Origin of the sequence: Photobacterium sp. J15 (genome assembly GCF_963870815.1) — a bacterium.
In the GTDB taxonomy this organism is placed as follows: Bacteria; Pseudomonadota; Gammaproteobacteria; order Enterobacterales; family Vibrionaceae; genus Photobacterium; species Photobacterium marinum.
Genome location: NZ_CAWMUI010000001.1, coordinates 3,284,487 through 3,515,172, shown reverse-complemented (window position 1 = coordinate 3,515,172; position 230,686 = coordinate 3,284,487). Strand labels below are relative to the sequence as shown.

Below are 230,686 nucleotides of genomic sequence, written 5' to 3'. Positions count from 1 at the left end.
TGATGGCGGCAGATATCCTGCTGTACGGTGCTCACCAAGTGCCGGTTGGTAGTGATCAGAAGCAGCATCTGGAGCTGGCTCGCGATATCGCTATCCGTTTCAACAACATTTACGGCAACGACGAAGAAATCTTCCAGGTGCCGGAGCCTTATATTCCGCAAGTGGGCGCGCGTGTAATGAGCCTGCAGGACGCTACCAAAAAAATGTCCAAGTCAGATGCCAACCGCAAGAACGTAATTACCCTGCTGGAAGAGCCGAAGTCGATCATCAAGAAGATCAACAAGGCGCAGACGGATCCGGAAAATCCGCCACGCATTGCACACGATCTGGAGAACAAAGCCGGTATTTCTAACCTGATGGGGTTGTACTCTGCCGCGACCGGTAAGTCGTTTGAAGAGATTGAAGCCCAGTACAAAGGTGTAGAGATGTACGGCCCGTTCAAGAAAGACGTGGGTGAAGCTATCGTTGCGATGCTGGAGCCGGTACAGGCTGAATACAAGCGTATTCGCGAAGACCGTGCTTACATGGATTCAGTAATGAAAGCCGGTGCAGAAAAAGCGTCTGCCCGTGCTGCGGTAACGCTGAAGAAAGCTTACGAAGCGGTGGGTTTTGTGGCCCGTCCTTAATGGCTTTTTCCCTGCGATTTTGCTTTGAAACCGGCCTTTTGGCCGGTTTTTTTCTTCATGACTTGCCTTTCTGTTTCCCTGTAGCAAAATAGACCGCCAATCCACTCAGGGAGCTGACGTATCTAATGCTGCTGATCATCGATAACTACGACTCTTTTACTTATAACCTGTACCAGTATTTTTGTGAGTTGGGTGCGCAGGTGAAAGTTGTGCGTAACAACGAAATCGATCTTGCAGGCATTGAAGCGCTGGCACCGTCTCACCTGGTGATTTCCCCTGGGCCGTGTACGCCGAATGAAGCCGGGATTTCCCTTCGGGCGATTGAGCATTTTGCCGGTAAGCTGCCGATCCTGGGTGTGTGCCTCGGACACCAGTCGATAGCCCAGATTTTCGGGGCTGAAGTGGTACGGGCCCGCCAGGTAATGCACGGCAAGACATCACCTGTAGTACATACCGGCCGCAGCGTATTTGCCGGATTGAACAATCCGCTGACCGTCACCCGCTATCATTCGCTGGTCGTCAAAGCGGATACCCTGCCGGACTGTTTTGAGGTTACCGCCTGGACAGAGCTGGACGGTGAATTTGACGAGATCATGGGTATTGCTCATAAGTCTTTGCCAATTGAAGGGGTTCAGTTCCATCCCGAGAGCATTCTGACCGAGCAGGGCCATCAGCTTCTGGCTAACTTTCTTCGCCGAAAGGCTGCCTGATCTTATATCCCCAGCATTTTATCCTGCTCTAAGCCACTAATTAGTGGTTTCTCTATCTGCTTTATGGCGTAAATCCGTACCGATAAATGCGGCTTATAAGGCAAAAGCCCGAAGATTTGCGCGATCTCCCTCACTTTTCTTAACATTCTGTTTATTTTTGCCTGCATTTTTTCTGTGGAAATTTTATGCGTGTTTAGGTCGGAAGGAAAAACACTTTCCTATGTGGAAAGAGACTTTTTTCCCAGAGGGGGTTAATAATTTTTCCTTAAGTGTGCATAAGTATGTTTGTTTTAGCGAATAAGCCAACCAAAAGTTGAGATAAAAAAATATTCTGCTATTGGAATTGGTTAATAAAATGTAAATACTATGCTTAAGGTAAAAATCACAGAAGGATACGATGATGACGATGGAGCACAAAGTAGGACGTCAGTTGTTTGATGAGGTGATGGTGCCTTGTTATTCACCAATGCAAATCATTCCGGTTAAAGGTCAGGGTTCTCGAGTGTGGGATCAGGATGACCGCGAATATATCGATTTTGCTGGCGGTATTGCAGTGAGCTGTCTGGGGCATTGTCATCCTGCAATGGTTGGTGCACTTAAGGCGCAGGCGGGCAAATTGTGGCACTTGAGTAATGTCATGACCAACGAACCGGCGCTGCGTCTGGCGAAGAAGCTGACAGAGCATTGCTTTGCTGAGAAAGTCTTTTTTGCCAACTCCGGCGCTGAAGCTAATGAGGCGGCCTTAAAGCTGGCCCGTCGATATGCTGCGGATAAATTTGGTCCGGAAAAATCAGAAATCATCTCCTTCCAGCAGGGTTTCCACGGCCGGACATTCTTTACGGTTACCGTCGGTGGTCAGGCGGCTTATTCTGACGGCTTCGGGCCGAAGCCGGGCGATGTCACCCATCTGGCCTACAACGATCTTGAAGGGTTGGCGGAGCACATGTCAGAGCGTACCTGTGCTGTGATGATGGAGCCGCTTCAGGGGGAAGGCGGGATTATTTCACCGACCAGTGAATTTATTCAGGGCGTCCGTGAGCTGTGTGACAAGCACAATGCCCTGCTGATTTTTGATGAGGTGCAGACGGGTAACGGTCGTACCGGTAACTTCTATGCCTACCAAGGGCTTGGCGTCACGCCGGATATCCTCAGCACCGCTAAATCTCTGGGTGGTGGTTTCCCGATAGGTGCCATGCTGACAACTTCGGAGCTAGCCAAGCATCTAAAAGTGGGTACTCACGGTTCAACTTATGGCGGTAACCCGCTGGCCTGCGCTGTCGCCGAAGCGGTGGTCGATGAGGTGACCAAACCTGAAGTGCTGGAAGGGGTAGCACAGCGTGAACTGTGGTTCCGCGAAGCGCTTGAGAGCATCAATGACAAGTTCCCGACGTTTTCTGAAGTGCGCGGTAAAGGTCTGCTTTTAGGTGCTGCTCTCAATGATCAGTGGCAGGGGCGTGCCCGTGACATTCTGCTGGCTGCCGGTGAGGAAGGGTTGATGGTATTGGTTGCTGGGCCAAATGTGGTGCGTTTCACGCCGTCACTGGTGATTGATAAAGCTGATATTGATGAAGGCATGGCCCGTCTTGAGCGTGCTATCGCCAAACTGCACCAGTCTTAATTGCAGACATTACTACATTCTACAGGGACTATCGGGCGGCTGGCAGGAGCCGGGCTGCCTGATAAAGCCTGCCCACTACACTTCCGGGCAGGAGAACCATTGTTTAATCACGATTAGCTAGCGGCATTGCCCGCTACCTGCATCAGGAGGGAGTACGATGCTGGTTATACGTCCTATTACTGAAGCCGATCTGCCGGCACTGCTGCAATGTGCCGAAGAGTCAGGTCATGGTTTTACTTCACTGCCGGTGAATGAAGAGATCCTGAATAACAAGATCGCGCATTCAATTGAGAGTTTTGCCAAAGAGGTGACCAAACCGGGGTCTGAAGGCTACCTGATGGTGGCTGAAGATACAGAAACCGGTGAAGTGGCCGGCACCACAGCAATAGAGGCCGCAATCGGGTTGGATACCCCTTTTTATACTTATCACTTGAGTACCGTGGTGCATTCATCACGTCGCCTCAATGTCCATAATGTGGTGAAGGTGCTGACGTTCGGTAATGATTACACCGGGGTCAGTGAGCTTTGTACCTTATTCCTGCGTCCGGAGTGGCGTCACGGCTCGAATGGCCGCCTGTTGTCTAAGTGTCGCTTTTTGATGATGGCCGAACATTCTGAGCGCTTTGATAAAACGGTTATCGCGGAAATGCGCGGCGTCTCGGATGAAGAAGGGAACTCGCCGTTCTGGCAATGGCTGAAAGAGCATTTCTTCTCGATTGATTTCACCCTGGCTGATTATCTGACCGGGATAGGTAAGAAAGGCTTTATCGCTGATTTGATGCCGAAGTTGCCGATTTACGTCAACTTGCTGAGTGACGAAGCCCAGGCTGTTATCGGTGAGGTGCATGAGAAAACCCGCCCGGCATTACGTTTGTTGGAGCAGGAAGGGTTTACCTGCCGTGGTTATGTCGACATCTTTGATGCCGGTCCGACGGTTGAGTGTGATGTGCGAAATATTGAGTCGGTGCGTCATTCCCAGCGCTGTACCGTGTCGATTGGTGAGCCGGGTAACGGACGGGATTGCTTGGTCAGCAACGTCTCTTTTGACAACTTCCGCGCTGTGGCCGCCAAAGTCCGTTTTGAAAACGATGAGCAGATAGTAGTCGTTAGTGCTGAGGTTGCAGAGGCTTTGCAGGTTAAGAACGGCGATCAGGTTCGCTTGATCGCGCAATCGTAAGACGGGGAGAACAAGATGACACAGTGGATTGCAGGTAACTGGTTGCCGGGTAAAGGTGAAGTGATGCAGTCACACAACCCGTTTAGCGGGGAGGTGATTTGGCATGGCCAGGGAGCGACTGCCGAGCAGGTTGAGCAGGCGGTGGCCTGTGCCCGGCAGGCACTGGTTGGCTGGCGCAAGAAGAGCTTTGCCGAGCGTCAGGCGGTTGTTGAGCGTTTTGCTGAGCTGGTAAAGCTTAACGGCGAAGAGGTAGCACGCACTATCGCAGAAGAAACCGGCAAGCCGCTGTGGGAAACCCGGACTGAAGCGGCGGCGATGGTAGGCAAAATAGGTATCTCATTGCGGGCATATGAGGAACGGACCGGTTTCCGGCAGAAAGAGGTGGCCGGAAGTACCCAGGCTGTGTTGCGTCATCGTCCGCTGGGAGTCATGGCGGTATTCGGGCCTTATAACTTCCCGGGGCATCTGCCAAACGGCCATATCGTACCTGCTTTGTTAGCTGGCAATACCGTAGTTTTCAAGCCGTCAGAGCTGACGCCGAAAGTGGCGGAAGAGATGATGAAACTGTGGCAGGAAGCGGGATTGCCTGATGGGGTGATTAACCTTGTTCAGGGCGGCCGGGCAACCGGTGAGGCACTGGCAGGTTCGGCTGGCATTGATGGACTGCTCTTTACCGGCAGTGCCAATACCGGCCATATCCTCCATCGTCAGTTTGCTGGTCATCCGGGTAAGATGCTGGCTCTGGAGATGGGAGGTAACAACCCGATGGTGATTTCGAAACACTATGGCGGGTTGGACGCGACTGTCTACACTATTATTCAATCAGCGTTTATCAGTGCCGGTCAGCGCTGTACCTGTGCCCGTCGCCTTTACCTGCCACAAGGTGATGAAGGAGATGCGCTGTTGCAACGGCTGGTAGAAGCAACCGCTGAGCTGAGAATTGACGGTCCGTTTGCCGAGCCGCAGCCGTTTATGGGACCACAGATTTCCGAGGCTGCCGCCGATAACATTATCCTGGCTCAGGACAAGCTGGTGAACCTTGGCGGAAAAATCCTACTGGAAGCTAAACGTGGCCAGGGGGCGATTGTCACCCCGGCGATTGTCGAAGTCAGCCAGGTAGCAGAACTGCCAGATGAAGAGTACTTTGGCCCGTTGTTGCAGGTAGTCCGCTACCGGGATTTAGAACAGGCTGTCACATTGGCAAATGATACCCGTTATGGTCTGTCAGCAGGGTTGGTATCAACGGATGATGATGAATGGCGGTACTTTATTGATCATATCCGTGCCGGTATTGTGAATCGTAACCGCCAGCTGACCGGTGCCAGTGGTGATGCGCCGTTCGGTGGTCCGGGGGCGTCAGGTAACCTGAGGCCGAGTGCGTACTACGCGGCAGATTATTGCGCTTATCCTATGGCATCAATGGAAGGGGAGCAAACCGAGCTGCCGTCACAGCTGTCACCGGGTATTACTTTGTAATAACAGAAGGGGAGCGTCATCATGGAAAGAGTCGAGCAACTGTTTGATGCATTGTGGAAGGATTACACCGAGCGGCTCTGTCCATCGGCCGCACAGGTTCATGATCTGCTCGAAGAAGATGAGCCGCTGCTTAATGACCATATTGCCCTGCGTACCTTCAATCTGCCGCAGGTCGGCTTCGACCGGCTGGCGGCTCCTTTTATTGCTATCGGCTACAAACCTTGTGGGAAATACCATTTTGAAGCCAAGAAGCTCTATGCTGAACACTTTGAGCACCCGAATCCGCTGGCACCAAAAGTGTTTATCAGTGAGTTGATGGTCGGGCAGTTTTCTTCCTTGTTGCAGGAAACGGTTCGCGATTTGGTGAACCAGGTGCCGGAGGCAGCGATGCATGATCCGGCTTTCCTCTATGGTGGCCGCCTGTGGGATTTGGATTTTAAAACCTATGAGCTTTTGTCTGCAGAAAGTGAATATGCTGGCTGGGTGGCAGCTCATGGTTTCGGGGCCAATCATTTTACGGTCAGCATTAACCAGTTGGAGCAGTTCACCGAGGTCCATGAAGTGAACCACCTGCTGCTTCATAACGGTTTTGTGATCAATGAGTCGGGGGGCGAAGTTAAAGGCAGCCCGCAGGATATGCTGGAACAGTCCTCCACCATGGCGGATAAGGTGCCGGTACAATTCCTTGATGGTGTTCATACCATCCCCGGCGGTTTTTATGAGTTTGCCAAGCGTTACCCGATGGAAGACGGTGAACTGTACCAGGGGTTTGTGGCGGCATCGGCCGATAAAATTTTTGAAAGCACCAATAGCCAGCCGCCTTTGGTCGATTACTAATGACAAAGGCAGTTTAGAGAGTATGACAAGCCCCACGGTTACGAGACAGTGGGGCTTTTTTCTGTTTTAAGTAGTTAGTGACCACAGTGGCTGTCGAGTGAAGGACAGTCAAATTCGCCGTTCGTAGTAGTTCGCCGATGCTGCCTGGTGAAGATGGCATGCTGTTCCAGATAGTGACGCTGATCACTGAAACCGGTCAGCTCTACGGTCGGGGGTAGGTTGGCAATAACTGAGGGAATTGTTGAACCCGCGTTGGGGGCAAAGCGCTCGATATCCATATCCTGTGTCCTGTCGTCCCACTCGGTCCTGATGGTCTCCTTCCATCCCGGAACCGGAGCAGGTCATACTTGAAAGATATGCACAATGTAGCATTAATAAAGGGGATCGCAAGAGGTGAGTCAGTGAGCGAGGTAGCAAATTATGCCTGATAAAATTGGAATGATTCCCCGGTGGTATGATCGCAGCAACAAAAAAAGCCGCATCAAGCGGCTTTTTGTCATTCATGTCTGGATGGTTCGCTTAGCGCGTACCGTAGACAACGATAGTTTTACCGTGTGCCGAGATCAGGTTCTGCTCTTCAAGCATCTTCAGGATACGGCCAACCGTTTCACGTGAACAGCCAACAATCTGACCGATTTCCTGACGAGTGATCTTGATCTGCATACCGTCTGGGTGAGTCATTGCATCTGGCTGTTTTGCCAGGTTCAGCAGTGTCTGTGCGATACGACCGGTTACATCCAGGAATGCAAGGTCGCCAACTTTCTGGCTGGTTACCTGCAGGCGGCTCGCCATCTGAGCTGATAGACGCATCAGGATGTCAGGGTTAACCTGAATCAGCTGGCGGAATTTCTTGAATGAGATTTCTGCTACTTCACAAGGTGTTTTGGCACGAACCCAAGCGGTACGTTCCTGACCTTCTTCAAACAGACCAAGCTCACCGATGAAGTCACCTTGGTTTAGGTAAGACAGGATCATCTCCTTGCCTTCTTCATCCTTGATCAATACGGCAACAGAACCTTTGACGATGTAGTAGAGAGTTTCAGCTTTCTCACCTGCGTGGATCAAAGTGCTCTTTGAAGGGTACTTGTGAATGTGGCAATGGGAAAGAAACCACTCTAGAGTTGGATCTGTTTGAGGTTTACCTGGAACCATATTACTAACTTCCTCTGCGTTTGTTGCCCAACAACGACATCCCTAAAAATTGAAGCTGGGCCTAACAATAAAATTGTTTGCCTTTAGGATATTCAGTCAGCCGCTGGGCTGCAAGCTCACTTGAATAATTAGTTTCAGAGTTTATCTTTTTTCGGCCTGTATTTCTTGATATTGATCTATCTGAAAAGGCCATTTTGTAGTCATAAGTGTGCACATGATCACAACTGTGTAATCATGTGCCAAAACCGCCTGATTTTAGTAAGGAGAAAGTCATGCAATCGAGAGTGAAATGGGTCGAGGAAATGACCTTTTTGGGGCAGTCAAATTCAGGACATAGCATCGTAATGGATGGCAATGGTGGTGAAAAAGCACCAAGTCCGATGGAAATGGTTTTGATGGCTGCCGGTGGTTGCAGCTCTGTGGATGTGGTCGACGGCCTGAAGTCTGCCGGACAGAAAATTACCGCCTGTGAAGCACAAATTTCTTCCGTCCGCCGCGAACAGGCACCGCGCCTGTTTACCTCCGCAAACCTGCACTTTGTGGTGACCGGACATGATCTGGATGAAGCGGTCGTTGCCAAAACTGTTGCTGACTCACTGCAGAAATACTGTTCAGTGTGCCTGATGCTGGGTGAAGGGGTTGAGATGACCCATTCTTATGAGGTTATTAAGGCGTAACTGATTGATCTTCAATCTTTTAACGAGTAACGAGATACTCTTTTCTCGTTACTCGATATAGATAATTGCCTTTTGAGTCAGCTTATTTTACCGGTATCAATCAGTTGCTGGATCAGCGGTCGCATGATCAGCTCCATTGCAAAGCTCATTTTGCCGCCCGGCACTACCAGGGTGTTATGGCGAGACATGAAAGAGCCCTGGATCATCGCCAGCAGGTAGGGAAAGTCGACGTTCTTGATACCGCGGAAGCGGATCACCACAAAACTTTCATCCAGGCTCGGAATGGCCTTGGCGGTGAACGGGTTGGAGGTATCGACGGTCGGTACCCGCTGGAAGTTAATATGGGTACGTGAAAACTGCGGTGTAATATAGTTGATGTAATCGTCCATTGAGCGAACGATGGATCCCATTACCGCTTCACGGGAATGGCCGCGATCCCGGGTATCCCGGACGATCTTCTGGATCCACTCCAGGTTGACGATTGGCACCATGCCGATCAGCAGATCGACGTGTTGGGCGACGTTGATATCTCCGTCCACCACACCGCCATGTAATCCTTCATAAAACAGTACGTTGGTATTCTCCGGCAGATCCTGCCACGGGGTAAAGGTGCCCGGCATCTGATTATAAGGCACGGCTTCGTCGAAAGTGTGCAGGTAACGGCGAAATTTACCGCTGCCGTCATCACCGTACTGGCGGAAGAAAGTCTCGAGTTGGGCAAAATCATTGGCTTGAGGGCCAAAATAGCTGATATGCCGTCCTTGATCTTTAGCTTTGCGGATCTCAACATCCATCTCCGGCCGGGTATAGCGGTGGAAACTGTCACCTTCCAGCCAGGCGGCGTTGATGCCCATCATATTGAACATTTTGCGGAAAGCTTCAGAGGTGGTGGAGGTGCCGGCTCCTGAAGACCCTGTTACTGCAATAATCGGATGTTTTGCAGACATGACAAACCCTGTCGTTAACATTAATCCTCAGAGTTATTAACAGGCTGTTAAGGAAAGGTCAAGCGGAACCGGACACGGATAGCGAAAATGATACAGTGGATAAAAAGTGGATTAACCGCTGAATTCGTGGCGCAGCTTGATATCGATCGATTCATGCAGCTCAGAAAAAACCACCACCGCTTCGCCGGAAGCCAGTTGCTGGCGAACATGGCGTACTTTATCGGACAGGCTCATTTCATTCTCACCGTAATCGGTGCCTTCGCGAAGCACAAAATACTCAATGAGGTTATCCAGGGTTTCCGGATCAATCTCTTGCCAGGGAATAATCATTACAGGGCTCTAATCGTTGACTGCTGATAGGATGATTATATTGGCAATTTCGTTAATTGTTTAGGAGAACTGTAGCCCCAGTCCTCCACAGTTTATTGGTGTTGGATTTAATCTTCTAAATTCGAAATTTAATTAGCTTCCCGCTTTTTTAAGAAACCACTCCGGTACTGTTTTTTCCAGCCACAGCTCCGGGTTTCGCCAACTGCCGGTGACAAAGCCGACATGGCCGCCGTTATCGCTAAGGTGGTAGTCGATGTTATCAGGCAGCGGTTCGGTCGGGATCACTGCCTCGGTCATAAACGGGTCGTCAGCGGCATGGATGATACGCAGTGGTGTGGTGATCCGTTGCAATTTGCTGATCCCACTGCAGCGTCGGTAGTAGTCGTCGGCATCTTTAAAACCATGTAGCGGCGCTGTCACCAGCTCATCGAACTGCCACAGGGTACGTATGTGTTCCACCTGACCCGCTTCCAGCGGCATCGCTTCGGGTAGCACAGCGATTTTTTTGCTGAGGTTCTTCTTCATGGAGTTCAGCAGATATTGTTGATAAACCCGGGAAAACCCCTGCTGGATCCTTTCTGAGCAGGAAGACAGACTAAGCGGTGGCGAAATCACCTGCGCAGCCTGGACTTCAGACTGAGACTGATGCTCTGCCAGGTAGTTGACCAGCATATTGCCGCCGAGCGAGACACCAACTGCCCAGAACGGGTTATCCGGCAGTTGTTTTCGCAGCCAGTTGAGGAAGAAGGTCGCATCTGTGGTTTCACCGGAGTGATAGCCGCGTGCAAGGCGGTTGATTTCGCCGCTGCAGCCCCGAAAGTGCATCATTACACCAAGCCAACCTTGCTGGCTGGCAGCATGAAGCAGGCCGTTGGCGTAAGGACTGCGGAAGCTGCCCTCCAGACCATGAAATAACACCAGGACAGGACGGTCGGCCGGATAGCTATCGATGGGGGCCGTCCATGCCAAATCAAGGAAGTCGCCATCCGGTGTTTCCAGCCGTTGCTCTATCGGAGTAAACAAAGGATTGCGGCGAATAAACCGCGGCAGCAGGGTTTGTAGGTGGGCATTACGTAGTCCGCTGGCGGGCTCGAAAGGTGTCATGGTCGGGATGTCCTTCAGTTATGTCTTGCCTGAAAAAGCCGGTTTTTGGAATAGATAACCGTTGCCGAAACAGTTTGGTCTATTTTCTTCCTGTTTGGCAATGATACCAATTAAGCATCTTTATTGCGTAATTACGTAAAGGGGCGGTTAGCGGTTTAGGGGGAGAGGGGAAAGAGTACTTTGTGTTTTATGTTCAGGGGGTGTTGGCCTGAAGCGGGAGCAGCAGTATATCGGCCCCGACCTGGTGGCAGTAGCGCTCAAGGTTGCAACTGTTCGGTGTGTGAGTTGATGGCAGGAACGGTGAAGTGCTGGTGTTGAGTTTTGTTATGAGTTCGCTTTGTTGCTGTTTTTCCAGTGTCAGTTCAAACCGGAGTAGTTGCTGGTAGCCGTCGTGGTCGAGCTGGGGTTTGAGGTTTTTGCGCATGGTTCGATATTGGCGGAGCAGGCTGTCACTGTGGCTGGCTGTGTCGATCAAGTTCTGGATAAGTTGATTGCTCAGCGATAATTGCTGACAGTCTAGCCAGTGCAGTAAGAGGGCAAGATTGACGTTGCCCCCGAAGTGATTTTGCAGGCTCAGACAGGCTGGTTCGACACCAGCCCGGGTGTAATGACCCAGGCTGAATTGCCAGAAATCTTCCGGAGTCAGAGCTATGCCATCAGGCATTGAATTCAGTTTCCATTGCTTCAAGCTCTTCCTGCAGTTCCATCCACTCCATTTCAATCTCTTCGAGTGCTGCTTTGGCATCGCCCTGGCGCTTGAGTTGATCGTTCAGGCGAACTTTATTTTCAGCTTCGTAAATCGCCGGATCTGACAATTGGGTTTCAGCATCGGTAATTTCGGTACCGAGTTTTTCCATCTGCTTGTCCAGTTTGTCGATTTGCTTGCGGATTGGGGCGGTTTTCTTACGGAACTCCGCTTCCAGACGTTTTTGCTCTTTGCGGGATGCCGCGCTGTTGTCTTTGCCTGTGTCCGGTTTTTCGGCCTGTTGCTCCCGGCGTTCATTGCGTTGCTGTTCCGTCAGCCACTTGTGGTAGTCATTCAGATCGCCGTTGAACGGTTCTACTTGGCGGTCGTGAACCAGGTAAAGGTCATCGGTGGTCGCACGCAGCAGGTAACGGTCGTGGCTGACGATCACCATGGCACCGTCGTAAGACTGCAGGGCCAGTGTCAGGGCCTGACGCATGTCCAGATCCAGGTGGTTTGTCGGTTCATCGAGCAGCAACAGGTTCGGGCGCTGCCAGACGATAAGTGCCAGAACCAGGCGGGCTTTTTCCCCGCCGGAGAACGGGCCGACTTTTTCCAGGGCCTTGTCGCCGTTGAAACCGAAGCTGCCGAGGTAATCACGCAGCTGCTGTTCGGTTGCCTGCGGAGCAATGCGGGCCATGTGCTGTACCGGGGTGTCATCCATGTACAGGGTTTCCAGCTGGTGCTGGGCAAAGTAGCCGATCTTTACACCTTGTGAGTAGGTCAGATCGCCGGCTTTGGCTGGCAGCTCACCGGACAGGAGTTTGATAAGAGTCGATTTACCGGCACCGTTGCGGCCCAGCAGGCCGATACGGCTGCCCGGTACCAGATTCAGGCGGATTTTTTCCAGGATCAGGTTATCACCGTAACCGGCTTCCACCTGATCCATCATCAGGATAGGGTTTGGCAGGGCGCTTGGCTCGCGGAACTCAAAGCTGAACGGGTTATCGAACTGGGCCGGCAGCACTTTTTCCATTTTCTCCAGCGCTTTAATCCGGCTCTGGGCCTGACGGGCTTTGCTGGCCTTGTAGCGGAAGCGGTCGATGTATGACTGCATGTGTGCCATCTGCTTCTGCTGTTTCTGGTACATAGCTTGTTGCAGTACCAGCTTTTCAGCGCGCTGGGTTTCAAACGATGAATAGTTACCTGTGTAGCTGTTCATCGTCTGGTTTTCAATATGGATGATGCGGTTTACGACCGGGTCCAGGAAGTCACGGTCGTGGGAAATCAGCACCAGGGTACCGCGGTAGTTCTGCAGCCATTTTTCCAGCCACATGACGGCATCTAGATCCAAGTGGTTGGTCGGTTCGTCGAGTAGTAGCAGATCGGAACGGCACAGCAGTGCCTGAGCCAGGTTCAGGCGCATTCGCCAGCCACCGGAGAACTGGGTCAGGTTCCATTGCATTTGTTCCTGGGAAAAGCCCAGGCCGTCCAGCAGCTCCGCTGCGCGGGCACGGATGCTGTAGCCGCCGATGGTTTCCAGCTTGCCGTGAAGCTCAGCGACTTTGTTGCCGTTATTAGCTTCTTCTGCAGCAGCCAGATCGCGTTCCAGCTGGCGGTATTCGCGGTCACCGTCGATGACGTATTCAATGGCGCTGCGCTCCAGTGCTGGGGTTTCCTGAGCTACCCAGGCCAGCTCCCAGTTTGCCGGCAGCTGGCAGTTACCGGCATCGACGCTCAGCTCGCCTTTTAGCATGGCGAACAGGGTGGATTTACCGCAGCCGTTCTTGCCGACCAGACCGACTTTGTCTCCGGGATGGATGGTTGCTGTGGCGTTGTTAAGAAGAACTTTACCGCCGCGTAAGAGTTGAATGTCCGAAAAGGTAATCATCGACAGTGTCGGGGCAGCCCCGCTCCGCATAGTAAAACTGATATGAAATTGAGCGGCAGTCTATAACAAACAGCCCCTGACTGCTAACCCGCTCGTTATTCACCAGCTAGATTTAATCATAGTGACTGTGAATTTTGCGAAGAAGGATCTGCTGTCATCACAATTATGTATTATGTGCACTGGAGTGATGATAAAGCTGTCCTGTATGGAGAGCCTGAGGGATGCAGTAAGGAACACTATGACCAAAAAAGGACAGCCAAGAGTTTTGCTGATTTATGCCCACCCGGACCCTGAATCCTCGGTGGCAAATTGTGAAATGCTGAAAGGGATTGAAGCGCTGGACAATGTCACCGTGCATGATTTGTATGCCGCCTATCCTGATTTTTTTATTGATGTTAACTATGAGCGTGAGCTGGTTTGCCAGCATGACATCATTGTCTTCCAACATCCTTTATATATGTATTCTTGCCCGGCGCTGCTTAAAGAGTGGATTGATGAAGTGCTCAGCAAAGGTTTTGCTCATGGTGAAGGGATGGCAACCAAGGGCAAGTACTGGCGTTCGGTGATCACCACTGGCGGGGCGGCAGAAGCCTATACCCCGGATGGTTATAACCGTTGTAGCCTTGCCGAGATCCTTAAACCGTTTGAGTTGTCGGCGGCCCTGTGTCAGATGGAGTGGCTGGAGCCGCTGGTGCTGCATTGGGCACGACGCATTCCGGCTGGTGAGCTTTCAGCACATGCGAAGGCATACCATCAGTGGTTACAGACGCCTTTTGTTCATGAACAAAAGGCGCAAGAAGATGACAGCGAAGGAAAGGAGAACGCCTATGGCCAGTGATGTCCTTTCTGTCAGTGTGGTTTTTCTGGCCGCCGCCGTGGTGGCGGTACCGCTGGCTCAGCGTCTGGGGCTGGGCTCCGTACTCGGGTATCTGCTTGCCGGTATTGTGATTGGTCCGTGGGGGCTGCGCCTGATATCTGATGTAGACGCGATTCTCCACTTTTCAGAATTTGGTGTGGTGCTGCTGCTGTTTTTGATCGGCCTTGAATTGAATCCGAAGAAGCTATGGCAGATGCGCAGACCGATACTCGGGCTGGGTGGCAGTCAGGTTTTGTTGTCCAGCCTGGTTATTGCCGCCATAGTGATGGCTTGCCGCGGTTTTATGCCGGACATTACCTGGCGTGATGCGCTGGTGGTCGGAATGGGGTTGGCGCTGTCGTCGACGGCGATTGCTTTGCGGGTAATAGAAGAGCAGGGGCTGGATGGCAGTGAAACGGGCCAATCCGGCTTTGCTGTATTGCTGTTTCAGGATATAGCGGTGATTCCGATGCTGGCTATTTTGCCAGTGCTGGCCGGTGGCGGTGGGGGGAGCTGGATTGACTTTGCCTGGATGATTGGCGGGATTGTCGCTTTGCTGGTTGGCGGGCACTTCCTGTTGCGCCCTTTATTTCGTTGGGTGGTGCTGAGTGGCGTAAGAGAACTGTTCAATGTTGCCGCGCTGCTGCTTGTTATCGGCATTGCGTTAGGGATGCAGTCGCTGGGCCTGTCGATGGCTTTGGGGACTTTCCTCGCTGGGGTCTTGTTGGCAGAAAGTGAATACCGTCATGAATTGGAAATTGCGATTGAGCCATTTAAAGGTTTATTGCTCGGGCTGTTTTTCATTGCGGTGGGGATGGCGGTCAACCTTGGTTTGCTGTTGGAATATCCGCTGCAGATTTTGTTGGCAGTAACAGGGCTGGTGGCTATCAAAGGGTTGCTGCTTTATGGCCTGGCACGTGCGTTTGGTATCCGCTCTAAATCCCGCAGCCAGATGGCGGCGATCTTAAGTCAGGGCGGAGAGTTCGCTTTTGTGCTGTTCACTGCCGCAATGAGCGAAGGTTTGCTGGGCGGGAAGCTGTCTGCTTTTCTGCTGGTGGTGGTCAGCCTTTCGATGATGACGACTCCGCTGATTATCAGGTTACAGGAAAAATGGTATGCCCGCACTTTCCGGGCCGATCAGCCTGAGCTGGAAAGTGATGTAGTCGATCGCGAACCGCGGGTGATCATTGCCGGCTTCGGCCGTTTCGGCCAGGTGGTTGGGCGCTTGCTGTTCGCCAATAAAATCCGGGTGACGGTCCTGGAGCGTGACCCGAGCCAGATCCAGTTCCTGCGAAAGTTCGGCTATAAAGTCTATTACGGTGATGCAACCCAACTCGATATGTTGCGGGCTGCCGGTGCCGACAAAGCCGAGGCCATTATTATCTGTACCGATGAGCCGGATGAGGTGATGGAGGTGGTCGCCCTGTGTCAGCAGTACTTTCCTAAGCTGAAAATTCTGGCCCGGGCCCGCAGCCGGGTTGAGGCTCACCAGCTACTGAGTCGTGATGTAGAGCACTTTTCCCGGGAAACATTTTCATCTGCGCTTGATTTAGGTCGTAAAACCCTTATATCTCTGGGCATGCACCCGTACAAAGCCAAACGGGCCGAAGCCCATTTTCGCAAGCTCGATACCACTGCTTTGCGGGATCTGTTGCCGCAGCATATTGAAGATGTCCACCTTGCCTCCAGAGCCAAAGAGGCCCGCAAGGAACTGGAAGAGATTTTTGATCGCGAAATGCGTGGTGAGCGTGAGCGGCACAATGGTTGGGATTAACCGCGGGAAGGTTGCTATGAGTAACCTCCGAACTGAAAAAGGATGAACCAGATGGCAAAAAAACGCTTTATTGCCGGAGCGGTGTGTCCGCAGTGCAGTGAACAGGATACATTGCGCTGGTGGCAGGAAAATGAGATCGAAAGGGTTGAGTGTGTGGCCTGTGATTACACCGACCGCCGGGTGCCGAAGTCGGTGGATGAAAGCGAACAGCTTTCGCCGCAAACCAAAGAACAGGTGATTGGCATCTTCAAGCCAGAATAACGAGCGGATATTGGCATCAGACGGCCATTATCCGTTATCATGCAGAAATATTAACAAGGGTACCGGGAGTGCGAACGGTTCCGCACCCTCGCTAAAACGGTACTGTCTCAATATCGGAGTAAACATGAAAGTCGCTAAAGACATCGTAGTAAGCCTTGCCTACCAGGTAAAAACTGAAGAAGGCGTGGTTGTTGACCAGTCAACAGCTGACGCACCTCTTGACTACCTTCACGGTCACAACAACCTGATTGTTGGCCTGGAGAAAGCACTAGAAGGTCGTGAAGCTGGCGACAAATTCGAAGTGACTGTTGCTCCTGAAGAAGCATACGGCGAGCACCGTGAAGAAATGGTTCAGCGTGTTCCTGCAGATGTATTCCAGGGCGTTGACGAAATCACTGTTGGTATGCGTTTCCTTGCTGATACAGATCAGGGCCCAATCCCTGTAGAAGTAACTGAAGTTGATGGCGACCACGTTGTTGTTGACGGCAACCACATGCTGGCTGGCCAGTCACTGACTTTCAGCGCAGAAGTTGTTGCTCTGCGTGAAGCAACAGAAGAAGAAATCGCTCACGGTCATATCCACCGTGCTGGCGGTTGCTGCGGTGGCGGCGGTTGTGATGAACACGAGCACGGCCATGAAGAAGGCGGTTGCTGTGGTGGCGAAGGCCACGGCGGTTGCGGCTGCTCTCACTAATTAATAGTGAAGTATAAAAAACGGGAAGCTCAGGCTTCCCGTTTTTGTTTCTTGCTACTCGAACACTCAAGCCTTGATACTCACATTAATAATGCGGTGGCGGTGTTTCTTCAGACTCGCTGGCCAGGTTTGATGGTTCCATCCCCTTGACCTTACCAACCATGAATTTCATCTGCGTCTGTAATTTGTCGATCAGGAACTGCTGCGCAGTCAGGGCCTGGTTCAGTTCTTCAATGGTTTGATCCTGAAAGGCCTGTTTCATTTCCAGCTCGTCAATTTGAGCCTGTAGTTTTTCAATTTCGGTCATAAGGTGAAAGTGTCCCGTGTTAATCGGTCGTCCAGGCCTGAGCTATACCGGCAGAGCTACCGGAGATGACATGGCCGTCCGGACTGATGGCGACATCATACACCACTGCAGCCGGTGGTCGAGAATCTTGTTTGGCTGCAACTTCCCAGCGTCCGAGATTATCGCCACTTGCCGAGTCCCACAGTTCGAGCCGTCGCGACGGTGTACCGGTGACAACGGTTTTGCCGTCATTGGAGAAGCGGGCGGTGGAAAGGTTTTGCTGGCGCAGGCGCACGGCCAGTGACGCTAGCTTCTCTCCGCTTTGCAAATCCCAGATAAAAATATCGTTGCCACCGTCGGCGGTCAGGGCCAGCTTTCCGTTGCGCTGGAGGGCAACCCGGCTGATCCGGGTGGTATGTTCGAACTGGTAAAGGATCTGGCCATTGCGGGTATCCCACAGGTAGGCAAAATGGTCGTTGCCGCCGGAGAGGGCAAACTGGCCATTGGCCGACAGGGCGACAGAATTAACTTTTTCTCGGTGAGCAAGGAACTCCAGTCGTCTTCCGCTGCCCAAGTCGACATACAGGGCCTTACCGTTAGACAGTGCCAGCAGGACATGCTGACCGTTACTGGCGATATCGACATCACGGATAATACCGTCAGAGATAGACCATAATCCCTCAGACTGGCCCCAGGCCAGATCCCAGACAGCGAAATTCTGCGCTGTTGCTGTAATGGCATAGCGGTTGTTGTCAGAAATTTTGCTGGCGATAACGGTATTGTGATATGGATCTTGAGAACCGAAATCAGCTAACCTTTTGTTTTGCTGTAAGTCCCAGAGCACGATACCTTGTTGTGTCGAGTATAGCAGGGCAAAGCGGCCATCTCGGCTCAGGCTGAAACTGGTAGCGCCTTCCGGGGCAAGCTCCCAGCGTTTGACTTCTGAACCCGAAAAAAAACAGCCTGTTAGGGTAAACAGTGCCAAAATAATGCTAAGCCATTGTATTTTTTTGTGCATTAAGGTCTGTTCCGATTTGTTCTGCTAAATACACGGAAATAGAGCGTCAATGGTATTAAATAACTGAATAACAGTGAGTATTTGGCAGTTTTTTAATACAGTTGGTATTAGTATATTGATATCGAGTGCTTTTCACACTAGAGCTTTTGATTCAAAAAGTGAAAAGCCGATTATAAAAAATGAGGCATTCCCTCAGCGAATGATGGAGAAATACATGAAACCTGTTCTGAAGATGTCTGTTTTGGCTGCGACAATCCTGCTAGCGGTAGGCTGCCAAGATGAAAAAGCAGCTGATACAAAACCAGCAGAGCCTGCAAAAGTAGAGCAGGTGGCAACTGAAGCTGCACCTGCAGCATTTGCCTCAGAAGATGAAAAAGCCGCTTACGCGATTGGTGCATCGTTGGCACAGTACCTGGCAGCTAACCTGGATCAGCAGAAAGAGCTGGGCCTGAACCTGGATCGTGAACATGTTCTGGCTGGTGTACGTGACGTATTTGCTGATCAAAGCCGCCTGACTCCGGAAGAAACTCAGCAGACCCTGCAGGAACTGGACAAGCGTGTTTCTGAGATCGTACAGAAGAAAGCTCAGGAAGAAGCCGAAAAGAACATTAAGGCCGGTGAAGAGTACCGTGCTAAATTTGAGAAACAAGACGGTGTGGTGAAAACAGAATCTGGCTTGCTATACCAGGTTGAAACTCAGGGCGAAGGTGACAAGCCTGCTGCAACCGATACTGTTCGCGTTCACTACAAAGGTACGCTGACTGACGGTACCGAGTTTGACAGCTCATACAAGCGCAACCAGCCTGCGACTTTCCCGCTTAACCAGGTTATCCCTGGCTGGACTGAAGGTGTACAGCTAATGCCTGTTGGTTCTAAGTTCAAGTTTGTTATTCCACCTGAGCTGGCATACGGTTCACAGGCGAACCCAAGCATTCCTGCTAACTCTACTTTGGTATTTGAAGTTGAACTTCTGGACATCGTAAAGCCAGAAAAACAGGCAGAAACACAGAAAACCCAGTAAGTCACAGGATTAGCGCCGATATTTGGCCTTAAACTTTACTGAATGCAGATGAAACCCGGCTTTGGCCGGGTTTTTTTATATTTGTTTGATCTGGGCTAACGTTGGATATAGACCAAGTTCATATAAAATTTTAGGGAGCTATCAATAATCTGATAAACTTGCTAGAAAGATTTGAAATTTTACCCGTTCTATTTATTTTCGCGCGTTCCCTTTGCTGTACAGGTATCAGTTTGGTGAGAGAAGCGGTGAAACTAAATAAAATGGCTTTAGCAAGGAAGATGTGAAAGTGGTATCTACAGATAACTATAGTTCTGAGGTGATGGTTGAAAGTGACATAATCGAGCCGCGTGCATTCAGCGAGCATGATTACGTTATCCTGCGTTCTTACGAAGCGGTTGTTGACGGCCTGGCTGCGCTGATCGGCCCGTTTTGTGAAATCGTATTGCACTCACTGGCAGACCTGAATACTTCAGCAATCAAAATTGCCAACGGTGAAAACACCGGCCGTAAAGTCGGTTCCCCGATCACTGATCTGGCACTGCGTATGCTTCGGGACATTGAAGGTTCTGAGCGTAACTTTTCTCGTGCATACTTCACCCGCGCCAAGGGTGGGGCGCTGATGAAGTCGATCACTATTGCTATTCGCAACAGTGAAGACCGTATCATCGGCCTGCTGTGTATCAATATTAATCTGGATGCCCCGTTTGCACAGATCCTGCAGTCTTTCATGCCAACTGATGAAGCCAAGCAGGCAGCATCAAGCGTTAACTTTGCCAGTGATGTTGATGAGCTGGTGGATCAGACCGTTGAGCGTACCATCGAAGAGATTAACGCCGACAAGAACGTATCGAACAATGCTAAGAACCGCCAGATCGTGATGGAACTGTATGACAAAGGTATTTTCGATATCAAAGATGCCATCAACCGTGTTGCGGATCGCCTGAATATTTCCAAGCACACCGTTTATCTCTACATCCGTCAGCGTAAAACTGAGGATTGCGATAAATGAGCCTGAATTATGTGCTGGTCGTTGACGGGCCTGCATATGGTACACAAGCAGCCCGGCAGGCCTATCAGTTTGCTCAGGCCGTGATTGGTCAGGGCCACAAACTGTCGCGGGTCTTTTTCTACCAGGACGGTGTCCATAATGGTTCGGCATTGGCTGCGCCTGCATCGGATGAGTTTGATCTGGTTGCGGCCTGGCAGCAGTTGGCGACAGAAAATGAGGTTGAGCTGCAGACCTGTGTGGCTGCGGCTCTGCGTCGTGGCATTGTCAGCAAGCAGGAAGCCGAGCAGAATTCCTTGCCGGGAGATAACCTGGCTGCAGGGTTTGAGCAAGCAGGTTTAGGTGGTCTGGCTGAAGCCATGCTTACCGCCGATCGCGTGATTCAGTTTTAAAATCCCTTCCAAGAGAATTTTCAATGAAATCGCTAGGTTTTGTTTTTAACAACGCGCCGCACGGTTCGAGCTGCGGCCGTGAAGGGCTGGATGCCGTACTGGCGACATCGGCTTACAGCGAAGATATCAGTGTGTTTTTCATTGGTGATGGTGTATGTCAGTTGCTGAAATCCCAGCAGCCGGAACAGATTCTGTGCCGTGATTACATTGCGACCTTCAAGATGCTGGATTTGTATGATGTCGAGAATATCTATGTCTGCAGCCAGTCACTCAGCGAACGGGGTATTGATGCCAGTGAACTGTTGATTGATACCGAAGTACTGGATCCAGAGGCTATTTCTGCCCGCTTGCACCAGTGCCAGCGCATTCTAAGTTATTGAGGTCGAAGGTTATGCTTCATACTATCACTACCTCACCATTTCAGACCCAGGCCCTGCAGCGTTGTCTACGCTATATAGGCCAGGGTGACGAAATCCTGTTGATTCAGGATGCTGTCATTGCCGGTATTGAAAAAAATGCCTGGGCAGAAACACTAAACAAATCGGGTGTAAAAATTTATTTACTTGAGGCTGATCTGGCTGCAAGAGGTATCGCCGGTAAAATTGATAACTCAATAGAAGTTGTTGATTTTAATGGTTTTGTCTCGCTTACCGTTAAGCACGAAACTCAGATGAAATGGGCCTGAAACCTGCTTCATCCCTGAGGATAGTGCGACATTTTCTTATTGTTTAAGAAATGATCATCTCATTGATCGTTGTATAGATCTTGACACCCATAAGTGCGATGCCTAAAATTTCGCGTCCTCCTGTTGTTGGGAGGCGGATTTTTCACATTTACGAAAGTAATATTTCAGGAGCTATTTAATGGCAACTATTAACCAGCTGGTACGCAAGCCACGTGCTAAGCAAGTTGTAAAAAGCAACGTGCCTGCACTAGAAGCGTGCCCACAGAAGCGTGGTGTATGTACTCGTGTATACACTACTACTCCTAAGAAACCTAACTCAGCACTACGTAAAGTGTGCCGTGTTCGTCTAACTAACGGTTTCGAAGTAACTTCATACATCGGCGGTGAAGGTCACAACCTTCAGGAGCACTCAGTTGTTCTAATCCGTGGTGGTCGTGTTAAAGACCTTCCAGGTGTTCGTTACCACACTGTTCGTGGTGCACTTGACTGTGCAGGCGTTAATGACCGTAAACAAGGTCGTTCTAAGTACGGTGTGAAGCGTCCTAAGTCTTAATGGATTTCCGTTAAGTAAGGCCAAACACTAAATTATTTAAATTTTGAAGAAACTGAAAAGTTTTGGATAACCTGAAGAAGACAACGGAGAATATCCATGCCACGTCGTCGCGTAATCGGTCAGCGTAAGATCCTTCCAGATCCAAAGTTCAAATCTGAATTGCTGGCAAAATTCGTTAACATCCTAATGGTTGACGGTAAAAAATCTACTGCAGAAAAAATCGTTTACACTGCACTAGATGCAATGGCTGAGCGTTCTGGTGAAGAACACCTAGCTATCTTTGAAAAAGCTCTTGAAAACGTTCGTCCAGCGGTAGAGGTTAAATCTCGCCGTGTGGGTGGTTCAACTTACCAGGTGCCTGTAGAAGTACGTCCAGTACGTCGTAACGCACTAGCTATGCGTTGGTTGGTTGAAGCTGCGCGTAAGCGTGGTGAAAAATCTATGGCTCAGCGTCTTGCTGCAGAAATGCTAGACGCGGCTGACAACAAAGGTTCTGCTGTTAAGAAACGTGAAGACGTTCACCGTATGGCAGACGCGAACAAAGCGTTCGCACATTACCGCTGGTAATACCGTCTGGGCGCGACAGGCTAGGCCTGTCGCGCCTAAACCATACTCTAAGGTTAACCTTAGTAAGAGGATACAGCCGTGGCTCGTAAAACGCCTATCGAGCGCTACCGTAACATCGGTATCTGTGCTCACGTTGACGCCGGTAAAACAACGACTACCGAGCGTATTCTGTTTTATACAGGCCTGTCTCACAAAATCGGTGAGGTTCACGACGGCGCTGCTACCATGGACTGGATGGAGCAGGAGCAGGAACGTGGTATCACCATCACTTCTGCTGCAACTACGACATTCTGGCGTGGTATGGAAGCACAGTTTCCAGAGCACCGCATCAACATCATCGACACCCCTGGGCACGTAGACTTCACTATCGAAGTAGAACGTTCTCTGCGTGTTCTTGATGGCGCAGTTGTTGTTTTCTGTGGTTCTTCTGGTGTTGAGCCTCAGTCTGAGACTGTGTGGCGTCAGGCTGATAAATACGAAGTACCTCGTATGGTATTCGTGAACAAGATGGACCGTGCCGGAGCTGACTTCCTGCGCGTAATTGATCAAATCAAGAACCGTCTTGGCGCGAACCCAGTGCCTATTCAGCTGAATATTGGTGCTGAAGATGAATTCAAAGGCGTTGTTGACCTTATCAAGATGAAGGCCATCAACTGGAGTGAAGATGATCAGGGTATGACATTTACCCATGAAGACATTCCAGCTGAAATGGTTGAACTCGCTGAGGAATGGCGTCAGAACCTGGTTGAGTCTGCTGCTGAAGCTTCTGAAGAGCTAATGGATAAGTACCTTGAAGAAGGTGACCTATCTGAAGCAGAGATTAAAGCCGGTCTTCGTCAGCGTACGCTGGCAAACGAGATCGTGCTGGCAACTTGTGGTTCAGCATTTAAGAACAAAGGTGTTCAGGCTGTACTTGATGCAGTTATTGAATTCCTGCCTTCACCAACGGAAGTTAAATCTATTCGTGGTGAAGATGAAAAAGGTAACGAAATTGAGCGCCACTCAAGCGATGAAGAACCATTCTCAGCGCTTGCGTTCAAGATCGCGACCGACCCATTCGTTGGTAGCCTGACCTTCATGCGCGTTTACTCTGGTGTTGTAAATTCCGGTGATACCGTCTACAACTCAGTAAAAGAAAAACGCGAGCGTTTCGGTCGTATCGTACAGATGCACTCGAACAAACGTGAAGAAGTTAAGGAAGTTCGTGCGGGTGATATCGCAGCAGCAATCGGTCTGAAGAATGTGACCACAGGTGATACCTTGTGTGATCAAGACCATCGAGTGATTCTGGAACGTATGGAATTCCCTGAGCCAGTAATCCAGATCGCTGTTGAACCTCGCTCGAAAGCTGACCAGGAAAAAATGGGCATTGCGCTAGGTAAACTAGCTGCAGAAGACCCGTCATTCCGCGTGGAAACTGATGATGAAACCGGCCAGACGCTGATTTCTGGTATGGGTGAACTTCACCTGGACATCATCGTAGACCGTATGAAGCGTGAATTCAGCGTAGATTGTAACGTGGGTAAACCTCAGGTTGCATACCGTGAAACCATTCGTGGTAAAACGGAAGTTGAAGGTAAGTTCGTACGTCAGTCTGGTGGCCGCGGTCAGTATGGTCACGTATGGCTTAAGATTGAGCCGGCGGAGCAAGACGAAGGTTTTGTATTCGTTGATGAAATCGTAGGTGGTGTAGTACCGAAAGAATATATCGGTGCGGTAGCCAAAGGTATCGAAGAGCAGATGAACAATGGTGTTCTGGCCGGTTATCCGGTTCTGGATGTCAAAGCAACTCTGTTTGACGGTTCTTACCATGACGTCGACTCTAACGAGATGGCATTTAAGATCGCAGGTTCAATGGCATTCAAGAAGGGTGCGCTAGAAGCAGACCCAATTATTCTTGAGCCAATGATGAAAGTTGAAGTAACCACACCAGAAGACTGGATGGGTGATGTTGTTGGTGACCTTAACCGTCGCCGCGGCATGATCGAAGGTATGGACGAAGGACCAGCTGGTCTTAAGATCGTTCGTGCTAAGGTACCACTGTCTGAAATGTTCGGTTACGCAACAGATCTACGTTCAGCAACTCAAGGTCGCGCATCTTATTCGATGGAGTTCAGCGAATATGCTGAAGTTCCTAAGAATGTTGCAGATCGAATTATTGCTGAGCGCACTTAATTTGATTATTGCGTCAAGCTTCGTTGACGCATAGAATACAGGCTTCGGACGCGCCCCCGACCTAGTAGGGGGCGTATCTTAACTAGGAAGGAACACGATCGTGTCTAAAGAAAAATTTGAACGTACGAAACCGCACGTTAACGTTGGTACTATCGGCCACGTTGACCACGGTAAAACTACTCTAACTGCAGCTATCTGTACTACTCTGGCTAAAGTTTACGGCGGTGAAGCGAAAGACTTCGCATCTATCGATAACGCTCCAGAAGAGCGTGAGCGTGGTATCACAATCGCTACTTCTCACGTAGAGTACGATACTCCAACTCGCCACTACGCACACGTAGACTGCCCAGGACACGCTGACTATGTTAAAAACATGATCACCGGTGCTGCGCAGATGGACGGTGGTATCCTAGTTGTTGCTGCAACTGATGGCCCAATGCCTCAGACTCGTGAGCACATCCTACTAGGCCGTCAGGTTGGTATCCCTTACATCATCGTATTCATGAACAAGTGTGACATGGTTGATGATGAAGAACTACTAGAGCTAGTAGAAATGGAAGTTCGTGAACTTCTATCTGAGTACGACTTCCCAGGTGACGACTGCCCAGTAATCATGGGTTCTGCTCTTGGCGCTCTAAACGGCGAGAAAGAGTGGGAAGACAAGATTGTTGAACTAGCAGAAGCTCTAGATAACTACATCCCAGAGCCAGAGCGTGCAATCGATCGTCCATTCATCCTACCAATCGAAGACGTATTCTCAATCCAGGGCCGTGGTACAGTTGTAACTGGTCGTGTTGAGCAGGGCGTTATCACTGTAGGTGACGAAGTAGAAATCATCGGTATCAAAGAAACTACCACTACTACTTGTACTGGTGTTGAAATGTTCCGTAAGCTTCTTGACGAAGGCCGTGCTGGTGAGAACGTTGGTGTTCTACTACGTGGTACTAAGCGTGACGAAGTTGAGCGTGGTCAGGTACTTGCTAAGCCAGGTTCTATCACTCCTCACACTAAGTTCGAGTCAGAAGTATACGTTCTGTCTAAAGACGAAGGTGGCCGTCACACGCCATTCTTCAAAGGCTACCGTCCACAGTTCTACTTCCGTACAACTGACGTAACTGGTACTATCGAACTACCAGAAGGCGTAGAAATGGTTATGCCTGGTGACAACATCAAGATGGTTGTTACTCTAATCGCTCCAATCGCGATGGACGAAGGTCTACGCTTCGCTATCCGTGAAGGCGGTCGCACAGTTGGTGCTGGTGTTGTTGCTTCTATCATCGAATAATATTCGCTGATTGTCTAACGACACAAAAAAAGGGAGCTTCGGCTCCCTTTTTTGATCCTGCTATATACTAGGACAGGGTTGAAAGGGGAATGTCTGAGTAATATGTCATGGCTGTCTTGATATTCCTTTATCTAAAGATCTTTCTCAAAGAAATGGCTAAACCATCTAAATGATCCGCTGAATCTGCTGGTAATGAAAACCATTCTTGTTTATATTGCCGTGGTCACAACATAAGATGGATTCACAATGTACGTTTGCCTTTGCCACGCTATTTCAGATAAAAAAATTGCCAAACTAACTGTAGAACACGGGATCACAGATATACGTGGTATTCGACAAGTCACCCCGTTGGGTTCTCAGTGTGGTAAATGCATTCGCACCGCTAAGGAAGTGATCGAGGAAACTGTCACTGCTGCATTTAAGAAAGCCAGCTGACAGAAACACCCACTCAATTTATCCCTACTCTGATTATTTTTCCTACAAAGGGTTGCGCTTCAAAGTGTGATCTGTATAATGCTCGCCACTGCTCGAGACAATAAGCTCTCGTAAGCGCAGTTGTGAACCAATGAGCATTGAGGAAGGGTCGCTTAGCGATCTGTTAATATACACTCTGACTTAAGTTCGCAGTCAATTTAATTGGCTGACAATGTATCCAATTTGGATGCTACGTTCACATAAATCAATCGGCATTCTCTCGTTTTTACGAGTATGAGTGGCGATATTGTTTGTGTAATTTTTATTATTGGAGCTCTGTCTCATGCAGAACCAACGTATTCGTATCCGCCTAAAGGCGTTCGATCACCGTCTGATCGATCAGTCAACTGCGGAAATCGTTGAAACAGCTAAGCGCACTGGCGCGCAGGTTAAGGGTCCAATCCCTCTACCTACTCGTAAAGAGCGTTTCACTGTTCTTATTTCTCCACACGTTAATAAGGACGCACGTGACCAGTACGAAATCCGTACTCACAAGCGCCTTATCGACATCGTTGAGCCAACAGATAAAACTGTTGACGCTCTTATGCGTCTAGACCTAGCTGCTGGCGTTGATGTTCAGATCAGCCTAGGTTAAGGGGAGATAAGAGAATGATTGGTCTAATCGGTCGTAAAGTGGGCATGACCCGCGTATTTACCGAAGATGGCGTTTCTATCCCAGTAACTGTGGTTGAAGTTGAAGCTAACCGCGTTTCTCAGGTTAAATCTGTTGAAACTGACGGCTACAACGCAATCCAGGTAACTACTGGTACTAAGAAAGCTAACCGTGTTTCTAAGTCAGAAGCTGGCCACTTTGCGAAAGCAGGTGTTGAAGCTGGTCGCGGTCTTTGGGAATTCCGTCTAGAGAACAACGAAGAGTTCGCTGTTGGCGCTGAGCTAACTGTTGAGCTGTTCAACGAAGTTAAAAAAGTAGACGTTACTGGTACATCTAAGGGTAAAGGCTTCCAGGGTGGCGTTAAGCGCTGGAACTTCCGTACTCAAGATATGACCCACGGTAACTCCTTGTCTCACCGTGCTCCTGGTTCTATCGGTCAGTGTCAGACTCCAGGTCGCGTATTTAAAGGCAAGAAAATGGCTGGTCACATGGGTGCTGAGCGTGTAACTACTCAGAACCTAGAGATCGTACGTGTTGACGCTGAGCGCAATCTGCTTCTTATCAAAGGTGCAGTACCAGGTGCTACAGGTGGCAACGTGATCGTTAAACCAGCTGTTAAAGCGTAACGTCGAGGAGTTAGTAATGGAATTGGTAGTCAAAGGCGCTGACGCGCTAACTGTCTCCGAAACTACTTTTGGGCGTGAGTTCAATGAAGCGCTTGTACACCAGGTAGTTGTTGCTTACGCAGCAGGTGCTCGTCAAGGTACACGTGCTCAGAAGAACCGTTCTGACGTTTCTGGTGGTGGCGCTAAGCCATGGCGCCAGAAAGGTACAGGCCGCGCTCGTGCAGGTACTATCCGTAGCCCACTATGGCGTACCGGTGGTGTAACTTTCGCTGCTCGTCCACAGGACCACAGCCAGAAAGTTAACAAGAAAATGTACCGTGGTGCTATGAAGAGCATTCTTTCTGAGCTAGTTCGTCAAGAGCGTCTAATCGTTGTTGATAACTTCTCTGTAGAAGCACCTAAAACTAAAGCGCTAGTAGCTAAGCTGAAAGAGCTTGAACTTACTGACGCGCTAATCGTAACTGGCGAACTAGATGAGAATCTATTCCTGGCTGCACGTAACCTATACAAAGTAGACGTTCGTGATGCTAAGGCAATCGACCCAGTTAGCTTGATTGCTTTCGATAAAGTTGTGATGACTGCTGACGCAGTTAAACAAGTTGAGGAGATGCTAGCATGATCACTGAAGAGCGTATTTTAAAAGTTCTACGTGCTCCGCACATCTCTGAAAAAGCGACTATGGCTGCAGAAAACGGTAACACTATCGTATTCAAAGTAGCTATGACAGCGACTAAGAAAGAGATCAAAGCAGCAGTTGAAAAACTGTTCGAGGTTGAAGTTAAGTCTGTAAATACTCTTGTAGCTAAGGGTAAGACCAAACGTCAGGGTATGCGCCAAGGCCGTCGTAGCGACTGGAAAAAAGCGTATGTAATCCTGAAAGAAGGTCAAGACATCGACTTCGCTGGCAGTGCAGAGTAAGGCTAGGAGCAAAGAAGAATGGCTATTGTAAAATGTAAGCCGACTTCCCCAGGTCGTCGCCACGTAGTTAAAGTGGTTAACTCTGACCTGCATAAGGGTAAGCCGTACGCACCACTACTAGAGAAAAAATCTAAGTCTGGTGGTCGTAACAACAACGGTCGTATCACAGTACGTCACATCGGTGGCGGTAACAAGAATGCTTACCGTATCATCGACTTCAAACGTACTAAAGATGGTATCCCAGCGAAAGTTGAGCGTCTTGAATACGATCCAAACCGTAGCGCAAACATTGCTCTAGTTCTGTACGCAGACGGTGAGCGCCGCTACATCATCGCACCTAAAGGTATCCAAGCTGGTGATTCAATCCAGTCTGGCGCAGATGCTGCTATCAAAGTTGGTAACACTCTACCAATGCGCAACATCCCAGTAGGTTCAACTGTACACTGTGTTGAACTTAAGCCTGGTAAAGGTGCTCAGCTGGCTCGTTCAGCTGGTGCATACGCACAGATCGTTGCACGTGCAGGTGCATACGTAACTCTACGTCTACGTTCTGGCGAGATGCGTAAAGTTCTTGCTGAAGGTCGCGCAACTATCGGTGAAGTTGGCAATGCAGAACACATGCTACGTGAACTAGGTAAAGCTGGTGCTTCACGTTGGCGCGGTGTTCGTCCAACAGTACGTGGTGTTGTAATGAACCCAGTAGACCACCCACACGGTGGTGGTGAAGGCCGTACATCTGGTGGTCGTCACCCAGTTACACCTTGGGGTGTTCCTACTAAGGGTTACAAGACTCGTAAGAACAAGCGTACCGACAAGTACATCGTACGTCGTCGTAACAAGTAATTTATATCAGAGGATAAGCCATGCCACGTTCTCTCAAGAAAGGTCCTTTTATTGACCTGCACTTGCTGAAGAAGGTAGAGAAAGCGGTGGAAAGCGGTGACAAGAAGCCTGTTAAGACTTGGTCCCGTCGCTCAATGATCATCCCTCAGATGATCGGTTTGACCATCGCTGTCCATAATGGTCGTCAGCACGTTCCTGTTTTCGTTTCTGAAGAAATGATCGGTCACAAGCTAGGCGAATTTGCACCAACACGCACTTACCGCGGCCACGCTGCGGATAAGAAAGCTAAGAAGCGCTAAGGAGTAGGTAATGGAAGCTATCGCTAAACATCGCTTTGCTCGCATCTCGCCGCAGAAAGCTCGTTTGGTTGCAGATCAACTGCGCGGTAAGCCAGTTGCTCAAGCTCTAGAAATTCTACAGTTCAGCAACAAGAAAGCTGCTGATCTAATCAAGAAAGTTCTAGAGTCAGCTATCGCTAACGCAGAACACAACGAAGGCGCAGATATTGATGATCTATCAGTAGCTAAAATCTTCGTTGACGAAGGTCCTACCATGAAGCGTATTATGCCTCGTGCTAAAGGCCGTGCCGATCGCATCTTGAAGCGTTCTAGCCACATCACTGTTGTTGTAGCAGACCGCTAAGAGACTAGGAGAGAAAGCAATGGGTCAAAAAGTACATCCTAATGGTATTCGTCTTGGCATCGTTAAGCCATGGAATACCACTTGGTTTGCTAACAGCCAAGATTTCGCTGACAACCTAGACGGCGACTTCAAGGTACGTCAGTTCCTTACTAAAGAACTGAAAAAAGCGTCTCTGTCACGCATCGTTATCGAGCGTCCTGCTAAGAGCATCCGTGTAACTATTCACACTGCTCGTCCAGGCGTTGTAATCGGTAAGAAAGGTGAAGACGTAGAAAAACTACGCGCTCGCGTTGCTAAGATCGCTGGTGTTCCAGCTCAGATCAACATCGCTGAAGTACGTAAGCCTGAGCTAGATGGTCAACTAGTTGCAGACAGCATCGCGTCTCAGCTAGAGCGTCGTGTTATGTTCCGTCGCGCTATGAAGCGTGCAGTACAGAACGCTATGCGTCTTGGCGCTAAAGGTATCAAGGTAGAAGTAAGCGGTCGTCTAGGCGGCGCTGAAATCGCACGTTCTGAGTGGTACCGTGAAGGTCGTGTGCCTCTACACACTCTACGTGCTGACATTGATTACGCAACTTCTTCGGCTCACACCCAGTACGGTGTAATCGGCGTTAAAGTTTGGATCTTCAAAGGTGAAGTTCTAGGCGGTATGCCAGTTGCTGAGCCAAAGGCTGACAAGCCTAAGAAGCAGCGCAAAGGCCGTAAATAAGGAGTTTATCGATGCTGCAACCAAAACGCACTAAATTCCGCAAGACTCATAAGGGTCGTAACCGCGGTCTAGCGAAAGGTACTGACGTAAGCTTCGGCACATTTGGTCTTAAAGCAGTTGGCCGTGGCCGCATCACTGCTCGCCAGATCGAAGCAGCTCGTCGTGCTATGACTCGTCATATCAAACGTCAGGGCCAAATCTGGATTCGTATCTTCCCAGACAAACCAATTACATCTAAGCCTCTTGAAGTTCGTCAAGGTAAAGGTAAAGGTAACGTTGAGTACTGGGTAGCACAGATTCAACCAGGTAAAGTTCTGTACGAAATGGATGGTGTTTCTGAAGAACTAGCTCGTGAAGCATTTAACCTTGCTGCACGTAAGCTACCAATCAAGACAACATTCGTAACTAAGGCGGTGATGTGATGAAAGCACAAGATCTGCGCGCTAAAAGCGTTGAAGAACTGAATGCTGAGCTTGTGAACCTGCTACGTGAACAGTTCAACCTGCGCATGCAGGCTGCTACTGGTCAGCTACAGCAGACTCACACTCTGAAAGCTGTACGTCGCGATATCGCACGTGTTAAAACTGTTCTGACTGAGAAGGCTGGCGCATAATGAGCGAAAAAATTCGTACTCAGCTTGGTCGTGTAGTTAGCGACAAAGGCGATAAGTCTATTGTTGTTGCTATCGAGCGTAAGGTGAAACACCCAATCTACGGTAAGTACATCACTCGCACGACTAAACTTCACGCACACGACGAGAACAACGAGTGTGGCCTAGGCGATACAGTTGAAATTCGTGAGTGCCGTCCAATGTCTAAGACTAAGTCTTGGACTCTGGTACGTGTAGTTGAAAAAGCTCGCATCTAAGCGAACTTAACAACGATATAATAGAGCGGCCCCGGAAAAATTTTGGGGCCGTTTATTTTTTGTCTACCCAACGGTCGAAAAGAGTGTTATCATTCGCCGCCTTTGAAGAAAAGGCAAATCGACTCGTGATGGGTCTAGATGTTTAAAATTAGCGGAGCACTAACATGATCCAAATGCAAAGTATGCTTGACGCAGCGGATAACTCCGGCGCTCGTAGCGTAATGTGTATTAAGGTTCTGGGTGGTTCACACCGTCGCTATGCACATATCGGTGATGTCATCAAAGTTACTGTTAAGGAAGCAATTCCTCGCGGTAAAGTTAAGAAAGGTGACGTTCTGAAAGCGGTGGTTGTGCGCACTCGTAAAGGCGTACGTCGTCCAGACGGCTCTGTCATTCGCTTTGACCGTAACGCTTGCGTATTGTTGAACGACAACACTGAGCAACCAATCGGTACTCGTATCTTCGGCCCTGTGACTCGTGAACTTCGTGGCGATAAGTTTATGAAGATCGTTTCACTAGCGCCTGAAGTACTGTAAGGAGCGACTAAAATGGCAGCTAAAATCCGTCGTAACGACGAAGTTATCGTTCTTGCTGGTAAAGATAAAGGCAAGAAAGGTAAAGTATCTAAGGTTCTAGCAACCGGTAAAGTAATCGTTGAAGGTATCAACCTTGTTAAGAAGCACCAGAAGCCAGTACCGGCTATGGGCATCCAAGGTGGCATCGTTGAGAAAGAAGCTGCAATTGACGCTTCTAACGTTGCAATCGTTAACGGTGAAGGTAAAGCGGACCGTGTAGGCTTCCGATTTGAAGACGGCAAAAAAGTTCGTTTCTTCAAGTCGACTGGCGAAACTATTAAGTAATTTTGGAGTAGTACTATGGCGAAACTGCATGATTACTACAAAGAGACTATTGTAAAAGAACTTTCTGAAAAGTTTGAATACAAGAGCATCATGCAAGTCCCAAGGATCGAGAAAATCACACTTAACATGGGTGTGGGTGACGCGATCAACGACAAGAAGCTTCTTGAGAACGCAGCTGCTGACATGACTGCTATTGCAGGTCAGAAGCCGCTAATCACTAAAGCTCGTAAGTCTGTTGCTGGCTTTAAGATCCGTGAGGGCTACCCTATTGGCTGTAAAGTAACTCTACGTGGCGAACGTATGTGGGACTTTTTCGAGCGTCTAATCTCTATTGCTGTACCTCGTATCCGTGATTTCCGTGGTCTAAACCCGAAATCATTCGACGGTCGTGGTAACTACAGCATGGGCGTTCGTGAGCAGATTATCTTCCCAGAAATCGATTACGATAAAGTAGATCGTGTACGTGGTCTTGACATCACTATCACTACTACTGCGAATTCTGATGAAGAAGCTTGTGCTCTGCTATCTGCTTTTAACTTCCCATTCCGTAAGTAAAAGTAAGGGTTACTAATGGCTAAAGAATCAATGAAGGCACGCGAAGCTAAACGTGCCAAGCTAGTAGCTAAGTACGCTGAGAAGCGTGCAGCGCTTAAAGCTCTAATTAGCGACGTGAATGCGTCTGAAGAAGACCGCTGGAATGCAGTGCTTAAACTTCAGTCACTACCACGTGATTCTGCGAAGTCTCGTCAGCGTAACCGCTGTAACCAGACTGGACGTCCACACGGCTACCTACGTAAGTTTGGTCTATGCCGTATCAAGGTTCGTGAAGCTTGCATGAAAGGCGAGATTCCGGGTCTGCGTAAAGCTAGCTGGTAATTTTTTACCAATTAAGAATCACGGAGTAATTGACTTATGAGCATGCAAGATCCGATTTCGGATATGCTGACCCGCATTCGTAACGGTCAGGCAGCGAAAAAAGTTGCTGTTAAAATGCCATCTTCTAAGCTAAAAGTTGCAATCGCTGCACTGCTTAAAGAAGAAGGTTACGTGGCTGACTACACTGTATCTGGTGAAGTTAAGCCTGAGCTAGAAGTTACTCTTAAGTACTTCGAAGCTAACCCAGTTATCGAGCAAATCCAACGTGTATCACGTCCAGGTCTGCGCATCTACAAGAAAAAAGATGCTCTACCATCAGTGATGGGCGGTCTGGGTATTGCTGTTGTATCCACTTCCAAGGGTCTTATGACCGACCGCGCTGCTCGCAAAGCGGGTCTTGGCGGTGAGATTATCTGCTACGTAGCATAATAGGAGTAGGAAATGTCTCGTGTTGCAAAAGCACCTGTAGTTATTCCTGCCGGCGTAGAAGTTAAACTTAACGGTCAGGAAATCACTGTTAAAGGTGGTAAAGGCGAACTAGTTCGCGTTATCAACGAAGCAGTAGTTCTTTCCCAGGAAGAGAACGCAATCACTTTCGGTCCTCGCGAAGGTTTCGAAAAAGCTTGGGCACAAGCAGGTACTGCTCGTGCACTAGTTAACAATATGGTTGTTGGTGTTACTGAAGGCTACACTAAGAAGCTAGTTCTTAAGGGTGTAGGTTACCGTGCTGCTATCAAAGGCAACGCTGTAGCACTTACTCTGGGCTTCTCGCACCCAGTTGAGCACGAACTGCCAGCAGGTATCAAAGCTGAATGTCCTTCACAAACTGAAATCGTACTAACTGGTACTGATAAGCAGCTTGTGGGTCAGGTTGCTGCTGATATTCGCGCTTACCGTCGCCCTGAGCCTTACAAAGGTAAAGGTGTTCGTTACGCAGACGAAGTTGTGCGTACTAAAGAAGCTAAGAAGAAGTAAGGTAACACTATGGATAAGAAAGCATCTCGTATCCGTCGTGCGACCCGTGCACGTCGTAAGATTGCTGAACTGGGTGCAACTCGCCTAGTTGTACACCGTACTCCACGTCACGTGTACGCTCAGGTTATCGCACCAAACGGTTCTGTAGTAATCGCAGCCGCTTCTACTGTAGAAAAAGCGATCCGTGAGCAAGTTAAGAGCACCGGTAACAAAGACGCTGCTGCAGTTGTAGGTAAAGCTATTGCTGAGCGCGCGATTGAAAAAGGCATCTCTAACGTTGCATTCGATCGTTCTGGTTTCCAATACCACGGCCGTGTAGCTGCACTAGCAGAAGCTGCTCGTGAAGCTGGTCTGAAATTCTAAGGTAGGCGGAAGATGGCTAACGAAAAAACTCAATCAGATTTGCATGAAAAGCTGATCGCTGTTAACCGTGTATCTAAGACGGTTAAAGGTGGTCGTATTTTCAGCTTTACTGCACTAACTGTAGTTGGTGACGGTAACGGTCGCGTTGGTTTCGGTTACGGTAAGGCACGTGAAGTTCCTGCTGCGATCCAGAAAGCGATGGAAAAAGCACGTCGTAACATGGTTACTGTTGCACTAAACGAAGGTACTCTTCACCACGCTGTTAAAGGCCGTCACACTGGTTCTAAAGTGTACATGCAGCCTGCATCAGAAGGTACTGGTATCATCGCCGGTGGTGCAATGCGTGCAGTTCTAGAAGTTGCGGGCGTTCGCAACGTTCTAGCAAAAGCATACGGCTCTACAAACCCAATCAACATCGTTCGCGCGACTATTGACGGTTTGAGTGGCATGAACTCTCCAGAAATGATCGCTGCGAAGCGTGGTCTTTCTGTTAAAGAAATTCTGGAGTAATCGACATGGCAAAGACTATTAAAGTAACGCAGACCAAGAGCTCAATCGGTCGTCTGCCGAAGCACAAAGCTACTTTGCGTGGCCTAGGCCTTCGTCGCATCAACCACACTGTAGAACTTGAAGATACACCGTGCGTACGCGGTATGATCAACAAGGTTATCTACATGGTTAAAGTTGAGGAGTAATCAGAATGCGTTTGAATACTCTATCTCCGGCTGCTGGTTCTAAGCCTTCTTCGAAGCGCGTAGGCCGTGGTATCGGTTCAGGTCTGGGTAAAACTTGTGGCCGTGGTCACAAAGGTCAGAAATCACGTTCAGGTGGTTCTGTACGTCCAGGCTTCGAAGGCGGTCAAATGCCTTTGAAACAGCGTCTACCAAAATTCGGTTTTACTTCTCGTAAGAGCCTGGTAACAGCTGAAGTTCGTCTAGCTGAGCTAGCGAAAGTTGAAGGTGACGTAGTAAGCCTAGAAACTCTGAAGGCTGCGAACATTATCACTAAGAACATCGAGTTCGCGAAAGTTGTACTTTCTGGTGAAATCGCTCGCGCTGTAACAGTTAAAGGCCTACGCGTGACTAAAGGCGCAAAAGCTGCTATCGAAGCTGCAGGCGGTAAAATCGAGGAATAATTAACTCGAGGATGAGGTACAGATGGCTAAACAACCAGGACAAGATTTTCGTAGTGCACAAGGTGGCCTAGCAGAGCTTAAGACTCGCCTGCTATTTCTAATAGGTGCTATCTTAATTTTCCGCGCAGGCTCTTTTGTGCCTATTCCTGGTATTGACGCTGCTGTACTTGCCGATCTGTTCGAACAGCAAAAGGGCACCGTCATTGAACTGTTTAACATGTTCTCTGGTGGTGCACTTGAGCGTGCTTCCATCTTGGCGCTGGGTATCATGCCGTACATTTCGGCATCGATCATTGTCCAGCTGCTGACGGTTGTTCATCCGGCGTTAGCTGAGTTGAAAAAGGAAGGGGAGTCTGGCCGTCGTAAGATCAGCCAGTATACCCGCTACGGCACGCTTGTTTTGGCAACCTTCCAAGCAATTGGTATTGCAACGGGGTTACCTAGTATGATCCCAGGCCTGGTTGTAAATCCGGGTCTAGGATTTTACTTTGTCGCGGTTGTTAGTTTGGTTACCGGTACCATGTTCCTAATGTGGTTGGGTGAACAAATTACTGAGCGAGGCATTGGTAACGGTATATCGATGATTATCTTCACCGGTATCGTTGCTGGTTTGCCACCGGCTATTGGACAGACCGTAGAGCAGGCACGTCAAGGTGAATTGCACGTACTTCTTCTACTGTTAATTGCAGTTATTTCTTTCGCTGTAATTTACTTCGTAGTGTTCGTAGAGCGTGGTCAGCGTCGTATCGTCGTTAACTATGCGAAGCGTCAGCAAGGCCGTCGTGTCTTTGCTGCACAGAGCACTCACCTGCCGTTGAAACTCAACATGGCAGGCGTTATTCCAGCGATTTTTGCATCAAGCATTATTCTGTTCCCGGGTACACTGGCTCAGTGGTTCGGTCAGAATGAAAACCTAGGCTGGCTAAGTGATATTTCACTGGCGCTAAGCCCAGGTCAGCCACTTTATGTGATGCTTTATGCTGCTGCGATTATTTTCTTCTGTTTCTTCTATACCGCGTTGGTGTTCAACCCTCGCGAGACAGCTGATAACCTGAAGAAGTCTGGTGCGTTCGTACCTGGTATTCGCCCGGGTGAGCAGACTGCAAAATACATAGATAAAGTGATGACTCGTCTGACATTGGCAGGCGCTCTATACATTACCTTTATCTGTCTGATCCCCGAGTTTATGATGATTGCATGGAATGTCCGCTTTTACTTTGGCGGTACATCACTACTTATCGTAGTTGTAGTTATCATGGACTTCATGGCTCAAGTTCAGACACACTTGATGTCTCAACAATATGAGTCTGTTTTGAAAAAGGCTAATCTTAAAGGCCACGGCCGTTAAGACTGGTTATCCATTTACGGAGTTTAGCAATGAAAGTTCGTGCTTCCGTTAAGAAAATCTGCCGTAACTGTAAAGTTATCAAGCGCAACGGTGTTGTGCGTGTAATTTGCAGTGAGCCAAAGCACAAACAGCGCCAAGGCTAATTAGCAGAAATATTTCTTGCAAATTGAAGGTAGGTTGGCTAAATTAGCCAACCAATCTTTTGTGTGTGCAAAAGAATTGTTCCACCGCTGCGTATCCTAAACGGGCTTTGCAGCGGTTATTCTTGAAAAGTACTAGGAGTGAATAGTGGCCCGTATTGCAGGCATTAACATTCCTGATCAGAAACATTCTGTAATCGCTCTTACTGCGATCTACGGCATTGGTAAGACTCGTTCAAAAGCTATCCTAGCTGAAGCGGGTATTGCTGAAAATGTTAAGATCAGTGAACTGACTGAAGAGCAGATCGATCTACTGCGTGATGGTGTAGCTAAGTACACTGTAGAAGGTGATCTACGTCGTGAAGTATCAATGAACATCAAGCGTCTAATGGACCTTGGCTGTTACCGTGGTCTTCGTCATCGTCGCAGTCTACCACTACGTGGACAGCGTACTAAAACCAACGCACGTACCCGTAAGGGTCCGCGCAAGCCGATCAAAAAATAATCGGATAAGGTAGAGTACAATGGCAAAACAACCAACTCGCGCTCGTAAGCGCGTACGCAAGCAAGTAGCTGATGGCGTTGCGCACATTCATGCTTCTTTCAATAACACAATCGTAACCATTACTGACCGTCAGGGTAACGCTCTATCTTGGGCTACTGCAGGTGGTTCTGGTTTCCGTGGTTCTCGTAAATCTACTCCGTTCGCTGCACAGGTTGCTGCTGAGCGTTGTGGTGAAATGGCCAAAGAATATGGCGTTAAGAACCTGGAAGTTATGGTTAAGGGCCCAGGTCCAGGTCGTGAGTCTACTATCCGCGCTCTAAACGCTGCGGGTTTCCGTATCACTAACATTGTTGATGCGACTCCGATCCCTCATAACGGTTGTCGTCCACCTAAGAAACGTCGCGTATAACGTTTTTAGGAAAACTGGAGAAAGAACATGGCAAGATATTTGGGTCCTAAGCTGAAGCTTAGCCGTCGTGAAGGCACTGACTTATTCCTTAAGTCTGGTGTACGCGCGATTGATACCAAGTGTAAAATTGATAACGCACCAGGTGTACACGGCGCTCGTCGCGGTCGTCTATCTGACTATGGCGTTCAGCTTCGTGAGAAGCAAAAAGTTCGTCGTACTTACGGCGTTCTAGAAAAACAATTCCGTAACTACTACAAAGAAGCTGCTCGCATCAAGGGCAACACAGGTGAAAACCTGCTTCAGCTTCTGGAAGGTCGTCTAGATAACGTAGTTTACCGCATGGGCTTTGGCGCAACTCGCGCAGAAGCACGTCAGCTGGTAAGCCACAAAGCGATCCTAGTTAACGGTCAAGTCGTAAACGTTCCTTCTTTCAAGGTAGCGGCTAACGACGTTGTTAGCATTCGCGAGAAAGCTAAGAACCAAGCACGCATCAAGGCAGCTCTAGAAGTTGCTACTCAGCGTGAACTACCGACTTGGGTCGAAGTAGACACAAACAAGATGGAAGGTACTTTCAAGCGTCTTCCTGAACGTTCTGATTTGTCTGCCGACATCAACGAACACCTGATCGTCGAGCTTTACTCTAAGTAAGGCTATAGTTAAGAGAGGACACAATGCAGGGTTCTGTAACAGAATTTCTTAAGCCACGTCTTGTTGATATCGAACAAATCAGCACGACGCACGCAAAAGTAACTCTTGAGCCGCTAGAGCGTGGTTTTGGCCACACCCTAGGTAACGCTCTACGTCGTATTCTTCTATCTTCAATGCCGGGTTGTGCCGTAACTGAAGTGGAAATCGATGGTGTGTTACACGAGTACAGCACCAAAGAAGGAGTACAGGAAGATATTCTTGAGATCCTTCTAAACCTTAAGGGCCTGGCCGTTAAGGTTGAAGGTAAAGATGAAGTAATCCTTACTCTGAATAAATCTGGTGCAGGCCCTGTTGTTGCAGGTGACATCACCCACGACGGTGATGTTGAGATTGCGAACCCAGAACACGTAATCTGCCACCTAACTGATGACAATGCTGACATCAGCATGCGCATCAAGGTAGAACGTGGTCGTGGCTATGTACCATCGTCTGCTCGTATTCATACTGAAGAAGATGAGCGCCCAATTGGTCGTCTGCTAGTTGATGCAACTTACAGCCCAGTTGACCGTATCGCTTACGCTGTTGAAGCAGCACGTGTTGAACAACGTACTGACCTTGACAAGCTTGTTATCGATATGGAGACAAACGGTACTCTTGATCCTGAGGAAGCTATCCGTCGTGCAGCTACTATCTTGGCTGAGCAGCTGGATGCATTCGTAGATCTACGTGATGTACGAGTTCCTGAAGAGAAAGAAGAGAAGCCGGAGTTCGATCCGATCCTACTGCGTCCTGTAGACGATCTTGAACTAACTGTTCGCTCTGCTAACTGTCTGAAAGCAGAAGCGATCCACTACATCGGTGATCTTGTTCAGCGTACTGAGGTTGAGCTTCTTAAGACTCCAAACCTTGGTAAGAAGTCTTTGACAGAAATCAAAGACGTGCTGGCTTCACGTGGTCTGTCTCTAGGTATGCGCCTAGAAAACTGGCCGCCAGCATCAATTGCTGAAGATTAATAGTTACTGATATCTAGTTAGAAGGATTAGGTCATGCGCCATCGTAAGAGTGGTCGTCAACTCAACCGCAACAGCAGCCATCGCAAAGCGATGTTCAGCAACATGGCTGGCTCTCTGGTACGTCACGAGCTTATCAAGACTACCCTGCCTAAGGCAAAAGAGCTGCGTCGCGTAATTGAGCCATTGATTACCCTAGCTAAGACTGACAGTGTTGCTAACCGTCGTCTAGCATTCGCACGTACTCGTGACAACGAAGTTGTTGCGAAACTATTTAACGAACTTGGTCCACGCTTTGCTCAGCGTCCAGGCGGTTACACTCGCATCATGAAATGCGGTTTCCGTGCTGGCGATAAAGCCCCTATGGCTTACATCGAGCTAGTAGACCGTCCTGAAGCTCAGGAAGAAGCTGCTGCTGAATAAGCAATAGCGCGTTAAATAAAAAAGAAGCCGGGTCATAGACTCGGCTTTTTTTTTGCATCAGCTCTTCTTAAATCAGTCTGATATCAGGAAGAGTTCTATGGTGTATCTGTTTGTCGACAGCTCTGGATTTGGTGGGATAGAAAGCCATATTCAGCAGCTTGCTTTGCTCATTCAGTCTAAAGATGTTGACGTTGAGGTCGTTTACTTTCGCCGTTACCCCGGCCATCCACAATATCAGCAGTTAACTGACAATCATATTCCGTTCCGTTTCTTATCTGACTCTTCATCTATCCGCTTCTTTCGCTCACTTTCTCAAGATGACGTCGTACATGCTCATGGCTATAAAGCATCGATCATGGCTCGTTTTTATCGCTTACTTGCACCTTTCCGTTTAATCACCAGTTTCCATGCCGGGGAGTCATTAACTGGCAGGTTGGCTCTTTATGAAAGACTGAATGCTTATACTGCTTTTCTCTCTTATAACTTGGCGGTGAGTCTGCCTATTCTGAAGTGTCAGCCATTTCGTTGCGAATTGCTGCGCAATTTTGTTCTCAGCAAATCACCGTTGTCTGCTAAAAAACGTCATTCAACTTTGCAGGTTGGTTTTGTTGGTCGTTTGAGCATGGAAAAGGGTATCGATCGTTTTGTTACTCTCAGCTGGGAACACCGGCAGTGTCAGTTTCATGTTTTCGGTGACGGTGATTTAGCGAACTTAGTCTCTGATGAGCCTGCATTAGAATGGCATGGTGCTGTGACTTCAATGGATCCCCATTGGCAATGCCTAGATGTATTGCTGATCCCGTCTAGGGCGGAAGGCCTGCCTATGGCTGCACTCGAAGCAATGGCCAATGGAGTTATTGTTCTGGCTACCAGAGTTGGTGATTTACCTGAATTACTTTCTGATGATTGCTTGGTAGACGAATCGCAATGGCAGCGACTTTCTTTGTTAATTAATGAGCTGGGTTCTCTTAACAAGAAAGCGTGGATGGAAAAGTCGTATGAGTTGCAGCAACGGATTATTGAGCAGTATAGCGGAGACAGTCGCTGGGCTCAGTTGTCACGCATTTACTCACTTTCGTGAAATTGATGTTAATTGAAGATAACTGTTACTAATGTGCAGTCATCTTCTGGGTTTTGCTTTGCACTTTGCCATAAATATTGATGCCGTTCTTGAGCTGACAATCGATATAGTTCATCAAGTTCGCTTTCACAGAAAGGTGTTTCAGCGAGTCCGTCACTGAAACAATGCAGGCTGTCTCCGGATGATATCGGAGTTTGCCAATGTGCTGGCTCTAAGTTGTCAAATAACCCGAGTAAACCCATCGACGTATCGACTATTTGATGCTTACTAAAAGGTTGATGTTGTGAAGGAAAGAAAAGCGGGCAGGGCATACCGGCGTTGTAAACCGTTAGCTTGTTATTGGATCTTATATGTAGGAGCACTAGGCACATCAAATTGCTCTTTTCCGTGGCATGAAAAAAGTACTGGTTGAGGGCTCGGCAGACTTGTTTGGGGGTAGTTTCGGGATTTTGCAGCAGACCCATGACGTAACCGAAACTGATGGCACCATTGGCTTTTGCTGCGATTCCATGCCCCATTTGATCGCCAAGCAGCAATAGTTGCGATCCGTCGCTGAGCTTCTGTTGCATGATAAAGTCACCGGAAATACACGGCTCCTGGTTAACTAACAGCTGAACCTGGTTGGAAATCGTTGTGAGATTACTGTGATATGACTGAGTATTGAGCTGTTGTTGCAGAGTCTCTTCAAAGGCGGTAAGTAGGTGGTGATGGCGCTCAAGCACCCTGCTTAGCACACTGGATAAGTGCGCTTTGCTGATAGGTTTTGCGAGAAAGTCATCAATTCCTGATTGGGCGGCTGCGTAGAGGGTTTCACTTACCGTATCGGCGGAGAGAAAAATAAAGGGTAACAGCCGATGATGTTGGATTGCTGCCACCCGTTGCCGGAAATCAAAACCATTGATGTCCGGCATGTGCAGATCTGTCAGCACCAAATCACAGTGGTTCTTTTCCAGCCATTGCAGCGCTTCACTGGCTTTACTGAAAAGGGCTAATTGGTAGTCTTGCTCAAGAAAATGGGCAAGTAATGTCAGTTGGCTTTGGCTGTCATCGACAATGACAATTTGTTTTCTGTGCTGTAGGACCGGGATCCTGAACGTGATTATGTTGTGGTTCCGGCTGCTTTTATAGTTAAACACTGGGAAGGTTGCTTGTATAAGGCCGAGTCCCATTCCGCTTTCCATTAGCTGTACCGGGAGCTCTGCAGATTGGAGTTGCTCTGTCTGGTGTTGCCACGTTGAGCCGTTGTCGAGAATAGAAAGAAAGTAATGCCCGTCAGATTTGCCGTAGCTGATGGTGACTTGGCTGGCTGTTTGTTCTTGATGTTCGAGCAGGTTGGCGCAGTACTCACTGCAGACTAGTTTAATGTTCTGAACTAACTCCTGATTGAGATGCAGTGCCTGCGCTTTATCACTGAAAAAACGACGGATCAGGCGGAGGTTTTCATAGCTCAGACTGAACTGGCGCTGGAACAGGAGCTGTTTCATAACTTAGTCCCTTATCTTATTTGCTCTTATTGCCTATCCCTTGTTCTACTGATATTTCCCTTGTAATAAAGGACTGTTGTTCAGATAGCGGATCAGCCGCTGCTTGAGCTGGTTTGGTAGCCAGCGCGCTTTTCCTTTTAGTACCCGGATAATTTCATCAGCCAGAGAGGGGTTTATCTGATCATTGATCAGAGTGCCCAGTAGGTTGATCCCGTTTTGCTCGAGTTTCTTCATACAGGTCAACAGCTCACTTTCTTTAGTTTTTGCTGCTGCGACACAAAGGATGGTGGCATCACTGGCATGGCTGATGGCGCTGACAGGAAGGTTTCTCCAGTTGGTGTTTGTCATGGTGCCGACGTCGCAGATGATATAGTGATAATTCTGCTTCCAGCGCTCTAGTGCTTTGGTCAGAATTTGTGGTTGGCGAAGATCGAGAATGGTCCGTTCACGGCTCGGGCGTGGAAGGATGTCGAGTTGACTATTTATATGGATCAATGCCTCAGCTTCGCCGTTGCCGTCGCTCTGCCATGGCTTGGCTGGGAACCCTTGCCCGGATCCGGAGAGATCAAGGTCGATCAGCAGAACTTTCTGTTGGTCTTCAGCGCAGCGTCTTGCCAGCCAGTTACACATGGTGGAAGTTCCACATCCTTCACTGGATCCGGTAAAGGAGATGATTCGGGCTTCAATTTGATGGATTTGGTGGAATAGCTGATCGTACTCCCCACTAAGCCAGGGTTTCATAAGGCAGCTCCCAGAGCGATAAGGGTAAACAGGCCAAGGACGTCACGCAGTCCCTGACGCCATTGTTCTCCGATTGAGTCGCTCTCGTTCGGTACATAGACGGTATCGCCGGGACGCAGCAGTGGCAGCGGATAGCTGGCAGGATCAATAACATAGTCGCGAAGGTTGAAAGTTTGTGCCTTGTCGCCACAGCATGACGTATTAACAATCATGATCCGCTCGATGTAAGCTTCGTCTGTCGGGCCGCCGGCTTCAGCCAGTAAGTCCAGAATATTCATCTGACTGTTGAAGGTATAGCGACCGGGTTTGTTGACTGAGCCCATTAGCCTGACCACTCGCTCTGCGGGCTTATCAAGCCAGTCGCCCTGGACTTTGGGTAAATAGATCACATCGCCCGGCACGACTTTCGGCAGTAGGCTTTCATCTCCGGTTTCAAAATAGAGTGAAAGATTCAGTTTGGTTACCTGTGATTGATTACTGTTACGATGACTTATCCTGATTTGGCGAAGATCAGCATCTCCTGTGGGGCCATCTGCCGCTGACAGAATATCGAGGAAACCCAGTTCCCGGTTAAAAGCATAGCGGCCCGGAGCGCCGACCTGACCGAAGACATAAATGGAATCATCTGCGGATTGGCGGATCCAGCTTGATTTGTTATCGGTCGGATCATGGGGGAGCTCGTCAATAATGATGGTATCGCCAGCTTTGAGTGTCGGGAGTTGGGTAAAGCTTCCCCCCTCGTTAATAAAGCTTTCCAGGTCAAAATAGATGACGTTATCTGATGAACCATGCTGTTCGCGAAGTAGCCGGATGTTGCTAAGGTTTGCCTGCTGCTTCGGGCCACCGGCATGCGCCAGAACATCCAGTAGGCCCATGCTGTCATTCCACTCGAAACGTCCTGGATTGTTCACGGCACCGATAATTTTTATTGCGCGATCTGCGGTAACTTTTAGCCAGGACTTTTCATTAAAATCGATCTTTTCTGGAATAAAAATGACATCACCAGGCTCTATTACTGGCAGGGTGTAGCTGGCCGGGTTTTGGGTATAAGTTGCCAGGTTGATGCTCACAGGGGCCCCTTCGCTGCGAAGTAGTTTTATTAGGGTTGTATCGGCAAAACGGGTTGGCCCGCCAGCATTAGCCAGTACATCAACAAACCCTGTTCCTGGTGAACTTTCATAGGCACCTGGCGCTTTGACTTCACCCATCACATAAACGGTTCGTGAGGTGGTATTAATATCTTCAACTTCAATCGGTGCAAAAATCGTGGTGCCCGGTTTTATGGGCGGCATTTGGGTGGATTTTCCGGTATCAAGATAGGCTTTGAGGTCGAATTGGTAAGGGACATTATCGGTGATCACCCGAATTTTGGTGACATCGGCATAACGGGTAACCCCATCTGCTCGCATGAGAGCATCGACTACCGTCATTCCGGATTTATAGCTGAAGGTCCCCGGATTACGTAGCTCACCGAAAATCGTGATGCCCTGTTCTTCGTCAGCATCACCGCCCTCCCTTAATGAGGCTGCATCAAAATCGACTTCTATGTTTCCCAGTAACGGAGAAGCCGGTACAAAAATCGTATCGCCGCCTTTAAGAGTTGGAAGTTGTGAGGGATCACCACTGTCTAAGTATGCTTTGTAGTTAAATTCTTGTGATTGCTCATTTCGGATCAGCTTGAATTTGTCTAGCTGGGCACCAGGTCTGGCACCGCCGGCAGCAGCAATAGCCATCTGGATATTACTGCCGGGTTTGAGTGATACCATGCCGGGATCGGTAACATAGCCCAGTACTTGTACCCGGAGCATTTGCTCCATGATACTGAGCCTGAATTCATCCAGGTTGCGGTAGACGGTTCTCAGTTGCTGGCGGATTTGTTGTTCTGCTTCTTTCGGGGTCAGGCCTGCGATGGTAATAAGGCCTATTTCCGGAAGCCTTATTTGGCCTTGGTCGTCGATAGTAAACGGATCGTCAAATGCACTCTCGCCGGGAAGTTGCAGGTATATTTTGTCACCGGCGGTTAGGGTGGTTCCCCATGCTGGTGATACAAGGATAACGAGCAACAATAGCAGGAGTGTTTTCATAACGGCTCCCGGGTTAGTTGTTCTTTTACAGCCTGCCAGTCCCGAAGTGAATAAACCCGGTGTACAGAGCGGGTGTGGTGATCAACAAGAACTTGTGCATCGACTTTGCGGTTACTGAGCCTTTGGGTTCTGGAGCGCGGATTTTCGACAGATTCTTTTTCACCGGCACTGAAGATGGATATTTGTCTGGTATCAACCCCTTGCTCGACCAAGAATCGGCGTACCGTATCAGCTCGCCTCATTCCCAATTCGAAATTGCTTTGCTCGGTACCTATGGTGTCTGTGTGTCCTGTCAGTTGCAGGTGCCAGTGGTTTTGGCGTTTGAGAATGGAGGCCGCTCGTCGCAGTGCCTGCTGATAATCAGGAAGTAGTTTAGAGCGGTTGAAAGCAAATTGGTTATCGACCTGCATTAACAGCAGGAACTGATCCCTGAGTTCAATTTCTGAGTATCGGGTATCCAGACACTGAGTGTGGTGTTCTAACCAGTCCATCTGGCGCTGGATTTTGGCAAATTGAGTCTGGTATTCAAGCAGGGTTATATCGGCATCATCGCTGAAGCCGGCCCTGGCTTCCTGCCGAGCCTTAAGATAGAGGTTTTCCAGCTGTTGATACTGGCCGGGGAGACAGAGTTTGGCTCCCCGGGTTGCCAGTAGTTGCAGTTCAAAATCATGGTGTTCCAGCTCAAGCCATTGATCGACATCCGGTGGAGAGTAGGGATTATCACCGGAAGTTGGCCAGGTTGTGCAGCCACTGGTTATGAGGATCAAAAGAAGGCCTGGCAGTTTTCCCATATCAATTTAACTCCGCAGAGGTGATCAGAGGGATCACCTTGTTAATCCTTAACATCGTCATCAGCTGTCGAGGTTGGCCGTTGACATTGAGTAGGCGCAGTTTTTTCCCTCTGCTTTTCAGTCTTTTATATAAGAAAACAATGGCACCGATTCCGCAGGAGTCAATAAATTGCACTTGGGTCATGTCGATGATTAGCTCATCATCTTCAGTTTTGCTGAGTGTCTCGAACTGCGGCTCCATCTGCCTCGCAATATGGGCATCAAATTCATCTTGCAGTGTCAGGCTAATCATCGGGTTGGTGGTAGCTTGCAGCATGCTGACCTCTCTTCTGTACTAGGTATTGAAGTTAGTGGTATCTAGGCAATACAAGCTGTGTGCCAGTTATTGCCCACGTTTACAGGCCATGATGTAAATAGTCTTCAACATGATATAGAGATCCATTTTAATCCACTGAATTGGTGAGCTGAGCGCCAGTGCATAAGCATGATCCCAGGCAATCTTGTTTTTAACGTCATCCAGATTATTGTCATATCCTTGGTTTACCTGGGCGAGCCCGGTGATTCCCGGTTTTAATCCTGCAGTGCGTTCCAGGTAATATGGCAATGCATTTTGCAAATCACCACACAGTTCCGGACGTTCAGGCCGCGGGCCGATGAGTGACATTTCACCTTTGAGCACATTGATAAACTGAGGCAGCTCATCTAGACGGGTAGCACGAAGGAAGCGCCCGATACGGGTGATTCGCGGATCATTCTCACTTGCCCAGACCGCGCCGGAATCGGACTCCGCATTGTTACTCATGGTGCGGAACTTGATGACTTCGAACAGTTCAACCTGTTCTTCGCTGATCCTGCCGACCCTGAGTTGACGATAAAAAGCGGAACCTGGTGAATCGAGCCTGATTAACAGTGCAATGACTGGCCATAACGGAAGCGTGAGTATCAGCCCGACTGACCCTAGCAGAATGTCGCTGGCTCGTTTGAACAACAAGGTCGACTGAGATTGATAGCTGATTAATGGTGGAAGATGGCGCCAGCCCTGGTGGAACTGTCCGGCGAGATAGCGCAGCATGCCAAGTAAAGAGGCGGCGTAGCCGCCAATGAAGTAGTGAAGTTTATCCGTTAGCCGGGTATGGATGCCGACTGTTGGTAACAGTGCCAACAGGTATCCGGCCGTTTGTAGGGCAACAAGGCCTAGCGCCGTTAATGAGCCTTGGACGGCCACCAGTACTGAAAGTAGTAAGTAAGCCAGTAAGATAAATGGCATCAGGGTTCGCAGCCCTTTGCCGGAGGCAAATAGCCAGCGGGCACCATGATGGCTGTTTTTGAAAACAAAACGACACCGGATTAGTTGCTGTAGGTTACCGGCTCCGATCCGCTGACGTCGCTGATAGTTCTGTTCATCATCGGATGGCGTCAGTTCGACACTGTTGATGAATTGGTTGAACTGTACTTGATAACCCTGTTTGATGGCCATCATGGGTAACATAAAATCATCATTGATAGTGTCTGCCGGAAGTGGGGAAAACAATCCGGCGCGCATCATATAAAAAGCCCCGTTCCCCCCCATGACATTTCCCAGGTTGGATTCCGCCCGGCGAATATTGTTTTGCCACTGCCAGTACTGCTGTTCTCCGGATGTAGCTTCCGCCAGTAGGTAACTACAGGTGACTGCGCCTGTTTGCGGGTTAAGAAAACTGATGGCTGCCTGTTGTAGAGCATCGACCGACAATAACGCCGATATATCAGAAAGAGCGATGAGCTCGGCTTGCTCTTTGGCTAGCTGCATTAATTGGTTTATGCGGGCTACTTTGCCTTGGTTATCCGCTTCATCTTTACAATGCAGTTCAACTCCGGCTTTTTTAAACTGTGGCTGCCAGCGTTTTATGATGTTTGCTGTGTCATCGCTACAGCCGTCACAGCAGATCCAGACGGACAATTTTTCTGGCGGGTAATCCAACATCAGAATATTTGCCAGTTTAGCTTCGATACAGCCCTCTTCGTTATGTGCTGGCATAACCAGAGCGATGATGGGTAATGGTGACGGTTCATGTGCTCTGTTTTTTTCATCGGAAGCCTCTGGTGACAGAGGGGCTTTCGGAGTACGGCGTCCGAGCCAGATCATCAAACCAGTGTAAATCACATGATGATAAATGATCAGCAGGGTGAGAAGGGTGAGAACCGTCCACTGGAATACCATTGCAGCACCTCCGTTTATTAATAGGCTAAAGCTTCATAAGTTGCAGTCATCATGCGCACATCAGCCAGACAACGAATGTATTGAGCATTATGTTCGCTGTAGTGGTGTGCTTTGTTTAATCCGTTCATGAGTGCGCGAGCTAATGTTACTGGTTGATCCGGTTCAATCAGCTGACCGCTGTGAGGATTGAGCAGGTCCGGGATCCCACCTACATTGGTGGCGATAACGGTTTTGCCACAGGCCTGAGCTTCAAGAAGGGCCAGAGGCAAGCCTTCCTGACGGGAGGGCATGCAGAAAATATCAATGGCACGGTAGAAGCTTCGCATGTTGCAGCAATGGCCGAGCCAGTGAATGCGATCGGAGAGCCCCAGCTGGTCTGCGAGACGGCGTAAATTACTTTGCTCCGGACCGTTACCGGCAATGACAAGCCGGTGGGGTTCTTCCATCAGAGCCAGAGCTTGGATCATGGTGTCGATGCCCTTTTCAGGGACCAAGCGTCCGGCGCAGCCGATGAGTATTTTGTCTGAAGGTAACTGGTTCATCTGCCTCGACAGCAACTGATTGCCCGGCGTGAAATGTTTGGTATCGATCCCGTTGATGATGACATGATCGGCCGTGATTCCATGAAGTTTCAGTTGATCGGCAACCCGGGGGGCATCGGCAACAAGCTGGACCTTAGTTCCTTTTAGCAGTAGGCGGGTCAGGCGGCGCTGTTTGGCATTATGCAAATGCCAGCTGTCATGTTCAGTCTGAATATGGGAAACCCTGAGTCCGACGCTCGCCAGTCGGGAATACAGCAATGGGCCTAAATGGTGAGAGTGGATAATGTCGGCTCGTAACTTTTTGATCAGGCTGCGCAGCCTGATGATGGTTTGCAGATCGCGCCCTTCAGGTTTGCCAAGAAAGAACAGTTGAGACCGGAATGGTTGCAGTTCTGGCCATTTTTCAATGGCAGACTCTTTTTCCCCTTCCAAAGCAACAACATAAACACTGTGGTTGGGGGAGGCAAAACGGAGTAGGTTCAGAACCAGTCTCTCAATGCCGCCGGGACGAAGGTGCTGGACAACCTGTAATGTAATCTTGTTCATGGTGTACCCCCTGGAAAGTTAGGAATGCGGATCAGAACCGGTGCCTTTGTCAGTCGGATGATCTGGCTGGTCTGATATAACCGGGTATCTAACAGCTGCATAGCGCATGCCAGAGAAAGTCCCAGTCCAAGACCTGCTCCTATGCCTAACAGGAAATTGAGCCACCATGGCCAGTTCAGTGGTCGTCCCGGTTTTACCGGACGGTCAATAATTTTAAGTTTGTCGGCTTCTTCAAACCGGCCAAGATGTCCGGTCACTTTGGCCATTTCATATCTTTCCAGCAGCTGGTTGTAGATGCGGGATTTAACGTCATAGTTTCGTTGCAGAATCTTCAGTTGCTTTTCCAGTTGGGCAAACTCAGCTCGCTTCTCCTGCAGGTAAGTCGCTTGAGTTTCCAGCAGTTTCAGTTCTTCTGCTAATGCCAGAATTTGGCTTTCAGCCTGCTGTAGTTGTTCAAACTGGCTTAGTAGTATTGGCTGATTGTTACTTTCAAAATTCTGGGTGTTGCTGGCGATTCGTTGCCAGAGTTGGCTGACTTCCTGGGCACTGAGGGATTGTTGTTGGTCAACAAGCCGGGAACGCTCCTGCTTCAGACGACTGAGGCGGCGCAGTACGGCTTTTACTGATGAATGGCGGTCGGTATAACTGGCCCTGAGCATCGCAAGTTCGGCTTCAGCTTTGACAATTTCAGCTTCTAGCATGCCGACAACCGGGTTGGTGCTGGCAAGGCGCTGATAAAAGTTATTTCTTTTCGCCTGCGCATTAAGAAGCTTCAGTTTGGTTTCTTGAATCAGAGTGTTGAGCCTGGCATCGCTCTGGATATTGGTTCCCTGTAGTTGCGGCAGGTTATCGGCATTGTCTGCTTTGAACCGGGCTAGCTCGCTTTCCGCCTGTTCCAGATCCTTCAGGGTGGACTCAAGCTGCTTTTGCAGGAAAATTTCTGAGCCGTCGATGGAAGCGCGGCCGGGAGCACGAAGCTTATCAAGGAATACTTCTGATATTTTGTTGAGTATGGCCGGCATTTCTTCGGGAGTCGGCCAGTTAAGTCCTATCTGTACAACATCGTTACCGACCAGGTTTACGCTCAGGCTGCCGTTAAGTTTATGAATAACTTGTTCGACTTGAGATCTGCTGCTGAGCGGTGCCAGCTTTAGCTCTTCAACCACAGGTTCAAGTACTGAATAACTATGGAGTAAAACCCGCAGGGCTTTAATCCTTTGTTTGAGGTTCATAGAGATAGACAGATCTTCAAGAAACGGATTCAGCATTGATGCTTCCTGAACCAGTATTGTGGTTTGGGCATAGTATCGCTTGGCTTTTACTGCACCGCCTGCTGCCATCAAAAACGGCATCACAAGTACCGGTATCAGGATCAGGTATCTGTGGCTCCAGAGTGCATGGAGCAGGGGGTAAAGTTTGGCGAATAACTTATGCCGCATAATGCTACTGGCTCTTGAGGATCAAGGTATCGGCAGTCTGTTGAGGCGCATATTCCAGATGTAAGGGAATATCTTGAGTGGCCGATAGTTTGTTCACCGCCTGGATACGTTTTTGCCCCTGAAGCAGAGCTTGGAAAGGATTCTCCAGCGCAGCCGGTGCTACCTGAGCGGTAAGCTGGTGGTATGGATTCTGATTAAGAAAATCAGTGATTTTCCTTTGTTGTTCTGCGGTAAGAGAAATTTGCTCCGGGCTGAAAAATAGAGTTAGTGAACTTGGTGCCTTGGTACTGGTACAGCCCCAAATAAGCAGACAGCTTAGTAGACAAATTATCCTTTTCATTGCGTTCCCTTATTTTGCTGAGCGTATAAGGAGTATTAGCAAAAAAAGTGCCCGGAGTTGGGTAAATTGTTATCTGGCGTCTGAATTTTTGTACACCAGTTGCTGTTTAATCAGTTGGGTAACCTGACAGGCTCGCTGTTCCCAACTTTCATCGGATACCCGTTGTTGAGCCTGTCGGGCGTAATTCTGTCGCTCCTGTGGAGATAGTTGACAGATGTTATCTATCGTCGTCAGCCATTGTTTTTCATTTTCGGCAATGGTGACAAGGGGACGGTAGGCGCGTGCGGCCGGAAAATCTGAGCTAATAACTGGACACCCGGATGCCAGATATTCTCTCAGCTTCAGAGGGTTGCAAGCGCGAATCTGGTCATTATCTTTAAACGGTAAAATCGCCACCGTCCAGTGTTGCAGATAGCCGGCAAGCTGGTGGTGAGGTCGGGCTGGCAATCGATGAATATTCTCTGCCTGCTGCAACTCGGTAATATCGGTGTTAACCGGCCCGAGCAGATAGAAATTTATCTCGGGTTTTGCTCTGGCCAGCCGTTGCAATAAGGCTTGGTCAAGCCAGTCATTCAAGCTGCCGTAGAAGCCGACACTAGGTCGTGAGCTGTTAATATCTGCAGGACAGGAAGCCGGTTTTGCAAATTGCGATAATGACACGCCATGAGGCAGCAGCCAGGTTTTCTCTTCTGGAAATTTCGCTTTTAGCGTAGGACTGCAGGCCAGGATCATATCAGCCCTTGCGATCAGTTTTTGTTCTGCTCGGGCTGCGTAGTGGTGATCGACTCCGGCAAGGGCTGAGAAATCATCTCCGCAGTAATAGATAACTAAATCACTGTCACAGATATTGAGGTAGTCGACAGCACTGGGGAGGGCGGCCCAGATAATTCGCGGTTGGCGTTTAGAGCTGAGCTGGCGTTTGAGCACAGTGTTATTGATGGATTGAAGCAGCTTGTTTTGCGCTAACGGCCAGACCAGCGGCTTAATGACAGAGGTTGGAAATGGTGAATCAGTATTGGTTGTTTTCTCTGCCGGAGAAGGTGTTAGCCGGGCGAACAGTTTTTCGAAAAGCCGACGTATATCCCGCTGACTGAACTTCGGCTGTCTCAGCCCGATGGAGTTTATCCAGTGAACATCATAATGTTTTAGCAGGACGGTCAGAATATGCTGACTGCTTGAAGGGTGGCGGCCCCAATCCTCACCGAAAACCAGAAATTCCATATCAAAACTCCAGCTGTTTGATTATTTGGGCCGGGTTGCCTCCTGCCAGCACTCCGGGGGGAATGTCTCGGGTAACCACACTCCCGGCGGCAATAATACTCCCCGCACCAATGGTGACACCGGCCATTACCATGACGCCAGTTCCTAGCCAGACATCACGGCAGAGGTGAATGTCTCCTATTTGTTGTTCCGTATCCGGCTTGCCTTCGGCTCGGGCTACGGGGTCGACAGGATGACCGGGAAACCCAGCAAGGAAGATTTTGCTTGCCAGGCGGACGTTGTCATCAATCCGAATTTGGGTTCCGATCGCCAGCGTGTTCTGCCAGCCAATATCTACATTATTGCCAATAATTAATTGGGGCTTCTTTTGCCCCCAGACTCGGCCGCAGAAAGTTGCGACACCTGACAGGCGACACTGCTCACCAATATGGATATCAAGATCACCGAGGATTTGTGGCATACCGCAATCGAGCTGTAGTTGTTTAGGTCGATTGTTGAGCCGGGAAATGAACATTGGCGTGAAATAGCTTTTTTGCAAAATGCAATGAAAGCAGCGGCTGATTGCAAGGTGCAGGCGATATAGGCTGCGATGCAATAGCGGAATGCATGGCAGGTAGCACCCTCGTAGTTGCTGAAGTAATGTTTTCAGCGGGGCGATTTGAGCGGGGCTGAGGTGTTGCTTAATCAGGGTGCGCATGGTTCTCCTCCGGGATAAGCGTCAACCGATCCAGTGCGAGCAATAGCCCTATCAGAATGTAGAGTGGCCAGGTTGTCCCTTGAGTCAGAAAGGTACCGCTGACGCAGAATGACAACATGCCAAGCCAAAGTCCCTGGGCGAGTGGTTTCATTTCGCTGCTTTCTAACCGCTTAAGCAGCTGATAACTAACTCTCAGGGCTCCTGTCACCAGAAGCAGGAACAATACCAATCCGGCAAAGCCGGTTTCGGCGGTGATTTGCAGCCAGGTACTGTGGACCGCGTGGTTTTTGCCATCCCAGTGAGGAGAGTAGAAGTAATAGTTGTAATAGAAGTTGTTGAGTCCGACACCGGTAAACGGGTTACTGATTGCCATGTTGATAGCGGCTTGCCAGGCATAGAGCCGTCCCATAGCAGATTCATCAATACCTGATTCCGCGGCACCGCCGGAAGCCCGGTCACTGATCCCGGCAAGCAGTACCAGGGCTAATAGTCCGATGCCACTGATTATGGCAGGCAGTAAAATAGAGCGGCTTCTGAGCAGAGTCATGGCAAATATTACGCAGGCGATGCCCAGTAAACCGCCCCGGCTTTGTGTCGCTAGTACGCTCATGATCAGGATCACCAGAATGATCATGGTAAGCGCTCGCTGCCATTTATGACCATAAAAGCTATAGGCTAGGGCAAAAGAGACAGGAAACTGCAGAACCAGAGCCAGATCATTAGGATCACCCAGCATAGAGCCAATGTCCCGGCCGATTGTTACCCGAGTTCCCTCAACCAGCCCGATGCCGTTGGCTTTGTTATACAGTGCCAGCAGACCGATAACTAATCCGCTAAATAGCAGTAAGACCGGAATGACCTTTAGTTGTTTGAGCCGTGTCGGCAGCCAGCTGATTGCAAACACCATAATAAATATCTTGATGAAGTTACCGTTGAAATTTGCAAAAGCCTCCCCTCTGTTACTGGCCAGAATGCATGAAATCAGTACCCATAAGGTGAAAATGACGAACTGAGTATGCAGACGCTGCCAGATGATAGTTTCCCGTTTTAACCACAGTTGCCAGCTAAGCCCCGCCAGACTGGCTAAGGCCAGCAACTGGGGAATTCGTAATGGCTCAAGCACCGGGAAGGCTTCGTGGATTCGGAAATAGGAAAAAATAATAAAGCCGACACATATCAGAAAGGCTTGGTTGATAACAAAAGGCAATGCAAACAACACACTCACTAACAGCACCAGATTTCCCTGTTTCATCCAGAACAGGAAAATCAGCAGGGTGCCGGTTAGTGCTATTAGCAGTTGTTGTTTCCTGTTCATGAGAGGTCAGGCTCCGAGCGTATACCTGATTGGCATTTTGCGAAGCCAGGGCCAGCACACTTGCACAACCAGTAGAAGCAAAATCAGACCTTCGTAAAGATGTAACTCCTGATAGTGGACAAACAACAGTAGTGCGATCAGGCCATAGCTGAGCAACAGGCGCGGTAGTGGATAGGGAAGAGGGAGACGGTGTTGGCTCCAGCCATAGAACAGAAGTAAACGCAGCAATTGCAGAATGATATTACTCACGAGCAATGCATAGAGGCCGAAATTTGGCAAAATAAAAAACAGGATTGTCAGAGACAGGGCACAACTGATTAGTCCGATGACCATAACGCTGTGTGCTTTTTCTTGTTGATAGCAGCCCATATTCAGTAGGGTCGCAGCGTGCTTAATCATTAGCATGACTCCCAGCAGAGGAATAATTTCTGCGCTGGCGTGAAAGCCTGGTGGTAGCCAGAAGATAAGGAACTTTGAGCCAATAGTAATGGTTCCGGCCGTGACGAGTGTACCTAACTGGCAACCGGTAATGCTGATATTGGCAGCCTGCTGTTGGCCATTGGCAGAGCCAGTGAGGCTAAAGCGTTTCGGAAACCACCAAAGCGAGAAAGGCTCGAGAAGCAGGGTGGCGGCAAGGGCCCACTGCATAGCAATTGCGTAAGGGGCCAGTTGTTCAAGGCTGAGGAAGTGGGCGATAGCCCAACGTTCAGCACCGAGAGAGATAAAACCAAGGAGGGCGGAAAAGGTGATTGCAGCACCGTAGCGTAGTAGTAATTTTTGATGACTAGCTTTCGGTACTGGGAAGGTTTTTGACAGTACTATTAGTTGAGTCAGTTGAGCCATAAGCCCGGCAGCCATAATACCGTCGATACCGTAATCCGAGGTAAGCAGCAGAACGCCTCCACCTTGAATAAAAGCAAATACAATTTGGGCCCCTACAAATAGCCCTGCCTGGTTGCGGATCCTTAATATCGCAAAAGGAACAGTACACAGAGTGTTGATGAATAAAGTGAAGAACAGACAGCGCAAAGCGAAAACTGGCGGATTTCCGGGAAGGAATCCCTGTATAGCAGGAGAAGCGATTTGCGCTAGCAGAGTGATCCCTCCACCGCAGAGCAGGATCAGCCATAAAGCACCGCTGAAAATTTCTTGCTGGTGGTTTTCATCTTTATCATGAGCAAACCGGTAAATTGCGTCTGTCAGTCCTAATGCCAGCAGTAATGACAGGAAACTCCCGAAGGTGATCAATACATCCAGCCTGCCAAATTGCTCCGGGCCCAACCACTGAGTGACAAAAGGTTGTAATGCAAGAGCAACCAGTTTACTGCTGATTATGCCAATGGCATAAGTCGCCATGGTGAAGGCTGGTTTCATAAGGCCTCCACTTGTGCAGACAGTAATTCGGCCTGTTTGCCAGCCGTAAACAGGCTCATGACTCGCCTGAAGGCGTACTCGCGTTGATTTTGCAGTTCGGTTTCGGTGCGGGATAAATGATGGTGCATGGCGTGCATCAATGAAACTGGATCATCCATGGGGATTTGTTGTCCGCTGTTTTTATCCAGAATTTCATTACATCCAGCCAGATCACTTGTGATGACTGGAAGGCCGAGAGCCATGGCTTCTTTTAGCACTAGTGGGCCGGTATCTTTGTCTCCGTTGGGGGCTACAGTAAAAGGAGCTACAAGTGCTTTGTAGTCAGCAGCATGCTGGTGGTACCAATTGGCATCTTTACTGCCGAGGAAAGTGATGCGATGGGTGAGCTGCATTTGTTGCGCTGTATGCACTAGTTTTGTCAGTAAAGGGCCATCACCAACAATATCTAATGTGGAGGATGCGGGGAGCTGGCTGAAAGCTGTTAGCAGGACATCAAGTCCTTTCTTCTCAACAAGTCGACCTATAAACAGGAAGTCTTTACGTGGATGCCATTGATAAGAGAATGGTGGATACTTAGCGTCCTGGATCCCACAAGGAATATGGTAGACCGGTTTGGCCGTTGCAAGTTGCAGTTCACTTTGCATCTCTTTCGTAACGGCGCAAATGAAGTTGGCTTCTTGCAGCTTACAGATGAGATCCTGAGGTGAAGCATAGATATCGGCACCATGTCCGACAAAAGATACTGGTATTCCTAAGATTTTGGCTGCAACAATTGCAGTTGCTGCGCTGTGCCATGCAAAGTGGGCATGCAGATGTTCGCAACCGTCTTTATCGGCATGATAAGCCAGCTGCAATCCTTGCCGTAACAGAGATAAATAACTAAATCCTTTTTGCTTTCTGATAAAACGGTGACACCGATAGGATTTCAGAATATGACGGAATGGATTGGCGGGAGTATCGGTCAGGTAGGTGCAGTGCTGTTTCAGATAAGCATCGTCAGGCTGATACTGTGCACTCGAACTGAACGCGTAAGGTTTGAGTTGATGGCCTAGAGCCATCATGGCGCGCATTTCAACGCCGACAAAAGTTTCAGATAAAGTTGGGAAGCTCGGGATTACATAGCCGATTTTTTTCATCCTTTAGCCCCTCCTGATCAGTGGCCTAATTACTCCATTGTTTTACTTTTTTCCAATTCAACCCTCCAATTTTAATGCCAACAATTACTGGCCTAACCTTTGCAGGATGGAAGAGATGCTTATTTTCAGAGGGATAAAGTATGAAGCCAGTACAAGGTGTGAGTGTTGTTATTCCTAACTACAATTGCTTGCAGACATTACCGAGAGCGATAGAAAGTGTTCGGGTTCAGGATTGTTTGGTTGAAATTATTGTGGTTGATGATGGTTCGACAGATGGTTCACGAGAGTGGCTGGCTGAGCAGAGCGACATTAAGTTAATTTTCAGTGAAAGGGGCGGCGCATCGAAAGCCCGTAATTTAGCCATTCAACATTGCAAATATGAACTGGTCGCATTTTTGGATGCGGATGACTACTGGGTAGACGGTAAATTAATCCAACAACTGGGTTTGCATAAGGTGCAACCGGAACTGGTTTTTAGTTTCAGTGACTATATGCATGTTACCGAGTCCGGTCGTGAAATTATCGGGTGCTTTGATTTTTGGCCACGGTTTAAATCAAAGATGAGAGGCGAAAACAGGTCACGGGTGTTTGAACATTTTACTCCTCTGCTTTTTGCTGAGAATGTTGTAGGGACCAGTACAGTTGTCGTTAAGAAATCCGCATTAATATCATCAAAGGGTTTTGATGTAAGGTTAAAGTCGGCCTCTGACTGGGACTTATGGCTGAAAGTCGCTCGTATGGGACCCGTTGGAGTTATCAATGAACCCCTCTGTTATTACACATCGGACAGAGCGGGAGCAATAAGTCGGGATTATGAAAAACGACTTAATGCGGTCAGAACGATCCTCAACAGGCATTCCGGTGCGATTATTGGGAGCCCTTTTGATTTATTCGCTGGTTATCTGAGGTGGATAGCAGGAAAAGCGGAGTATAACCGTATTAAGCACTCATATTTATTATCAGTTTGCCAAGAGCTGCTGGTACTTTGTTTCCAGCCAAATTTGCGGAGAGTGAAAGCTGTCGGGGGCGATATATTAAAGATGGTGCCGCTAAAGCAAACAAAATTGATGTAGTTGGTTGCTTCTTGTGCGTTTGGCGCTTTTTTTTCTTTTTTCACTTGCCAATGTAAAAATGCACCCTATAATGCCGCATCACCGACACGGAGAGCGGCTTCTTACAAAGAGTTGCAAACGAATCGGTTAGGATAAAAATCCTGATAAGTTAAGTTGAAAAAGTGTTTGACACTGCAATTTAATTGATTAGAATTAGCGTCCTCTTCAGCAAGATAGCGAAACGTTTAAAAGTTAAAGTTATCTATGTTGGAATTGTTCTTTAACAATTTGACCATGCAATCTGTGTGGGCACTCGTGAAATGATTAGTCAAAAAGATTTATCAATGAACTGAGTGACCAATACAAATACTAAGTTTACTTATTATTTGGCACAGTCAATTCGTTTCAACTTCGGTTGGAACAATCAGTATTCATTGAGCCAAAACTTGAATTGAAGAGTTTGATCATGGCTCAGATTGAACGCTGGCGGCAGGCCTAACACATGCAAGTCGAGCGGCAGCGACATGATAGAAGCTTCGGTGGACATCATGGGCGGCGAGCGGCGGACGGGTGAGTAATGCCTGGGAATATGCCCTGATGTGGGGGATAACTATTGGAAACGATAGCTAATACCGCATAATCTCTACGGAGCAAAGAGGGGGACCTTCGGGCCTCTCGCGTCAGGATTAGCCCAGGTGGGATTAGCTAGTTGGTGGGGTAACGGCTCACCAAGGCGACGATCCCTAGCTGGTCTGAGAGGATGATCAGCCACACTGGAACTGAGACACGGTCCAGACTCCTACGGGAGGCAGCAGTGGGGAATATTGCACAATGGGGGAAACCCTGATGCAGCCATGCCGCGTGTGTGAAGAAGGCCTTCGGGTTGTAAAGCACTTTCAGCAGTGAGGAAGGGGTGTACGTTAATAGCGTGCATCTTTGACGTTAGCTGCAGAAGAAGCACCGGCTAACTCCGTGCCAGCAGCCGCGGTAATACGGAGGGTGCGAGCGTTAATCGGAATTACTGGGCGTAAAGCGCATGCAGGCGGTCTGTTAAGCAAGATGTGAAAGCCCGGGGCTTAACCTCGGAACAGCATTTTGAACTGGCAGGCTAGAGTCTTGTAGAGGGGGGTAGAATTTCAGGTGTAGCGGTGAAATGCGTAGAGATCTGAAGGAATACCGGTGGCGAAGGCGGCCCCCTGGACAAAGACTGACGCTCAGATGCGAAAGCGTGGGGAGCAAACAGGATTAGATACCCTGGTAGTCCACGCCGTAAACGATGTCTACTTGGAGGTTGGGTCTTGACACTGGCTTTCGGAGCTAACGCGTTAAGTAGACCGCCTGGGGAGTACGGTCGCAAGATTAAAACTCAAATGAATTGACGGGGGCCCGCACAAGCGGTGGAGCATGTGGTTTAATTCGATGCAACGCGAAGAACCTTACCTACTCTTGACATCCACGGAATCCTTTAGAGATAGAGGAGTGCCTTCGGGAACCGTGAGACAGGTGCTGCATGGCTGTCGTCAGCTCGTGTTGTGAAATGTTGGGTTAAGTCCCGCAACGAGCGCAACCCTTATCCTTGTTTGCCAGCACTTCGGGTGGGAACTCCAGGGAGACTGCCGGTGATAAACCGGAGGAAGGTGGGGACGACGTCAAGTCATCATGGCCCTTACGAGTAGGGCTACACACGTGCTACAATGGCATATACAGAGGGCGGCCAGCCAGCGATGGTGAGCGAATCCCAGAAAGTATGTCGTAGTCCGGATTGGAGTCTGCAACTCGACTCCATGAAGTCGGAATCGCTAGTAATCGTGGATCAGAATGCCACGGTGAATACGTTCCCGGGCCTTGTACACACCGCCCGTCACACCATGGGAGTGGGCTGCACCAGAAGTAGATAGCTTAACCTTCGGGAGGGCGTTTACCACGGTGTGGTTCATGACTGGGGTGAAGTCGTAACAAGGTAGCCCTAGGGGAACCTGGGGCTGGATCACCTCCTTAACGATAGACTGCTCATTTGATGCAGTGTCCACACAGATTGCCTGGTTAATGTGTGAAAGAACGGCAAGAGTGCTAATGAATAACGTCAGTTATTGATTAACGCTTTTGCGTTATGCTCTTTAACAATCTGGAAAGCTGACTAGTAAATTGAATCGTTAGATTCAATTAAAATGTTTTTTATCTTCGGATAGAAAACGAGTTCTCAAGCAAAACACATTCAAGTGTCTTGTGTAAGAGTCCGGCGAAAACTAGTTCATTAAATTGAACACCTTGGTTGTTTGCCATACGAAACCTTTTGGGGTTGTATGGTTAAGTGACTAAGCGTACACGGTGGATGCCTTGGCAGTCAGAGGCGATGAAGGACGTGCTAACCTGCGATAAGCCGAGAGAAGATGGTAAGAATCACAATACTCTCGGATTTCCGAATGGGGAAACCCACTTGCATAAGCAAGTATCATAACGTGAATACATAGCGTTATGAGGCGAACCGGGGGAACTGAAACATCTAAGTACCCCGAGGAACAGAAATCAACCGAGATTCCGGCAGTAGCGGCGAGCGAAACCGGATTAGCCCTTAAGCTAGATTGGCGCTAGGTGAACATGCTGGAAAGCATGGCGATACAGGGTGATAGCCCCGTAGCCGACGGCGCCTTTAGAGTGAAATCGAGTAGGACGGGACACGTGATATCCTGTCTGAACATGGGGGGACCATCCTCCAAGGCTAAATACTCCTGACTGACCGATAGTGAACCAGTACCGTGAGGGAAAGGCGAAAAGAACCCCTGTGAGGGGAGTGAAATAGAACCTGAAACCGTGTACGTACAAGCAGTAGGAGCACCTTCGTGGTGTGACTGCGTACCTTTTGTATAATGGGTCAGCGACTTAATTTTAGTAGCAAGGTTAACCGATTAGGGGAGCCGTAGGGAAACCGAGTCTTAACTGGGCGTCATAGTTGCTAGGATTAGACCCGAAACCAGGTGATCTAGCCATGGGCAGGTTGAAGGTGAGGTAACACTTACTGGAGGACCGAACCGACTAATGTTGAAAAATTAGCGGATGACTTGTGGCTAGGGGTGAAAGGCCAATCAAACCTGGAGATAGCTGGTTCTCCCCGAAAGCTATTTAGGTAGCGCCTCGGACGAATACTACTGGGGGTAGAGCACTGTTAAGGCTAGGGGGTCATCCCGACTTACCAACCCTTTGCAAACTCCGAATACCAGTAAGTACTATCCGGGAGACACACGGCGGGTGCTAACGTCCGTCGTGGAGAGGGAAACAACCCAGACCGCCAGCTAAGGTCCCAAAGTTATAGCTAAGTGGGAAACGATGTGGGAAGGCTCAGACAGCCAGGATGTTGGCTTAGAAGCAGCCATCATTTAAAGAAAGCGTAATAGCTCACTGGTCGAGTCGGCCTGCGCGGAAGATTTAACGGGGCTAAGCTATACACCGAAGCTGCGGCAATGTGACTTGTTCACATTGGGTAGGGGAGCGTTCTGTAAGCGGTTGAAGGTGCACCGTAAGGTGTGCTGGACGTATCAGAAGTGCGAATGCTGACATGAGTAACGATAAAGGGAGTGAAAAACTCCCTCGCCGGAAGATCAAGGGTTCCTGTCCAACGTTAATCGGGGCAGGGTAAGTCGACCCCTAAGGCGAGGCCGAAAGGCGTAGTCGATGGGAAACGGGTTAATATTCCCGTACTTCTTACTATTGCGATGGGGGGACGGAGAAGGCTAGGTGGGCCAGGCGACGGTTGTCCTGGTTCAAGGGTGTAGGCTGATGGTTTAGGTAAATCCGGACCATCTTAAGGCTGAGACCCGATGTCGAGTCACTACGGTGATGAAGTCATTGATGCCATGCTTCCGGGAAAAGCCTCTAAGCTTCAGATAGTAAGGAATCGTACCCCAAACCGACACAGGTGATCAGGTAGAGAATACCAAGGCGCTTGAGAGAACTCGGGTGAAGGAACTAGGCAAAATGGTACCGTAACTTCGGGAGAAGGTACGCTGCCGGCGGTGAAGAGACTTGCTCTTGGAGCTGCTGGCAGTCGCAGATACCAGGTGGCTGCAACTGTTTATTAAAAACACAGCACTGTGCAAAATCGAAAGATGACGTATACGGTGTGACGCCTGCCCGGTGCCGGAAGGTTAATTGATGGGGTTAGACTTTTGTCGAAGCTCTTGATCGAAGCCCCGGTAAACGGCGGCCGTAACTATAACGGTCCTAAGGTAGCGAAATTCCTTGTCGGGTAAGTTCCGACCTGCACGAATGGCGTAATGATGGCCACGCTGTCTCCACCCGAGACTCAGTGAAATTGAAATCGCAGTGAAGATGCTGTGTACCCGCGGCTAGACGGAAAGACCCCGTGAACCTTTACTACAGCTTGGCACTGAACATTGACCCTACATGTGTAGGATAGGTGGGAGGCTTTGAAGCGCAGTCGCTAGATTGCGTGGAGCCGTCCTTGAAATACCACCCTTGTAGTGTTGATGTTCTAACTTGGCCCCGTTATCCGGGGTGCGGACAGTGCCTGGTGGGTAGTTTGACTGGGGCGGTCTCCTCCCAAAGAGTAACGGAGGAGCACGAAGGTGGGCTAATCACGGTCGGACATCGTGAGGTTAGTGCAATGGCATAAGCCCGCTTGACTGCGAGACTGACAAGTCGAGCAGGTGCGAAAGCAGGTCATAGTGATCCGGTGGTTCTGAATGGAAGGGCCATCGCTCAACGGATAAAAGGTACTCCGGGGATAACAGGCTGATACCGCCCAAGAGTTCATATCGACGGCGGTGTTTGGCACCTCGATGTCGGCTCATCACATCCTGGGGCTGAAGTCGGTCCCAAGGGTATGGCTGTTCGCCATTTAAAGTGGTACGCGAGCTGGGTTTAGAACGTCGTGAGACAGTTCGGTCCCTATCTGCCGTGGGCGTTGGAAGATTGAAGGGGGCTGCTCCTAGTACGAGAGGACCGGAGTGGACGAACCTCTGGTGTTCGGGTTGTCACGCCAGTGGCATTGCCCGGTAGCTAAGTTCGGAATCGATAACCGCTGAAAGCATCTAAGCGGGAAGCGAGCCCTGAGATGAGTCTTCCCTGATACTTTAAGTATCCTGAAGGGTTGTTGGAGACTACGACGTAGATAGGCAGGGTGTGTAAGCGCTGTGAGGCGTTGAGCTAACCTGTACTAATTGCCCGTGAGGCTTAACCATACAACACCCAAGGGGTTTTTACGGACTCCACGAACGCTTGAATGTAAGCGCGAGAACACTAGTTGGATTTTCCCAGATTGCTATTATCCGCGCTGCGGGTAATAAAACAGAATTTGCTTGGCGACCATAGCGCTGTGGACCCACCTGATCCCATGCCGAACTCAGTAGTGAAACGCAGTAGCGCCGATGGTAGTGTGGGGCCTCCCCATGTGAGAGTAGGACATCGCCAGGCTTGCTTAAGGTTTTCATCTTTTGAAAAAGATGAAAGCAAAACAAATAAAGCAGCGACCAGTAAGACTTTATTTGTTACTCAGAATTGAGTGGAGCGGTAGTTCAGTTGGTTAGAATACCGGCCTGTCACGCCGGGGGTCGCGGGTTCGAGTCCCGTCCGCTCCGCCACTTATTAAGAAGCCTCAGCAGAAATGCTGGGGCTTTTTTGCATTTGTTATCTTTGTCCTCCCTTCGGTCGGATGAGTCCCATTCATACGCGGCCTCTGCTGCTCCGCCATTGTTCGTAAAATACATATAGAAAGCCCGACGTTGTTGCGTCGGGCTTTTTAGGAACGATAGCGGTGGTTGTTGAAAGAGGTTATGACTAAGTCGAGAGGGTGATTTGGCTGCTATCTCCCTGTTCGACGATGAAGTGTTTGTAGAGCAATTCCATCAGGCTTTCTTTATATGGTTCGTTGTTTCTTGTACCAAGCAAATTGGCAATTTCCTGACCTGTAGGTGAAAGGCGGTAATAGGTAAGAGTGACGCCTTTTTTCGTCGGTTTTAAGATGTAATTGGAGGCCTGATAGCCAAACGCAAGCGGGGATTCAATATTGATCTCACCAGATTCAAGTTCACTGCGAAGTAATAAACCTAACTCCATTAAAACAAGCAGATTGGAGTATGGCAGCTGATAATTACCTAACGGGAGTTTGTCAGAAGAAGGTGAGCGTAATAAGGCAAGAACACCATGACGAACTTTAATTCCCGTAAGCAGCTTTTTGCTGCTGTCATTACCGAAATGGCAGGTCAGAGTGCTGGCTCGCTGGAATATCTGAGCTTCTCGCTGGGTCATATTTTTCAACGTTTCGAGCGCTTTTAATGAGGTTGAGCCCGGAGAGATGATTTCTTGTTTGAGGATCCTGCTCCACAGCTTTTGCATTGAAGCATTACGAATATTTTTTGCCAAACTGGAAAAATGATATAGCCAGTCCGGGTCAGGCTCGCAGGCGGTTTCATCACTACAGCTGTCATAAGTTAGCTTGAAGATGCGTTCGAGGTTTTCTTGTTGGTGTTGAGCTTCTTGTTGAATTCTGGCGGTCGTTCTGTCAGCGAGTTCTTCATCACTGTTCGAGATGAGGTGGCAGATGCCATATAGGTTAGCCAGCTCTTTTGTTCTTGCCCGGCTACTTCGTATATGAGTGTTACTTTCTTCCTTTACTGTTTTTACTGTGGGTACAGCAGCGGCCTCAACCGTTGATTGGGTGTCCTTTTTTTCCTGATTCATAGCGAGCTCAGAGTCGAAAATTCTGAATATAGTTTTACCAGCTGACACTATGTATTGGCAATATGCGTGACTTTTGTGTTAAGTGGTGGTTAAATTTGTTAAAGGGTGTCTATGCCAGCGATGAGGATACGCTGATGAATAAGTACGGAAGAAAGCTGATGGATGTGCTGTTAGTTCTGGGGTATGCCACTATTCTGGTTTACCTTGCTACACAGATTTGAGGTTCTTAGTAAAGTAAACCAGTGATATTAAGTTACTGATGATAGTTGTAATGATGTATTACATATCATCATACTCTTCTAGTGCTGTGCCCTGCAGCAGGTAGCCAACTTCAGCTATGTCATGGCTTATATGCTGAGTCTGCAATGTTCCGATGACATACACCACATCCCAAAGCTCCTGAATCGGCGCTCCTTTTTCAAATTTTACATAGATGATCTGGTTCGGTGGTGGTGGTGGTACGTGGATACATGCTCCAAAGTAAGGTACCAGTAAGAACTCAGTGACAACTTTATCATTACCTTCCAGAGGGATAACAAAGCCGGGAATTTTTACTTTACTTCCGTTCAGTTCATCACGTACGCCCCCTATCATGGATTGCTTGGCGGCATCACCGTCATGATTCTGTAAAGGCATAGTATTTGGGGTGAATTGTGCTCGCTCTTTTTCCGGGATCAGATCAAGCCAGTCCAGTTTAAGCACATCTCCGGCCTGAGCTAGCAGCGGTAGCCAGCAGCACAGTGCGATTAACCATTTCTTCATGTTATATTCCTTTAAACTTTGATTGTCATACCGTCTGCCAGAGAGTGTTGATAAGCTCTGATTGCGGGAATAATACCAACAATAATACCTGCTATCTGAACGATACCAAGCAAACTGAGCTCGTAAGTTGTCGGTGCTGTTATTTCAATATGCAGGCCGAACTGCTGTTGAATAAAAGGTTGAGCGATGGCCATCAGGCTATATAGAAGAGTGATGCCAAGGCCGATGCCAATTGTGGTTAGCACTGTCGCTTCACTGATCAGAAGGAAGAAGATATGTCCTGGGCGGGCACCCATGGCTCTGAGTATTGCCATCTCCCTGCGTCGTTCGTTCAGGCTGGTCAGAAGACTGGTTAACATACCCAACAGGCCGGCAATGACAACAAAACCTGAGACAATTAGCAGAGCTTGTTCGGCGATAGACATCATTCCCCATAACTCATGTAAGGCGATGCCTGGCATGATGGCACTAAGCGGTTCTTTTCGGTAAGTATTGATGTAGCGCTGCAAAGCAAAGGTCTGAATCTTAGAGTTTAGACCCAGCATGAATGCGGTGATCTGTTTTGGCTCGAAATTGTGATCTTCCAGTGTCTGGGCATCTGGTGTGTGGCCAAGCTTGGCACCGGATTCCCAGCCGACATGAATAGCTTCGATGGCTTCCAGCGAAACATGGACACTGCGATCGACAGGTGTTCCGGTTGGCTCCAGAATACCAACCACCTTAAATGGTAGATTGTCATGGCGGTTGAATGATTTATCGCTGATTCCGTGAGCAATGATGATTTCGTCATTGATATGATAGCCCAGTTTTTGGGCAACCTCTGCGCCTAGGACAGTTTCAAACAACGCGCTGAATTGACGTCCTTCGGCAAAGTTTAATGCTTGCTTCTGACCAAAACGGTAATGAGAAAAATAAGACTCATTAGTGCCGATAACACGGTAGCCCTGATGTGAGTCTCCGAGTGAAATCGGAATCGCCCATTTTACCGAGCGGTGCTGGCTGATTTCCTGATAGCTTTTCCAGTCAATATTATTGGTGGCATTACCTATACGAAAGACGGAGTAAAGCAACAGGTTTACCTGCCCGGATCGCGAGCCAACGATTAGATCTGTACCTGAGATAGTATTGGCAAAGCTCGATTTTGCTTGAGTTCGGACTCTTTCAACCCCCAGCAGAAGAGTTACCGAAATGGCGACGGTAAGCAGAGTCAGTAAGGCGGTGGTTTTGCGGTTGGCCAGACTTTGCCAGGCCAGTCGAAAGATAGCTGTCATAGGTGGTTCTCTCTGGCGGCCTGATTGATATCTTTTAGGGTAATGCTTCGATCAAACAGAGCTTCGAGTGTTTCATCATGGCTGACAAACAGCAATGTTGTACCTGCTTGTTCGCATTCAGCCATCAGGAGTTGGATGAATGCTTCACGGTTATCGTGATCAAGGGCTGATGTTGGTTCGTCTGCGATTAGTAGCTCGGGCTTACCGATTAAGGCTCTGGCAGCGGCAACACGTTGTTGCTGGCCGATACTCAGTTCGCTGATTGGTTTTTCAAGGCATTCTTCAGGTAGGTGAAGCTGACTCAGCAGTCGTTTGGCTTCTTGCTCCATTGAGTCTGCGACCTGACGTTTACGCTGCTCGGAAAAACGACATGGCAACAAGACGTTGTCTATGACGGAAAGGTAAGGCAGCAGGTTAAACATCTGGAAGATATAGCCGATGTGGTTTGCCCTGAACTTGTCTCTTTGACTTGGTTTCAGGGTACTGAAAGGTTGTTGCAACAGGCTGATTTTGCCTGAATTCGGCTGGGTAATGCCTGCCAGCAGGCTGAGCAGGCTGGACTTTCCACTACCGCTCGGGCCTTTCAGAAAGACTTTCTCTCCCTTTTTGACAGTTAACGAAGGAATATTGAGGAGATCAGTTGATTGCTTGGGCCACCGAAAGTGAAGGTCGCTCAGTTCTATCACGTTCATTTTGTTTCCTAAGGCGGGGGAAACTTCCCCCGCCATCACTGATGGTTATACAGGTTTAGAATTTAAACAGTGTGTTGGCAGAAGATAATTCTGCTGCTTGCTGACTGTTGTCAGTAATGGCCTGCACCATGACTTTTTCAGTGTTAGGGAAGTGTTTGAACCAGTTAACCTCCAACTCTTTCAACTGGCTGATATTGTCACAGCTGAAAGTGTATTGAGCCGAGAATTCACCGTGTTGGCCTTCGTGTTCATCATGGTTATGTCCGTCATGATGATCATGGTCGTGCGCTTCGTGGTCATGCTCGTCATGATGATCATGGTCGTGCGCTTCGTGGTCATGCTCGTCATGATGATCATGGTCGTGCGCTTCGTGGTCATGCTCGTCATGATGATCATGGTCGTGCGCTTCGTGGTCATGCTCGTCATGATGATCATGGTCGTGCGCTTCGTGGTCATGCTCGTCATGATGATCATGGTCGTGCGCTTCGTGGTCATGCTCGTCATGATGATCATGGTCGTGCGCTTCGTGGTCATGCTCGTCGTGATGATCATGGTCGTGTGCTTCGTGGTCATGCTCGTCGTGATGATCATGGTCGTGCGCTTCGTGGTCATGTTCGTCATGGTCATCATGATGTGCGGTCAGGGTTTCTGTCACATTTGTATCAGTTAGCTTACAACCAGCAGCTTTCGTGAAAGCGAACAGGGCATTGGCATTGTTTAGTTGCTTGATGGCATTATCCAGAGCCTGATGCTGCTGTTTGTTTGTTGGGGCATGTTCAAAGCCGACAACGTCAGCTCCCGGTGCTGTGATTTCCATCAGTAGATCCTGGCCGTCCTGGGCGATGTTGAATTCAACTACCCCGTGAACGTGGGCATCATGTTGCCGGAAATCTGCTTCCGCGATAGCTGTTGCAGAAAGAGTTGCTGCGCCAATTAACAGGGCACAGTGTGATAGACGATATGGAAAAGGCATGATAACTCCTGTCTGAAAATTTTATGGTTCAATAAATTAGGATCAGACTGTTATCGGTGGATCCCGGGCTTGTGGTGAAGAAGTAAGTTGAAACCCCTTAAGGACAAGGTTTGCCGGGATATGCGGTTCAGGTGCTGCCGGCGGTAAGACTAGCTGCTCTGGAGCTGTCGCTGCATGATGTGCAAGGTGGCAGATGCTGCATTCCTGGACCTGATGATGGCTGTCTATTTCAAATTTGTGCAATACCGAAACCGGCCCGATCATAGCGATCAAACCGATGCAAAGTATTGAACAAAGGTGGGTCCACCTGACTTTGAAATGAAACACGCTCAAAAAAGAAAGCCATCACTGCGACATAGTTGTAATAATATAACATTACTTTTTTGCGACAGTCATGGCTTTGTTGTTAAGTTATTAGGCCAAAAAGGAATTTGTTACAAATTACTCTTAATCAAGCCCATTGCTTGCTCGATTTCTGCCGGGTTTAGTTTGCCTTCTTTGACAAACAGTACCTTGCTGTCCTGGTTCAGGACGATAATGGCAGAGTTTTCTTCCTGTAGTTCCCAGGTCGCTCTTACCTCACCATTGGCATCCAGCACCATAGATGACCATGAGAATTCCCGTTTGCTGTCTTCAGCTGAAGATTTCACGAAGCTGCCGGTTCCCCAAATAGCATCATCCTGATTGATGATGGTTGTTGTTTGGTACTTATCCTGAGGGAAGTCAGCATCTTTGATAGCCTGAATCATTTCTGCATTCATTTCTTTGGCTGAACTACGACCGGCGATAGCCTGAATAACCCGAACCTTTCCTGTTAGTTGTGCGGAGTTCCAGCTCTGGTAGGCAACATCATCGCCTTTTAATACGATTTCACCTTTTTCAGTAACTGATGCGCTTGGGAGTGTTGCACCAACCTGAAGAGTATGAGCACTAGCCAGACACGGTAAAAATGCAGCTAACAGAGCAATTAAGGGCTTCTTATTCATTGTATTTATTCCATTTTTTATTAAACGCCACACTATCTTAGAACAATGTCAGAGCGCTGGTTGAACCAGTCTCAAATAGTCGACCTGAGTCACTAAATTATTTGTGTGGCAAAAATACAGAGTGCGTCAAATATGAGATTAATTTTTTACGCATCACTGAATTATTTGTTCTAAAGTGATGATCAGTTTCGGCTGGTTATTTAGGGGTATTTAACCAATTTTGGCAAGTAAGTTGCTTAAATTTTATTGAGGGTTGAAACAATTTCGATATGGCAGGGTCTATAGCTATATCGATTGAGCGAGGGGTATATGCTTAGAATATTCAAACAATATCGTACAAATCAGGTTGCACGTCACGTGAAAAGTTACTTCCGCGGTCGTCTTTTTATTGTCGGTGTGGGAGGTTTTGAGTTCGACTGTGGCCGTTTGTTACCACCAAAAAGTCAAGACAAAAAAGTGCTGGGTGTATTTTCTGAGGTAAACAAAGAAATTCAGTTATTGGCAGCTGAGGCTGTGTAACCGGAGCACTCGGCTCCGGTTGACGGTTATTGAGGAGGTAGGCAGATACCTGTACCGGCAAGTCCACAGTAGCCGTCGGGATTCTTGGCAAGGTATTGTTGGTGGTACTCTTCAGCAAAATAGTAATTACCTGCGAGCGCTATTTCTGTAGTAATAGGCTGTGAAATACTTTCTGTTGCCATTGCTTCCTGATAGCGCTCTTTACTCTGCAGGGCCTGCTCCATCTGATCTCTGGAGCTAGCATAAATAGCAGAGCGGTACTGAGTACCGATATCATTCCCCTGTTTCATGCCCTGTGTTGGGTCATGATTCTCCCAGAACAGGGCAAGTAGTTGTTCTAACGCCATTTCTTTCGGTTTAAACAAAACCCTGACGACTTCTGTATGGCCTGTTTTGCCGGTACAGACCTCCTGGTAGGTCGGATTTGGGGTAAAGCCGCCGCTATAGCCCACAGAAGTACTGTAAACGCCGGGCTGTTGCCAGAACAATCGTTCCGCCCCCCAGAAGCAGCCCATTCCGACGATGATCTCTTCAACGCCTTCCGGTTTGTGATCGCTTAGTTGAGTACCGTTTACAGCATGGGGAAGAGTTGGAAGGATCGGCGTTGCTCTTCCTATCAGCGCCACTTCCGGGGCTATCAGAGTGGTTTTTCTTGTCGACGACATTGTTCGTTCCTTTTTACGCAGTCTGTACAAAGAAAGTAGAGGAATCCCGGCAGACATTCAATATTGGGAAATTTACCTTTATTAATTGTTGGCAGTTCTTGCTGCCCTTTGTCATGATTAGGAATGTGCGCAAATAAAGAACAATAAAGCTCTGATTAGAGAAGCTAAATTCGAATGAAAAAGAAGTTGAAGCGGTTTTGCCTTACCGTGATTGCTCTTGTTGTTTCATCGCCGGGACTGGCGGAAACCACATTGACCATTAAGGGGCTTAAAGGAAGCCTGGAAGAAAATGTTGAAGCGTATGTTTCGGCAATCCCTAAAGAAGATTACAGTGTTTCTCTGCGCTTTCGTGAGCAGCTGGAAGAGGAAATCAGTGATGCACTGAAAGCGTTGGGACGTTATCAGCCAACATTTTCCTACCGTGTTGATACTGAAGGTGATGACACTCACCTTAAAGTGACCGTGGAGCCGGGGCCTAAAACAAAAATTGCGAAGAGTGATATCCGGATCACCGGTATGGCTCAGAGTGATCCTGATTTTCTAGCGTTGGTCAGGAACAGTGGACTTGGCCTGGATAAGACGCTTAATCACGGTAAGTATGAATCCTTCAAATCCTCCCTCCAAAGCCTTGCTCTTCGTAAAGGCTATTTTGATGCAGAGCTGAAAAAAAGCGAGCTGGCGGTAGCACCGAGTCGCAATGAAGCCTTTATTACTATCGAATTTGCTGCTGGGACTCGTTACCGTTTTGGGGAAACGTTGTTTTCCGGTAGCCAGATTGAAGAAGATCGCTTGGAGTCCCTGATCCCATACGAAGAAGGTGAGCCTTACCTTGCATCAAGCTTGGGTGAGTTCAATCAGCGTCTATCCAATGTGGGGTGGTTTTCGTCGATTTTTGTTGGTGGCGATATGGCTAACCTCGAAGGAGATAAAGTCCCGGTTAATGTGGTTATTGAGCCCCAGGTAAGAAATCAGTTCGAAACCGGTATCGGTTATTCTACTGATACTGGAATGAGGCTGAAGTTTAACTGGCGTAAACCCTGGTTTAACAGTCGTGGCCATAGCCTCAGTGTTAAAACCGAACTGTCTGAGGTTCAGCCAAAAGTTGAGGCAACCTATAAGATCCCTCTTGATGACGTATTGAATGATTACTATCAGGTGATCGGGGGGATTCGTTATGTCGATAACCATGACACTATCAGTACAGAGACCAGCATAGGTCTTGAACGCCACTGGCAGTTGGAGTCTGGCTGGAAGCGGGTCGCATCCATTCGCTATCTTTATGAGAACTATAAACAAGGTGGAGATGAAGAAGGGATTCTCAGAATGGTACTGCCCGGGATCAGCTATAGCAAAACCCGCGCAAGGGGCGGGGCGATGCCAAACTGGGGAGATAAACAGTTGATCTCGATTGAATACTCGGATCCGGCTATCGGGTCTGATACCCGCCTGGCACGCTTCCGAGGCCGGTCGGCATGGATTCGTAGTGCCGGTGAAGATCACCGGGGAATATTAAGGGTGGATGGCGGTGCCACCATTGCCGAAAGTATTGAAGATGTACCGCCATCACTACGTTTTTTTGCCGGGGGGGATAACAGCCTTCGGGGATACAGTTATGACTCTATCGGCCCGAGGAACAGCCAAAACAAACTGCGTGGAGGTAGGTTCATGCTGACCTCGACACTGGAGTATCAATATCGCGTTTACGGCGACTGGTGGGCGGCGGCTTTCTATGATTACGGTTCTGCCTGGAATGATAAGCCAGATTGGTATCGGGGCACCGGTGTCGGCGTTCGCTGGGCCTCACCGGTTGGACCTATCCGCCTTGATTTCGCATGGGGACTTGATAAGGCAACAGACAAGTTCCAGATCCACTTCATTCTGGGGCCTGAAATATGATTTGGGTAAAGCGTATCTCAGTTGGGTTGCTTGCCCTGCTGTTATTTCTGGTTATAGCAACGGCTGCGCTGCTTTATACCCCGGCGGGCGTCAAGCTGGCAGTCTGGGGGGCGGAAAAGGCGCTACCGGCATTTTCTGTTACCAGCACTTCGGGAAGCTTATTGCGGGGTTTTGTTCTGGAGCAGGTTCGCTACCAGGACTCACCAATCGACCTGGCTGCCGACAAGCTTTCTCTGGTCATTGATGATGCTTGCCTGCTGGAGCCTGCGGTATGTGTGAAAGAGTTGGGTATTACGGGCGTTCGCTTTGCCATGCCAGAGTTGCCGCCTTCACCGCCCGAGGATGCTGAAACCACGGACGCTAACAGTGAACCAGTCACCGAGATTGCAATGCCGGTACCAATCCGGGTTGAGCGTCTTCGCCTGGATGATATCGGGTTGGATATTCTGGGTAACCGTATTAACTGGCAGCAGTTCTCTACCGCTGCTGAAATGACTGGTAGCCATCTGATTCTCAAGCCGACAGAGTGGCAGAGTGTTGATCTTTCACTGGCACCGGCAGAGCCGGATGCTGGTTCATCAAAACCGGCGGAACCAGCCAGCAATGAACCTATTGTTCTGCCGGCAGTGCTACTGCCCTTATCTGTCGATATCCAAAGATTTACAGTCAAAGATTTCAAGCTCAACGGTGATGCTCCTCAGTCGGTGGCGTTGCTGGATTTGGCGGCAACCGCGGAAGGCAGTGATGTCACGTTGAGTAAGCTGGTACTGGATGTTCCGCAGGCTAAGCTGGATGCTAGTGGCAAGGTCTCACTCTCCGGTGATTATCCGCTGACATTGGATGCCATGCTCGATATCGCAATGGCGCCTTTGCAGGGGCATCAACTGGCACTGAAGGCTGATGGCTCGGTTGCGACGCTATCTTTGGATGCCAGCCTGAAAGGTAAACTGGATGCGCTGCTGAGTGGGCAGATCTCACCGCTTGATCCGCAGTTGCCTTTTGATCTTCGTTTGTCGAGTAAACACTTACAGTGGCCTGTGGATAACAAAGCGGAATTTGAAGCCTCCGAGACTAAGGTTACCGCAGCCGGTAATTTGCAAGGCTATAAGTTCGAACTAACCACTAAGGTTGACGGCGAATCAATGCCGGCGGTGGCCACAGAGCTTAAGGGTAAAGGGGATCTGACTCAGGTTACACTCAGTAGGCTGGTGGTTGACTCTTTGGGGGGGCAGGTTACCGGGAAAGCCAAAGCCAGCTGGAAAGATCTGGTTAACTGGCAAGGTGAGCTGGCTTTCAGCCATATTCAGCCGGGGCTGGAATGGCCTGAAGCTAAAGGTGATTTGAGCGGAAAGCTGCGGACATCCGGAGGTTTAACAGAGAAAGGTGGCTGGTTTGTTAAGTTGCCGGAACTTAATGTTGATGGTGTGGTGCTGGAGCAGAAATTTACCTTGGATGGTGAGCTGGATGCCTCGGATCGAGCCGGAAAGGGAGACATTAAATTAGTAACAGAGCGGCTTAGGTTACAGCACGGGCCTAATGGTTTGACGGCAAAAGGCTCATTAAACAAAATCTGGGCATTGACGGCGCAGGTGAACGCACCGGATCTGGCACAGTCTCTGCCTGGACTGAGAGGTAAGGTTCTGGGCGATCTAGAGTTGAGAGGCAAGATGGCTGAGCCGGATATTCGCCTGCAATTGGATGGCGAAAGTCTTGGCTGGCAGGAACAGGTATCACTACAGAGTTTTGCCCTAAAAGGCCGGGTGACACCGCTGCCAGAGCTGAAAGCGGATGTTAACTTGACGGCTGCTGACGGGACGTTTGATAGCTTTAAACTGAGTAATCTGGATTTGGTCTTTAAAGGGACTGAAGCTAATCACAGCCTCTCTTTGGATATGGATGCCGAGCCAGTAAGTGCCGAGCTTAGCCTGGCCGGTAAGCTGGATCGCAAAACCGGCTGGCAGGGGACATTAGAGCAGGGTGTTTTTGATACTGAAGTGGGCCCTTGGCGTCTGAATCGCCCGACCCGTCTTGGTTACAGTTTCAAACAACAGCTGGTTAATGTTGCTTCGCACTGCTGGCAGCAGGAAAAAGCATCTCTGTGCCTGACGGAAGCGCTGGAAGCTGGGGCTTCCGGGCATGCCAAAGTGGCGGTTAACAATTTTAATTTTGAGCTGATCGCTCCTTATCTGCCGGAGGCTGTAGAGCTAAATGGTGAGCTAGGTGCCAATTTAGAGGCAACTTGGGCACCGGAGTCTTCTCCATATGTTAAAGCTAAAGTTGCTCTACCTGCTGGTGAAGTAAGTCACCAAGACGATGTTGATGCCAAGGCATTAAAAGTAGGCTGGGATCAGGTGACGGTGAACGCGGAACTCAAGCAGGATGTGTTAAATGCTGATTGGCTTATCGGCCTGAAAAATAATGGTGATGTATCAGGACGGGCTCGCGTAACTCAGCTAACAGGTGAGCAGCAATTAGCGGCAAACCTGAACATTGATCGCCTGACGCTGGGGTTCCTTGAGCCGCTGGTTAAAGGGTATCACTATTTTGATGGCGAAGTGGATGCCAACCTTGAGGTGACCGGGCCGGTAATGCACCCGGCTGTCACCGGCTTGCTAAGGGTTACCAAGGTGAAAGCGCTAGGACGGCAGGTTCCACTGGATGTCGAACAGGCGGATATTTCTGCGACTTTCACGGGATACAATGCAACTGTCGTCGGCGATATTGTTACGCCGGATGGCATGCTGCGGCTTAAAGGGGATGCGGATTGGCAGGATCTGGCAGACTGGCGAAGCCAGCTAAACGTTAATGGTCGTGAGTTGGAAGTTCATGTACCACCTTTGCTGGCGATGAAGGTGACACCGGATCTGACAATCAAAGCCTCACCAAAGTACGCCGAGGTTACCGGTAATGTGGCGATCCCCTGGGGGCGGATCACCGTTGATCAGTTGCCGGAGTCCGCAGTATCGGTATCGGATGACGAAGTGCTTCTGACCGGAGATTTGCAGCCGATTGAAGATGAGCCTGTTATTCCGTTTAAAGTGAAAACGAACGTGCTGGTGAAAATCGGTGATGACGTCAGGCTTTCTGCTTTCGGCCTGAAATCTGAGTTAATTGGTGAGCTGAATGTGCGTCAGCAGGATAAAGGGCCGATGGTATACGGAGAGGTAAACCTGCAAAAAGGTACCTATCGTTCATTCGGTCAGGAACTTCTGATTCGCAAAGGACAAATCCTGTTTAATGGCCCGGCCGATCAGCCTTACCTGGCGATTGAAGCGATCCGTGATCCGGATAATGTCGAGGACGATGTGATTGCCGGTATCCGAGTTAATGGACCAGCTGATGAGCCGTCAGTGGAGATTTTCTCCGATCCGGCAATGGCTCAGCAAAATGCACTTTCTTATTTGTTGCGTGGCAAAAACCTGGATAGTGAGTCGGGCAACAGCGGTGATGCGATGACCACAGCACTCATTAGTATGGGGCTGGCCCGAAGCGGCAAGCTGGTGGGAGATGTCGGTGAAGCGTTCGGTGTTAAAGATTTGGCTCTGGATACAACCGGTTCTGGGCAGGACTCTCAGGTGACTATCAGTGGTTATATCGCACCGGGACTGCAGGTGAAATACGGGGTCGGGATTTTTGACTCGATCGGTGAGTTCACTGTTCGTTATCGGCTGATGAAAGATCTGTATGTGGAAGTAGTGTCTGGTCTGGATAGTGCTGCCGATTTGCTTTACCAGTTTGAAATTGAATAACCAGGTTGATACATGATCCGAGTTTTTGTTTACGGCACCTTGCGGGCAGGGGAGTCGAACCATCATTTCTTACGGGGAGCTGCTTTGCTTGGCTCCACGCGGTTTACTTCTGGTTTTCGTTTGTATGATCTCGGTCCTTATCCGGCGGCGGTGAAATGTCGGGAAATAAAGAGGGCTTTGATCGGAGAAGTCTATGAAATTGATAAAGAGACTTTTTCGGCGCTTGATGAACTGGAAGAGTATCCGCAAGAGTATACACGTGAGCTGATAGATACTGATTACGGGCAGGCCTGGATTTACTTGTACCGCTTATCTGTGATGAGACTGCCTGAAATCCCAAATGGCGACTGGTGCCAGAAATAGGCCTTCCGAAGGTGCTTTTCGTAGGAAATGAGAGTGAGCCACTGACGTCAGTGGCTCACTTTTTTAATTCTGATGGCATTGTTTGGATGAGAACTTCGTAGCTTTCGCCATTATAGATGTGTTTATAGCCCAGCTCTGCGATAGCATCTTCAGCGATTCCTGCTCGGCGTCCGGAGCGGCAATAGATGAAAATCGGCTGAGTTTTGTCTTTGGCGAAAGTAGCCAGCCTGCTGATGTTATGGTGAGGAATATTAATCGCTTGAGGTAGGTGACCTTCGATAAACTCTTCATTGGAGCGCACATCAATGATAAGAGGTTGCCCTTGCGGATATTGCTGAAATGCCTGCCAGAACTGCTCTGGAGTCACGACTTCAGCCTGAACGGCTGTGGTAAATAGGAAACTGACAAGCAGAGCTCGTTTAAAAATGCGTCGCATATTGCTTTTCTGGCCTCTTGTTGCGGTATAGCTCCCCGGTGTTTCCGGTTTGCCGAGGAGCAAATATTACCTGACGGTTGTGTTTTCTCTTAGCCTTTTTCTTGCGCTCGCTTGTAGGAGGTCAGGATTTCTTCTTTTGCTGCGGCGGCATTTTCCCAGCCTTCTACTTTCACCCATTTTCCGGCTTCCAGCTCTTTGTAACGCTCGAAGAAGTGGGTGATCTGGGCTTTAAGTAGATCTGACAGATCGCCTACATCCAGGATCTGGTCATATTCTTTACTGAGTTTGCTGTGTGGAACAGCCACAACTTTGGCGTCTTCACCTGATTCATCGGACATTTTCAGGACACCGACTGGGCGGCAGCGGATCACAGAACCCGGCACTAGCGGATAAGGGGTTGGAACCAATACATCAACCGGGTCACCATCAAGAGAAAGCGTATGGTTTACGTAACCATAGTTACACGGATAGAACATCGGTGTTGCCATGAAGCGGTCGACGAAAACAGCACCGGTATCTTTATCGACTTCGTACTTGATTGGGTCGGCATTAGCCGGGATTTCGATAACAACATAGATATCTTCAGGGATGTCCTTTCCTGCTGGTACCTGATTCAGGCTCATGATGAATTCCTTATTGATAAGTTAACTATTTGTTGGTGATGTGAGAAATTATAATACCAACCCGGTTAAATGTTTGTCTATTTGAACGATTGTGTGTCGGTAGAGAAGGGCATAAGAAAACAGGCTGCGGGGCAGCCTGTTGGGAGGGAAGGATTATTCCTGGTCCGGATACATCTCCAGGAAGCTTTCCACTTTACGAACCATGTTGGTTGAGCCAACAAAGAATGGTACGCGCTGGTGGAGTTCGGTCGGTTTCAAATCCATGATACGGTTTTGACCATCGGAAGCCAGACCACCTGCCTGCTCAATCAGGAATGCCATCGGGTTGCACTCATACAGCAGGCGCAGCTTGCCGCTAGGGTGGGTTGCAGTACTTGGGTACAGGTACAGGCCGCCTTTAAGCAGGTTACGATGGAAGTCGGCAACCAGTGAGCCGATATAACGGGAAGTGTATGGGCGGTCATCTTCCGGCACATTTTCCTGGCAGAACTTAATGTACTTTTTCACACCCAGCGGGAAGCGGATGTAATTCCCTTCGTTGATCGAATAGATCCGGCCATCTTTAGGAATTCGCATGTTTTCATGGGACAGGCAGAATACGCCCAGTGACGGATCGTAGGTAAAGCCGTGTACACCGTTCCCTGTGGTGTAAACCAGCATGGTGGATGAGCCGTAAATGATATAACCAGCAGCGACCTGCTGATGACCAGGTTGAAGGAAATCTTCTTCAGTTGGTGGAGTTCCAACTGGGGAAACCCGACGGTAAATTGAGAAAATTGTACCGACGGAAACGTTTACGTCAATGTTCGAAGAACCATCCAGTGGATCCATCAAAACCACGTACTTCGCGTTGCGGTTCAGTTCTTTGTTGAAAGCGACTGCTTCATCTTCTTCTTCACTGGCGACACCACATACCTGGTCGCGGGCTTCAAGCGCTGCTTTGAATTTATCATTGGCGTAGACATCCAGCTTCTGCTGATCTTCGCCTTGCACATTCTGGCCGCCAACTGAGCCGGTAATATCTACCAGTCCTGCCTTATTGATTTCGCGGTTAACAATCTTTGCCGCAAGCTTGATGGAGCCAAGCAGGGAGGAAAGCTCACCGCTGGCGTGGGGGAAGTCACTCTGTTTCTCGACAATGAACTCACCAAGGGTTCTAATATCGGACATATACAATCCTTGCATCATGTTGTCATGGGGGTAGATTAAGTCAGGTACAATGTCTCTAATGGACAATTTTAGTACCAAGTTTGGCTTTGCAGCCTGTTATATTGTGCGCAATTTGCGTATAAAGAATTGTATATAAAGATCTTTTTTATGGTATCGAAGTAACGCGTAAGCGTGAAAGCGATAGGATTTAATCAGCGAGCCGACAGTTATGCATATCCATATTCTAGGAATTTGCGGCACATTCATGGGCGGAGCGGCGATTCTGGCCCGTCAGTTAGGCCATAAAGTGACCGGCTGTGATGCCAATGTCTACCCCCCGATGAGTACCTTGCTTGAATCTCAAGGTATTGAAATTATTCAGGGTTATGACCCATCACAACTGAATCCGGCTCCGGATTTGGTGGTGGTCGGTAACGCCATGAGCCGTGGTAACCCTTGTGTGGAATATGTGTTGAACCACAACCTGCGTTATACCTCTGGTCCGCAGTGGTTGCAGGAGATTCTGCTCCATGATCGCTGGGTTCTGGCAGTAGCGGGTACCCACGGAAAGACAACGACGGCCAGTATGCTGGCGTGGATCTTGGAAGATTGTGGTTACCAGCCGGGCTTTTTGGTCGGTGGTGTGCTCGGAAACTTCGGTGTTTCCGCGCGTTTAGGCGAAAGCATGTTCTTTGTTGTCGAGGCGGACGAATACGATAGTGCTTTTTTCGATAAGCGTTCTAAGTTTGTTCATTATCGACCACGAACCCTGGTGATCAACAATCTGGAGTTCGATCACGCAGATATTTTTGATGATTTGAAAGCTATCCAGCGCCAGTTCCATCATTTGGTGCGTACCGTGCCGGGTAATGGCCGGATTATGGCACCAAAGCGTGTTGATAACGTGCAACAAACCCTGGATATGGGCTGTTGGAGTGAACTGGAATATACCGGTGATGACGGTAACTGGCAGGCTCGTAAGCTGAAAGAAGACGGTAGCCAGTTTGAAGTATTGCTTGACGGCAAGGTGGCCGGGACTGTGAGCTGGGATCTGGTCGGTGAGCATAATGTCAGCAATGCCCTGATGGCGGTTGCTGCTGCCCGTCACGTAGGAGTGACTCCGGATCTGGCCTGTGAATCTTTGGGTAAATTCATCAATACCAAGCGCCGCCTAGAGCTGAAGGGCGAACAGAATGGTATTCGGGTTTATGATGATTTTGCCCACCATCCGACAGCCATTGAACTGACGCTTGGCGGCCTGCGGGCCAAAGTTGGCAGTGAGCGTATTCTGGCGGTACTTGAACCGCGCTCGAATACCATGAAGCTGGGTGTTCATAAGCATGATCTGGCACCGGCGCTGAACGCAGCGAATGAAGTCTTTATTTACCAACCGGATAATATCCCGTGGTCGGTTGATGAAATTGCGACGGCATGTAGCCAACCGGCAGTAACGGACAGCGACTTGGATATGCTGGTGGCAAAAATTGTTGCAGCGGCCTGTCCTGGCGACAATATTCTGGTGATGAGTAACGGCGGTTTCGGGGGGATTCACGACAAATTACTGACCGCACTGGCGCAGCAGGGTGAGCAGTAATATGCAGGACAAACGTATTACCCTGGCCTGGACCGGTGCCTCCGGTGCGCCTTACGGACTTCGTCTGCTTGAGTGTTTGTTGGCGGCGGATTACCAGGTGTATTTACTGATTTCATCTGCGGCCCGTGTAGTGCTGGCTACTGAGCATGGACTGAAATTGCCGTCTGGTCCGGATGCTGCGAAGCAGGCTTTGGTTGAGCACCTGAACTGTGATGCGTCAAAGCTGGTGGTTTGTGGTAAAGAAGACTGGTTTTCTCCGGTGGCATCCGGCTCAGCGGCACCTAAAAAGATGGTGGTGTGCCCTTGTTCTGCCGGGACGCTGGCATCAGTTGCTCATGGTATGTCAGATAACCTGCTGGAGCGGGCTGCCGATGTGGTGATGAAAGAACGTGGCCAGCTGTTGTTAGTGGTACGCGAAACGCCGTTTTCGACTCTTCATTTGGATAACATGCTTAAGCTGTCCCAAATGGGGGTGACTATCATGCCGGCTGCTCCGGGGTTTTACCATCAGCCTGAATCGATTGAAGATCTGGTAGATTTTATGGTGGCACGAATTCTTGATCATCTCGGTGTTGAACAAGGACTGGTTCCCCGCTGGGGCTACGATCAGCGTCATTAGTGACGAATATTTATCAGCATTTTCTATTGTTGGTAAGAAAATAAAAAGCCCGCATTTTTCGCGGGCTTTTCTGTTTCATGTTTCTGGTCAATTATTCGCTCAGGTGGCCCTGAGGTTTGATTACAAGAACATTAATCGGCGAGTTTTCTACCACTTTGGAAGCCACTGAGCCCAGCATGGCTTTATCCAGGCGGGAGCGCTTGTGGCTTGGCAAAATGATCAGGTCTGCTCCGCTTCGTGTGGCATGATCCAGGATCGTTGCCCAGGGTTTCCCTTCGGATATGTGTTGGTGGTGCACGATTTCGTCCGGAATGTGCTCTGCCGCAAACGCCTTCAGTTGGTGCTGGGCCTCCTGCATCATTTTCCGGGCTGCATCCTTGGGGAAGTAGCTCGATACCATGGACATGTGAATGCCGGGCAAGACATACAGAAGGTGGATGGTGGCGTTGGAGTGTTTGGCGTGCCAAACGGCTTGCTCGACGGCTTTGTCTGCGAAACCCTCTTCATTCAAATCAACGGGCACTAATATCTGTTTATACATATTATTCTCTTAATTTTGTTAGGGAGAGAGGCTCTCCCTATAGTTTAGCCTGTGATTCTTTTTCAGCCCGGCGGCGTTGGTTCCACCCTAACAGGCCGAGCAACATGAGGGTCGGGATAAAGACCCACTCTTTCATCGGCCTGACTGCCGGCAGGCTGACTTGAGTGATCTCCCAGTCAAAGTCGATACCGGCAGCTTCTGCCGGACTGCCGAATTCAACCAAATCGACCAGCATCTTGTTTTCTTCCTGACGCAGCATCAGCCCGGTTGAAGCGATTCGCTCTTCCGGAGTAATAGCGTGTTCGTCAAACGGTAACAGTACATGTTTGCTGACAAGTTTGCCTTCGAGGTTCTCGCCTGTGACCTGGATTTCCAGAGGCTGGCCAACGGCCAGTTTGTCGGCGGCATCAGCAATTAGTACGCCCGGCATTTCATGTTTCGGTGGATAGACCATGTCCCACCAGAATCCAGGACGGAACAGTGAGAAAGTAATGAGTAGCAGCGCGACAACTTCCCACCATTTGGTTTTGGTGAACCACCACCCCTGAGTGGCGGCAGAGAATGTCAGCATGGCGATCACCGCAGAGGTGACTGTTAGCAGCAGGTGCCACCAGGAGTCGATATCAATCATCAACAACTGGGTGTTGAAGATGAACATGAACGGCAGGATGGCGGTTCGGATATCATAGGTAAAGCCCTGGATACCGGTCCGGATTGGATCGCTTTTGGCTATCGCAGCAGCGGCAAAAGCCGCTAAGCCGACCGGAGGAGTGTCGTCGGCCAGAATTCCGAAGTAGAACACGAACAGGTGAACGGCGATCAGCGGAATGATCAGGCCGTTTTGCGCACCAAGGGTGACAATAACCGGGGCCATCAAAGTGGAGACCACAATATAGTTAGCCGTGGTTGGTAGCCCCATCCCCAGGATCAGGCTGATCACCGCGGTAAATAGCAGCATCAGCATGATGTTACCGCCGGAGATAAACTCGACGAACTCGGTCATCACCAATCCGATACCAGTCAGGGTCACCACCCCGACCACGATACCAGCCGCAGCCGTTGCTACACCGATCCCGATCATGTTGCGGGCACCGGAGACCAGACTTTCCAGCAGATCGACGCCACCTTCCATGATGGCTTCAGGGATGGTCTTTTCTTTATTGAACATGGCCAACAACGGGCGCTGGGTCAGCAGGATAAAGATCATAAACACGGTTGCCCAGAAAGCGGACAGCCCAGGAGAGAAGCGTTCAACCGTCAGACACCAGACCAGAACGACAATCGGCAACAGGAAGTAGAGGCCAGATTTGATTGTCGGGCCCGGATCCGGTACTTCGGTAATATCATCCTCAGGGTTTTCCATCAGGTGATCCTGGTAGCGGGCAGATATCCGCACCAACGCCACATAGGCAATAAGGATCACGACAGCGATGAGCGGTGTGGCTGCAGCGCCGAAGATATCTTTGGTCCAGCCGATCCCGTAATAGACAACGGCACTGAGTACCACTAGGCAGAGAATCGTGCCGGTAAATGATAACAGGCTCTGTGCCAGGGTTGGTTTGTAATGGCGCTTCAGCCCGGTCATGCCAGCCTTGCAGGCTTCCAGGTGAACGATGTAGAGCAGGGCGATGTAGGAGATCAGGGCTGGCAGCAGGGCGGCTTTGATCACTTCTACATAAGAAATACCGACATACTCCACCATCAGGAAGGCAGCGGCCCCCATGATTGGAGGTGTCAGCTGACCATTGGTTGATGCGGCTACTTCTACCGCCCCGGCTTTAGTGCCTGGGAAGCCGACTTTCTTCATCAGCGGAATGGTGAAAGTGCCGGTTGTGACTACGTTGGCAATGGATGAGCCTGAGACCAGGCCGGACAGGCCTGAAGCAACAACCGCAGCCTTAGCCGGGCCGCCACGCATATGGCCAAGCAGAGAAAATGCGACTTTTATGAAGTAGGCACCGGCCCCTGCGCGTTCAAGCATGGCACCGAACAGCACGAACAGAAATACAAATGATGTAGATACCCCGAGTGCAATACCAAAGACACCTTCGGTTGTCAGCCACAGGTGTGACATTGCTTTGTTAAGGCTGGCTCCTTTGTGGGCGATAACATCCGGCATGTGAGGACCGCCGAAGGTATAAAGCAAAAATACCGCAGCGACGACCATCAGTGGTGGCCCCAGCGCACGGCGGGTTGCTTCCAGTAGCAGCATCATGCCGATGACGGCAACGACAATGTCGAATTGGGTCGGCGCACCGGAGCGGCCTGCCAGTTCAGTGTAAAACAGGTAGATATACCCGGCGGCAAAGCTGCCTGCCAGTGCCATCACCCAGTCGAGAAGCGGGATCCGGTCGCGCGGGGAATGCTTCAGGGCAGGATAGGCGGTGAAAGCAAGAAAAATGGCAAATGCTAAATGGATAGAGCGGGCTTCGGTATCGTTCAGGACACCAAAATCAAAAATAAATGGCAGCGGTGAGGCGTACCAAAGTTGGAACAGAGACCAACAGAGCGGAATGAGCCACAGGAGGCGTCCAGCCATTCCTGCAGGATTCCTTGCACCAGTGTCGGCCTGAGCCACCATATCCTGCACATCTGTTGACGTATCAGTTGTCTTCGTCATGCATAATCCTTCTTAGATGGGCTAGGTAGTAATGAGTTGTTTTGCGGGTAGGCGAAACGCCATGCGCCGCTTATGCGGCGCATGGTTGGCAATATGTCGGTATTGCGCTGTTTCGTGCGGTTACTTCAGGTAACCGGCTTCCTTGTAATAACGCACCGCGCCCGGATGGAGCGGGATCGACAAGCCGTCTTTCACCATGTCCTCTGGTTTAAGGTTAGCGAAAGCAGGGTGCAGGCGCTTGAAGGTATCGAAGTTTTCGAAAACAGATTTCACCACCGCATAAACGACGTCATCAGAAACATCTGTGGTGGAAACCAGGGTCGCAGCGACACCAAAGCTGTTTACGTCGCTGTCAGTGCCTTTGTACATACCGCCAGGTACGGTGCTTTTGGCGTAGTACGGGTTGTCGGCAACAACCTTGTCGATTGCCGGACCTGTGGCTGAAACCAGTTTAGCGGCACAGGATGTGGTGGCTTCTTTGATGGAGCCGTTCGGGTGACCGACAACATAAACGAAGGCATCGATTTTGTTATCGCACAGTGCCTGGGAGCGCTCAGAGCCCTTCAACTCAGAAGCAAGTTTGAAGTCTTTCATAGTCCAGCCCATGGCATCCATTACCACGCCCATTGTGGCGCGGTCACCGGAACCTGGGTTACCGATATTGACGCGTTTGCCTTTCAGGTCGGCAACGTCGTTAATGCCGGAATCGGCACGGGCAATAATGTTGAATGGTTCGGTGTGAAGCGAGAATACAGCACGCAGTTTTTTATACGGGCCTTGCTCTTTAAATTTGCTGGTGCCGTTGTAACCGTGGTACTGCCAGTCGGACTGGACGATCCCAAAGTCCAGCTCACCGGCGCGCATGGTGTTAACGTTGTAGATTGAGCCGCCTGTCGATTCAACAGAGCAACGGATGTTGTGTTGTTTGCGATCCTTATTAACCAGCTTACAGATCGCACCGCCTGTCGGATAGTAAACTCCAGTGACCGAACCGGTGCCAATTGTGATGAAATCTTGGGCATTGGCCATACCGCTGGTCATGACTGCAGCGGCAAGTGCACTGATTTTTACAAGTTGTTTAAATGCCATGTTTGTCCCTTCCTAATTGTTGTTATCTCCAGTTATGGAAACATTTTCCATCGGTGGAAAAGGCATATTTGACTAAGCAAATCAAAACGATGATAGCAAAAGAAAACATAAAAATTAAAATTATGTTAAAGGTTGATTGCAAGAAAACGCTGAGGAAAGTGCAAGAGGTAGGCGGATGGGGAGAATAATTATTTTGAACAATCAAACACTTGTAATTTTTTTGTGATGATCGTAAAAGTTTGTTTTATTGTGAGCTCTCTCTCATTTAAGAGAGAGAGAATCAGGGATTTAGCTTAGTTGCTGTAGTCAAACAGCTCACAAACAGAGTCGTATAGCTCTTCTGTCGAGATGGAATTGGTCGGGGTAATAAAGATGGTGTCGTCGCCTGCGACTACGCCCAGAATACCCTCTGCTTTGCCCAGGGAATCTAACAGGCGAGCGATAACCTGTGCTGCGCCAGGGCCGGTGTGAATAACAACCAGTGCACTGTTGAAATCAATTTCCATTACCAGCTCTTTAAGCGGGCTGCTGGTAGTAGGTACACCAAGCTCAACAGGCAGGCAGTAAACCATCTCCATCTTCGCATTGCGGGTGCGAACAGCACCGAACTTAGTCAGCATGCGAGAGACTTTTGACTGGTTGATGTTATCGAACCCCTGAGCTTTCAAGGCATCAACAATTTCACCTTGGGAGCTGAACTTTTCTTCTTTAAGAATGGCTTTGAATGCTTTGATTAAGCGTTCTTGTTTATCTGAATTACGCATAAGTAAATTTCATGTACAGGGACGAGGTGCTGTATTCTGGCACAACTTTTTGGCTCGTAGCAAACAGTGTGCATCTAAACTGGCGAGCGCATCACTTTAATTGTGGTTTGCTTTGAATAGTTATAACAGGAAAGGCTTGTTTATTTTCATGGCGGCTGAGGCAATAAAAAATAAAATGTTATACAGATGTAGCATTTTTTGTTGTTGTGCCATGCTTAACTTCTCAAAGCTGGCTGGGATTCATTGTATTTAACTGGTGCTTGCTATAACGTCATCCCTACCATTCACATAAAATCATAGTCTTAGGTTTACTTTGATTTCATGTGAATTGGTATTAGGTCTGAAAAATTATAACTTCTATCGTAAAGGAGAACGAACATGAAAGTTGCTGTAATTGGCGCTGCTGGTGGTATCGGCCAGGCTCTTGCCCTGCTATTGAAAAACCGTCTGCCAGCAGGTTCTGATCTCGCATTGTATGATATTGCTCCGGTAACTCCTGGGGTTGCTGTTGATCTTAGCCATATTCCAACACCTGTTTCGATTAAGGGTTATGCCGGGGAAGATCCAACCCCAGCTCTGGAAGGCGCTGATGTTGTTCTGATTTCTGCCGGTGTTGCACGTAAGCCTGGTATGGATCGTGCGGATCTGTTTAATGTAAATGCAGGTATTATTAAATCCCTGGCAGAAAGAATTGCTGTGGTTTGTCCGAAAGCATGCGTCGGTATTATTACCAACCCGGTAAATACCACTGTGGCGATTGCGGCGGATGTGCTTAAAAAAGCCGGTGTGTATGACAAGCGTAAACTGTTTGGTGTAACCACACTGGATGTTATCCGTTCAGAAACGTTTGTTGCTGAGCTTAAGGGTATCGATCCGGGTCAAGTGCGTGTACCTGTGATTGGCGGTCACTCCGGTGTGACAATTCTTCCTCTGCTTTCTCAGGTAGAAGGTGTTGAGTTCACTGAAGAAGAAATTAAAGCACTGACTCCTCGCATTCAAAATGCAGGTACGGAAGTGGTTGAAGCCAAAGCGGGTGGCGGTTCAGCAACACTTTCTATGGGCCAAGCTGCATGTCGTTTCGGCCTTGCGCTGGTTCGAGCTCTTCAGGGTGAAGAAGGTGTGGTTGAGTGTGCGTATGTTGAAGGCGATGGCAAACATACCCGATTCTTTGCTCAGCCAATCAAGCTTGGTAAAGAAGGTGTTGAAGAAGTTATGGATTACGGCAAGCTGAGCGATTTCGAACAGGAATCGCTGGAAGGCATGCTAGATACTCTGAAAGGGGATATTGCCAAGGGCGAAGAATTCGCTGCGAAGTAATCCCTTGATAGATAAGCTCTAACTTAAAAGCGGCCAATATGGCCGCTTTTTTGTCTTCGCTATAGTTTGTTAAGCGGAAGTTCCTGCCTATTTATATAGAAGAAGTTATGTAGGAAGAAGCTAATAATAGAGGTCACAGCCGGTATGAAGCTGTGGTTGATCTTCTAAATCGTTGCAATTGATATTGATCCGTTTGTGATCACTCATGTTTTCGATAATAGCTGTATTGTGTGCTTTATCTACCTCAATGACTTCTGCAACTCCCTGTTGGCATTCGACTCTCATGCCCGGTTTCAGATCTTTCGCTTGCATAACTGACCTCCCATAAGGATCACTAAGATCATTGTTAAACTATAGAACATCGGTTTGATCTTATGGGGGCTTCTTAGATCTGAAGTTGATATGTAGGGTAATCAGGAGCGGAAATGCACCGGATCAAAAAAGCCTGCGCGATGGCAGGCTTTGAAATGAGCAACTTTTCTTGATTACTTGTTGCGTTTAACGGCTAGGTGAGCCAGTGCAATCAGTGCTTCTTTGTGCTCAGAGTCCGGAATAACAGACAGGCTGGCGATTGCTTTATCTGCTTCTTCTTCGGCACGTAACTGGGTGTATTCCAGTGAGCCGACTTCACGCATGCAAGCAAGGATTGGTTCCAGTTTGTCGAGACCGTTACCTTTCTCGATAGCTTCACGGATCATTGCCGATTGCTCTTCGTTACCGTGATGCATGGCATGCAGCAGTGGCAGGGTAGGTTTACCTTCAGCCAGGTCATCACCTACATTCTTGCCCATTTCTTTGCCGTCAGCAGTGTAATCAAGAATGTCGTCAACCAGCTGAAAAGCAGTACCAAGATAGCGACCGTAATCCTGCATTGCAGCTTCGACTTCTGTTGGCGCTTCAGCAAGAATGGCAGCAACTTGGGTTGCGGCTTCAAACAGGCGGGCAGTCTTGGAGTAGATAACCTGCATGTAGCTTTCTTCTGTGGTATCCGGATCGTTGCAGTTCATCAACTGCTGAACCTCACCTTCTGCGATCACGTTAACCGCTTCACTCATAATGTCGAGGATCTTCAGGGATCGAAGGCTGGTCATCATCTGGAAAGAGCGGGTGTAGATGTAGTCACCGACAAGGACACTGGCAGCATTGCCGAACATGGCATTGGCGGTCGCTTTGCCACGACGCATATCAGACTCGTCGACAACGTCATCGTGAAGCAGGGTAGCGGTGTGGGTAAATTCGATAAAGGCTGCGGCGGTGGTGTGTTTGTCACCCTCATAGCCAAGAGCACGGGCAGCCAAAACCGCCAGCATAGGACGCAGGCGTTTTCCGCCGCCACTGACAATGTAGAAACCAAGTTGATTGATCAGGGCCACATCTGAATTCAGTTGTGCCAGTATCTTCGCGTCAACTGCTGCCATGTCGTCAGCAGTGAGCGCTTGGATAGCTTTAAAATCCATTGTACATCCAGCAAAATTGTTTGCCGCACCAGGCGGAAATGTTAAACGAACCCATTCGCAGAAATTACGGACAATCGGCACTGGCTGCAGGGCACAGGCAAGATGTCACTGCCATATTGTACGGGATGCTTATAGAATAACTGCTACGATGAGTTGGTCCCGTCATCCTATCCCGTCAGGCATTGAATTTTTGGGTTGCAATTGCGAATAGGTATCAAAATATTCATCGAATCTTACACTAAAACCTCGCTATCTTCATAACCTCGTTTACGTTTAAATCAGGGAGTTTCATTACTGGCCAGCTTTTCACCAATTTTCTTTGCTTAATGGGTTGCCAGAAGCCCTATTTTCGCGTAACATTCGCGCCCTATTGATGACAAGATTAAGCGCATACCCATAGCCCAAAATTTATACGTGGCGTATGGCCTATGCGGACAAGCGGAGTAAGACATGTACGCTGTTTTCCAAAGTGGTGGTAAACAACACCGTGTAAGCGAAGGCCAGACCATTCGCTTAGAAAAACTAGACGCTGAAACTGGCGCTAGCGTTGAATTTGACTCAGTACTTCTAGTAGCTAACGGCGAAGAAGTAACTGTAGGCGCACCTTTCGTATCTGGCGGTAAAGTAACTGCAGAAGTAGTTGCTCACGGTCGTGGCGATAAAGTAAAAATCGTTAAGTTCCGTCGTCGTAAGCACTCTCGTAAGCAACAGGGCCACCGTCAGTGGTTCACTGAAGTCAAGATTACTGGCATCAGCGCTTAATAACAGGAGAATTTAAAGATGGCACACAAAAAAGCTGGCGGTTCTACTCGTAACGGCCGTGATTCAGAAAGTAAACGTCTTGGTGTTAAGCGTTTCGGTGGCGAATCTGTACTAGCAGGTAACATCATCGTACGTCAGCGCGGTACTAAGTTCCACGCTGGTAACAACGTAGGCCTAGGTAAAGACCACACTCTATTCGCTCTATCTGACGGTAAAGTGAAGTTCGAAGTTAAAGGTCCTAAGAACCGTAAATTCGTATCTATCGAAGCTGAATAATTCAGTCTCGTAACGAATTCCAAAGCCCTGCCTACTGGCGGGGCTTTTTGTTATGGGGAAAGGTTATGCCGAATCAGAACCCGACAGCGGGTATGCTGCTGGCATTGGTTACGGCATTGTTCTGGGGCGCGTTGCCAATCGCGATGAAACAAGCGGTTGAAGTAATGGCACCGTTTACGATTGTCTGGTATCGCTTTGTCACGGCCTCTCTGGGGCTTGGACTATGGCTGTACTGGCGCAAGCAGCTACCAGCACCTAAAGCCCTTGGTGTCGCAGGAGGCATCAGCCTGATACTGGCAAGTATCGGTCTGGCGGGTAACTTTGTACTGTTCAACAGTGCGCTTGAATACCTGAATCCGCCAGTGGTCCAGGTAATTATCCAGCTGGCTCCGGTTATTTTGCTGTTGTCCAGTGTCTGGGTATTCAAAGAGAAACTGGGGCGGCATCAGATCATAGGTGTAACCTGTCTGTTGTTTGGCTTGTTGTTGTTTTTCAATGAGCGGTTGGTTGAGCTGTTTACCAGTTTTACCGGGTATACCCGTGGCGTAATGCTGGCGGTGCTGGCAGCGCTTGTATGGGTAATCTATGGTCTGGCACAAAAGCTGATGCTGAAGTATTTCAGCTCGCCCCAGATCCTGCTGATGATCTATGTGATCTGTGCGCTGATGTTGACGCCAGTAGCATCACCTGAACAGATCCTGCTGATGGATCAGAGACAATTGGGTATGCTGGCATTTTGCTGTATTAATACCCTGGTCGGCTACGGCGCTTTTGCAGAAGCGATGGCACGTTGGCAGGCCTCACAAGTGAGTGCAGTGATTACCCTGGCTCCCTTGTTCACTATTTTATTTGTCGACCTTGCCAGTTTGATCTGGCCTGAGTTTTTTGCTGCCGCCGCCCTGAATGTTCTGGGCTATGTCGGCGCTGTTGTTGTGGTGAGTGGTGCCATGTTCTGCGCTATTGGCCATAAGCTTATAGGGCAGCATAAATAGTCAAGGTCCATTACAATAGGTTAATAACTTCCGGGAGTTGGTTATAGCCCCCGGTTGAGAGATTTTAACGCCACAGTGCGGAGAAAGAGATGAAGTTTGTAGATGAAGCGGTAATTCGAGCTGATGCTGGTGACGGTGGCAACGGTACAGTGAGCTTCCGCCGTGAAAAATATGTCCCGAAAGGTGGTCCTGACGGTGGCGACGGCGGTGACGGTGGTGACGTTTACCTGCTGGCAGATGAAAACCTTAACACACTGATTGATTATCGTTTTGAACGATTCCATGCTGCGCAGCGTGGCGAAAATGGTCGTGGTGGTAACTGTACGGGTAAACGTGGTGAAGACTGCGTATTGCCAGTGCCGGTAGGTACACGAGCTATTGACGAAGAAACCGGTGAGGTGATTGCGGATCTGACTCAACACGGCATGAAGCTGATGGTGGCGAAAGGCGGTTTCCACGGCCTTGGCAACACCCGCTTCAAGTCATCGGTTAACCGTGCACCACGCCAGAAGACCATGGGTACTAAAGGTGAGGTTCGTCACCTGCGCCTTGAGCTGTTGCTACTGGCTGATGTTGGTATGCTGGGTCTGCCAAATGCCGGTAAATCGACCTTTATTCGTTCGGTATCAGCGGCGAAGCCGAAAGTTGCTGACTATCCGTTCACAACGCTGGTACCAAGCCTTGGTGTGGTTCGTGTTGATAATGAACGCAGCTTTGTGGTTGCCGACATTCCGGGACTAATCGAAGGTGCAGCGGATGGTGCCGGCCTGGGTATCCGCTTCCTGAAACACCTTGAGCGTTGTCGTGTGTTACTGCACATGATTGATCTGCTGCCGGCTGATGGTTCTGATCCGATTGAAAACGCCTTTACAATCCTGAACGAGCTGGAGCAATACAGCGAGAAGCTGACAAGCAAGCCGCGTTGGATCGTATTTAATAAAGTAGATCTGCTGCCGGAAGAAGAAGCACAAGAGAAGATCGATGAGATCCTTGATGCGCTTGCCTGGGAAGGTGACTACTACTGCATTTCAGCCCTGAACCGTATGGGTACGAAAGAGCTGACTTACGACCTGATGAGCCAGATTGAAAAAATGCCGGCTGAAACCTTCGAAGAAGACGAAGAAGACGAAGAGCAGAAAGTCGAGTTCAAGTGGGATGATTATCATGAGCAGCAGGTTAAGAAAGCTCAGGATGATGTTGACGACGATGATGATGACTGGGATGACTGGAATGAAGACGATTATGATGTGGAGATCATCTACAAGCCATAATCGGTTTAGTTCTGCCGTTACCTTCGGTTGAAAATTCGGTTGAAAATAAGAAAAGCCGCTCACCAGAGCGGCTTTTTTGTGTCTAATCAACGTGCGCTCTCTCTATTTGCCGGATAATTACGCGGTTAATTTATTTCTAACTACGGCGAAATTCAGAAGAGGGATAAAAATGGAAAGTGGCCCGGCGCGGTTGGCGGAGTCAGAACAGCGGGAGATATCCAGACTGGCTGTATTGGCCGGTCAGAGATTATTGCAACACGGTGCCGAGAGCACTCTGGTGATGGATGTGGCAAGGCGGTTAGGTCTGGCGTTGGGTGTCGATAGTGTGGAAGTTTCCCTTTCGGCCAGCTCAATGGTTCTGACCACTGTCAGTAATGAGCGCTGTATTACGACCGCCCGGCGTTGTCAGGATCGGGGGATCAATATGCAGGTGGTTACTGAAGTCCAGCGGGTGTGCATTATGGCCGAACGTGGTTTGCTGGATGTTCAGGGAGTGCATGATCGTCTGTTAAAGATCCAGGCTCTGCGTTATAACCGCTTGTTGGTTATTTTCATGATTGGCCTTTCCTGTGCCTCGTTCAGTCGCTTAGCCGGTGCAGACTGGCCGGTATTTTTCCTTACCTTTTTTGCTTCTTCTGTCGGGATGTTTGTCCGCCAGGAGATTGCTCATTGTCATTTCAATCCTCTTGTTAACTTTGGCGTTACTGCTTTTGTGACCACACTGATATCTGGCTTCGGTCAGGTCTACCAGATCGGTGAAGCTCCTTTTCTGGCAATGGCTTCTTCTGTATTGATGCTGGTTCCCGGCTTTCCGTTGATTAATGCTATTTCCGATATGGTGAAAGGTTTCGTCAATATGGGAATTGCTCGTTGGACAATGGCCAGCCTGCTGACGTTGTCGACCAGTATGGGGATTGTCGCAGCAATGAACGTACTGGATGTATGGGGGTGGTTGTGATGCCGATGATGGATTTCTTGCTTGCGCTGCTCAATGACATGTTTTTTGCCATGATCCCGGCAGTCGGCTTTGCCTTAGTGTTTAACGTGCCGCAAAAGGCTTTGAAATATTGTGCAATCGGTGGTGCCCTGGGGCACGGTAGCCGGTTTGTCATGATGCACTGGGGCGTGCCAATCGAGTGGGCCACCTTGGGGGCATCAACTTTGGTCGGAATGATCGGGATCCACTGGTCACACCGCTTCCTCGCCCACCCGAAAGTGTTTACCGTGGCGGCAATGATCCCTATGGTCCCTGGGGTCTTTGCTTATAAAGCGATGATCGCTTTAGTGGAGATCAACCATCGTGGCTTTTCACCTGAACTGTTGGCATTGCTGGTGGAGAATGTCATCAAAGCGGTATTTATCATCGCGGCACTTGCAATAGGGCTGGCAATGCCGGGGCTATTGTTTTATCGTCGCCGTCCTGTGGTTTAGATTTCCCGGGAGAGAAAATGAAGATCAGTATGATCGCGGCGATGGCCCAAGACCGAGTGATTGGCAAAGATAATGCGATGCCGTGGCATCTGCCGGCAGATTTTGCTTGGTTCAAGCAGTCAACGCTGGGCAAGCCGATTGTGATGGGACGTAAGACGTTTGAGTCGATCGGCCGTCCATTACCGGGACGCCATAATATTGTGATCAGTCGTAACCCTGATTACAGTGCTGAAGGCGTGACCGTGGTTGCTGATATTGCAGCGGCTAAGGTTGCTGCCGGTGATGTGGAAGAGCTGATGATTATCGGTGGTGGCAGTATTTATGCGGCCTGTTTGTCGGAAGCCGATCGTTTGTATCTGACTTTTATCGACCTGAGTGTTGAAGGTGACACCCGTTTCCCTGAGTGGGGAAATGACTGGCAGGAAGTTCACAGTGAGTCTTATCAGGCGGATGAAAAAAATGCTCATGATATGCGCTTTGTTATTTTAGAGCACCAGTAATACTTTTATCCCCGCAAATGAATAAAAAGGCCTGGTCATTACCAGGCCTTTATTTTTGATTAATCCCTATTGGTTATTACTTGGCGTGAACCGGACAAGGCTTCTCAAAGCGAGCTCCGTCTTCCCAGCGAAGCAGGGTCATGCTGTTGCCCCAGACACAGCCGGTATCCAGGCCAATCACCTGATCATTTTCATAGCCCATAAGAGCAGCCCAGTGGCCAAAGATCACTTTTTTCTTCAGTGGCTTGGTTCGCGGGAGCTCAAACCAAGGCTTTAGAGGCTGGGTATCTGGGTTCTCCGGAGAAAGTTTACATTCCATATCCAGCCGTCCGTCCGGGTGACAGAAGCGCATTCGGGTAAGAGCATTAATGGTAAAGCGGTATTGTTCTATCCCTTCTAATTCCTCACTCCAGTATTCCGGGCCATTGCCGTACATATTCTTCAGTAGCCAAACAAAGTCGTTGCTGCGCAGGCAGGTTTCGACGGTTCGGGCTTGTTTGCGTGCGGTTGGCAGATCCCACTGCGGCGGGATACCGGCATGAGCCATTATAAAAGGATGATCAGGGTGTTCGGCCAGTAGTGGCTGATGGCGTAGCCAGTCAAGTAGTTCATCGCTATCCGGGGCATCAAGGATCGGCTGGATTTTATCTCGGATTTTGACTTTCGCCAGCCCCTGGCTGACCGCCAACAGGTGAAGATCATGGTTGCCAAGTACCGTGGTGGCCTTGTTGCCTAGGCTTTTCACAAAGCGCAGTGTTTCCAGAGATTTGGGGCCGCGGGCCACAAGGTCGCCGGAAAGCCATAATTCATCGTTGTGGGGATCGAATTCTGCTTCATCAAGGAGAAAGCGGAGATCGTCAAGACAGCCTTGAATATCTCCGACAAGGTATGTGGACATGAAACGCCTCAGTGAAGAATATTAGGAATAGACAGCCTGAAAGGAGCAATCTCGGCTTGGAATTTATCACCCTGCTCATTGACCATGAGGTAGTGGCCTTGCATGACTCCCAACGGCGTTTCAATGACGGTTCCACTGGTATAGGTGTATTCTTCGTTCGCAGAGATGACCGGTTGCTCTCCAACCACTCCTTCACCATCAATGACCAGTTTTTTACCGTTGGCATCGGTGATTTGCCAGTGGCGGCTTAAGAGTTGTGCTTCGCCACAGCCCAGATTGCAGATAGTAATTGTATACGAGAACACATAACGCTGATTTTCTGGCTCAGACTGTTCCTCAATATAATGGGTGACTACTCTGCACTTGATTGTGGGGATTGCCTTCATCGTCAATGTTGTGCTTCCTTTCGTTGGCTGCCTGCCGGAGCATCCCTGGATTTTCTCAGGGATGTCCGGACAAACAGACTGAATAGCCACATTCGTGGCTATCAATGCTTATTTTGAAGCGTTATGGTTGGCATCCAGCCAGTTTGCCATCGCAACAAATTGCTCCAGAGTCAGGTTCTCAGGACGCATACCCGGGTTGATACCCAGCTCTTCTAACTGCTCAGCTGTCATTAGCTGTTTGTAACAGTTACGGATTGTTTTACGACGCTGGTTGAAACCTTCACGGCATACCCGGTCTAGCCATTTAAGGTTAGTACATGGGTGAGGAAGTGTTTCATATGGCATCAGGCGAACAACCGCTGAGTCCACTTTCGGTGCCGGTTTAAAGGCCGATGGCGGCACTTCCAGAACCGGCATCACTCTGCAGTAGTACTGCGCCATGACAGTCAGACGGCCGTAAGCTTTGCTACCAGGGCCAGCTGCCAGACGGTTAACCACTTCTTTTTGCAGCATGAAATGCATGTCCTGCACATGCTCATGGAAGCTGAACAGGTGGAACATCAGCGGCGTTGAGATGTTGTACGGCAGGTTACCGAAAATACGCAGCTTGTTGTTTTCTTTGATCAGCTGTGTGAAGTCGAAGCGCATAGCATCGCCTTCATGGATCGTCAGCTTGCTGCCCAGATCCGGATGGTTGCGCAGGCGCTCGGCCAAGTCGCGGTCAAGCTCGATAACCGAAAATTTGTCAACCAGTTTGCCCACCGGCTCGGTGATTGCACCCAGGCCCGGGCCGATTTCAACCAGGTTTTGGCCCGGCTTAGGATTGATTGATGATACGATGCCGTCAATGATGTACGGATCATTCAAAAAGTTCTGGCCAAAGCGCTTACGGGCGCGGTGACCTAAGTGAACCTGATCGCTGCTCATGTCTGTTTTTCTACCAATTCAAGGGCGTGCGATAGCGCTGTCCAAAGGCTACCGGTGTCCGCCTGTCCGGTACCTGCAAGTTCCAGTGCGGTACCATGATCTACTGAAGTTCTGATAAAGGGCAGGCCTAACGTAATGTTGACTGATTTGCCAAAGCCTTTGAATTTAAGCACTGGCAGCCCTTGATCGTGATACATAGCCAATACTGTATCAGCATCGGCCAGATATTTATCCTGGAAGATGGTATCTGCCGGCAACGGGCCGAACAGTTTCATCCCTTCTTCCTGACGAAGCTGGTCTAGGGCCGGGGTGATTACTTCGATCTCCTCCTTACCAAGACAACCGTCTTCGCCGGCATGCGGGTTCAGTCCACATACATAAATTTTCGGTTGCTCGATCCCGAATTTGCTGACGAGATCGGCATGCAGGATGCGGATGATTTGCTGCAGCCGCTCTGCGGTAATCGCTTTTGATACGTATGCCAGCGGAATATGCGTGGTCACCAGTGCGACCCGCAAACCTTCAGTGGCCAGCATCATAACAACCTGCGCGGTGTTTGACTGCTGGGCAAAAAATTCGGTATGCCCGCTGAATGAAACTCCGGCACGGTTGATAATCCCTTTATGCACCGGACCTGTTACAACTGCGGCAAATTCACCACTCATACAGCCTTCTGTGGCACGGCTCAGGGTATCGAGTACATAGTGGCCGTTCTGCTCATTGAGCTCGCCAGGTATCACTGGCGCTTTCAGTTTACAGTCAGTGATAACCAGTGTGCCTGCTTTATGAGGCTGGGGCGGTCGGGTTGGGTCGTAGTCGATGACCTCCAGCGGCAACCCGAGCTGGGCTGCACGTTCTACCATAAGCTGAGAGCTGGCACAAATGACCAGTTCATGTGGCCAGTCTTCCTGGGCCATGGCGAGCACGAGATCAGGACCGATCCCTGCCGGCTCACCCGGGGTGATTGCGATACGTTTAACCTTGATCATTATCGTCTTCCGGCTGTTCGATATAGGCACCGGCACGCAGTTCCTGTAGCCATGCCTGGGCCTCTTCGTTAAATTTACGGCTGAATAGAATACGGTAGGCACGGTTCTTCACTGCCGCATCGGTACGGTCGACATCGCGGCGCTTCAGCACTTCGACGATATGCCAGCCGTGAACAGTTTTGAATGGTTCACTGATAGTACCGATAGGCAAGGTTTCAACCTTGTCTTTAAATTCTGGAACATAGATGTCAGGTGTTTGCCAGCCTAGTTCGCCACCGTTTGCGGCAGAGCCCGGATCGGCACTTAGCACCTGAGCGGCATCAGCAAAGTTCTGATCACCTTTCAGGATTGCTTGACGGGTTTGTTCCAATTGACGCTGTGCACCTTCATCACTAAGGATTACTGAGGTTTTCAGCAGGATGTGGCGTGCTTTCACTTCAGTAACAGAAATGGTTTCCAGTCCCTGAACATCATTTACTTTCAGGATGTGATAGCCAACGCCACTGCGGAATGGGCCGATAATGGCACCTTTGCCGTTGGATTTAATTTGGTCGGCAAAGATGGTTGGCATCTCTTCTTTGCGCATCCAGCCCCATTCACCGCCTTGAAGAGCTTTTGGCCCTTTGGAGTAACTGTATGCAAGGTTGGCAAAGTCGGCCCCGCCTCTAAGTTCTTTTACCAACTCTTGAGCCTGATTTAGAACTTCGTCACGCTGAACGGCTGTCGCATCTTCACCAATGCGCAGCTGAATGTGGCTGACACTGTATTTTACACCTTGCTGGGTTTGTTTATTCAGTTGTTCTGCCAGTGTTTCAACTTCTTGCGGCAGGATGTTGATACGGCGACGAACCTGAATGGTGCGTGCTTCGCTGGCTGTCATGTCTCGGCGCATCTGCTCACGGAACATCGCATAGCTTAGCCCGTTGTCAGACAGCATTTGCTGTAGCTGAGGAACTGTCATCTGGCGCTCTTTGGCCAGCTGTGAAATCGCTTGATCCAAGCGGGTATCGTCAATACGGATCCCGAACTGTTCTGCTTGCTGAAGCTGAAGTGTTTCGATGATCAGCTTCTCCATTACCTGCTCAGTCAGAATATCGTTAGAAGGCAGTGGCTGGTTCTGGCTGGCAGCATTCATTTGAACTGTTTTCAGCATTGCGTCGACATCACTTTGCAGGATCACGCTGTCATTGACGATGGTTACAACTTTATCGAGCTCCTGCGGGGCAGCAAAACTGCCGGCTGTCAGGCTCAGTAATGTCAGGCCTAACAGAGAAGACTTCCACTTTTTCATACATCTTTCCATTTAGCGCTGTTGCGCGTTAAATCACGGCTGCCGCAGCCAGGCTACGGCAGAGATATTAGTTATTGAGATAGAACGGACGGCCGTAACCAATTGCATTACCACCTCCTGATGTGCTGGTTCCAACAGCAGGTACTCCAGCCAGCCCCAGCAGGCTGAACGAGATACTGAAGTTTTGTTCATACTCTGCCGCTATGGTATTTACATTAGCGCGTGACATCAGATATTCGTTGTAACCTAGGCTGATCATCCAGCAGGCCGAGCGGTAATTCAGGGTGATCTGGCCTTCCAGCATCTGGTTTTCGGTCAGATCATGGTAGTAGTCACCGCGCAGGCTCAGGCCGCCATACACAGGGAAGCTGGTTGAGAAACCAAGCTGTGAAATGCCGTCTTCCGTATATTTGTCGATCTCTTTGTTATCGTTACCCAGGGTGTCGATAATGTAATCTTTAGATACAAAACGGTAATTCAGCTGGGTATACAGGCTGCCCTCTCGGTATTCCACTGCTGCGTTAGCAAACTGCATATCCTGCTTACTAGCGTCATACTGTAGCCCGCCGTGGAAGAACAGCCAGTCATCGTAATTGAAGTCAGATTCCAGTGCAGTTGCTGAGTAGTTCGGTGTTGATTCATTTTCTCCGGTCAGGTTACGTCCTGAGTCGTTCAGATAGAAAATCTGACCGATTGCCAGGTTAAAGCGCTCAACAAAATCACTGTCGAAGTAGCGGGTGGTTGCACCAACCGTAAACTGGTTTGCTGCCGCAATACGATCAATGCTGGAATAGCGCTTATCGCGGAACAGGCCGTAGTAATCCGTTTGCAACAGCGTGGTGTCATAGCCACTGAAAATTTCTTGTTGGTCAACGTCTTTGACGAACAGGTACTGGATTTGCGGTTCCAGGCTCTGGGTATAGTCTTCGCCCCAAAGCAGGGTATCACGCTCAAAGTACAAGCCGCTGTGAATACGGATACTTGGTACGGTGCGGGATGTGGTCTCTTCCAGTGTTTCGAGTCCGTTTATCGTCGGATCAAAATCCTGGTTGTAGTAGGTGTACATCAGCTTGGCTTCTGATGTAATAGACCACCACGGTGTTGCGTAAGGCAGCGTCAATGTTGGCTCAAGGTGAACACGATCTGCAGACGGCTTGTCGGCTGCATCATTATCAAAGCGGCTGATATGGCTCAATAGATTGAAATCCAGACCGTAAGGCATATCCGGACGATAGTAGTTAAACTCCAACTGTGGAAGCAGGCGATAGTTCGATGAACCGCCCAGTGTCAGTGGCTGGAAGTTACGTACTCTTAGCGTTGAATCCCAGTACAGATCTCGATATGAAACTTCTCCGGTCTGTAGCAGGTTGTTGTCTTCACGCTCACCAATATTGGAACTGACATCCGAGAAGTAGGTTTCATCACTGACTTTGCTGTAGTCGGCACTGAACAGCCAATGTTCATCGAAACGGCCGCTGTGCGACCAGTTAAAGGCCCAGCGAGCATCGTCATTGGTAGCCTTCTGGTCATTACCCAGATATTCGCCTTTCAGATGGCCACTACCAAAGCCTGTCAGGTAACGGAACTGTGAGTTGAGCTGTAAACCACGGTTACTCATGTACTTCGGAGTGATAGTCATGTCGTAGTTTGGGGCTATGTTCCAGTAGAACGGCGTTTCCAGTTCGAAACCGTCACGGCTTCCGTAGCCGATTGATGGATAAAGGAAGCCGGTCAGACGTTCATCCCCGACAGGTACCCGTAGGTATGGCAGGTAGAGTACAGGGACATTCGCTACTTCAAAGCGGGCGTTATACAGGTCGGCAAACGGAGAGTCACTCTCACGTTCGATGCTGGTAGCTGAAAACAGCCAGCTTTTGTCTCCCGGCGGACAGGTAGTATAAGTGCCGTTTTTCAGTCGGTAATAAGCGATGCCGTTTTTGGTTACTCGCTCTGCTTCACCGCGTCCTGCTTCACAGGTCATGTTGTAGACCGCATTGTCCATCTCTGAATCTTCGGTATCCAGGTTGCTTTGGATTCGGTCAGAGTAGACTTCAATTGAGCCGTCATGGAAATAGACATTACCTTCGGCGGTAACGATATTTTCCGGTTGGTGCAGAGTTGCCGTATCGGCCGCAACGGTGCGGTTGCCTTGCTGTAGCAGGACATCTCCGGAATAAGTTACCTTTTGGTTCGGCTTGGCTTCAGCTTTATCAGCAGAAACGGTGATCGGTTCGTTATTCGGATCAGCAGGCATATCCTGAGGGGCGATACAGGTCCCGCGGACCAGTTCAAGTTCGCTTGGGGTGTCATTGACAGCCTCTGACTCATCATTGACGTTTTCGCTAATTGCAGGAATTTCATAAGCCATCGCGGGGCCATAAAGCGCGAGGCTAATCATGGTGGCCAGTAAGCTGCGGGACGTTAATGACATCTAATTAAACTTTCCTGTATTCGTTTTTCAGCGCTATAAATGGATTTCGACTTGGATTGAGCCTGCTTTTTACAAGCTTTCCGGATAAATGACAGCTATGATAATGCAATTTCTACCCGACGGCATCTTTTCAGGTTATTGTATCGGGTTTGAACCATTATAAATATTGCTAAATTTAGCAAATTACCAGAGAGTCGAGAATGCAGGTTTGGGGTAAGATTTTAGGCGCATTTTTTGGTTTCCTCCTTGGTGGCCCGTTTGGTTTGTTGTTAGGCCTCTTTTTGGGGCATAAGTTCGATAAGGCAACGACAAATATTTATTATGGCGGCGGTTTTGGTGCCGGCCGAGCCAGTAATGCCGAGCGTCAGGCTGAGTTTTTCCATGCCGGTTTTGCGGTTATGGGGCATCTGGCCAAGTCAAAAGGCCGGGTAACGGAAGAAGAAATCCGGGTAGCCAGTGCCATTATGGACCAGATGGGGTTACACGGAGAGTCTCGTCGCCAGGCACAGAATGCATTTCGTGATGGTAAAGAAGAAGACTTTCCGCTGCAGGAAGTGTTGACTAAGGTCAGAATGAGCTGCTCTGGCCGTGTTGATTTACTGCAGATTTTTCTTGAGCTGCAAATCCGTGCGGCTTATGCCGACGGTAACCTGCATCCCAACGAGCGTCAGCTGTTGTATGTGATTGCTCGTGGTATCGGATTTTCTGATCGTCAACTTGAACAGCGTTTGCATATGCATGAAGCGGCTTTCCGTTTCCAGCAGGGCGGCTTTCACCAGCAGTATCAGCAGCAAGGGCAGGGCGCATTTCGGCAGGCTCCGGCGCGGGATCAGCTGGCGGATGCTTATGAGCTGCTGGGAATTAAGTCCACCGCTTCGGCTCAGGAATTGAAACGGGCATATCGTAAGCTGATGAATGAGCATCATCCGGATAAGCTGGCAGCCAAAGGTTTGCCGCCGGAGATGATGGAGCTGGCGAAGCAGAAAACCCAAGAGCTACAAGCTGCCTATGATCTGATCCGTAAGGAAAAAGGATTTAAATAAGCTCGAATAGTTTTAGTGACGAGTATTGAGTGGTGAAGTTCTCGCTACTCGTCTCTCTATCCCCATGCTATTTTTTATGGCTAAACGATATTCTGCGGCTTCCCTTCGACAAATTTGTTGATGTTGTCTATCAGCTGGTTGGCCAGCGTCTGTATTGCGGAATCTGACCCCCAAGCCACATGAGGTGTTAGCAGCAGGTTCGGCAGATGCGCATTAGCGAGCAGCGGATTGGTCTCATCAGCCGGTTCCTGAGTAAAGACGTCTGTTCCGGCTCCGCCAATCTCCCCGTCTTTCAGGGCATCAACCAAAGCTTGCTCGTCAACCAAGCCTCCCCGACCAGTGTTGATTAACAGGCTGGATGGTTTCATCCGTTTTAGTTCTTCTTTGCTTATCAGGTTCGTCGTTTCAGCCGTTAACGGGCAGTGCAGTGTCAGCACATCGGCTTGTTCCAGTACGTCTTCAAACGAAGTATAACCGTCCCGACAACTATTTTTCCCCTTATGCTCGGCAAACAGCACTTGCATTCCTAGTGCCCGTCCCAGCTGGGCAACTGCCTGGCCTAGGCTACCGCTGCCGATAACGCCCAATGTTGAGCCATTGATATCACCAATCGGATGGGTAAAGAAACAGAACTGTTTTTCCTGCTGCCAGACACCGGCTTTAATGTCGTTGTGATAGCCCATGAGGTTTCGTCGCAGGGCAAACATCATCGCGATGACATGCTCCGGGACAGAATCGGTGGCATAACCGCGGATGTTGCAAACTGTGATCTTGTTTTGATGACAGTAATCCAGGTCGACATTATTGGTGCCGGTGGCTGAGATGGCGATCATCTTAAGCTTGGGTAGCTGGCTGAGGGTGGCGGCATCAAGGATGACTTTGTTGCTGATCGCAATGCTAGCCTGTTGCAGCCGTTTAATCACCTGTTCAGGCTTGGTTGCCGGATATTCCTGCCATAGGTGTTCAAAGTCGGGATGAGGGATTTGAATATGAGTCGGGATGGTCGCCCGATCAAGAAAGACAATAGTTTCCATACGGTTGGCTTTTGCTGATGAGGTTAGTGTCAATGTAGTTAACACTAACCTTTATCAGGCAAAAGACAAAAGCCGGTTTAAGCCATATCGTCGGATAAGTGATCCGGCATGGTCTGGTGTGGCGCATCCGGGTAGAAGTCGCACGGGGCAAACAGGTGCATGGTTTCGCCAGTGGTTGGCTGGGTAAATGTCAGCTCTGCAGCATGAAGCTGAAGTCGCGGTACGCATTCTCGAGCTTCATCATGGGCATAGAACTCATCCCCTAAGATCGGGTGACCGAGTGCCAGCATATGGACGCGTAGTTGGTGCGAGCGGCCTGTTACAGGGCGCAGGCGAACAAGGGTGCTGTTTTCATCGCGTGAGATCACCTGGTAGTGGGTCACGGACGGTTTACCGTCTTCGAAACAGACTTTCTGCATCGGACGGTTAGGCCAGTCACAAATCAGTGGCAGGTCGACGGTACCGCTGTCCTGCTCCATGTGTCCCCAAACCCGGGCATAGTAGACTTTGTCGGTTTCCCGTTCCCGGAACTGTTTGTGCAGGTTGCGTTCGGAATCTTTGTTGATAGCCAGGATCATCAGTCCTGATGTCGCCATATCCAAACGGTGAACCAGATGAACCTGTTCCTGATCTCTTAATGCCCGGCTGTAGACACTGTCATAGTGTTTAGGATCCCGGCCCGGGTTGGATAACAATCCTGATGGTTTGTTGACTGCAATGATGTCATTGTCTGAGTGCAAAATGTCGAGCCATGGCTCTGTTGGTGGATGATAGTCCGCCATTGGTGCTGCTTTCATGGTGTATCCGGGCTTACTGGGTTATCGGGCGGCACATCATATCACCTTATGATTCTCCACTTAAAGAAAACCGCCCGGCAGCAGGGCTGTCGGGCGGTGTCGATAGGTGCTTTTATCTCAGGAGCTTTACCTGAACCGATGAGGTTAAGCGTGGCTGACTACGATCAAACGCAGCGAATCCAACTGCACCTGAGCTTTGGCAATGTAGCCGGTCAGATCCTGGATTTGGGATTCGATCAGCTCCAGCTCGTCATCACGAATGTTCGGGTTTACGGCTTTCAGCGCCTGCAGGCGGTCCAGTTCTGCTCGCAGGTTGGCTTCCATTTCCGCTTGCGCGGCTTCACGAACCGTCACCAGCTCTTTGGCTACCGCATTTTCGGCGTGCTCGATCAGGACGTGAATGTCCTTCTGTACCGAGTTAACCAGCTTGCTGCCAAGGTGGCGGTTAACCGGACTCAACTGGCGGTTGAAACCTTCGAATTCAACACTGTCAGACAGGTTGTTGCCTTTGGCATCTAGCAGGATGCGGATTGGCGTTTGTGGCAGGTAGCGGCCGATACCGGACTGCTTCGGTGCCTGAGCATCAACCACGTAGACCAGCTCTAGTAGCAGGGTGCCTGCTGGTAGTGCTTTGTTCTTCAGCAGCGAAACTGCCGTGGTGCCAACGCCTTCAGACAGCAGCAGGTCGATACCGCCCTGGATCATCGGGTGCTCCCAGCTGATAAAGTGCAGATCTTCACGAGACAGTGCGGTGTCACGGTCGAAGGTGATAGTACAGCCGTCGTATGGAAGACCCGGGTAGCTGGCCACCATCATGTGCTCAGACGGCGTCACCACAATGGCATTTTCGCCTTTGTCGTCCTGGTTAAGGCCGATGGTGTCAAACAGGCCTAGGGCAAAGGTTACCAGGTTGGTATCACCGTCTTTGGCTGCGATGTTATCAACCAGTTCCTGAGCTTTGTCGCCACCATTGGAGTGGATTTCCAGCAGACGGTCACGGCCTTGCTCCAGCTTGCCTTTCAGCTCCTGGTGCATTGCAGCACTGCGTTCAATCAGTTGCTCCAGTGCTTCCTGGTCATGTTGCTCGCTTGCCAGCAGGCTGATCAGGTCGCCGCTGACATCATCATATACGGCACGGCCGGTCGGGCAGGTTTCTTCAAAGGCATTCAGGCCTTCGTTGTACCAGCGAGCCAGCAGCGCTTGGGATGTGCCTTCCAGGTAAGGAACATGGATTTCGATATCACGCTGCTGACCGATTCGGTCCAAGCGGCCGATACGCTGTTCCAGCAGATCCGGGTTGTTTGGCAGGTCAAACATTACCAACTGGTTGGCAAATTGGAAGTTACGACCTTCTGAACCGATTTCCGAACACAGCAGAACCTGAGCGCCGTCTTCATCTTGGGCAAAATATGCTGCAGCCTTGTCGCGCTCAATGATAGACATGCCTTCGTGGAAGACGGTAGCACGGATACCTTCGCGCTCACGAAGAGCCTGTTCAAGGGTCAGTGCAGTCTGGGCTCGAGAACAGATCACCAGCACTTTCTCGTTGCGGTTAGCTTTCAGCATATCCAGCAGCCAGTTAACGCGCGGGTCGAAGTTCCACCAGGTTGCCGAATCGCCTTCAAATTCCTGATAAATATCTTCCGGATACAGCAGCTTAACGGCTTTCTGCTCGTCGGAAACCTTACCCGCCATCATGCCTGCTACACGCATTGCTGTCTGGTATTGGCTTGGCATTGCCAGCGGGTACATGTTCAGGTGACGCTGAGGGAAACCTTTAACTGCGGCGCGGGTGTTACGGAACAGTACGCGACCGGTGCCGTGGCGGTCCATCAGGTTGTCGATCAGTTCCTGGCGAACGCTGGCTTTCTGTTCTTCATCGACATCAGCAGACTCGATAACGCGCAGCATTGGCTCGATATCCTGCTCGGAAAGCAAATCAGCCAGGGTGTTCTTGGCGCTGTCATCCAGTTTTTCACCGGAAAGCAGGCGGGATACGGCATCCGCAACCGGTTCGTACTGGCGTTCTTCTTCAACGAAGGCTTCGTAATCGTAGAAGCGGTCCGGATCCAACAGGCGCAGGCGGGCAAAGTGACTTTCGCGGCCCAGTTGCTCCGGCGTTGCTGTAAGTAGTAGTACGCCTGGGGTTTTCTCGGCCAGCTCTTCAACTACCTGGTACTGGCGGCTTGGTTTGTCTTCGCTCCACTCCAGGTGGTGCGCTTCATCGACAACCAATAGATCCCAGTCAGCCTCAAGCGCTTGCTCGAAGCGGCGGCGGCTCTTGCGCAGGAAGTCCAGTGAACACAGTACATACTGGGCGGTATCAAACGGGTTGGCAGCATCGGCATAAGCCTCGACGCAGCGCTCTTCGTCAAAAATGGAGAAGTGCAGGTTGAAGCGGCGCATCATCTCAACCAGCCACTGGTGCTGGAGGGTTTCCGGCACCAGGATAAGAATGCGTTCGGCACGGCCGGACAGAACCTGCTGGTGGATAATCATACCCGCTTCAATGGTCTTACCCAGACCCACTTCATCGGCCAGCAAAACACGTGGTGCAAAACGGCGGCCTACTTCATGGGCGATGAACAACTGGTGCGGGATCAGACCGGCACGCATACCACACAAGCCGCGCAACGGACTTTTGTGCTGTTCATATTGGTTTTTCAGGGCGCGATAACGAAGGGCAAAGCGATCCATGCGATCGATTTGTCCGGCGAACAGTTTGTCCTGAGGCTTATTGAAGCGAATCTGGTGGCTAAGGAAAATTTCGCGTAGCTGAACATTTTCCTCTTCGGTATCCGTACGGGTACCGATGTAAGTGAACACGCCGCCTGTTTCATCGACCTGTTCAACTTTCAATGACCAGCCTTCATGGCTTTCAACCACATCTCCGACATTAAACATTACGCGGGTCACAGGAGCGTCATTACGTGCGTACAGGCGGCTCTCTTCACTGGCGGAGAACATCAAGGTGACAGTACGGGCATCGAGAGCGACAACTGTTCCTAAACCCAGATCACTTTCAGTATCACTGATCCAACGTTGACCCAAAGCAAATGGCATAGTGGTTAAAACCTTCTAATTCTTTGATATTAATGAGAATGCTAAGCCGATGCCCTAACATTTTTGAACTACACTGAGGTTAAGTGTAAGCCAGAATCCGCACCGGTAGAAAAGGGCAGATATGTTACTGCATGCGGTGGACAAGGTCACGGCGAAAGTGATCTTGATCCAGCTAAATTGTTTCAGCCCCTGCTGTCACAATTCTTTAATTATCTCTGGCCATAAATAGTAATTGCGTAGTTCTGGCGTACGCTAAGAGAAGGACGGCAAGTTGATGTTGCTGTCTGCTTGTTACCTAGGAGGTAAATATGGACGATGCTGAACGCAAAATTTTTGTATTGGATACGAATATTCTGCTTCACGAACCCCTCGCCATTTATTCATTCAAAGAGCACGATGTCATTATTCCGATGACGGTTCTTGAAGAGTTGGATCGCATTAAGGACAGTAAGCGTGATGTCTCACGGGATGCCCGGGTGGCTATCCGGACCCTGGAAGATGTGTTCCGCGATGCAACGCCGGAAGAGATTTCTGCCGGTATTCCGCTTTCCGGTCATGAAGAAAGCCTCGGCAAGATTTCCATTTTTGCGGATTATGAAGTGACGGAAACCGTGCATGCCTTTGCTGATAAGGCCGGGGATAATCGGATCCTGAATGGAATGCTCTATCTGCAGGCTGAGCATGCGCCTAAGGAAGTGGTTTTGCTCACTAAAGACATTAACATGCGGCTGCGTGCCAAAGGTGCCGGGGTCTACAATGTTGATGACTACCGTTCAGACCAACTTATCGATGATGTCAGGTTGCTGACCAAAGGATATTACGAATTTCAGGAGGAATTTTGGGCTCGTGTCGGAGAGTGCCAGTCTGAAACCCGGGGGCGTTCAACGTTGCATACCCTGCCGACTGAGCTGTTCGACAAACCCTTTATCAATCAGTACTTGCTTGATGACAGTACGGATTTTGCAGCCAGGGTGCAGAGCATTAATGGCGCTAACATCACTATCAAAGATATCGGACAGGAACGCTTGATGAGCCGCCAGGCTTGGGGGATCCATCCGAAAAATGTCTATCAGGGAATGGCCCTTGATGCGATGATGGATCCGGATATCGATCTGGTGATCCTGACCGGTCCAGCGGGTTGCGGTAAGACAATCCTGGCGATGGCGGCGGCGCTTGAGCAAGTGATTGAAAAAGGGATGTATGACAAGATCCTTGTGACTCGTAATACCCCAGAAATCGCTGAGTCGATTGGTTTCTTGCCGGGCACCGAAGAAGAAAAAATGCTTCCTTGGCTGGCAGCGGTGACCGATACGATGGAAGCGTTGCACAAACATGATGTTTGTACTGACGGCTCGATGAAATACATCTACGAAAAAGCCAATATTCAATTTAAATCGATTAACTTTATGCGCGGGCGCTCAATCCAGAATGCTTTTGTTCTGTTGGATGAGTGTCAGAACTTAACCGCCTCCCAGATTAAAACCATCATCACTCGTTGTGGGGAAGGCACCAAAATTGTCTGTTCCGGTAACCTGGCGCAAATAGACTCCAGTTACCTGTCTCCGGTGACCTCGGGCCTGACGTATATCGTCGAGCGTTTCAAGAATTTCGAGGGTAGTGCCAATATCTATCTCGACGGTGTGATCCGCAGCCGTCTGGCCGAATTTGCGGAAGAAAACCTGTAATTCAGATTCGAGAGGCGAGTTTCTCGATATTGGAAACTCGTCTCTCTATATCAGTCCTAATGGCCTAAATATCTTCTTAATTCTCCATCTTCCGGCTCTGTCAGCACCTGCTGAGCAGGGCCGAAAACGTTAATCTTCCCTTGTGCAATGAAAGCGCATTTATCGGCAATTTTCAGGGCATCGTCCGGGCTGTGGGTCACCATGAGTACGGTGATTTGCTGCTCTTTGGCTAATGCATGTACTAGTTCCAGCATCTCTTTACGCAACGCCGGATCCAGAGCGGAAAACGGCTCATCGAGCAGCAGCAGCGGACGGTTGCGGATCAGGCAGCGGGCCAGTGCCACACGTTGTTTCTGGCCGCCGGACAGCTGCTCCGGCAGGCGATCCAGATATTGTTGAATGCCGACTCTGGCAGCCGCGGCCTGAATGTTGTCCTTATCTTCCTGGCTGAGTTTTAGTCCCGGATGTATTCCTAGGCCGATATTTTCGAATACTGTTAGGTGGGGAAACAGGTTGTGATCCTGAAACAGCAGTGAAAGCGGCCGCTCAGAAGACGGTTGGTGCTTGATAGCTTGACCGGCAATGGTGAGGCTACCGCTGTCTGGCATCAGAAAGCCGGCTATCATCGCCAGTAGGGTGCTTTTGCCAGCCCCGCTCGGGCCGAGCAGGGCGACGATTTCGCCTTTCTCAACTTCAAGGTCAAAGGTGTATCGCGTACGTTCGGCCTGCGTAGGCTGGCCTGTCTGGGCGTAATGGTGGCTAAGTTGCTTCAGGGTCAGCATTATGGTGTCCGGATCAGTATTTTTTCAACCAGGGTAAAAAGTCCCAGGCTCAGGAGCAGCAGGATTAAGGCTGCGACGGCGGCGGCATCCATCTGGTAGCTGCCCATCAGTTGGAATAGATAAAGCGGCAGGGTCTGAAAATCTCTGCTGCCAAACAGGGCTATCGCTCCCAGATCGCCCAGCGAGAGTACAAAGCCAATTGCCAGCGCCTGAGCCAGTGGTTTGCGCAGGGCGCGCCACTCGACCAGACGCAGGCGTGACAGTCCGTGCATGCCCAGGCTCTGGCACAGTGGGTTGTATTGCTGGGCCAGATGCAGCATTGGCTGACTGAGGGTTTTAATTACATAGGGCAGCGCCATCAGGGCGTTGACTCCGACGACCACCCAGAAGGCGGCTTCGAAGGCATCGGTGTACCGGCGCAGCAGCAGGAAAATCCCGGTGCTGAGAACTAGTCCCGGCGTGACCAGAATAATGGTGCCGAGCAGCTCAATACCATCTGCGGGTAGTGTTTTCTTCTCAATTCGCCATTGGCGGCTGGCCAGCAGGATCGCAACCCCGGCGGTGACCGCCAGGACACAGGCAAGTAGGGCAATTTTCAGCGAGTTTGCTACGGCCTGCCACAGTGCTGGTTCTGCCAGCAGGGTCGGTAGCTTACTGTTCAGGCCGGCACTGATAACCGCCAGGATCGGGGGCAGTACCAGCAGAATAGCAAAGCCGATCCACAGCCAGTCCCAGGATTTTGCCTGCCAGCTGTCGAGATAGTTCTCCGGTTGGCGGGATACCGAGCCGCTCATGGTCGACAATGGTTTGGTAAAACGCTGGGTTATCAGCACCAGACTGCTGCAAATCAACATCTGCCACAGGGCAAGGATGGCACCGCCGGCCAGGTCAAAGTCGTAGCGCAAGGCCTGATAGATAGCCAGCTCAATCGTGGTGGCTTTAGGGCCGCCGCCCAGCGACATGATCACCGCAAAACTGGTAAAGCAAAGCATGAAGATCAGGCCTATGACATGGGGCAGTTGCTGGCGCAGCCTGGGCCAGGCGACAAAGCGGAACTTATGCCAGCCTTTGATCCCAAGGTGGGCAGCTAGCTGGTGCTGCTCGAACGGGATCCCTTCAAGGCTCTGTAGTAACAGTCGGGTTGCCAGCGGGAAGTTAAGGAAAACGTGCGCCAGCAGTATGCCGTTGAGACCATAAACAGAGAATGGCAGGGATTCTCCGAAATGCTGGTACAGTTCAGCCAGCAGGCCGCTCTTACCATAAATCGCCAGCAGGCCGAATACCGCAACCAGCACAGGTAGCACCAGAGTCATGGCAAACAAACGTAATAACAGGCTGCGTCCGGGAAAGTTTCGCCGTGACAGGGCATATGCCGCGGGGATGGCCGGGATCACACTCAATATCGTGGATAACAGGGCCTGATAGAAACTGAAGCCGGCGACATGGCGCAGGTAAGGATCCTGCCAGATGAAGAACGGGTTGAGTTCGTTGGCCTGGCTGATCAGGGCTGAGATAGCGCAGAGCACCAGAGTGACAATCAGCCCGGCAGAGACGATGCCGGGCAGAATTTGGGTAACGCGGGTATTCAAAGGTCGGTAGCCATTATTGGGTCAGGGCATGTTGCCATTCACGGATCCATCCACGACGTTGAGCGGCCACTTCCTCGGCGCTGAATTCCAGTGATTTAGCTGGCAGTGTCAGCTGTTCAAAGCCTTTCGGCAGCGCCTGTTCGGTGACAGGATACATCCAGTTGCCAGTTGGGATCACCGACTGGAATTCCGGCGTCAGGATAAACGACAGGAACTTATCGGCCAGCTTTTGATTTTGGCTGTTCTTGAGCTTGGCGGCGACTTCGACCTGCATATAGTGGCCTTCGCTGAAGTCAGCGGCTTTATACTTGCCTTCGTTTTCGGCAATGATGTGGTAAGCCGGAGATGTGGTGTAAGACAGCACCAGATCTGATTCGCCCTTCAGGAACATGTTGTAGGCTTCGGACCAACCTTTGGTGACAGTAACGGTTTTTTTCGCCAGTTGCTGCCAGGCGGCATCAGCTTTGTCACCATAGACAGATTTCATCCACAGCATCAGGCCCTGGCCTGGAGTAGAGGTACGCGGATCCTGGTAGATGATGCTGAGATCGTCACGCTTAACCAGTTCGCTCAGGCTTTTCGGCGGATTGGCCAGCTTTTCTGAGTTATAAACAAAGGCGAAGTAGCCGTAGTCATAAGGGACGAATGTGGTGTCCGTCCAGCCGTTTGGCAGGGTGACTTTACTGGTATCAACGTTATGTTCAGCCAGCAGGCCGGTTTTCTTCGCTTCACTCAACAGATTGTTATCCAGCCCCAGCACGATATCTGCCTTGGTACCTTTACCTTCAAGGCGCAAGCGGTTGAGGATCGATACGCCGTCTTCCAGCGCGACATATTCCAGGTCACAGCCACACTGAGCCTCAAAGGCTTTTTCAATCGCCGGGCCCGGTCCCCAGTCTGAGGCAAATGAGCTGTAGGTGTAGACAGTCAGGGTCTCTGCGGCCATGGCAGAGCCAGCCATCAGCGACAGGGTTAAAGTCGGAAGAAGTTTGTTCACTATGCGCTCCTAAATACCCTTGCTTCCCGCAAGGGGGATAAATATGAGCGGCACAGGGTTGAGAAAAGGCGTCCGGCATCGTGCTGCGACGCTGACACTTGATTGTGGTCGGTATTATCTCAATTCCTACGCCAGCATGATCTGGTTCAGGTTCAGTGGGTTCTGCGGTTGCAGTCTCAGTCCGGTTTAGGTCGGACACCCCAATGAGAACGAGAGCTATTGTAATGCGCTATGTCGCTGGTTGCCAGCGCAATACAAGAGTGTACGCAGAATATTGATCCGCATCTGTGACGGTTGTGCCGATACAGGGCAGGCTGAAAAATAACTGTCAGATTATATGGTTAATTAGTTTGTGCTCACTTCGCCTCATTGAGTGACCAGTTATAGTCGTAGCTGACATTATTCAGTTGCAGAGGTTGTCCTTTGTGGTACTGGTTGAGGTGCTTTTGCAGATCGCGTTGTGAGCCGAAGTCATTGCCGTACCAGTCATAAATGGATGACAGCTGAATGCGGTTGCCGTTGATTTCCACGCCCTTAGGGCTGTTTATGAAACGGCTGGCGGCCTGTTCGAGTAGTGTTTCCGTGTTGTCGGCTGTAAAGGCGACGGGTTGCAGGTCCGGACAGCCGAGGCTTGCGCAGTTTACCGCATAGTGAATCCGGGCATCACGCCAGATCGGGCGCAGGATGCGATGCTCTATATCATTGAGTGACAACGCCTGCTCGGCAACCGTGATTAGCTCCTCATCCCATGGCCCGAAGCTGAAGAAGCCGCCGAGTTTGGTGATGGATTTGATCGGGTAGTTATTGATGATCAGTCGTACGGTCAGGGCATTATAAAGGTTGACCCAATAGGCAAACTGCTCCGGTTTTGAATACTGACGGGGATCGATGGTCGCAAGTTGGCGAATGTAGCGGTCAAGCTCCCATTTGTCGTTATCGGAGACTGCGTGATAGCGAAACAGGGTTTGTTGGGGCAGCTCCACCAGATAGGTGTCCAGCATCTTTTGCCAGCGGCTGTGGTCAATCATCGCTGTGTTTGTCTCGTTGCTTTTTTGCCAGAATGGCCACAGGTCGGCTTTGGGGGCCGCCAGTACCGGGCTCAGGGCAGAGGAGATAAGCAGGATAAAAGTAAGTAGCAGTCGCATGGGCTGTCCTTAGTCAGAGCAAATTATTCATTTTGGTATACCAGATGACCCTGTCAGGGGCGAATGTCTTTCATTTGTTTCTTCTGCAATTAATTATGGAGAAGAAAACAGGTGATGAAAAAAGGTTATTGTTCCGTTTGGTATAAGTGATAGAAAAGAAAGCGCCCCGGAGAATGAACCGGGGCGTGAGTTTGTTACTGCTTACTTTTATCAACTATTCAGGTGTGTGGCTGAATAGTCAGGCAAGAAAAGCCGGGATATTACTTTCATACTCGGCGATTTTGTCTTCATGCTGCAGGGTCAGGCCGATGTTATCCAAGCCGTTCAGCAGGCAGTGGCGGCGGAATTCGTCAATTTCAAAACGGTATTCCTTGTCGTTGGCAGTGACGGTCATGCTCTTCAGATCTACCGTAACTTCGGCACCCTCGTTGGTTTCAATGAACTGGAAAATCTCATCGACTTCCTGTTCGGTCAGGCGTACCGGCACCATCTGGTTGTTGATGGCGTTACCGTAGAAAATATCGGCGAAGCTCGGGGCGATCATCACTTTTATGCCGTAATCTGCCAGAGCCCACGGAGCGTGCTCTCGTGATGAGCCGCAACCGAAGTTTTCCCGCGCCAGCAAAATACTGGCTCCCTGGTAGCGCGGAGCGTTCAGGACAAAATCCGGATTTGGCTGCTGCCCGGCATCATCAAGAAAACGCCAGTCATGGAACAGGTGCTTGCCGAAACCGGTTCGGGTGACTTTCTGTAGAAACTGTTTCGGAATAATGGCATCGGTGTCGACATTGGCTGCATCCAGAGGAACGACCAAACCGGTATGTTGTTTAAAACCTGTCATTTTTTCCTCTCCTTATGCCGTTACCGTTGCGGTTTCCAGGGTACGAATATCAACAAAATGGCCGGCGCAGGCCGCGGCTGCAGCCATCGCTGGGCTGACCAGGTGGGTACGGCCGTCACGGCCCTGACGGCCTTCGAAGTTACGGTTGCTGGTCGAAGCGCAACGCTCGCCCGGGCCTAAGCGGTCATTGTTCATTGCCAGGCACATAGAGCAGCCCGGCAGGCGCCATTCAAAACCGGCTTCGATGAAAATCTTGTCCAGCCCTTCTTTTTCGGCCTGGGCTTTGACCTGCTCGGAGCCCGGCACAACCAGCGCTTGGACGTTCGGGGCAACCTGGCGGCCTTTGGCGATTGCAGCAGCGGCACGGATATCTTCAATTCGGGAGTTGGTGCAGGAGCCGATGAACACTTTGTCGATGTTAAAATCTGATAGCTTTCTGCCGGCTTCCAGCCCCATGTAGGCCAGCGCTTTTTCTGCCGAGGCTTTTTCTACCGGATCGGTGAAGTTCTCTGGCGACGGGATGGCTTCGTCAATGGCTATCACCTGGCCCGGGTTGGTTCCCCAGGTCACTTGAGGCCTGATGTCTTTGGCATCTAAAGTCACAACGGTGTCGAATTGGGCGCCTTCGTCAGTTTTCAGTGTCTTCCAGTATTCGACTGCGGCCTCGAAGTTGCCACCTTTCGGGGCAAAGTGACGCTCTTTGATGTAGTCGAAGGTGGTTTGATCCGGCGCGATCAGTCCGGCTTTGGCACCCAGTTCAATGGCCATGTTGCAGACGGTCATCCGCCCTTCCATTGTCAGGTCGGTAATGGCTTCGCCGCAGAACTCGACGACGTGGCCGGTACCGCCTGCCGCGGTAGTTTTGCCGATGATCGCCAGCACAATATCCTTGGCGGTGATCCCCGGTGCTACCTTGCCTTTTACCTCAATTTTCATGGTCTTGGCACGGGCCTGCTTCAGGGTCTGGGTTGCCAGCACATGTTCAACTTCAGAAGTACCGATACCGAAGGCCAGTGAGCCGAACGCGCCGTGAGTTGCGGTGTGGGAATCGCCGCAGACAATGGTCATGCCCGGCAGGGTAATGCCCAGCTCAGGCCCCATAACGTGGACGATACCCTGGTATTTATGGTTGAGGTCGTACAGGGTGACACCGAACTCTTTGCAGTTTTTAGCCAGGGTTTCCATCTGGATCCGGGCCATTTCGCCGGAGGCTTTGATGTCTTTGGTCTGGGTCGATACGTTGTGATCCATGGTGGCGAAGGTCTTGCCGGTCTGGCGTACCTGGCGGCCTTTTTCACGCAGGCCGTCAAAAGCCTGTGGTGAAGTTACTTCGTGCACCAGATGGCGGTCGATATACAGGATCGGGTTCTCGCCTTGTGCCGCGACAACAACGTGGGCATCGTATACTTTTTCATACAGCGTCTTCGGCGCTTTTGCTTGTGTGTTTGACATTGCTCGATTGCTCCTTGTTATCGTTAGGCCTGGCGGATATAGGCGGCGATCCTGTCGCCCATTTCACTGGTGCTCAGTGCCGGGCTGCTACCTGCCAGATCGGCTGTCAGCTCGCCGGCTTCCAGCGCTTGGGATACCGCTTGTTCGATGGCACGGGCGGCCTGTTCTTCACCCAGGCTGTAGCGCAGCATCAGGGCAGCGGACAGGATCTGAGCTACCGGGTTGGCAATGTTCTTGCCTGCAATATCCGGTGCAGAGCCGCCTGCCGGTTCGTACATGCCGAATTTGTCCTGGTTCAGGCTGGCAGACGGCAACATGCCCATCGAGCCAGTGATCATGGCGCATTCGTCGGAGATGATGTCGCCGAAAATGTTGGAGCACAGCATGACATCAAACTGGGCAGGATCTTTGATCAGCTGCATGGTCGCATTGTCGATGTACATGTGGTTCAGGGTGACTTCCGGATAGTCCCTGGCAACGTCTTCCACTACCTCGCGCCATAAGATAGAGCTTTGCAACACATTCGCTTTATCAATTGAGTAGACATTCTTGTTGCGTAGCATGGCGGACTCAAACGCGATCCGGGCGATACGTTCGATTTCGTAACGGTGGTAGACCTCGGTATCAAAGGCTTTTTCCAGTGGACCTTCACCTTCGCGGCCCTTCGGCTGGCCGAAGTAGATGCCGCCGGTCAGTTCGCGTACTACCACAATGTCGAAGCCGCGTTCGGAAATATCAGCCCGAAGCGGCGAGAAGCGCTCCAGGCCTGTGTGGATCTGGGCCGGACGTAGGTTGCAGAACAGCTGGAAGTGTTTGCGCAGCGGCAGCAGGGCACCGCGTTCCGGCTGGTCATTCGGCGGCAGGTGTTCCCATTTCGGGCCGCCAACCGAGCCGAACAGAATGGCATCGGCAGCTTCACAGCCTTTCAGGGTTGAGTCCGGCAGCGGACAGCCGTGGTTGTCGATGGCAATGCCGCCGACATCGTATTCATTGCACTCAAGGCTAAAGCCAAATTTTTCCTGAACCGCAGCCAGCACCTTGTGTGCCTGCTGCATGACTTCAGGGCCAATACCGTCACCCGGTAGAACGGCAATCTTATATGTACCTGCCATGGTTATACTGTCTCCATATGGGATTTTTGTTTGATTTCTGCAATTTGTTCAGCGCGGTGAATGCTGTTGATTACGTGTAGCAGCGCCTGTCCGGACGCTTCGACGATATCGGTCGCCAGTCCGGTGCCGTGATATTTGCGGCCTTTGTAGTTGGCGATGATGTCCGCCTGGCCCAGGCCGTCTTCCCCTTCGCCCTTGGCTGTCAGGTCGAATTTATCCAGTACGATCTCGTAGCCTGTCAGGCGGTAGATACACTGGTAAAGTGCATCTACCGGGCCGTTACCAACCGCAGCTTCGCATTTTTCCTCATCGCCGCACTGTAGTTTGATGCTGGTGGTCGCCATAACGCTGCCTGATTGCACGCTCAGGTAGTTCAGCTTGTAGAAGTCGTCTTCTTCGCGCAGGTTGGCGAAATACATCAGGGCCTCTAAATCATAGTCAAAGACTTGCCCTTTGCGGTCTGCCAGCTTCAGGAAGTCTGCGTAAAGCTGGTCCAGATCGTATTCTTTTTCGGTGTAGCCCAGGGTATCCATGTGGCTTTTCACTGCGGCACGGCCGGAGCGGCTGGTCAGGTTCAGAGCCTGGTTCTTCAGGCCGATTGATTCCGGCGTCATGATTTCGTAAGTGTTTTTGTTCTTCAGCATGCCGTCCTGGTGGATCCCCGAGGAATGACTAAAGGCATTGGCACCGACAATCGCTTTGTTGTCCTGGATTGGCATGTTGCACAACTGGCTTACCAGCTTGCTGGTGCGGGAAATTTCTTCATGGCGGATATTGGTGTTAACACCCAGGAACTCAGCTCGGGTTTTGATGATCATAGCGATCTCTTCCAGCGCACAGTTACCGGCCCGTTCACCGATGCCGTTGATAGTGCCTTCTACCTGGCGGGCTCCTGCCTGGACCGCGGCCATGGAGTTGGCAACCGACATGCCCAGATCATCATGGCAATGGACGGAAATAACGGCTTTGTCGATATTTGGTACCCGGTTGAAAAGCTCGGAGATAATGCCGCCGAATTCATTGGGGATGGTATAGCCGACAGTATCGGGAATGTTGATGGTTGAGGCTCCGGCACTGATGGCGGCTTCGACCATCCGGCACAGGTTATCTATCGGGGTACGGCCAGCGTCTTCACAGGAAAATTCGACATCATCGGTGTAGTTCCGGGCTCGTTTGACGGCTGCAACGCCCATTTCAATCACGTCATTGTAACTACGGCGCAATTTGTCCTCTACATGGATGGTTGAGGTTGAGATGAAGGTATGAATACGGAAGGCTTCGGCTACTTTCAATGATTCGGCTGCCACATCAATATCTTTGGCAACAGCCCGCGATAGCGCACAAACCCGGCTGTTTTTGATGTTTTCGGCAATGGTTTTGACCGATTCGAAATCACCCGGTGATGAGACGGGGAAACCTGCTTCGATAACATCAACCCCAAGGCGTTCCAGGGCAAAAGCGATCTGCAGTTTTTCTTTCACCGTCAAGCTGGCCTGAAGCGCCTGCTCGCCGTCACGCAAGGTGGTATCGAAAATTATGACCTGATCTTTCATTGCTTCTTCCTTATGTTGGCCTGCCTGTTGTGTCTGGCTTGGTCTGCATCCGCTGCGCCGGCCCTATATATGAAAAAACCCGCGCAGGTTGCGCGGGTTTTGCTGTGTTTGTTTCAGTGGTGTTTCCCACCCATAAGCTACCCGCGCGAATGATTCACGATAATGAGGAGGCTAAGGAGTAGAGAGAAACGTTTTTGCATTTGTTAATGTTTTCCACAATGTTGATTAACAAATGAATACCAAATAGGCAGGTTAAACGTCAACCATTAATTGAGTGTTTATTTTTCAATTTTCTTTATCTTTTTGATTGGGTTGGTTTTATTTTTGTGTTTGCGGAGTTTTATCCAGTGTCGACAGCAGTACTAACGGACAGTTTGATTGCTGAAAAGCCTGAAAATAGAGTTGCTTGTTCGCATTTTATTAACAATGAGAAACGGCACAAATTAATCGTTTTAGCTGCTGGTATAAAATTAATCAATTGATTAATTACTGCTGAATTAATCTACTGCGAGACTTTTGGTGATGTAGAGTAAATTATTAATCAGGTGATTAATTAAATTGATTCGACGGGCAAAACGGGAAAGAAGATGGCAGGAAAAGCAGGACGTCCAAGCGGAGATTCTGACGCCAGGGAGCGCTTGATCACAGAGGCCAAAAAGCTGTTTGTGGCACTCCCTTACAGCAAGGTATCAACCAGGATGATAGCAACGAAGGCGGATGTGAATGTCGCACTGATTCGTTACTACTTTGGCAACAAGGCCGGGCTGTTTGAAACCATGCTGAGAGAAACGATGGCACCGATTCGGGAGCAGTTTCGTCGGGCGATCAATATCGGCGATATAGAAAGCATTGGCGAGTTAATGCGTACTTACTATCGTATTATGGCGCCGACCCCTGATCTGCCTAAATTAATTGCCCGTACGATGATGATGGAACCCGGTGATTTACAGCGGGCTACGATGGAAAAAATGTTCAATGAAATCGCCTTGCCAGCAGAAGAACTTATGTTTGACAAGATGAAGCATGTCGGGATTTTGCGCGAGGGGATCTCCCCGGTCAAAGCCCGAATGACGTTTATGAGCATGATGATCTTCCCGTTCTTGGTGCCGCCGGCCTTGCTCGGCTTCCACGGTATTGATTTGAATGAAGAGTGGCTGATGGAGTTGGCCGATCACAATGTCAATGTGCTGCTCAAGGGGGTTTTGGCTCAGGGAGGCGATGGATCCAATGAAGTTTAATCGAAATTACCTGATTTTCCCTGCCATTTTGGTCGGAGTCGCGATTCTGATGTTGGCAGTGAACTTACGTAAAGCTCCGGCAGTGAATCCGGGTTTGAATAAAGCGCGTCCGGTTGATGTGATTAGCCTGCAACAGTTGCCGTTGGCACCAGAGGTCACCGGGTTTGGCCGGGTCAGACCGAAAGTAGAGTGGCAGGCGATAGCGGAAGTATCGGGGAAAGTGATTTACCGCCATCCGGATCTGGAGAAGGGGCGGGTGCTCGATGCCGGAACCGTATTGCTGAAAATTGATCCGCTGGATTATGAACTGCGTCTGGCACAGGCGGAAGCAGACGTCAGCTCCAGCCAGGCACAGTTGGCGAAACTGACCCAGGAAGAAGCCAATCTCAAGACCACCCTGAAAATAGAGAAAAACCGGTTGCAGATCAGTCAGAAAGAGCTGGCCCGAAAAAAAGAGCTGCGGCGCAAGGGACTGACATCGCAATCGGCGGTGGATTTGGAACAACAAAATACCTTGGCCAGCAAGAAAGTGGTGCAGGATATTGAGAATCAGCTGATTGTGCTGCCGAATGAGCGCAAGGTGACGCAGGCTCAGCTGGAAGTAAACCAGTCCCGGGTGGCTGAAGCCCGCCGCTCATTGGATAAAACCATCATTACCCTGCCGTTTGATGCTCGGATTTCCAGTGTAGATATTGAACAAAATCAGGTTGTTAATACCCAGCAAAGCATGGTGGTAGCTCATGGTATCGATACTGTCGAAATTGATGCCCAGATAGCCTTGCATGATATGCAGGTACTGGCATCCAGCCTGACTCGCTATACCGCCCATGCGGATGGTCGACCGCGTGCCGATCAGCTGGATCTGACTGCGATGATTCAGCTTTCCAGCGGCAGTTTTACCCAACAGTGGCCCGCTAAGGTTGCCAGGATCAGCGATACGGTGAATGCCAATCAGGCTACGGTCGGGGTGATCCTTGAAGTGAGTCAGGATTATAGTCAGTTGTCGCCGGAAAGTGCGCCGCCGCTGGTGAACGGGATGTTTGTTGAAGCGCGCCTGACTGGGCAGTCAAACGCTCATTGGGTGATCCCTGAGCGGGCGTTGCACGGCGATAAGATCTATTTGGTCAAAGATGATAATACGCTGGATATTCAGCAGATCACCGTGCTGTTCCGTCATAACGGAAAGGTTGCTATTCGCGGTGAACTGTCGGCTAGCCAGCAGTTGATCACCAATGATCTGTTGCCTGCGGTGGCGGGCATGGCGCTCAGGGTGGTGACCCATAATGGTGAGCCAGTTAAAGAAGCGCAGAATCAGGAGGAACCGGCGTCATGATCCGTTATTTCTCCCGCCACCCGACTGCCGCGAACTTGTTGATGCTGGCATTGCTGTTGTTCGGTATCGCGTCTTTGCCGCAAATTAAGCGGGAAACTTTCCCCGAATTCTCACCGCCTTATATTCTGGCATCTGTTGTCTATCCCGGCGCTTCACCACAGGAAGTGGAAGAAAGCATCTGTATGCGGATGGAAGATGCGGTTGACGGTCTGGCCAATATCGAAGAAACCCGTTGTGAGGCGGTCGAAGGCTCGGCCTCATTGGTTCTCAAGTTGACTAGCAGCGATGTGGTGTCGCGGATGCTGGTAGATGTCCAGACTCAGATCAATGCAATCAATGACTTTCCGGCAGAGATTGAAGCGCCGATCGTCCGTGAACTTGACTGGAATGAACCTGTCGTTGATGTCGCGATCAGTGCCGATACCAGCTGGCCGCACCTCAAAGCCTATGCTGAGCAGCTCAAGCGCAAGCTCAAATTGGATTACGGTGTTTCATTGGTTGAGGTCGCCGGTTTCTCTACCCACCAGATCCGGGTTGAACTCAAAGAAGCACCGCTGCGTCAGTTAGGGTTGAGTGTGGTCGATGTGGCTGATCGTTTGTCGCGCCAGAACCTCAAATTACCGAGCGGTAATATTGAGCTGGCCGAGAAAAATCTGTTGATCCGTTTTGATGAGCAGAAAGTGACGCCGGAAACCATAGCCGACACGGTGATCGGGGCTGACAGCGAAGGATCACTGTTACGTCTCGGTGATATTGCCACTATTACTGATCGCTTTGAGCTCGATGAGCAGAAAGTGCTGTTTGACGGTAAGCCATCGGCACTGCTGAAGATCAGCAAAAACAAAGCCGATGATGCCCTGCGGATCAAAGAGCGGGTGGTTCAGTTTGTTGAAGATGAAAATAAGGTCGCGCCGACCGGGGTTGCCCTTAACCTGACTAATGACATTTCTTCCGTGCTATGGGATCGCCTGACCATGATGGTCAAGAACGGCTGGCAGGGTGTGGTACTGGTCTTTGCTACCATGTGGCTGTTTTTTACCTTTCGTTATTCATTTTGGGTGGCGGCCGGATTGCCGGTAGCGTTTCTCGGCAGCCTGTTTCTGATGGCCGGGCTGGGGCTTTCAATCAATATTATGTCTCTGGTCGCACTGCTGATGGCGATCGGTATCATGATGGATGATGCCATCGTGATAGCCGAATCAATTGCAGCTCATCTTGAGCGGGGGATGTCGGTGCCTGACGCTGTGACACAAGGTGTAAAGAAAGTGTTCCCCGGCGTGCTGTCGTCCTATCTCACCACGGTCTGTATTTTCGGTAGCCTGTTGTTTCTGGAAGGAGAAATGGGGGCCGTGCTTAAGGTCGTGCCTATGGTGCTGATCTTAGTGCTGACCCTGAGTCTGGTTGAAGCCTTCCTGATCCTGCCTAATCACCTGAGTCATTCCCTGCAAAAGCAACGCGATCGAAAGCGGCGGGAGCGACGACCGTTGGCGTTTAAGGCGCGTTTTCTCAAGCGGTTTGAAGCGTTTCGTAATAATCAGCTGGTAACAGCGGTAGATGTGGTTGTGCGCTGGCGTTACCTGTTCCTTGGCAGTGTGATTGCAATGCTGTTTGCATCTGCTTCACTGCTGGCAGGTGGTGCGCTCAAGTTTGTCGGCTTTCCTGAGCTGGATGGCGATATCGCCGAAGCTCGGGTGATCCTGCCACCGGGTTCGTCACTGGCTCAGACTGAGCGGGTGGTGGAGCAAATTGTAACAGCGGCACACAAGCTCAATGAGGAGTGGAGCGAGAGTAAAGAAGACGGCAGGACGCTGGTCGAGCATATCACCGAGCAATATAACTTTAATGCCGATGCTGATGAAAACGGCCCGCATGTAGCCACTGTCCGGTTGGATATCCTCGGGGCGGAGACGCGAAATACTGTCATTGATGACTTTATTGATGCCTGGCGTGATGAAGTTGGAGTACTGGCTGATCCGGTTTCCATGGTATTCAAGCAACCGATGGTCGGTCCCGGTGGCCGGGCGGTTGAAATTCGGATGCAACACGATGATTTGGAACAGTTAAAAGCCGCGTCGGTTGAGTTGCAGCAGTTTCTCAGCGAGTTTAACGGTGTTTCCGGTGTTCTTGATGACATGCGGATGGGTAAACAGGAAGTACTGGTGAAGTTGCGTCCCGGTGCGGAAAGCTTCGGGATAGACGGTCAGATGATCGCATCTCAGCTACGGGCGGCGTACTTTGGCCGTACGGCGGATGAAATTCAGCTTGGGCCGGAGAATATCGAAGTTGAGGTGAGGTTTGATAAACAGGAAGCGGCTAACTTACAAACCTTAGCCAGCTTCCCGGTGATTCTAACTGATGGCAGCCAGATCCCGCTTGCTTCAGTAGCGGTGCTGGAATACCAGCGTAATTTTGTCCGGATCCAGCGAATTAATGGTGTCAGGACCTTGAGTGTGTTTGCTGATCTCGACAGTAATAAAATTAGCTCAACAGAGATCACCCGTCAGTTCCGCAGCCGGATGATGCCTAAGTTGCAGCAGGAGTATCCGGGACTGCGCTTTGACTTTGAGGGGGAAGCGAAAGATACCGCCAAGACGGGTCAGTCGATGGGAATTGGCTTTATGCTCGGTATCTTCGGGGTGTTTGTGATCCTCAGCTACCAGTTCCGTAGTTACTTAGAACCTTTCGTGGTACTGCTGGCGATCCCGCTGGCTCTAATCGGGGTGTTCTGGGGCCATTGGTTGCTGGGTTTTGCCCTGAGTATGCCAAGCATAATGGGTTTTGTGTCCCTTGCTGGGGTCGTGGTGAATGATTCGATCCTGTTGGTGCAATATATCCGTCACCATGTCGATGAGGGTGACAATGTTCATGATGCTGTGGTGAAAGCTAGTCGCGAGCGCTTCCGGGCTGTATTCCTGACTTCGCTGACTACGGCGGCCGGATTATTGCCGCTGATGCTGGAAACCAGTTTGCAGGCACAGGTTATTCAGCCGCTGGTGATTTCCATTGTGTTCGGCATCTTTACCTCCACCTTGCTGGTGTTGTTTATGATCCCGGCCGCTTACGCCATTCTGGCAGATTTCAATCTGGTGCGGAAACACGAGGCCTTGGTTACGGCCTGACTTGTTCATCGAGATTCGAACCTGTTTCATGCTGTGCGGGGCCTTCGGGCCCCGTTTTTATTGCTGGAAAATTTTCCATTGAGCTTCCTTTAAAACGTCACGGCCCTGTCATCTCGAAACCGTTACATAGATGTTTTCATCTTCTTCGTTTCAGATAAAGAGGAGGGGGGCGGCGATGGAGTATCTGAAGTCAGCCGCAATTAGTTTGGGTTTGATATGAATTCTGTGGGAAGGGGGAAATTGTCGGATGGGGCGATGGTGATAGCAGAATGGGCTTTGGAAGGTGACTGGTATCACTGTGATGAATTGTGGCGACAGCTTTGGCGTGAGGTCGAATTTCTGGATTTTGTCCGGGACTCAATGGTTGAGCCCGGCCGTACGGTAAAACGTGAATTTTCGATGAGTGGAATTTATTAACCGTTCACGAAAACGTTTTTCTCGGGTTACAGGAATGTGTAAAAAACGAACAAAAAAGCAGCGTTTTTTGCTTATAATTACCCCTTTATCTTATTTATACATTTTTTAGATCTTTTTAGAAGTGGATTAACTTAATGATTTAAAAGAATTTATATTCTGAATTTTGACTTCGGCTGATAAGTATTTACATTTGCTTATTTTCGCCTCTTGGTTTCATCAATCCATTTGAATAATACTTGCCGCATCCCATTCAGGGGGCAATTGTTTCGGGCAGAGGATATGTCCCATTTATTCAATTGGAGGCATAACGGATTTTGCCCCAACCAGATTCAAGTAGAGGCAAAATATGACGCGTAAAACTTCATCTATTCACCCGGTTGATGGTTACAAAATGGAGTCAAATCTAAGAAGTGTAGACCTGAATTTGCTGACAGTTTTTGATGCTGTGATGCAGGAACAGAATATTACCCGAGCTGCTCATAACCTGGGCATGTCTCAGCCTGCTGTAAGTAATGCCGTTGCCCGTCTGAAGGTGATGTTTAACGATGAACTGTTTATCCGTCATGGTCGTGGTATTCAGCCGACTCAGCGTGCTAAGCAGCTTTTCGGTCCGGTTCGTCAGGCTCTGCAATTGGTGAAGAACGAGCTGCCGTCATCGATTTTCTCGCCTGAGACGTCAAGCCGTACTTTCAAGTTGGCTATCTGCAGCCCGTCTGATATGCGTTTTGCACCACGTATCCTGCGCAATGTGTCTGAGCAGGCACCGAACCTGCGTGTACACCTGGAAGCTGAGCTGGATGCAAACCTGACCCAGAAGATGCGCTATCAGGAAGTGGACTTCGTGATTGATTACGTTCGCTTCGATGAACCTGGCTTTTGCAGCACAGAGCTGTTCAGCGATGAGCTGGTTGTGATTGCTGCCGGTAACCACCCGCGCATTGGTGAGTCTATTACAGAAGCAGAATTTGCGGCTGAAAAGCATGCTGTACTGAAATCGATTCCTGGTGTGAAGATGTTTGCTGACCATATCTACAATCAGCATGCGAGCTACAATGAAGCTTACCAGGGCGCGAGCCTGAGCAACATTATGTATGTTTCTGGCCAGTCTGATCTGATTGCTGTGATGCCACGCTGGCTGGCAGAATCTGCTGCTCACAACCTGCAGCTGAAGGTACTGCCACTGCCGTTTGACTCGGCGAAAATCAGTGGTTACCTGAGCTGGCATGAGTCATCACAAAAAGACAAAGGCCATATCTGGATGCGTAACCAGCTGCTTGAAGTGTGTGGTGACAACTCATACTAAGCTGCTATGTAAGCTAAAACAGACAAGCAAAAAGCAGATATTAGTAAAAAGCCGGCACCTGTCGGCTTTTTTGATCCCGTTGTGCCCGTTTTTTTGCTGAAGTTGGTCGCCGGACAGTACTTGCTTACATTTTGTGTTAATTCTATTAATAAGACGTATAAACCCTGTGCTGACAAGGGCTGGGGACTGAGAGCACCGCAGCATAAAACGCAAAATATCTCGCTTTATTGTTGCCTTTTTCGGTGTCAGCTGTAGACTGCGCTCCTCTAATAGGCTTACAGGTGTAAGCTAAAATGGCAGAGTAGTTATGGCTGAACGTGATCTTCATATCGTAAATCGAATTCGTAACCAGATTGCCCGCCTGGGCGATCGGGTAGCACTGCGTCATCAGGTCAATGGCCAGTGGCAGGATATTAGCTGGGCTGAGTTTGGTGAGCAGATCCAACAGCTTGCCCTGGCAATGCTGGCTCAGGGGCTAAATGTTCAGGATAAGATTGGTATCTTTTCCAATAACATGCCGCGCTGGACCGTTGCTGATTTTGCGGCCCTGTATAACCGCTGTGTAACTGTACCTATCTATCCGACCAGTACGCCGCAGCAGGCTGCGTATATCATTAATAACGCAGATATCCGCATTCTGTTTGTGGGTGAGCAGGCACAGCATGATGCTGCGCTGGAAATCGCTGCTGAGTGCCCTCAACTGGAGCGTATTGTGGTGATGTCGCAGCAGGTTGAGCTGGCTGAACATCCATTGGTATGCAGCTATGATGATTTTGTTCAGCAAGGCTCTGGAGATGTTCAGGCTGAGCTGGAGCAGCGCCTGTCGCAGACCGCGATGGATGACCTGTTTACTCTGATTTATACATCGGGTACGACTGGCACTCCGAAAGGGGTGATGCTGGATTACGGCAACGTTGCGGGTCAGATTGAAGGTCATGATGAAAAGCTGGCGCTGGATGAAGGCGACGTCTCCCTTTGTTTCCTGCCATTGTCACACGTATTTGAGCGTGCCTGGACTTTCTATGTCCTGCACCGTGGCGGCGTAAACTGCTACCTGTCAGACACCAACAAACTGCGCGAAGCCCTGGTTGAAGTGAAGCCGAATGTGATGGCGGCGGTACCGCGGGTTTACGAGAAGATTTACTCTGCCGTTCATGAAAAAGTCTCTCGCGCACCATTCCACCGCAAGGTAATGTTTACCTGGGCGGTGAATATGGGTGCCCGTATGGCACTGTGCCACCAGGAGCAGCGCAAGCCATCGCTGCTACTGAAAAAGAGCTATAAGCTGGCTGACAAGCTGGTTTTGTCGAAACTGCGTAAGATCCTGGGCGGGCAGATCAAGTTCATGCCATGTGGCGGTGCCAAGCTGGATGCGGGAATTGGCCGCTTCTTCCATGCTATCGGGATCAACGTGAAGCTGGGTTACGGTATGACTGAAACTACAGCGACCATCTCCTGCTGGGATGATGAATGCTTTAACCCGGATTCAATCGGTTTGCCGATGCCGGGAGCCGAAGTGAAGATTGGCGAAAACAATGAAATTCTGGTGCGTGGCCCGATGGTGATGCGCGGCTATTATAAGATGCCGGAAGAGAGCGCCAAGAACTTCACTGAAGACGGTTTCCTGAAAACCGGTGATGCCGGTCATTTCGATGACAAGGGCAACCTGTTTATTACCGATCGCATCAAAGAGTTGATGAAAACCTCTGGCGGTAAATATATTGCACCTCAGGTTATTGAAGGGGCTATCGGTAAAGACCATTTCATTGAGCAGATCGCGGTGATTGCTGACACTCGTAAGTTTGTGTCTGCATTGATTGTTCCGTGCTTCGAGGCACTGGAAGAGCACGCCCGCGAGCTGAATATCAAATACCATGATCGCCTGGAGCTGGTGAAGCACAGCCAGATCCGCGAGCTGATTGAAGCGCGAGTCATTGAGCTGCAAAAAGATCTGGCTCGTTTTGAACAGGTGAAAAAATTCACTCTGCTTCCGAAAGCGTTCTCAATGGACAGTGGTGAGCTGACTCCGACTCAGAAACTGCGTCGTAAGGTGATCCAGGATCGCTACCACCGTGAAATTGAAATGATGTACGAAGAGAGTCACAAGAAGGCGTCGGCAAGCCAGCATTAATGGCGGACTTGCCTGTCGACCTCATTTCTTCAAAGGAGCCGGAAGGCTCCTTTTTTGCGTCTGGTGACTTATTAGATGTATCTGGCTTGATACTGATGCTCGGATAGCTTCGAACTGCGGTGGTTTTCTGTTCACCTTATAAGATTAATACTCTCACCAAGCGGTAATATTCAGCGGATGATCTCTATTGCATAACCTTCAAGCCGAATGAATAAAGCCATTTCTCACCAGTAACAGATTAATACTGTGAACTGCCTCCGGCTAATAGACTTGTTTGATAAAAAGGCGTTACAGTTGTTGCGGGTTACCGTTGTTTGTTATGGCAGGCGGCGGCTCGCATAGAATAAAGAAACAAGTTTGATTTCAATTTAGGCTAAAAATAAGCCCTAACTATGTTACATCAGCCCGTATAGCTAATTGTTGTGGTTTGGCCGGAATTTTTTCCTGTCGCATAAAGCATGAATAAACCGATGCTGACCATGACGCAGCAGTTGTTCTACCCGAGCTGGTTGGGGTCTGGAAACGCAAATCGTGAAACAAGGCAGTATTTATCACGAGCCCTCCCGTTTTCTGACCCTGAGCAGGATTCGACTGCCGGTGATGGCCGGGAATAATTAGCTATATGGGGTGGTGTACTCGACCTGGAGGCAAGTAATATGGAAATGTTGTCCGGCGCCGAGATGGTCGTTCGATCGATGATCGACCAAGGCGTAAAACATATCTTCGGATACCCTGGCGGTTCAGTACTGGATATTTACGATGCGCTGCATGAGAAAAGCGACATTGAACACGTCCTCGTCCGCCATGAACAGGCAGCGGTGCACATGGCAGACGGTTATGCCCGTGCCACCGGTGAAGTCGGCGTAGTACTGGTGACATCCGGTCCCGGGGCAACCAATGCCGTCACCGGTATTGCGACAGCCTATATGGACTCCATTCCCCTCGTGGTCTTTTCCGGCCAGGTTATGAGTAACCTGATCGGCAACGATGCCTTCCAGGAGTGCGATATGGTCGGGATTTCCCGTCCGGTCGTTAAGCACAGCTTTCTGGTCAAGAACCCGGAAGAGATCCCAGAGATCATCAAAAAAGCCTTCTATATCGCCTCAAGCGGCCGTCCCGGCCCTGTGGTGATCGATATACCCAAAGATATGCTCAATCCGGCGGAGACCTACCCGTACAAATATCCGGAATCGATCGGTATGCGCTCTTATAGCCCGACAACTCAGGGCCACAAGGGGCAGATCAAGCGTGGTATCAGGGCGTTGATGGCTGCGAAGAAACCCGTGCTGTATATCGGCGGTGGAGCTATTATGGCCGATTGCGGTGAGCAAATTCTGAAACTGGCAGAGTCTTTGAATCTGCCGGTAGTTAATACCCTGATGGGGCTGGGTGCTTTTCCCGGGACGCACAAAAACTGCCTGGGCATGTTGGGGATGCACGGTACCTATGAAGCCAATATGGCGATGCATAATTCGGATTTGATTTTCGGTATCGGGGTACGTTTTGACGACCGTACAACCAATAATGTCGCGAAGTACTGCCCGAATGCGACCATCATGCATATCGATATTGACCCGTCATCAATTTCCAAGACGGTGGGGGCTGATATACCCATCGTCGGCTCGGCCGATACGGTATTGAACACTATGCTGAAGATGCTCGACGATCAGGATGCCTGTAATGATAAGGAAGCTATCGACAGCTGGTGGAGTGAGATTGAATCATGGCGGGCGCGTAAGTGCTTAAGCTATGACACCAACAGTGAGCGCATTAAGCCACAGCAGGTGATTGACGTGCTTTACAAGCTGACTAATGGTGATGCTTATGTTGCCTCTGATGTCGGCCAGCACCAGATGTTTGCTGCGCTTTACTATCCGTTCGATAAGCCGCGTCGCTGGATTAACTCCGGCGGTCTGGGAACCATGGGCTTCGGCCTGCCAGCTGCGATGGGGGTCAAGTTTGCCCTGCCGGATGCTGAGGTAGTGTGTGTCACAGGTGACGGCAGTATCCAGATGAATATCCAGGAGCTGTCGACAGCCCTGCAATATGATATCCCGGTGAAAATTATTAACCTTAACAACCGGTTCCTGGGGATGGTGAAGCAGTGGCAGGACATGATTTATCAGGGACGTCACTCTCATTCATATATGGATTCAGTGCCGGACTTTGCGGCTATTGCCGAGGCTTACGGGCACGTGGGAATGCGGATTTTCGATCCGGCGAAGTTAGAGAGCGAGCTGGAAAAAGCTCTGGCGATGAAAGATAAGCTGGTGTTTATCGATATCAGTGTTGATGAAACAGAGCATGTTTATCCGATGCTGATCCGGGGTGGCTCTATGAGTGAAATGTGGCTAAGTAAAACGGAGAGAACATAATGCGCAGAATTATATCAGTACTACTGGAAAATGAATCGGGCGCATTATCTCGGGTTGTCGGCCTGTTTTCTCAGCGAGGCTATAACATTGAATCACTGACAGTGGCACCGACGGATGATCCGACCTTGTCCCGCCTTAACATCACTACCAACGTAGATGATGATGCGGCATTGGAGCAGATTGAGAAGCAGTTGCATAAACTGATTGATATCCTCAAGGTCAGCAATGTTACGGAAAACGAGCACGTTGAACGTGAACTGATGTTGGTGAAGCTAAAAGCCAGCGGTTTTGCCCGGGCGGAGGTGAAGCGGACTGCGGATATCTTCCGGGGGCAGATTGTTGATGTGACTAGCCAGATTTACACCGTTCAGCTGGCGGGAACCAGTGACAAGCTGGATGCCTTTATTGACGCGGTTGGCGAAGCAACGGAGATTGTGGAACTGGCGCGCAGCGGTGTGGTTGGGATTGCACGCGGGGAGCGAGCCCTGAAAGCATAACCCTTTTTCTGTATCGATTATCGAACCGATTGAAAAGCCCTGCTCAGGCGTGTTCTGAGCAGGGCTTAATTTTGCACCTAAGAGCGTCATACTCCGGTTGTGATTAGACTAAAGTCTAATAGAAGGTGGTGGAATTCAGCTGGTAACGAAAGGTTATATTCCTGTCATTAGGCTTTGTTAAGCTTGCGATACAAAGCTGTACCACCGGATGTTTGAAGTAGGAGTATGGCGATGATGAATCAATTCTTGGCACGCCTGGCCACCCTGACGCTTGTTCTGTTGGGCTTTCATGTCAGTGCTATTTATTTCTTGTTGGCCGTCTTGCTGTTAAACACCCACCACAAAGAGATTTTCTGGTAATTCTAGATTGTGTGTGGGTGGAAAGTGTTTTGTCGAACTTGGTTATTTGCAGCTCCAGCCTGACAGACTTAAAGATAAGCTTTGATCATCTCAACTGCCCGCTGGGAGTGTTCGTCCAACAAAGCTAGTGCTTGTTCGCTGTTTCGGCTCAGTAGCGCTTTCATCATCGCTTCATGCTCACCATTGTCATGGTAGCGTTCTTCGTAATGACGGTTTCGACACACCCAGATATGGCGGTAGCGTTCAATCTGCTCATAGACTTCCCGGTAAAGATCCAGCATTACAGGTGAGTAGCTGCCTTCCAGCAAGGCAAGGTGGAATTGGCTGTGGCGCTCTTCCCATTCACTCAAGTCGACATCAGCTTCTGCCGGATTGATTCGACAGAGCTTATGGAAGCTGGTCAGGATGTTGAGCTCCCAGGATTCGTCGCCATTTTCGATTGCCCGTTTCAACAAAACTTTAGACAGTACCAGATTCGTTTCAAACAGATCTTCCAGTTCAACGATAGAAACCGGAGCGACCCAGCAGCCTTTTTGCGGGGTAAAGTTGACGTATTTTTTCCATGATAGTTGGACAAGGGCTTCCCTGATGGGAGATGCGCCAACATCGTAGCGGGATTTCAGATCTGCAACAACAAGCTTTTGTCCCGGAGCGAGTTCACCGAGTAAGATGTCTTGTCGAATCATTTCCATAACTTGATTGGTTAATGTGGGACTAGACACTGCATTCCTCATTATTATTGTTTCTTTCCTCAGACAGCGATGCCAAAGGAGGATGGTTCAGTAGCTGACTGCAATCAGGGGGTGATGCAGGCACTGCTTAACGGTATCTTTCTACCTTACTTCGCAAGTAATGGTTATGCTTTCAGGGGATTTTGTTGCGGGTGAGTATACGCTCGAAAAAAGAGGGGAGCGACAGACAAGCTGTGGAATTGTGAGTGGCGTTTTGCCTTGTGCGGGTTTAAGCATAAAAAAACGGGAGCCGAATGGCTCCCGTTTGTGATTTGGCTTATGGCCGATAGCTTACAGTACGTGTACAGAAGCTGTATTAGTTGTACCTGATGGTACTAGTGCGCCAGATACCATAACAACGATATCGCCTTTTGCACCCAGGCCAGTTTCAAGAGCAAGCTCTTTGCCGCGTCCGTAGAACGCGTCAGTGTTTTCAATTGAATCAACAACAACTGGAGTTACACCTTTAGACAGTGCAAGCTGAGCTGCAGTCTTAGTGTTAGTTGTTACTGCAAGGATGTTTGCAGTTGGGAAGTATTTACGTACAGAACGTGCAGACTTACCAGCTTCAGTTGCAACAACGATTAGAGGTGCACTTAGTTTTTCAGCAGTGTCTACAGCACCTTTACATACAGCTTCTGTGATGCGAAGACGTGGGCTGTCCAGGCGAGAACCCAGTTCTGCTTTAAGAGCTTTATCAGTACGCTCACAGATTTGAGCCATGATAGTTACAGCTTCGATTGGGTATTTACCCTTCGCAGATTCACCAGAAAGCATTACTGCATCAGTACCGTCCATGATTGCGTTCGCAACGTCACCCGCTTCTGCACGAGTTGGACGTGGGTTCTTGATCATAGAATCAAGCATCTGAGTAGCAGTGATAACTACTTTACGAGCACGGTTACATTTCTCGATCATCATCTTCTGAGCGAAGATAACTTCTTCAACCGGGATTTCAACACCCAGGTCACCACGAGCAACCATGATGCCGTCAGAAGCTTCTAGGATAGCGTCGAAGTTATCAACACCTTCCTGGTTTTCGATCTTAGAGATGATCTGAATGTTTTCGCCGCCGTTTGCGTTTAGCAGTGCACGGATTTCTTTAACGTCTTCAGCTTTACGGATGAAAGATGCCGCAACGAAGTCAACGCCTTGCTCACAACCGAACTTAAGGTCAGCTTTGTCTTTTTCTGCAAGAGCAGGAAGGTTTACAGAAACGCCTGGTAGGTTAACACCTTTGTTTTCACCCAGGTCACCGTTGTTAAGTACTTTACACTTAACTTCAGTGTCAGTAGTTTCAAGTACTTCCATCTCGATTAGACCATCGTCAACCAGGATAGTGTTACCTTTAGTCAGGTCTTTTGCGAAACCTGGGTAAGTAACAGCTACGCGGTCTTGGTTACCGATAACAGAAGTGTCAGTAGTGAAAGTGAATTCCTGGCCAGCAACCAGAGAAAAGTCCTGACCGTTTTCCAGTTTGATAGTACGGATTTCAGGACCTTTAGTGTCCAGCAGGATAGCAAGTTGTTTGCCAGTCTCTGCCATTACTTCACGCAGGTTGCTGATGCGCTGACCGTGCTCTGCGAAGTCACCGTGCGAGAAGTTAAGACGCATAACGTTCATACCAGCGTTAGCCAGCTTAGTTAGCATCTCTTTAGATTCAGTTTTAGGTCCAATCGTACATACGATCTTAGTCTTTTTCATTGAGGATTGTCTCCGGACGAACTTTTACCCAAGGGAAATTTGAATCACAGTGTTATACCTGAAAAAGATGTTCCATTTATGTTGAAATACACCTACAAATTGAGGAGTAGATCAAACATTTGTAACTTCCTTTGACCGGTAAGCGGTGATAATACAAATTTTTTACAAAAATATTGCCTTATGAAAGCATTGGGTGCTTTCATAAGGCAGCACTTGTACACATTATTTCCTGGTTCTATCCCTCCCAGTATGCTGTCATCCAATCATGACATGAATGTGTCAGCCCTTACATAAAATTGCCCGGCGAACAAGGCCTAGAGTATAGCACGGCTCAACTCTTTTATCACCTTGTGATAACACGCAAAAATTTCACATGTTGCGGCAAATGAGGGTGAAATTATCTACATAATTCACAGAAAAGTTTTGTTATTTATCAATTGTGGGCGAAGTTTTCCGGTAAAAGGATTTATTTTTGAGTGTGAAATAAATCCATGCATCTGATTGTTTATGGGAGTGAATTCTTTGTTTCTTACACGGTGCAATAAGTGCGGAATGAGAGTCTCTGCAAATGAGAATTGATGGTGGGTGTTTATGTGTTTTCGAAGCGGATGTGATTTTTTTGTGGGAATAAAAAAAGCTTATGGATTTCTCCATAAGCTTTTCTTTTGAGTCTGGTGGCCCCTCGCAGACTTGAACTGCGGACCAAGCGATTATGAGTCGCCTGCTCTAACCACTGAGCTAAGGGGCCAGTGTGCGGGAAATTATATGAGAAGGTCTGGCTCTTGTCTAGCGAATAAAGTGATTGTTTTGTCTGCTTTTTAAGCACTCAAAGTAAAGAACACCTTAAAATGGGAAAAAGCTAACGTATTGATATTTGAAGATATCATGACGAATAAAAAAGCGAGCCATGAGGCTCGCTTTTAAGATTGTGTCAAAGGTGAGGTTTACTCGTCCAGGAAGCTGCGCAGTACGTCTGAGCGGCTTGGGTGGCGAAGCTTACGCAGGGCTTTGGCTTCGATCTGACGGATACGCTCACGGGTAACGTCGAACTGCTTACCAACTTCCTCAAGGGTGTGGTCAGTGTTCATGTCGATACCGAAACGCATGCGAAGTACTTTCGCTTCACGAGGTGTCAGGCCTGCCAGCACTTCGTTGGTCGCGGTGCGCAGGTTATCAGACGTTGCTGCATCCATTGGTAGCTGAAGCGTAGTATCTTCAATGAAATCACCCAGATGTGAATCTTCATCATCACCGATTGGGGTTTCCATTGAGATTGGCTCTTTGGCAATCTTCAGTACTTTACGGATCTTGTCTTCCGGCATTTGCATGCGTTCTGCCAGTTCTTCCGGCAATGGCTCACGGCCCATCTCCTGAAGCATCTGACGAGAGATACGGTTCAGTTTGTTGATGGTTTCAATCATGTGAACAGGGATACGGATAGTACGTGCCTGGTCTGCGATTGAACGAGTGATTGCCTGACGGATCCACCATGTTGCGTAAGTCGAGAACTTGTAACCACGACGGTATTCAAACTTATCAACAGCCTTCATCAGGCCGATGTTACCTTCCTGGATCAGATCCAGGAACTGCAGGCCGCGGTTGGTGTATTTCTTCGCGATCGAAATAACCAGACGCAGGTTGGCTTCAACCATTTCTTTCTTCGCACGGCGAGCTTTTGCTTCACCGATAGACATACGACGGCTGATGTCTTTGATACGCTCGATAGACAGGCCGGTTTCTTCTTCCAGCATGCGTAGCTTAACCACAGAACGGCGAAGCTCTTCTTCGTAGTTCTTAAGGCGTTCAGCGTATGGTTTACCAGAGTTTAGTGCTTCGTCGATCCAGTCAGTAGAAGATTCATTGCCGGCAAAAAGATTAACGAAGGTTTTCTTCGGCATCTTACTGTTGTCAACACACATACGCATGATTAGGCGTTCGTTAGTGCGAACACGATCCATCGAATCACGTAGTGAGCTAATCAGACGGTCAAACTGTTTCGGGATCAGGCGGAACTGCTTGAAGATGTCAGACAGCTCTTCAACCGCTACTTCAGTTCGTGCATCAGTACGGCCGTAAGTATTAATCGCGGTCGCCATTTTTTCGTAAGAATCACGAAGTTCCATGAACTTCTCACGAGCCAGCTCCGGATCGATACCGGTATCTTCTTCCGATTCTTCAGAGTCATCATCTTCTTCAAGATCTTTATCTTCATCTTCAAGATCTGTTTCGCTTAGCTCTGAACCGATGTGAGTTGCTGTTGGTGCTGCTGTTTCCTCTTCGTTAGGATCAACAAAACCAGAAATAATGTCAGTAAGACGAAGCTCGTCGGCTTCTACCTTGTCGAACTGTTCCAGCAAGTGGGAGATGGCTGACGGATATTCGGCAACTGAGCACTGAACCTGGTTGATACCATCTTCAATGCGTTTTGCGATATCAATTTCGCCTTCACGAGTAAGTAGTTCTACTGTACCCATTTCGCGCATGTACATGCGGACTGGATCGGTAGTACGGCCAATCTCGCTTTCTACACTAGAAAGTGCTTGAGCGGCGGCTTCAATGGCGTCTTCGTCCGCATTATCTTCAGTCATCATTAATTCATCGGCATCAGGGGCTGTTTCAACCACCTTAATACCCATGTCATTAATCATCTGAATAATGTCTTCCACCTGATCGGAATCAACGATGTCTTCCGGTAAGTGGTCATTTACTTCGGCGTAGGTCAGATAGCCTTGTTCTTTGCCTTTAGCGACAAGTAACTTAAGCTGAGACTGCGGATTTTGCTCCATAGACGATATCCAACTTCGGGTCTGAGTGAGAGTTTAGTATGCAGAAATGCAAACCTGTAAACTTAACAAATTTTTGAATTGTTGACTACTTACTAGCCGGGACGATTGAGTATCAGCAACTGCAATTCCCGCTTCTCTTCGACTGATAAGCCGACGGTGTTTGATTTAGCCTGCAACTTCTCGATTTGTTGTGTAACGCATTGATCGATAACTTTATCCATCGCGTCCATAAATACATCTAGAGTGTTGTCCTCGTCTTTTGCGAGGGGCAGTTGCCATGCGGCCAAACGGGCCATCATGTTCTCATTTTTGCTGCCACGCCAGGACTCTAGTAACTGGCCTGTAGTGATATTGGGGTTAATTCGGCATTTATCAACCACTGATATCAATAAATTTAGTCCAGGGACATCAATCCCTTCAAATGCGGCCATATCAAATTCCAGGCTTTCCACAAAGCCCGGATTCTGGACCAGCAGAGCAATGACATCGCGCATCGGGGTACGTTTGATGTTCTTTTGCAGCTGAACCGGCCGCTGGCTGTCATCTCGTTTCAGTTCGAGTCTGATCTGATCAGGTGGTAACCCTAAATTATAGCCCAATGTATTGAGTAGATACTCACGAAGTGTTTCACCGGCTACCTTTTCCAGTAGCGGTTTAGCCAGGGTTTTCAGTTTTGCCTTGCCTTCCCGGCTACTCATGTCGACTTGGGCTACCAGTGTGTTGAACATGAACTCTGACAGCGGCATCGCCTCATTGACCTGCTGTTCAAAACCTTCTTGGCCGTACTGACGGATATAGGTATCCGGATCCTCGCCGTCCGGCAGGAACATGAACTTAAGCTGGCGTCCGTCAGTCAGGTAGGGTAGTGCCTGCTCCATTGCCCGCCACGCTGCATCGCGACCTGCGCGGTCACCGTCATAGCAGCAAACCACGGTACCTGTCTGGCGGAACAAGGTCTGGATATGATCCCCGGTCGTTGATGTTCCCAGTGAGGCGACGGCATAGTCGACACCGAATTGCGCCAGGGCAACCACGTCCATATAACCTTCGACAACCAGAAGTTTTTCCGGTTCCCGGTGGGCTTGCAGTACTTCGTACAGGCCGTAGAGTTCACGGCCTTTGTGGAAGATCGGCGTTTCCGGAGAGTTTAGGTATTTCGGGGTGCCGTCACCCAATACACGGCCTCCGAAACCGATGACCCGTCCACGGCGATCATGGATCGGGAACATAACCCGGCCGCGGAAGCGGTCATAGCGGCGACCGTTATCGTTCTCGATCAACATACCCGCGGTAACCAGCGCCTGCTGGGCTTCCATATCGCGACCGAAGCGGTTGCGAACCTGGTCCCACTGATCAGGTACAAAACCGATATCGTATTTCTGAACGATTTCGCCAGATAATCCTCGTCCTTTCAGGTAATCCACTGCTACCTGGCCTTCCGGGGTGCGGAGCTGGGATTTATAGAACTGGGATATCTGCCCCATCATGTCGTACAGCCCGAGCTTTTCTTTGCTGCGAGCGCCGGGCTTGCCGCCACCGCTGCCTTGTTCGCGCGGTACTTCCAGACCAAGCTGCGAAGCCAGTTCTTCAATCGCTTCGACAAAATCAAGGCGATCAAATTCCATCACGAAATCAAGGACATTACCGTGGGCACCACAGCCAAAGCAGTGGTAGAACTGTTTTTCCTGGCTGACGGAGAACGAGGGGGTTTTCTCGTTATGGAAAGGGCAGCAGGCACCGAAGTTTTTGCCCTGCTTTTTCAGTTTCACCCGTGCATCAACTACATCCACAATGTCGTGGCGTGCGATGAGATCATCGATAAATGAACGGGGGATTTTTCCTGCCATAAAGAGAGTTTTACCTGATAAAACGTAAGTAATACCAAACGAAATAGCTATTTAGTGCATTTCACATAGCGATTTAGGTTGGTATCAGAGTGTAAAAATACCGGAAGCGAAATACGAACAAGCCGCGCACTCCTTATGGATAGCACGGCTTGCTGCTGAATTGGGTTAGTATTAGCTAAGTTTCGCTTTCACTAACTGGCTAACTTTACCCATATCGGCACGACCCTGAACCTGCGGTTTCAGTACGCCCATCAGCTTACCCATGTCTTGCATGCTGGTCGCTCCGGTAGAAGCTACTGCTTCATCCAGCAGAGCAGCGATTTCATCGTCGCTCAGTGGCTGAGGCATGAATTCTTCCAGAACTGCAATTTCAGCAAGTTCGACATCAGCAAGATCCTGACGACCTGCAGACTCATATTGAGCTACAGAATCTCGGCGCTGTTTTACCATTTTAGTCAGAACTGCCAGCACGTCGTCATCAGAAAGAGTAATCTTTTCATCAACTTCACGCTGTTTGATGGCAGCCATAGCTAAACGGATAGTACCTAGACGAGGCTTATCTTTAGCCTTCATCGCCGCTTTTTGTTCGTCTTTAAGACGTTCAATCAGAGTCATAACACGTTCCTTCTGTTAATCAGGCAGATTAGTACAGACGAACGCGACGCGCGTTTTCGCGAGCCAATTTCTTCAGGTGACGCTTAACAGCCGCTGCTTTAGCGCGCTTACGTACTGTAGTAGGTTTTTCGAAGTGTTCACGACGACGTACTTCAGAAAGGATACCTGCTTTCTCGCAAGAGCGCTTAAAACGACGTAGTGCTACGTCAAACGGTTCGTTTTCACGTACTTTGATTACTGGCATGTAATACTCACCTCAGAGTGATTCGGTTAACGCTGACGTTCAGTTAAGTGTCAGCTGATTAAAAATGGTGCGAAATTCTAATCTGATCTGGGTGCATTTGTAAAGCATTCTGCAACCCTGAACTGGTTAATTTCTGTCAAGGACTGTAGTATTGCCCCCAATTACCATAAGTATAGAGGTTGTTATGCGTATACTGGGCATCGAAACCTCCTGTGACGAAACAGGCGTTGCAATTTTCGATGATGAAAAAGGCCTACTGGCACACGAGCTATACAGCCAGGTAAAACTGCATGCTGATTACGGTGGTGTAGTACCTGAACTGGCGTCGCGTGACCATGTTAAAAAGACCATCCCGCTGGTGAAAGAAGCGTTGGCGAATGCCGGCCTGACACCGGCAGATCTTGATGGTGTTGCATACACCGCAGGTCCGGGCCTGGTCGGTGCGTTGCTGGTAGGTGCGACCATTGGCCGCAGCTTGGCATACGCATGGGATCTGCCTGCTGTAGCTGTCCACCATATGGAAGGCCACCTGTTGGCACCGATGCTGGAAGACAATCCGCCAGAATTCCCGTTTGTGGCATTGCTGGTTTCCGGCGGCCACACCATGATGGTGGAAGTAAAAGGGATCGGTGAGTACCAGATCCTGGGTGAGTCGATTGATGATGCAGCCGGTGAGGCATTCGATAAGACAGCCAAGCTGATGGGGCTGGATTATCCGGGAGGCCCGCTATTGTCTAAATTGGCAGAGAAAGGCACAAAAGGCCGCTTTAAGTTCCCGCGCCCGATGACAGACCGTCCGGGGCTGGATTTCAGCTTCTCCGGCCTGAAGACATTTGCTGCTAACACTATCCGTGATAACGGTGATGACGAGCAGACTCGTGCTGATATCGCGTTTGCTTTCCAGGAAGCAGTGGTTGATACCCTGGCGATTAAATGTAAGCGTGCCCTGAAGCAGACCGGTTTTAAGCGCCTGGTAATTGCAGGTGGTGTAAGTGCTAACAAATATCTGCGTCAGGAGCTGGAAAAGCTGATGACGGGAATGAAGGGCGAAGTGTTCTACCCGCGTACTGAATTCTGTACCGATAACGGTGCCATGATTGCTTATGCTGGTATGCAGCGCCTGAAGAACCAGGAAACGATGGATCTTGGTGTGAAGGCTTTCCCGCGCTGGCCGATTGATCAGCTGAAGCCTATCCGTGATTAATTACGGGATATGAAATATTAAAGGGCGGCCTTCTGGCCGCCCTTTTTGCATCTGTTGTTTCTATGGCTTGGAATTACGGGTGAATTTATTCCAGATTTTGCTCTCTTTGCCTTCAAGCAGGCGGCGGACGTTTTCGTGATGGCGAAAAACTATCAGGCAGGAGAGCATAGCTACCGGCATGGTGTATTCCGGCTTGACCCACCAGGTAAACATCGGTGCCATTAGCGCCGTGATCAGTGAGCCGAGCGATGAGTAGCCGCAAAGCAGAACCGTTAACAGCCAGGTACCGATGAGCATACCGCTCAGATCCCAGCCAATTGGCGCCAGGGCACCAAGAGCTGTTGCGACACCTTTACCGCCGCGGAAGTGAAAAAAGATCGGGTAGATATGGCCCAGGCAGGCGGCTATGCCAATGATCCCAAGCAGGAATGGGTTGATCCCGACGAAGTAACTGATCCAGACCGGTATCATGCCCTTGAGGATGTCACACACCAGTACCATTGCGGCCGCACTCCGTCCGCCAAGGCGAAGGACATTGGTGGCTCCCGGATTGCCAGAGCCGCTGTCACGGGGATCCGGAAGGTCGTAAAGACGACAAATCAGCACGGCACTTGAGATTGAGCCAAGCAGGTAGGCGCCAATGATGATCAGAAGAACAAGTGGTGTCATGCAAACTTCCAACGGCTGGTAACAGAGGTATCGTCGTTGCTTAAAATTGTTGCTGATTTTTACAGCAGTCTTTCATGTCGCCTCAGCACTCATGTGGTATAGTGCTCGCAATCTGTCCGCAGGGCTGATGCTGAGCGGGCGGGAGCGTCATGAATGTTGACGATTATGACCTGATAATACGCGTTTTTGCTCAAATTAGGTATCCGACCTCTAACAAAATTAGCGATTGAACATGGATTCAGTATTTATCGAACATCTTGAAGTCATCGCCACGATCGGAGTGTATGACTGGGAACAGACCATCAAACAGAAGCTGGTGCTGGATTTGGAGATGGCTCATGACAACCGCCAGGCAGCAGACACCGATGATGTGGCCTGGGCTCTTGATTATGCGGCGGTGAGTGATGCCGTGACAGAACATATTCAGAATGGCCGTTTTCTGCTGGTTGAGCGCGTGGCCGAGGAAGTGGCCAGCCTTATAATGACCAGATTCTCTGTGCCGTGGATCCGGGTTCGGGTTACCAAGCCGGGTGCGGTAGCGAATGCCCGAGGGGTAGGGGTACAGATTGAGCGGGGAAGCAAGTGACCACCGTTTATATCAGTATCGGATCCAATATCGAGCGGGAATACCATATTCGCGCGGCGGTTACCGAGCTGAAAACACTGGGAACCGGGATCGAGGTTTCCAGGATATTTGAAGCTGAACCTGTCGGGTTCAGCGGGCCTAACTTTTATAATTGTGTGCTGGCAATGGAAACCGCACTGCCGCTTGAGCATTTGCAGCAGAATTTAAAGCAGCTGGAACTTTCTTATGGCCGCGCACCTGATGCACAGAAGAACCAGAGCCGAACACTGGATTTGGATATTCTGCTCTATGGCGACTTGGTTCAGGATTGTGCTCCTCAGCTGCCGCGTTCCGATTTATATAAGTTTGCTTTTGTGCTGTTGCCGATGATGGAACTGTGTCCTGAACTGGAAATCCCCGGTGACGGACGGACGGTCAGTCAGCTGTGGCACGCTTTTGAAGATAATCAGGCATTGTGGCCTGTAGAAAGAATTGCAAGTTAAAGGATAGATAATGAGTCATTTTGAAGCCTTCGCACTGGCCCTGATCCAAGGGTTGACAGAGTTTTTGCCTATTTCGAGTTCGGCTCACCTTATCCTGCCATCCCAGATCTTGGGTTGGGCAGACCAGGGGCTGGCTTTCGATGTGGCAGTTCATGTTGGTACGCTGGCTGCGGTTATGGGATATTTCCGAAAGGAAGTGGTTACCTTGCTTTCTGCATGGCTGGGCTCGATTTTTAAAGGTCGTCGCTGTGCAGAAGCCAAACTGGCCTGGATGATTGTGCTGGCAACAATTCCGGCCTGTGTGTTTGGTCTGTTTATGAAAGATATTATTGAGCTTTACCTGCGTTCAGCGTGGGTGATTGCCGGTACCACTATCTTCTTTGGTCTGTTGCTTTGGTGGGTCGATGCCCGTGCAACTTTGCGAGCAGATGAATACCAGACAACCTGGAAGCAGTCCCTGTTCATCGGTCTGGCTCAGGCTGCTGCAATGATCCCGGGTACTTCGCGCTCAGGCGCAACAATGACAGCTGCTTTGCACTTGGGCTTTACCCGAGATGCTGCGGCACGCTTTTCTTTCCTGATGTCGATCCCGATTATTCTGCTGGCAGGTGGCTACCTGGGAATGAAACTGGTGACCAGTGGTGAGTCTGTTGATTTTGGCGGTTTGGGTATCGGTATTGCAGTGTCTTTTGTTAGTGCCTATGCATGTATCCATGTGTTCCTGAAACTGGTGACTCGCCTTGGTATGCTGCCATTCGTGATTTATCGCCTGTTACTGGGTGCTGGCCTGATTGCTTTCCTGCTGTCACATTAATCCTGTTTGAAAGCTCATCATAATTTGAAATAAGAAAAGCCCGGCAACAAATGCCGGGCTTTTTGTGCTAAGTACAAGTTTGAATTGAACAACTGAATTTTGATTAGCGCAAATCGGACAGACAGTCGCTCACAGCTTCTGTACGGCGCAGGGCCAGTTGTTCTTTGATCTCTTTGCCCTTAAAGCCAGCTTCGACAATTGGCTTTACAGCCACATTTTGAGCAGCAGCGAAAGCTGCTAATAGTATCTCGGCCTGAGGGTATGCATCGTCTTCATGGCCTGTGCGACCACGGACATCGGCATGACAGCAGAGCGCCAGTTGTTCCATGCGTTCTGGTTTACGCCAGGCATCCGTCTGATCAAATATTTTGATGAAAGTGCCCGGGCGCAGTTCATTCGCTTTATGGACTTTCGTATGCTGAGCACAGACTACCAGAGCAAGATCGCGGTAGTCATTCGGGATTCGAAGTCGCTGGCAAAGCGCTCTGATAGCATCTAGCCCGGTCTGGCAATGGTGGTGATGGCTTGGCCATTCTTCTTTCGGAGTCAGGGCTTTACCCAGATCATGCACTTGAGCGGCAAAGCGGATAACCGGGTCGTTGCTCAGGCGAGCTGCCTGTTCTGCCACCATTAGGGTGTGTATTCCGCAGTCGATTTCCGGGTGCCATTGTTCCGGCTGCGGTACACCAAACAGGGTATCAAGTTCAGGCATGATAACGCCAAGGGCGCCACATTGCCTCAGTACCTTCAGAAAAACGTCCGGGTTAGCAGTGGACAGGGCTTTTTCCCACTCTTTCCAGACTCGCTCAGGCGTCAGGGCACTAAGTTCACCGGCGACCACCATTTCCTGCATAAGGGCCATGGTTTCCGGCGCAACGGTAAAGCCGAGGTGAGCAAAGCGGGCTGCAAATCGGGCAACGCGAAGAACCCTTAGTGGATCTTCAATAAAGGCTGGTGATACATGGCGAAGCTGCTTGTTTTCCAGATCATGCTGGCCGTTGTATGGGTCGATCAAGTGACCGTCTTCTGCCTGGGCTATAGCATTGATGGTCAGATCCCGTCGCATCAGATCCTGTTCCAGAGTGACATCTGGTGCTGAATAACAGGTAAATCCGGTGTAACCGCGGCCTGACTTACGTTCGGTTCGGGCCAGGGCATGCTCTTCTTTGGTTTTCGGGTGGAGGAACACCGGAAAGTCGCTGCCGACCTGGCTGTAACCCAGATCCAGCATTTGCTGCGGAGTGGCGCCTACCACAACCCAGTCTTTGTCTTTTACTGTCAGTCCCAGTAGCGCGTCACGGACTGCGCCACCGACAAGATAGGTCTGCAAGCTTTACTCCTTTGATATAAATACAGCAAATCACAAGGTCTCATTGGTAACCTTTGCGTTATAGATCGCTTCAATACGGTCTCAGGGTATACAATCTTGAGTAGCAAAGGTAATTTAATTCCACAAATATATTACAGCTCTGAGAAAGAAGGAATTTAGCGGGGCAGGTATCAATAAAACAGGTGCAAGAGTATATAAGGCATGTACACGGATTATTTCGGGATTACTGAATCACCATTTTCAATCGTACCCAGCGCTCGGTTCCTCTATCTCAGTGAGCGCCATCGGGAAGCACTGACCCATATGCTCGCGAGCCTGTCTGGCGGCGGTGGTTTTGGGTTGCTGACAGGAGAGGTCGGCACCGGTAAGACAACTGTGCTACGGGCGCTGGTCTCGCGATTGCCGCAGGAAACTCAGGTTGCGATTATTCTTAATCCGGCTTTGTCTGCCCATGATTTGCTGGCCACTATTTGTGATGAGCTGGGTGTTGATTATCCTGAGGATGCCAGTTTCAAGGTCCTGACGGATCGTATTTACCAACACCTGCTGACTAACCACAGTGCAGGAAAACAAACTCTGCTGCTGGTTGATGAAGCCCAGCATTTGATGCCGGATGTACTTGAACAGCTGCGTCTTCTGACAAACCTGGAGACGGACAGTCGTAAGTTGCTGAAGGTGGTGCTGGTGGGGCAGCCCGAGTTACAGCAGCTGCTGCAACAGGAGCGATTGCGCCAATTGGCCCAGCGGATCACCTCTCGTTACCATCTGTTGCCGCTGACGCCTGAAGAAGTCGATGAATACATTAACTATCGCCTCAGAGCCGTAGATTGCCTGTATAAGGTGTTTGAGCCTGCATTGACCCGCCAGATAGCCAAGGCTACTCACGGTATTCCGCGTTTGATAAACCTTGTTTGTGACAAAGCGATGCTGCTGGCCTGTCAGCAGTCAACACATCAGGTCAGTAAGGCGATTGTCAGCCAGGCCTGTGATGAAGTGCTGAACTGGCAGTTACCAACGGCTGAGCCGCAAGCTATCGGTAATAGCGCTGCGGGAGATCGTACACTTCGCTGGGGTGGTGCTCTGCTGCTGGGCGGATTGTTATCTGCGGGTATCTGGTACTGGCAAGGGATGCCGATTCCATCTCCAGCTTCTGCAACTCAGGATTTAGCTCTTACAGCTTCGTCGCAGAAGGTCATTACTCAGCCCGCCCCCCAAGTCATAATGGCTCCGGAGCCTGAGGCTGTGAAGAAAAAAGTGCCGACAGATCCGTTGGCCGACTGGCATCATCTGGTGGAGCAAAGTCGCTCTGAGCGCCAGGCGATGCAGACCCTTTATCGCTTGTGGGGGTACGAAACCCGGCTGAATGAAGCCAATTGTGAGACCAGTTCGCGGATTGAGTTAAGCTGCCATCAGAGTAAAGGCAGTCTTGAGCAGCTGAGTATCATTAATCGTCCGGTTATTTTACCTCTGAAGGAGAGTGGGCAGCCTGAGTTTTACGCCGTGCTGTATGCTCTCAATGATGACAGCGTTGAGCTGCTGTTGGGAGGGAAACGCATCGCAGTGGAATATGACTGGTTTAATGCCCGCTGGCAACAGAATTACACTTTGCTGTGGCGCCCGCCACTCGGTGATAAGAGCGCTATTCGGTATGGTCAGCAGGGCCCTCGGGTACAGTGGCTGAACCAGCAACTGAGCTTGCTGCTCGGAGAGTCGGTATCGCAGGCTGGGCGTTTTGATCAGGTTCTGCTGGACAAGCTGCGCCGTTTCCAGCGGGCTCAAGGGTTGGCTGCTGACGGTATTGCTGGACCGCGGACCTTAATGGTTATCGATTCGGCTCTTAATTTACCTGGTCCGACACTGCAACCGGAGAAAAGTTAATGTCCAACCTACTTAATGCGATTCAGCAGTCAGAGCAGCATCATCAGGTGTACACTTCACGTCCTGCTCAGCAATTTAAAGCTGTTGCTGGTTCTCGTTCGCTGTCTTCCTGGTTGTTACCGGCTTTGCTGGTAATGGTCCCTGTTGCAGGAACGCTCGCGTATGGCCAATGGCACTCTCAGGTTCAGCGTGAATCGGTTTCAGACGTCGCGGCATTGGCTGTAAAGGCTGACGTTGTTGCCGTACCTGTAATTGAATCGGCCCCGGTTGTTGCAACAGCGTTGGTGGCGGACACCAGTAAGCCAGAAGTGTTGAATACCGGTGAAGGTATGATTCGGGTATTACCGTATCCTGAGCTGATGACTGAGCCTCTGCCTTCAGTTAATCGCCGTTTGTCCCGCCAGATCACACAGCGAACTGCTCAGCCTGTCGTTACAATGCCTGATACAGTTTATGGTCAGAACCCGATATCAAATCAGAGCGAGATGAAGGTGGTGTCATCACAGCCGGCAAAGAATGGGTGGGATCTCGATAAGCTGGATTATTCTGAGCTTTCTCCACAGCTAGCAGAGCAGCTTAAATCTGCTATTGCTGCAACGGATAATGTAGTGGATGAAGAGCCGGATACCTTGCCGTCTGAGTTGCTTAATACGACTTCGACGCCATCAGCTAAGTCAGAGGTAAAACCTGTTGCACTTGGTGATTTGCCAGTGTCAGTACAAAACCGGATCCCGTCATTGAACTTCCAGACTCATATCTTTTCGTCGACGGCTGATAGTCGTTGGGTGAAGGTGAATGGTCGTGAGGCCTTTGAAGGGGATGAGATTGCGCCCGGTGTCGTGTTACGCCGGATTGAACCTCGACAGGTAGTGTTTGATTTTGAGTCTTATCTGGTTTCTATGCCGGCATTGTCAGAATGGTAAGACTGAGAACCTCAGAGAAGAGACAAAAATGGCAGCCACCTGGCTGCCATTTTTTATATTCGTTTTTGCCCGATAGAGAGCTTATGCCCAGCCGTTGTTGCGCTTGCGGCGGCGAGGGATAAGGTGCGGCAGGATCAGACCAAACAGCAAACCTGCGCCGGCAACCATACCGCCGTAGGTGAACCACTTCATTAGCAGGTCATCTTTCTGAGTATCGATTTTAGCGCGTAGCTCACGGATTTCAGCCTGAGATGACATTAGCTGCTCGTTCAGCTGGTTGTTCTGAGATTCAAGCTCTGCGATTTGATCGGTACGGATCTGCAGTGAGCTCTTCAGGCTAGCCATTTTCTCATCACCGGAAGACTGAGCTTCAGCCAGTGCTGCTTTTACTTCACTTAGTTCTTTTTCCAAAGCAGGGTAGCGCTCTTTCAGGCCCTTTTGCTTTGAGATGTAATCAGAGTTAACCCAGCCGGTACGGCCGCGGTCATCAGTGATTTTGCTAAAGCCGCTTTCTTTGTTGGTTTCCTGCAAAGTCACTTTAGTACCGGAGTTAACGCTGCCGATAATACGGTACTGAGTGCTCGGGCCCCTGTGCATGTAAGTAAACAGGTCGTCAGAGATATAACGAACCTGTGCAGCTTTCACCGGTAGGGCCAGCACGGTGCAAGCGAGTAATAGGATGCTGATTAGATGCTTCACAATTTAGTCCTTGAGGAGCCTGTATTCTGTCTGAACACAAATACTATGAACTTTGTGCCTCGGGTGCAAGAAAAGAGGGAGGCTAAGCCTCCCTCTTTTGAACCTGTCCCACTTTTAACCGAAGACGGCTTGCATCACATAGAAGAAGATGACGGCAAGCAGAGCACCGGCAGGCAGGGTAACAACCCAAGAAGCAACAATGTTGCGAACTACACCCAGGTTAAGGGCGGCAATACCTCGGGCGAAACCTACACCCAGTACGGCACCAACCAGAGTTTGGGTCGTTGAGATTGGCAGACCTGTACCTGATGCCAGTACTACAGTCGATGCTGTTGCAAGCTGAGCGGCGAAACCGCGGCTTGGTGTCAGTTCTGTAATGCCGGTACCAACTGTTGCCATTACTTTATGACCCAGAGTTGCCAGACCTACGACAATACCGACACCGCCAAGCGGTAGGATCCACCATGCGATTTCACTTTTCGCGGCGATCTCACCCATGTGCTCGACAGTTGATGCAACTGCTGAAAGTGGACCGATCGCGTTAGCAACGTCATTTGAACCGTGGGCAAAAGCCATGGCACAAGCGGTAACAACCATAAGCAGGCTGAATACACGTTCAACACCGGCATAACCGTTACTGTCAACGGACGTACCGTCATCAGTGTATTTACGGCCGATGTAGAAGTAACCGAACAGCATAACAATAGCTGAAATCGCTACAGATGCCGCCCAGGCTTCACCGCTGGATAGGTGCAGACCTACGTGCTTCAGACCTTTCTTAATAGTTACCAGGGCAATGACCATCGCCGTGATGAACATGTATACAGGTACAAAGCGCTTGGCGTTCGCCAGCGGGTTGTCAGTATCAAAAATCAGGCGCTGGGCACTGATGAAAATCAGGTAGGCAAAGAGGCCTGAGATGAACGGAGTAATAATCCAACTACCGACGATACCCTGAACAGAGCTCCAGTCGACAGCCTCAGTACCAACAGAAACGCACGCAAAACCGATGATGGCACCGATGATTGAGTGTGTTGTAGATACAGGCCAACCCATGTAAGACGCTACAAGCAGCCAGGTACCGGCTGCCAGCAAAGCTGACATCATACCGTAAACCAGAATTTCTGGTTGTGCTGCATAGTGTGAAGTCTCAATTACACCCTTACGGATGGTGTCTGTTACTTCACCGCCAGCCAGATAAGCACCGGCAAATTCAAAAATCATCGCAATGATGATTGCCTGTTTAACAGTTAGCGCTTTGGAGCCTACAGATGTCCCCATGGCATTGGCAACGTCGTTCGCACCAATACCTACGGCCATTAAAAAACCAAAAAAAGCCGCCACCATGATAATCACGGTGCCGTAATTAGCCAGGATTTCCATTGTAAAACCTTGTTTTTATTAAACTCTCTAGTTTAAGAGCGCGATAGCATGATCTCTAATCGCGAGCCGACACGTTGTGCCTGATCAGCGATGCTACCGACCCACTCGAGAATTTTGTACAGGAACATGACATCCACCGGACTATATTGGTCTTCGATGGACATGAGTTGTTGACGTAATTGAATCTGCATGGTGTCTGTGTCGTCTTCGATCACATCCAGCTGATTAATCATTTCAGCAACCAGAGTCACTTCCCTGCCTTTAAAGCCGGTTTCCAGCAATTCATCCAGCTCGTTAATAACACGGCTAGCCTGATTGGCTGCATCAAGGCAACGTTGGACGTAGGCAATGAAATCCGGGTATAGCTCATCAGGAATACGCAGCTGACGACCAAGGACTCGACCAGCGATGTCTTTGGACAGGTTAGCAAGCTTATCCTGCTGTGTCAGAAGGCCAAGCATGTCAGTACGATCTACTGGCATGAAAAGACCACGGGGTAGTTTAAGGCGGATCTCACGCTTCAACACATCCGCATCTTTTTCAAGCTGCGAGATCTGTTCGCGTAAGGTGGTTGCTTTGTCCCAATCGCCGGCGTGACACGCCTCGAAAAAAGGAACAAGCAATTCGCAACACTCTGTTACACGAGTAACATGACGTTGCAGCGGTTTGATTGGGGATTTAGCAAAGAGCCCCATAATTGTATTTACTGGCATAGCCGATCAACCTAAAGAGTGCCGTACAAGGCTAAATCTTGAGCGATGGTCATTGAGGCGCGCATGTTAACGTATAAGTCAGTATAGTGGAACTAATTTCGATCAAGGTTTTGTCGATATTTCGTGCTTGCCCCGAAACGAAATTGGAAATATGCTTGGTTTGCCACTGTTTATAGGTATAACTATGGAAACCGAGATAGAACTGAAGTTTTTCGTCTCACCAGACTTTTCGAGTCAATTATTACGCAAAATATCTGAAGCGAAAATACTGCAGCAAAGTAGTCGAATGTTAGGTAATGTCTACTTCGACACCCCAGACCAAATACTTCGCCAGCACGATATTGGCCTTCGGGTCCGTCGCTTTGACGATGTTTTTGTTCAGACCCTGAAAACAGCGGGACGAGTGGTAGCAGGATTGCACCAGCGTCCGGAATACAATGCTGAAGTCAGCGGTAATGATCCAGATCTTTCCCTTTATCCGGCCGATGCATGGCCCGGAGATATTGATGTTGCCTTGGTGCAGCAACAATTAGCTCCACTTTTCTCTACCGACTTTGAGCGTCAGCAGTGGCTTATTGCCATGCCGGACGGCAGTCAGATTGAACTGGCGTTCGACCAGGGGGAAGTTAGTGCTAATGGCAAGACCTGTCCGATTTGCGAAGTGGAGCTGGAACTGAAATCCGGCCAGACTGATGCATTATTTATCCTTGCCCGTGAATTGTGTGCTGATGGTGGCATGCGTCTTGGAAACCTGAGTAAGGCGGCCCGTGGCTACCGTCTGGCATCTGGTTACCAGGGAGACGAAGTCAAACCTATGCAGTTTGTACCGGTAAAGACAGATGACAGTGTTGAGTCTGTGTTTGTTCAAACGCTCGAACACGCGCTGGCTCACTGGCACTACCATGAGCAGATTTATGTTGAGCGTCAGGAGCAGGCTGCACTGAACCAAATTCATCAGGCACTGACGCTAATTCGCCAGACACTGGTCATGTTCGGCGGTATGATTCCGCGTCGAGCCAGTGCTTTACTGCGTCAGGAGCTGAATTGGCTCGAAGGCGAGCTTGAATGGCTTGATGAGTTTGCCAGCATTGATCATCTGCTGGCAGAAAAAGGGCATGCTCTTAAAAAGCTCAATGCCCGTAAGGCGTTGATGAAACAGCTTAAAGCCCGACAGGAAGAACTGCCGGAAACAGATGAAGTACTGGAGCTATTTGAATCAGCTCGTTACTGTGGCCTGCTGCTTGATCTGAGCCGTTGGATTCTGAGCCGTGGCTGGCAGCCGTTCCTGGATGATAAAGCCCGAGCTCGTTTGGCAAAGAATATTAAGGAGTTTGCTGATAATGTATTGGCCCGCTCCTGGGAAGAACTGGCTGAAGTGTTCCCTGTCCAGCGTCAGCTGGGACGGGTTGATTATTTAGATCAACAGCCGCGTTTAACCCGTAACCTGATGAGTGGCCTGTGCTTCGCGAAACTCTATGACGAGGAGAAACGTTCAGGCTTCAGGTTGCCGTGGCTTGATTTGCTGCGCGGTATTGAAGACTTACGTCATCTGGAACCGATCAGACTTCTGCTGGAACAACAGGACGATGAAGATCGCTGCCAGATAGAAAAATGGCTGTCTCGTCAGGAAGAATCATTGCTTCATGCCATGGAGCAAACTCGTCTGAATGGTATTGAACAGGCACCTTACTGGCCGTGATGTCAGACTGAATGTCGAATAAGGTTACTAAAAACGCCCCGCACTGTTGCGGGGCGTTTTTTTATTCTTGCAATTCGTGCTTATTGCGGTTGGTTTTTTGTTTTTCGATAGCCTGTTGATTGAGCTGGCTCTCCAGGCGGGTGAGGCGCTCAATCATCTGTTGCTGGTTTTGCAGCATTTGCTGCCACTCTTCTTCATGTCTGCGTGCTTGTTGTTCTTTCTTTTTAGCCGGATCAGAAATGATTGAGCTGATCAGGCCTGCCACCATACCGAATAACCCGACACCGCAGATGATGATGACAGCTGCCAGAGTCTTGCCAAAGACGGTAACTGGATAATGGTCGCCATAGCCGACGGTTGAGATGGTCACCAGTACCCACCAGATTGCGTCTCCGGCTGAGTGGATATTCGCCTCGGGATCGCTGCCTTCAAATAACAGCATCAGTGCAGAGCCGACAGTGACCAGTACCGTCAGGAGCAGGAAAATGGAGGCGATGGTTGCTTCACGGCGGTTACGACGAATGTGGTTGATAACCTGCTGGCCGGAGCGGATCAGCCTTATCACTCTGAATATTTGCACGACCCGGGCAAAGCGGACCGGCTCGATAACCGGGATGCTGGCAATAAAATCTGGCCAGTGGTGTTTAAGGTAATCTTTCCTGTCGTTACTACGGATCAGGTCGGTAAGAAGCTGGCACCAGAAAAGCAGGCAGATGAAAGAGTCAAGACCGAGGAACAGTGAATAAATGCCTTCACTTCTTGGAATAAATATTAAGCTTGTCACAATCGCTAGTGAGACAAAAGATAATACTAGGGCCATTAGGCTCATGGGATTGAGTTCGTGTTTGATGGCGTCGATCTTTTTCATCATTAAATTTTTGCAATAGCATGCCGACATATAGAATAGCAGCTATTGTTTTGGGCAAAAAAATAAATCACAACATTATATTAGTTTCGGCAGGAGACGGGGGTCTCTTACTGTCGACAATAAGCGGAACAATAGCGCTGCAGGCTATTAGCTTCCCGAGCAATAAAATCGCCTCTCTTAGTACAAGTTGCTGGAAGGCGGTAACAATTTAATATGGAGATTCCAAATGGCGAGGATGGTGTTCAAACCATGGGAAAAAGGGCTGACGAATATCCGGTTGGTGCCAAAGTTAGTGCTGTTGATGGTGTTCAGTACGGTTTTGCTGATAGGTAAACAACTGTGGGACGCCAACACCTTTTACCAGTCGGTGATTGAAATTCAGCAGGATCGCTCGAAAGAGCTGGCCGAGGTCAATGCGGCAATGCTGAAAACATTCCTCGCTCAGGGGGAATCAGGTAAAGCAATGGCTGAAAAAGCTGTGTCGGCACAGGTTGGCAGCTTGAAAAACGACGCTTACCTTTACCTGGTTGAGCGCGACAGCGGCAAAGTAATTGGACACCCTCAGGCCCGCACGCTCCGTGATTTGAACTCCCCGCTAGAAAACGGGACATCCCTTTCCGGCTACCTCAGCCAACTTTCCGGCTCTTCCGGCTTTGTTTTCGATAATCAGGAGCGGTTTGAATATGCTGTCGAACTGTCGCAGTGGAACTGGCTGGTGGTGGCATCGCAGCCGGCATCAGAAGCTGAAGCTTATCACGGCGCTTACCTGGTTCAGGTTGCTTGGCAGACCGGCTTAATGATAATCGCTTTTGTGGTGATTCTGCTGAGTGGTTCTAGTGTCATGCTGCGCCAGACCCGTTACCTTGCTGACAGTATTCAGTTGCTTGCTGCGCGTAACCTTTCTGAGCCGATTGATATGGACTGTGGTGATGAATACGGCGATCTGGCTCGTGAGCTGGAGAAGACCCGAATCCAGCTGCATGATGTTATCCGCAGTCAGCGTGATGCTGCTTCTGAATTGTCAGGCCTGGCGGAAATCATGTCGATCAGTATGGCGGAAACCAAAGAGTCTTCTCAGGAAGAGTTCAATGAAGTTGATCAGCTGGCATCAGCGATGAGCGAGATGACCTCGACGGTTCAGACGGTCGCTGATCACGCCCGTGAAGCTTCGGAAGCTACGGAAGGAACGTCGGTTCAGGCTAAGCAGGGGCAGCAGTTTGTTTCTGAAACCATTGGCACCATTAACCAGCTTTCTCAGGATATCAGCCAGTCGGCCAATGCCGTTAGCCAGGTTGAAGATCGTGTCGAGCAGATTGGCAGTGTCATCGTTACCATCCAAAGTATCTCTGAGCAGACCAACCTGTTGGCTCTGAACGCTGCGATTGAAGCGGCCCGTGCCGGTGACGCCGGTCGTGGTTTTGCCGTGGTTGCCGATGAAGTTCGAAATCTTGCCCAGCGCACTCAAACGGCGACGGTCGAAATCCAGGAAATGATTTCCCAGTTGCAGAACAGCGCTCAACAGGCTGTTGGTCTGATGGAGCAGAGTGTAGTTGAAGCCGCAGAAGGGGTTGAACTGGTTACCAATGCTGGTGGCGAGCTGGATAAGATCGTGGATCAGGTTCAGCGGATTAATGATATGAACTTCCAGATTGCTTCAGCTGCTGAGCAGCAGAGCACCGTGGCTGATGAAATGAGCCAGAACCTGACTAATGTTCGTGAACTGGTTGAAGCGTCAGTAGTGGTGGTATCTGAGTTGTCAGAGACTTCAGATATGGTGCAGAACCATGCCACTGAACTGGAAGGTAAGATTCAGGCTTTCCACATCTGATTTGAGTTACGTTCCCTGAACGTGATTGTTGAATGATAACAACGCCCGCTAATATGCGGGCGTTGTGTTATGTTATTGGATATAAGCGGAATAACAAAAAGGAACTGTAATGACCCAGCCTGAACGATTGACTGCTGCTGCCGATAAGGCCATTGAAAAAATTCAGCAAGCCCATCCGGAACTGTTGGCACAATGGCCGCAGGAACGTCAGGGTGAACTGCGTCAGGTGCTGGGGTACAGCGATTTTATTACCGCCTCGATTGTGCGTGACAGCCGATTGTTGCCATGGTTGGCAGATCATGTTGACGATCATGACCATGCCTGCCTGTACCGTTGTCAGTTGGCTGAAAAGCTGGCTGCAGCAACCGATGAAAACAGCCTGATGCGATTGTTACGCGCTTTTCGCCGCCAGGAGATGACCTGGATTGCCTGGCGGGATTTCACTGGCAAGGCATCTCTGAATCAAAGCCTTGAGCACCTTTCCCAACTGGCAGAAGCACTGATCATGGAAGCCTATAACTGGCTTTATACTCAATGCTGTCAGGAGTGGGGAACGCCCGTGAACGAACAGGGAGAAGCTCAGCCGATGTTGATCCTCGGGATGGGCAAGCTGGGTGGCGGGGAGCTGAACTTTTCATCCGATATTGACCTTATTTTTACCTACCCGGAAAACGGTGAAACCCAAGGCGGGCGACGCAGTTTAGCCAATGCCCAGTTTTTTACCCGCCTGGGGCAGCGATTGATTAAAGTGCTGGATCAGCAAACATTTGATGGTTTCTGTTATCGGGTCGATATGCGCTTGCGTCCGTTTGGTGATAGTGGGCCGCTGGTAATGAGCTATGCGGCTCTTGAAGATTATTACCAGGAACAGGGGCGGGACTGGGAACGCTACGCGATGATCAAAGCCCGGGTGATGGGGCGGGAAAGCTTCAGTCAGTATCGGGAGTTGCGTCAGATGCTGCGACCTTTTGTGTTCCGCCGTTATATTGATTTCAGTGCCATTCAGTCGCTGCGACGGATGAAGTCGATGATCAGCAGTGAAGTTCGTCGTCGTGGCCTGAGCAATAACATCAAGCTGGGAGCCGGCGGGATCCGGGAAGTGGAGTTTATTGCCCAGTCATTCCAGCTGATCCGCGGCGGTCGTGAGCCGAGCCTGCGTCATCGCGGGTTATTGGAAACGTTGGCCGCGATGAAACAATTGTCCCTGTTGCCGGTGGAACAGATCACAGCTCTTGAGCAGGGCTATGCATTTTTGCGCCGTTTAGAGAATCTGCTGCAGGCCATAGATGATAAGCAGACTCAGACACTGCCGGATAAACCGCTGGATCAAATTCGTCTTGCCAGTGCCATGGGCTACGAAGATTGGACATTGCTGTTGAGTGATGTCGAAGCTCATATGAGCGCCATTCATCAGGTGTTCGATGACATTATCGGTAACGGCGAAGAAGAAGATCATACTGCCGCCGGTGCCCGGTATCAGGAAATGTGGGCAATGGTTAAAAATGAAGAAGTGCTGCACAACATTCTTGATGAGCTGGGGGCTTCTGACGTGGCGAGCCAGGCCAATATTCTCCAAGAGATGAAAGCGGAGTTATCGAAGCGCACACTGGGGCCGCGCGGAAGAGAAGTGCTGGCCAAGCTGATGCCGGAAGTTTTGATGCGTATCGTTACCCGTCCGGATGCCGAATCGGTATTAACCCGGGTGACAAAGCTGATCACCAAGGTCGCAACCCGTACCACATACCTGGAACTGATGAGTGAGCACCCTGCAGCGCTGGATCAACTGGTTCGTTTGTGCGCAGCCAGCCCTATGGTAGCTGAGAAGCTAACTCTGTATCCAATATTGCTTGATGAACTGTTGGATCCTCAACACCTCTATAACCCGACTCCACTGGAACACTACCGTGATGAATTGCACGAGTATCTGGCAAGGATCCCTGAAGAGGATATGGAGCAACAAATGGAGGCGATCCGCCAGTTCAAGCAGGCTCAGCTATTGCGGATAGCGGCTGCTGATATCGCGGGTGCTCTGCCGCTGATGAAAGTTAGCGATCACCTTACCTACCTGGCCGAAGCTATTATCGGAGCGGTAGTGAATCAGGCCTGGCTGCAGATGGTGGAAAAATATGGCGAACCATCCCACCTGCAGGAGCGGGAAGGCAAGGGGTTTGGTGTGATTGGCTACGGTAAAATTGGTGGTTGGGAGCTGGGGTATGGCTCTGATCTGGACTTGGTTTTCCTCCATGATTGCCCGGCTGATGTCTACACTAACGGCAGAAAGGAAATTGACGGCCGCCAGTTCTATCTGCGCCTGGCACAGCGTATCGTTCACCTGTTCTCAACCCGAACTGCTTCCGGGGTGCTGTATGAAGTGGATGTCCGGTTACGTCCGTCCGGCGCGTCCGGCTTGCTGGTCAGTACCATGGAAGCATTTGCCGATTACCAGCAACAAGAAGCCTGGACCTGGGAGCATCAGGCTCTGGTCAGGGCTCGTATGGTTTATGGTGATCCGTTGTTGCTGCAAGGTTTTGCCGAAATTCGTCGCCACACCCTGATGCAGGAGAGAGAGCCGCAGCAATTGCAGCAGCAGGTTGTTGAGATGCGCCAAAAAATGCGAGAGCACCTTGGCAGCAAAAAAGCTGGTATGTTCGGCCTCAAACAGGATGAAGGCGGGATTACCGATATTGAATTTATTGCTCAATACCTGGTATTGCAACACGCTGCTGGTGAGAAAGCGCTGACGCGCTGGTCTGATAATGTCCGCATTTTCGATACTATGGCGCAATGCGGGATCATGAGCCCCCCGGATGCCGAAGCTTTAAAAAATGCTTACTGTTGCATGCGTGATGAGATCCATCGGCTGAACTTATTGGGCCAGGCCGCATATGTTCCTGAGGATAAATTCATTGCAGAGCGCAAGGTTGTGCAGCAGATTTGGTCTCAAAGCTTGTCTGTTTAACCTCAAGGTGCAGACTAACAAAGCTTTGTGTTAGTATTTTTCCGTTTTTACTATCCCGGAGATAATAATGAAACTGACGCTTCCTGATTATGATCAAGCAGGTGTTTTGGTTGTTGGTGATGTCATGCTTGACCGTTATTGGTATGGACCAACCGGGCGAATTTCGCCTGAAGCGCCAGTACCTGTAGTTAAGGTTGATCAGATCGAAGAGCGTCCGGGCGGCGCGGCCAACGTGGCAATGAATATTGCTGCTCTGGGCGGTCATGCCCGTTTGATTGGTTTGACGGGAGCTGATGAGCAGGCTCAAGCTCTGCAAGAAAAGTTATCATCGCTGGATGTTCATTGTGACTTCGTTTCTCTGCCGGATTATCCGACGACAACAAAATTGCGCGTAATCAGCCGTGGTCAGCAATTGATTCGTCTGGATTTTGAAGATGGTTTCCATGATGTGAAAGCTGAGTTGATCCTGCCTCGCATTGATGCTTTGTTGCCAAACATGAAAGTTGTCGTGTTATCGGATTACGCAAAGGGTACGCTGGAACATGTTCAGGACATGATTGTTCGTGTTCGCCAGGCCGGGATTCCTGTCATGGTTGACCCTAAGGGAACTGATTTTGAGCGCTACCGTGGTGCAACGCTGCTGACCCCGAACCTGTCAGAGTTTGAAGCTGTTGTCGGTAAGGTGAGCTCAGAGGACGATTTGGTTGAGAAAGGTTTCGGTCTGATTGAGCAGTATGATCTTGAGGCTCTACTGATCACCCGTAGCGAACATGGTATGACTTTGTTGCAGAAAGGCCAGGAGCCAATGCACATGCCGACTCAGGCGAAGGAAGTGTACGATGTGACCGGTGCCGGGGATACAGTGGTTTCTGTACTGGCAGCCTCCTTAGCTGCTGGTAAATCTTTGCCTGACGCGTGTAAGCTGGCAAATGCCGCTGCCGGTGTGGTGGTTGGTAAGTTGGGTACATCAACTCTGTCGACTATTGAATTGACAGAAGCGATTCACGGTAGCCAGGACATCGGTTTTGGTGTCATTGCCGAGGCGCAGCTTAAGCTGGCCGTGCAGGCTGCACGAGCTCGTGGCGAGAAAGTGGTTATGACTAATGGTTGTTTCGACATTCTGCATGCCGGTCATGTGGCTTACCTGAATGAAGCGGCTAAGCTGGGTGATCGCCTGATTGTGGCTGTGAACTCTGACAGCTCTGTTCAGGCTCTGAAAGGCCCAGGTCGTCCGGTTAACCCTGAAGATCGCCGTATGGCGGTATTGGCAGGCTTGGGTGCGGTTGACTGGGTTGTTCCGTTTACGGAAGAAACGCCACAGCGTCTTATCAGTGAAATTCTGCCGAATATCCTGGTTAAGGGCGGCGACTACAAACCGGAAGAAATTGCCGGTGGTAAAGAAGTGGTTGATGCGGGCGGTGAAGTGCGCGTTCTGAACTTTGAAGACGGCTGTTCAACTACGGAAATTATCGAAGCGATTCGTGGTGGCCGCGGTTAATATTCCGCATAGCCTTGTCAGGCCCTCCTGGCTCCGACCAAAGCAAAAGCGCCATCACTGATGGCGCTTTTTTGTTGTCTGTTAAACGTGACGGTGACGCTTATTTTTTGGCTGTTACCAGGCCTGCGTTTACATCAACTACATCTTGTTCATTCAGAGAGCCAACAGCCTGTTTCAGCTGAAGCTGACTGATGATGTAGTCGTAGCGGGCATTAGCCAGCTGACGGTTAGCATCATACAGGCGGCGGGTTGCATCCAGTACGTCAACAATAGTACGGGTACCCACATCAAAACCGGCTTCAGTTGCTTCCAGTGCTGACTGAGCAGAAATCACAGCCTGCTGGAAAGCACGGATAGCACCGATTGATGCGTTGATATTGTTGTAGAAAGCGCGAACATCTTTAACAACACTGCGGTATGAACCTTCCAGATCTTCACTGGCTGAAACATAGCTGAACTGCGCCTGTTTCACTTCAGATGTTGTACGGCCACCGGTGTATACCGGCAGGTTCAGGTTGATACCGGCAGTCAGTGTGCCGTCATCGCTTTTACTTGGCTGCTTTTCGTCATAGCTGTAGCCGGCATTGAATGACAGAGTCGGCAGGTGACCTGATTCCGCCAGAGCGATACGGTCACGAGCGATATCCTGAGTGATGCGGGATGTCAGCAAGCTCAGGTTTTCATTTTCTGCGTTTTTGATCAGCTCCAGCACTTTCGCCTGAGGACCACTGGCCGAGAAGCGGCGGGTATCTAGGATATCCAGTGTCTTGTGTTCCTGACCGGTAATTTCACGCAGGCCTTCGTAGCTGTTGGTCAGATCATTTTCAGCCAGGATTTCATTAGCCAGTACGCTGTCATACTGTGCCTGAGCATCATGGACGTCAGTGATGGCTGACAGGCCTACTTCAAAACGTTGCTTGGTCTGCTCCAGCTGGCGGCCTACGGCTGCTTTTTCAGCGCGGACAAACTCAAGGTTGTCCATCGCTCTAAGTACATCAAAGTAAGCATTGGATACGCGAAGGATCAGACCTTGCTGAGCTGAAGCATAAGCTGCATCACTCTGGCGTGCCTGCTTTTCGCTGATGTCCAGGTTAACCCAGCTTGAACGGTTGTAAATCGACTGGTCCAGCGTCAATCCGCCATTGAAGCCCTCTGTATCACCATCCATGCGTGCAACATTGTAGCCAGCCGTCAGGTTAATTTGCGGCAATAGCGCACTTCGGGTGGAGTTAATCGCTTCAAACGCTGCATCTTTATCAGCGGCAGCACGAAGTAGCTGAGGGTCGTTTTGTTTGGCTTGTTGGTAGATATCGGCTAGATCGTCAGCTAGTGACGCCTGGCTGAAGCCACCAAGCGCAACGCTAATGATAAGCGGAAGCAATTTTTTCATGGATGCCTTTCCTGGTCCTGACAATATAAAGAGAGCAAAAAATTTAGTTTATTCGAAGATACCTTGCCTGAAACTGATCAATGAACACTTTTACTTAATTTTACGCTGTTTACTTAATCATATGTGATTGTAATCTATCCAACTGTAAAATTGGACTTAAAAAAAATCATAATATTTGTCATGAATGTTGAATTTAATCATTGCTGACAGGCATTTTGAATGAAAAGATATATAGCAAAGGGAGATGACAGATGAGTAATAGGGTACCAACAGAATCCGGAACGAATGTTTATGGTAAAGATGATGTTGAAGTTTTAGCAACGGAAACGCTGTATCAGGGATATTTCAGCATGGTGAAGTATCGTTTTCGCCATAAACTTTTTGCCGGAGGCTGGAGTGAGCCGATCGAGCGTGAGATGTTCGAACGAGGGCACGCCGCCGCCCTGTTACCCTATGATCCGGCTGAGGACAAAGTTGTTCTGGTCGAACAGTTCAGGGTTGGAGCCATGGCTGCAGAGTGTTCGCCATGGCAGCTGGAAATTGTAGCCGGCATTATTGAACCTAATGAAACACCTGAAGATGTAGTAAGCAGGGAAGCGGTTGAAGAGGCTGGTGTATCTGTCACTCATCTGGAAAAAGTTACCCGTTACCTGTCGAGTTCCGGTGGTTGCTCCGAGATGCTGGATGTCTTTGTCGGGCGTGTCGACAGCAGCAAGGCCAATGGTATTCATGGCCTGGCTCATGAGGGCGAAGATATTCGGGTTCATGTTGTTTCGCGACAGGAAGCATACCGTTGGGTGGAATCTGGTAGAATTGAAAATGCGGCATCAATCATTGCACTGCAGTGGTTGCAGCTAAACTATTTACGTTTACAGTCTCAGGCTCAATAACCACCCATTGGTTTAAGGACCCCGATTGAATAAAAGATATTCCGTTGATTTTGCTGGCATCATGCGTTTATATGAGACAAATTATGCGAAGCTGCTTCCATTGCTGCCAAAAACTGACACAGTGGGGGATGAGTGTGTATATAAAGTTTTCGACCATGAATATCAGTTGAAAATTACGGAGTCGACCCGTTACACCACAGTAATTGAGCTGTGGCAGTGTTCCGAAGGGGAGTTACCTGATTACCTGGTGCCCCGCCTGACGGTTCGGCTTTATCACGATGCCAGAGTGGCAGAAGTGTGTTCCGCTCAGCAGATTTCTCGGCTGCAGCCGCGGTATGATTACCCCAATTTGCGAATGCATCAAAAAGATGAAAAACATCAGGTGAATCGCTTTTTGGGTGACTGGCTGGCCTATTGCCTGAAAAATGGAATCAGCAAACAATCGGTTTGTTAACAGTATTTAGATAGACAAGGTTTTTGACGTTTTGCAGACGTATTCTCTGCCACAGACGAACCCGGAAAGCGTGGTTCTCCTTCAAATCACCGACACCCACTTGTTTGCGAATGAGGCTGGTAGCCTGTTGGGGGTCGCGACAAAAGACAGTTTTCATGCAGTTCTGGATGCTGTAGATGATGCTGCGCGCCCGTTTGACGCCATCGTTGCCACGGGCGATATCTCGCAGGATCACAGTGAAGATTCTTATCAGCGTTTTATCAGTGGTATTGCCCGCTGGCAGCAGCCGTGCTTCTGGTTGCCGGGTAACCATGACTTCCAGCCGAACATGGCGTCCGTTCTGCCGGCTCCGACGATTAAACCATGCCATCAGGTACTTGCTGGCGATCACTGGCAGGTTATTCTGCTTGATAGCCAGGTACAGGGCGTGCCGCACGGTGAGTTGCGTGAAGAGCAACTGGCTATGTTGGATGAGGCGCTGGCTGCTCACCCGGAGCGCCATGCTCTGGTGCTATTGCATCATCATCCGTTAGAAGCTGGCAGCACCTGGCTGGATCAGCATAAGTTGCATAATGCTTCGGCATTCTGGAAGGTGGTTGATCAGTATCCGCAAGTCAAAACCGTACTTTGTGGTCATATCCATCAGGAGCTGGATCGCATCCACAATGGAGTAAGAGTGTTGGCGACACCGTCGACTTGCATTCAGTTTCTACCTGATTCCAGCGACTTTGCTCTTGACCCGCAAAATCCGGGATGGCGCTATCTTGAACTGACCAAAGATGGCGACGTGGTGACGTCGGTATACCGCCTGGATGGCAAAGATTTCGCTCCTGAGTTTGATTCCGGTGGTTACTAAATGAAACCTTTACTGCTTTATATTCATGGCTTTAACAGCTCGCCGAAATCAATGAAGGCGACGATGATGGCTGATTACTGTCACCGTCATCGTCCGGATATCCGGGTCGAAATCCCGCAGATGCCATGTTATCCGGCACAGGCCGCTGAGTTTATCGATAACCTGGTGGACTCTTTGCGGCATGAATATCAGGTCGGGTTGGTCGGCAGTTCGCTGGGGGGGTATATTTCTACCTGGCTTAATCACCGTTACCAGTTGCCGGCAGTGTTGGTTAATCCGGCTGTGAAGCCTTATGAGCTGCTGGTGGATTACCTGGGTGAACAGGAAAATCCTTATACTGGTGAGCGCTATTTGCTTGAAGAAAAGCACATGGATGAACTGAGGCTGATGGACGTGCCTGAAATTAAAAATCCTGCCTTATTCTGGCTGTTGCAGCAGGAAGGTGATGAAATTCTCGACTATCGCCAGGCCGTAGAAAAGTATGCAGCCTGCCGCCAGACAGTGGAGCCGGATGGTGACCACAGTTTTGTCGGCTTTGAACGTTTTCCCGCTGAAATCATCAATTTCCTTGGGCTCTGACTGTTAATCCTGTCGCATAATATGACTGGCAGACAGTGGAGCCGGACTCACAATTGTGGGCCTTATCCTCGACCTCAGCTTGACAACCGGGCTGGGGTTACTGACTATTGTGGCAAAATTTTCTCGTAAACTTCCGTAATATGACAGATCAAAGCTATAACGCCGGAGCCATTGAGGTTCTTAATGGCCTTGAGCCAGTACGCCGCCGTCCCGGCATGTACACCGATACGGTGAGGCCAAACCACCTCGGCCAAGAGGTTATCGATAACAGTGTCGATGAAGCATTGGCCGGTCATGCCCGCAAAGTTGAAGTTATCCTCCATGCAGACCAGTCGCTTGAAGTTGTCGATGACGGTCGTGGTATGCCGGTGGATATCCACCCGGAAGAAGGGGTATCAGGTGTTGAACTGATCCTTTGTAAGTTGCATGCCGGTGGTAAGTTCTCAGGTAAGAACTACCAGTTCTCCGGTGGTTTGCACGGGGTAGGTATCTCGGTAGTAAATGCCCTGTCGACTCGGGTCGAAGTCACGGTTAAGCGTGAAGGCCAGATTTACCAGATCGCGTTTGAGAACGGCGATAAGGTCTCTGAGCTTGAGGTGATCGGCACCTGTGGCCGTCGTGCCAAAGGTACCCGTGTTCACTTCTGGCCGGATGCTCAGTACTTCGACAGCCCGAAATTCTCGGTGTCGCGTCTTAAGAACGTACTGAAGGCCAAGGCGGTACTGTGTCCTGGCCTTGAAATTGTCTTTACGGATAAAAATACAGATGAAACCCTGCGCTGGTGCTATGAAGATGGTCTGAAAGACTATCTGGCTGAAGGCGTGAAGGGATACACCCTGCTGCCGGAAGAGCCGTTTACCGGTGTGTTCAGTGGTCAGACAGAAGCGGCCGACTGGGCCCTGCTGTGGCTGCCGGAAGGCGGTGAGCTGATCACCGAAAGTTACGTTAACCTGATCCCGACGGCTCAGGGTGGTACCCATGTAAACGGTCTGCGTCAGGGCCTGCTGGATGCAATGCGTGAGTTTTGTGAATTCCGCAATATGCTGCCGCGTGGCGTTAAGCTAACTGCTGATGATATCTGGGACCGCTGTGCTTACGTACTGTCGGTTAAGATGCAGGATCCGCAGTTTGCAGGTCAGACTAAAGAGCGTTTGTCTTCGCGTCAGTGCGCCGCCTTTGTTTCTGGTGTGGTTAAAGATGCTTTCAGCCTGTGGCTGAACGAGCGCCCGCAGCTGGCTGAGCAGCTGGCGGAAGTGTGTATTGCCAATGCTCACCGCCGTATGCGTGCCAGCAAGAAAGTGGTACGTAAGAAAGTGGCATCCGGTCCGGCACTGCCAGGTAAGCTGGCAGACTGTTCGCAGCAGGATCTGAGCCGAACCGAACTCTTCCTGGTGGAGGGTGACTCGGCGGGCGGTTCTGCCAAACAGGCCCGTGATCGTGAATACCAGGCTATCATGCCACTGCGCGGTAAAATCCTGAACACCTGGGAAGTGTCTGCTGATCAGGTTCTGGGCTCTCAGGAAGTTCACGACATTTCTGTTGCGCTGGGTATCGACCCGGATAGCAACGACCTTAGCAGCCTGCGCTACGGTAAGGTTTGTGTCCTTGCCGATGCGGACTCCGATGGTCTTCACATCGCAACCTTGCTTTGTGCTTTGTTTATGAAGCATTTCGAAGCACTGGTACGCGCCGGCCATGTTTATATCGCTATGCCACCGCTTTACCGAATCGATCAGGCGAAAGAAGTTCATTACGCCCTGGATGAAGCCGAGAAAGAAGTGATCATTGAGCGCCTGAGCAAGAAGCGTGGCAAGATCAACGTACAGCGATTCAAAGGTCTGGGTGAGATGAACCCGCTGCAGTTGCGTGAGACCACCATGGATCCGAATACCCGTCGCCTGGTTCAGCTGACTATTGATGATGACAGCCAGACCAATGAAATGATGGATATGCTACTGGGCAAGAAACGCGCAGAAGATCGTCGCCACTGGCTACAGGAAAAAGGTGACATGGCCGAGGTGTAAGCCCGCTGGTTGTTACTGAACTGTGTCCGCAAGACTATTTCAGAATATGATGCTGACGGCCTGTAACCCGGTTGCAGGCGGTCGCAAAGAATTGATTGAACGGAATACCCAACGATGACTGATGTCTCAATGGACGGCGTTGAACAGCTCCCGCTGAGGAAGTTTACTGAAGACGCTTATCTCAATTACTCCATGTACGTAATCATGGACCGTGCCCTGCCGTTTATCGGTGATGGCCTGAAGCCGGTACAGCGCCGTATTATCTACGCAATGTCTGAGCTTGGCCTGTCAGCGACTGCGAAGTACAAGAAATCGGCGCGCACCGTCGGTGACGTACTGGGTAAATACCACCCGCATGGTGACTCGGCTTGTTATGAAGCCATGGTGCTGATGGCCCAGCCATTTTCATACCGCTACCCGCTGGTTGACGGTCAGGGTAACTGGGGTGCGCCGGATGATCCGAAATCTTTCGCTGCGATGCGTTATACCGAATCGCGCTTGTCCCGTTTCTCAGAAGTCCTGCTGGGTGAGCTGGGGCAGGGAACCGCCGACTGGATCCCTAACTTCGACGGCACCATGAAAGAGCCTAAGATGCTGCCGGCTCGTCTGCCGCACATCCTGCTTAACGGGGTGACCGGTATTGCCGTTGGTATGGCAACCGATATTCCGCCGCACAATGCTCGTGAAGTGGCAAATGCAGCGGTACATCTGATTGAGAATCCGAAGGCGGATTTAGATGATCTGATGGGCTTTGTTCAGGGCCCGGATTATCCGACAGAAGCTGAAATCATTACACCTAAGAGCGATCTGAAGAAGGTTTACCGTACTGGCCGTGGCAGTATCAAGATGCGTGCTGTATGGCATAAAGAGAACGGTGATATTGTGATCACGGCGCTGCCGCACCAGGTTTCCGGAGCTAAGCTGCTAGAGCAGATTGCCAGCCAGATGCGAGCGAAGAAGCTGCCTATGGTGGATGACCTGCGTGACGAATCGGATCACGAAAACCCGACTCGCATCGTGGTTGTTCCGCGTTCGAACCGTGTTGACTGCGAGCAGTTGATGAACCACCTGTTTGCATCAACGGATCTGGAAAAGAGCTTCCGTGTAAACCTTAACATGCTGGGCCTGGACGGCCGTCCGCAAGTTAAAGGCCTGGTTCAGATCCTGGGTGAATGGCTGGAGTTCCGCCGCTCGACAGTTCGCCGCCGTTTGCAATATCGTCTGGACAAAGTGATCGCCCGCCTCCACATCCTCGATGGTTTGCTGGTGGCTTACCTGAACATTGATGAAGTGATTGAAATCATCCGTAATGAGGATGATCCGAAAGCAGAGTTGATGGCTCGTTTCGGCCTGAGTGAAATTCAGGCTGATGCAATCCTTGAAATCAAGCTGCGCCAGTTGGCTAAGCTGGAAGAGATCAAGATCCGCGGCGAGCAGGATGAGTTGACGAAAGAGCGAGAAAAGCTTGAGAAGCTACTGGGCTCTGAGCGCCGCCTAAATACCCTGATCAAGAAAGAAATTCTGGCTGATGCTGAGAAGTACGGTGATGACCGTCGTTCTCCGCTGGTTGAGCGTGAAGAAGCCAAAGCGCTGACTGAGCGCGACCTGATCCCGAGTGAAGCGATCACGGTTGTGTTGTCTGAGAAAGGCTGGATTCGCCATGCTAAAGGTCATGATGTTGATCCGACCTCACTGAGTTATAAGTCTGGTGATGGCTATCTGGCTCATGCCCGTGGTAAGAGTAATCTGCCTGCGGTATTCCTGGGAACTGATGGCCGCAGTTATGCTCTTGAATCACATACACTTCCTTCTGCACGTAGTCAGGGTGAGCCGATCACCGGTCGCCTGAATCTGACACCGGGTAGCCATATGCGTCATGTCATGATGGCTGAAGACGATCAGTTGTGGCTGATGGGGTCGGATGCTGGCTACGGCTTTATCTGTAAGTGCTCTGATATGGTATCGAAGAACAAGAATGGTAAAGCCTTGCTGACGGTACCGGAAAGTGCCGAGGTGATGCAGCCACAGCCAATCGGGGATATCGATTCGGATGAAATTCTGGCGATCACCAATGAAGGCCGTATGTTGTTGTTCCCAATTCAGGATTTGCCGAAGCTGAGCAAAGGTAAGGGTAACAAGATCATTAATATTCCAGCAGCCCGTTCCAAGGCGCGTGAAGAGTTCTTGTCACATCTGGTTGTTCTGCCTAAGGGGAGCCATCTGACATTGCATGCCGGTAAGCGTAAGCTGGGGCTTAAGCCGTCAGATCTGGATAACTTCCGAGGTGAGCGAGGTCGCCGAGGCGCCATGCTGCCGCGTGGCTTGCAACGTGTTACCCGGATGGATATTGAATTGCCAGAGTCATCTGCCGAAGAGTAAGCATTTTGGTACGTTGAACGAGAAAAAGCCCTCATTTGAGGGCTTTTTTATTATTCAGCTTTTTATTATTGCGACCATACTGAGTAAATCGTACACATAAAGGGTGTAATTTCCCGTTGCCTGAGTATACTAGCGAACGCTTGTACGCTGAGGAGAGATCCATGATTTTAATATTGCGCCTTGTCGCTGTCGCAATTTTTGCCATCGTCATGTTTGTATTTGGCTGTGGCTACTGTTTGTTCAGTCCGCGGAACCCGAAACATGTGCATACTTTCGGCCGCCTGTTCAGTAAGATGTCACGTGTTTTCGGCATTAAATTGGAAATTCGCTACCCTGAAGGCGCGGAAAAATTTGGTGCCAGCGTTTATGTCGGTAACCACCAGAACAACTTCGATTTGTTCACTATTGCCGGTGCTGTAATGCCTCGTACAGTAACCGTCGGTAAGAAAAGCCTGGTCTGGCTGCCACTGTTTGGTCAGTTGTACTGGCTGACTGGTAATATATTGATTGACCGCGCTAACCGTTCCAAGGCGGTCGGTACTATCGGTCAGGTGGTTGATAAAATTAAACAGCTGCAAGTGTCTGTGTGGATGTTCCCGGAAGGTACCCGCTCCCGAGGCCGTGGTCTGCTTCCTTTTAAGACCGGTGCTTTCCATGCGGCAATTGGCGCAGGCGTGCCTGTCGTGCCTGTTGTTTGTAGTACAACAGATAAAGTTAACTTGAATCGCTGGGATAACGGTGTGGTGATTGTTGAAGTACTGCCACCGATATCAACAGAAGGGTATACTAAAGAAGATGTTCGTGAACTGTCTTCTCAGTGCCGCGATATGATGGAAGCCAAGCTGACAGAGCTTAACGAAGAAGCCGCTCAGCGCTCGGCGAAATAATAACGATTGATACCGGCGGTTAAGCTCGGTACGTTTAGATAAGGGCATGCATGGCGTGTCCTTTTTGTTTTTAGTGAGATCAAGATGGAAGAACAGGTTGTACTCGTTGACCCTCAGGGCTCTGTGCTGGGATTGCAGGAAAAAATGCAAGCTCACCGCGATGGCGCTCTGCATCTGGCGTTTTCTGTTCTGTTATACCGTGAAACAGGTAATGGCAAAGAATTTCTGATGCAGCAACGCGCGATGGGTAAATACCATAGCGGTGGTTTGTGGACTAATACATGTTGCTCCCATCCGCGTCAGGGGGAAACCCTTGAGCAGGCCGGCTTGCGCCGCCTGGAAGAAGAAATGGGTATTGTTGACCTTGAGCACCTGGAAGATGTGGCGGCATTTGTTTACCGGGCCGAACTGGATAACCAACTTGTCGAGCACGAGTTGGATCATGTGTTGGTAGCCGGGGTTTCAGAGCTTGAAGTGACACCGAATGCCGATGAGGTGATGGCTTATCGCTGGTGGCCGCAGGCAGAGCTTGAGCAGGCGCTGGAATCAGAGCCGCACCGTTTTACCGCCTGGTTTGGCAAAGTATTCGAACATACTTTGGCAAATTAAATACTTCTAGACTTTTTATATAAGGTAAAGAGTAAGCTCAGGCGAAAAAAAAGCTGTCGTCAGACAGCTTTTCATATTCATATCTTTAGCGATTATTTACGAACTGCAATCGCTTCGATTTCAATTTTCACATCTTTTGGCAGACGTGCTACTTCAACACAAGAACGTGCAGGGTACGGTGCGTTGTGCTCATCGAAGAACTTACCGTATACCTCGTTGACTGTTGCAAAGTCATTCAGGTCTTTGACAAACACAGTCATTTTCACGATATCAGCTACTTTAAGGCCTGAAGATTCAACTACAGCTTTAACGTTTTCCAGAGACTGACGAGCCTGCTCGGCGATATCTTCTGAAACTTCACCGGTAGCTGGGTTCACAGGGATCTGGCCAGAAGTAAGAACCATATTGCCTAGGTCAACACCCTGTACGTAAGGGCCGATAGCTGCTGGAGCCTGATCTGTGTGTAGTACTTGAGTCATTGTTTGTCCTTATTAAGTCATTTGCAACTTTTAAGAGGGCACTAGTTTGCAGCCCAAAATCGTTCAGGTCAAAGCATTTCCTGTTTGCTGTAGCACGTATTTTGCTTAAGCTGGAATTCCCAGTCGGGCTTTGACAACACGCTCGCATTCTTCAATGCGGCCGATGTCTTTTGGTGCCACCATTACCGTGTCATTACCACCAACAGTTCCCAAGATTTCAGCGTGGGGCTGGATATCAATCAGGCGGGCAACCAGTTGGGCACCGCCGGGGTGGGTTTTGACCACTACCACCAGTTGGTTATGGGTAATAAACTCAATCTGCGATGAGATAGAGGAGCCAACTTGAACCGGCTCATTTTCTACTGTCAGGCAGTAGACTTTTTTACCATAAGCATTCGGTACTTTTGCCACACCGAGGCGAGACAGCAGACGAGAAACGGTTGATTGGCTGACATCGTCAAAGCCCATAGCTATTAGCTGCTGACGGATTTCATCTTGGGTCGAGAAACTTTGCTGTTGCAGCAGGCGTTTGCAGGCCGTGGCGATGTTCTCATCATTTTGAAATGCATCAATCGCACCGTGCATATCGGATCCATTCACGGGCAACTCCTTGTAATTCACAGGGTATTAAGATCGTATCGTTTTAGTAGCCAGCATTATTGTGACGGGAAGCGTTGCCTCGCCGTATTTTGTGTAATTTGTTCCATTGCTGGCGTAGAGCACAAGATCTGAAAATGGTTTGCATGATCTTGCATAAGCAATCATAGCAACTATGCAAAAATGTTTTCTTGACCGCTATCACCAAAACAAAAAGCCGATTTTGTCGCCAGTCTGAGGAATTATATTCCGATTGATTTTATTGATTTTGTTTAGTCGGTGGATTTTTTTTCTCGTGCTTCAAGGTTAGCTGGGTTCCTTCTTCCTGCTCAGGCTGAAGCCCGGAAAGAGCACCTGCGGTATTACTGTCCGGTGTTATCCGTTTGGAGGGTGGGGTGAAAGAAGAGGTTACCGGAGTACGATATTCCGGGAATAAGGATGTATTGGCTGTTGTTGTATCTTCCATGGTGGAGACAGGAGTGAGTTGTTTAGTGGAGGTTTCTCTTATTTTGCGGGGTGCTGGCTGAGTGGTCGCAATATGAGGGGCGACCGGGCCGGGACGATTAAGGCTGGCAACATATTCTGATACCTGAATCGAAGCCAGCTCCGGACTGGCTGAAGATGTATCCATACCAAGAGCATCAAGCCAGTCAAAGATCAGAGTGGCCGGCACGAATTGGCTGTAGCGTTGTGCCGGACGTAGGTTTTCCAGATCTTCCGGGTTGTGGACAATGGCAACGGTGATCCCGGCGATTTCTCCGTTCGGGTTAAATACAGGGCCACCGCTCATGCCTGACATTACCGGAGCATCACTGAGTGAATAAAGGCAATCCGTGTTGGTATCAATCACATCCTGCAGGTAGTTGCCTTCACCTTTAATACTGTTACCAACCAGTGAATGGCCGTGGTGAGAGACAGGCTGTCCGGGGTAAATGAGTCCCCAGCTCGGTAAGGTGTCTGAATGGCGTCGGATCAGCGACAGATCACAGTAAGGGTGGTGGATGACATCAATATCCCAGGACAACTGGGCAACGTGTTTGGCCGTCACCATATAGTCTTTATTGATTGGAACTGCAGAGCCAAAGCCTCCCAGCAGAATAGGTACACCGACCATGACCATCTGGTTGGCATGATGTCTTCCGGTATCACTGACAGGACCGTTGCTTAAGATACATCCTGAAATGGTGAGAGTGGCAAGAACAATAAAAAACAGATTTCGAGCCCGGCTGAAAGAAAGGCAACGGAAAAATGGGGGAATTGTCATGCCACGCTCCTTTGAAAATCATGTCACAGCGGCGAATGACCCTGTGAGCTTTAGCTATGTGATTGTTCAAAGGTAGAAGTTGGGTTTTGTAGAGAGCGCGTTAGAAATGAGAAAAGAAAAGCCGACTCAAAAGTGAGTCGGCTGTCTTTTTTTTAAGGCAATCTCTGAAGGAGATTATTTGTGCTCAGTAACGATTTCACGTGAGAACACTTTTTCGCAGTACTTACATTTCAGGCGAATTTCTTCTTTTTTGGTCTGAACAGTGAAGCTGCTCTCTACTGGCTCACCGTGAGAGATACAGTTGCTGTTCGGGCATTTGAAGATGGCGTCGATTTGTTCTGGCAGAGACAGAGTCAATTTCTTTGCCACTTCGTAGTTCTCAATCTGGTTTACTGTCGCATTCGGTGCGTACAGAGCCAGTTGGTTTGCTTGCTCTTCAGTCAGGAAGGTGTTTTCAATTTTGATTAGATCTTTGCAGCCCAGCGCCGATGATGGCAGGTTAAGACCGATAGTCACACGCTCGTTGGTTTTGTGCATCTTGAACAGCTTCAGGATCTTGATACCGATGTGAGCCGGGATGTGGTCGATAACAGAGCCGTTTTTGATCGCTTCTACCTGCAGTTGAGTTTCTTTCGCCATTGCTGTTATCTCCTGTGATTAAAGTTGTTCGTTCAGTACAAGTGCCAGTAGGGCTTCGCGTGCGTAAACACCGTTTTCCGCCTGCTGGAAGTAGTAGGCGTGCTTCGTTTTATCGACATCGACGGTGATTTCATCAACACGTGGCAGCGGATGCAGTACTTTCAGGTTGTCACGGGCTTCTTTCAGCATGTCGGCAGTCAGGATGTAGGCTGCTTTCATGTGGGCGTACTCAGACTCGTCAAAACGCTCTTTCTGAACACGGGTCATGTACAGGATATCCAGCTCAGGAACAACTTCCTCGATGGTGGTGTGCAGGCTGTAGTTGATACCGGCATCGTCCAGCTCTTCGCAGATGTAGTCAGGCATTGCTAGTACTTCAGGGGCAATGAAGAAGAAGTTAACGTTGTTGAATTTCGCCAGGGCCTGAGTCAGGGAGTGAACAGTACGGCCGTATTTCAGGTCACCGACGAAAGCGACGTTCAGGTTATCCAGGTGGCCCTGAGTTTCATAGATTGAGAACAGGTCCAGCAGAGTTTGGGTAGGGTGCTGGTTAGCACCGTCACCGCCGTTGACTACCGGAACACCGTTGGAAAATTCCGAAGCTAAGCGTGCTGCACCTTCCTGCGGGTGGCGCATTACGAAGGCATCGACGTACGAAGAAATGACCTGTACTGAGTCAGCCAGTGTTTCGCCTTTCTTCGCCAGTGATGTATTGCCGCCGTTATCAAAACCGATAACAGTGCCGCCCAGGCGTTGGACAGCGGTTTCAAAAGAAAGACGGGTACGGGTTGATGGCTCGAAGAAGCAGCTTGCAACAACCTTGTTTTTCAGTAGCTCCGGGTTTGGCTCGGCTTTTAGCTTGCCTGCAGTTTCAACAATTAGTTCCAGCTCATTTCGGTTAAGTTCCGGGATGGAAATGATGTGCTTTTGAAACAGCGAATTCGCCATGGCTTCTCTTCCCTCTATATATCACTATGATGAATGACGTTTGCCTGCTTGCCGGATTGGGCAAATGACAGACAAAAAAAAGCCCCCTTAAAAAAGGAGGCTCTTTTATGAAAAACAGAAAAAACAAAAAATGGCGCCAACGCCGAATTTCGGCGGTAGTGAATCAAGTTGTGATTAACAACAGGGCTCATTTTTTATCTCTCTCTAGACAAATTGCGAAGGATTATACGCCCATTTTTTGTGAGCGCAAGCGTTTGCGTTAACTATTCATTTTGTGGGATTTTATGCATATCAATATTGAGTGAGTTGTTCTTTGGTTTTGCTGTTAAATTCTTGAATTTATTTATTTTTAGTTGGTTTTTAATGTTAAGGTAAAAAGTGATGGTGAATAATTTCAAAAGATCGAAGGGCTATAAGGAAGAGATTTGATATGAAAAACAGAGTAAGCGGAAATAAAAATACCGGCCCGAAGGCCGGTATTGATTATGGGAGTTAAGAACGCCCAAGAGAGTTGATTACTGACCCAGAGTAGCAACCATTACAGCTTTGATGGTGTGCATACGGTTTTCAGCTTCGTCGAATACGATTGAGTGCTTAGATTCAACCACTTCGTCTGTTACTTCAACGCCGTCTTTCAGCATTGGGTATTCTTGAGCCAGTTCTTTACCTATAGTTGTGTCTTCACCGTGGAAAGCAGGTAGGCAGTGCATGAATTTCACATGTGGGTTGCCAGTTGCTTTGATCATGTCCATGTTTACTTGGTAAGGTAGCATTAGGTTGATACGCTCAGCCCATGCTTCTTTCGCTTCACCCATAGATACCCATACGTCAGTGTATAGGAAATCACAATCTTTAACGCCTTCTTGTACGTCTTCAGTTAGAGTGATTTTCGCACCAGTTTCTTCAGCGATTTCACGGCACTGAGCAACTAGAGCTTCTTCTGGCCAGTATGCTTTAGGAGCAACAAGGCGGATATCCATACCCATCTTCGCAGCACCAACCATTAGAGAGTTACCCATGTTGTTGCGAGCGTCACCTAGGTAAGCAAACTTCATTTCGTGTAGTTGCTTGCCGCGGCCGTGTTCCATCATAGTCAGGAAGTCAGCCAGGATTTGAGTTGGGTGGAATTCGTCAGTCAGGCCGTTCCATACTGGTACACCAGCGTATGCGCCTAGCTCTTCAACGATTTCCTGACCGAAACCGCGGTATTCGATGCCGTCATACATGCGACCAAGAACACGTGCAGTATCTTTCATAGATTCTTTGTGGCCGATTTGAGAGCCTGTTGGGCCAAGGTAAGAAACTTTAGCGCCCTGGTCGTATGCTGCAACTTCAAATGCACAGCGAGTACGAGTTGAAGTTTTTTCGAAGATCAGAGCAATGTTCTTGCCTGTTAGGCGAGGCTGCTCGTAACCGTTGTACTTCGCTTTTTTCAGTTCTGCAGACAGGTCTAGCATGTGCTGAATTTCACGAGGAGTGAAGTCTAGAAGTTTTAGGAAGTTACGGTTGCGAAGATTGAAAGCCATGATGATATCCTCTTAAGAATCTGTATCTCTCTGGCCGACGGCAATTCCTGTTTAGATGATGTGGAACTGGGCCGGCCTGTATTGTCTATTGTTTATCGTATTATGATGTTTTTGTGAATAACTATTCTGTTATTCTGCAATAATATTTGTGCCCGCTTCACCTTTCAGGATGTTTAGACCATCTTGAAGGGCACCGATACCTACCAGCTTGCCGCCTTGTTTAACGAACTCGCAAGAAGCATCGATTTTCGGACCCATAGAACCTGCGTCGAAAGTGTATTGAGCCAGTTCTGTTGGTGTTGTGCTGCGCAGTGCTTTCTGAGTTGGTTTACCCCAGTCCAGGTAAACTGCATCTGCGTCAGTTAGGATTAGCAGTGCGTCTGCATTCAGCTGTTTAGCCAGGAATGCTGCTGACATGTCTTTGTCGATTACTGCTTCAACACCGACTAGTTTGCCGTTTTCTTTCTTAACTGGGATACCGCCACCACCAGTACAGATAACCAGGTGCTGCTGGTTGATCAGTGCTGAGATTGCGTCGTCTTCAACGATGCCAGTTGGCAGTGGGCTTGGTACTACGCGACGGAAGTACTGGCCGTCAGGCTTAACAGTCCAGTGGTATTTTTCAGCCATTTCGCGAGCTTCTGCTTCTTCGTAAACAGGACCGATTGGCTTAGTTGGGTCTGCAAATGCTGGGTCGTTTGGATCCACGGTCATTTGCGTAAGCATGCAAGAGATGTGTTGTTCAGGCAGCAGGTTCTTCAGTTCCTGCATCAGCATGTAGCCGATCATGCCTTGGGTTTCTGAACCCAGTACGTCTAGTGGGTATGGACTAACTTTTTTGTATTCCAGACCTTGAAGTGCCAGCAGGCCAACTTGTGGACCGTTACCGTGAACCAGCACTACGTTATATTCTTTCGCGATATCTGCGATGGTTTTTGCTGCAGTAGCAATGTTCTGGCGCTGAATATCTGCTTCTAGTGGCTCGCCGCGACGTAGAAGTGCGTTACCGCCTAGTGCAACAACAACAGTTTGCTTAGTCATAGGATCGTCTCTCTTGGTGTTTCTGTTGGCCGGTATTCTTAGATACCGGCCATATTATTTTGCGTCTTGCTTAGTTTCCCGGGGGATTAGATGCCGTCACGTTCGATTGGGCAGCTCATGCAGCGTGCGCCACCGCGGCCACGGCCAAGTTCGTCACCTGGGATTGGCAGAACAGTGATACCTGCTTTGTCGTATTTCTCGTTGGTGTATACGTTACGCTCGTAACCAACAACCACACCTGGTTTAACGGTCAATACGTTGTTTGCATCGTTCCACTGTTCACGTTCTGCTTCGAAGCTGTCACCGCCAGTAGTGATAAGGTTCAGCTTATCAACACCAAGAGCTTTCTCGATTGCAGTTACGAAGTAGCCTTCTTCCTTCACGTTTACAGCACCAGATTCGTCGCCAGTTAGGCTCCAGCACTTAACGTCTTTACGGATAACTTCTGGGTAAACAGAGAAGGTATCTTCACGCATGTGAGTCATTACTGTATCTAGGTGCATGCAAGAGCGGTGCTTAGGAAGTTCCATTGCGATAACTTGCTTAGCTTCACCGTGCTTGAATAGGCTAGATGCTAGCTGCTCAACACCTTGTGGAGTTGTACGCTCAGACATACCGATTAGGACAGAGCCCTTACCGATTACTAGTACGTCGCCGCCTTCGATAGTTGAGTTGTCGTAGATTTTCTCTTCGTCGCCGAAGTACTTAATGAAGTCCTGGCCTGCGAAGGTTGGGTGCCAACGGTAGATAGCACGAACATGGTTTGTTTCACGCTGACGTGCAGGTTTTGCCATTGGGTTGATAGAAACACCGCCGTAAACCCAGCAAGAAGTGTCGCGGGTGAACAGGTGGTTTGGTAGTGGTTCAATGATGAAATCTGTTGGAGCGTGCATGCCCTGCATCATTGAAGAAGACTGGATTGGTAGTTCTGCGTAGCTTAGGCCGCCAAGAAGGATAGAAGCTAGTTCTTGGTTTGGCATGTCAGCTAGGAAGCAGCGTACATCGTTAGCGAATGCTGGACCGAAACGGTGGTCAGACACCTGAGTGTTTAGCAACCATTCTTTTGCTTCTGGCACAGCCAGAGTTTCAGCTAGCATGTCACGAAGAAGGAATACTTCAACACCTTGTTCACGAAGAGTATTTGCAAATACATCGTGCTCTTCGCCTGCGCGTTCTACAGATAGAACGTCATCAAATAGCAGGTCGTGACAGTTAGAAGGTGTTAGGTGAGTTAGAGCTCGCTCTGGACGATGAAGAAGAACGCGGCGTAGTTGGCCAATTTCAGAACCTACATAGAACTTACTCATGATCGTATCTCTCTATTTGATGCCAGCGTTAATTCGCTGGCTTATTTATTTTTTGCGGAGGTATTAAATTAATTATTAATCCTTCCGCCTCGTTTCTGTAATTCATTCTACTCTTTCGTTAATTGGAGTCTTAGACTTTTGTCACACTTTAATTATTAATATGGCAACGTAAAGTGTCGTTTTTATTAACATAATCCATGCATTTGTAGCTTGTTTTCACGCGTGATTTTTTATGTGGTATTTATGATTTATGCACTGGCTTTTTCTTTATAAGTTACTGTATTTAAATGATTTTGTGTTTTTGGTGGGAAGTTTATGCAGTTTTATTTCAAGTGAGAGAGTGGTGAATACACCGATCTTATGCAGTTTATTCGGTTGTCTATTTAAATAAATGCCATTTGTTACGTGTCTGGTAACAAATATTTTTCCTTTTAATTTGATGAATATCCATTTTGTAGTTTTCATACAAAAGAGTTTTAGAGTTTTTATTCTCTTGGTAACGGCGTTTTTAGTACGGAAATTAGTGTTGTTTAGTTAGTTAATTGGTTTAGTGTTTATTTGTTTTGGGAATGTGGGGAATGAGTTGGGTGCTTTTTATAATTAATTTGAATTTAACTTTGTTGTGGTAAAAATTTAATTTTTAAAAGTTATTTTACTCTCGTTGATAATAATAAATTGAAGTCGAATAAGTGATATTAGGTTGGCGTTTATATTTACTCACTTATTTATTATGAAACAACGCTATGATGAGTTGACGGTATAAGACTTGTTTTAGGTTCTAAGGGGGTGAGTAAAGTTTGTAATAGCATCCGATAGTACAGGCAAAAAAGTACTTAAGTTGCGAATCATTGTTTGCATGCTGTGACAGCCCGCTTGGGCAGTGGTTTTAAGACTATTATGTTTGTCAGCTTTTACCTCTGAATCGCTCAAAAGAGCAGAACAGGCTTAGGTACGATGATTGGCTTTGGAAATATACATGATGGCAGGTGAATGGGAGATTGATAGTTGACTGGGTTTTAGCATTTGATCGGGGGGTAGTTGCAGCGAATAAGAAAAAACCGCCCGAAGGCGGTTTTTTAAGGTAGGTATGTGGTGGGCAATTACAGCATTGCACCAACACTTAGCATAGCCATGATTAGTACAGTCAGGATACCCAGCAGAGGAGCAACCCACTTCACCCAGCGAACATAAGGTACACGGGCAATTGCCAGACCACCCATAACAACCGCTGAGGTTGGAGTCATCAGGTTCACGATACCTGAAGCAGACTGGTAAGCAGTTACAACCAGGTCACGACCTACGCCAGCAAAGTCAGCCAGTGGTGCCATGATTGGCATAGTCAGTACAGCCAGACCAGAAGATGAAGGCACCAAGAATGACAGCAGGATTTCAAGCCAGTACATTACGTTGATGAACACTACTGAAGACAGGCCAGTTACTGCGTGTTCTGCAGAGTTCAGGATGGTGTCGGTGATCATACCGCGGTCCATCACTACTACGATACCACGCGCGATACCGATGATTAGTGCAACACCCAGAAGGTCACGAGCACCGTCGATGAAGCTTGAAGTGAACTCTTCTTCGCTCATGCGGGCAATCAGGCCGATGATGATAGTAGAAGCCAGGAACATTGCTGAAATTTCAGCCATCCACCAACCTGCTACAGATACACCGTAAATCATGATACCGAATGATGCTGCGAAGATAGCCAGGATAACTTTACGAGTTGTTGTGAACTCCAGTAGTTCGCCACTCTGGTTGCCCAGGAAGTGCGCTTTGTTTTCTTCGTACTTGTCAAAAACGATAGACTTGCTCTTGTCGGCACGAACCATTTTTGCATAGCGCATTACGTAGCCAACACAGATAACCCAGCCGATAACCAGCATAGCAACACGAAGCATGATACCGTCAGTGAACGGGATACCAGCAGCGTTAGCCGCGATTACTGTTGCAAACGGGTTGATAGTTGAACCCAGAGTACCGATACCAGCACCCAGCAGTACTGTTGCTGCTGCTACAACCGGGTCGAAGCGTGCAGCCATCATTACTGGAACCAGCAGGGTATAGAATGGCAGTGATTCTTCAGCCATACCGTAGATAGTACCGCCGGCAGCAAACAGAGCCATTAGGATTGGGATCATCAACTCTTCTTTGCCTTGCAGGCGAGCAGTTACCCTTTCGATACCTGCATCAATTGCACCGGTTTTAGTTACCAGGCCAAGGAAGCCACCGATCACCAGAATGAATAGTGAAACGTCAATTGCCGCCGCTTCATAAGAGTTGTGATCATAGAAGCCGTCAATTGGCGCCAGAAGAACATCAACCACGCCCTGCGGGTTGCTTTCTACAGCATGGTAAGTACCTGTTACCGGTACCTCTTTACCTAGGTCTTCGTTCATAACACGTTCGTACTGACCGGCCGGAACAATCCAGGTCAGCATTGCCACAACGGCAATCAGTCCGAACAGAATGGTGTAAGCGGAAGGGAATTTAAAATTGGCAAAGAAGCCGCCTTTTTCTTCTTTGTTAGCTGTTTGCGTCGTCATTGTTGTCTCCTTGCCTCTATGACTGTTGTCAGTTCAAAGGGCTTATTACTGTGAGCCAAATACTTTTATTTGGCATGACGGTGCTCCCTGAACAATGCGTTCAGTGAAATGAAATTCAGCGATATTTGCGTTAGTAATCAGCGATAACTGTTGCTAAGTACGCTTTGGCTTGTCCATGCCCTGAGATGCGCTCAGGCAAGACATAGTCGCTAAAGAGTGTGTGGGTCTGGTGCTCGGCTTAAGCACTCGTTATTACCCGGCCTGTGGCGGTGATACACGGTCAATACATCGCTTTGACTGGTGTCACCGTTGGTACAGGTCTGGTAAATGAGTGCTCCTCTGGGGCGGCGTGCCAGGGTGCGCCTTCGGCGACCAGGCTCTTTGCCGGGATGGAACTTACTCATGATCGTATCTCTCGTAAAAATATAAAAGCTCTGCAGTCTTTGCCGCGAGTCTGTTTTTGTTTTGCAGGTGAATTTTATGCTGAAGGGGACGGTTTGACTTTGGTTTCGTTCACACTTTTGTTGGTCAATTATGCAGCAAAACATTCACTCAATTGTGCATCGAGGGTATTTTTCACAAATTAATGGATGAATATGCTTTTGTCGATAAACCATGCTCACTGGCTTTATGCATAGTTACGGCAAACCAGATGCCCCAACGCCTTAGATATCGGTGCAAAAGCAAACTGTTGGTTAGTCATCTCTGTTTTGTTATGCGCTTTTTCAGCCAAAAGTCGCAAACGGTTTCATTCAGGCGAGACGCATATTTGGGAATATTATTCAGTTTTATGCGCTGGGCTCTGACGAATAAAATCGACGCATATTTTGATTTGGGTCAATTTTAAATCGGAGCATGGTAATTAGGCCCGATCCGTGCGATATTTGCGGGAAAATTTATTCCACAGGTGGAGTTACCCCATGTCCTATGCAGAACTGATTGAAGAGCAGAAGGAAGAGACCCGCGAAATTATTGCGGCTTTGCTGGAAGACGGCAGCGATCCGGATGCGCTTTATACCATCGAACACCACTTCTCGGCTGATACTTTTGAAGAACTGGAAGGCGCTGCAGTTGAAGCGTTTAAAATGGGCTTTGAAGTACAGGAAGCTGAAGAGCTGGAACTGGCACCGGAAGACGGTGGTGGCAAAATCGTTTGTTTTGATGCTGTGATGGAGTCTGCACTGAATGCTGATCTTATCGACGAGCAGGCTGATAAGCTGATTCAGCTGGCTGAAAAACACAATATCGATTACGACGGTTGGGGCACTTACTTCGAATCTGGTGAAGACGAAGAAGACGAGTTCGAAGACGAAGAATAAGCTTGAGCTTTATGCTGCGTCTTAAAAAATTGAAAGCTGGCCGTTGGCCAGCTTTTTTTATGTCCGCAGGTATCTGTTATACCTGATGAGTTGATTTCAGAAGGTTTTCAGCATTCTGACTTCACAGGCATCATGGCCGGTATTGCCCATCGCGTTGGAAATTCTGACAAATCCAAGTGATTCATAAAGCGTAATGGCTTCGATCAGGTTGGCTGTGGTTTCCAGGTAGCAGCCTTTATAGCCTTGATCGCGGGCAAAAGTCAGGGCTTTCACTGCCAGTTTTCTAGCCAACCCGCGACCCCGAAGCTCCGGCAGGAAATACATTTTCTGTAACTCACAAATGCTGTCTTCTCCTGACAGTGGTGCAATTCCGCCGCCGCCCAGGATCCGGTTGTTGTGTTCGACGACCCAATAACTGCTGCCATCCTCCTGATACACCTCACTCATACTATCTAGCGTCGGATCCGCGACGCCATAACCTTTATCAGCGGTCAGGCCGTACTCTCCAGAAACTCGGCGTACCACAGCAGCAACTGAGGCATTATCAAGGGGGGTTAACGGGCGGATAGTATAGCCCTGCTGGTTAGAAGCAGCCCGGATCGCCTTGGTGTAACGCTTGATACTCTGTTCCAGTTGGATGATTTCATCCAGATCCATCTGCTCCAGAAAGGTATCGACCTGGTTATTGAGTTGCTGGTGTAGGGCTTCCAGTTTGCCTTTGCCCTCTTGGGTGAGCTGAAAGAGCTGGCTGCGTTTGTCTTCCGGATTAGGCGTCGAAGCAACCAGTCCCTGATTGAGCAGAACGGCTAAATGGCGGCTGGCATTGGATTTATCAACACGGAGACGTAGAGCCATCTCATTAACCGTAACCGGCGTATCTTCCAGCTCAATTAATGTGTGGGCTTGCACCGGAGTGAGCTCCATGCAGCCACATTGGTTATCCAGCATACCGAGTTGCCGGACAAGCTGACGGGATAGGTGACGAAGTGTTGTTGCATCCATAGTGCGAGATCCTGTTTGCTGTGGTTTATTTTGTTGTGGTCTGCAACTAAATTTAATTGCGAGTCGCAACTATGTCAATAGGTAAACAACAATCGAATTATGTCTAGATTGTTAATGGCAAAAAATTACATCTATAGGGGTAAGTGCACAGGTATTGGTTGTTTAGTGAATTGATTGAGTATGTGTGTGGTAGTATTTATCTGTTCAATTGAGTGGTGGCTGATCATTCAGTTGATTGATAAGTATCTATAAACACATCAAGACAGTTGGATTTATTAAATGGACAATCAGGTTAAATTTCATGGCCGAGGGCGTGAGTTCTTCGGTATTTGGATTGTGAACCTTTTACTTAGCATGGTTACGTTGGGGATTTACTCGGCTTGGGCAAAAGTACGGACGAATAAGTACTTTTATGGAAATACCGAGCTTGCCGGGGACCGATTTGACTATCACGCTGAACCTATCCAGATCCTGAAAGGACGCATCGTTGCAATTTTGTGTGTATTGGTATGGTTTGTGGCCAGTGAGTTCTTCCCGCTGGTTGCAGCTATCTTAATGCTGGCTTTCTTGGGGGTGATGCCATTGCTGATTAGGAATAATACCCGCTTTGACGCTCGTATGAGTAGCTATCGGCATGTTCGTTTTGATTTTGTCGGAACCCTTAAAGGGGCTTACGGGGTCTTCCTTGGTTGGCCGGCAATGTCTTACTTGTTGCTTTTTCTATGTTTGTTTTTTACTAGCGCAGTATTTGGAACTTATCCGGTTGTCGGTGTTGTATTTGGGTTGCTGACATTCATATTAGGTTTTGTGCTTTACGCCTGGGTATCGGCTCGTATGTCAGAGTATTTCGCCAACGGTTACCGTTACGGAAATCGTACGTTCAGTGCAGAGCTTGATCTAAAGGCTTACCTGAAAATTAATGTAATGGGGGGCCTGATCGGTATTGCGCTGTCAGCTGTAGCCTTGTTTATTGGAGGAATGCTTGGCGGTGCGACGTTGATTGCACAAGTTAGTAACCCGGCGCTGGCTGGTGGTGAGTTATCGGCAGTACTGGGGATATGGATGTTTGCCGCTTATGCCTGCAGTATTCTAATTTTCCTGGCCGTGAGTGCATTCGTTAAAGCTCGCGTACGTAACTATCTGTTTAGCCAAATTAAAGTTGATGGTGAGCCGGAGTATGGCTTCAGCTCAACCATGACGACGTTTGGTCTGGTTGCTCTGATGGTGACTAACTTTCTGTTGATGGTGGTTACTATTGGCTTTGCACGTCCGTGGGTGATGGTACGTTCGACACGTTATGTGACTGAAATGACAACAGTGAAAGGCGATCTCAGCTTACTGGTTGTCGAAGGGGATGATGTTGAGAAAACTTCTGCGATTGCCGATGAAGTGGCAAACGCCTTTGATTTGAATATGGGGATCGGGTGATTATTCGCGGGATCTGTCATCCGCCATACAGCTCGGCGAAATTGGACGCCGAGCTGGAGGTGTTGCCGGAAGGTTTACTGAAAGTAATAACTGAGCAAGGCGTTTATGAGCAGTTGATGGCTGACGTGGAAATCAGTGAGCCGCTGGGCAATTTGCCGCTTAAGTTGACATTTTCTGATGGGCGGCAGTTTATTCCTCATGACTCAGGCGCGCTGAAAGCAGTTTTCCGTTCTCGTCAGCGCCTTGGCTGGTTGCACCGTATTGAGCGCAATTTCCCGGCGGTTATTGGTAGCTTGGTGGCGATGGCACTGGTTTGTGTCTTGTTTTTCACCCATGGTATGCCATGGCTGACCGGAGCTTTGGTGACGGTTATGCCGGACAAGGTGTCGGAAGTCGTCGGGGAACATGTCCTGACTTCGCTGGATGAACACTTATTTGAGTTAAGTGAGTTGAGCCCGGAACGTCAGGCCGTGATCCGAGCTCGCTTTACCAGTATGACTGAGCAGTTACCGCCGACCCCTATAGCCCCTAAACTGGTGTTTCGGCGCTGGGAGCTTGGGCCAAATGCGCTGGCTTTGAGTGATGGCTCAATCATTGTGTTTGATTCTTTGGTTGATTTGGCTCAGACGCAGGAGCAGCTCGACAGTATCTTGCTGCATGAGCTGGGGCATATTGAGCATCAGCATGTAATGAAGTCGCTGGTTCGCTCGGCATTGTTGTCTGCTGCGGTAGCTGTGTTGACCGGGGAAAGTACCGGGTTAATTGATACCTTAAGCGGTGCCGGAGTCTTTCTGGCTACTCAGGGGTATTCAAGATCTGATGAGCAGGAAGCCGATCAGTACGCAGCCAACTATATGAAGCAGCTATATGGCTCTGTTGAACCCATGCAGCAGATGTTTGGCCTGTTCAAATCTCTGGACGAGATCGGGGAACAACCTGAGTGGTTAAGCACTCACCCTGAGTTGGATGCCAGAATTGAAGCTTTGGCTCAATAATATCAGCCAATTTTCATGGCATAAGGAACAAACAGCATAAAAAAAGCCACCGTTTTTACGGTGGCTTTTTATTACTCAGGACTCAGGCCAGAAATTACAGCGCAGCAATTGTTGCTTTCTGCTCTTCCAGCTTAGCCAGAGTTTCTTTGTAGCCTTCAAGCTTCTCACGCTCTTTAGCAACAACGGCTTCAGGTGCTTTCGCAACAAAACCTTCGTTACCTAGTTTGCCTTCGATACGCTTGATTTCACCTTGGGTTTTCTTCACTTCACCTGCAAGGCGAGCAAGCTCTGCATCTTTGTCGATAAGACCGGCCATTGGGATCATCAGCTCAGACTTGCCAACCAGTGCCGTTGCACATGCTGGTGTCTCTTCGCCGTCAGCCAGTACTTTAATACCTTCCAGTTTCGCCAGAGATGTCAGAACTGTCATGTTGGTTTCAACACGCGCTGCATCTGTTGCGTCAGCGGCTTTCAGCATCACGTCAAGTGGCTTGCTTGGTGCGATGTCGTACTCGGCACGCAGGTTACGGATGCTGGTGATGAATGCCTTCACCCACTCAATGTCAGCAACGACGGCTTCATCGAAGTTAGCTTCGTTAAACTGAGGCAGAGCCTGAGTCATGATAGTTTCACCTTCAACACCATCTACCAGAGGTTTCACGCTCTGCCAGATAGATTCTGTGATGTAAGGTAGAACTGGGTGAGCCAGACGTAGCGTCTTCTCAAGCACGGTGATTAGCGTATGGCGAGTTGCACGTTGTTGTGCTTCGGTACCTTTCCAAAGAACGGGCTTGGTTAGTTCTAGGTACCAGTCACAGAACTGGTTCCAGATGAACTCGTAAATCGTGCCTGCCGCCATATCTAGGCGGAAGTTTTCGATATGGGCGTTGAAATCTTTCGCCGCCAGCTCGAACTGAGATTCGATCCACTTGTCAGCCAGTGAGAATTCCATCTCACCGCCGTTCATGCCGCAATCTTTTTCTTCTGTATTCATCAGCACGTAACGGCTTGCGTTCCATAGCTTGTTACAGAAGTTACGGTAACCTTCCAGGCGCTTCATGTCCCAGTTGATGTCACGGCCGGTAGATGCCATGGCTGCTAGGGTAAAGCGCAGTGCATCCGTACCGTAAGCTTCGATACCGTTTTCGAAAGTCTTACGAGTTTGCTTCTCGATTTTCGCTGCCAGCTGAGGCTGCATCATGTTGCCACAACGCTTTTCAACTAGTTCTTCAAGGCCGATACCGTCGATCATGTCGATTGGATCGATAACGTTACCTTTAGATTTCGACATCTTGTCGCCGTTCTCGTCACGGATAAGACCCGTAACGTAAACAGTTTTGAATGGAACCTGCGGCTTGCCATTTTCATCTTTACAGAAGTGCATGGTCATCATGATCATGCGGGCAACCCAGAAGAAGATGATGTCAAAGCCAGTAACCAGTACATCTGAAGGGTGGAATGTCTTCAGATCTTCTGTCTGCTCAGGCCAGCCTTGAGTACCGAATGTCCATAGTGCAGAAGAGAACCAGGTATCCAGTACGTCGTCGTCTTGGCGAAGAACAACTACCGGTGCCAGATTGTTGTTCTCGCGAACTTCTTCTTCAGTGCGGCCTACGTACACATTGCCGTCGTTGTCGTACCATGCAGGGATACGGTGACCCCACCATAGCTGACGAGAGATACACCAGTCCTGGATGTCGCGCATCCAAGAGAAGTACATGTTCTCGTACTGCTTAGGTACGAACTGGATCTCGCCGTCTTCAACTGCTTTGGTTGCCGTTTCTGCAAGAGGTGCAGCTCGTACATACCACTGGTCAGTCAGCATTGGTTCGATAACAACGCCACCACGGTCGCCGTAAGGTACGGTTAGGTCGTGATCTTTGATTTCGTCAAGAAGGCCAAGTTCTTCGAACTCTGCCACGATCGCTTTACGTGCAGCGAAACGCTCCATGCCATGGTATTTAGCCGGTAGCTCTGTGCCGTATACATCGCTTGGTTCACCGTTAGTGGTGAAGACTTCAGCGCTGTCACGGATGTCAGCATTGAAAGTCAGGATGTTGATCATTGGCAGGCTGTGACGCTTACCAACTTCGTAGTCGTTGAAGTCGTGGGCAGGAGTGATCTTCACACAACCTGTACCTTTTTCCATATCTGCGTGCTCGTCGCCCACGATTGGGATGCGACGGTCAACGATAGGTAGAAGGATTTCTTTACCGATCAGATCTTTGTAACGTGGATCTTCAGGGTTTACAGCAACACCGGTATCGCCCAGCATAGTTTCAGGACGGGTTGTTGCAACTACGATGTAGTCTTTGCCTTCTGCGGTTTTAACACCGTCCGCCAGCGGGTAGCGGAAGTGCCACATGTGGCCTTTCTTGTCTTTGTTTTCTACTTCCAGGTCAGAAATTGCAGTGTGCAGTTTCGGATCCCAGTTAACCAGGCGTTTGCCACGGTAGATCAGGTCTTCTTCATATAGACGAACGAAGACTTCCTGAACGGCATTTGACAGGCCGTCGTCCATCGTGAAGCGCTCACGATCCCAGTCTACTGAAGCACCAAGGCGACGAAGCTGCTTAGTGATAGTGCCGCCGGACTCACCTTTCCATTCCCAGATTTTGTCGATGAAGGCATCACGGCCGTAGTCGTGCTTGGTTTTGCCTTCTTCTGCTGCAATCTTGCGCTCCACAACCATTTGGGTTGCGATACCTGCGTGGTCGGTACCGACTTGCCATAGGGTGTTTTTGCCTTTCATACGCTCACAGCGGATCAGGGTATCCATGATGGTATCCTGGAACGCGTGGCCCATGTGAAGGCTACCAGTGACGTTTGGTGGCGGGATCATGATGCTGTAAGCATCTTTAGTTGTGTCACCGTGAGGCTTGAAGTAACCAGCCTCTTCCCAGCGCTGATACAGCGCTTGCTCAATTGATTGTGGGTTGTATGTCTTTTCCATAGCGCTCTTAGAAGGATCTATGTGGAATTAGGGCGTCTCAGGGGCAGCGGCGGTTTGTAACTGAATGCCGGCAAGGCGATAGGCCTTGTAGCGTTCTCGTGCCTGCTGCTTGAGTTTTTCGTCGCAAGGAACGAAGTCTACCACTTGTGAGAAGGTTACGGCAAAATTTGGTGCTTCATAGCTCAAATTTATCAATACCCCCCGGTGGCCGCTGTGCCTTAAACCCGGCCAGCCCACCTCGACCGGCGCTCCCCCGCGGGGGCCTTCACCGATAAGGTTGTGCGGCACGAAGTTGTCGGGATCCTGCTGCCAAAGGTATTCATCTATTTGTTCTGCCTGAACTTTGCTCTCAGCCAGTAGGTATACTTTGCTGCCTTGCCTGTAACTCATTGCTGCCTGATGACAGGCAAAATGAAGCAGATAGTCATTATCAGCCTCAATATGCTTCTCATCGATAATATAAAAAGTAGCATGAGTCATCAGTGGGGTCTCTATATGATAAGAGGGCCATCCGGCCCTCTTTAGTGTTTCGTCTTATTCGACGTTCTCTTGGCCGGCTCGGTTCAGCAGGAATTGGACCAGCAGCGGGACAGGACGGCCTGTCGCACTCTTATCCTTGCCGCCGACCCAGGCTGTACCTGCGATGTCCAGGTGTGCCCAGTTGTATTTCTTAGCAAAGCGGGACAAGAAGCAACCAGCAGTAATTGTGCCGGCACCCGGTGTACCCAGGTTTGCAATATCAGCAAACGGGCTGTGAAGCTGTTCCTGGTATTCGTCTGTCATCGGCAGGCGCCATGCGCGGTCACCGGCTTGTTCTGATGCGTTGACCAGTTCATGTGCCAGCGGATTATGGTTAGCAATCAGGCCGCTGATGTGGTTACCCAGTGCCATCACGCAGGCACCGGTCAGGGTTGCTACGTCAACAACACATTCCGGCTCGAAACGCTCAACATAAGTCAGAGCATCACAAAGAACCAGACGACCTTCAGCATCAGTGTTAAGCACTTCAACTGTCTGACCGGACATGGTTGTCAGGATATCACCCGGACGGTAAGCACCGCCGCCTGGCATATTCTCACAGCCAGCCAGAACACCGACAACATTAATCGGCAGGTTCAGCTTAGCCAGTGCTTTCATTGCACCGAATACTGTCGCTGCACCGCACATGTCATACTTCATCTCATCCATCTTAGCCGATGGTTTGATAGACAGGCCGCCTGAATCGAATGTCAGGCCCTTACCAACCAGCACAATTGGCTTGGCTTCCGGATCAGGGTTACCTTTATATTCCATCACCGACATCATGGCCTCGTTTTTCGAGCCCTGGCCAACAGCAAGGTAAGAGGTCATGCCCAGTTCCTGCATTTCCTGCTCGCCGATGATCTTGGTGGTGATAGTGTCGAAATCGTCAGCCAGGCGACGGGCCTGAGAAGCCAGGTAAGCCGGGTTAGCTACGTTTGGTGGCATGTTGCCCAGGTCTTTACCTGCTTTAACGCCTGATGCGACCGCCAGACCATGAGTGATTGCGCGCTCACCCAGAGACAGTTCACGGCGAGTCGGTACATTGAATACCAGCTTGCGCAGCGGACGACGGGTTTCCGGTTTGTTGCTCTTGAACTGATTGAAGGTATACAGGCTGTCTTTGGTTGTTTCGACTGCCTGGCGTACTTTCCAGTAAGTATCGCGGCTCTTCACATGCAGTTCAGTCAGGAAGCAGACGGCTTCCATTGAACCTGTTTCATTCAGGGTGCTGATAGTCTTCCTGATGATTTGCTTATACTGACGCTCGTCCAGTTCACGCTCTTTACCACAGCCAACGAGAAGAACACGCTCTGATAATACGTTTGGCACATGGTGAAGAAGCAGCATCTGGCCTGGTTTACCTTCCAGATCACCGCGGCGCAGTAGGGAACTGATATAGCCATCGCTAATCTTGTCGAGTTGTTCGGCAATTGGAGAGAGGCGACGTGGTTCGAAGACGCCGACGACGATACAGGCACTGCGCTGTTTCTCGGGGCTACCACTTTTTACACTGAACTCCATGCGTACTCCTACATCCTATAAAGACAATTAAAGCTAAATGTTGGATAATACCGCACTTGCTTGCCGGACCGCTGTTTCGGTATAGGATTTAAAGTGCAGGTTAACAATTAGCCGAAAGATTAAAAAATAACTGATTAACCGAAAAATTATAGTGATTCCTGCAAAAAAACAAGTTTTCTATGGGTATTTAAAGCGTGATTATTGTTCGGTATTTGACGCGTGAGACATTGAAGAGCCAATTTGCGGTGCTTTTTGTGCTTTTTCTTGTCTTTATCAGCCAGAAATTCATCCGTATTCTGGCCTCAGCCACTGAAGGTTCGATCCCCAGCGATCTGATCCTGACTTTAATGGGGCTGTACATGCCGTCTATGGCATTACTGATGTTGCCACTGAGTCTTTACATCGGGATTTTGTTAACTTTCGGCCGTTTATACGCTGAAAGTGAAATCACCGTGATGAATGCAACTGGCATCGGTAATAAGTTCTTGATTCAGGCTGCATTGTGGCTGGCGGTGATCACAGGTTCATTCGCAGCGTTCAACTCTCTGTGGTTAGCGCCGTGGAGTGTGGAGCAGGAAACCCGGGTGATGGAGCAGGTTGAGGCTGACTCTGGTCTTGAGCTGCTGGTTAAAGGCCAGTTCCAGGCTGCACCGGACGGTAAAGGGGTGGTTTTCGTTGATGACATTACCGAAAGCGGTACCCGTTTACATAAGGTGTTTGTCGCTCAGGTGACAGCCCGTGATGCCTTGCGCCCGAGTGTGATGGTGTCAGATCGCGGTTATGTCAGTCAGCTAGAAGATGGTCGTCAGATCCTGGATCTGAAAAGTGGTACCCGTTATGAAGGGATCCCGACCCGTCTGGACTATTCGATTACAGACTTTGAAGATTATCAGGCACTGATCGGTCAGCGAGAGGTGCGGCAGAAGAGCCGTGACTGGGATGCCCTGCCGACTCTGGATCTGATGAAGCGTCCGGAAGTGGCAGCTAAGGCTGAATTCCAGTGGCGAGTGTCGCTGTTTCTGTGTATTCCTTTGCTGACTATGGTCGTAGTGCCGCTGTCTGCGGTGAACCCGCGTCAGGGACGTTTTGCAAAACTGTTCCCGGCGATTCTGATTTATCTGGCTTATTTCCTGTCGATCAGTGCCGGTAAATCTGCAATCGAAGATGGCAACCTGCATCCATATATCGGCTTGTGGTCGATTAACCTGCTTGTGTTCCTGGTTGCTGTTGGGCTGAATTCCTGGGAGACCATGCCGGTAAGGCAATTGAGAGAGAAATTACGGAGACGCGGCTAGATGTTTAAGATTCTGGATTTGTACATTGGCCGAACGATTATTGCGACCACAACGCTGACGTTGTCTACGCTGGTTGGGTTGTCGGCCATCATCAAATATGTAGAGCAGCTACGTAAAGTCGGCGACGGTACTTATGATTTGTGGAAGGCTTTGGCATATGTTCTGCTGAGTATTCCCCGTGATATCGAGATGTTTTTCCCGATGGCGGTATTGCTTGGTGCCCTGATCGGTCTGGGAACCCTGGCCTCCAGCTCTGAGCTGGTGGTAATGCAAGCCGCTGGTTTTTCTAAGCTGGATATTGGCTTGTCAGTCTTGAAGACGGCTGTTCCGCTGATGCTGGTGGTGATGGTGCTTGGCCAGTGGGGCGCGCCGGAAGCGCAGAAAGCGGCGCGTGAACTGCGTGCGTTGTGGACATCCGGCGGTAGTATGCTATCAGTTCAGCGTGGGGTCTGGGCGAAAGACGGTAATGATTTTATCTATATCGGTCGGGTGCATGAGCAAAATAAGCTTGATGCGGTCAATGTCTGGCAGTTTGATGATAAGGACAGACTGACCCATACCGTTTTCGCTAAGGCAGCTGAATTCCGTGAGCAGGATGGCTGGTTGCTGGAAGATGTGACGATAACGGAATTCTCTGATATCAAGCAGACCAATACCGAATACGACACGCTACCGTGGAAGACAACACTGACGCCGGATAAGCTGGCTGTGGTGACGGTGAAGCCGGAAGAGCTGGCTTTGTCTGGTGTTTATGATTACGTGACTTATCTGAAAGAGTCGAAACAGGACGCGTCCCGTTATGAGCTGGCATTCTGGCGTAAAGCACTGCAACCGGTGTCGATTGCTGTAATGATGCTGCTGGCATTGTCGTTCGTATTTGGACCGTTGCGTTCGGTGACGATGGGGGCGAGGGTACTGTCCGGGGTGATTTTCGGCTTTGCCTTTTATATCTCCAATGAAGTCTTCGGGCCGATGAGTATTGTTTACCGTCTACACCCTATCATCGGTGCAATTGGGCCGAGTATGGTCTTCCTGTTTATTACGATTTACCTGCTCAGACGTAAGCTGTAAAACATACTGAAGAAATAAAGAAGGAGCCATCAGGCTCCTTCTTTTTTATATCTGATTTTTAGGTTGGATTTGCATTCTGGGCAAGGCGGCCTGCAATGAGTTTTGAATCAGTTTACTTTTGGCAGGACGATCATTTCACACTCTGCCATCAGATCCTGAAAAGATTGCTTTTCTTTACTGAACGGCGCAATCAGGTTGCCCAGTCCGAATGCTGATGACCCCATGCGGATCAGTGCTTGGGTCAGGCGGATATTCGAGCCGTCTTTGTTTTGCAGTCTCAGTTTCCATGCCCGCATTCCCAGGGTCTGGCCTCCTTTACACCAAAAATAGGCAAAGAAGCCAATGATCACTAGGGCAAGGTAGCCAGTGTACAGCATGCCGACAACCGGATGCTGCGTCATATAGGCGCTGAGATCCTGGTAGTTGCCAAGATCAAGCAGCCCGGTATAGAGCATTAATGCGGCAACAGCCATTGCCACGCCACCGGCCAGCATTAGAACCGCAGCAATGACCAGTGAATCATAGAGCCAGGCTCCCAGGCGACGGAAAAGTCCCGGATATTGTTTAGCCGGTTTAACGTCCTGTTGTTTTCTCTTCTTCATTTTCAGCACCAGGTTAAATTTATAGAGCGAGCAGCATCGGTGCAGTGTAGCAACTTCATAAATTAAGGTGAATGGCGACTCTGTCGGAAATGAGACAGATAAAAGCCGAGAATTCAGTCCGGTGCGGCTATGCTTTATTGTCAGAAGCCTGAATCGGTTCTTGTTCTGGTATCTATTCAGGAATCTGTTCTGTTGTCTTTGATGAGGAGATGAATCATGGCGGAAGAAAACAAGAACACCACCAATTGGCCAGATCTGGCCGGTGCGCTATATGACAAGCTGACCGAACGTCATGCTGAGCTGACGTATGACTTTAATAATGTCGAAGTCAGTGTGCCGAGCGGTGCTGGCGATAAGCCGGAGCACTCAATATGGAAGTTCAATGGTAGCATCAGCATCCGCGGACGTAATCTGGAAGACTGATAATGGAGTTGCTGTTGTCGGGTGATATGGATATTGAGGTGGATGGGGAGTCAGTCCAACTGTCAGCCTGTGGTAATGAGATCACGTTAACCCTGACGCAAATTTCCACACTGGCTTTGGCTGCCCGTTCTATTGCCCGGATGCCACGTTTTATTGATCATCAGGCATCCTTGTCTTTGCTGACGACACTTTGCCCTGTGATACGTATTAATGTCGGGACGGATACTGTGTTAGAGATCCGGCGCAGGAAAGGGGTATTTTCCCGAGTGTGGATCCATCACTATTCATTACAGCAAAAATGGATGTGGCTGAAAAACAGCTTTCGGCTGCTACGGCGCTATTACCGATGATTTTTTACTGCATTATGAGCAATATAGACGTCTGTTCGGCTCTTGCTGGCTAAATATAAGCCAAACAAACAGAAATACTGCTGAGTTAACGTATAAAGGCTTGCGCCCTTCATCGGTATACGTATAATGAGCCGCATCTGCCCGAGTGGTGAAATTGGTATACACGACGGATTCAAAATCCGTTTCCTTCGGGAGTGACGGTTCAAGTCCGTCCTCGGGCACCAGATTAAAGACAAAGCCTCAACTTCGGTTGGGGCTTTGTTGTATCTGAAACTCAGTTTTTCAGAATCCCTCCTTATACTTTCCTTATACTTTCCTTATTCAAGCCATTCCTAATATTGCACCTCCGTTTTGTGCTTTTGTAGCTACCTTATAAGTACAGCAAATGTCACTGGCGGGAATGGATATGGACGTAAGTTTCAAATATGCAGATGAGTTCGGGCCGTTTAAGGTGATTCAGCTGTATGAGCCTTCTCTTTCTCTCAAGGCCGTTTTGGTTGTTGATAATGTGGCTATGGGGCCTTCCATCGGTGGAATTCGGATGGCTCCGGATGTCACGATTGACGAATGTTTCCGGCTGGCACGGGCGATGACCTTCAAAAATGCGGCTGCCGGACTGCCTCACGGTGGCGGAAAGGCGGTGATTTGTGCTGATCCAAAAATGCCGAAAGCGGAAAAGCAGGCAGTTGTTCGGGCGTTCTGTCAGGGGCTGCGCAATGAAGAAAGTTATATATTTGCCCCTGACATGGGCATGGATGAAGAGTGTATGGCCTGGATCCGGGATGAAGTCGGGCGAGTTGTCGGTCTGCCTCGCGAGCTGGGAGGCATTCCGCTTGATGAGTTAGGAGCAACAGGCTGGGGGCTGAGCCATGCTGTTGATGTGGTTGCTGAACAATATGGTTTCCCAGTCAAAGGGGCCCGGTTTGTAGTGCAGGGGTTTGGTGCGGTCGGTAAGCATGCTAGTCGTTTTTTAACAGAAAAAGGAGCCGTTTTGGTCGGCGTGGCAGATTCCCGAGGAGCCATTCTCGATGATAATGGTTTGGATGTTGATGCTCTGATTGAACTTAAATCGCAGGGGAAGTCAGTGACAGAATACCCAGATGCAAAAGTGATTTCGGCGGATGATCTGATTGGGCTCGAATGTGACCTTTGGATCCCGGCAGCCCGTCCGGATGTAATTAATGAAGGTAATGTCCAGCGCCTCAATGCCAGGGCTGTGATTCAGGGCGCGAATATTCCCTGCACCAAAGAAGCCGAAGCTTATCTTCATCAGCAGGGAATCTTGTGTTTACCTGACTTTATCGCCAATGCTGGTGGGGTTATCTGTGCATCAATGGAGTATCACGGTGCGACTCAGTCTGCGGCTTTTGATGCTATCGGTGAGAAGGTTCGGCGAAATACTGAAGAGGTGCTCAGCCGGATAAAAACACAATCAATTTCCCCCCGTGAAGCAGCGATAGCGTTGGCCAAAGAGCGGTTGCAAAAGGCGATGGCTTACCGGCGTTATTCGTTGTTTTCAACGGCGCCTCACTTCCTCTGAGTTCATGTTAAAAGTGGGAAACTTGTATGGCTAGGGCAGTAAAAAGCTATTTTCACCGAGGGGGGACGGAACCGTTGCTTGGGAAAACTATTCCTGAGCATTTTGCCGATATCGTCAGGCGTTACCCTGAACAGGAAGCTGTGGTTGCTATTGCTCAAAACCGAAGGCTGACCTACAGAATATTAGATAAGGAAGTAAAAACACTGGCGAAAGGGTTGCTGGGAGCAGGGTTTAAGAAAGGAGAGCGGATCGGCGTTTGGGCAACGGATAACCTGGAGTGGCTGTTGTTGCAAATTGCCACAGCCCGTATTGGTGTCGTGTTGGTCAACATCAATCCGGCTTATCGTCAGCGGGAGCTAGCATACGCACTGCAATGTTCTGAAGTGCAGGGACTATTTGTGATCCCGTCTTTTCGTGATAGTGATTATATTACGATGCTGACCTCATTGTTGCCTGAGTTGCAATCCGGCGAGCCACTCTCCCCGCTAAATAATCAGGCGTTGCCTTTTTTACGAGCTGTGGTGGTGTACGATCCGGATGAACCGGAAAAAACAGCCAGGCCGGCCCCCGGTTTTACGCTTTGGACAGAGATAATTAAGGCCGGTGAAACGGTATCTGATCAGACGCTTGAAGCGGTGACGACCAGTCTCGATTGTGACGAGCCGATTAATATTCAATATACCTCTGGCACTACCGGGTTCCCGAAAGCAGTGGTGTTGACCCATCACAACATCCTCAATAATGCTTATTTTTCTGCTAAGGCGATGCATTTTACCGAGCAGGACAGGCTGTGTGTTCCCGTACCGTTTTATCACTGCTTTGGTATGGTGCTGGCAAACTTGCTGTGCTTTTCTGTCGGGGCTTGCATCGTGATCCCGGCGGAACATTTTGACCCGCAAGCGGTACTTAAAGCTATTGATAGTGAAAAATGCACCGCAGTTCATGGGGTACCGACCATGTTTATTGCTGAGCTGGAACACCCTGACTTTGCCGACTACGACGTGAGTTCCCTGCGCACAGGCATTATGGCTGGCGCGCCCTGTCCGCCGCCGCTGATGATGCGGGTGATGGAAGATATGCATTGTCGGGAAATCCTGATCGGTTATGGGGAAACAGAGGCCTCACCGTTGACACACTTAACCTCCCGAGATGACAGCCTGGAGCGGCGAACCGAAACCGTCGGAAAAAACCTGCCGCACCAAGAAGTTAAAATTGTTGATCTCAAAACCGGGGCTATGGTGCCGTTAGGTGTGGTCGGTGAGGTGTGCTTTCGCGGTTACCATATAATGCAGGAGTATTATGGCAATGAGTTGGGAACCCGGGATGCAATTGATGAGTACGGTTGGTTGCACTCGGGCGATCTGGGTACCATGGATGCAGATGGGTATGTGAAGATCACCGGGCGGATGAAGGAGATGATCATTCGTGGCGGGGAAAATATCTACCCACGTGAAATTGAAGAGTTCCTGTTTGCTCACCCGAAAATTCAGCAGGTAGCTGTGTTCGGAGTTCCTGATGAGTATTACGGTGAGCAGGTCGCGGCCTGGATCCAGCTTCATTCTGGAGAAGCAATGACAGACAGTGAACTTCGTGCTTATTGCCAAGGGCAGTTAACTCATTTCAAAATTCCGGCTTATATTCGCTTTGTCGACAGTTTTCCGATGACAGTGACTGGAAAACTGCAGAAATTCAGGATGCGTGAGCAGGAAGTGGAAAAGCTCAGTCAGCAGAAAGCAAAATGAGATGATGAGTGAGCTGAGCAGAAATGGTTAGATAAAGTTGTTGTATATCAATCTCATATTCGTATAATACTCAGCACCTGCCCGAGTGGTGAAATTGGTAGACACGACGGATTCAAAATCCGTTTCCTTCGGGAGTGGCGGTTCAAGTCCGCCCTCGGGCACCATATTCCATAGCAAAGCCTCAACTTCGGTTGGGGCTTTGTTGTATCTGGGCATCTCTGATTCTTTCGTCAGTATTCTCTCTTTTATCTTCAGTGTTATTGACTACTTCAATTGTAATTCAGTAGGTTATTGTAAGGGTAAATGCTTTGACGCCTGCCAAATGTGTCACATCGCTTACCGGTAACAATTAACTCAACGCAGAATAACGATAAAGGAGTAGGGTTATATGCGCGCAGCAAATTCAGAGTATCTACTGGCGGCACTGAGAAATATCATCAAAGCCAAGGGACTGACATATAAAGAGCTTTCCGATCGGTTAGGTGTTCCTCTGTCAACATTTAAGCGCCATTTGTACAGCCCGAATATTACTCTGGAGAAGTTGCTGGATTACTGCCATGAAGTTGGGACGACACTGGAGGAATTGCAGAAGTTGGCGATAAAGCTTCAGCACGATAATGATAGTTTTTTCAGCCATACCCAAGACGAAATTTTCTACCAGTTTCCTCAGTTATATGACTTTTACCGTGAGCTTCGGCACCTGCGTCAGCAGGACAGTTATGAGTTCATGCGCAAGAAATATGGTCTGAATAAGTCCTCGACTTATGCTTATCTGCGTGCCCTGGAAATGCTGGGGTTGGTAAAGCTGGCTGAAGACAACAAGATTCAGCTGGTTGGCCCTTTTTATTACCGTTTTTCAGAAAACTCTAAGTTGAGCCTAAAGTACAAAACCATCTTGAAAGAGCAGGCCCTGGATAACCCAGATTGTGTACGAATGGGCTTTTCTCGTATGTACTTAAAAGAAGATCAACTGGAAGAGCTAAATAAACTGCTGGCTAAAGAAATATTGAAATACCACAGTGAGAATATGCAGGATAATGCGACGGATAAGGACTTACTTCGTAACGTGCTGTTGTTTGTTACCCAACATCAGCCGCTGGCTTTTTCTGATGGTATTGGCTCACTGCCCCATTCATTTCTGCAGGATATAAAAACGGCTATCGCCCAGTGTGAAGAAGCGGGGGCATGAACTACCCCCTTATAAGCTTTTCGGTTAAATAGTTTCAGGCTGGTGATGCCAGATGGCACGCCACCAGATGTTGCTCACCGTTTTCAGCCAGTGCAGGGTAGGTTTGTGAGCAGAACGTTTTGGCTTGCGAACACCGTGAAGCAAAATGGCAGCCTTGAGGTGGATTCATCGGTGATGGGACATCGCCTTGCAGCATGATCCGCTTGCCGCGCTGACGCGGATCCGGGATCGGGATCGCTGAAATCAGAGCTCTGGTGTAAGGGTGTTTCGGGTTGCGGAACAAGGTTTCGGTGTCACTGATTTCGACAATGCGCCCCAGGTACATTACTGCAATTCTGTCCGAGATGTGTCGAACGACTGACAAGTCGTGGGCGATGAAGATCAAAGCCAGGTTCATCTGTTTCTGGAGATCAAGCAGCAGATTGATGATTTGCGACTGTACCGAAACATCCAGTGCGGAGACTGCTTCGTCACAGACGATCAGTTTCGGGTTTAGTGCTATTGCCCGGGCGATGCCGATTCGCTGGCGTTGTCCGCCTGAAAACTCATGCGGGTAGCGGTTTGCCGCCGATGCCGGCAGCCCGACTTTCTGTAGTAACTCTTTGACCCAGATTTCTCTTTCTTCAGGCTGGCCAATACCGTGGATCTCATAAGGTTCGGCGAGAATCGTGCCTATGGTATGGCGACTGTTAAGGCTTTCCATCGGATCCTGAAAGATGATTTGCATCTCTTTACGCAGGGATACCATTTCCGATGGACTCAGGTCGGTGATGTCCTGCCCGTTGTAGATGATCTGTCCGGCTGTCGGTTCATGAAGTTTGAGTAGGGTTCGTCCGACCGAACTTTTACCGCAGCCGGATTCTCCGACCAGCCCCAGAGTTTGACCGGCTTTGACTTCGAAGGATACGCCGTCAACAGCATAGACATACTTGGGTTTACGAAACAGTGAGCCACGCAAGACATAGTGCTGTTTCAAATCGACTAATTTAAGAATCGTTTCAGGCATGGTTAACCTCATCCATCATCAGGCAGCTGACGTAGTGCATCGGTGATACCGTTTGAGGTTGCGGCACGGTGTCGCCGCAACGTTCTGTTTGGTAGTGGCAGCGGTTACGGAACCGGCAGCCGGAAGGCATTTCTTTAAGATGCGGAACGGAGCCCGGAATAGTATCCAGTTTGGTTTTAGGTTTGCCTTCGATACGCGGAATAGAGCGTAGCAGCCCCTGGGTATAAGGATGTTTCGGTGATTCAAACAGGGTGAAAACATCTGCGTGTTCTACCACTCGCCCGGCGTACATCACTACCACGTCATCACACATTTCGGCGACAACGCCCAAATCGTGGGTAATGAAGATGATGGCCATGTTGTTTTCTTCCTGGATGGAACGCATCAGCTCAAGGATTTGGGCCTGGACGGTTACATCCAGAGCCGTGGTTGGTTCATCGGCGATGAGGATGTCTGGTTTGCAGGCAAGTGCCATGGCAATCATAACTCGCTGGCGCATTCCGCCTGACAATTCATGCGGGTAGACGTTGAAGCGTTGTTCTGCGGCTGGAATACCGACCCGCTGCAACATATCAATGGCTGCCTGTTTACGTTCAGCTTTGGAAAATTCCGGCCGATGCAGTTCGTAAACTTCACAGAGTTGGCGGCCGACAGAGTGCACTGGATTCAGGGCGGTCATCGGATCCTGGAAAATCATTGAAATTCGGGCACCGCGGGTTTGGTAGAGATCCTCTGGTGCCATGCTGACAAGATCAGTGCCATTGTAGGTTATAGAGCCACCGGTGATTTTGCCGTAAGGGCGGGGTAGCAGCCCCATGATTGATGCGGCGGTAACACTTTTTCCGCAGCCTGATTCCCCGACCACTCCTATGGTTTTGCCTTTGGCGACACTGAATGAGACGCCGTCCAGCACTTTGATTTCTCCTTCGTCAGTAGAGAAGGTGGTTTCCAGATCCTTAATGGTCAGGATATTGTTTTCTGTATTACTCATTGTCCGGCGTCTTCCTCATCCCTGGATAAAACGTTTGTCGATGACGGTGACAGATTCAAAGGACTTGTCATCATCCAGTGCTTCCTTCGTGGCTCTTTTCTCTTCAAGGTCGATCCAAAACAGGCCATATTCCATCTTACTGGCGTCAAGGATGTCACGGGACAATTCGGTACCCAGACCTTGCGGCAGCTTGACATAACGCCAGTGGGCGCCGCGGGAAAACGGCACAGAATAGGTTGGAATTACACAGTCGCAGTCAGCGATTTTCTGCTGGATTTGTCGTGAGATCCCAGCTTTTTTACTGACATCGAATTCGGTGTCATAAGCTTCAATCAACTTGTCCATCTCAGGATCGGCATAGTTGGTGAAGTTATTGGTTTGCGGATGCGCATTCGATGAATGGAAGTACTGCCAGTAGACTGGAAGTGAGGCTGTTCCCATGCCTAAAAATGCGGCCTGATGTTTTTTCTCCAGCAGGGACTTAAAGCCTGTTGCACCGTCAACCAGTTTAAGCTCAATGTTCAGACCGGCTTTTTTTGCTTCCTCTTTCAGCACCACTACCCGCGCTGTGTGCATCTTTGTCAGATAGGTAAGAGTGATGGCTAGGCGTTCGCCTTTGTCGTTGATGCGGGTACCGTCGCTGTCTAAGCGGCTGAATCCGGCTTTTTTGAAATAATCAGTGGCCAGTGCCGGATCAAATGCTTTGGCTTTTATATCCGGATTATCGTAGTCGCCATAACCTGAGCCGAAACTTTGCTGGTGGACATAATCCCCGCGCAGGGCAACATCAATCATTTTCTCAACATTCAGTGAGTGGGCAATACCGTGACGGATATTGGCGTTATCCATCAGCGGAGCCTGGAGGTTCAGCCATACACCGGCTGCCCCCTGAGGGGATTTATTATAAAACCATGACTTCTGGATGTAGCCTTTATCATAAAGCGGCCCTTTGGCTTTGTTGTGCCATAGAGACGGGAAGACCATGTAATACGCATCCAGCTTGCCGCGCTCGAAATACTTAAGGGCAATATCGGTATCCCGGATCACCTTGATAATGATCTTGTCGACATTATAACGGTGCTGGTAGTAGCGGTTGGTATAACCCCACCAGTTGTCGACTTTTACCAGATGAACAGCTCGGCCTTTGCGGATTTTTCCCACTTTGTATGGTCCGGTAGTGGGTTCTGCTTTCCAGTTATAGCGACGAATGAAATCTTTCGGAAGTTGTCCGCCCGGATAGAAGTGAGCCGGTTTAGGCATGATGTTTAGCCGCATGAGCAGCTCATCGTCAGCCAGTTGATCGGCAGAATGGAGGGCAAAGGTATATTTGTCATAGACAGTGATCCCTGCCACCTTGTTGGTGAAGTAATCTTTGTACCATGGGGCCTTGGCATGCTCGCTTCTCATGTAGTCGAACACAAAGACAAAATCCTGGCTGGTGATTGGTTCACCGTCAGTCCAGCGTGCATTTTCATCCAAACGAAAGTAGAGGGTTTTGTGGTCGTCACCAAAGGCCCACTGCTTAGCGATTGCAGGCAGAAATTGTCGAGTGTTCGGCTGCTGTTGAAGCAGAGTCGGGTTGCCGTCAAGCAAGAAGGCTCTGAAGCTGCCGTTAGAGTCGGGGCCGATGGTACGCAGTGTCAGCGGAAAGCTTGAAATATGCAGCCGGTAGGTGCCGCCGGGCTTGGCTCTGATGTCGGCAAACAGCGGCTGTTCCTGATTGGAAATCCAGTTAAGTCCCGATGGGAGCTCTGCTGCCAGTCCTCCGCTCTGAAACAGCACTGTAAGGGCTGCAAGCAGAGAGGCCATAAGGAATTGTCTCATTGTTACTCCATACATTTTTGTTATCGGTGGCGGCCTTGCTACCGTTTTAATGTTGTTTGCATGAACTGTTATTTGTCATGAGCTTAGTGTGGCTCTGGTATCAGATATACCGGGTGTATTTTTTCGGATCGAATGCCTCACGGATCCCTTCGCCGATGAAGGTCACCATTGTCAGTACCGAAACAATTGCGAAGACAACTGAGCCGATGATCCAGTAAGCATCAAGATTTGATTTGCCCTGCTGCAGCAGGTCGCCCCAGCTCGGGGTCGGTGGCATCAGTCCCAGCCCTAGGTAGTCAAGGGCAGTCAGTGTGGTGATATTGGCAACAATGCCAAACGGTGCCAGAGTGATCACCATTACCATGGTATTTGGCAGAATGTGTTTGATGATCACTCGCCATAACCCAGCCCCCTGAGCACGGGCAGCCATAACATATTCCCGGGCTTTTTCTTTATAGGTCATGGTTCTCATATACCAGGTGATGCTGATCCAGCCGAACATAACGTTAATCAGAACGAACAGGAAAAAGCTTGGCTGGATAATGGAGACCATAATCATAATGACGTAGAGGAAAGGCACCATCGACCACACCTCAATGACTCGCTGCATCACTAAGTCGAATTTGCCTCCTAGGTAACCCATCAGCGAACCGATCAGCACTCCGATGGTGTAACAAAGTGTCAGGGTCAGCATGGCAAACCAGATAGCGATCCGGAAACCGTAAATCAGGCGCGCAAGTACATCACGGCCAGACTCATCGGTACCCAGATAATGCTGACTTTCTAGCGATGGCGGATTAGGCGGGTAGTTCATGCCATCGAAGTCTTGTTCGTAAGGGTTCCATGGGATAACCGGCATTAGCACCCAGTTACCTTCCCCTTCTTTGGCAAAGTATTTTTTCAGCTCGCGGTAATTAACCTCGTAGCCGTAGTTAAGACCGAACATCTCACCGGTTTTTACTTCAGAGTAGGTAGGGAAGTACAGATTACCTTCATAGGAAACAATTAGAGCCCGGCTGTTCACGAGAAGCTCAGCGACACAGGAAAGCAGGACCAGCGTCGTCAGAAGCACAAAGGAATAATAGCTTCGCTTGATTGAACGGAAGCGGTTAATTTTCTTTTTGGTTAGTGGATTTAACGGCATGGTTTAGCTCCCGAATTTAACCCGAGGGTCGACAATAGCAACGCACATATCCGAGAGGATGTTGCCGAACATCAACAGCAGAGATGACATGGCGAGGATCCCCATGACGACAGGGTAGTCGCGCTCAATGATAGATTCGTATCCCAGCAAGCCGATGCCGTCGATGTTGAACACCACTTCAATAAGGAATGAACCGGCAACAAATACCGAGACAACATTTCCCAGATGGCTGGCAATCGGGATCAGGCTGTTGCGCAGGGCATGTTTACGAACAGCCTGACGGAATGGCAGCCCTTTGGCTATTGCGGTTTTGACGTAATCTGCTGCCAGGTTTTCCAGCAGGTTGTTTTTCATCGTCATGGTGAGAATGGCGAAGTCACCGATGATGTAGCAGAACAGGGGCAGAATGGCATGAGAAAACAGATCGACAATTTTGTCCGGCCACAGTAAGTCGTCAAAATCATCACTGACGAAGTCGCCCATAGGGAACCAGTCAAGATGGAATGCAAAGAAAGAAATCAGAAAAACTCCGACAACATAGTTAGGCAGGGCATAACCAATAAATACCATTACCGAGCTGACATTATCGAACCGGGAGCCGTGTTTCATCGCTTTGAGAATCCCGAGCGGAATTGACACCAGGTAACTGATCAGAAAAGTCAGCAAGCCGTAGAATAGGGATACGGGTAGTCGTTCTTTTATCATCCCCCACACTGGCTCGTAGTAACGGGTGGATTCACCTAAATCGAGTTGCACCAGTTTACCCAGCCACTCGGTGTAGGCTTCGAACACCGGTTTATCCAAACCGTAAAAGGCATTGAGTTCGGCAATTTGCTCATCAGACAGCGTTTGTGAACCCTGCTGGTTTCCGCCTCCGCTTTCCATCGACTGAGATTGCATCTGAGCAATCATTCGTTCAACCGGGCCGCCGGGAACAAACCGGGTCAGGGCGAAGACAAGCAGGGTAACACCAATAAAGGTGGGAATTATCAGTAGCAATCGTCGGCTAAAGTAGGCAAACAAGGCTTACTCCTTAACATCCTATATTCAAGCTTTCCGGTTATCGGATTCTGCGAATCCGTACCGTTTTTCATCCGTGTACCGGCTCTGTTTTCACTGTTATTGTGAACTCAGGCCAGTTAGTCATCATAATCAATGGGTTATGCAACTCAAGTGAATAGTTGCAGAATATTATGATATGGGTTGTTTCGTACCATTGGATGAGATGAAAAGCCGGATATCAGAGATACCCGGCTTGGTTTGGTTATTTAGTAATAAGTCGGAAGAACCGGAATTTGCTCAAGCGCATAACGGTACTGGATATATTCCCGTCGATCCCATAGCCAGATTATTTCTGGGTCGATGTCATAAATGGCTGCATCTTCCGGAATCTCTTTTATTTCCTGCTCAATATATGACGCGTAACTTTTCGCATTATCCAACAAGGTCTGCAAGTAGTCAGGGTCTATATCCTTGTAGACACGAATGGCATCCCAGGCAGCATGTAAGGTTTCTTTTTTATGGCAGCGACTGTCATCGGTTGCCGGTGAATAACAGTCATTTGCTTTATTAAAAGTAAACTTGGCTGGTTCGGTAATTACTGGGAAACCTTTCCCTCTGAAAAGAGACTCGAAGTGTGAGGCATCTTTTAGTTCTTCAATTGCGGCCGGGTCTCGCAACATAACCAACTGAAGATCTTTAAGGCTCCTTAGTCCTTTTGTATCCAGGTTACGTTTAGTTCGTGGATTAGCCTTTTCTAGTTTTGCCAGTTCAACCTCTTTTCCATTGATAAGCAGGGCTTTTTCTGCCATATGCTTAGCCATGCCATTACGACGGGTAATCAGGTAATTACGGGCCTTCCAGCTAAAGCGGAAGCTGTCTTTTTCATCACTTCCCATACTTGGCTGAGTCAGCGTAATGTCATCGATTAAATCTTTAGAGCTGTCAGACAGGCCGTATTCCTCCCCCCAACCGAATGCAACAAGGTTATGAAGTAATGCTGAGTACAGCGGCGTAACAGTCTCTTGAGAAAGCTGGAAGTACCATTTCAAACCGGCAAGATATCCTGGCACATCAATGGCGCGTTTGATATCAGGGATATAACGCTTCATGGTTTCTTTTCGTGTACCGTCTTTATCGACAAAAATCGGATCGCGGAATGAATCCATACCGAAACCTAAATAGCCCAGATAAGTTTTAAGTTTCTGTGGTGTACCTTGAGTACCACTCTGGGTGCTGGAAATATCGATCAGGGCCATATTGGATTTATCATTGCTGCTGGAGTAGTAGCCATTACGTTTGACCAGCAATTGCGCTGCCAGTAGTTTATCCGGCCATACGCCAAGAAGGTCAACGGCACTGTGGGTGTTTTGGTATGGGTTGTTAGCCCGCATATTATCCAGAGAACGACCATCCCGGGTCTCTGACAGTACGGTGATTTTTTGAAAGCCTTTTTCCATTTCAGCTGTTAGCTCAGGATCAAAGCAAGAGCGCGGTAAATCTGTTTTATGTTGAATTGCGCCCTGGTATCGAAGCCACAAATTGGAAAGCGAGATAAATTTATAGCTCGGGTCACTGCCTTCTATTTCCACTTTAACTTCACAAACTTTATCCGGAGTCTCCAGGATTTGGATGAAGAAGTTTGCTGCCAGTAAGCTTGCATCATAGGTGTCACAAATATTTTTCTGAATGGCATTTAATGACTTACGCTTATAAGCCGGAGTACAAGACCGAGTGTAGTATTCAGAAACATTGCTACCATAGCTGTTTTCTCCTGCGGTGTTGTTGACCATGGCAATCAGGTTGTCGTATCTGCCTAAGTCTTCAATAACATCCCGGATCAGAGAAAATTGGTGTATGCGGTGTATTGAATAATTGTGAAGATTGTAGTCATAGAATTTTTCCCGGTTATCACGGCGGTTAACCAGTTCATAATTATCCCAGTATTTCTGAATCCTAAACTGGGTTAACTCCAGAACATTGGTTCCTTCATCGAAACGGTTGCAGGTGGTCTGACTAATAACATTTCCGTCAGTACAGAAGTCGTATTTTTTAAGCTTGGCACCAGATGAATCAGTGTTGAGGCGTTTCTCCAGTTCATCCAGAATACCTCGCGGATAGGCGTTATAGTTGGCTTTCAACGCTTCATCGTACGAGGTCAGGCTAACCATGTTTGAGGTTTGGCCATTGATGTCATCTTGCTGGAGTGTTTCTACTTTTCGCCCGTAACCATACCGTAGTGCGGCGATATCATATTTACCGTATGTAGGAAGTTCATCAAAAATTGATGCGCCGTAGTCCATGACAGAACTGTAAGCAGGAGCCTTATCGTAGCCCAGAGCATTGATTTCGTCCTGCTGGTAGAAGTTGGCTTTATCCACTGAACCCATGAAATTATGGCGAAGGCCAAGGTTATGGCCAAGCTCATGCACCAGCGTTGATTTGAACATGTGCGTAGTGATGGCATCACTGACTTCCTGCTGTTGGCTTTTGCTTAGGCCATCCCACGATTTCAGCTTCTTGTTGGCTTTAGCTGTATAGTCCTGGCTTTGGGGATCCAGGCCCTCGTTATCAAAGTAACCACCGCTCAGGTAGTCGATACCTTTGATCAAGCCTTTCGATTTAGTGCTGACCCACATAAATTCAGCCGCATACATATTCTGCTCGGCCATTTTATTGAGTTGCTTTTGGTAGTTGGCTGTAGTTTTGCTTAACGTATCTGCTTCTTGCTCTGCTGGCGTCAGCCAGTGTGGAATACCATTGATGAAGCGAGGCTCAGACTTAACTAGTGGCGTATTCGTAGCTGTAGCCAAATTATACGTGTTGGCTACCAGTGAGCTGCCGGCATCATTGGTAACTGGATTTGCAGTGCTGTCAGAATTGTTTTCAGTTGGCTGAGTTTGAGGAATAAACTGAGTTGGACGCTCAATTTCTTCCCGGTTATAGCGCATCACCAACTCATTCCACATCCGTCGTGTGGTAGAGCGGATAACTCCGGCATATTGATTAACATGAGCATGTACGATCTCGCCAGTAAGCGGGTTTGAAGCGGAAGGCCCATAGCCTAGCAGGCCGTTATCTACTGGATCTGTAATTAGGTTCAGTACGTTATAGCGCAGATCCCCGGTATGAACACCGGCAGGCTGGCTCTTGTTTACAATTCGGATGGTTGGAACACCGGTTCCTTCCAGTGTTTTGTTAATCTCCTGAATTGTTTCCAGCGTGACATCCAGGTAAAGCTTGTTATCTTTTTTGAAGTAGCTGTCACTCAAGTAGTACTCAATGGGAGCATTCGGGTTGAATCGCTTGAGTAAATTGAAGCTCTGGCCTTGCAGACCAGACTCTCCGGTTAATGAACGCTGGCTTTTTTCTACATTAAAGAAGCCAAAACGTAATGAGTCCCGGCCCGGTGCTTGAACGATCTGATAATCAGGCGTTGCCAGTTTGTCTAATTTAACCAGGGAATAGAAAAAGCGGGTTTTGAAAGATAGGTCTTCCAGGCTATTACCAAACTGGTAGGAGTCTTCCGGGCTGGCTGTAAAGGTTCGCTCAACCTCAACATTGATAACACCTTTTTTGTCATCATATTCCCAGTGAGTTACACGAGGCTCTGCTGTTTCTTCTACATTGTCAGCTGTCCACCAGGCATCGACGGTATCTACTGCAAGGGATTTAATGGCGGCATAGTCTGGTGTGAAGTAGGTGGTGTCTTCCCAGTTCAGATCTGCATCATCGTTCAGCTCTTCCTTGTTTGTACACTCATCATAGTCATCTTCAGCACAGCGGTATTGTTGGAAAGTGCCCGGAATCTTTAATACTGGAGCTTGGTTGATGACATCGGCGTAGCGGCTATCTTTACCTGGCTCTATCGTATCCCGATCAACTTCTTCAGCCACAATACCGTTATGTTTGTCAAAACGCATCTTGACCAGCTTCGGAGTGCCCTGGAAGAAACCACGCTGGGTGACGGCATAGCGTGGTGTTGCCCCCGTTGATGGCATGTATAACCAAAGTGAATCAGTATCAAGTGATTTTTTCGTGATTTGTTCCTCAGCCCGAGGCAAGGTGTCATAACTTCGCTCGTCTGCACCACAGCCATAGAGCGCAATGCTCACCATGGCTGCAATAGCTAATTTCTTATACATGTTGTGTTTACCTTTTTATTATTTGATTACAGGTCGTAATTAAGGGTGATGTAGTAAGTCGGCTTTTCCAGATCAAACAAGTTATTGAGTGGATTCGGCCCTCTGTCTGGGTCGTAGTAAGTCGCACTGTTTGTCATGCCGATTGCCACACTGAACTCATCGGTGAACAGATATCCGATTTCGGCAGAGTGCGTCAGCTTGGGTGAATAGCTAGTGTCGCGATAGCTCCAGGATTTAGAGCTGACGAAATTGGTGCTGAAGAACCATTGTTCCGCGGAGTAATCGACAGCAAATAGGTTGCTAAGGCGATATTCTTCTAACGGATGGCCCCCGGCTGTGGTGTATTGATGGAAGTTCTTTTGTAGACGAACCGAGTCACTGATTGACAGTCCCGGTAGCAGGCTATCCAAAGTAAGGGAAAACTTGATATCACCACGAATGGCTGTTTGCAGATCGTTTTTAATTGATGTGTCGGATACCGGAATAAGAACACGACCACCTACTGACATCGAAATAGAGTCAGTTGGAGCCCAGAGGTTATTTTGTGTGGCGGTGAGCCAGATATCATCCCAATAATCTCCCTTCTCACCGTCGTAGCTGTGATGTCCGGAGATGAGTGCGGAAAATTTGGTATTCTCACTCAGGTTGTAAGTGATTGTTGCGGATGCCGCAAGATTACGGTCTGCCAGATAACTGTTACTGTCATAGGCATTTCTGCTGTAGTCAATTCCAATTGATGCCCCCCACTTTTTTGTCGTGGAAGGATGCTGCTGAACTTGCTCTTCTGCATAAATCCCTGTCGATAGCAAAGCAGGTACCATGGCATAGATTGCCAGGTTGTACTTCATGAGTTGCTCTGTTCCCTGTAAATGTATTCATTGCGGCGCTCCATATGGCCGAATGAAAGTTGTGTTTCTTTATTATGATTAGAGGGCAGAAATACTAATCGACATGCGTAACGCAAGAAATCGCTATTAAAAAAGTATCACCAGCTTATTCGCCGGGTACTGAATAATGAAACCGAGGTCTGACCACTAAATTTCATGGAATTTCACTGAAATAAAAATCTTCAGGATTGGATTGTGTCTAGGAGACTCTTTTCAGAACCAATCGCTAACTAGTCTGAGATATTCCGAGTTAAATATTGAGTGCCTGCTTCGGCTGGGGCTCGACGTGGTAATTTGCCAGTGAAGTGTAGTTTCCGCTTATTTGTTTAGAGTAAGAAAATCAAAAAACGAATCATGTGGAGCTGTGCTTTGCTTTTGGCATGAAATATTGCGGTTGGTTTATGTGTGCCGCGCTAAAAAACACCTAAAACACCTCTCGTTGCTTGCTTTTTGTTCGGTTGGTTCGTTTTGCTGAGAATTTTTAAAAATAGCCCTTGCTAAGCTGAACGAAGTCTCTATAATGCCGCATCACCGACACGGAGCACGGCAGCTTAAGCCAGCAACGTACGGTATTGTTCTTTAACAATTTGACCATGCAATCTGTGTGGGCACTCGTGAAATGATTAGTCAAAAAGATTTATCAATGAGCTGAGTGACCAATACAAATACTAAGTTTACTTATTATTTGGCACAGTCAATTCGTTTCAACTTCGGTTGGAACAATCAGTATTCATTGAGCCAAAACTTGAATTGAAGAGTTTGATCATGGCTCAGATTGAACGCTGGCGGCAGGCCTAACACATGCAAGTCGAGCGGCAGCGACATAATAGAAGCTTCGGTGGAAATTATGGGCGGCGAGCGGCGGACGGGTGAGTAATGCCTGGGAATATGCCCTGATGTGGGGGATAACTATTGGAAACGATAGCTAATACCGCATAATCTCTTCGGAGTAAAGAGGGGGACCTTCGGGCCTCTCGCGTCAGGATTAGCCCAGGTGGGATTAGCTAGTTGGTGGGGTAACGGCTCACCAAGGCGACGATCCCTAGCTGGTCTGAGAGGATGATCAGCCACACTGGAACTGAGACACGGTCCAGACTCCTACGGGAGGCAGCAGTGGGGAATATTGCACAATGGGGGAAACCCTGATGCAGCCATGCCGCGTGTATGAAGAAGGCCTTCGGGTTGTAAAGTACTTTCAGCAGTGAGGAAGGGGTGTACGTTAATAGCGTGCATCTTTGACGTTAGCTGCAGAAGAAGCACCGGCTAACTCCGTGCCAGCAGCCGCGGTAATACGGAGGGTGCGAGCGTTAATCGGAATTACTGGGCGTAAAGCGCATGCAGGCGGTCTGTTAAGCAAGATGTGAAAGCCCGGGGCTTAACCTCGGAACAGCATTTTGAACTGGCAGGCTAGAGTCTTGTAGAGGGGGGTAGAATTTCAGGTGTAGCGGTGAAATGCGTAGAGATCTGAAGGAATACCGGTGGCGAAGGCGGCCCCCTGGACAAAGACTGACGCTCAGATGCGAAAGCGTGGGGAGCAAACAGGATTAGATACCCTGGTAGTCCACGCCGTAAACGATGTCTACTTGGAGGTTGGGACCTTGAGTTCTGGCTTTCGGAGCTAACGCGTTAAGTAGACCGCCTGGGGAGTACGGTCGCAAGATTAAAACTCAAATGAATTGACGGGGGCCCGCACAAGCGGTGGAGCATGTGGTTTAATTCGATGCAACGCGAAGAACCTTACCTACTCTTGACATCCACGGAATCCTTTAGAGATAGAGGAGTGCCTTCGGGAACCGTGAGACAGGTGCTGCATGGCTGTCGTCAGCTCGTGTTGTGAAATGTTGGGTTAAGTCCCGCAACGAGCGCAACCCTTATCCTTGTTTGCCAGCACTTCGGGTGGGAACTCCAGGGAGACTGCCGGTGATAAACCGGAGGAAGGTGGGGACGACGTCAAGTCATCATGGCCCTTACGAGTAGGGCTACACACGTGCTACAATGGCATATACAGAGGGCGGCCAGCCAGCGATGGTGAGCGAATCCCAGAAAGTATGTCGTAGTCCGGATTGGAGTCTGCAACTCGACTCCATGAAGTCGGAATCGCTAGTAATCGTGGATCAGAATGCCACGGTGAATACGTTCCCGGGCCTTGTACACACCGCCCGTCACACCATGGGAGTGGGCTGCACCAGAAGTAGATAGCTTAACCTTCGGGAGGGCGTTTACCACGGTGTGGTTCATGACTGGGGTGAAGTCGTAACAAGGTAGCCCTAGGGGAACCTGGGGCTGGATCACCTCCTTAACGATAGACTGCTCATTTGATGCAGTGTCCACACAGATTGCTTGGTTAATAGTAAAAGACATACGGTATCGGGTCTGTAGCTCAGGTGGTTAGAGCGCACCCCTGATAAGGGTGAGGTCGGTGGTTCAAGTCCACTCAGACCCACCACTTCTTCTCCCAGAGGCAGTGGTGATGATATCGGATTTCGTTGGGGCTATAGCTCAGCTGGGAGAGCGCCTGCCTTGCACGCAGGAGGTCAGCAGTTCGATCCTGCTTAGCTCCACCACTCTCTAAAAACATTCTTCTGAGTGTGTTTAGAAAGTGGTTCCTGTGATGGAAACACATGCTCTTTAACAATCTGGAAAGCTGACTAGTAATTCATAATTGAATTATTGTTTGTCGAAAGACAAACGAGTTCTCAAGCAATACACATTCAAGTGTCTTGTGTAAGAGTCCGGCAAAACTATTCCATCAATACTCAGATGGAAAACCTTGGTTGTTTGCCATACGAAACCTCTTGGGGTTGTATGGTTAAGTGACTAAGCGTACACGGTGGATGCCTTGGCAGTCAGAGGCGATGAAGGACGTGCTAACCTGCGATAAGCCGAGAGGAGATGGTAAGAATCACTATACTCTCGGATTTCCGAATGGGGAAACCCACTTGCATAAGCAAGTATCACTAGGTGAATACATAGCCTAGTGAGGCGAACCGGGGGAACTGAAACATCTAAGTACCCCGAGGAACAGAAATCAACCGAGATTCCGGCAGTAGCGGCGAGCGAAACCGGATTAGCCCTTAAGCTAGTCTTGCGTTAGGTGAACAAGCTGGAAAGCTTGGCGATACAGGGTGACAGCCCCGTAGCCGACGGCGCATAACGAGTGAAATCGAGTAGGACGGGACACGTGATATCCTGTCTGAACATGGGGGGACCATCCTCCAAGGCTAAATACTCCTGACTGACCGATAGTGAACCAGTACCGTGAGGGAAAGGCGAAAAGAACCCCTGTGAGGGGAGTGAAATAGAACCTGAAACCGTGTACGTACAAGCAGTAGGAGCCCTTCGGGGTGACTGCGTACCTTTTGTATAATGGGTCAGCGACTTAATTTCAGTAGCAAGGTTAACCGAATAGGGGAGCCGTAGGGAAACCGAGTCTTAACTGGGCGTGCAGTTGCTGGGATTAGACCCGAAACCAGGTGATCTAGCCATGGGCAGGTTGAAGGTGAGGTAACACTTACTGGAGGACCGAACCGACTAATGTTGAAAAATTAGCGGATGACTTGTGGCTAGGGGTGAAAGGCCAATCAAACCTGGAGATAGCTGGTTCTCCCCGAAAGCTATTTAGGTAGCGCCTCGGACGAATACTACTGGGGGTAGAGCACTGTTAAGGCTAGGGGGTCATCCCGACTTACCAACCCTTTGCAAACTCCGAATACCAGTAAGTACTATCCGGGAGACACACGGCGGGTGCTAACGTCCGTCGTGGAGAGGGAAACAACCCAGACCGCCAGCTAAGGTCCCAAAGTTATAGCTAAGTGGGAAACGATGTGGGAAGGCTCAGACAGCCAGGATGTTGGCTTAGAAGCAGCCATCATTTAAAGAAAGCGTAATAGCTCACTGGTCGAGTCGGCCTGCGCGGAAGATTTAACGGGGCTAAGCTATACACCGAAGCTGCGGCAATGCGCATTAGCGTATTGGGTAGGGGAGCGTTCTGTAAGCGGTTGAAGGTGAGTCGTAAGGCTTGCTGGACGTATCAGAAGTGCGAATGCTGACATGAGTAACGATAAAGGGGGTGAAAAACCTCCTCGCCGGAAGATCAAGGGTTCCTGTCCAACGTTAATCGGGGCAGGGTGAGTCGACCCCTAAGGCGAGGCCGAAAGGCGTAGTCGATGGGAAACGGGTTAATATTCCCGTACTTCTTACTATTGCGATGGGGGGACGGAGAAGGCTAGGTGGGCCAGGCGACGGTTGTCCTGGTTCAAGGGTGTAGGCTGTATTCTTAGGCAAATCCGGGAATACGTTAGGCTGAGACCCGATGTCGAGCTGCTACGGCAGTGAAGTCATTGATGCCATGCTTCCGGGAAAAGCCTCTAAGCTTCAGATAGTAAGGAATCGTACCCCAAACCGACACAGGTGATCAGGTAGAGAATACCAAGGCGCTTGAGAGAACTCGGGTGAAGGAACTAGGCAAAATGGTACCGTAACTTCGGGAGAAGGTACGCTGCTGGCGGTGAAGAGACTTGCTCTTGGAGCTGCCGGCAGTCGCAGATACCAGGTGGCTGCAACTGTTTATTAAAAACACAGCACTGTGCAAAATCGAAAGATGACGTATACGGTGTGACGCCTGCCCGGTGCCGGAAGGTTAATTGATGGGGTTAGACTTAGGTCGAAGCTCTTGATCGAAGCCCCGGTAAACGGCGGCCGTAACTATAACGGTCCTAAGGTAGCGAAATTCCTTGTCGGGTAAGTTCCGACCTGCACGAATGGCGTAATGATGGCCACGCTGTCTCCACCCGAGACTCAGTGAAATTGAAATCGCAGTGAAGATGCTGCGTCCCCGCGGCTAGACGGAAAGACCCCGTGAACCTTTACTACAGCTTGGCACTGAACATTGACCCTACATGTGTAGGATAGGTGGGAGGCTTCGAAGCAGGTACGCCAGTATCTGTGGAGCCGTCCTTGAAATACCACCCTTGTAGTGTTGATGTTCTAACTTGGCCCCGTCATCCGGGGTGAGGACAGTGCCTGGTGGGTAGTTTGACTGGGGCGGTCTCCTCCCAAAGCGTAACGGAGGAGCACGAAGGTGGGCTAATCACGGTCGGACATCGTGAGGTTAGTGCAATGGCATAAGCCCGCTTGACTGCGAGAATGACGGTTCGAGCAGGTGCGAAAGCAGGTCATAGTGATCCGGTGGTTCTGAATGGAAGGGCCATCGCTCAACGGATAAAAGGTACTCCGGGGATAACAGGCTGATACCGCCCAAGAGTTCATATCGACGGCGGTGTTTGGCACCTCGATGTCGGCTCATCACATCCTGGGGCTGAAGTCGGTCCCAAGGGTATGGCTGTTCGCCATTTAAAGTGGTACGCGAGCTGGGTTTAGAACGTCGTGAGACAGTTCGGTCCCTATCTGCCGTGGGCGCTGGATGATTGAGAGGGGCTGCTCCTAGTACGAGAGGACCGGAGTGGACGAACCGCTGGTGTTCGGGTTGTGTCGCCAGACGCATTGCCCGGTAGCTAAGTTCGGAATCGATAACCGCTGAAAGCATCTAAGCGGGAAGCGAGCCTCAAGATGAGTCATCCCTGATACTTCAAGTATCCTGAAGGGCTGTTCAAGACTAGAACGTTGATAGGCAGGGTGTGTAAGCGCTGTGAGGCGTTGAGCTAACCTGTACTAATTGCCCGTGAGGCTTAACCATACAACACCCAAGGGGTTTTATTGGACTCCATGAGCACTTGAATGTAGTGCGAGAACCTAGACAGTTTTCAAGATTGTAAGAATTTTGCTTGGCGACCATAGCATTATGGACCCACCTGATCCCATGCCGAACTCAGTAGTGAAACGTAATAGCGCCGATGGTAGTGTGGGGCCTCCCCATGTGAGAGTAGGACATCGCCAGGCTTCCAATTTAGGTTAGCGTTGTGAACGAACGTTAATCCTGAGTGGAGCGGTAGTTCAGTTGGTTAGAATACCGGCCTGTCACGCCGGGGGTCGCGGGTTCGAGTCCCGTCCGCTCCGCCACTTATACTAAGCCCAAGTCGAAAGACTTGGGTTTTTTTACGTTTGGACATTTTTAATGTTCGTCCTACGGATGAATGAGTCCTGCCGGAGTGACGGCCTAGTAGCTCTGCCTCTTATTAAGAAGCCCTTTCTGCGCGTACCGGCAGAAATGCTTAGGATTTTGCGTTAATTACTCTCCACTCATTATCTTTTCTCGTTTCTCTTATTTTCATCATTGCATACTGATCTTTGTTCTTATTGCTAGACTTATCAGTGAGAGAACCCAGTGAAGGGATAAACAATGAAAAAGATATACTTAGCTGTGACTATGGGGATACTTGCTGGTTGTACCGTTGATCAGAGTTATTTTCCGGTAGAGATCATCTACGACTGCCAACAAGGACAGTATTTTGCGGTGACTTATCCGACCGCGGAATCTGTGGAAATTACGTATCTTAATAAAACTAGAACACTGGAACGTCGGCGCTCGGCTTCAGGGGCTCAGTATCGTGATGTTGAAGGGAGCACTTATCTGTACACTAAAGGTGATGAGGCCATGCTGGAGTGGGATGAGGTGCGGCTTGAAGGTTGTGCTGCCAGAGAATAAAAAAAGGGTAGTTTGAAACTACCCTTGCCGCTAAAACCCGAAACCTGAGGGTTGCGAAAATAACAGCTATGCCGAGATTGCTCACGGTCTCAACGTCTGCTCTGTCAGCGGTAGAGCTAAAAAGAGCAGGGCTGAAATTAGTTAAATGTGCAGAAATGATTTCAGTTGATGAATGATGTTTTCTGCCTGTTCTTTGTCCTCCATTTCGGCGAACAGACGTAGTAAAGGTTCTGTGCCGGAGAAGCGAGCCAGTGCCCAGCCGCCGTTTTTGAAATACACTTTGGCACCATCGGCATAGCTGACTTTCTCGACTTCATAACCGAAATCAGGCAGTGCTTTCTGAACATAAATTTTGTCGTAAAGGCGCTGACGTTCTGTTGGTTTGAAGTTGCAGTCTCCTTCCGCTGTATAGGCGTAGCCATAATTGCTATAGATTTCATCCAGCATTTCAGACAGCTTTTTACCGGTGACACTGATCATCTCCACCAGCAGGCTGGAGGCGAATACGCCGTCTTTCCCTTTAATATGACCTCGGATAGTCAGGCCACCTGAGCTTTCGCCACCGATCAGAGAGTCATCTGCTTCCATTTGGGCACTGACGTGCTTAAAGCCGACCGGGACTTCAAAGGATTTTTCTCCGTGTGCTGCCGCAATTTTATCAAGCAGGTGTGTGGTGGCGATGTTGCGAACAACTGAACCTTTCCAGCCTTTGTATTCCAGCAGATAGTAGTAGAGCAGCATCAGGACTTCATTAGGGTGTATGAAATTACCTTTTTCGTCGATTATGCCCAGGCGGTCGGCATCCCCATCGGTACCGATACCAATGTCGTATCCCTCATGGGCGACCAGGTGTTTTAATCGGTAAAGGGTTGCTGCACTGGGGGACGGCATTAGTCCACCGAAAGCAGGGTTTTGGGTATCGTTGATCACATCGACATCACAACGTCCGGTGATAAGTACCGTTTGCAGGGCATTTTTCGCAACGCCGAACATAGGGTCGATCAGGACTCGCAAATTTGCTCTTTTGATGGCCTCAACATCGATAAAGTTGATAATTGAGTCGACAAAATCATTCATCGGATTGATTTGCTCAATCAGCTGGTCGGTGAGTGCATCTTCAAAATCAACGACGTTGATATCGTCTGTGGTTAATGTTGCAATCTGCGTTTCTATTTTGTTTGTAATTTCTTCATTGGCATCACGCCCACCCTCAATGAAGATTTTAATCCCATTGTAGTCAGCCGGATTGTGCGAGGCAGTGATACAGCCAGAATATGCGGTGCCTGTTTGTTTAGCCTTGAACATCACAATCGGTGTGGGTACATATTTGTCAATGAAGCTGACTCTGATGCCATTACCTGCCAGTACTTCTGAAAACCAGCTGGCGGCTTTGTCAGAGAGGAAACGGCGGTCATAGCCGATCACAAAGCCTCTGTCTGTTACCTTCTCCTGAGTCATGATATTTGCTAGGGCTTGCGCGACCAGCTGTACATTGGCCTTGGTGAAGTCTTCACCGATCAGGGCTCGCCAACCTCCGGTTCCAAACTGAATCATAGCGGAACTCCTATTTCTATCTTAGTTGAATAACTAAATGACGGGGGTGAACATCCCCCCCAAAAAAAGTATTAACCCATGACAACGGATATTGTGTTGACGGAACCTTCGGCTTGAGGCGCGATGGCTCCTTCAATGTCTTCGCCATTTAAGCGGATTGATTTGACCCCCTTACTGACATGAACAGGGTTTTCCACTCTGATGTGATAAGTCGCACCGCGCCATTCACGGGTTACTTCAAAGCCCGGCCAGTCTGTCGGGATACACGGATCAACAATCAGGCCATCGAAACTTAGTCGAACCCCTAGGATCCAGTTGGTTGCCGCGATATAAGCCCAGCCGGAGGAGCCTGTCAGCCAAGGGTGGTTGGCTCGGCCATGATCCTGGTGATCCCGGCCCATAACAAATTGCACGTATGAATAAGGCTCCGCATGTCGGACTTCGATCATGTCGTTCTGGTTATACGGATTCAGGGCGTCGTAGAACTTCATGGCCTGATCGCCGCGACCTAGTTTGGCTTCGGCCACCCAGGCCCATGGGTTTGGGTGAGAGAAAATCGCCCCGTTTTCTTTTACGCCCTGATAGACGCGGGTGACAAAGCCGATATCGTCATTCGGGGTTGCGAATGATGGTGCATTGAGATGCAGGCCGTAAGGTGAGTAAAGGTACTGATCGACCGAATCCATAGCTTTGCGTCCGCGTTCCGGTGAAGCAGCACCGGAAACCACGGCCCAGGTATTTGATTCCAGATGAACTTTCCCTTCGGTTTGGATACTGGTACCGATCTTTTCGCCGTTCTTTGTTATGCCGCGAATGTACCAGTCGCCGTCCCACAGGTGCGTTTCACAGGCTTGTCTGACGCCTTCTGCCATGGTGGCGTACTTGTCGGCATCACTGTGCTTGCCGAGGAAGTTAGCGCAGTCGACAAACTCCTGCAGTGCCCAGTAGTGAAGGAATGACACCATGGCCGATTCACCGCCGCCCAGGTTCAGGCAGTCGTTCCAGTCGGCCCTAAGGCCTTTGCAGATCCCGGTTTGACCGACATGCCTGGCGGAGAAATCAAGGATACGGGTCATGTGTTCATAAACGGTGCCTTCACCGCCGTCAGCATAAGTAATGACTTCATCAAAGAAGCCGGTTTCACCAGTTTCCATGACATAACTGCAGATGGTCGGAACCAGCCAGAGGGCATCGTCAGAACAGGTATCTGCCAGGCCATGGATTTTGTCTTCATCGCTTGGTGTCGGGACCACTGTCGGTGACTTGGATGGAGCTACATCTTCCATTTCCGGATCGAACCAGTCAGGATCAAACAGGTGCAGGCCATAGCCTTCTTTTACCTGACCGCGCAGCAGATCAAGAATACGCTTTTTGGTCATCTGCGGATTAGTATGAGGGACGGCCATCGAGTCCTGGGCGGTATCCCGGTATCCCAGCCCGGTTCGGCCTCCGACTTCAATGAAGGAGGCAAAGCGGGACCAGACCACACAGGTTTCTGCCTGATACAGGGTCCAGGCATTGATCATGGTATCAAGACCCGGGTTTGGCGATTTCACGCGGAACTTATTACAACGAGTGTCCCAGTGCGCTTTGATTTCATTAAATGCGGCATCAACATTGGTGAAGTCTTGATATTTTTCACGTAAACGGTCTCCTTCTTGCTTTCCAAGCCCAAGGATGAAGTTGAAACGGACTTCTTCACCCGGCTGGAGGGTGAACTGTTTGTGTAACGCGCCGCACTGGTTATAGCAGGTTTGTACGTGGTTTGAGCAACGGCCTTTTTTAACGGCAATCGGATTGGCTTCATCACGGTACAGGCCGATGAAGGAATCGCGCTGACCGTCATAGCTGTCAGGTTCGAAGCTGGATGCTAAGTAATAGAAACCTTCGTATTCGTTGGTGTTGTAATAGAGGTCGTAGAGGATAACGCCATCATGATAAGAGGTGCCGGAGGAGTACAGGCTCATCTGATGGTTTTGGTTATCGGACTGAATATGGCTGAATGAAAACTCGACGAAAGAAAAAGCGGAGATAGTGCGTGGTGTATCACTGTCGTTTTTCAACACAATATCCCAGATTTCGGCATCTTCACCTTTAGGGACAAACAGGGTTTTCTGAGCGGTGATGCCGTTGTACTCACATTTGAACTTTGAGTATGACAGGCCGTGACGTACTTCGTATTTGGCTTCATCTAGACTTTTGGCGACCGGTTGCCATGAAATGGACCAGTAATCCCCGCTGATATCATCGCGCAGATAGACATAGTGTCCGGGGCGGTCAAAAGTAGCATTAGGACGGAATTTAGTGATCCGATTATATTCCGGTGATTTGTAGAAGGAGTATCCTCCTGCATTGTGTGAAATTACGGTACAGAATTTTTCAGTGCCCAGGTAATTTGTCCATGGCGCAGGTACATCCGGTCGGGTGATGACGTATTCTCTGTTATCGTTATCAAAATAACCGTATTTCATTACTTTCAGTCCTTTTCTTATTAAATAGATTCAGCGCTGCTCGGTGCTTCACAGTGGCGGTAGTTGATGCCGGCTCTGTCCAGATAAGGCATCTGACCATGAAGCCGAGCCCTGAAGTCGTTCCAGTTTCTTTTTTCCGGGGGAGTCCAGCCCAGTTCGGCAATTGCCAGTAGGCGAGGATAGAGCATGAATTCCAGCCGGCTCTGACTGTTGACGAGCTCACACCACAGACCGCCCTGAATCCCCAGAACATGCTGGTGTGCCGGATCGTCGTTTTCGAGTGATGAGAATGGCCGGTAGTTGTAGACCTGTTCCAGTGGTAGCCTGCCAGCCCAGTCAACACCGGGTTCGTCAGCCGCATCGCTTTGGGCAAGGTCGAGATAGGTATGCTGTGCCGGTTGCAGAATGACATCGTGGCCTTTATCTGCGCAGACTTGTCCGGCTTCTTCACTCAGCCAGGAGAATATAATGGCGTCAGTGCTCAGCTTGTCGCCTTTAGCTGCCTCTTCCCAGCCCATCATTCGCCTTCCTTTGGCCTGTAGGCACTCTTCAGCGAAGCGCAGGATATGTCCCTGCAGCTCACTGTGTTCTCGGTAGCCGTATTGTTCCATCATTGCCTGGCAGGCTTGGCTGTCGGTCCACACGCCTTGCGGGACTTCGTCTCCGCCGATATGGATGTAGGGAGCAGGGAAAAGTTCGCAGACTTCTTCCAGTACCTTGGCGATAAAGGTGTAGGTGCCGGGCAGAGCCGGAGACAGGATATTATCCGGGTAGCCTTGAATACTGCGGTACTCGGAATGGTCATCCGGATCCATCAGCAGAGCTGGCAGGGATTTGATGGCAGCACGGCAATGTCCCGGAATATCTATCTCAGGAATAATGGTGATCCCGCGATCGCTGGCATAGGCAATCAGCTCCCTGATCTCCTGCTTGCTGTAGTAGCCACCATATTGTTGGCTGATGGTGGTGAACTGCGGTTTGAGCATTTCATTCGGGCCGCGCCAGGCACCGATTTCGGTCAGCTCTGGGAATGCGTCGATTTCAATCCGCCAGCCTTCGTCGTCAGTCAGGTGCCAGTGGAAGGTATTAAATTTATAGCGGGCCAGCTGATCAAGCAGGTGTTTGAGCCGCTTGACCGGATGAAAATGGCGGGCACAGTCGAGCATCATGCCGCGGTGGGCATAATGAGGCTGATCCTGGATCTCCACCATAGGCAGGATATAAGCGGCATCGGCCTGATGCGATGGCATGGCCGGAATGAGTTGCAGCAGGGATGAGGTGGCATGAACAAAACCGGATGCAGAGCCGGCCTGAAGCCAGATGTGGTCAGGCTCAATCAGTAGATGATAAGCACCTTCAGCCATGTTTTCGTGGAGCTGGTAAGTGATATTCCCCTGCTCTTTAATCGGCAAATCTTCATGCAGCAGTTTATTCATTTCAGTCTGCAACCAGCGGGTACTGCCGACTGCAGCTTCCGGCGGAGTAGTAATTGCCGTGTGTTGGTTAAGCCTGAATTCACCCTGTAGCCGGGTTAATGAATCCGGTGCCGGGATCAAGCTCACTGCTTTGGCTGGCGGTAATGGTGATGAAACATGCTCGGTCGCCGGCTGATCCAAATCGATGGTGGTTATTTCAATCGGAATAGGATGGATCGGGGTATTGCCTGAAGATATGTTGAGGAACGCATCAATAATGCCGTCATCGTGCAGGGTGAACGGCTTAGTGCCAATGTTGAACTCAGTATAAAAATGAGAATTTGGCGCAAGCGGCGATGCATTGTCCGGAGTTAGGATGCAATAGCTGCCCAGCTGGCTTAGTTTGCCTTTGGACAAACTGTCAGCCGAGATCCAACGGCCAATGGTGAAATGGAGTGACCAGTTGTATAGCGGCTTATCGCTGAGGTTATGCAGGGTCAGGGCAAAGCGGGAAGCTTGTTCGCTTTTGTCGATTACGGTGAGATCAAGACGGTAGCTCATCGTCACACCTCCGGAGGAAAAAGGTTGTGGTTGCCTGTTTGTGCCATGGCTATGGCACCATCCATCGCATCGCCCTGAGGCTCTGCCAGCTTTGCCTGTAGCGGCGGAGTCAACCATGGACGGATACGTTCACCTATGCTGCCCATCAGGCAGATTTGTTCTGCTCCGCGCTGGATCAGTGCGGACAACCACATTTCTATATCGGCTGCGGTTTGTTTCAACAGCTCAACAGCAAGGCTGTCTCCCTGCGCAGCATGGGCAAAAATAGCTGGTGAGAATTGACCGTAATCACAAGGACGGGCGGTTTTGGACCAGGTGACAATCGCATCGACATCATGATCAAAATGAGCCATGACATGCTGTGCCAGCGGTGTGTGAGGGACAATTTCATCGACGCTGAGCAATACCTGCTGAATTAAGCGCAGCCCCATTACTGCACCGCTGCCCTGATCGGAGATCGGAAACTCCCGGCCTCCGATCACATGTTGACGGTTGTCTTTGAGCAGAATGCCGCATGATCCGGTACCGGCGATAAGGATTGCGCCTTCTTTTCCGCGCCAGGCTCCGAGGCAGGCTCCGTAGGCATCGGTATTCATAGTTATGGCAGCGTAAGGGTGAGGGAGCACCATAAAGTCATACCAGGCTTGTTTTTGTTCGGCACCAGCCAGAGCTAGCCCGACAGACATCTGGCTATAGTCGCCTTCGGTCAATTGGGCTTGAGCTGCCGCAGTTGCTATCGCATCTTGCACCGAAGCCATGGCAATTTGCCCGCCGAGCAGGATATTGGCACTGCCGGTTTTGGCTTCACCCAGAATATTGCCCTGAAGATTACAGATACGGGCGCGGCAGGATGTGCCGCCGCCATCAACGCCAACATAGTATTTGATTGGGTTAGCCAAGGTGTCGCTCCTTAAACTGAGTGGTGATTGCAAGCAAGTACCAGCAGGCATGTGGGATCCACTGTTCTCCCCAGCGCCAGTTTTGCAAGATGTCGTCTTTCTGCCCGGTCGGGTTGAAGGCTATATCCTGTTCGTTTTCAAACCCGGAGGTGATGCCGTTGCAGATCCCGCCTCTGGCATTGAAGAAGCCCAGGTCCGGCAGGTAATCAGGATTGTTGTGGCCATGGCCGTCGAGCATGCACATATCAAACGGGTTCATTCCCAGAATCCAGTCGGTCAGCTTTTGGGCATAGATCTTTAGTTGTACTTTGAGCTTGCTGTCGATAGCCAGGTTTTGCGCCATGCCGGCCATTGCTGCCAGCGAGGCGACACGCGCATTCTCACCCTGCCACCAGTACCCGCTTTCGTTGTGGTGAGGAATAAAGAAGGCGCTGTGTTTCTCGCCTCCGACCGGGCGGATATACTGACGCGGGTAACCGAACGGATTGTTGACCTCGCCGGTGATTCTGAGCTCAAACCGCAGGGCATTGGTGATAACTGCCAGCGTTGCCTCGCGTTTGTTTTCATCATGTTCTATGGTCAGATATTGCATCAGGCTGATAGCTGGAAGCCCGGCTTCGGCGGCGTGGTAATACGGGCGACTGCCATCTGCGGTTGCAGACCAGAAGTGCTGCTGGTGGTTGTCTGATTGCTGTCTGGCTGCAAGGCGGCCAGCCCAGTGCCGGGCTGCTTCCAGGTAGCGGTTGTCATGTGTTGCCCTGAACAGCTCAACTGCTGCCAACAGGGCACAATATTCGTCAATAATATTTTCAGTACTGTCATCAAGGTACTGAGCGTTCATCTCTGTCAGATGCCAGTAGCCGGTTTCAGCGGCACTGAGGTAGCGTTGTGAACGGTTGTTGTCCTCCCAGCCCAGCGTGTTTGCTGCCTGGGTTTTGAGTAATCTTGCGGCACCGGCCAGGGCGGCGATAGCAACACCGCCGCCTTGACGGAATCCGGCTTGATAGTCAGTTGATTTGATGCCCTCCTGCGTTGAATATGAACATATCTCCCGTTGCCCCGTGGACTTACTCCACTTGTCGAACACTGTGACAAAAAAATAACCCTGCGGATGCTGCATCCGCAGTAAAAAGTCCGCGCCAAAAATAGCCTCTTCCATAAGGCGGACGCGGGTAAAATCAGCAATGGAATCTTCGTCTGCCAGTAACTCGAATGATTTGAGCATGTTCCAGACCACCATAGGGGTCTGCTGCGGGTTCAGGTAGTTACTGAAAGACAGGTGACTGAGATACTTGCTGACATCACCGGAGGCGTCATACCAGCCTCCGTGGACATCGGCATGCTCCCGGCTACCCAGTAGTGGCGCATGTTTATCTACATGGTCAAAAATCCCACCGCAGCGCTGGGATTTAAAATAGTGGAGGACATCACTGAAAGTCCGACTCATCAGCAGCCCTTCTGCCACCACAAAAGGTGTCGATAAGGTATCGCCGACCCTGATCCGGTATTCACCGCATTCTGTCAGGTCGGTGAAATCAATTGAGCTGGTGTTGCCGGTATGCCATTGTGCGATTGTCCCGCAGGGCTTTACTGGCAGCTGCATTACGGATTGGTTGTCGTGGCAGCGAATGATTTCTGCGTGGCTGACAGGCAGTTCTGTTTCTCCCTGCAGGATGGCCTGCTTGGTGCCGAAACGTTCGTATCCGATATGGTTAGTTAACAGCTGCATTGTTCCTCCGCTTACTTCTCGTAGAGATAACAACGTACGAAGTGGTTATCTGATAATTGAGTGACTTCCGGTAAGCGCTCCCGGCATTTATCGGTGGTGTGGGTACAGCGCCCGGCGAACGGACAGCCGAGGCTTTCCGGTGTCCATAACGGAATTTCGCCCTTGTTGCCTTTGAGCTTTTCGTGGATGGACTTACTAGGATCCGGCACTGCCGAGACCAGTAATTGGGTGTACGGGTGCTGCGGATCATGGATGATTTCTTCGGTATCGCCCCATTCCACCATGTGGCCGACGTACATGACGGCCAGATCTTCAGCGATGTAACGGGCGGTGGCGATATCGTGAGTGATATACAGCAGTGCCATTTCGCGCTCGAACTTCATCTCTTCCATTAAGTTCAGAACCCCGGCGCGGATCGACACATCCAGCATTGATGTCGGCTCATCAGCCAGGACTACTTCAGCACCAACGGCGATATTGCGGGCCAGATTGACGCGCTGGCGCTGGCCGCCCGACAACTGGTGGGGATATTTCGCAGCGGTCTCTTTGGGCGGGATCAGGCCGACCTGTTCAAGCAGGCTATAGACCATTTCCTCCAGCTCTTTTTTATTGCCCTTTGACACCTTGTTGTGGATCAGCAGGGGACGAGCGATGTGATGGAAAATGGTATGCGTCGGGTTCAGGGAGCCGAATGGATCCTGCCACACCATCTGTACGCCCTGACGGTAGAGCATCATGTCTTTTTTCTTGGTGATATCCGCAATATCACGGCCGTAATACTCGATATGGCCGGATGTCGGCGGGTACATCTTGGCGATCATTTTGGCTGTGGTGGATTTACCTGAGCCGGATTCGCCGACTACAGACAGGCCGCGGCCTTTGTACATCTTGAACGACACATCATTGATAGCCCGCATCATTGGCTTTTTCAGCGAGTTGCTGTTGACCTGGAAATCTTTGATCAGGTTTTTGCCTTCGATAATCGGTTGTCCAACTGGCTTGCTCATATTGCCTCCTTAATTGTTTTAGTTATTAACTGCATTTGTTGAACAGGTGGCAGTTGGAAAAACGGCCCGGCTCCAACTGACGTAGTTGGGTCGGTTTGCAGAAACAGGTTTCATGGGCTTTGGTACAACGGGCCTGGAACCGACATCCCTGCGGGACTTCAAGCAGGTTCAGTGGGTTGCCGTGGATCCCTGTCAGGCGGGTTTTCGGCCCAGTTAGGGGCGGGAAGGAGTTACCCAGCCCTTCGGTATACGGGTGATACGGGCTTTCCAGGATTTGCTTCGACGGAGCTACTTCAACCAGTTCACCGGAATACATGATGCCGATGCGATCGGAGAACTCGACCATCAGTGACAGGTCATGGGTGATGAACAGGATGGAGAAACCGAATTCCTCTTTCAGGGCATAGATTTTTTGCAGGATTTCCCGCTGAACCACCACATCCAGCGCCGTGGTCGGTTCGTCCATGATGATCATCTTTGGGTTTAGCGCCAGGGCGATAGCGATCACCAGACGCTGGCGCATACCACCGGAGAACTGGTGCGGGTAATCACGCAGGCGGCTTGGGTGGATATCAACGATTTCCAGCAGCCCTTTAGCACGATGGATTGCCTGTTCGCGTGTCATATTGGTATGACGCATAATGACATCGCAGAACTGTTCTTCCATGGTCAGAACCGGGTTTAGGGCATTCATGGCGCTCTGGAACACCATGGAGATTTCACTCCAGCGGAAGGCGGTCATCTGTGGCTCGGTGAACCTGAGAATATCGCCATGGCCGTCGAAGAAGACTTCACCGCCGGTAATGAATGCGGGGGGCTTGTGCAGGCGCATCAGTGAGAAGGCGACGGTAGATTTGCCGCAGCCCGATTCACCGGCCAGCCCAAAGATTTCACCTTTACCGATATCAAAGCTGACATTGTTTACTGCCCGGACATCACCGGCATCGGTAATGTAGTCAACACACAGATTGCGAATGGAGATTTGTGGACTGTTCATTATTTCTCTCCTCCTTCAAGGGCAGGCTGTGGCGTAACAACGGCTTTGGTTTGTAGTTGGTTCTGTTTTGCCAGGTTCTTCCAGCGACGCATGCCTTTGTGAGAGCGCAGTTGCGGGTTGGCGATTTCGTCGACGGCAAAGTTCAGCAGGGCCAGGCCGACAGCAATCAGGGTCAGAGCGATACATGGTGACAGCAGTTCCCACCAGGCGCCGACCAGCATGGATGAGGAGGTCTGGACGTTGTAGAGCATGACACCCCAGCTGATGCTGTTCGGATCACCCAGGCCAAGGAAGGACAGGGTGGCTTCTGTCATGATGGCGAGCATGACAGAACCTATGAAGCTGGCGCCGACGATGGAAATCAGGTTAGGTAGGATTTCGACCATGATGATGCGCCAGGAAGACTCGCCAAGTACCTCAGCGGCTTTGACGAATTCTTTTTCACGCAATGACAGGGTTTGCGCCCGGACGATCCTGGCACCCCAGGCCCAGGAGGTCATGCCGATAACAATGGCAATGGTGAGCGGCCCTGCCTGACCGATGAAGGCGGCAATAACGAAGAGCAGTGGCAACTGCGGAATAACCAGCATGATGTTCATTGCCGCTGACAGTATGTTGTCGACCCGGCCGCCGAAGTAACCGGAAGAAACCCCGATGACGGTTGCCAGGAAGCACACCATCAGACCGGCACCGAAGCCGACGGCCAGAGATGTGCGGGCACCGTAGACAACCTGTGACCAGACATCACGCCCCATTCGGGTTGTGCCCAAGGTATGTTCGGCTTTTTTCGACATCAGCATAGTACGGCGGTTATCTGCCAGGTTTTCGGCTACCCAGCCGTCCGGGTTGTGCTGAGCGGATTTCACTACCCAGGCCGGATATTCATGCGGGTTCCCGGTTCTTTTGTCCGGTGCGTGTTCAGTCAGTAGAGGAGCAAACAGGGCACCGAAGATGAAGATGGCGATGATGATCAGCCCGACTAACGCTTTGGTGTTGCCGCTGATAAGTTTGATGAATCCTTTCATTGTTATTTCCCTCCCTTACGTAGGCGAGGATCCAGTGCCACGATGAGGATGTCAGCCAAGAAGTTAAAGAACAGCATGAACATGGTCATAATCAGTAGCTGTCCTTGCAGTACCTGATAGTCTCGGGCGTTAATCGCATTGAGCAGAACGGTGCCAAGCCCTGGGTAGTTGAAGATCATTTCAATGATTAGCTGACCGCCGATGGCCATACCGATAGCCATTGAAAGTGCGGTGACACTCGGCAGCATGGCGTTACGGGCGGCGTATTTGAAAACCACCCGGTTCTCGTTTAGGCCCTTACCCTTTGCCATTGTGATGTAGTCTTCATTGAGCAGGTTGATCATGTTGTTACGCATGTTGATCAGGAAGCCGCCGATCTGAATGATGGTGGCACAGAACAGAGGCAGCACGGCGTGGTAGCCAATGTCTTTATAGAAGTCCCAGCTGGTCCAGTCCGGAATTGTTCCTGCGGTATAGGCATAAGTGGAAGGGAACCACTGGGCACCGATAGCAAAGGTGTAAAGCACCAGCATGGCAACCACCACTGGCGGAACAGCCTGCACAACCATCATTCCCGGAGAAATGAAGGCATCATATTTGCTGCCGCGATACCAGGCGGCGAAGATACCCAGCAGGGAGCCGATGCAGAACGCCAGGATAACGGCCGTACCTGCCAGGAACAGTGACCAGCCGACCGCGTTCCCCAGTACTTCGTTAACGGTTTGCGGGAAGGTCTGGATGGAAATACCCAGCTCCCATGACAGGATCCCTTTCAGGTAAATAAAGTATTGCTCGTAGATTGGGCCATCAACAAAGCCCAGCAGTTCTTTCATTGCAGCGATACGTTCCGGGGTGACCTGTACTGCCGCGTTGGCAAACATCATGGTGACCGGATCGCCGGGCATAGCCCGCGGTATTATGAAGTTGATGGTTATTGCGACCAGGAGCGCAATAATGTAGAAACTCAAACGTCGTAGAAAAAATCCCATAACTCACACCTTAATCATCCAGTTGTTACGACCAGATTTAAGACACACCATCCCCTGACCAGTGGCCATCATTTAAAAAGTGAAGGGAAGGTTGGAGAGGCGGTGCGCAACGGGCGCACCGCAAGTTAAGCAATGATTACGCTTTAGGTTTTAGATCAAGTACTTGTAGTAAGCGTTCTTGCGTGTTGGTGATAGGCATTGGACGGCCTTTCGCATTCTTCTCATTCCACCAGCCGGTGAAGCGGGCAGTGTTGTACTGAGAAGTGTAAGCGCCAGACATCACAGGAATTGTTACCTGATTTTCTGCGATGATCTTCTGGATATTGTGAGCAATGTCCTTCTGCTCATCGCGGTCTGCTGTTTTGTAGAAACCATCCAGCAGCTTGTCCAGCTTCTCGTTCTTCCACCAGTGAAGGGCAAAGCGAGGCATACCGTCGCTCATCTGTAGGCGGGAGTGGTAGCCGCTGTCCCAGTATGTATACGGGTCTGCACCGTGGAAGTAGTTAGTGTAGGCAACATCATAAGTTGCATCCAGGAATGCCTGGTTGTAGACAGAGAAGTCTGGTGTGCTGGCCTTGGCCTTGATGCCGACTTCTGCCAGCATTTCCACACTCAGCTGTACTGTGTTGTTGAAGTCTGTCCAGCCGTTAGGTGACTGAATCGTCAGGTTGATTTGCTTGCCGCTTGGTGTTTCAACAAAACCGTCACCATCGATATCTTTAAAGCCTGCTTTTTTCAGCATGGCTTTGGATTTCTTGGCGTTGTAAGTCATGTACGGCTTGTACTTGTTGTAAACCTTGTCGTCAGACCATGTGGCAAATGCCTGACCCAGACCGGATGCGTAGTCGTTGATAACACCGCCGCCATAGAAAGCAATGTCGATGATAGTCTGGCGGTCGATAGCCATTGAGAAGGCACGGCGGAAGTCGATGTTGTTAATAGCTTCGTTGTTGCCTTTGTTTGGCGTTTTGTAGTTCAGCATGAATGCCTGGGTACCGCCGGCAGGATACCAGTATTTGTTGTGAGGGCTGGCGGCAGCGTAGGTGCTGTCTACATCCGGAATGAATGAGTAGGTCCAGTCGAACTGGCCACTTAGCGCCTGACCAAGGAACTGGTCGTTACCGGCTACCTGAGGCATGCGCAGACAGTCGACTTCCAGGTTGGCATTATCCCAGTAGTGCGGGTTGCGGCACTGGGTGTAAAGTTGCGGAGTAAAGGTTTGGATTTCAGTGAACGGACCTGTACCGACAGGGTTTTCATTGGTGAAGCGTGTTGGGTCTTTAACTTTGCTCCATACGTGCTTGGCTACGACAGAAACTTCGGAAATCAGATACGGAACATTAGAGTTCGCCTCAGTCAGTGAGAAGATGACTTTGTTGCCGACGGCTTTCACTGATTTCAGGCGGGCATTGATACCGGTACGGTCTAGCTCAGGGTGCTTTTTCAGCAACTGATAGGTGAACTCAACATCTTCAGCAGTAAACGGTTTGCCGTCAGACCATTTTACGCCGTCGCGGATTTCAAAGGTCACCTGCATCAGGTCGTCAGACATGAAATAGTCTTTAGCCAGACGCATTACCGGTTCGTTGCCTTTCAGTTCATTGAAGACAACCAGAGGTTCATAAATGAAGTCCTGAGCCGTATCTAACTGAGTCTGTAGGTACGGGTTAAAGTTACGAACAAAGGTAGGGTAGAACTTAGATACCATAGTCAGTTCGGATTGTTCAGCAGCTGACGCCATGGGGGCTGTCATCATAGTTGTTGCTGCAGCAATCACTGCGAGTGCTAACGTGGTTTTCTTTTTGGCAAGCATAGCTGTTCCTTACTCTTGCTTATTAGTTTCACTTATGGAAGTTGATGTCCCCCGCAGGGGCCCTTTGAACCTGCTTCAACAGAGGTTTTAAATGGCTCTTATCGAATGGCCTTGCAGGCTTAAGGTGACCTAAGGAAACTCTGTATTGGTCAGAGCGTCAATCGGACTTCCCGTTAAAAACGTCAAAATGCCACTAGCGGCTGTCAATATCGTTAAATTCGTCTTCACTAAACGCTATTGATGAAATTGAAATTGCTTATGAGCTCACATTTATCAATCTCAGTTGCATTAGGTAGGTTAGTGTTCACTATCCTTTATGGCCTCGTTAATAAGGGCTCTTTAAGACTTATCTTTCCATTGTGATGTAAGACGCTGCTGCTGGTTGAGTTAATTCCCAACGGAAAATTTGCATCCTTGATTTGTTGTGAGTCGGTTCTCATAAACAAAATCTTTTTGCCAACAGAGTGCGTATTAGCGGCAGAACCGGCTGAAAATGCAGCTGTTTTTTCCTTGTCGGGATAACTAAAAAAGGCTTTTTTCCGTAGTTGAACTCTGAAATTCACTCACTGAAAAAAGTGATGTCACTCGAGATTGTTGGCAGTTTTATGGCGTAAAAGTGCCCTTTTATTCTCATCTCAGAAAAACGCGGAAGAGACTCAGGCTGGGCAGCTATGAGGCCGATAAAGGCCCGGATAAAACGGGCCTGTACTAAAGATATTAATGGTTGGGCGGTAATTAATGGTTGAGAAGATGCTGGAGGCGATCCTTCATGCTCTCAATTTCCCGGCGCTGCGGAGTCGGGGCCTGACAACGTTCGAGAACAAAGTCGATGGTGCTCAGAACCGTACGCCAGCGAGGTGATTTAGGCAGGGTTTCCAGGTGGAGGTATTTGTCTAGGGTTCGGGTCTGGAGCGTACTGCGATCGAGGTATACCCGCCACAGGCCGCTTTCCTCTGCCAGCTCAAACTTACTTTTGGCCGTGGTGGCCTCCCAGTGCATCAGGGTGGCTTTCATCACATCGACAAGCAGGTTACGAAGAGAGTCTGTCTTGCATTCTGTGTTGTTCAGTTTGTCGGCCAGACGGGTAAACTCGCCGCCCAGTTCCCTTAGTTGTTGAAGATTCTCCCTGTTGCCATCAAAGGCGAAGCCAGACAGTACTTCAACTGCATCTTCCAATACCTGAACCCGTTGCTGGGTTGCTGCCCCGCCATTATCAAAAATTAGCATTCGTGCGAGGCCAGCGCCTTCCGGCAGGTTAATGACATCGGTTTCCAGCGGTATCAGAGCTTCGCCGATGTGATACAGCAGACTACCGTTGAAGTGATGGCTGGTGGTGATGTCGGCAGGAAGGTGAGTGGCAAGAATATCCTCAATCTTATGTCGTTCAAGTACTTCCGGTGCGCGCTGAAACAGTTTTCCTGCCGTGGTATTGGCATAGCGGATACGACCGTCTTCCTGAACACAGATTATCCCTTCTGAACTCGATTCCAGCAGCCCTAACAGGCGGCTCTGGGTTTCCAGCAGTCCGGCTTCAATTTGTTCTCTGTGCTTGATTTCCTGCTCCAGCTCCTGATTTTTTTGATGCCGGAATTCAGCTTTCCCGGCCTGAATATGGGCGCGGATCCTGGCTGTCAGTTCTTCTTTATTGAAAGGTTTGGTCAGGTAGTCATTGGCTCCGTATTCAAATCCTTTAACCCGGTCCTGAACCTGCCCCAGAGCCGATAGCATGATGATTGGCAGTGACAGAGGTGTATGTTTTCTACGAAGC

At 49.6% G+C, this 230,686-nt stretch carries 209 protein-coding genes, 7 tRNA genes, 6 rRNA genes and 1 riboswitch (2 of these 223 only partly in view); of the genes, 120 read left to right on the top strand and 102 right to left on the bottom strand.

Going from position 1 to position 230,686, the window contains the following annotated elements; translation table 11 throughout:
* From trpS to AACQ93_RS15755, 6 genes are all read left to right on the top strand, one after another.
* Positions 1-626: the 3' portion of a tryptophan--tRNA ligase gene (trpS, locus tag AACQ93_RS15780; protein ID WP_007469273.1), read on the top strand. 391 nt of this gene lie to the left of the window's left edge; 626 of the gene's 1,017 nt are visible here — the last part of the coding sequence; its start codon lies beyond the left edge, outside the window; the stop codon is at positions 624-626.
* A gap of 125 nt (positions 627-751) precedes the next feature.
* On the top strand, positions 752-1,336 hold the full coding sequence (locus AACQ93_RS15775) for an aminodeoxychorismate/anthranilate synthase component II (RefSeq protein WP_064606116.1): 585 nt from the start codon (positions 752-754) through the stop codon (positions 1,334-1,336).
* A 400-nt stretch (positions 1,337-1,736) separates the two neighbouring features.
* The gene (locus AACQ93_RS15770) at positions 1,737-2,954 is read left to right on the top strand and encodes an aspartate aminotransferase family protein (RefSeq protein WP_064606114.1); all 1,218 of its coding nucleotides are present in this window, start codon (positions 1,737-1,739) and stop codon (positions 2,952-2,954) included.
* 157 nt (positions 2,955-3,111) lie between these two features.
* A complete protein-coding gene (gene astA, locus AACQ93_RS15765; protein WP_064606112.1) occupies positions 3,112-4,131 on the top strand; it encodes an arginine N-succinyltransferase in 1,020 nt (339 codons plus the stop codon).
* A gap of 15 nt (positions 4,132-4,146) precedes the next feature.
* The gene (gene astD, locus AACQ93_RS15760) at positions 4,147-5,607 is read left to right on the top strand and encodes a succinylglutamate-semialdehyde dehydrogenase (RefSeq protein ID WP_064606110.1); all 1,461 of its coding nucleotides are present in this window, start codon (positions 4,147-4,149) and stop codon (positions 5,605-5,607) included.
* Between the two features lie 21 nt (positions 5,608-5,628).
* Positions 5,629-6,444, top strand: a complete 816-nt coding sequence (locus AACQ93_RS15755; RefSeq protein ID WP_064606108.1) for a DUF1338 domain-containing protein — start codon at positions 5,629-5,631, stop codon at positions 6,442-6,444.
* Positions 6,445-6,518: 74 nt separating this feature from the next.
* On the opposite strand, the gene AACQ93_RS15750 is transcribed toward AACQ93_RS15755, so the two are convergent.
* Both AACQ93_RS15750 and crp read right to left on the bottom strand, forming a co-directional pair.
* On the bottom strand, positions 6,519-6,722 hold the full coding sequence (locus AACQ93_RS15750) for a hypothetical protein (protein ID WP_064606103.1): 204 nt from the start codon (positions 6,720-6,722) through the stop codon (positions 6,519-6,521).
* 241 nt (positions 6,723-6,963) lie between these two features.
* Positions 6,964-7,596 carry a cAMP-activated global transcriptional regulator CRP gene (gene crp / locus AACQ93_RS15745; RefSeq protein WP_036801200.1) on the bottom strand — a complete coding sequence of 211 codons (633 nt, stop codon included), beginning with the start codon at positions 7,594-7,596 and terminating at the stop codon, positions 6,964-6,966.
* Between the two features lie 272 nt (positions 7,597-7,868).
* Here crp and AACQ93_RS15740 point away from each other — a divergent pair, with 272 nt between their 5' ends.
* Positions 7,869-8,273 (top strand): OsmC family protein, encoded by a 405-nt coding sequence (locus tag AACQ93_RS15740; RefSeq protein WP_007469257.1) that lies wholly within the window; start codon positions 7,869-7,871, stop codon positions 8,271-8,273.
* A gap of 77 nt (positions 8,274-8,350) precedes the next feature.
* On the opposite strand, the gene AACQ93_RS15735 is transcribed toward AACQ93_RS15740, so the two are convergent.
* From AACQ93_RS15735 to AACQ93_RS15715, 5 genes are all read right to left on the bottom strand, one after another.
* Positions 8,351-9,220, bottom strand: coding sequence for a phosphoribulokinase (locus tag AACQ93_RS15735; RefSeq protein WP_064606101.1), 870 nt, complete (start codon positions 9,218-9,220; stop codon positions 8,351-8,353).
* 111 nt (positions 9,221-9,331) lie between these two features.
* Positions 9,332-9,550, bottom strand: coding sequence for a YheU family protein (locus AACQ93_RS15730; RefSeq protein ID WP_007469254.1), 219 nt, complete (start codon positions 9,548-9,550; stop codon positions 9,332-9,334).
* A gap of 132 nt (positions 9,551-9,682) precedes the next feature.
* On the bottom strand, positions 9,683-10,654 hold the full coding sequence (locus AACQ93_RS15725) for a hydrolase (protein WP_007469252.1): 972 nt from the start codon (positions 10,652-10,654) through the stop codon (positions 9,683-9,685).
* A gap of 193 nt (positions 10,655-10,847) precedes the next feature.
* Positions 10,848-11,342 (bottom strand): TIGR02444 family protein, encoded by a 495-nt coding sequence (locus tag AACQ93_RS15720; protein ID WP_232323323.1) that lies wholly within the window; start codon positions 11,340-11,342, stop codon positions 10,848-10,850.
* The gene (locus tag AACQ93_RS15715) at positions 11,311-13,230 is read right to left on the bottom strand and encodes an ABC transporter ATP-binding protein (RefSeq protein ID WP_064606757.1); all 1,920 of its coding nucleotides are present in this window, start codon (positions 13,228-13,230) and stop codon (positions 11,311-11,313) included. Before AACQ93_RS15715 ends, AACQ93_RS15720 begins: the two co-directional genes overlap by 32 nt.
* Before the next feature lie 238 nt (positions 13,231-13,468).
* Between AACQ93_RS15715 and kefG the strand changes: the two genes are divergently transcribed.
* From kefG to slyD, 4 genes are all read left to right on the top strand, one after another.
* Positions 13,469-14,068 (top strand): glutathione-regulated potassium-efflux system ancillary protein KefG, encoded by a 600-nt coding sequence (kefG, locus tag AACQ93_RS15710; protein WP_007469246.1) that lies wholly within the window; start codon positions 13,469-13,471, stop codon positions 14,066-14,068.
* Positions 14,058-15,860, top strand: coding sequence for a glutathione-regulated potassium-efflux system protein KefB (kefB, locus tag AACQ93_RS15705; protein WP_064606097.1), 1,803 nt, complete (start codon positions 14,058-14,060; stop codon positions 15,858-15,860). The genes kefG and kefB overlap by 11 nt, the downstream gene beginning before the upstream one ends.
* Before the next feature lie 51 nt (positions 15,861-15,911).
* Positions 15,912-16,121: a YheV family putative zinc ribbon protein gene (locus tag AACQ93_RS15700; protein ID WP_064606095.1), complete on the top strand. Its 210-nt coding sequence runs from the start codon at positions 15,912-15,914 to the stop codon at positions 16,119-16,121.
* Between the two features lie 124 nt (positions 16,122-16,245).
* On the top strand, positions 16,246-16,815 hold the full coding sequence (gene slyD, locus AACQ93_RS15695) for a peptidylprolyl isomerase (protein ID WP_064606093.1): 570 nt from the start codon (positions 16,246-16,248) through the stop codon (positions 16,813-16,815).
* Between the two features lie 85 nt (positions 16,816-16,900).
* On the opposite strand, the gene AACQ93_RS15690 is transcribed toward slyD, so the two are convergent.
* A complete protein-coding gene (locus AACQ93_RS15690) occupies positions 16,901-17,122 on the bottom strand; it encodes a SlyX family protein (RefSeq protein ID WP_007469238.1) in 222 nt (73 codons plus the stop codon).
* 19 nt (positions 17,123-17,141) lie between these two features.
* Entirely contained in the window at positions 17,142-18,119 is a 978-nt protein-coding gene (locus tag AACQ93_RS15685) for a WD40 repeat domain-containing protein (RefSeq protein WP_064606091.1), read from the bottom strand.
* A 214-nt stretch (positions 18,120-18,333) separates the two neighbouring features.
* Between AACQ93_RS15685 and fkpA the strand changes: the two genes are divergently transcribed.
* The 39 genes from fkpA to AACQ93_RS15490 all read left to right on the top strand — a co-directional run bounded on the left by fkpA (position 18,334) and on the right by AACQ93_RS15490 (position 41,268).
* Entirely contained in the window at positions 18,334-19,140 is an 807-nt protein-coding gene (gene fkpA, locus AACQ93_RS15680) for an FKBP-type peptidyl-prolyl cis-trans isomerase (RefSeq protein WP_007469234.1), read from the top strand.
* A gap of 319 nt (positions 19,141-19,459) precedes the next feature.
* Complete coding sequence (locus tag AACQ93_RS15675; protein WP_369808747.1) at positions 19,460-20,149, top strand: helix-turn-helix transcriptional regulator; 690 nt, start codon at positions 19,460-19,462, stop codon at positions 20,147-20,149.
* Positions 20,146-20,538: a sulfurtransferase complex subunit TusD gene (gene tusD / locus AACQ93_RS15670; RefSeq protein WP_064606089.1), complete on the top strand. Its 393-nt coding sequence runs from the start codon at positions 20,146-20,148 to the stop codon at positions 20,536-20,538. Before AACQ93_RS15675 ends, tusD begins: the two co-directional genes overlap by 4 nt.
* 23 nt (positions 20,539-20,561) lie before the next feature.
* Positions 20,562-20,918 (top strand): sulfurtransferase complex subunit TusC, encoded by a 357-nt coding sequence (gene tusC / locus AACQ93_RS15665; protein ID WP_007469227.1) that lies wholly within the window; start codon positions 20,562-20,564, stop codon positions 20,916-20,918.
* A gap of 11 nt (positions 20,919-20,929) precedes the next feature.
* Complete coding sequence (gene tusB / locus AACQ93_RS15660; RefSeq protein WP_064606087.1) at positions 20,930-21,223, top strand: sulfurtransferase complex subunit TusB; 294 nt, start codon at positions 20,930-20,932, stop codon at positions 21,221-21,223.
* 178 nt (positions 21,224-21,401) lie between these two features.
* Positions 21,402-21,776: a 30S ribosomal protein S12 gene (rpsL, locus tag AACQ93_RS15655; protein ID WP_004399892.1), complete on the top strand. Its 375-nt coding sequence runs from the start codon at positions 21,402-21,404 to the stop codon at positions 21,774-21,776.
* A gap of 96 nt (positions 21,777-21,872) precedes the next feature.
* Complete coding sequence (rpsG, locus tag AACQ93_RS15650) at positions 21,873-22,343, top strand: 30S ribosomal protein S7 (protein WP_007469171.1); 471 nt, start codon at positions 21,873-21,875, stop codon at positions 22,341-22,343.
* Positions 22,344-22,421: 78 nt separating this feature from the next.
* Positions 22,422-24,518 (top strand): elongation factor G, encoded by a 2,097-nt coding sequence (fusA, locus tag AACQ93_RS15645; protein WP_007469170.1) that lies wholly within the window; start codon positions 22,422-22,424, stop codon positions 24,516-24,518.
* 100 nt (positions 24,519-24,618) lie between these two features.
* On the top strand, positions 24,619-25,803 hold the full coding sequence (gene tuf, locus AACQ93_RS15640) for an elongation factor Tu (RefSeq protein ID WP_064601594.1): 1,185 nt from the start codon (positions 24,619-24,621) through the stop codon (positions 25,801-25,803).
* 246 nt (positions 25,804-26,049) lie between these two features.
* Positions 26,050-26,238, top strand: a complete 189-nt coding sequence (locus AACQ93_RS15635; RefSeq protein WP_007469153.1) for a (2Fe-2S)-binding protein — start codon at positions 26,050-26,052, stop codon at positions 26,236-26,238.
* Positions 26,239-26,560: 322 nt separating this feature from the next.
* A complete protein-coding gene (gene rpsJ / locus AACQ93_RS15630) occupies positions 26,561-26,872 on the top strand; it encodes a 30S ribosomal protein S10 (protein WP_002541412.1) in 312 nt (103 codons plus the stop codon).
* Between the two features lie 14 nt (positions 26,873-26,886).
* Complete coding sequence (gene rplC / locus AACQ93_RS15625; protein ID WP_007469148.1) at positions 26,887-27,516, top strand: 50S ribosomal protein L3; 630 nt, start codon at positions 26,887-26,889, stop codon at positions 27,514-27,516.
* 16 nt (positions 27,517-27,532) lie between these two features.
* On the top strand, positions 27,533-28,135 hold the full coding sequence (rplD, locus tag AACQ93_RS15620; protein ID WP_007469147.1) for a 50S ribosomal protein L4: 603 nt from the start codon (positions 27,533-27,535) through the stop codon (positions 28,133-28,135).
* Entirely contained in the window at positions 28,132-28,434 is a 303-nt protein-coding gene (rplW, locus tag AACQ93_RS15615) for a 50S ribosomal protein L23 (protein WP_007469145.1), read from the top strand. The genes rplD and rplW overlap by 4 nt, the downstream gene beginning before the upstream one ends.
* Positions 28,435-28,452: 18 nt before the next feature.
* Positions 28,453-29,277: a 50S ribosomal protein L2 gene (rplB, locus tag AACQ93_RS15610; RefSeq protein ID WP_007469143.1), complete on the top strand. Its 825-nt coding sequence runs from the start codon at positions 28,453-28,455 to the stop codon at positions 29,275-29,277.
* 20 nt (positions 29,278-29,297) lie between these two features.
* Positions 29,298-29,576, top strand: coding sequence for a 30S ribosomal protein S19 (rpsS, locus tag AACQ93_RS15605; protein ID WP_007469141.1), 279 nt, complete (start codon positions 29,298-29,300; stop codon positions 29,574-29,576).
* A gap of 10 nt (positions 29,577-29,586) precedes the next feature.
* Positions 29,587-29,919, top strand: coding sequence for a 50S ribosomal protein L22 (gene rplV, locus AACQ93_RS15600; RefSeq protein ID WP_007469139.1), 333 nt, complete (start codon positions 29,587-29,589; stop codon positions 29,917-29,919).
* Positions 29,920-29,938: 19 nt separating this feature from the next.
* A complete protein-coding gene (gene rpsC / locus AACQ93_RS15595; protein ID WP_007469137.1) occupies positions 29,939-30,628 on the top strand; it encodes a 30S ribosomal protein S3 in 690 nt (229 codons plus the stop codon).
* A gap of 11 nt (positions 30,629-30,639) precedes the next feature.
* Positions 30,640-31,050: a 50S ribosomal protein L16 gene (gene rplP / locus AACQ93_RS15590; protein WP_007469136.1), complete on the top strand. Its 411-nt coding sequence runs from the start codon at positions 30,640-30,642 to the stop codon at positions 31,048-31,050.
* Complete coding sequence (rpmC, locus tag AACQ93_RS15585; RefSeq protein ID WP_064606085.1) at positions 31,050-31,241, top strand: 50S ribosomal protein L29; 192 nt, start codon at positions 31,050-31,052, stop codon at positions 31,239-31,241. Before rplP ends, rpmC begins: the two co-directional genes overlap by 1 nt.
* Positions 31,241-31,495, top strand: coding sequence for a 30S ribosomal protein S17 (gene rpsQ, locus AACQ93_RS15580; RefSeq protein ID WP_007469132.1), 255 nt, complete (start codon positions 31,241-31,243; stop codon positions 31,493-31,495). Before rpmC ends, rpsQ begins: the two co-directional genes overlap by 1 nt.
* 164 nt (positions 31,496-31,659) lie before the next feature.
* Positions 31,660-32,031 carry a 50S ribosomal protein L14 gene (gene rplN / locus AACQ93_RS15575; protein ID WP_004410450.1) on the top strand — a complete coding sequence of 124 codons (372 nt, stop codon included), beginning with the start codon at positions 31,660-31,662 and terminating at the stop codon, positions 32,029-32,031.
* 12 nt (positions 32,032-32,043) lie between these two features.
* On the top strand, positions 32,044-32,355 hold the full coding sequence (rplX, locus tag AACQ93_RS15570; protein ID WP_007469115.1) for a 50S ribosomal protein L24: 312 nt from the start codon (positions 32,044-32,046) through the stop codon (positions 32,353-32,355).
* A gap of 15 nt (positions 32,356-32,370) precedes the next feature.
* Positions 32,371-32,910 (top strand): 50S ribosomal protein L5, encoded by a 540-nt coding sequence (rplE, locus tag AACQ93_RS15565; RefSeq protein WP_007469114.1) that lies wholly within the window; start codon positions 32,371-32,373, stop codon positions 32,908-32,910.
* 15 nt (positions 32,911-32,925) lie between these two features.
* A complete protein-coding gene (rpsN, locus tag AACQ93_RS15560) occupies positions 32,926-33,231 on the top strand; it encodes a 30S ribosomal protein S14 (RefSeq protein ID WP_007469112.1) in 306 nt (101 codons plus the stop codon).
* 36 nt (positions 33,232-33,267) lie between these two features.
* Positions 33,268-33,660: a 30S ribosomal protein S8 gene (gene rpsH, locus AACQ93_RS15555; RefSeq protein ID WP_064606082.1), complete on the top strand. Its 393-nt coding sequence runs from the start codon at positions 33,268-33,270 to the stop codon at positions 33,658-33,660.
* A 12-nt stretch (positions 33,661-33,672) separates the two neighbouring features.
* Positions 33,673-34,206, top strand: a complete 534-nt coding sequence (gene rplF / locus AACQ93_RS15550; protein WP_007469108.1) for a 50S ribosomal protein L6 — start codon at positions 33,673-33,675, stop codon at positions 34,204-34,206.
* A 9-nt stretch (positions 34,207-34,215) separates the two neighbouring features.
* On the top strand, positions 34,216-34,569 hold the full coding sequence (rplR, locus tag AACQ93_RS15545) for a 50S ribosomal protein L18 (protein ID WP_064606080.1): 354 nt from the start codon (positions 34,216-34,218) through the stop codon (positions 34,567-34,569).
* 12 nt (positions 34,570-34,581) lie between these two features.
* Positions 34,582-35,079 carry a 30S ribosomal protein S5 gene (gene rpsE, locus AACQ93_RS15540; protein ID WP_047885215.1) on the top strand — a complete coding sequence of 166 codons (498 nt, stop codon included), beginning with the start codon at positions 34,582-34,584 and terminating at the stop codon, positions 35,077-35,079.
* A gap of 5 nt (positions 35,080-35,084) precedes the next feature.
* Positions 35,085-35,264: a 50S ribosomal protein L30 gene (gene rpmD, locus AACQ93_RS15535; protein WP_007469101.1), complete on the top strand. Its 180-nt coding sequence runs from the start codon at positions 35,085-35,087 to the stop codon at positions 35,262-35,264.
* 5 nt (positions 35,265-35,269) lie between these two features.
* Entirely contained in the window at positions 35,270-35,704 is a 435-nt protein-coding gene (gene rplO, locus AACQ93_RS15530; RefSeq protein ID WP_007469099.1) for a 50S ribosomal protein L15, read from the top strand.
* 22 nt (positions 35,705-35,726) lie between these two features.
* A complete protein-coding gene (secY, locus tag AACQ93_RS15525) occupies positions 35,727-37,052 on the top strand; it encodes a preprotein translocase subunit SecY (RefSeq protein WP_007469097.1) in 1,326 nt (441 codons plus the stop codon).
* Between the two features lie 29 nt (positions 37,053-37,081).
* Complete coding sequence (rpmJ, locus tag AACQ93_RS15520; protein WP_000868186.1) at positions 37,082-37,195, top strand: 50S ribosomal protein L36; 114 nt, start codon at positions 37,082-37,084, stop codon at positions 37,193-37,195.
* A gap of 145 nt (positions 37,196-37,340) precedes the next feature.
* Positions 37,341-37,697, top strand: coding sequence for a 30S ribosomal protein S13 (gene rpsM / locus AACQ93_RS15515; RefSeq protein ID WP_007468823.1), 357 nt, complete (start codon positions 37,341-37,343; stop codon positions 37,695-37,697).
* A 19-nt stretch (positions 37,698-37,716) separates the two neighbouring features.
* Positions 37,717-38,106, top strand: a complete 390-nt coding sequence (gene rpsK / locus AACQ93_RS15510) for a 30S ribosomal protein S11 (RefSeq protein WP_005370963.1) — start codon at positions 37,717-37,719, stop codon at positions 38,104-38,106.
* 27 nt (positions 38,107-38,133) lie between these two features.
* A complete protein-coding gene (rpsD, locus tag AACQ93_RS15505; protein WP_007468812.1) occupies positions 38,134-38,754 on the top strand; it encodes a 30S ribosomal protein S4 in 621 nt (206 codons plus the stop codon).
* Between the two features lie 23 nt (positions 38,755-38,777).
* The gene (locus AACQ93_RS15500) at positions 38,778-39,767 is read left to right on the top strand and encodes a DNA-directed RNA polymerase subunit alpha (protein WP_007468810.1); all 990 of its coding nucleotides are present in this window, start codon (positions 38,778-38,780) and stop codon (positions 39,765-39,767) included.
* 33 nt (positions 39,768-39,800) lie between these two features.
* Entirely contained in the window at positions 39,801-40,187 is a 387-nt protein-coding gene (gene rplQ, locus AACQ93_RS15495; protein ID WP_007468807.1) for a 50S ribosomal protein L17, read from the top strand.
* Positions 40,188-40,284: 97 nt separating this feature from the next.
* Positions 40,285-41,268, top strand: a complete 984-nt coding sequence (locus tag AACQ93_RS15490) for a glycosyltransferase family 4 protein (protein ID WP_064606078.1) — start codon at positions 40,285-40,287, stop codon at positions 41,266-41,268.
* An 8-nt stretch (positions 41,269-41,276) separates the two neighbouring features.
* On the opposite strand, the gene AACQ93_RS15485 is transcribed toward AACQ93_RS15490, so the two are convergent.
* From AACQ93_RS15485 to AACQ93_RS15420, 14 genes are all read right to left on the bottom strand, one after another.
* A complete protein-coding gene (locus tag AACQ93_RS15485) occupies positions 41,277-42,752 on the bottom strand; it encodes a response regulator (protein ID WP_064606076.1) in 1,476 nt (491 codons plus the stop codon).
* Positions 42,753-42,797: 45 nt separating this feature from the next.
* Positions 42,798-43,493: a tyrosine-protein kinase family protein gene (locus AACQ93_RS15480; protein ID WP_064606074.1), complete on the bottom strand. Its 696-nt coding sequence runs from the start codon at positions 43,491-43,493 to the stop codon at positions 42,798-42,800.
* The gene (locus AACQ93_RS15475; protein ID WP_064606072.1) at positions 43,490-45,577 is read right to left on the bottom strand and encodes an SLBB domain-containing protein; all 2,088 of its coding nucleotides are present in this window, start codon (positions 45,575-45,577) and stop codon (positions 43,490-43,492) included. Before AACQ93_RS15475 ends, AACQ93_RS15480 begins: the two co-directional genes overlap by 4 nt.
* Positions 45,574-46,368, bottom strand: coding sequence for an OmpA family protein (locus AACQ93_RS15470; RefSeq protein WP_064606070.1), 795 nt, complete (start codon positions 46,366-46,368; stop codon positions 45,574-45,576). The genes AACQ93_RS15475 and AACQ93_RS15470 overlap by 4 nt, the downstream gene beginning before the upstream one ends.
* Position 46,369: 1 nt before the next feature.
* Positions 46,370-46,684 (bottom strand): STAS domain-containing protein, encoded by a 315-nt coding sequence (locus AACQ93_RS15465; protein WP_232323322.1) that lies wholly within the window; start codon positions 46,682-46,684, stop codon positions 46,370-46,372.
* 66 nt (positions 46,685-46,750) lie between these two features.
* On the bottom strand, positions 46,751-48,568 hold the full coding sequence (locus AACQ93_RS15460) for a sugar transferase (protein WP_064606068.1): 1,818 nt from the start codon (positions 48,566-48,568) through the stop codon (positions 46,751-46,753).
* A gap of 17 nt (positions 48,569-48,585) precedes the next feature.
* Positions 48,586-49,656, bottom strand: coding sequence for a glycosyltransferase (locus tag AACQ93_RS15455; protein ID WP_064606066.1), 1,071 nt, complete (start codon positions 49,654-49,656; stop codon positions 48,586-48,588).
* Complete coding sequence (locus AACQ93_RS15450; RefSeq protein WP_064606064.1) at positions 49,653-51,095, bottom strand: GumC family protein; 1,443 nt, start codon at positions 51,093-51,095, stop codon at positions 49,653-49,655. Before AACQ93_RS15450 ends, AACQ93_RS15455 begins: the two co-directional genes overlap by 4 nt.
* Before the next feature lie 4 nt (positions 51,096-51,099).
* Entirely contained in the window at positions 51,100-51,435 is a 336-nt protein-coding gene (locus tag AACQ93_RS15445; RefSeq protein WP_064606062.1) for a hypothetical protein, read from the bottom strand.
* A gap of 69 nt (positions 51,436-51,504) precedes the next feature.
* On the bottom strand, positions 51,505-52,656 hold the full coding sequence (locus AACQ93_RS15440; protein WP_064606060.1) for a glycosyltransferase family protein: 1,152 nt from the start codon (positions 52,654-52,656) through the stop codon (positions 51,505-51,507).
* Between the two features lies 1 nt (position 52,657).
* The gene (locus AACQ93_RS15435; RefSeq protein WP_064606754.1) at positions 52,658-53,353 is read right to left on the bottom strand and encodes an acyltransferase; all 696 of its coding nucleotides are present in this window, start codon (positions 53,351-53,353) and stop codon (positions 52,658-52,660) included.
* Positions 53,337-54,668, bottom strand: a complete 1,332-nt coding sequence (locus AACQ93_RS15430; RefSeq protein ID WP_064606058.1) for an O-antigen ligase family protein — start codon at positions 54,666-54,668, stop codon at positions 53,337-53,339. Before AACQ93_RS15430 ends, AACQ93_RS15435 begins: the two co-directional genes overlap by 17 nt.
* A 6-nt stretch (positions 54,669-54,674) precedes the next feature.
* Entirely contained in the window at positions 54,675-56,042 is a 1,368-nt protein-coding gene (locus AACQ93_RS15425; protein ID WP_064606056.1) for a lipopolysaccharide biosynthesis protein, read from the bottom strand.
* On the bottom strand, positions 56,039-57,178 hold the full coding sequence (locus AACQ93_RS15420; RefSeq protein ID WP_064606054.1) for a glycosyltransferase: 1,140 nt from the start codon (positions 57,176-57,178) through the stop codon (positions 56,039-56,041). Before AACQ93_RS15420 ends, AACQ93_RS15425 begins: the two co-directional genes overlap by 4 nt.
* 140 nt (positions 57,179-57,318) lie before the next feature.
* On the opposite strand from AACQ93_RS15420, the gene AACQ93_RS15415 reads away from it, so the two are divergent.
* From AACQ93_RS15415 to AACQ93_RS15395, 5 genes are all read left to right on the top strand, one after another.
* On the top strand, positions 57,319-58,251 hold the full coding sequence (locus AACQ93_RS15415; protein WP_064606052.1) for a glycosyltransferase: 933 nt from the start codon (positions 57,319-57,321) through the stop codon (positions 58,249-58,251).
* Between the two features lie 427 nt (positions 58,252-58,678).
* A 16S ribosomal RNA gene (locus tag AACQ93_RS15410) occupies positions 58,679-60,228 on the top strand.
* A gap of 307 nt (positions 60,229-60,535) precedes the next feature.
* A 23S ribosomal RNA gene (locus AACQ93_RS15405) occupies positions 60,536-63,428 on the top strand.
* 116 nt (positions 63,429-63,544) lie between these two features.
* Positions 63,545-63,660, top strand: a 5S ribosomal RNA gene (rrf, locus tag AACQ93_RS15400).
* Together the 16S, 23S and 5S rRNA genes with 1 tRNA gene alongside form the textbook arrangement of a ribosomal RNA operon.
* A gap of 90 nt (positions 63,661-63,750) precedes the next feature.
* Positions 63,751-63,827 (top strand) — tRNA-Asp (locus tag AACQ93_RS15395).
* A gap of 196 nt (positions 63,828-64,023) precedes the next feature.
* On the opposite strand, the gene AACQ93_RS15390 is transcribed toward AACQ93_RS15395, so the two are convergent.
* On the bottom strand, positions 64,024-64,926 hold the full coding sequence (locus tag AACQ93_RS15390; RefSeq protein WP_064606050.1) for a TIGR03899 family protein: 903 nt from the start codon (positions 64,924-64,926) through the stop codon (positions 64,024-64,026).
* Positions 64,927-65,021: 95 nt separating this feature from the next.
* On the opposite strand from AACQ93_RS15390, the gene AACQ93_RS15385 reads away from it, so the two are divergent.
* Positions 65,022-65,147, top strand: coding sequence for a hypothetical protein (locus AACQ93_RS15385; protein WP_255377158.1), 126 nt, complete (start codon positions 65,022-65,024; stop codon positions 65,145-65,147).
* A 58-nt stretch (positions 65,148-65,205) separates the two neighbouring features.
* Here AACQ93_RS15385 and AACQ93_RS15380 read toward each other — a convergent pair whose 3' ends face one another.
* From AACQ93_RS15380 to AACQ93_RS15360, 5 genes are all read right to left on the bottom strand, one after another.
* A complete protein-coding gene (locus AACQ93_RS15380; RefSeq protein ID WP_007471164.1) occupies positions 65,206-65,688 on the bottom strand; it encodes a DUF3299 domain-containing protein in 483 nt (160 codons plus the stop codon).
* An 11-nt stretch (positions 65,689-65,699) separates the two neighbouring features.
* Positions 65,700-66,959 carry an ABC transporter permease gene (locus tag AACQ93_RS15375; RefSeq protein WP_064606048.1) on the bottom strand — a complete coding sequence of 420 codons (1,260 nt, stop codon included), beginning with the start codon at positions 66,957-66,959 and terminating at the stop codon, positions 65,700-65,702.
* Entirely contained in the window at positions 66,956-67,651 is a 696-nt protein-coding gene (locus AACQ93_RS15370; protein ID WP_084419186.1) for an ABC transporter ATP-binding protein, read from the bottom strand. Before AACQ93_RS15370 ends, AACQ93_RS15375 begins: the two co-directional genes overlap by 4 nt.
* A 55-nt stretch (positions 67,652-67,706) precedes the next feature.
* Positions 67,707-68,624: a zinc uptake protein ZrgA gene (gene zrgA, locus AACQ93_RS15365; protein ID WP_064606044.1), complete on the bottom strand. Its 918-nt coding sequence runs from the start codon at positions 68,622-68,624 to the stop codon at positions 67,707-67,709.
* Between the two features lie 434 nt (positions 68,625-69,058).
* The gene (locus AACQ93_RS15360) at positions 69,059-69,610 is read right to left on the bottom strand and encodes a YtfJ family protein (RefSeq protein ID WP_064606042.1); all 552 of its coding nucleotides are present in this window, start codon (positions 69,608-69,610) and stop codon (positions 69,059-69,061) included.
* A gap of 309 nt (positions 69,611-69,919) precedes the next feature.
* Between AACQ93_RS15360 and AACQ93_RS15355 the strand changes: the two genes are divergently transcribed.
* Positions 69,920-70,129, top strand: a complete 210-nt coding sequence (locus tag AACQ93_RS15355) for a DUF1107 domain-containing protein (RefSeq protein WP_036801633.1) — start codon at positions 69,920-69,922, stop codon at positions 70,127-70,129.
* A gap of 26 nt (positions 70,130-70,155) precedes the next feature.
* Here AACQ93_RS15355 and msrA read toward each other — a convergent pair whose 3' ends face one another.
* Entirely contained in the window at positions 70,156-70,794 is a 639-nt protein-coding gene (msrA, locus tag AACQ93_RS15350) for a peptide-methionine (S)-S-oxide reductase MsrA (RefSeq protein ID WP_064606040.1), read from the bottom strand.
* A gap of 174 nt (positions 70,795-70,968) precedes the next feature.
* Here msrA and tamA point away from each other — a divergent pair, with 174 nt between their 5' ends.
* Genes tamA through AACQ93_RS15335 form a run of 3 tightly spaced genes read left to right on the top strand, consistent with a single transcriptional unit; the run spans position 70,969 to position 76,802 of the window.
* Entirely contained in the window at positions 70,969-72,690 is a 1,722-nt protein-coding gene (gene tamA, locus AACQ93_RS15345) for an autotransporter assembly complex protein TamA (protein ID WP_064606038.1), read from the top strand.
* Positions 72,687-76,439, top strand: a complete 3,753-nt coding sequence (gene tamB / locus AACQ93_RS15340; protein ID WP_064606036.1) for an autotransporter assembly complex protein TamB — start codon at positions 72,687-72,689, stop codon at positions 76,437-76,439. Before tamA ends, tamB begins: the two co-directional genes overlap by 4 nt.
* Before the next feature lie 12 nt (positions 76,440-76,451).
* Positions 76,452-76,802, top strand: coding sequence for a gamma-glutamylcyclotransferase family protein (locus AACQ93_RS15335; RefSeq protein WP_064606034.1), 351 nt, complete (start codon positions 76,452-76,454; stop codon positions 76,800-76,802).
* A gap of 55 nt (positions 76,803-76,857) precedes the next feature.
* Here the strand turns inward: AACQ93_RS15335 and AACQ93_RS15330 are convergent, their stop codons facing one another.
* The 3 genes from AACQ93_RS15330 to fbp form a co-directional block, all read right to left on the bottom strand.
* On the bottom strand, positions 76,858-77,238 hold the full coding sequence (locus AACQ93_RS15330) for a rhodanese-like domain-containing protein (protein ID WP_064606032.1): 381 nt from the start codon (positions 77,236-77,238) through the stop codon (positions 76,858-76,860).
* Between the two features lie 89 nt (positions 77,239-77,327).
* Positions 77,328-77,861, bottom strand: a complete 534-nt coding sequence (ppa, locus tag AACQ93_RS15325; RefSeq protein WP_064606030.1) for an inorganic diphosphatase — start codon at positions 77,859-77,861, stop codon at positions 77,328-77,330.
* Positions 77,862-78,014: 153 nt separating this feature from the next.
* Entirely contained in the window at positions 78,015-79,031 is a 1,017-nt protein-coding gene (gene fbp / locus AACQ93_RS15320; protein WP_007471191.1) for a class 1 fructose-bisphosphatase, read from the bottom strand.
* A gap of 208 nt (positions 79,032-79,239) precedes the next feature.
* Between fbp and mpl the strand changes: the two genes are divergently transcribed.
* Together mpl and AACQ93_RS15310 are read left to right on the top strand one after the other, a co-directional pair.
* Positions 79,240-80,604 (top strand): UDP-N-acetylmuramate:L-alanyl-gamma-D-glutamyl-meso-diaminopimelate ligase, encoded by a 1,365-nt coding sequence (mpl, locus tag AACQ93_RS15315; RefSeq protein WP_064606028.1) that lies wholly within the window; start codon positions 79,240-79,242, stop codon positions 80,602-80,604.
* 1 nt (position 80,605) lies between these two features.
* The gene (locus AACQ93_RS15310) at positions 80,606-81,223 is read left to right on the top strand and encodes a flavin prenyltransferase UbiX (RefSeq protein ID WP_064606026.1); all 618 of its coding nucleotides are present in this window, start codon (positions 80,606-80,608) and stop codon (positions 81,221-81,223) included.
* Between the two features lie 91 nt (positions 81,224-81,314).
* Here the strand turns inward: AACQ93_RS15310 and AACQ93_RS15305 are convergent, their stop codons facing one another.
* The 4 genes from AACQ93_RS15305 to argR form a co-directional block, all read right to left on the bottom strand.
* The gene (locus AACQ93_RS15305; RefSeq protein WP_036800551.1) at positions 81,315-81,764 is read right to left on the bottom strand and encodes a universal stress protein; all 450 of its coding nucleotides are present in this window, start codon (positions 81,762-81,764) and stop codon (positions 81,315-81,317) included.
* A gap of 37 nt (positions 81,765-81,801) precedes the next feature.
* Positions 81,802-84,384, bottom strand: coding sequence for a TRAP transporter permease (locus AACQ93_RS15300; protein WP_064606024.1), 2,583 nt, complete (start codon positions 84,382-84,384; stop codon positions 81,802-81,804).
* A gap of 120 nt (positions 84,385-84,504) precedes the next feature.
* Entirely contained in the window at positions 84,505-85,473 is a 969-nt protein-coding gene (locus AACQ93_RS15295) for a TAXI family TRAP transporter solute-binding subunit (RefSeq protein ID WP_064606022.1), read from the bottom strand.
* Positions 85,474-85,766: 293 nt separating this feature from the next.
* A complete protein-coding gene (gene argR / locus AACQ93_RS15290; RefSeq protein WP_064606020.1) occupies positions 85,767-86,237 on the bottom strand; it encodes a transcriptional regulator ArgR in 471 nt (156 codons plus the stop codon).
* A 378-nt stretch (positions 86,238-86,615) separates the two neighbouring features.
* On the opposite strand from argR, the gene mdh reads away from it, so the two are divergent.
* A complete protein-coding gene (gene mdh / locus AACQ93_RS15285; protein ID WP_064606018.1) occupies positions 86,616-87,554 on the top strand; it encodes a malate dehydrogenase in 939 nt (312 codons plus the stop codon).
* Between the two features lie 120 nt (positions 87,555-87,674).
* Here the strand turns inward: mdh and AACQ93_RS15280 are convergent, their stop codons facing one another.
* Both AACQ93_RS15280 and ispB read right to left on the bottom strand, forming a co-directional pair.
* Positions 87,675-87,866 (bottom strand): hypothetical protein, encoded by a 192-nt coding sequence (locus AACQ93_RS15280; protein ID WP_007467520.1) that lies wholly within the window; start codon positions 87,864-87,866, stop codon positions 87,675-87,677.
* Between the two features lie 173 nt (positions 87,867-88,039).
* A complete protein-coding gene (ispB, locus tag AACQ93_RS15275) occupies positions 88,040-89,011 on the bottom strand; it encodes an octaprenyl diphosphate synthase (RefSeq protein ID WP_064606017.1) in 972 nt (323 codons plus the stop codon).
* Positions 89,012-89,461: 450 nt separating this feature from the next.
* Between ispB and rplU the strand changes: the two genes are divergently transcribed.
* The 7 genes from rplU to folA all read left to right on the top strand — a co-directional run bounded on the left by rplU (position 89,462) and on the right by folA (position 94,243).
* Positions 89,462-89,773 carry a 50S ribosomal protein L21 gene (rplU, locus tag AACQ93_RS15270; RefSeq protein WP_007467524.1) on the top strand — a complete coding sequence of 104 codons (312 nt, stop codon included), beginning with the start codon at positions 89,462-89,464 and terminating at the stop codon, positions 89,771-89,773.
* An 18-nt stretch (positions 89,774-89,791) separates the two neighbouring features.
* Positions 89,792-90,049 (top strand): 50S ribosomal protein L27, encoded by a 258-nt coding sequence (gene rpmA / locus AACQ93_RS15265; protein ID WP_007467532.1) that lies wholly within the window; start codon positions 89,792-89,794, stop codon positions 90,047-90,049.
* A 65-nt stretch (positions 90,050-90,114) separates the two neighbouring features.
* On the top strand, positions 90,115-91,041 hold the full coding sequence (locus AACQ93_RS15260) for a DMT family transporter (protein ID WP_064606015.1): 927 nt from the start codon (positions 90,115-90,117) through the stop codon (positions 91,039-91,041).
* Between the two features lie 89 nt (positions 91,042-91,130).
* Positions 91,131-92,312 carry an Obg family GTPase CgtA gene (gene cgtA, locus AACQ93_RS15255; RefSeq protein WP_064606013.1) on the top strand — a complete coding sequence of 394 codons (1,182 nt, stop codon included), beginning with the start codon at positions 91,131-91,133 and terminating at the stop codon, positions 92,310-92,312.
* A 169-nt stretch (positions 92,313-92,481) separates the two neighbouring features.
* Positions 92,482-93,270: a threonine/serine exporter family protein gene (locus AACQ93_RS15250; RefSeq protein WP_007467564.1), complete on the top strand. Its 789-nt coding sequence runs from the start codon at positions 92,482-92,484 to the stop codon at positions 93,268-93,270.
* The gene (locus AACQ93_RS15245; RefSeq protein ID WP_007467565.1) at positions 93,270-93,743 is read left to right on the top strand and encodes a threonine/serine exporter family protein; all 474 of its coding nucleotides are present in this window, start codon (positions 93,270-93,272) and stop codon (positions 93,741-93,743) included. The genes AACQ93_RS15250 and AACQ93_RS15245 overlap by 1 nt, the downstream gene beginning before the upstream one ends.
* A 17-nt stretch (positions 93,744-93,760) precedes the next feature.
* The gene (folA, locus tag AACQ93_RS15240) at positions 93,761-94,243 is read left to right on the top strand and encodes a type 3 dihydrofolate reductase (protein WP_007467566.1); all 483 of its coding nucleotides are present in this window, start codon (positions 93,761-93,763) and stop codon (positions 94,241-94,243) included.
* A gap of 76 nt (positions 94,244-94,319) precedes the next feature.
* Here the strand turns inward: folA and AACQ93_RS15235 are convergent, their stop codons facing one another.
* The 6 genes from AACQ93_RS15235 to lptD form a co-directional block, all read right to left on the bottom strand.
* Positions 94,320-95,141: a symmetrical bis(5'-nucleosyl)-tetraphosphatase gene (locus AACQ93_RS15235; protein WP_064606011.1), complete on the bottom strand. Its 822-nt coding sequence runs from the start codon at positions 95,139-95,141 to the stop codon at positions 94,320-94,322.
* An 8-nt stretch (positions 95,142-95,149) separates the two neighbouring features.
* A complete protein-coding gene (gene apaG / locus AACQ93_RS15230; protein WP_064606009.1) occupies positions 95,150-95,527 on the bottom strand; it encodes a Co2+/Mg2+ efflux protein ApaG in 378 nt (125 codons plus the stop codon).
* 108 nt (positions 95,528-95,635) lie between these two features.
* Positions 95,636-96,454, bottom strand: a complete 819-nt coding sequence (rsmA, locus tag AACQ93_RS15225) for a 16S rRNA (adenine(1518)-N(6)/adenine(1519)-N(6))-dimethyltransferase RsmA (protein ID WP_007467574.1) — start codon at positions 96,452-96,454, stop codon at positions 95,636-95,638.
* Positions 96,451-97,443, bottom strand: a complete 993-nt coding sequence (gene pdxA / locus AACQ93_RS15220) for a 4-hydroxythreonine-4-phosphate dehydrogenase PdxA (protein ID WP_064606007.1) — start codon at positions 97,441-97,443, stop codon at positions 96,451-96,453. The genes rsmA and pdxA overlap by 4 nt, the downstream gene beginning before the upstream one ends.
* Entirely contained in the window at positions 97,430-98,734 is a 1,305-nt protein-coding gene (surA, locus tag AACQ93_RS15215) for a peptidylprolyl isomerase SurA (RefSeq protein ID WP_064606005.1), read from the bottom strand. The genes pdxA and surA overlap by 14 nt, the downstream gene beginning before the upstream one ends.
* Positions 98,735-98,801: 67 nt before the next feature.
* A complete protein-coding gene (gene lptD, locus AACQ93_RS15210) occupies positions 98,802-101,165 on the bottom strand; it encodes an LPS assembly protein LptD (RefSeq protein WP_064606003.1) in 2,364 nt (787 codons plus the stop codon).
* Positions 101,166-101,365: 200 nt separating this feature from the next.
* Here lptD and djlA point away from each other — a divergent pair, with 200 nt between their 5' ends.
* Positions 101,366-102,208 (top strand): co-chaperone DjlA, encoded by an 843-nt coding sequence (gene djlA / locus AACQ93_RS15205; protein WP_064606001.1) that lies wholly within the window; start codon positions 101,366-101,368, stop codon positions 102,206-102,208.
* A gap of 80 nt (positions 102,209-102,288) precedes the next feature.
* On the opposite strand, the gene AACQ93_RS15200 is transcribed toward djlA, so the two are convergent.
* The 3 genes from AACQ93_RS15200 to rapA form a co-directional block, all read right to left on the bottom strand.
* Complete coding sequence (locus AACQ93_RS15200) at positions 102,289-103,242, bottom strand: D-2-hydroxyacid dehydrogenase (RefSeq protein ID WP_064605999.1); 954 nt, start codon at positions 103,240-103,242, stop codon at positions 102,289-102,291.
* Positions 103,243-103,319: 77 nt separating this feature from the next.
* Positions 103,320-104,039, bottom strand: a complete 720-nt coding sequence (gene rluA / locus AACQ93_RS15195) for a bifunctional tRNA pseudouridine(32) synthase/23S rRNA pseudouridine(746) synthase RluA (protein ID WP_084419182.1) — start codon at positions 104,037-104,039, stop codon at positions 103,320-103,322.
* A 144-nt stretch (positions 104,040-104,183) separates the two neighbouring features.
* Positions 104,184-107,102: an RNA polymerase-associated protein RapA gene (gene rapA / locus AACQ93_RS15190; RefSeq protein WP_064605997.1), complete on the bottom strand. Its 2,919-nt coding sequence runs from the start codon at positions 107,100-107,102 to the stop codon at positions 104,184-104,186.
* Between the two features lie 308 nt (positions 107,103-107,410).
* Here rapA and AACQ93_RS15185 point away from each other — a divergent pair, with 308 nt between their 5' ends.
* Positions 107,411-108,787 carry a PhoH family protein gene (locus AACQ93_RS15185; protein WP_064605995.1) on the top strand — a complete coding sequence of 459 codons (1,377 nt, stop codon included), beginning with the start codon at positions 107,411-107,413 and terminating at the stop codon, positions 108,785-108,787.
* Positions 108,788-108,843: 56 nt separating this feature from the next.
* On the opposite strand, the gene thiQ is transcribed toward AACQ93_RS15185, so the two are convergent.
* The 8 genes from thiQ to leuA all read right to left on the bottom strand — a co-directional run bounded on the left by thiQ (position 108,844) and on the right by leuA (position 118,258).
* Positions 108,844-109,569 (bottom strand): thiamine ABC transporter ATP-binding protein, encoded by a 726-nt coding sequence (gene thiQ / locus AACQ93_RS15180; protein WP_064605993.1) that lies wholly within the window; start codon positions 109,567-109,569, stop codon positions 108,844-108,846.
* Positions 109,569-111,158: a thiamine/thiamine pyrophosphate ABC transporter permease ThiP gene (gene thiP / locus AACQ93_RS15175; RefSeq protein ID WP_064605991.1), complete on the bottom strand. Its 1,590-nt coding sequence runs from the start codon at positions 111,156-111,158 to the stop codon at positions 109,569-109,571. Before thiP ends, thiQ begins: the two co-directional genes overlap by 1 nt.
* A gap of 13 nt (positions 111,159-111,171) precedes the next feature.
* Complete coding sequence (gene thiB, locus AACQ93_RS15170; protein WP_064606749.1) at positions 111,172-112,119, bottom strand: thiamine ABC transporter substrate binding subunit; 948 nt, start codon at positions 112,117-112,119, stop codon at positions 111,172-111,174.
* Positions 112,120-112,261: 142 nt separating this feature from the next.
* Positions 112,262-112,368, bottom strand: a riboswitch (TPP riboswitch).
* Between the two features lie 143 nt (positions 112,369-112,511).
* Positions 112,512-113,300 carry a DUF547 domain-containing protein gene (locus AACQ93_RS15165; protein WP_064605989.1) on the bottom strand — a complete coding sequence of 263 codons (789 nt, stop codon included), beginning with the start codon at positions 113,298-113,300 and terminating at the stop codon, positions 112,512-112,514.
* A gap of 238 nt (positions 113,301-113,538) precedes the next feature.
* The gene (gene leuD / locus AACQ93_RS15160) at positions 113,539-114,141 is read right to left on the bottom strand and encodes a 3-isopropylmalate dehydratase small subunit (RefSeq protein ID WP_064605987.1); all 603 of its coding nucleotides are present in this window, start codon (positions 114,139-114,141) and stop codon (positions 113,539-113,541) included.
* A 12-nt stretch (positions 114,142-114,153) separates the two neighbouring features.
* A complete protein-coding gene (gene leuC, locus AACQ93_RS15155) occupies positions 114,154-115,593 on the bottom strand; it encodes a 3-isopropylmalate dehydratase large subunit (protein ID WP_064605985.1) in 1,440 nt (479 codons plus the stop codon).
* Positions 115,594-115,616: 23 nt separating this feature from the next.
* Positions 115,617-116,705, bottom strand: a complete 1,089-nt coding sequence (gene leuB / locus AACQ93_RS15150) for a 3-isopropylmalate dehydrogenase (RefSeq protein WP_064605983.1) — start codon at positions 116,703-116,705, stop codon at positions 115,617-115,619.
* Between the two features lie 2 nt (positions 116,706-116,707).
* Positions 116,708-118,258: a 2-isopropylmalate synthase gene (leuA, locus tag AACQ93_RS15145; RefSeq protein ID WP_064605981.1), complete on the bottom strand. Its 1,551-nt coding sequence runs from the start codon at positions 118,256-118,258 to the stop codon at positions 116,708-116,710.
* A 587-nt stretch (positions 118,259-118,845) separates the two neighbouring features.
* On the opposite strand from leuA, the gene AACQ93_RS15140 reads away from it, so the two are divergent.
* The 10 genes from AACQ93_RS15140 to AACQ93_RS15095 all read left to right on the top strand — a co-directional run bounded on the left by AACQ93_RS15140 (position 118,846) and on the right by AACQ93_RS15095 (position 131,031).
* On the top strand, positions 118,846-119,496 hold the full coding sequence (locus AACQ93_RS15140) for a TetR/AcrR family transcriptional regulator (protein WP_064605979.1): 651 nt from the start codon (positions 118,846-118,848) through the stop codon (positions 119,494-119,496).
* The gene (locus AACQ93_RS15135; RefSeq protein ID WP_064605977.1) at positions 119,486-120,829 is read left to right on the top strand and encodes an efflux RND transporter periplasmic adaptor subunit; all 1,344 of its coding nucleotides are present in this window, start codon (positions 119,486-119,488) and stop codon (positions 120,827-120,829) included. Before AACQ93_RS15140 ends, AACQ93_RS15135 begins: the two co-directional genes overlap by 11 nt.
* Entirely contained in the window at positions 120,826-123,948 is a 3,123-nt protein-coding gene (locus AACQ93_RS15130) for an efflux RND transporter permease subunit (protein ID WP_064605975.1), read from the top strand. Before AACQ93_RS15135 ends, AACQ93_RS15130 begins: the two co-directional genes overlap by 4 nt.
* A gap of 216 nt (positions 123,949-124,164) precedes the next feature.
* Complete coding sequence (locus AACQ93_RS15125) at positions 124,165-124,365, top strand: hypothetical protein (protein ID WP_157097579.1); 201 nt, start codon at positions 124,165-124,167, stop codon at positions 124,363-124,365.
* A gap of 346 nt (positions 124,366-124,711) precedes the next feature.
* The gene (gene leuO / locus AACQ93_RS15120) at positions 124,712-125,668 is read left to right on the top strand and encodes a transcriptional regulator LeuO (RefSeq protein WP_007467602.1); all 957 of its coding nucleotides are present in this window, start codon (positions 124,712-124,714) and stop codon (positions 125,666-125,668) included.
* Between the two features lie 307 nt (positions 125,669-125,975).
* A complete protein-coding gene (locus AACQ93_RS15115; RefSeq protein WP_064605973.1) occupies positions 125,976-127,799 on the top strand; it encodes an AMP-dependent synthetase/ligase in 1,824 nt (607 codons plus the stop codon).
* Between the two features lie 458 nt (positions 127,800-128,257).
* Complete coding sequence (locus AACQ93_RS15110; RefSeq protein WP_157097578.1) at positions 128,258-128,413, top strand: hypothetical protein; 156 nt, start codon at positions 128,258-128,260, stop codon at positions 128,411-128,413.
* Positions 128,414-128,455: 42 nt separating this feature from the next.
* On the top strand, positions 128,456-130,174 hold the full coding sequence (locus AACQ93_RS15105; RefSeq protein WP_064605971.1) for an acetolactate synthase 3 large subunit: 1,719 nt from the start codon (positions 128,456-128,458) through the stop codon (positions 130,172-130,174).
* Positions 130,174-130,671 carry an acetolactate synthase small subunit gene (gene ilvN, locus AACQ93_RS15100; RefSeq protein ID WP_064605969.1) on the top strand — a complete coding sequence of 166 codons (498 nt, stop codon included), beginning with the start codon at positions 130,174-130,176 and terminating at the stop codon, positions 130,669-130,671. Before AACQ93_RS15105 ends, ilvN begins: the two co-directional genes overlap by 1 nt.
* 231 nt (positions 130,672-130,902) lie before the next feature.
* Complete coding sequence (locus AACQ93_RS15095) at positions 130,903-131,031, top strand: hypothetical protein (protein WP_255377157.1); 129 nt, start codon at positions 130,903-130,905, stop codon at positions 131,029-131,031.
* Positions 131,032-131,099: 68 nt separating this feature from the next.
* Here the strand turns inward: AACQ93_RS15095 and AACQ93_RS15090 are convergent, their stop codons facing one another.
* The 7 genes from AACQ93_RS15090 to rpsU form a co-directional block, all read right to left on the bottom strand.
* Complete coding sequence (locus AACQ93_RS15090) at positions 131,100-131,765, bottom strand: GntR family transcriptional regulator (protein ID WP_198160134.1); 666 nt, start codon at positions 131,763-131,765, stop codon at positions 131,100-131,102.
* Positions 131,766-132,053: 288 nt separating this feature from the next.
* Positions 132,054-133,466 (bottom strand): pyruvate kinase PykF, encoded by a 1,413-nt coding sequence (pykF, locus tag AACQ93_RS15085; protein WP_007467610.1) that lies wholly within the window; start codon positions 133,464-133,466, stop codon positions 132,054-132,056.
* Positions 133,467-134,138: 672 nt separating this feature from the next.
* A tRNA-Ile gene (locus tag AACQ93_RS15080) sits at positions 134,139-134,214 on the bottom strand.
* A 196-nt stretch (positions 134,215-134,410) separates the two neighbouring features.
* Positions 134,411-136,252, bottom strand: a complete 1,842-nt coding sequence (gene rpoD / locus AACQ93_RS15075; protein WP_007467611.1) for an RNA polymerase sigma factor RpoD — start codon at positions 136,250-136,252, stop codon at positions 134,411-134,413.
* A 92-nt stretch (positions 136,253-136,344) separates the two neighbouring features.
* A complete protein-coding gene (gene dnaG, locus AACQ93_RS15070; protein ID WP_064605965.1) occupies positions 136,345-138,099 on the bottom strand; it encodes a DNA primase in 1,755 nt (584 codons plus the stop codon).
* 171 nt (positions 138,100-138,270) lie between these two features.
* Positions 138,271-138,714, bottom strand: a complete 444-nt coding sequence (locus AACQ93_RS15065) for a GatB/YqeY domain-containing protein (RefSeq protein ID WP_007467615.1) — start codon at positions 138,712-138,714, stop codon at positions 138,271-138,273.
* A 28-nt stretch (positions 138,715-138,742) separates the two neighbouring features.
* Positions 138,743-138,958: a 30S ribosomal protein S21 gene (rpsU, locus tag AACQ93_RS15060; protein WP_005301411.1), complete on the bottom strand. Its 216-nt coding sequence runs from the start codon at positions 138,956-138,958 to the stop codon at positions 138,743-138,745.
* A gap of 184 nt (positions 138,959-139,142) precedes the next feature.
* On the opposite strand from rpsU, the gene tsaD reads away from it, so the two are divergent.
* On the top strand, positions 139,143-140,162 hold the full coding sequence (tsaD, locus tag AACQ93_RS15055; RefSeq protein ID WP_064605963.1) for a tRNA (adenosine(37)-N6)-threonylcarbamoyltransferase complex transferase subunit TsaD: 1,020 nt from the start codon (positions 139,143-139,145) through the stop codon (positions 140,160-140,162).
* A 60-nt stretch (positions 140,163-140,222) separates the two neighbouring features.
* Here the strand turns inward: tsaD and plsY are convergent, their stop codons facing one another.
* Positions 140,223-140,831 carry a glycerol-3-phosphate 1-O-acyltransferase PlsY gene (plsY, locus tag AACQ93_RS15050; RefSeq protein ID WP_064605961.1) on the bottom strand — a complete coding sequence of 203 codons (609 nt, stop codon included), beginning with the start codon at positions 140,829-140,831 and terminating at the stop codon, positions 140,223-140,225.
* A 232-nt stretch (positions 140,832-141,063) separates the two neighbouring features.
* Here plsY and folB point away from each other — a divergent pair, with 232 nt between their 5' ends.
* The 3 genes from folB to AACQ93_RS15035 are packed head-to-tail and all read left to right on the top strand — an operon-like array spanning position 141,064 to position 142,713.
* On the top strand, positions 141,064-141,417 hold the full coding sequence (gene folB / locus AACQ93_RS15045; RefSeq protein WP_064605959.1) for a dihydroneopterin aldolase: 354 nt from the start codon (positions 141,064-141,066) through the stop codon (positions 141,415-141,417).
* The gene (gene folK / locus AACQ93_RS15040; RefSeq protein WP_064605957.1) at positions 141,414-141,899 is read left to right on the top strand and encodes a 2-amino-4-hydroxy-6-hydroxymethyldihydropteridine diphosphokinase; all 486 of its coding nucleotides are present in this window, start codon (positions 141,414-141,416) and stop codon (positions 141,897-141,899) included. The genes folB and folK overlap by 4 nt, the downstream gene beginning before the upstream one ends.
* Positions 141,900-141,909: 10 nt before the next feature.
* A complete protein-coding gene (locus AACQ93_RS15035) occupies positions 141,910-142,713 on the top strand; it encodes an undecaprenyl-diphosphate phosphatase (RefSeq protein ID WP_064605955.1) in 804 nt (267 codons plus the stop codon).
* Positions 142,714-142,816: 103 nt separating this feature from the next.
* Here the strand turns inward: AACQ93_RS15035 and AACQ93_RS15030 are convergent, their stop codons facing one another.
* Entirely contained in the window at positions 142,817-144,043 is a 1,227-nt protein-coding gene (locus AACQ93_RS15030; protein ID WP_064605950.1) for a multifunctional CCA addition/repair protein, read from the bottom strand.
* A gap of 201 nt (positions 144,044-144,244) precedes the next feature.
* Here AACQ93_RS15030 and AACQ93_RS15025 point away from each other — a divergent pair, with 201 nt between their 5' ends.
* Both AACQ93_RS15025 and AACQ93_RS15020 read left to right on the top strand, forming a co-directional pair.
* Positions 144,245-145,921, top strand: coding sequence for an ExeA family protein (locus tag AACQ93_RS15025; RefSeq protein WP_084419178.1), 1,677 nt, complete (start codon positions 144,245-144,247; stop codon positions 145,919-145,921).
* Positions 145,921-146,844: a general secretion pathway protein GspB gene (locus tag AACQ93_RS15020; RefSeq protein WP_064605948.1), complete on the top strand. Its 924-nt coding sequence runs from the start codon at positions 145,921-145,923 to the stop codon at positions 146,842-146,844. Before AACQ93_RS15025 ends, AACQ93_RS15020 begins: the two co-directional genes overlap by 1 nt.
* Positions 146,845-146,925: 81 nt before the next feature.
* Here AACQ93_RS15020 and AACQ93_RS15015 read toward each other — a convergent pair whose 3' ends face one another.
* The 3 genes from AACQ93_RS15015 to AACQ93_RS15005 all read right to left on the bottom strand — a co-directional run bounded on the left by AACQ93_RS15015 (position 146,926) and on the right by AACQ93_RS15005 (position 149,639).
* Positions 146,926-147,543: a TIGR04211 family SH3 domain-containing protein gene (locus AACQ93_RS15015; protein ID WP_064605946.1), complete on the bottom strand. Its 618-nt coding sequence runs from the start codon at positions 147,541-147,543 to the stop codon at positions 146,926-146,928.
* A gap of 114 nt (positions 147,544-147,657) precedes the next feature.
* A complete protein-coding gene (locus AACQ93_RS15010; protein ID WP_007467650.1) occupies positions 147,658-148,926 on the bottom strand; it encodes an inorganic phosphate transporter in 1,269 nt (422 codons plus the stop codon).
* Between the two features lie 32 nt (positions 148,927-148,958).
* Positions 148,959-149,639: a TIGR00153 family protein gene (locus tag AACQ93_RS15005; protein WP_007467652.1), complete on the bottom strand. Its 681-nt coding sequence runs from the start codon at positions 149,637-149,639 to the stop codon at positions 148,959-148,961.
* A 184-nt stretch (positions 149,640-149,823) separates the two neighbouring features.
* Here AACQ93_RS15005 and AACQ93_RS15000 point away from each other — a divergent pair, with 184 nt between their 5' ends.
* Positions 149,824-151,338: a CYTH and CHAD domain-containing protein gene (locus AACQ93_RS15000; protein WP_064605944.1), complete on the top strand. Its 1,515-nt coding sequence runs from the start codon at positions 149,824-149,826 to the stop codon at positions 151,336-151,338.
* Between the two features lie 61 nt (positions 151,339-151,399).
* Here the strand turns inward: AACQ93_RS15000 and AACQ93_RS14995 are convergent, their stop codons facing one another.
* Positions 151,400-152,206, bottom strand: coding sequence for a potassium channel family protein (locus AACQ93_RS14995; RefSeq protein WP_064606746.1), 807 nt, complete (start codon positions 152,204-152,206; stop codon positions 151,400-151,402).
* Positions 152,207-152,432: 226 nt separating this feature from the next.
* Here AACQ93_RS14995 and AACQ93_RS14990 point away from each other — a divergent pair, with 226 nt between their 5' ends.
* The 3 genes from AACQ93_RS14990 (at position 152,433) to hldE (ending at position 158,491) form a co-directional block, all read left to right on the top strand.
* Positions 152,433-154,034 carry a methyl-accepting chemotaxis protein gene (locus AACQ93_RS14990; RefSeq protein ID WP_064605942.1) on the top strand — a complete coding sequence of 534 codons (1,602 nt, stop codon included), beginning with the start codon at positions 152,433-152,435 and terminating at the stop codon, positions 154,032-154,034.
* A 109-nt stretch (positions 154,035-154,143) separates the two neighbouring features.
* Positions 154,144-156,993, top strand: coding sequence for a bifunctional [glutamate--ammonia ligase]-adenylyl-L-tyrosine phosphorylase/[glutamate--ammonia-ligase] adenylyltransferase (gene glnE, locus AACQ93_RS14985; RefSeq protein WP_064605940.1), 2,850 nt, complete (start codon positions 154,144-154,146; stop codon positions 156,991-156,993).
* A gap of 67 nt (positions 156,994-157,060) precedes the next feature.
* On the top strand, positions 157,061-158,491 hold the full coding sequence (gene hldE / locus AACQ93_RS14980) for a bifunctional D-glycero-beta-D-manno-heptose-7-phosphate kinase/D-glycero-beta-D-manno-heptose 1-phosphate adenylyltransferase HldE (protein WP_064605938.1): 1,431 nt from the start codon (positions 157,061-157,063) through the stop codon (positions 158,489-158,491).
* A gap of 100 nt (positions 158,492-158,591) precedes the next feature.
* On the opposite strand, the gene tolC is transcribed toward hldE, so the two are convergent.
* Complete coding sequence (gene tolC / locus AACQ93_RS14975; RefSeq protein ID WP_064605936.1) at positions 158,592-159,881, bottom strand: outer membrane channel protein TolC; 1,290 nt, start codon at positions 159,879-159,881, stop codon at positions 158,592-158,594.
* A gap of 251 nt (positions 159,882-160,132) precedes the next feature.
* On the opposite strand from tolC, the gene nudF reads away from it, so the two are divergent.
* The 8 genes from nudF to idi all read left to right on the top strand — a co-directional run bounded on the left by nudF (position 160,133) and on the right by idi (position 168,559).
* Positions 160,133-160,771, top strand: coding sequence for an ADP-ribose diphosphatase (gene nudF / locus AACQ93_RS14970; protein ID WP_064605934.1), 639 nt, complete (start codon positions 160,133-160,135; stop codon positions 160,769-160,771).
* Positions 160,772-160,796: 25 nt separating this feature from the next.
* Positions 160,797-161,225: a DUF1249 family protein gene (locus AACQ93_RS14965; protein WP_084419176.1), complete on the top strand. Its 429-nt coding sequence runs from the start codon at positions 160,797-160,799 to the stop codon at positions 161,223-161,225.
* A gap of 31 nt (positions 161,226-161,256) precedes the next feature.
* Positions 161,257-162,081 (top strand): 3',5'-cyclic-AMP phosphodiesterase, encoded by an 825-nt coding sequence (gene cpdA, locus AACQ93_RS14960; RefSeq protein ID WP_064605932.1) that lies wholly within the window; start codon positions 161,257-161,259, stop codon positions 162,079-162,081.
* Complete coding sequence (yqiA, locus tag AACQ93_RS14955; RefSeq protein WP_064605931.1) at positions 162,082-162,660, top strand: esterase YqiA; 579 nt, start codon at positions 162,082-162,084, stop codon at positions 162,658-162,660.
* A 140-nt stretch (positions 162,661-162,800) separates the two neighbouring features.
* On the top strand, positions 162,801-164,684 hold the full coding sequence (gene parE / locus AACQ93_RS14950; RefSeq protein ID WP_007467687.1) for a DNA topoisomerase IV subunit B: 1,884 nt from the start codon (positions 162,801-162,803) through the stop codon (positions 164,682-164,684).
* A 114-nt stretch (positions 164,685-164,798) separates the two neighbouring features.
* Positions 164,799-167,063, top strand: a complete 2,265-nt coding sequence (parC, locus tag AACQ93_RS14945) for a DNA topoisomerase IV subunit A (RefSeq protein ID WP_064605930.1) — start codon at positions 164,799-164,801, stop codon at positions 167,061-167,063.
* Positions 167,064-167,224: 161 nt separating this feature from the next.
* Positions 167,225-167,950 carry a 1-acylglycerol-3-phosphate O-acyltransferase gene (locus AACQ93_RS14940; protein WP_064605929.1) on the top strand — a complete coding sequence of 242 codons (726 nt, stop codon included), beginning with the start codon at positions 167,225-167,227 and terminating at the stop codon, positions 167,948-167,950.
* A gap of 84 nt (positions 167,951-168,034) precedes the next feature.
* Positions 168,035-168,559 carry an isopentenyl-diphosphate Delta-isomerase gene (gene idi / locus AACQ93_RS14935; RefSeq protein ID WP_064605928.1) on the top strand — a complete coding sequence of 175 codons (525 nt, stop codon included), beginning with the start codon at positions 168,035-168,037 and terminating at the stop codon, positions 168,557-168,559.
* Positions 168,560-168,651: 92 nt separating this feature from the next.
* Here the strand turns inward: idi and AACQ93_RS14930 are convergent, their stop codons facing one another.
* The 5 genes from AACQ93_RS14930 to pyrB form a co-directional block, all read right to left on the bottom strand.
* Positions 168,652-169,038, bottom strand: coding sequence for a RidA family protein (locus tag AACQ93_RS14930; RefSeq protein ID WP_007467695.1), 387 nt, complete (start codon positions 169,036-169,038; stop codon positions 168,652-168,654).
* A 105-nt stretch (positions 169,039-169,143) separates the two neighbouring features.
* Entirely contained in the window at positions 169,144-169,623 is a 480-nt protein-coding gene (locus tag AACQ93_RS14925) for an arginine repressor (protein WP_007467696.1), read from the bottom strand.
* Positions 169,624-169,894: 271 nt separating this feature from the next.
* Positions 169,895-170,899, bottom strand: a complete 1,005-nt coding sequence (locus tag AACQ93_RS14920) for a serine protease (protein WP_232323321.1) — start codon at positions 170,897-170,899, stop codon at positions 169,895-169,897.
* A 174-nt stretch (positions 170,900-171,073) separates the two neighbouring features.
* Positions 171,074-171,538, bottom strand: coding sequence for an aspartate carbamoyltransferase regulatory subunit (gene pyrI / locus AACQ93_RS14915; protein ID WP_064605927.1), 465 nt, complete (start codon positions 171,536-171,538; stop codon positions 171,074-171,076).
* 18 nt (positions 171,539-171,556) lie between these two features.
* Positions 171,557-172,486, bottom strand: a complete 930-nt coding sequence (gene pyrB / locus AACQ93_RS14910) for an aspartate carbamoyltransferase (protein ID WP_064605926.1) — start codon at positions 172,484-172,486, stop codon at positions 171,557-171,559.
* A 107-nt stretch (positions 172,487-172,593) separates the two neighbouring features.
* Between pyrB and AACQ93_RS14905 the strand changes: the two genes are divergently transcribed.
* Positions 172,594-172,749, top strand: a complete 156-nt coding sequence (locus AACQ93_RS14905) for a hypothetical protein (protein WP_157097577.1) — start codon at positions 172,594-172,596, stop codon at positions 172,747-172,749.
* Between the two features lie 252 nt (positions 172,750-173,001).
* Here AACQ93_RS14905 and AACQ93_RS14900 read toward each other — a convergent pair whose 3' ends face one another.
* From AACQ93_RS14900 to AACQ93_RS14885, 4 genes are all read right to left on the bottom strand, one after another.
* The gene (locus tag AACQ93_RS14900; protein WP_064605925.1) at positions 173,002-174,012 is read right to left on the bottom strand and encodes an ornithine carbamoyltransferase; all 1,011 of its coding nucleotides are present in this window, start codon (positions 174,010-174,012) and stop codon (positions 173,002-173,004) included.
* A gap of 129 nt (positions 174,013-174,141) precedes the next feature.
* Positions 174,142-175,053, bottom strand: a complete 912-nt coding sequence (gene arcC / locus AACQ93_RS14895) for a carbamate kinase (protein ID WP_007467701.1) — start codon at positions 175,051-175,053, stop codon at positions 174,142-174,144.
* Positions 175,054-175,139: 86 nt separating this feature from the next.
* Positions 175,140-176,360: an arginine deiminase gene (gene arcA, locus AACQ93_RS14890; RefSeq protein ID WP_064605924.1), complete on the bottom strand. Its 1,221-nt coding sequence runs from the start codon at positions 176,358-176,360 to the stop codon at positions 175,140-175,142.
* Positions 176,361-177,460: 1,100 nt separating this feature from the next.
* The gene (locus tag AACQ93_RS14885) at positions 177,461-178,906 is read right to left on the bottom strand and encodes a YfcC family protein (RefSeq protein ID WP_007467705.1); all 1,446 of its coding nucleotides are present in this window, start codon (positions 178,904-178,906) and stop codon (positions 177,461-177,463) included.
* A 920-nt stretch (positions 178,907-179,826) separates the two neighbouring features.
* On the opposite strand from AACQ93_RS14885, the gene rraB reads away from it, so the two are divergent.
* On the top strand, positions 179,827-180,225 hold the full coding sequence (rraB, locus tag AACQ93_RS14880) for a ribonuclease E inhibitor RraB (RefSeq protein WP_007467709.1): 399 nt from the start codon (positions 179,827-179,829) through the stop codon (positions 180,223-180,225).
* 96 nt (positions 180,226-180,321) lie between these two features.
* Here rraB and AACQ93_RS14875 read toward each other — a convergent pair whose 3' ends face one another.
* Positions 180,322-181,227, bottom strand: a complete 906-nt coding sequence (locus tag AACQ93_RS14875) for a bifunctional helix-turn-helix transcriptional regulator/GNAT family N-acetyltransferase (protein ID WP_064605923.1) — start codon at positions 181,225-181,227, stop codon at positions 180,322-180,324.
* Positions 181,228-181,506: 279 nt separating this feature from the next.
* Here AACQ93_RS14875 and AACQ93_RS14870 point away from each other — a divergent pair, with 279 nt between their 5' ends.
* Both AACQ93_RS14870 and AACQ93_RS14865 read left to right on the top strand, forming a co-directional pair.
* On the top strand, positions 181,507-182,655 hold the full coding sequence (locus AACQ93_RS14870; RefSeq protein ID WP_064605922.1) for a YjgN family protein: 1,149 nt from the start codon (positions 181,507-181,509) through the stop codon (positions 182,653-182,655).
* Positions 182,652-183,650 carry a M48 family metallopeptidase gene (locus AACQ93_RS14865; protein ID WP_084419173.1) on the top strand — a complete coding sequence of 333 codons (999 nt, stop codon included), beginning with the start codon at positions 182,652-182,654 and terminating at the stop codon, positions 183,648-183,650. Before AACQ93_RS14870 ends, AACQ93_RS14865 begins: the two co-directional genes overlap by 4 nt.
* Positions 183,651-183,744: 94 nt before the next feature.
* Here AACQ93_RS14865 and AACQ93_RS14860 read toward each other — a convergent pair whose 3' ends face one another.
* The 3 genes from AACQ93_RS14860 to pepA are packed head-to-tail and all read right to left on the bottom strand — an operon-like array spanning position 183,745 to position 188,646.
* Positions 183,745-186,603, bottom strand: a complete 2,859-nt coding sequence (locus tag AACQ93_RS14860) for a valine--tRNA ligase (protein ID WP_064605921.1) — start codon at positions 186,601-186,603, stop codon at positions 183,745-183,747.
* Between the two features lie 27 nt (positions 186,604-186,630).
* Positions 186,631-187,083, bottom strand: coding sequence for a DNA polymerase III subunit chi (locus AACQ93_RS14855; RefSeq protein ID WP_064605920.1), 453 nt, complete (start codon positions 187,081-187,083; stop codon positions 186,631-186,633).
* 54 nt (positions 187,084-187,137) lie between these two features.
* On the bottom strand, positions 187,138-188,646 hold the full coding sequence (pepA, locus tag AACQ93_RS14850; protein ID WP_064605919.1) for a leucyl aminopeptidase: 1,509 nt from the start codon (positions 188,644-188,646) through the stop codon (positions 187,138-187,140).
* Between the two features lie 194 nt (positions 188,647-188,840).
* Between pepA and lptF the strand changes: the two genes are divergently transcribed.
* A complete protein-coding gene (gene lptF / locus AACQ93_RS14845) occupies positions 188,841-189,941 on the top strand; it encodes an LPS export ABC transporter permease LptF (protein WP_064605918.1) in 1,101 nt (366 codons plus the stop codon).
* Positions 189,942-191,012 (top strand): LPS export ABC transporter permease LptG, encoded by a 1,071-nt coding sequence (gene lptG, locus AACQ93_RS14840; RefSeq protein ID WP_064605917.1) that lies wholly within the window; start codon positions 189,942-189,944, stop codon positions 191,010-191,012.
* A gap of 107 nt (positions 191,013-191,119) precedes the next feature.
* Here lptG and AACQ93_RS14835 read toward each other — a convergent pair whose 3' ends face one another.
* Positions 191,120-191,614, bottom strand: coding sequence for an RDD family protein (locus AACQ93_RS14835; protein ID WP_064605916.1), 495 nt, complete (start codon positions 191,612-191,614; stop codon positions 191,120-191,122).
* A 216-nt stretch (positions 191,615-191,830) separates the two neighbouring features.
* Between AACQ93_RS14835 and AACQ93_RS14830 the strand changes: the two genes are divergently transcribed.
* The 7 genes from AACQ93_RS14830 (at position 191,831) to AACQ93_RS14800 (ending at position 196,858) form a co-directional block, all read left to right on the top strand.
* A complete protein-coding gene (locus AACQ93_RS14830; protein ID WP_007467724.1) occupies positions 191,831-192,037 on the top strand; it encodes a hypothetical protein in 207 nt (68 codons plus the stop codon).
* A gap of 2 nt (positions 192,038-192,039) precedes the next feature.
* Entirely contained in the window at positions 192,040-192,387 is a 348-nt protein-coding gene (locus tag AACQ93_RS14825) for a hypothetical protein (RefSeq protein WP_064605915.1), read from the top strand.
* Positions 192,388-192,526: 139 nt separating this feature from the next.
* A tRNA-Leu gene (locus AACQ93_RS14820) sits at positions 192,527-192,611 on the top strand.
* Between the two features lie 182 nt (positions 192,612-192,793).
* Positions 192,794-193,927 (top strand): Glu/Leu/Phe/Val family dehydrogenase, encoded by a 1,134-nt coding sequence (locus tag AACQ93_RS14815; protein WP_064606742.1) that lies wholly within the window; start codon positions 192,794-192,796, stop codon positions 193,925-193,927.
* 26 nt (positions 193,928-193,953) lie between these two features.
* On the top strand, positions 193,954-195,669 hold the full coding sequence (locus AACQ93_RS14810; protein ID WP_064605914.1) for an AMP-binding protein: 1,716 nt from the start codon (positions 193,954-193,956) through the stop codon (positions 195,667-195,669).
* 79 nt (positions 195,670-195,748) lie between these two features.
* Positions 195,749-195,833, top strand: a tRNA-Leu gene (locus AACQ93_RS14805).
* Positions 195,834-196,057: 224 nt separating this feature from the next.
* A complete protein-coding gene (locus AACQ93_RS14800) occupies positions 196,058-196,858 on the top strand; it encodes a helix-turn-helix domain-containing protein (RefSeq protein ID WP_064605913.1) in 801 nt (266 codons plus the stop codon).
* Between the two features lie 34 nt (positions 196,859-196,892).
* Here the strand turns inward: AACQ93_RS14800 and AACQ93_RS14795 are convergent, their stop codons facing one another.
* From AACQ93_RS14795 to AACQ93_RS14765, 7 genes are all read right to left on the bottom strand, one after another.
* The gene (locus AACQ93_RS14795) at positions 196,893-197,864 is read right to left on the bottom strand and encodes an ABC transporter ATP-binding protein (protein WP_064605912.1); all 972 of its coding nucleotides are present in this window, start codon (positions 197,862-197,864) and stop codon (positions 196,893-196,895) included.
* A complete protein-coding gene (locus AACQ93_RS14790; RefSeq protein WP_064605911.1) occupies positions 197,857-198,855 on the bottom strand; it encodes an ABC transporter ATP-binding protein in 999 nt (332 codons plus the stop codon). Before AACQ93_RS14790 ends, AACQ93_RS14795 begins: the two co-directional genes overlap by 8 nt.
* A 15-nt stretch (positions 198,856-198,870) precedes the next feature.
* Positions 198,871-200,679, bottom strand: coding sequence for an extracellular solute-binding protein (locus tag AACQ93_RS14785; protein WP_064605910.1), 1,809 nt, complete (start codon positions 200,677-200,679; stop codon positions 198,871-198,873).
* 100 nt (positions 200,680-200,779) lie between these two features.
* Complete coding sequence (locus tag AACQ93_RS14780) at positions 200,780-201,823, bottom strand: ABC transporter permease (protein ID WP_064605909.1); 1,044 nt, start codon at positions 201,821-201,823, stop codon at positions 200,780-200,782.
* A gap of 3 nt (positions 201,824-201,826) precedes the next feature.
* The gene (locus AACQ93_RS14775; RefSeq protein WP_064605908.1) at positions 201,827-202,846 is read right to left on the bottom strand and encodes an ABC transporter permease subunit; all 1,020 of its coding nucleotides are present in this window, start codon (positions 202,844-202,846) and stop codon (positions 201,827-201,829) included.
* 245 nt (positions 202,847-203,091) lie between these two features.
* The gene (locus AACQ93_RS14770; RefSeq protein ID WP_232323320.1) at positions 203,092-206,967 is read right to left on the bottom strand and encodes a zinc-dependent metalloprotease; all 3,876 of its coding nucleotides are present in this window, start codon (positions 206,965-206,967) and stop codon (positions 203,092-203,094) included.
* Between the two features lie 26 nt (positions 206,968-206,993).
* Positions 206,994-207,815 carry a hypothetical protein gene (locus AACQ93_RS14765; RefSeq protein WP_064605907.1) on the bottom strand — a complete coding sequence of 274 codons (822 nt, stop codon included), beginning with the start codon at positions 207,813-207,815 and terminating at the stop codon, positions 206,994-206,996.
* Between the two features lie 786 nt (positions 207,816-208,601).
* Here AACQ93_RS14765 and AACQ93_RS14760 point away from each other — a divergent pair.
* From AACQ93_RS14760 to AACQ93_RS14730, 7 genes are all read left to right on the top strand, one after another.
* Positions 208,602-210,153 (top strand): 16S ribosomal RNA (locus AACQ93_RS14760).
* 70 nt (positions 210,154-210,223) lie between these two features.
* Positions 210,224-210,300: transfer RNA gene (locus tag AACQ93_RS14755), tRNA-Ile, on the top strand.
* Positions 210,301-210,342: 42 nt separating this feature from the next.
* A tRNA-Ala gene (locus tag AACQ93_RS14750) sits at positions 210,343-210,418 on the top strand.
* Between the two features lie 243 nt (positions 210,419-210,661).
* A 23S ribosomal RNA gene (locus AACQ93_RS14745) occupies positions 210,662-213,549 on the top strand.
* An 87-nt stretch (positions 213,550-213,636) separates the two neighbouring features.
* Positions 213,637-213,752: ribosomal RNA gene (rrf, locus tag AACQ93_RS14740) — 5S ribosomal RNA — on the top strand.
* Positions 213,753-213,795: 43 nt separating this feature from the next.
* Positions 213,796-213,872 (top strand) — tRNA-Asp (locus tag AACQ93_RS14735).
* A 280-nt stretch (positions 213,873-214,152) separates the two neighbouring features.
* Entirely contained in the window at positions 214,153-214,458 is a 306-nt protein-coding gene (locus AACQ93_RS14730) for an MliC family protein (RefSeq protein WP_064605906.1), read from the top strand.
* 141 nt (positions 214,459-214,599) lie between these two features.
* Here AACQ93_RS14730 and AACQ93_RS14725 read toward each other — a convergent pair whose 3' ends face one another.
* The 11 genes from AACQ93_RS14725 to AACQ93_RS14675 all read right to left on the bottom strand — a co-directional run.
* The gene (locus tag AACQ93_RS14725; protein ID WP_064605905.1) at positions 214,600-216,012 is read right to left on the bottom strand and encodes a phosphoglucomutase/phosphomannomutase family protein; all 1,413 of its coding nucleotides are present in this window, start codon (positions 216,010-216,012) and stop codon (positions 214,600-214,602) included.
* A 71-nt stretch (positions 216,013-216,083) separates the two neighbouring features.
* Complete coding sequence (locus AACQ93_RS14720) at positions 216,084-218,483, bottom strand: GH36-type glycosyl hydrolase domain-containing protein (RefSeq protein ID WP_064605904.1); 2,400 nt, start codon at positions 218,481-218,483, stop codon at positions 216,084-216,086.
* 20 nt (positions 218,484-218,503) lie between these two features.
* A complete protein-coding gene (locus AACQ93_RS14715) occupies positions 218,504-220,459 on the bottom strand; it encodes a beta-N-acetylhexosaminidase (protein WP_064605903.1) in 1,956 nt (651 codons plus the stop codon).
* 2 nt (positions 220,460-220,461) lie between these two features.
* A complete protein-coding gene (locus tag AACQ93_RS14710) occupies positions 220,462-221,346 on the bottom strand; it encodes a BadF/BadG/BcrA/BcrD ATPase family protein (protein WP_369808746.1) in 885 nt (294 codons plus the stop codon).
* Between the two features lie 4 nt (positions 221,347-221,350).
* Positions 221,351-223,087, bottom strand: a complete 1,737-nt coding sequence (locus AACQ93_RS14705; RefSeq protein WP_064605901.1) for a glycoside hydrolase family 9 protein — start codon at positions 223,085-223,087, stop codon at positions 221,351-221,353.
* A gap of 11 nt (positions 223,088-223,098) precedes the next feature.
* Positions 223,099-224,094, bottom strand: coding sequence for an ABC transporter ATP-binding protein (locus AACQ93_RS14700; protein WP_064605900.1), 996 nt, complete (start codon positions 224,092-224,094; stop codon positions 223,099-223,101).
* 25 nt (positions 224,095-224,119) lie between these two features.
* The gene (locus AACQ93_RS14695) at positions 224,120-225,091 is read right to left on the bottom strand and encodes an ABC transporter ATP-binding protein (RefSeq protein WP_064605899.1); all 972 of its coding nucleotides are present in this window, start codon (positions 225,089-225,091) and stop codon (positions 224,120-224,122) included.
* Positions 225,091-226,116, bottom strand: a complete 1,026-nt coding sequence (locus AACQ93_RS14690) for an ABC transporter permease (RefSeq protein WP_064605898.1) — start codon at positions 226,114-226,116, stop codon at positions 225,091-225,093. The genes AACQ93_RS14695 and AACQ93_RS14690 overlap by 1 nt, the downstream gene beginning before the upstream one ends.
* 2 nt (positions 226,117-226,118) lie before the next feature.
* Positions 226,119-227,105 (bottom strand): ABC transporter permease, encoded by a 987-nt coding sequence (locus tag AACQ93_RS14685; RefSeq protein WP_064605897.1) that lies wholly within the window; start codon positions 227,103-227,105, stop codon positions 226,119-226,121.
* Positions 227,106-227,241: 136 nt separating this feature from the next.
* The gene (locus AACQ93_RS14680) at positions 227,242-228,918 is read right to left on the bottom strand and encodes an ABC transporter substrate-binding protein (RefSeq protein ID WP_064605896.1); all 1,677 of its coding nucleotides are present in this window, start codon (positions 228,916-228,918) and stop codon (positions 227,242-227,244) included.
* 735 nt (positions 228,919-229,653) lie between these two features.
* Positions 229,654-230,686: the final stretch of a response regulator gene (locus AACQ93_RS14675; protein WP_064605895.1), read on the bottom strand. 2,351 nt of this gene lie beyond the right edge of the window; 1,033 of the gene's 3,384 nt are visible here — the last part of the coding sequence; its start codon lies off the right edge, out of view; the stop codon is at positions 229,654-229,656.

What these genes read in the sequence shown, in the direction of transcription:
- AACQ93_RS15775 (WP_064606116.1), top strand. Translation starts at nt 752, where the DNA reads ATGCTGCTGATCATCGATAACTACGACTCTTTTACTTATAACCTGTAC.
- AACQ93_RS15770 (WP_064606114.1), top strand. Translation starts at nt 1,737, where the DNA reads ATGACGATGGAGCACAAAGTAGGACGTCAGTTGTTTGATGAGGTGATG.
- astA (WP_064606112.1), top strand. Translation starts at nt 3,112, where the DNA reads ATGCTGGTTATACGTCCTATTACTGAAGCCGATCTGCCGGCACTGCTG.
- astD (WP_064606110.1), top strand. Translation starts at nt 4,147, where the DNA reads ATGACACAGTGGATTGCAGGTAACTGGTTGCCGGGTAAAGGTGAAGTG.
- AACQ93_RS15755 (WP_064606108.1), top strand. Translation starts at nt 5,629, where the DNA reads ATGGAAAGAGTCGAGCAACTGTTTGATGCATTGTGGAAGGATTACACC.
- AACQ93_RS15750 (WP_064606103.1), bottom strand. Translation starts at nt 6,722, where the DNA reads ATGGATATCGAGCGCTTTGCCCCCAACGCGGGTTCAACAATTCCCTCA.
- crp (WP_036801200.1), bottom strand. Translation starts at nt 7,596, where the DNA reads ATGGTTCCAGGTAAACCTCAAACAGATCCAACTCTAGAGTGGTTTCTT.
- AACQ93_RS15740 (WP_007469257.1), top strand. Translation starts at nt 7,869, where the DNA reads ATGCAATCGAGAGTGAAATGGGTCGAGGAAATGACCTTTTTGGGGCAG.
- AACQ93_RS15735 (WP_064606101.1), bottom strand. Translation starts at nt 9,220, where the DNA reads ATGTCTGCAAAACATCCGATTATTGCAGTAACAGGGTCTTCAGGAGCC.
- AACQ93_RS15730 (WP_007469254.1), bottom strand. Translation starts at nt 9,550, where the DNA reads ATGATTATTCCCTGGCAAGAGATTGATCCGGAAACCCTGGATAACCTC.
- AACQ93_RS15725 (WP_007469252.1), bottom strand. Translation starts at nt 10,654, where the DNA reads ATGACACCTTTCGAGCCCGCCAGCGGACTACGTAATGCCCACCTACAA.
- AACQ93_RS15715 (WP_064606757.1), bottom strand. Translation starts at nt 13,230, where the DNA reads ATGATTACCTTTTCGGACATTCAACTCTTACGCGGCGGTAAAGTTCTT.
- kefG (WP_007469246.1), top strand. Translation starts at nt 13,469, where the DNA reads ATGACCAAAAAAGGACAGCCAAGAGTTTTGCTGATTTATGCCCACCCG.
- kefB (WP_064606097.1), top strand. Translation starts at nt 14,058, where the DNA reads ATGGCCAGTGATGTCCTTTCTGTCAGTGTGGTTTTTCTGGCCGCCGCC.
- AACQ93_RS15700 (WP_064606095.1), top strand. Translation starts at nt 15,912, where the DNA reads ATGGCAAAAAAACGCTTTATTGCCGGAGCGGTGTGTCCGCAGTGCAGT.
- slyD (WP_064606093.1), top strand. Translation starts at nt 16,246, where the DNA reads ATGAAAGTCGCTAAAGACATCGTAGTAAGCCTTGCCTACCAGGTAAAA.
- AACQ93_RS15690 (WP_007469238.1), bottom strand. Translation starts at nt 17,122, where the DNA reads ATGACCGAAATTGAAAAACTACAGGCTCAAATTGACGAGCTGGAAATG.
- AACQ93_RS15685 (WP_064606091.1), bottom strand. Translation starts at nt 18,119, where the DNA reads ATGCACAAAAAAATACAATGGCTTAGCATTATTTTGGCACTGTTTACC.
- fkpA (WP_007469234.1), top strand. Translation starts at nt 18,334, where the DNA reads ATGAAACCTGTTCTGAAGATGTCTGTTTTGGCTGCGACAATCCTGCTA.
- AACQ93_RS15675 (WP_369808747.1), top strand. Translation starts at nt 19,460, where the DNA reads ATGGTTGAAAGTGACATAATCGAGCCGCGTGCATTCAGCGAGCATGAT.
- tusD (WP_064606089.1), top strand. Translation starts at nt 20,146, where the DNA reads ATGAGCCTGAATTATGTGCTGGTCGTTGACGGGCCTGCATATGGTACA.
- tusC (WP_007469227.1), top strand. Translation starts at nt 20,562, where the DNA reads ATGAAATCGCTAGGTTTTGTTTTTAACAACGCGCCGCACGGTTCGAGC.
- tusB (WP_064606087.1), top strand. Translation starts at nt 20,930, where the DNA reads ATGCTTCATACTATCACTACCTCACCATTTCAGACCCAGGCCCTGCAG.
- rpsL (WP_004399892.1), top strand. Translation starts at nt 21,402, where the DNA reads ATGGCAACTATTAACCAGCTGGTACGCAAGCCACGTGCTAAGCAAGTT.
- rpsG (WP_007469171.1), top strand. Translation starts at nt 21,873, where the DNA reads ATGCCACGTCGTCGCGTAATCGGTCAGCGTAAGATCCTTCCAGATCCA.
- AACQ93_RS15635 (WP_007469153.1), top strand. Translation starts at nt 26,050, where the DNA reads ATGTACGTTTGCCTTTGCCACGCTATTTCAGATAAAAAAATTGCCAAA.
- rpsJ (WP_002541412.1), top strand. Translation starts at nt 26,561, where the DNA reads ATGCAGAACCAACGTATTCGTATCCGCCTAAAGGCGTTCGATCACCGT.
- rplC (WP_007469148.1), top strand. Translation starts at nt 26,887, where the DNA reads ATGATTGGTCTAATCGGTCGTAAAGTGGGCATGACCCGCGTATTTACC.
- rplD (WP_007469147.1), top strand. Translation starts at nt 27,533, where the DNA reads ATGGAATTGGTAGTCAAAGGCGCTGACGCGCTAACTGTCTCCGAAACT.
- rplW (WP_007469145.1), top strand. Translation starts at nt 28,132, where the DNA reads ATGATCACTGAAGAGCGTATTTTAAAAGTTCTACGTGCTCCGCACATC.
- rplB (WP_007469143.1), top strand. Translation starts at nt 28,453, where the DNA reads ATGGCTATTGTAAAATGTAAGCCGACTTCCCCAGGTCGTCGCCACGTA.
- rpsS (WP_007469141.1), top strand. Translation starts at nt 29,298, where the DNA reads ATGCCACGTTCTCTCAAGAAAGGTCCTTTTATTGACCTGCACTTGCTG.
- rplV (WP_007469139.1), top strand. Translation starts at nt 29,587, where the DNA reads ATGGAAGCTATCGCTAAACATCGCTTTGCTCGCATCTCGCCGCAGAAA.
- rpsC (WP_007469137.1), top strand. Translation starts at nt 29,939, where the DNA reads ATGGGTCAAAAAGTACATCCTAATGGTATTCGTCTTGGCATCGTTAAG.
- rplP (WP_007469136.1), top strand. Translation starts at nt 30,640, where the DNA reads ATGCTGCAACCAAAACGCACTAAATTCCGCAAGACTCATAAGGGTCGT.
- rpmC (WP_064606085.1), top strand. Translation starts at nt 31,050, where the DNA reads ATGAAAGCACAAGATCTGCGCGCTAAAAGCGTTGAAGAACTGAATGCT.
- rpsQ (WP_007469132.1), top strand. Translation starts at nt 31,241, where the DNA reads ATGAGCGAAAAAATTCGTACTCAGCTTGGTCGTGTAGTTAGCGACAAA.
- rplN (WP_004410450.1), top strand. Translation starts at nt 31,660, where the DNA reads ATGATCCAAATGCAAAGTATGCTTGACGCAGCGGATAACTCCGGCGCT.
- rplX (WP_007469115.1), top strand. Translation starts at nt 32,044, where the DNA reads ATGGCAGCTAAAATCCGTCGTAACGACGAAGTTATCGTTCTTGCTGGT.
- rplE (WP_007469114.1), top strand. Translation starts at nt 32,371, where the DNA reads ATGGCGAAACTGCATGATTACTACAAAGAGACTATTGTAAAAGAACTT.
- rpsN (WP_007469112.1), top strand. Translation starts at nt 32,926, where the DNA reads ATGGCTAAAGAATCAATGAAGGCACGCGAAGCTAAACGTGCCAAGCTA.
- rpsH (WP_064606082.1), top strand. Translation starts at nt 33,268, where the DNA reads ATGAGCATGCAAGATCCGATTTCGGATATGCTGACCCGCATTCGTAAC.
- rplF (WP_007469108.1), top strand. Translation starts at nt 33,673, where the DNA reads ATGTCTCGTGTTGCAAAAGCACCTGTAGTTATTCCTGCCGGCGTAGAA.
- rplR (WP_064606080.1), top strand. Translation starts at nt 34,216, where the DNA reads ATGGATAAGAAAGCATCTCGTATCCGTCGTGCGACCCGTGCACGTCGT.
- rpsE (WP_047885215.1), top strand. Translation starts at nt 34,582, where the DNA reads ATGGCTAACGAAAAAACTCAATCAGATTTGCATGAAAAGCTGATCGCT.
- rpmD (WP_007469101.1), top strand. Translation starts at nt 35,085, where the DNA reads ATGGCAAAGACTATTAAAGTAACGCAGACCAAGAGCTCAATCGGTCGT.
- rplO (WP_007469099.1), top strand. Translation starts at nt 35,270, where the DNA reads ATGCGTTTGAATACTCTATCTCCGGCTGCTGGTTCTAAGCCTTCTTCG.
- secY (WP_007469097.1), top strand. Translation starts at nt 35,727, where the DNA reads ATGGCTAAACAACCAGGACAAGATTTTCGTAGTGCACAAGGTGGCCTA.
- rpmJ (WP_000868186.1), top strand. Translation starts at nt 37,082, where the DNA reads ATGAAAGTTCGTGCTTCCGTTAAGAAAATCTGCCGTAACTGTAAAGTT.
- rpsK (WP_005370963.1), top strand. Translation starts at nt 37,717, where the DNA reads ATGGCAAAACAACCAACTCGCGCTCGTAAGCGCGTACGCAAGCAAGTA.
- rpsD (WP_007468812.1), top strand. Translation starts at nt 38,134, where the DNA reads ATGGCAAGATATTTGGGTCCTAAGCTGAAGCTTAGCCGTCGTGAAGGC.
- AACQ93_RS15500 (WP_007468810.1), top strand. Translation starts at nt 38,778, where the DNA reads ATGCAGGGTTCTGTAACAGAATTTCTTAAGCCACGTCTTGTTGATATC.
- rplQ (WP_007468807.1), top strand. Translation starts at nt 39,801, where the DNA reads ATGCGCCATCGTAAGAGTGGTCGTCAACTCAACCGCAACAGCAGCCAT.
- AACQ93_RS15490 (WP_064606078.1), top strand. Translation starts at nt 40,285, where the DNA reads ATGGTGTATCTGTTTGTCGACAGCTCTGGATTTGGTGGGATAGAAAGC.
- AACQ93_RS15485 (WP_064606076.1), bottom strand. Translation starts at nt 42,752, where the DNA reads ATGAAACAGCTCCTGTTCCAGCGCCAGTTCAGTCTGAGCTATGAAAAC.
- AACQ93_RS15480 (WP_064606074.1), bottom strand. Translation starts at nt 43,493, where the DNA reads ATGAAACCCTGGCTTAGTGGGGAGTACGATCAGCTATTCCACCAAATC.
- AACQ93_RS15475 (WP_064606072.1), bottom strand. Translation starts at nt 45,577, where the DNA reads ATGAAAACACTCCTGCTATTGTTGCTCGTTATCCTTGTATCACCAGCA.
- AACQ93_RS15470 (WP_064606070.1), bottom strand. Translation starts at nt 46,368, where the DNA reads ATGGGAAAACTGCCAGGCCTTCTTTTGATCCTCATAACCAGTGGCTGC.
- AACQ93_RS15465 (WP_232323322.1), bottom strand. Translation starts at nt 46,684, where the DNA reads ATGCTGCAAGCTACCACCAACCCGATGATTAGCCTGACACTGCAAGAT.
- AACQ93_RS15460 (WP_064606068.1), bottom strand. Translation starts at nt 48,568, where the DNA reads ATGGTATTCCAGTGGACGGTTCTCACCCTTCTCACCCTGCTGATCATT.
- AACQ93_RS15455 (WP_064606066.1), bottom strand. Translation starts at nt 49,656, where the DNA reads ATGAACAAGATTACATTACAGGTTGTCCAGCACCTTCGTCCCGGCGGC.
- AACQ93_RS15450 (WP_064606064.1), bottom strand. Translation starts at nt 51,095, where the DNA reads ATGCGGCATAAGTTATTCGCCAAACTTTACCCCCTGCTCCATGCACTC.
- AACQ93_RS15445 (WP_064606062.1), bottom strand. Translation starts at nt 51,435, where the DNA reads ATGAAAAGGATAATTTGTCTACTAAGCTGTCTGCTTATTTGGGGCTGT.
- AACQ93_RS15440 (WP_064606060.1), bottom strand. Translation starts at nt 52,656, where the DNA reads ATGGAATTTCTGGTTTTCGGTGAGGATTGGGGCCGCCACCCTTCAAGC.
- AACQ93_RS15435 (WP_064606754.1), bottom strand. Translation starts at nt 53,353, where the DNA reads ATGCGCACCCTGATTAAGCAACACCTCAGCCCCGCTCAAATCGCCCCG.
- AACQ93_RS15430 (WP_064606058.1), bottom strand. Translation starts at nt 54,668, where the DNA reads ATGAACAGGAAACAACAACTGCTAATAGCACTAACCGGCACCCTGCTG.
- AACQ93_RS15425 (WP_064606056.1), bottom strand. Translation starts at nt 56,042, where the DNA reads ATGAAACCAGCCTTCACCATGGCGACTTATGCCATTGGCATAATCAGC.
- AACQ93_RS15420 (WP_064606054.1), bottom strand. Translation starts at nt 57,178, where the DNA reads ATGAAAAAAATCGGCTATGTAATCCCGAGCTTCCCAACTTTATCTGAA.
- AACQ93_RS15415 (WP_064606052.1), top strand. Translation starts at nt 57,319, where the DNA reads ATGAAGCCAGTACAAGGTGTGAGTGTTGTTATTCCTAACTACAATTGC.
- AACQ93_RS15390 (WP_064606050.1), bottom strand. Translation starts at nt 64,926, where the DNA reads ATGAATCAGGAAAAAAAGGACACCCAATCAACGGTTGAGGCCGCTGCT.
- AACQ93_RS15380 (WP_007471164.1), bottom strand. Translation starts at nt 65,688, where the DNA reads ATGAAGAAATGGTTAATCGCACTGTGCTGCTGGCTACCGCTGCTAGCT.
- AACQ93_RS15375 (WP_064606048.1), bottom strand. Translation starts at nt 66,959, where the DNA reads ATGACAGCTATCTTTCGACTGGCCTGGCAAAGTCTGGCCAACCGCAAA.
- AACQ93_RS15370 (WP_084419186.1), bottom strand. Translation starts at nt 67,651, where the DNA reads ATGAACGTGATAGAACTGAGCGACCTTCACTTTCGGTGGCCCAAGCAA.
- zrgA (WP_064606044.1), bottom strand. Translation starts at nt 68,624, where the DNA reads ATGCCTTTTCCATATCGTCTATCACACTGTGCCCTGTTAATTGGCGCA.
- AACQ93_RS15360 (WP_064606042.1), bottom strand. Translation starts at nt 69,610, where the DNA reads ATGAATAAGAAGCCCTTAATTGCTCTGTTAGCTGCATTTTTACCGTGT.
- AACQ93_RS15355 (WP_036801633.1), top strand. Translation starts at nt 69,920, where the DNA reads ATGCTTAGAATATTCAAACAATATCGTACAAATCAGGTTGCACGTCAC.
- msrA (WP_064606040.1), bottom strand. Translation starts at nt 70,794, where the DNA reads ATGTCGTCGACAAGAAAAACCACTCTGATAGCCCCGGAAGTGGCGCTG.
- tamA (WP_064606038.1), top strand. Translation starts at nt 70,969, where the DNA reads ATGAAAAAGAAGTTGAAGCGGTTTTGCCTTACCGTGATTGCTCTTGTT.
- tamB (WP_064606036.1), top strand. Translation starts at nt 72,687, where the DNA reads ATGATTTGGGTAAAGCGTATCTCAGTTGGGTTGCTTGCCCTGCTGTTA.
- AACQ93_RS15335 (WP_064606034.1), top strand. Translation starts at nt 76,452, where the DNA reads ATGATCCGAGTTTTTGTTTACGGCACCTTGCGGGCAGGGGAGTCGAAC.
- AACQ93_RS15330 (WP_064606032.1), bottom strand. Translation starts at nt 77,238, where the DNA reads ATGCGACGCATTTTTAAACGAGCTCTGCTTGTCAGTTTCCTATTTACC.
- ppa (WP_064606030.1), bottom strand. Translation starts at nt 77,861, where the DNA reads ATGAGCCTGAATCAGGTACCAGCAGGAAAGGACATCCCTGAAGATATC.
- fbp (WP_007471191.1), bottom strand. Translation starts at nt 79,031, where the DNA reads ATGTCCGATATTAGAACCCTTGGTGAGTTCATTGTCGAGAAACAGAGT.
- mpl (WP_064606028.1), top strand. Translation starts at nt 79,240, where the DNA reads ATGCATATCCATATTCTAGGAATTTGCGGCACATTCATGGGCGGAGCG.
- AACQ93_RS15310 (WP_064606026.1), top strand. Translation starts at nt 80,606, where the DNA reads ATGCAGGACAAACGTATTACCCTGGCCTGGACCGGTGCCTCCGGTGCG.
- AACQ93_RS15305 (WP_036800551.1), bottom strand. Translation starts at nt 81,764, where the DNA reads ATGTATAAACAGATATTAGTGCCCGTTGATTTGAATGAAGAGGGTTTC.
- AACQ93_RS15300 (WP_064606024.1), bottom strand. Translation starts at nt 84,384, where the DNA reads ATGACGAAGACAACTGATACGTCAACAGATGTGCAGGATATGGTGGCT.
- AACQ93_RS15295 (WP_064606022.1), bottom strand. Translation starts at nt 85,473, where the DNA reads ATGGCATTTAAACAACTTGTAAAAATCAGTGCACTTGCCGCTGCAGTC.
- argR (WP_064606020.1), bottom strand. Translation starts at nt 86,237, where the DNA reads ATGCGTAATTCAGATAAACAAGAACGCTTAATCAAAGCATTCAAAGCC.
- mdh (WP_064606018.1), top strand. Translation starts at nt 86,616, where the DNA reads ATGAAAGTTGCTGTAATTGGCGCTGCTGGTGGTATCGGCCAGGCTCTT.
- AACQ93_RS15280 (WP_007467520.1), bottom strand. Translation starts at nt 87,866, where the DNA reads ATGCAAGCGAAAGATCTGAAACCGGGCATGAGAGTCGAATGCCAACAG.
- ispB (WP_064606017.1), bottom strand. Translation starts at nt 89,011, where the DNA reads ATGGATTTTAAAGCTATCCAAGCGCTCACTGCTGACGACATGGCAGCA.
- rplU (WP_007467524.1), top strand. Translation starts at nt 89,462, where the DNA reads ATGTACGCTGTTTTCCAAAGTGGTGGTAAACAACACCGTGTAAGCGAA.
- rpmA (WP_007467532.1), top strand. Translation starts at nt 89,792, where the DNA reads ATGGCACACAAAAAAGCTGGCGGTTCTACTCGTAACGGCCGTGATTCA.
- AACQ93_RS15260 (WP_064606015.1), top strand. Translation starts at nt 90,115, where the DNA reads ATGCCGAATCAGAACCCGACAGCGGGTATGCTGCTGGCATTGGTTACG.
- cgtA (WP_064606013.1), top strand. Translation starts at nt 91,131, where the DNA reads ATGAAGTTTGTAGATGAAGCGGTAATTCGAGCTGATGCTGGTGACGGT.
- AACQ93_RS15250 (WP_007467564.1), top strand. Translation starts at nt 92,482, where the DNA reads ATGGAAAGTGGCCCGGCGCGGTTGGCGGAGTCAGAACAGCGGGAGATA.
- AACQ93_RS15245 (WP_007467565.1), top strand. Translation starts at nt 93,270, where the DNA reads ATGCCGATGATGGATTTCTTGCTTGCGCTGCTCAATGACATGTTTTTT.
- folA (WP_007467566.1), top strand. Translation starts at nt 93,761, where the DNA reads ATGAAGATCAGTATGATCGCGGCGATGGCCCAAGACCGAGTGATTGGC.
- AACQ93_RS15235 (WP_064606011.1), bottom strand. Translation starts at nt 95,141, where the DNA reads ATGTCCACATACCTTGTCGGAGATATTCAAGGCTGTCTTGACGATCTC.
- apaG (WP_064606009.1), bottom strand. Translation starts at nt 95,527, where the DNA reads ATGAAGGCAATCCCCACAATCAAGTGCAGAGTAGTCACCCATTATATT.
- rsmA (WP_007467574.1), bottom strand. Translation starts at nt 96,454, where the DNA reads ATGAGCAGCGATCAGGTTCACTTAGGTCACCGCGCCCGTAAGCGCTTT.
- pdxA (WP_064606007.1), bottom strand. Translation starts at nt 97,443, where the DNA reads ATGATCAAGGTTAAACGTATCGCAATCACCCCGGGTGAGCCGGCAGGG.
- surA (WP_064606005.1), bottom strand. Translation starts at nt 98,734, where the DNA reads ATGAAAAAGTGGAAGTCTTCTCTGTTAGGCCTGACATTACTGAGCCTG.
- lptD (WP_064606003.1), bottom strand. Translation starts at nt 101,165, where the DNA reads ATGTCATTAACGTCCCGCAGCTTACTGGCCACCATGATTAGCCTCGCG.
- djlA (WP_064606001.1), top strand. Translation starts at nt 101,366, where the DNA reads ATGCAGGTTTGGGGTAAGATTTTAGGCGCATTTTTTGGTTTCCTCCTT.
- AACQ93_RS15200 (WP_064605999.1), bottom strand. Translation starts at nt 103,242, where the DNA reads ATGGAAACTATTGTCTTTCTTGATCGGGCGACCATCCCGACTCATATT.
- rluA (WP_084419182.1), bottom strand. Translation starts at nt 104,039, where the DNA reads ATGAAAGCAGCACCAATGGCGGACTATCATCCACCAACAGAGCCATGG.
- rapA (WP_064605997.1), bottom strand. Translation starts at nt 107,102, where the DNA reads ATGCCATTTGCTTTGGGTCAACGTTGGATCAGTGATACTGAAAGTGAT.
- AACQ93_RS15185 (WP_064605995.1), top strand. Translation starts at nt 107,411, where the DNA reads ATGGACGATGCTGAACGCAAAATTTTTGTATTGGATACGAATATTCTG.
- thiQ (WP_064605993.1), bottom strand. Translation starts at nt 109,569, where the DNA reads ATGCTGACCCTGAAGCAACTTAGCCACCATTACGCCCAGACAGGCCAG.
- thiB (WP_064606749.1), bottom strand. Translation starts at nt 112,119, where the DNA reads ATGGCTGGCTCTGCCATGGCCGCAGAGACCCTGACTGTCTACACCTAC.
- AACQ93_RS15165 (WP_064605989.1), bottom strand. Translation starts at nt 113,300, where the DNA reads ATGCGACTGCTACTTACTTTTATCCTGCTTATCTCCTCTGCCCTGAGC.
- leuD (WP_064605987.1), bottom strand. Translation starts at nt 114,141, where the DNA reads ATGACAGGTTTTAAACAACATACCGGTTTGGTCGTTCCTCTGGATGCA.
- leuC (WP_064605985.1), bottom strand. Translation starts at nt 115,593, where the DNA reads ATGTCAAACACACAAGCAAAAGCGCCGAAGACGCTGTATGAAAAAGTA.
- leuB (WP_064605983.1), bottom strand. Translation starts at nt 116,705, where the DNA reads ATGGCAGGTACATATAAGATTGCCGTTCTACCGGGTGACGGTATTGGC.
- leuA (WP_064605981.1), bottom strand. Translation starts at nt 118,258, where the DNA reads ATGAAAGATCAGGTCATAATTTTCGATACCACCTTGCGTGACGGCGAG.
- AACQ93_RS15140 (WP_064605979.1), top strand. Translation starts at nt 118,846, where the DNA reads ATGGCAGGAAAAGCAGGACGTCCAAGCGGAGATTCTGACGCCAGGGAG.
- AACQ93_RS15135 (WP_064605977.1), top strand. Translation starts at nt 119,486, where the DNA reads ATGAAGTTTAATCGAAATTACCTGATTTTCCCTGCCATTTTGGTCGGA.
- AACQ93_RS15130 (WP_064605975.1), top strand. Translation starts at nt 120,826, where the DNA reads ATGATCCGTTATTTCTCCCGCCACCCGACTGCCGCGAACTTGTTGATG.
- AACQ93_RS15125 (WP_157097579.1), top strand. Translation starts at nt 124,165, where the DNA reads ATGAATTCTGTGGGAAGGGGGAAATTGTCGGATGGGGCGATGGTGATA.
- leuO (WP_007467602.1), top strand. Translation starts at nt 124,712, where the DNA reads ATGACGCGTAAAACTTCATCTATTCACCCGGTTGATGGTTACAAAATG.
- AACQ93_RS15115 (WP_064605973.1), top strand. Translation starts at nt 125,976, where the DNA reads ATGGCTGAACGTGATCTTCATATCGTAAATCGAATTCGTAACCAGATT.
- AACQ93_RS15110 (WP_157097578.1), top strand. Translation starts at nt 128,258, where the DNA reads ATGAATAAACCGATGCTGACCATGACGCAGCAGTTGTTCTACCCGAGC.
- AACQ93_RS15105 (WP_064605971.1), top strand. Translation starts at nt 128,456, where the DNA reads ATGGAAATGTTGTCCGGCGCCGAGATGGTCGTTCGATCGATGATCGAC.
- ilvN (WP_064605969.1), top strand. Translation starts at nt 130,174, where the DNA reads ATGCGCAGAATTATATCAGTACTACTGGAAAATGAATCGGGCGCATTA.
- AACQ93_RS15095 (WP_255377157.1), top strand. Translation starts at nt 130,903, where the DNA reads ATGATGAATCAATTCTTGGCACGCCTGGCCACCCTGACGCTTGTTCTG.
- AACQ93_RS15090 (WP_198160134.1), bottom strand. Translation starts at nt 131,765, where the DNA reads ATGAGGAATGCAGTGTCTAGTCCCACATTAACCAATCAAGTTATGGAA.
- pykF (WP_007467610.1), bottom strand. Translation starts at nt 133,466, where the DNA reads ATGAAAAAGACTAAGATCGTATGTACGATTGGACCTAAAACTGAATCT.
- rpoD (WP_007467611.1), bottom strand. Translation starts at nt 136,252, where the DNA reads ATGGAGCAAAATCCGCAGTCTCAGCTTAAGTTACTTGTCGCTAAAGGC.
- dnaG (WP_064605965.1), bottom strand. Translation starts at nt 138,099, where the DNA reads ATGGCAGGAAAAATCCCCCGTTCATTTATCGATGATCTCATCGCACGC.
- AACQ93_RS15065 (WP_007467615.1), bottom strand. Translation starts at nt 138,714, where the DNA reads ATGACTCTGATTGAACGTCTTAAAGACGAACAAAAAGCGGCGATGAAG.
- rpsU (WP_005301411.1), bottom strand. Translation starts at nt 138,958, where the DNA reads ATGCCAGTAATCAAAGTACGTGAAAACGAACCGTTTGACGTAGCACTA.
- tsaD (WP_064605963.1), top strand. Translation starts at nt 139,143, where the DNA reads ATGCGTATACTGGGCATCGAAACCTCCTGTGACGAAACAGGCGTTGCA.
- plsY (WP_064605961.1), bottom strand. Translation starts at nt 140,831, where the DNA reads ATGACACCACTTGTTCTTCTGATCATCATTGGCGCCTACCTGCTTGGC.
- folB (WP_064605959.1), top strand. Translation starts at nt 141,064, where the DNA reads ATGGATTCAGTATTTATCGAACATCTTGAAGTCATCGCCACGATCGGA.
- AACQ93_RS15035 (WP_064605955.1), top strand. Translation starts at nt 141,910, where the DNA reads ATGAGTCATTTTGAAGCCTTCGCACTGGCCCTGATCCAAGGGTTGACA.
- AACQ93_RS15025 (WP_084419178.1), top strand. Translation starts at nt 144,245, where the DNA reads ATGTACACGGATTATTTCGGGATTACTGAATCACCATTTTCAATCGTA.
- AACQ93_RS15020 (WP_064605948.1), top strand. Translation starts at nt 145,921, where the DNA reads ATGTCCAACCTACTTAATGCGATTCAGCAGTCAGAGCAGCATCATCAG.
- AACQ93_RS15010 (WP_007467650.1), bottom strand. Translation starts at nt 148,926, where the DNA reads ATGGAAATCCTGGCTAATTACGGCACCGTGATTATCATGGTGGCGGCT.
- AACQ93_RS15005 (WP_007467652.1), bottom strand. Translation starts at nt 149,639, where the DNA reads ATGCCAGTAAATACAATTATGGGGCTCTTTGCTAAATCCCCAATCAAA.
- AACQ93_RS15000 (WP_064605944.1), top strand. Translation starts at nt 149,824, where the DNA reads ATGGAAACCGAGATAGAACTGAAGTTTTTCGTCTCACCAGACTTTTCG.
- AACQ93_RS14995 (WP_064606746.1), bottom strand. Translation starts at nt 152,206, where the DNA reads ATGAAAAAGATCGACGCCATCAAACACGAACTCAATCCCATGAGCCTA.
- AACQ93_RS14990 (WP_064605942.1), top strand. Translation starts at nt 152,433, where the DNA reads ATGGCGAGGATGGTGTTCAAACCATGGGAAAAAGGGCTGACGAATATC.
- glnE (WP_064605940.1), top strand. Translation starts at nt 154,144, where the DNA reads ATGACCCAGCCTGAACGATTGACTGCTGCTGCCGATAAGGCCATTGAA.
- hldE (WP_064605938.1), top strand. Translation starts at nt 157,061, where the DNA reads ATGAAACTGACGCTTCCTGATTATGATCAAGCAGGTGTTTTGGTTGTT.
- tolC (WP_064605936.1), bottom strand. Translation starts at nt 159,881, where the DNA reads ATGAAAAAATTGCTTCCGCTTATCATTAGCGTTGCGCTTGGTGGCTTC.
- nudF (WP_064605934.1), top strand. Translation starts at nt 160,133, where the DNA reads ATGAGTAATAGGGTACCAACAGAATCCGGAACGAATGTTTATGGTAAA.
- yqiA (WP_064605931.1), top strand. Translation starts at nt 162,082, where the DNA reads ATGAAACCTTTACTGCTTTATATTCATGGCTTTAACAGCTCGCCGAAA.
- parE (WP_007467687.1), top strand. Translation starts at nt 162,801, where the DNA reads ATGACAGATCAAAGCTATAACGCCGGAGCCATTGAGGTTCTTAATGGC.
- parC (WP_064605930.1), top strand. Translation starts at nt 164,799, where the DNA reads ATGACTGATGTCTCAATGGACGGCGTTGAACAGCTCCCGCTGAGGAAG.
- AACQ93_RS14940 (WP_064605929.1), top strand. Translation starts at nt 167,225, where the DNA reads ATGATTTTAATATTGCGCCTTGTCGCTGTCGCAATTTTTGCCATCGTC.
- idi (WP_064605928.1), top strand. Translation starts at nt 168,035, where the DNA reads ATGGAAGAACAGGTTGTACTCGTTGACCCTCAGGGCTCTGTGCTGGGA.
- AACQ93_RS14930 (WP_007467695.1), bottom strand. Translation starts at nt 169,038, where the DNA reads ATGACTCAAGTACTACACACAGATCAGGCTCCAGCAGCTATCGGCCCT.
- AACQ93_RS14925 (WP_007467696.1), bottom strand. Translation starts at nt 169,623, where the DNA reads ATGCACGGTGCGATTGATGCATTTCAAAATGATGAGAACATCGCCACG.
- AACQ93_RS14920 (WP_232323321.1), bottom strand. Translation starts at nt 170,899, where the DNA reads ATGACAATTCCCCCATTTTTCCGTTGCCTTTCTTTCAGCCGGGCTCGA.
- pyrI (WP_064605927.1), bottom strand. Translation starts at nt 171,538, where the DNA reads ATGGCGAAAGAAACTCAACTGCAGGTAGAAGCGATCAAAAACGGCTCT.
- pyrB (WP_064605926.1), bottom strand. Translation starts at nt 172,486, where the DNA reads ATGGCGAATTCGCTGTTTCAAAAGCACATCATTTCCATCCCGGAACTT.
- AACQ93_RS14905 (WP_157097577.1), top strand. Translation starts at nt 172,594, where the DNA reads ATGAAAAACAGAAAAAACAAAAAATGGCGCCAACGCCGAATTTCGGCG.
- AACQ93_RS14900 (WP_064605925.1), bottom strand. Translation starts at nt 174,012, where the DNA reads ATGGCTTTCAATCTTCGCAACCGTAACTTCCTAAAACTTCTAGACTTC.
- arcC (WP_007467701.1), bottom strand. Translation starts at nt 175,053, where the DNA reads ATGACTAAGCAAACTGTTGTTGTTGCACTAGGCGGTAACGCACTTCTA.
- arcA (WP_064605924.1), bottom strand. Translation starts at nt 176,360, where the DNA reads ATGAGTAAGTTCTATGTAGGTTCTGAAATTGGCCAACTACGCCGCGTT.
- AACQ93_RS14885 (WP_007467705.1), bottom strand. Translation starts at nt 178,906, where the DNA reads ATGACGACGCAAACAGCTAACAAAGAAGAAAAAGGCGGCTTCTTTGCC.
- rraB (WP_007467709.1), top strand. Translation starts at nt 179,827, where the DNA reads ATGTCCTATGCAGAACTGATTGAAGAGCAGAAGGAAGAGACCCGCGAA.
- AACQ93_RS14875 (WP_064605923.1), bottom strand. Translation starts at nt 181,227, where the DNA reads ATGGATGCAACAACACTTCGTCACCTATCCCGTCAGCTTGTCCGGCAA.
- AACQ93_RS14870 (WP_064605922.1), top strand. Translation starts at nt 181,507, where the DNA reads ATGGACAATCAGGTTAAATTTCATGGCCGAGGGCGTGAGTTCTTCGGT.
- AACQ93_RS14860 (WP_064605921.1), bottom strand. Translation starts at nt 186,603, where the DNA reads ATGGAAAAGACATACAACCCACAATCAATTGAGCAAGCGCTGTATCAG.
- AACQ93_RS14855 (WP_064605920.1), bottom strand. Translation starts at nt 187,083, where the DNA reads ATGACTCATGCTACTTTTTATATTATCGATGAGAAGCATATTGAGGCT.
- pepA (WP_064605919.1), bottom strand. Translation starts at nt 188,646, where the DNA reads ATGGAGTTCAGTGTAAAAAGTGGTAGCCCCGAGAAACAGCGCAGTGCC.
- lptG (WP_064605917.1), top strand. Translation starts at nt 189,942, where the DNA reads ATGTTTAAGATTCTGGATTTGTACATTGGCCGAACGATTATTGCGACC.
- AACQ93_RS14835 (WP_064605916.1), bottom strand. Translation starts at nt 191,614, where the DNA reads ATGAAGAAGAGAAAACAACAGGACGTTAAACCGGCTAAACAATATCCG.
- AACQ93_RS14830 (WP_007467724.1), top strand. Translation starts at nt 191,831, where the DNA reads ATGGCGGAAGAAAACAAGAACACCACCAATTGGCCAGATCTGGCCGGT.
- AACQ93_RS14825 (WP_064605915.1), top strand. Translation starts at nt 192,040, where the DNA reads ATGGAGTTGCTGTTGTCGGGTGATATGGATATTGAGGTGGATGGGGAG.
- AACQ93_RS14815 (WP_064606742.1), top strand. Translation starts at nt 192,794, where the DNA reads ATGGACGTAAGTTTCAAATATGCAGATGAGTTCGGGCCGTTTAAGGTG.
- AACQ93_RS14810 (WP_064605914.1), top strand. Translation starts at nt 193,954, where the DNA reads ATGGCTAGGGCAGTAAAAAGCTATTTTCACCGAGGGGGGACGGAACCG.
- AACQ93_RS14800 (WP_064605913.1), top strand. Translation starts at nt 196,058, where the DNA reads ATGCGCGCAGCAAATTCAGAGTATCTACTGGCGGCACTGAGAAATATC.
- AACQ93_RS14795 (WP_064605912.1), bottom strand. Translation starts at nt 197,864, where the DNA reads ATGCCTGAAACGATTCTTAAATTAGTCGATTTGAAACAGCACTATGTC.
- AACQ93_RS14790 (WP_064605911.1), bottom strand. Translation starts at nt 198,855, where the DNA reads ATGAGTAATACAGAAAACAATATCCTGACCATTAAGGATCTGGAAACC.
- AACQ93_RS14785 (WP_064605910.1), bottom strand. Translation starts at nt 200,679, where the DNA reads ATGAGACAATTCCTTATGGCCTCTCTGCTTGCAGCCCTTACAGTGCTG.
- AACQ93_RS14780 (WP_064605909.1), bottom strand. Translation starts at nt 201,823, where the DNA reads ATGCCGTTAAATCCACTAACCAAAAAGAAAATTAACCGCTTCCGTTCA.
- AACQ93_RS14770 (WP_232323320.1), bottom strand. Translation starts at nt 206,967, where the DNA reads ATGTATAAGAAATTAGCTATTGCAGCCATGGTGAGCATTGCGCTCTAT.
- AACQ93_RS14765 (WP_064605907.1), bottom strand. Translation starts at nt 207,815, where the DNA reads ATGAAGTACAACCTGGCAATCTATGCCATGGTACCTGCTTTGCTATCG.
- AACQ93_RS14730 (WP_064605906.1), top strand. Translation starts at nt 214,153, where the DNA reads ATGAAAAAGATATACTTAGCTGTGACTATGGGGATACTTGCTGGTTGT.
- AACQ93_RS14725 (WP_064605905.1), bottom strand. Translation starts at nt 216,012, where the DNA reads ATGATTCAGTTTGGAACCGGAGGTTGGCGAGCCCTGATCGGTGAAGAC.
- AACQ93_RS14720 (WP_064605904.1), bottom strand. Translation starts at nt 218,483, where the DNA reads ATGAAATACGGTTATTTTGATAACGATAACAGAGAATACGTCATCACC.
- AACQ93_RS14715 (WP_064605903.1), bottom strand. Translation starts at nt 220,459, where the DNA reads ATGAGCTACCGTCTTGATCTCACCGTAATCGACAAAAGCGAACAAGCT.
- AACQ93_RS14705 (WP_064605901.1), bottom strand. Translation starts at nt 223,087, where the DNA reads ATGCAGCTGTTAACTAACCATATCGGATACGAACGTTTCGGCACCAAG.
- AACQ93_RS14700 (WP_064605900.1), bottom strand. Translation starts at nt 224,094, where the DNA reads ATGAGCAAGCCAGTTGGACAACCGATTATCGAAGGCAAAAACCTGATC.
- AACQ93_RS14695 (WP_064605899.1), bottom strand. Translation starts at nt 225,091, where the DNA reads ATGAACAGTCCACAAATCTCCATTCGCAATCTGTGTGTTGACTACATT.
- AACQ93_RS14690 (WP_064605898.1), bottom strand. Translation starts at nt 226,116, where the DNA reads ATGAAAGGATTCATCAAACTTATCAGCGGCAACACCAAAGCGTTAGTC.
- AACQ93_RS14685 (WP_064605897.1), bottom strand. Translation starts at nt 227,105, where the DNA reads ATGGGATTTTTTCTACGACGTTTGAGTTTCTACATTATTGCGCTCCTG.
- AACQ93_RS14680 (WP_064605896.1), bottom strand. Translation starts at nt 228,918, where the DNA reads ATGCTTGCCAAAAAGAAAACCACGTTAGCACTCGCAGTGATTGCTGCA.